This is a genomic window from Neorhizobium fuzhouense (assembly GCF_042611105.1).
Classification (GTDB): Bacteria; Pseudomonadota; Alphaproteobacteria; order Rhizobiales; family Rhizobiaceae; genus Neorhizobium; species Neorhizobium galegae_A.
In genome coordinates, this window is the sequence record NZ_JBHFFP010000005.1 from 56,305 (window position 1) to 283,779 (window position 227,475).

The 227,475-nt window shown below is 62.3% G+C and carries 205 protein-coding genes, 1 tRNA gene, 1 pseudogene and 4 riboswitches (2 of these 211 cut by a window edge); of the genes and pseudogenes, 122 read left to right on the forward strand and 85 right to left on the reverse strand.

Annotation, left to right across the window (positions count from 1 at the left end):
• The 6 genes in view from ACEXP3_RS10655 to ACEXP3_RS10680 are tightly spaced (at most 11 nt apart) and all read right to left on the reverse strand, a layout consistent with a single transcriptional unit that may run on beyond the window.
• Positions 1–483, reverse strand: partial view of a precorrin-2 C(20)-methyltransferase gene (locus tag ACEXP3_RS10655; protein ID WP_377297249.1) — the 5' portion only. The gene continues 255 nt to the left of window position 1, outside the view; 483 of the gene's 738 nt are visible here — the first part of the coding sequence; the start codon lies at positions 481–483; its stop codon lies beyond the left edge, outside the window.
• A complete protein-coding gene (locus ACEXP3_RS10660; protein WP_377297250.1) occupies positions 480–1,112 on the reverse strand; it encodes a precorrin-8X methylmutase in 633 nt (210 codons plus the stop codon). The genes ACEXP3_RS10655 and ACEXP3_RS10660 overlap by 4 nt, the downstream gene beginning before the upstream one ends.
• Positions 1,112–2,482 carry a precorrin-3B synthase gene (gene cobG, locus ACEXP3_RS10665; protein ID WP_377297251.1) on the reverse strand — a complete coding sequence of 457 codons (1,371 nt, stop codon included), beginning with the start codon at positions 2,480–2,482 and terminating at the stop codon, positions 1,112–1,114. Before cobG ends, ACEXP3_RS10660 begins: the two co-directional genes overlap by 1 nt.
• Positions 2,479–5,832 carry a cobaltochelatase subunit CobN gene (gene cobN, locus ACEXP3_RS10670; RefSeq protein WP_377297253.1) on the reverse strand — a complete coding sequence of 1,118 codons (3,354 nt, stop codon included), beginning with the start codon at positions 5,830–5,832 and terminating at the stop codon, positions 2,479–2,481. Before cobN ends, cobG begins: the two co-directional genes overlap by 4 nt.
• On the reverse strand, positions 5,832–6,869 hold the full coding sequence (cobW, locus tag ACEXP3_RS10675; protein WP_377297254.1) for a cobalamin biosynthesis protein CobW: 1,038 nt from the start codon (positions 6,867–6,869) through the stop codon (positions 5,832–5,834). Before cobW ends, cobN begins: the two co-directional genes overlap by 1 nt.
• Positions 6,870–6,880: 11 nt before the next feature.
• Complete coding sequence (locus tag ACEXP3_RS10680; protein WP_377297255.1) at positions 6,881–7,312, reverse strand: DUF1636 family protein; 432 nt, start codon at positions 7,310–7,312, stop codon at positions 6,881–6,883.
• Positions 7,313–7,416: 104 nt separating this feature from the next.
• A riboswitch (cobalamin riboswitch) is annotated at positions 7,417–7,621 on the reverse strand.
• A 99-nt stretch (positions 7,622–7,720) separates the two neighbouring features.
• Here ACEXP3_RS10680 and cobO point away from each other — a divergent pair.
• Both cobO and ACEXP3_RS10690 read left to right on the forward strand, forming a co-directional pair.
• On the forward strand, positions 7,721–8,335 hold the full coding sequence (gene cobO / locus ACEXP3_RS10685; RefSeq protein ID WP_377297257.1) for a cob(I)yrinic acid a,c-diamide adenosyltransferase: 615 nt from the start codon (positions 7,721–7,723) through the stop codon (positions 8,333–8,335).
• On the forward strand, positions 8,335–9,807 hold the full coding sequence (locus ACEXP3_RS10690; protein ID WP_377297258.1) for a cobyric acid synthase: 1,473 nt from the start codon (positions 8,335–8,337) through the stop codon (positions 9,805–9,807). The genes cobO and ACEXP3_RS10690 overlap by 1 nt, the downstream gene beginning before the upstream one ends.
• On the opposite strand, the gene cbiB is transcribed toward ACEXP3_RS10690, so the two are convergent.
• Positions 9,791–10,762 (reverse strand): adenosylcobinamide-phosphate synthase CbiB, encoded by a 972-nt coding sequence (cbiB, locus tag ACEXP3_RS10695; protein ID WP_377297259.1) that lies wholly within the window; start codon positions 10,760–10,762, stop codon positions 9,791–9,793. The two genes, ACEXP3_RS10690 and cbiB, sit on opposite strands and share 17 nt — an antisense overlap.
• Here cbiB and cobD point away from each other — a divergent pair.
• From cobD to ACEXP3_RS10720, 5 genes are all read left to right on the forward strand, one after another.
• Positions 10,761–11,843 carry a threonine-phosphate decarboxylase CobD gene (gene cobD / locus ACEXP3_RS10700; RefSeq protein WP_377297260.1) on the forward strand — a complete coding sequence of 361 codons (1,083 nt, stop codon included), beginning with the start codon at positions 10,761–10,763 and terminating at the stop codon, positions 11,841–11,843. The genes cbiB and cobD overlap by 2 nt on opposite strands.
• A gap of 83 nt (positions 11,844–11,926) precedes the next feature.
• On the forward strand, positions 11,927–13,354 hold the full coding sequence (locus ACEXP3_RS10705) for a M20 family metallopeptidase (protein WP_377297261.1): 1,428 nt from the start codon (positions 11,927–11,929) through the stop codon (positions 13,352–13,354).
• Positions 13,355–13,548: 194 nt separating this feature from the next.
• Positions 13,549–14,907: an aspartate aminotransferase family protein gene (locus ACEXP3_RS10710; protein ID WP_377297262.1), complete on the forward strand. Its 1,359-nt coding sequence runs from the start codon at positions 13,549–13,551 to the stop codon at positions 14,905–14,907.
• Between the two features lie 63 nt (positions 14,908–14,970).
• Positions 14,971–16,431: a cardiolipin synthase gene (cls, locus tag ACEXP3_RS10715; protein ID WP_377297263.1), complete on the forward strand. Its 1,461-nt coding sequence runs from the start codon at positions 14,971–14,973 to the stop codon at positions 16,429–16,431.
• Positions 16,432–16,506: 75 nt separating this feature from the next.
• Positions 16,507–17,325 (forward strand): endonuclease/exonuclease/phosphatase family protein, encoded by an 819-nt coding sequence (locus ACEXP3_RS10720; protein WP_377297264.1) that lies wholly within the window; start codon positions 16,507–16,509, stop codon positions 17,323–17,325.
• A 6-nt stretch (positions 17,326–17,331) separates the two neighbouring features.
• On the opposite strand, the gene ACEXP3_RS10725 is transcribed toward ACEXP3_RS10720, so the two are convergent.
• On the reverse strand, positions 17,332–18,453 hold the full coding sequence (locus ACEXP3_RS10725) for an NAD(P)/FAD-dependent oxidoreductase (protein WP_377297265.1): 1,122 nt from the start codon (positions 18,451–18,453) through the stop codon (positions 17,332–17,334).
• A 189-nt stretch (positions 18,454–18,642) separates the two neighbouring features.
• On the opposite strand from ACEXP3_RS10725, the gene ACEXP3_RS10730 reads away from it, so the two are divergent.
• Positions 18,643–18,798 carry a hypothetical protein gene (locus ACEXP3_RS10730; RefSeq protein WP_210105972.1) on the forward strand — a complete coding sequence of 52 codons (156 nt, stop codon included), beginning with the start codon at positions 18,643–18,645 and terminating at the stop codon, positions 18,796–18,798.
• Between the two features lie 557 nt (positions 18,799–19,355).
• The gene (locus ACEXP3_RS10735; protein ID WP_377297267.1) at positions 19,356–27,836 is read left to right on the forward strand and encodes a glycoside hydrolase family 94 protein; all 8,481 of its coding nucleotides are present in this window, start codon (positions 19,356–19,358) and stop codon (positions 27,834–27,836) included.
• A 591-nt stretch (positions 27,837–28,427) separates the two neighbouring features.
• Here ACEXP3_RS10735 and ACEXP3_RS10740 read toward each other — a convergent pair.
• Entirely contained in the window at positions 28,428–30,197 is a 1,770-nt protein-coding gene (locus tag ACEXP3_RS10740; RefSeq protein WP_210105970.1) for a glucan ABC transporter ATP-binding protein/ permease, read from the reverse strand.
• A 278-nt stretch (positions 30,198–30,475) separates the two neighbouring features.
• On the opposite strand from ACEXP3_RS10740, the gene ACEXP3_RS10745 reads away from it, so the two are divergent.
• Both ACEXP3_RS10745 and pyc read left to right on the forward strand, forming a co-directional pair.
• Entirely contained in the window at positions 30,476–31,216 is a 741-nt protein-coding gene (locus ACEXP3_RS10745) for a LuxR family transcriptional regulator (RefSeq protein WP_210105969.1), read from the forward strand.
• A 109-nt stretch (positions 31,217–31,325) separates the two neighbouring features.
• Complete coding sequence (pyc, locus tag ACEXP3_RS10750; protein ID WP_377297268.1) at positions 31,326–34,787, forward strand: pyruvate carboxylase; 3,462 nt, start codon at positions 31,326–31,328, stop codon at positions 34,785–34,787.
• 22 nt (positions 34,788–34,809) lie between these two features.
• On the opposite strand, the gene ACEXP3_RS10755 is transcribed toward pyc, so the two are convergent.
• From ACEXP3_RS10755 to ACEXP3_RS10765, 3 genes are all read right to left on the reverse strand, one after another.
• The gene (locus ACEXP3_RS10755; RefSeq protein ID WP_377297269.1) at positions 34,810–35,571 is read right to left on the reverse strand and encodes an amino acid ABC transporter ATP-binding protein; all 762 of its coding nucleotides are present in this window, start codon (positions 35,569–35,571) and stop codon (positions 34,810–34,812) included.
• Entirely contained in the window at positions 35,568–36,248 is a 681-nt protein-coding gene (locus tag ACEXP3_RS10760) for an amino acid ABC transporter permease (protein ID WP_377297270.1), read from the reverse strand. Before ACEXP3_RS10760 ends, ACEXP3_RS10755 begins: the two co-directional genes overlap by 4 nt.
• Positions 36,249–36,367: 119 nt before the next feature.
• Positions 36,368–37,141, reverse strand: coding sequence for an amino acid ABC transporter substrate-binding protein (locus tag ACEXP3_RS10765; protein ID WP_377297271.1), 774 nt, complete (start codon positions 37,139–37,141; stop codon positions 36,368–36,370).
• Positions 37,142–37,352: 211 nt separating this feature from the next.
• On the opposite strand from ACEXP3_RS10765, the gene ACEXP3_RS10770 reads away from it, so the two are divergent.
• The 4 genes from ACEXP3_RS10770 to ACEXP3_RS10785 all read left to right on the forward strand — a co-directional run bounded on the left by ACEXP3_RS10770 (position 37,353) and on the right by ACEXP3_RS10785 (position 41,421).
• The gene (locus ACEXP3_RS10770) at positions 37,353–38,141 is read left to right on the forward strand and encodes a DeoR/GlpR family DNA-binding transcription regulator (protein WP_377297272.1); all 789 of its coding nucleotides are present in this window, start codon (positions 37,353–37,355) and stop codon (positions 38,139–38,141) included.
• 13 nt (positions 38,142–38,154) lie between these two features.
• Positions 38,155–39,354, forward strand: a complete 1,200-nt coding sequence (locus tag ACEXP3_RS10775) for an MFS transporter (RefSeq protein WP_377297273.1) — start codon at positions 38,155–38,157, stop codon at positions 39,352–39,354.
• A 73-nt stretch (positions 39,355–39,427) separates the two neighbouring features.
• Positions 39,428–40,672, forward strand: coding sequence for a flavodoxin-dependent (E)-4-hydroxy-3-methylbut-2-enyl-diphosphate synthase (gene ispG, locus ACEXP3_RS10780; RefSeq protein WP_377297274.1), 1,245 nt, complete (start codon positions 39,428–39,430; stop codon positions 40,670–40,672).
• Between the two features lie 83 nt (positions 40,673–40,755).
• Positions 40,756–41,421: a YiaD family glycine zipper/OmpA-like lipoprotein gene (locus ACEXP3_RS10785; RefSeq protein ID WP_210105961.1), complete on the forward strand. Its 666-nt coding sequence runs from the start codon at positions 40,756–40,758 to the stop codon at positions 41,419–41,421.
• Between the two features lie 109 nt (positions 41,422–41,530).
• On the opposite strand, the gene ACEXP3_RS10790 is transcribed toward ACEXP3_RS10785, so the two are convergent.
• The gene (locus ACEXP3_RS10790) at positions 41,531–42,169 is read right to left on the reverse strand and encodes a LysE family translocator (RefSeq protein WP_377297275.1); all 639 of its coding nucleotides are present in this window, start codon (positions 42,167–42,169) and stop codon (positions 41,531–41,533) included.
• A gap of 116 nt (positions 42,170–42,285) precedes the next feature.
• On the reverse strand, positions 42,286–43,197 hold the full coding sequence (locus ACEXP3_RS10795) for a polyprenyl synthetase family protein (protein ID WP_377297276.1): 912 nt from the start codon (positions 43,195–43,197) through the stop codon (positions 42,286–42,288).
• Positions 43,198–43,402: 205 nt separating this feature from the next.
• Here ACEXP3_RS10795 and mtgA point away from each other — a divergent pair, with 205 nt between their 5' ends.
• The 3 genes from mtgA to rpmF all read left to right on the forward strand — a co-directional run bounded on the left by mtgA (position 43,403) and on the right by rpmF (position 45,270).
• Entirely contained in the window at positions 43,403–44,077 is a 675-nt protein-coding gene (mtgA, locus tag ACEXP3_RS10800; protein ID WP_377297478.1) for a monofunctional biosynthetic peptidoglycan transglycosylase, read from the forward strand.
• A 75-nt stretch (positions 44,078–44,152) separates the two neighbouring features.
• Positions 44,153–44,800, forward strand: a complete 648-nt coding sequence (locus ACEXP3_RS10805) for a glutathione S-transferase family protein (protein ID WP_377297277.1) — start codon at positions 44,153–44,155, stop codon at positions 44,798–44,800.
• A gap of 284 nt (positions 44,801–45,084) precedes the next feature.
• Entirely contained in the window at positions 45,085–45,270 is a 186-nt protein-coding gene (gene rpmF, locus ACEXP3_RS10810; RefSeq protein ID WP_210105956.1) for a 50S ribosomal protein L32, read from the forward strand.
• Positions 45,271–45,424: 154 nt separating this feature from the next.
• Here the strand turns inward: rpmF and phaR are convergent, their stop codons facing one another.
• On the reverse strand, positions 45,425–46,015 hold the full coding sequence (phaR, locus tag ACEXP3_RS10815) for a polyhydroxyalkanoate synthesis repressor PhaR (RefSeq protein WP_377297279.1): 591 nt from the start codon (positions 46,013–46,015) through the stop codon (positions 45,425–45,427).
• 241 nt (positions 46,016–46,256) lie between these two features.
• On the opposite strand from phaR, the gene ACEXP3_RS10820 reads away from it, so the two are divergent.
• Together ACEXP3_RS10820 and phbB are read left to right on the forward strand one after the other, a co-directional pair.
• The gene (locus tag ACEXP3_RS10820; RefSeq protein ID WP_210105954.1) at positions 46,257–47,438 is read left to right on the forward strand and encodes an acetyl-CoA C-acetyltransferase; all 1,182 of its coding nucleotides are present in this window, start codon (positions 46,257–46,259) and stop codon (positions 47,436–47,438) included.
• Between the two features lie 62 nt (positions 47,439–47,500).
• Positions 47,501–48,226 (forward strand): acetoacetyl-CoA reductase, encoded by a 726-nt coding sequence (phbB, locus tag ACEXP3_RS10825; protein ID WP_377297280.1) that lies wholly within the window; start codon positions 47,501–47,503, stop codon positions 48,224–48,226.
• 111 nt (positions 48,227–48,337) lie between these two features.
• Here the strand turns inward: phbB and ACEXP3_RS10830 are convergent, their stop codons facing one another.
• From ACEXP3_RS10830 to ACEXP3_RS10840, 3 genes are all read right to left on the reverse strand, one after another.
• Positions 48,338–48,592: a YMGG-like glycine zipper-containing protein gene (locus ACEXP3_RS10830; RefSeq protein ID WP_210105952.1), complete on the reverse strand. Its 255-nt coding sequence runs from the start codon at positions 48,590–48,592 to the stop codon at positions 48,338–48,340.
• Positions 48,593–48,634: 42 nt separating this feature from the next.
• The gene (locus ACEXP3_RS10835; protein WP_210105951.1) at positions 48,635–48,790 is read right to left on the reverse strand and encodes a DUF3309 family protein; all 156 of its coding nucleotides are present in this window, start codon (positions 48,788–48,790) and stop codon (positions 48,635–48,637) included.
• A 171-nt stretch (positions 48,791–48,961) separates the two neighbouring features.
• On the reverse strand, positions 48,962–49,165 hold the full coding sequence (locus tag ACEXP3_RS10840) for a hypothetical protein (protein WP_210106058.1): 204 nt from the start codon (positions 49,163–49,165) through the stop codon (positions 48,962–48,964).
• Positions 49,166–49,544: 379 nt separating this feature from the next.
• Here ACEXP3_RS10840 and ACEXP3_RS10845 point away from each other — a divergent pair, with 379 nt between their 5' ends.
• From ACEXP3_RS10845 to ACEXP3_RS10865, 5 genes are all read left to right on the forward strand, one after another.
• Positions 49,545–52,712 carry a helicase-related protein gene (locus tag ACEXP3_RS10845; protein ID WP_377297479.1) on the forward strand — a complete coding sequence of 1,056 codons (3,168 nt, stop codon included), beginning with the start codon at positions 49,545–49,547 and terminating at the stop codon, positions 52,710–52,712.
• A gap of 2 nt (positions 52,713–52,714) precedes the next feature.
• Positions 52,715–53,041, forward strand: coding sequence for an RNA-binding S4 domain-containing protein (locus ACEXP3_RS10850; RefSeq protein WP_377297281.1), 327 nt, complete (start codon positions 52,715–52,717; stop codon positions 53,039–53,041).
• A gap of 299 nt (positions 53,042–53,340) precedes the next feature.
• Positions 53,341–53,679: a ferredoxin FdxA gene (fdxA, locus tag ACEXP3_RS10855; protein WP_210105948.1), complete on the forward strand. Its 339-nt coding sequence runs from the start codon at positions 53,341–53,343 to the stop codon at positions 53,677–53,679.
• 361 nt (positions 53,680–54,040) lie between these two features.
• On the forward strand, positions 54,041–54,610 hold the full coding sequence (locus ACEXP3_RS10860) for a CarD family transcriptional regulator (RefSeq protein WP_210105947.1): 570 nt from the start codon (positions 54,041–54,043) through the stop codon (positions 54,608–54,610).
• A 294-nt stretch (positions 54,611–54,904) separates the two neighbouring features.
• Positions 54,905–55,768 (forward strand): RNA polymerase factor sigma-32, encoded by an 864-nt coding sequence (locus tag ACEXP3_RS10865; protein WP_377297283.1) that lies wholly within the window; start codon positions 54,905–54,907, stop codon positions 55,766–55,768.
• Between the two features lie 15 nt (positions 55,769–55,783).
• Here ACEXP3_RS10865 and ACEXP3_RS10870 read toward each other — a convergent pair whose 3' ends face one another.
• The 8 genes from ACEXP3_RS10870 to ACEXP3_RS10905 all read right to left on the reverse strand — a co-directional run bounded on the left by ACEXP3_RS10870 (position 55,784) and on the right by ACEXP3_RS10905 (position 64,558).
• On the reverse strand, positions 55,784–57,304 hold the full coding sequence (locus ACEXP3_RS10870) for a M48 family metalloprotease (RefSeq protein WP_508436196.1): 1,521 nt from the start codon (positions 57,302–57,304) through the stop codon (positions 55,784–55,786).
• A gap of 301 nt (positions 57,305–57,605) precedes the next feature.
• Positions 57,606–58,262, reverse strand: coding sequence for a thiamine ABC transporter ATP-binding protein (locus ACEXP3_RS10875; RefSeq protein WP_377297285.1), 657 nt, complete (start codon positions 58,260–58,262; stop codon positions 57,606–57,608).
• Positions 58,262–59,878, reverse strand: a complete 1,617-nt coding sequence (gene thiP, locus ACEXP3_RS10880) for a thiamine/thiamine pyrophosphate ABC transporter permease (RefSeq protein ID WP_377297286.1) — start codon at positions 59,876–59,878, stop codon at positions 58,262–58,264. Before thiP ends, ACEXP3_RS10875 begins: the two co-directional genes overlap by 1 nt.
• A 3-nt stretch (positions 59,879–59,881) precedes the next feature.
• Positions 59,882–60,895: a thiamine ABC transporter substrate binding subunit gene (gene thiB, locus ACEXP3_RS10885; RefSeq protein WP_377297287.1), complete on the reverse strand. Its 1,014-nt coding sequence runs from the start codon at positions 60,893–60,895 to the stop codon at positions 59,882–59,884.
• Positions 60,896–60,936: 41 nt separating this feature from the next.
• Positions 60,937–61,047: riboswitch (TPP riboswitch) on the reverse strand.
• 59 nt (positions 61,048–61,106) lie between these two features.
• Positions 61,107–61,559, reverse strand: coding sequence for a response regulator (locus ACEXP3_RS10890; protein ID WP_377297288.1), 453 nt, complete (start codon positions 61,557–61,559; stop codon positions 61,107–61,109).
• A 147-nt stretch (positions 61,560–61,706) separates the two neighbouring features.
• Positions 61,707–63,530 (reverse strand): ABC-F family ATP-binding cassette domain-containing protein, encoded by a 1,824-nt coding sequence (locus ACEXP3_RS10895; protein WP_377297289.1) that lies wholly within the window; start codon positions 63,528–63,530, stop codon positions 61,707–61,709.
• Between the two features lie 8 nt (positions 63,531–63,538).
• Complete coding sequence (locus tag ACEXP3_RS10900; protein ID WP_377297290.1) at positions 63,539–64,192, reverse strand: thiamine diphosphokinase; 654 nt, start codon at positions 64,190–64,192, stop codon at positions 63,539–63,541.
• 228 nt (positions 64,193–64,420) lie between these two features.
• Positions 64,421–64,558, reverse strand: a complete 138-nt coding sequence (locus ACEXP3_RS10905) for a hypothetical protein (protein WP_210105939.1) — start codon at positions 64,556–64,558, stop codon at positions 64,421–64,423.
• A gap of 392 nt (positions 64,559–64,950) precedes the next feature.
• On the opposite strand from ACEXP3_RS10905, the gene ACEXP3_RS10910 reads away from it, so the two are divergent.
• The 4 genes from ACEXP3_RS10910 (at position 64,951) to ACEXP3_RS10925 (ending at position 69,210) form a co-directional block, all read left to right on the forward strand.
• Positions 64,951–65,790: an AAA family ATPase gene (locus tag ACEXP3_RS10910; protein WP_377297291.1), complete on the forward strand. Its 840-nt coding sequence runs from the start codon at positions 64,951–64,953 to the stop codon at positions 65,788–65,790.
• A gap of 60 nt (positions 65,791–65,850) precedes the next feature.
• Positions 65,851–65,928, forward strand: a riboswitch (SAM riboswitch).
• Positions 65,929–65,994: 66 nt separating this feature from the next.
• Positions 65,995–66,915 carry a homoserine O-acetyltransferase MetA gene (metA, locus tag ACEXP3_RS10915; protein ID WP_377297292.1) on the forward strand — a complete coding sequence of 307 codons (921 nt, stop codon included), beginning with the start codon at positions 65,995–65,997 and terminating at the stop codon, positions 66,913–66,915.
• A 15-nt stretch (positions 66,916–66,930) separates the two neighbouring features.
• Positions 66,931–68,112 (forward strand): vWA domain-containing protein, encoded by a 1,182-nt coding sequence (locus tag ACEXP3_RS10920; protein ID WP_377297293.1) that lies wholly within the window; start codon positions 66,931–66,933, stop codon positions 68,110–68,112.
• 78 nt (positions 68,113–68,190) lie between these two features.
• On the forward strand, positions 68,191–69,210 hold the full coding sequence (locus ACEXP3_RS10925; protein WP_377297294.1) for an aldose epimerase family protein: 1,020 nt from the start codon (positions 68,191–68,193) through the stop codon (positions 69,208–69,210).
• A 47-nt stretch (positions 69,211–69,257) separates the two neighbouring features.
• Here ACEXP3_RS10925 and speB (ACEXP3_RS10930) read toward each other — a convergent pair whose 3' ends face one another.
• Positions 69,258–70,310, reverse strand: a complete 1,053-nt coding sequence (gene speB / locus ACEXP3_RS10930; RefSeq protein ID WP_377297295.1) for an agmatinase — start codon at positions 70,308–70,310, stop codon at positions 69,258–69,260.
• Between the two features lie 170 nt (positions 70,311–70,480).
• Here speB (ACEXP3_RS10930) and ACEXP3_RS10935 point away from each other — a divergent pair, with 170 nt between their 5' ends.
• Entirely contained in the window at positions 70,481–71,650 is a 1,170-nt protein-coding gene (locus tag ACEXP3_RS10935) for an aminotransferase (protein WP_377297480.1), read from the forward strand.
• Here ACEXP3_RS10935 and ACEXP3_RS10940 read toward each other — a convergent pair whose 3' ends face one another.
• The 5 genes from ACEXP3_RS10940 to ACEXP3_RS10960 all read right to left on the reverse strand — a co-directional run bounded on the left by ACEXP3_RS10940 (position 71,651) and on the right by ACEXP3_RS10960 (position 75,762).
• Positions 71,651–72,322: an exopolysaccharide biosynthesis protein gene (locus ACEXP3_RS10940; RefSeq protein WP_377297296.1), complete on the reverse strand. Its 672-nt coding sequence runs from the start codon at positions 72,320–72,322 to the stop codon at positions 71,651–71,653.
• A 132-nt stretch (positions 72,323–72,454) separates the two neighbouring features.
• Complete coding sequence (locus ACEXP3_RS10945; RefSeq protein WP_377297297.1) at positions 72,455–73,165, reverse strand: Bax inhibitor-1/YccA family protein; 711 nt, start codon at positions 73,163–73,165, stop codon at positions 72,455–72,457.
• A gap of 20 nt (positions 73,166–73,185) precedes the next feature.
• Entirely contained in the window at positions 73,186–73,959 is a 774-nt protein-coding gene (locus tag ACEXP3_RS10950) for an anti-sigma factor family protein (protein WP_377297298.1), read from the reverse strand.
• On the reverse strand, positions 73,946–74,497 hold the full coding sequence (locus ACEXP3_RS10955) for a sigma-70 family RNA polymerase sigma factor (RefSeq protein WP_377297299.1): 552 nt from the start codon (positions 74,495–74,497) through the stop codon (positions 73,946–73,948). Before ACEXP3_RS10955 ends, ACEXP3_RS10950 begins: the two co-directional genes overlap by 14 nt.
• Positions 74,498–74,571: 74 nt before the next feature.
• A complete protein-coding gene (locus ACEXP3_RS10960) occupies positions 74,572–75,762 on the reverse strand; it encodes a citrate synthase (RefSeq protein ID WP_377297300.1) in 1,191 nt (396 codons plus the stop codon).
• Between the two features lie 104 nt (positions 75,763–75,866).
• On the opposite strand from ACEXP3_RS10960, the gene ACEXP3_RS10965 reads away from it, so the two are divergent.
• Positions 75,867–76,982 (forward strand): citrate synthase/methylcitrate synthase, encoded by a 1,116-nt coding sequence (locus tag ACEXP3_RS10965; RefSeq protein WP_377297301.1) that lies wholly within the window; start codon positions 75,867–75,869, stop codon positions 76,980–76,982.
• Between the two features lie 145 nt (positions 76,983–77,127).
• Here the strand turns inward: ACEXP3_RS10965 and ACEXP3_RS10970 are convergent.
• Positions 77,128–77,202 (reverse strand) — tRNA-Gly (locus ACEXP3_RS10970).
• A gap of 350 nt (positions 77,203–77,552) precedes the next feature.
• Here ACEXP3_RS10970 and ACEXP3_RS10975 point away from each other — a divergent pair.
• The 4 genes from ACEXP3_RS10975 to ACEXP3_RS10990 all read left to right on the forward strand — a co-directional run bounded on the left by ACEXP3_RS10975 (position 77,553) and on the right by ACEXP3_RS10990 (position 80,113).
• On the forward strand, positions 77,553–78,074 hold the full coding sequence (locus tag ACEXP3_RS10975; protein WP_377297302.1) for a prolyl-tRNA synthetase associated domain-containing protein: 522 nt from the start codon (positions 77,553–77,555) through the stop codon (positions 78,072–78,074).
• Positions 78,075–78,136: 62 nt separating this feature from the next.
• Positions 78,137–79,117 carry a thioredoxin gene (gene trxA / locus ACEXP3_RS10980; protein WP_377297303.1) on the forward strand — a complete coding sequence of 327 codons (981 nt, stop codon included), beginning with the start codon at positions 78,137–78,139 and terminating at the stop codon, positions 79,115–79,117.
• A 130-nt stretch (positions 79,118–79,247) separates the two neighbouring features.
• Positions 79,248–79,916 carry an LON peptidase substrate-binding domain-containing protein gene (locus ACEXP3_RS10985; RefSeq protein WP_377297481.1) on the forward strand — a complete coding sequence of 223 codons (669 nt, stop codon included), beginning with the start codon at positions 79,248–79,250 and terminating at the stop codon, positions 79,914–79,916.
• Between the two features lie 8 nt (positions 79,917–79,924).
• Entirely contained in the window at positions 79,925–80,113 is a 189-nt protein-coding gene (locus tag ACEXP3_RS10990; protein ID WP_210105927.1) for a Trm112 family protein, read from the forward strand.
• Between the two features lie 25 nt (positions 80,114–80,138).
• Here the strand turns inward: ACEXP3_RS10990 and ACEXP3_RS10995 are convergent, their stop codons facing one another.
• Positions 80,139–81,353, reverse strand: a complete 1,215-nt coding sequence (locus tag ACEXP3_RS10995; protein ID WP_377297304.1) for a ubiquinone biosynthesis hydroxylase — start codon at positions 81,351–81,353, stop codon at positions 80,139–80,141.
• Positions 81,354–81,439: 86 nt separating this feature from the next.
• On the opposite strand from ACEXP3_RS10995, the gene tesB reads away from it, so the two are divergent.
• The 7 genes from tesB (at position 81,440) to ACEXP3_RS11030 (ending at position 89,481) form a co-directional block, all read left to right on the forward strand.
• Complete coding sequence (gene tesB / locus ACEXP3_RS11000) at positions 81,440–82,324, forward strand: acyl-CoA thioesterase II (RefSeq protein ID WP_377297305.1); 885 nt, start codon at positions 81,440–81,442, stop codon at positions 82,322–82,324.
• A 211-nt stretch (positions 82,325–82,535) separates the two neighbouring features.
• Positions 82,536–82,886, forward strand: a complete 351-nt coding sequence (locus ACEXP3_RS11005) for a P-II family nitrogen regulator (RefSeq protein ID WP_210105925.1) — start codon at positions 82,536–82,538, stop codon at positions 82,884–82,886.
• Positions 82,887–82,913: 27 nt separating this feature from the next.
• The gene (locus ACEXP3_RS11010) at positions 82,914–84,317 is read left to right on the forward strand and encodes an ammonium transporter (protein ID WP_377297306.1); all 1,404 of its coding nucleotides are present in this window, start codon (positions 82,914–82,916) and stop codon (positions 84,315–84,317) included.
• A 324-nt stretch (positions 84,318–84,641) separates the two neighbouring features.
• Positions 84,642–84,890, forward strand: a complete 249-nt coding sequence (locus tag ACEXP3_RS11015; RefSeq protein ID WP_377297307.1) for a hypothetical protein — start codon at positions 84,642–84,644, stop codon at positions 84,888–84,890.
• Positions 84,891–85,222: 332 nt separating this feature from the next.
• A complete protein-coding gene (locus ACEXP3_RS11020; RefSeq protein WP_377297482.1) occupies positions 85,223–87,892 on the forward strand; it encodes an FtsK/SpoIIIE family DNA translocase in 2,670 nt (889 codons plus the stop codon).
• Positions 87,893–87,954: 62 nt separating this feature from the next.
• Entirely contained in the window at positions 87,955–88,599 is a 645-nt protein-coding gene (locus ACEXP3_RS11025) for an outer membrane lipoprotein carrier protein LolA (RefSeq protein ID WP_210105923.1), read from the forward strand.
• Between the two features lie 81 nt (positions 88,600–88,680).
• Positions 88,681–89,481 carry an exodeoxyribonuclease III gene (locus ACEXP3_RS11030; RefSeq protein ID WP_377297308.1) on the forward strand — a complete coding sequence of 267 codons (801 nt, stop codon included), beginning with the start codon at positions 88,681–88,683 and terminating at the stop codon, positions 89,479–89,481.
• 48 nt (positions 89,482–89,529) lie between these two features.
• On the opposite strand, the gene ACEXP3_RS11035 is transcribed toward ACEXP3_RS11030, so the two are convergent.
• The gene (locus ACEXP3_RS11035; protein WP_377297309.1) at positions 89,530–89,985 is read right to left on the reverse strand and encodes a cyclic nucleotide-binding domain-containing protein; all 456 of its coding nucleotides are present in this window, start codon (positions 89,983–89,985) and stop codon (positions 89,530–89,532) included.
• Between the two features lie 18 nt (positions 89,986–90,003).
• Positions 90,004–90,687, reverse strand: a complete 684-nt coding sequence (locus tag ACEXP3_RS11040) for a response regulator transcription factor (protein ID WP_377297310.1) — start codon at positions 90,685–90,687, stop codon at positions 90,004–90,006.
• 116 nt (positions 90,688–90,803) lie between these two features.
• Between ACEXP3_RS11040 and ACEXP3_RS11045 the strand changes: the two genes are divergently transcribed.
• Complete coding sequence (locus tag ACEXP3_RS11045; protein WP_377297311.1) at positions 90,804–91,346, forward strand: L,D-transpeptidase family protein; 543 nt, start codon at positions 90,804–90,806, stop codon at positions 91,344–91,346.
• A gap of 98 nt (positions 91,347–91,444) precedes the next feature.
• Here ACEXP3_RS11045 and ACEXP3_RS11050 read toward each other — a convergent pair whose 3' ends face one another.
• Together ACEXP3_RS11050 and leuC are read right to left on the reverse strand one after the other, a co-directional pair.
• Complete coding sequence (locus ACEXP3_RS11050) at positions 91,445–92,275, reverse strand: EamA family transporter (RefSeq protein ID WP_377297312.1); 831 nt, start codon at positions 92,273–92,275, stop codon at positions 91,445–91,447.
• A gap of 209 nt (positions 92,276–92,484) precedes the next feature.
• Positions 92,485–93,894, reverse strand: a complete 1,410-nt coding sequence (gene leuC / locus ACEXP3_RS11055) for a 3-isopropylmalate dehydratase large subunit (RefSeq protein ID WP_210105917.1) — start codon at positions 93,892–93,894, stop codon at positions 92,485–92,487.
• Positions 93,895–94,233: 339 nt separating this feature from the next.
• Here leuC and ACEXP3_RS11060 point away from each other — a divergent pair, with 339 nt between their 5' ends.
• On the forward strand, positions 94,234–95,244 hold the full coding sequence (locus ACEXP3_RS11060) for a sensor domain-containing diguanylate cyclase (protein WP_377297313.1): 1,011 nt from the start codon (positions 94,234–94,236) through the stop codon (positions 95,242–95,244).
• Here ACEXP3_RS11060 and ACEXP3_RS11065 read toward each other — a convergent pair.
• Positions 95,241–96,065 (reverse strand): amino acid ABC transporter permease, encoded by an 825-nt coding sequence (locus ACEXP3_RS11065; protein ID WP_377297314.1) that lies wholly within the window; start codon positions 96,063–96,065, stop codon positions 95,241–95,243. The genes ACEXP3_RS11060 and ACEXP3_RS11065 overlap by 4 nt on opposite strands.
• A 6-nt stretch (positions 96,066–96,071) precedes the next feature.
• Positions 96,072–96,878: a transporter substrate-binding domain-containing protein gene (locus ACEXP3_RS11070; protein WP_377297315.1), complete on the reverse strand. Its 807-nt coding sequence runs from the start codon at positions 96,876–96,878 to the stop codon at positions 96,072–96,074.
• 216 nt (positions 96,879–97,094) lie between these two features.
• Between ACEXP3_RS11070 and blaOXA the strand changes: the two genes are divergently transcribed.
• Positions 97,095–97,901: a class D beta-lactamase gene (gene blaOXA, locus ACEXP3_RS11075; protein WP_377297316.1), complete on the forward strand. Its 807-nt coding sequence runs from the start codon at positions 97,095–97,097 to the stop codon at positions 97,899–97,901.
• Between the two features lie 74 nt (positions 97,902–97,975).
• Here the strand turns inward: blaOXA and rplS are convergent, their stop codons facing one another.
• Positions 97,976–98,518: a 50S ribosomal protein L19 gene (gene rplS / locus ACEXP3_RS11080; protein WP_210105912.1), complete on the reverse strand. Its 543-nt coding sequence runs from the start codon at positions 98,516–98,518 to the stop codon at positions 97,976–97,978.
• A 280-nt stretch (positions 98,519–98,798) separates the two neighbouring features.
• On the opposite strand from rplS, the gene ACEXP3_RS11085 reads away from it, so the two are divergent.
• Entirely contained in the window at positions 98,799–99,545 is a 747-nt protein-coding gene (locus tag ACEXP3_RS11085; protein ID WP_377297317.1) for a sulfite exporter TauE/SafE family protein, read from the forward strand.
• Here ACEXP3_RS11085 and trmD read toward each other — a convergent pair.
• From trmD to ffh, 5 genes are all read right to left on the reverse strand, one after another.
• Positions 99,527–100,225, reverse strand: coding sequence for a tRNA (guanosine(37)-N1)-methyltransferase TrmD (gene trmD / locus ACEXP3_RS11090; protein ID WP_377297318.1), 699 nt, complete (start codon positions 100,223–100,225; stop codon positions 99,527–99,529). The two genes, ACEXP3_RS11085 and trmD, sit on opposite strands and share 19 nt — an antisense overlap.
• 9 nt (positions 100,226–100,234) lie before the next feature.
• Complete coding sequence (gene rimM / locus ACEXP3_RS11095; protein WP_377297320.1) at positions 100,235–100,900, reverse strand: ribosome maturation factor RimM; 666 nt, start codon at positions 100,898–100,900, stop codon at positions 100,235–100,237.
• 151 nt (positions 100,901–101,051) lie between these two features.
• On the reverse strand, positions 101,052–101,426 hold the full coding sequence (gene rpsP / locus ACEXP3_RS11100) for a 30S ribosomal protein S16 (RefSeq protein WP_210105908.1): 375 nt from the start codon (positions 101,424–101,426) through the stop codon (positions 101,052–101,054).
• Between the two features lie 34 nt (positions 101,427–101,460).
• On the reverse strand, positions 101,461–101,778 hold the full coding sequence (locus ACEXP3_RS11105) for a chorismate mutase (protein ID WP_377297322.1): 318 nt from the start codon (positions 101,776–101,778) through the stop codon (positions 101,461–101,463).
• Between the two features lie 11 nt (positions 101,779–101,789).
• Positions 101,790–103,367: a signal recognition particle protein gene (gene ffh, locus ACEXP3_RS11110; RefSeq protein WP_377297323.1), complete on the reverse strand. Its 1,578-nt coding sequence runs from the start codon at positions 103,365–103,367 to the stop codon at positions 101,790–101,792.
• A 322-nt stretch (positions 103,368–103,689) separates the two neighbouring features.
• Between ffh and ACEXP3_RS11115 the strand changes: the two genes are divergently transcribed.
• From ACEXP3_RS11115 to ACEXP3_RS11125, 3 genes are read left to right on the forward strand one after another with little or no spacing between them, the layout of a single operon-like run.
• Entirely contained in the window at positions 103,690–103,932 is a 243-nt protein-coding gene (locus tag ACEXP3_RS11115) for a type II toxin-antitoxin system VapB family antitoxin (protein ID WP_377297324.1), read from the forward strand.
• Positions 103,932–104,369, forward strand: a complete 438-nt coding sequence (locus tag ACEXP3_RS11120; RefSeq protein ID WP_377297325.1) for a type II toxin-antitoxin system VapC family toxin — start codon at positions 103,932–103,934, stop codon at positions 104,367–104,369. Before ACEXP3_RS11115 ends, ACEXP3_RS11120 begins: the two co-directional genes overlap by 1 nt.
• 28 nt (positions 104,370–104,397) lie before the next feature.
• The gene (locus ACEXP3_RS11125; protein ID WP_377297326.1) at positions 104,398–105,519 is read left to right on the forward strand and encodes an MBL fold metallo-hydrolase; all 1,122 of its coding nucleotides are present in this window, start codon (positions 104,398–104,400) and stop codon (positions 105,517–105,519) included.
• Positions 105,520–105,569: 50 nt separating this feature from the next.
• Here ACEXP3_RS11125 and ACEXP3_RS11130 read toward each other — a convergent pair whose 3' ends face one another.
• Both ACEXP3_RS11130 and acnA read right to left on the reverse strand, forming a co-directional pair.
• Positions 105,570–106,283 (reverse strand): DUF1223 domain-containing protein, encoded by a 714-nt coding sequence (locus ACEXP3_RS11130; RefSeq protein WP_245366487.1) that lies wholly within the window; start codon positions 106,281–106,283, stop codon positions 105,570–105,572.
• Positions 106,284–106,527: 244 nt separating this feature from the next.
• Complete coding sequence (gene acnA, locus ACEXP3_RS11135; RefSeq protein ID WP_377297327.1) at positions 106,528–109,221, reverse strand: aconitate hydratase AcnA; 2,694 nt, start codon at positions 109,219–109,221, stop codon at positions 106,528–106,530.
• A gap of 264 nt (positions 109,222–109,485) precedes the next feature.
• On the opposite strand from acnA, the gene ccmA reads away from it, so the two are divergent.
• The 7 genes and pseudogenes from ccmA (at position 109,486) to ACEXP3_RS11170 (ending at position 113,231) form a co-directional block, all read left to right on the forward strand.
• Positions 109,486–110,133 (forward strand): heme ABC exporter ATP-binding protein CcmA, encoded by a 648-nt coding sequence (ccmA, locus tag ACEXP3_RS11140; RefSeq protein ID WP_377297328.1) that lies wholly within the window; start codon positions 109,486–109,488, stop codon positions 110,131–110,133.
• Positions 110,134–110,302: 169 nt separating this feature from the next.
• Positions 110,303–110,962, forward strand: a complete 660-nt coding sequence (ccmB, locus tag ACEXP3_RS11145) for a heme exporter protein CcmB (protein ID WP_377297329.1) — start codon at positions 110,303–110,305, stop codon at positions 110,960–110,962.
• Positions 110,963–111,006: 44 nt separating this feature from the next.
• Complete coding sequence (locus ACEXP3_RS11150; RefSeq protein ID WP_210105899.1) at positions 111,007–111,765, forward strand: heme ABC transporter permease; 759 nt, start codon at positions 111,007–111,009, stop codon at positions 111,763–111,765.
• Between the two features lie 4 nt (positions 111,766–111,769).
• Positions 111,770–111,943, forward strand: a complete 174-nt coding sequence (gene ccmD, locus ACEXP3_RS11155) for a heme exporter protein CcmD (RefSeq protein WP_377297330.1) — start codon at positions 111,770–111,772, stop codon at positions 111,941–111,943.
• Complete coding sequence (locus ACEXP3_RS11160) at positions 111,940–112,548, forward strand: DsbE family thiol:disulfide interchange protein (RefSeq protein WP_377297331.1); 609 nt, start codon at positions 111,940–111,942, stop codon at positions 112,546–112,548. Before ccmD ends, ACEXP3_RS11160 begins: the two co-directional genes overlap by 4 nt.
• A gap of 71 nt (positions 112,549–112,619) precedes the next feature.
• Positions 112,620–112,901, forward strand: a pseudogene (locus ACEXP3_RS11165) (type II toxin-antitoxin system RelE/ParE family toxin).
• Positions 112,902–112,928: 27 nt separating this feature from the next.
• Positions 112,929–113,231, forward strand: a complete 303-nt coding sequence (locus ACEXP3_RS11170; protein WP_377297332.1) for a HigA family addiction module antitoxin — start codon at positions 112,929–112,931, stop codon at positions 113,229–113,231.
• A gap of 9 nt (positions 113,232–113,240) precedes the next feature.
• On the opposite strand, the gene ACEXP3_RS11175 is transcribed toward ACEXP3_RS11170, so the two are convergent.
• From ACEXP3_RS11175 to thiC, 7 genes are all read right to left on the reverse strand, one after another.
• Positions 113,241–113,828 carry a DUF2585 domain-containing protein gene (locus tag ACEXP3_RS11175; protein WP_377297333.1) on the reverse strand — a complete coding sequence of 196 codons (588 nt, stop codon included), beginning with the start codon at positions 113,826–113,828 and terminating at the stop codon, positions 113,241–113,243.
• Entirely contained in the window at positions 113,825–114,472 is a 648-nt protein-coding gene (locus tag ACEXP3_RS11180; RefSeq protein ID WP_377297334.1) for a septation protein A, read from the reverse strand. The genes ACEXP3_RS11175 and ACEXP3_RS11180 overlap by 4 nt, the downstream gene beginning before the upstream one ends.
• A gap of 74 nt (positions 114,473–114,546) precedes the next feature.
• Positions 114,547–116,112 carry a signal recognition particle-docking protein FtsY gene (gene ftsY / locus ACEXP3_RS11185; RefSeq protein WP_377297335.1) on the reverse strand — a complete coding sequence of 522 codons (1,566 nt, stop codon included), beginning with the start codon at positions 116,110–116,112 and terminating at the stop codon, positions 114,547–114,549.
• 15 nt (positions 116,113–116,127) lie between these two features.
• Entirely contained in the window at positions 116,128–117,402 is a 1,275-nt protein-coding gene (gene mtaB / locus ACEXP3_RS11190; protein ID WP_377297336.1) for a tRNA (N(6)-L-threonylcarbamoyladenosine(37)-C(2))-methylthiotransferase MtaB, read from the reverse strand.
• Complete coding sequence (dapF, locus tag ACEXP3_RS11195) at positions 117,399–118,301, reverse strand: diaminopimelate epimerase (protein WP_377297337.1); 903 nt, start codon at positions 118,299–118,301, stop codon at positions 117,399–117,401. The genes mtaB and dapF overlap by 4 nt, the downstream gene beginning before the upstream one ends.
• A gap of 89 nt (positions 118,302–118,390) precedes the next feature.
• On the reverse strand, positions 118,391–119,353 hold the full coding sequence (gene speB, locus ACEXP3_RS11200) for an agmatinase (RefSeq protein ID WP_377297338.1): 963 nt from the start codon (positions 119,351–119,353) through the stop codon (positions 118,391–118,393).
• 153 nt (positions 119,354–119,506) lie between these two features.
• Positions 119,507–121,318: a phosphomethylpyrimidine synthase ThiC gene (thiC, locus tag ACEXP3_RS11205; protein WP_377297339.1), complete on the reverse strand. Its 1,812-nt coding sequence runs from the start codon at positions 121,316–121,318 to the stop codon at positions 119,507–119,509.
• Between the two features lie 88 nt (positions 121,319–121,406).
• Positions 121,407–121,530: riboswitch (TPP riboswitch) on the reverse strand.
• 361 nt (positions 121,531–121,891) lie between these two features.
• On the opposite strand from thiC, the gene ACEXP3_RS11210 reads away from it, so the two are divergent.
• A complete protein-coding gene (locus ACEXP3_RS11210) occupies positions 121,892–122,281 on the forward strand; it encodes a DUF2794 domain-containing protein (protein ID WP_377297340.1) in 390 nt (129 codons plus the stop codon).
• Positions 122,282–122,329: 48 nt separating this feature from the next.
• On the opposite strand, the gene ACEXP3_RS11215 is transcribed toward ACEXP3_RS11210, so the two are convergent.
• From ACEXP3_RS11215 to ACEXP3_RS11230, 4 genes are all read right to left on the reverse strand, one after another.
• Complete coding sequence (locus tag ACEXP3_RS11215) at positions 122,330–122,887, reverse strand: GNAT family N-acetyltransferase (RefSeq protein ID WP_377297341.1); 558 nt, start codon at positions 122,885–122,887, stop codon at positions 122,330–122,332.
• A 140-nt stretch (positions 122,888–123,027) separates the two neighbouring features.
• A complete protein-coding gene (locus tag ACEXP3_RS11220; RefSeq protein WP_377297342.1) occupies positions 123,028–123,771 on the reverse strand; it encodes a Bax inhibitor-1/YccA family protein in 744 nt (247 codons plus the stop codon).
• A 189-nt stretch (positions 123,772–123,960) separates the two neighbouring features.
• Positions 123,961–126,504, reverse strand: a complete 2,544-nt coding sequence (locus tag ACEXP3_RS11225) for an ABC transporter permease (RefSeq protein WP_377297343.1) — start codon at positions 126,502–126,504, stop codon at positions 123,961–123,963.
• Positions 126,501–127,211: an ABC transporter ATP-binding protein gene (locus ACEXP3_RS11230; RefSeq protein WP_377297344.1), complete on the reverse strand. Its 711-nt coding sequence runs from the start codon at positions 127,209–127,211 to the stop codon at positions 126,501–126,503. Before ACEXP3_RS11230 ends, ACEXP3_RS11225 begins: the two co-directional genes overlap by 4 nt.
• Positions 127,212–127,298: 87 nt before the next feature.
• On the opposite strand from ACEXP3_RS11230, the gene ACEXP3_RS11235 reads away from it, so the two are divergent.
• The 6 genes from ACEXP3_RS11235 (at position 127,299) to rlmN (ending at position 131,627) form a co-directional block, all read left to right on the forward strand.
• The gene (locus tag ACEXP3_RS11235; RefSeq protein ID WP_377297345.1) at positions 127,299–127,937 is read left to right on the forward strand and encodes an arylesterase; all 639 of its coding nucleotides are present in this window, start codon (positions 127,299–127,301) and stop codon (positions 127,935–127,937) included.
• A gap of 88 nt (positions 127,938–128,025) precedes the next feature.
• Positions 128,026–128,613 (forward strand): RNA 2',3'-cyclic phosphodiesterase, encoded by a 588-nt coding sequence (gene thpR / locus ACEXP3_RS11240; protein WP_210105884.1) that lies wholly within the window; start codon positions 128,026–128,028, stop codon positions 128,611–128,613.
• Between the two features lie 9 nt (positions 128,614–128,622).
• Positions 128,623–128,931 (forward strand): 4a-hydroxytetrahydrobiopterin dehydratase, encoded by a 309-nt coding sequence (locus tag ACEXP3_RS11245; RefSeq protein ID WP_377297346.1) that lies wholly within the window; start codon positions 128,623–128,625, stop codon positions 128,929–128,931.
• Between the two features lie 60 nt (positions 128,932–128,991).
• Positions 128,992–129,396, forward strand: a complete 405-nt coding sequence (locus tag ACEXP3_RS11250) for a YkvA family protein (protein WP_210105882.1) — start codon at positions 128,992–128,994, stop codon at positions 129,394–129,396.
• Between the two features lie 267 nt (positions 129,397–129,663).
• Positions 129,664–130,173, forward strand: a complete 510-nt coding sequence (locus ACEXP3_RS11255) for an invasion associated locus B family protein (protein ID WP_210105881.1) — start codon at positions 129,664–129,666, stop codon at positions 130,171–130,173.
• Between the two features lie 212 nt (positions 130,174–130,385).
• Positions 130,386–131,627 carry a dual-specificity RNA methyltransferase RlmN gene (gene rlmN, locus ACEXP3_RS11260; RefSeq protein WP_377297347.1) on the forward strand — a complete coding sequence of 414 codons (1,242 nt, stop codon included), beginning with the start codon at positions 130,386–130,388 and terminating at the stop codon, positions 131,625–131,627.
• A 24-nt stretch (positions 131,628–131,651) separates the two neighbouring features.
• Here the strand turns inward: rlmN and ACEXP3_RS11265 are convergent, their stop codons facing one another.
• From ACEXP3_RS11265 to ACEXP3_RS11280, 4 genes are all read right to left on the reverse strand, one after another.
• Entirely contained in the window at positions 131,652–133,487 is a 1,836-nt protein-coding gene (locus ACEXP3_RS11265; protein ID WP_377297348.1) for an FUSC family protein, read from the reverse strand.
• Positions 133,484–133,951, reverse strand: a complete 468-nt coding sequence (locus ACEXP3_RS11270; protein WP_377297349.1) for a MarR family winged helix-turn-helix transcriptional regulator — start codon at positions 133,949–133,951, stop codon at positions 133,484–133,486. The genes ACEXP3_RS11265 and ACEXP3_RS11270 overlap by 4 nt, the downstream gene beginning before the upstream one ends.
• A 174-nt stretch (positions 133,952–134,125) precedes the next feature.
• Entirely contained in the window at positions 134,126–134,767 is a 642-nt protein-coding gene (locus tag ACEXP3_RS11275; protein ID WP_377297350.1) for a LysE family translocator, read from the reverse strand.
• Between the two features lie 73 nt (positions 134,768–134,840).
• Positions 134,841–135,701 (reverse strand): SDR family NAD(P)-dependent oxidoreductase, encoded by an 861-nt coding sequence (locus ACEXP3_RS11280; RefSeq protein ID WP_377297351.1) that lies wholly within the window; start codon positions 135,699–135,701, stop codon positions 134,841–134,843.
• A gap of 354 nt (positions 135,702–136,055) precedes the next feature.
• Here ACEXP3_RS11280 and ACEXP3_RS11285 point away from each other — a divergent pair, with 354 nt between their 5' ends.
• Positions 136,056–137,279 carry an argininosuccinate synthase gene (locus tag ACEXP3_RS11285; protein ID WP_377297352.1) on the forward strand — a complete coding sequence of 408 codons (1,224 nt, stop codon included), beginning with the start codon at positions 136,056–136,058 and terminating at the stop codon, positions 137,277–137,279.
• A 62-nt stretch (positions 137,280–137,341) separates the two neighbouring features.
• Here the strand turns inward: ACEXP3_RS11285 and ACEXP3_RS11290 are convergent, their stop codons facing one another.
• From ACEXP3_RS11290 to ACEXP3_RS11300, 3 genes are all read right to left on the reverse strand, one after another.
• Entirely contained in the window at positions 137,342–138,517 is a 1,176-nt protein-coding gene (locus tag ACEXP3_RS11290) for a multidrug effflux MFS transporter (protein WP_377297483.1), read from the reverse strand.
• Positions 138,518–138,543: 26 nt separating this feature from the next.
• Entirely contained in the window at positions 138,544–139,017 is a 474-nt protein-coding gene (locus tag ACEXP3_RS11295; protein ID WP_377297353.1) for a MarR family winged helix-turn-helix transcriptional regulator, read from the reverse strand.
• A gap of 116 nt (positions 139,018–139,133) precedes the next feature.
• A complete protein-coding gene (locus ACEXP3_RS11300) occupies positions 139,134–139,556 on the reverse strand; it encodes a hypothetical protein (RefSeq protein WP_210105871.1) in 423 nt (140 codons plus the stop codon).
• Between the two features lie 169 nt (positions 139,557–139,725).
• On the opposite strand from ACEXP3_RS11300, the gene ACEXP3_RS11305 reads away from it, so the two are divergent.
• The 7 genes from ACEXP3_RS11305 (at position 139,726) to ppa (ending at position 147,860) form a co-directional block, all read left to right on the forward strand.
• Positions 139,726–141,822, forward strand: a complete 2,097-nt coding sequence (locus tag ACEXP3_RS11305; RefSeq protein ID WP_377297354.1) for a M3 family metallopeptidase — start codon at positions 139,726–139,728, stop codon at positions 141,820–141,822.
• A 132-nt stretch (positions 141,823–141,954) separates the two neighbouring features.
• Positions 141,955–142,944 carry an ABC transporter ATP-binding protein gene (locus ACEXP3_RS11310; protein WP_377297355.1) on the forward strand — a complete coding sequence of 330 codons (990 nt, stop codon included), beginning with the start codon at positions 141,955–141,957 and terminating at the stop codon, positions 142,942–142,944.
• Complete coding sequence (locus ACEXP3_RS11315) at positions 142,941–143,735, forward strand: ABC transporter permease (RefSeq protein ID WP_377297356.1); 795 nt, start codon at positions 142,941–142,943, stop codon at positions 143,733–143,735. The genes ACEXP3_RS11310 and ACEXP3_RS11315 overlap by 4 nt, the downstream gene beginning before the upstream one ends.
• Position 143,736: 1 nt before the next feature.
• The gene (locus tag ACEXP3_RS11320; RefSeq protein WP_377297357.1) at positions 143,737–144,537 is read left to right on the forward strand and encodes an ABC transporter permease; all 801 of its coding nucleotides are present in this window, start codon (positions 143,737–143,739) and stop codon (positions 144,535–144,537) included.
• A gap of 133 nt (positions 144,538–144,670) precedes the next feature.
• Positions 144,671–146,491: a translational GTPase TypA gene (gene typA / locus ACEXP3_RS11325; protein WP_210105866.1), complete on the forward strand. Its 1,821-nt coding sequence runs from the start codon at positions 144,671–144,673 to the stop codon at positions 146,489–146,491.
• Between the two features lie 192 nt (positions 146,492–146,683).
• Entirely contained in the window at positions 146,684–147,190 is a 507-nt protein-coding gene (locus ACEXP3_RS11330; protein ID WP_210105865.1) for a GNAT family N-acetyltransferase, read from the forward strand.
• A gap of 136 nt (positions 147,191–147,326) precedes the next feature.
• Positions 147,327–147,860 (forward strand): inorganic diphosphatase, encoded by a 534-nt coding sequence (gene ppa, locus ACEXP3_RS11335; protein ID WP_210105864.1) that lies wholly within the window; start codon positions 147,327–147,329, stop codon positions 147,858–147,860.
• A 20-nt stretch (positions 147,861–147,880) separates the two neighbouring features.
• Here the strand turns inward: ppa and ACEXP3_RS11340 are convergent, their stop codons facing one another.
• Both ACEXP3_RS11340 and ACEXP3_RS11345 read right to left on the reverse strand, forming a co-directional pair.
• Positions 147,881–148,195, reverse strand: a complete 315-nt coding sequence (locus ACEXP3_RS11340) for a DUF167 domain-containing protein (RefSeq protein ID WP_377297358.1) — start codon at positions 148,193–148,195, stop codon at positions 147,881–147,883.
• Entirely contained in the window at positions 148,192–148,482 is a 291-nt protein-coding gene (locus ACEXP3_RS11345) for a YggT family protein (protein ID WP_210105862.1), read from the reverse strand. Before ACEXP3_RS11345 ends, ACEXP3_RS11340 begins: the two co-directional genes overlap by 4 nt.
• Before the next feature lie 133 nt (positions 148,483–148,615).
• Here ACEXP3_RS11345 and ACEXP3_RS11350 point away from each other — a divergent pair, with 133 nt between their 5' ends.
• Positions 148,616–149,857, forward strand: coding sequence for an MFS transporter (locus ACEXP3_RS11350; RefSeq protein WP_377297360.1), 1,242 nt, complete (start codon positions 148,616–148,618; stop codon positions 149,855–149,857).
• A 6-nt stretch (positions 149,858–149,863) separates the two neighbouring features.
• Here ACEXP3_RS11350 and ACEXP3_RS11355 read toward each other — a convergent pair whose 3' ends face one another.
• The 6 genes from ACEXP3_RS11355 to hemC form a co-directional block, all read right to left on the reverse strand.
• On the reverse strand, positions 149,864–150,607 hold the full coding sequence (locus tag ACEXP3_RS11355) for a glutamine amidotransferase (RefSeq protein WP_377297484.1): 744 nt from the start codon (positions 150,605–150,607) through the stop codon (positions 149,864–149,866).
• A 79-nt stretch (positions 150,608–150,686) separates the two neighbouring features.
• Positions 150,687–151,175 carry a tellurite resistance TerB family protein gene (locus ACEXP3_RS11360; protein ID WP_210106047.1) on the reverse strand — a complete coding sequence of 163 codons (489 nt, stop codon included), beginning with the start codon at positions 151,173–151,175 and terminating at the stop codon, positions 150,687–150,689.
• Positions 151,176–151,183: 8 nt separating this feature from the next.
• Positions 151,184–152,827, reverse strand: coding sequence for a heme biosynthesis protein HemY (locus ACEXP3_RS11365; RefSeq protein ID WP_377297361.1), 1,644 nt, complete (start codon positions 152,825–152,827; stop codon positions 151,184–151,186).
• A 12-nt stretch (positions 152,828–152,839) separates the two neighbouring features.
• The gene (locus ACEXP3_RS11370) at positions 152,840–154,420 is read right to left on the reverse strand and encodes a COG4223 family protein (protein ID WP_377297362.1); all 1,581 of its coding nucleotides are present in this window, start codon (positions 154,418–154,420) and stop codon (positions 152,840–152,842) included.
• A 107-nt stretch (positions 154,421–154,527) separates the two neighbouring features.
• Positions 154,528–155,226: a uroporphyrinogen-III synthase gene (locus tag ACEXP3_RS11375; protein ID WP_377297363.1), complete on the reverse strand. Its 699-nt coding sequence runs from the start codon at positions 155,224–155,226 to the stop codon at positions 154,528–154,530.
• Positions 155,227–155,230: 4 nt separating this feature from the next.
• Positions 155,231–156,160, reverse strand: coding sequence for a hydroxymethylbilane synthase (gene hemC / locus ACEXP3_RS11380; RefSeq protein WP_377297364.1), 930 nt, complete (start codon positions 156,158–156,160; stop codon positions 155,231–155,233).
• An 81-nt stretch (positions 156,161–156,241) separates the two neighbouring features.
• Here hemC and tsaD point away from each other — a divergent pair, with 81 nt between their 5' ends.
• From tsaD to ACEXP3_RS11495, 23 genes are all read left to right on the forward strand, one after another.
• Positions 156,242–157,336, forward strand: a complete 1,095-nt coding sequence (tsaD, locus tag ACEXP3_RS11385; protein ID WP_377297365.1) for a tRNA (adenosine(37)-N6)-threonylcarbamoyltransferase complex transferase subunit TsaD — start codon at positions 156,242–156,244, stop codon at positions 157,334–157,336.
• Positions 157,333–158,322: an NAD(P)H-dependent glycerol-3-phosphate dehydrogenase gene (locus tag ACEXP3_RS11390; RefSeq protein WP_377297366.1), complete on the forward strand. Its 990-nt coding sequence runs from the start codon at positions 157,333–157,335 to the stop codon at positions 158,320–158,322. Before tsaD ends, ACEXP3_RS11390 begins: the two co-directional genes overlap by 4 nt.
• Before the next feature lie 22 nt (positions 158,323–158,344).
• Positions 158,345–158,641, forward strand: coding sequence for a YciI-like protein (locus ACEXP3_RS11395; RefSeq protein WP_210105853.1), 297 nt, complete (start codon positions 158,345–158,347; stop codon positions 158,639–158,641).
• Positions 158,642–158,648: 7 nt separating this feature from the next.
• On the forward strand, positions 158,649–159,092 hold the full coding sequence (locus ACEXP3_RS11400) for an EVE domain-containing protein (protein ID WP_377297367.1): 444 nt from the start codon (positions 158,649–158,651) through the stop codon (positions 159,090–159,092).
• Between the two features lie 9 nt (positions 159,093–159,101).
• Positions 159,102–159,746 (forward strand): class I SAM-dependent methyltransferase, encoded by a 645-nt coding sequence (locus tag ACEXP3_RS11405; RefSeq protein WP_377297485.1) that lies wholly within the window; start codon positions 159,102–159,104, stop codon positions 159,744–159,746.
• 452 nt (positions 159,747–160,198) lie between these two features.
• Positions 160,199–160,591 (forward strand): succinate dehydrogenase, cytochrome b556 subunit, encoded by a 393-nt coding sequence (gene sdhC, locus ACEXP3_RS11410; protein ID WP_210105851.1) that lies wholly within the window; start codon positions 160,199–160,201, stop codon positions 160,589–160,591.
• Positions 160,592–160,602: 11 nt separating this feature from the next.
• Positions 160,603–160,977 carry a succinate dehydrogenase, hydrophobic membrane anchor protein gene (gene sdhD / locus ACEXP3_RS11415; RefSeq protein WP_377297368.1) on the forward strand — a complete coding sequence of 125 codons (375 nt, stop codon included), beginning with the start codon at positions 160,603–160,605 and terminating at the stop codon, positions 160,975–160,977.
• Positions 160,978–160,990: 13 nt separating this feature from the next.
• On the forward strand, positions 160,991–162,832 hold the full coding sequence (sdhA, locus tag ACEXP3_RS11420) for a succinate dehydrogenase flavoprotein subunit (RefSeq protein ID WP_377297369.1): 1,842 nt from the start codon (positions 160,991–160,993) through the stop codon (positions 162,830–162,832).
• A gap of 30 nt (positions 162,833–162,862) precedes the next feature.
• Positions 162,863–163,759 (forward strand): glycosyltransferase family 25 protein, encoded by an 897-nt coding sequence (locus ACEXP3_RS11425; protein WP_377297370.1) that lies wholly within the window; start codon positions 162,863–162,865, stop codon positions 163,757–163,759.
• A complete protein-coding gene (locus tag ACEXP3_RS11430) occupies positions 163,752–164,531 on the forward strand; it encodes a succinate dehydrogenase iron-sulfur subunit (protein ID WP_210105847.1) in 780 nt (259 codons plus the stop codon). Before ACEXP3_RS11425 ends, ACEXP3_RS11430 begins: the two co-directional genes overlap by 8 nt.
• A gap of 172 nt (positions 164,532–164,703) precedes the next feature.
• A complete protein-coding gene (locus ACEXP3_RS11435) occupies positions 164,704–165,246 on the forward strand; it encodes a protease inhibitor Inh/omp19 family protein (protein ID WP_377297371.1) in 543 nt (180 codons plus the stop codon).
• Between the two features lie 45 nt (positions 165,247–165,291).
• A complete protein-coding gene (zapE, locus tag ACEXP3_RS11440) occupies positions 165,292–166,458 on the forward strand; it encodes a cell division protein ZapE (RefSeq protein ID WP_377297372.1) in 1,167 nt (388 codons plus the stop codon).
• A gap of 174 nt (positions 166,459–166,632) precedes the next feature.
• The gene (gene mdh / locus ACEXP3_RS11445) at positions 166,633–167,595 is read left to right on the forward strand and encodes a malate dehydrogenase (RefSeq protein ID WP_377297373.1); all 963 of its coding nucleotides are present in this window, start codon (positions 166,633–166,635) and stop codon (positions 167,593–167,595) included.
• Positions 167,596–167,629: 34 nt separating this feature from the next.
• The gene (sucC, locus tag ACEXP3_RS11450; RefSeq protein ID WP_210105843.1) at positions 167,630–168,823 is read left to right on the forward strand and encodes an ADP-forming succinate--CoA ligase subunit beta; all 1,194 of its coding nucleotides are present in this window, start codon (positions 167,630–167,632) and stop codon (positions 168,821–168,823) included.
• 18 nt (positions 168,824–168,841) lie between these two features.
• Positions 168,842–169,744, forward strand: a complete 903-nt coding sequence (gene sucD, locus ACEXP3_RS11455) for a succinate--CoA ligase subunit alpha (protein ID WP_210105842.1) — start codon at positions 168,842–168,844, stop codon at positions 169,742–169,744.
• Positions 169,745–169,919: 175 nt separating this feature from the next.
• Positions 169,920–172,916, forward strand: coding sequence for a 2-oxoglutarate dehydrogenase E1 component (locus ACEXP3_RS11460; RefSeq protein WP_377297375.1), 2,997 nt, complete (start codon positions 169,920–169,922; stop codon positions 172,914–172,916).
• A gap of 55 nt (positions 172,917–172,971) precedes the next feature.
• The gene (odhB, locus tag ACEXP3_RS11465; protein WP_377297376.1) at positions 172,972–174,216 is read left to right on the forward strand and encodes a 2-oxoglutarate dehydrogenase complex dihydrolipoyllysine-residue succinyltransferase; all 1,245 of its coding nucleotides are present in this window, start codon (positions 172,972–172,974) and stop codon (positions 174,214–174,216) included.
• 21 nt (positions 174,217–174,237) lie between these two features.
• Positions 174,238–174,651: an MAPEG family protein gene (locus tag ACEXP3_RS11470; RefSeq protein ID WP_210105839.1), complete on the forward strand. Its 414-nt coding sequence runs from the start codon at positions 174,238–174,240 to the stop codon at positions 174,649–174,651.
• A complete protein-coding gene (locus tag ACEXP3_RS11475; protein ID WP_377297486.1) occupies positions 174,651–175,292 on the forward strand; it encodes a LysE family translocator in 642 nt (213 codons plus the stop codon). Before ACEXP3_RS11470 ends, ACEXP3_RS11475 begins: the two co-directional genes overlap by 1 nt.
• 12 nt (positions 175,293–175,304) lie before the next feature.
• A complete protein-coding gene (locus tag ACEXP3_RS11480) occupies positions 175,305–176,063 on the forward strand; it encodes an SDR family oxidoreductase (protein ID WP_377297377.1) in 759 nt (252 codons plus the stop codon).
• 26 nt (positions 176,064–176,089) lie between these two features.
• Positions 176,090–177,496: a dihydrolipoyl dehydrogenase gene (gene lpdA / locus ACEXP3_RS11485; RefSeq protein ID WP_377297378.1), complete on the forward strand. Its 1,407-nt coding sequence runs from the start codon at positions 176,090–176,092 to the stop codon at positions 177,494–177,496.
• A gap of 143 nt (positions 177,497–177,639) precedes the next feature.
• The gene (locus ACEXP3_RS11490) at positions 177,640–178,161 is read left to right on the forward strand and encodes a DUF2867 domain-containing protein (RefSeq protein ID WP_210105837.1); all 522 of its coding nucleotides are present in this window, start codon (positions 177,640–177,642) and stop codon (positions 178,159–178,161) included.
• 165 nt (positions 178,162–178,326) lie between these two features.
• A complete protein-coding gene (locus tag ACEXP3_RS11495; RefSeq protein ID WP_377297379.1) occupies positions 178,327–178,821 on the forward strand; it encodes a cytochrome b in 495 nt (164 codons plus the stop codon).
• Positions 178,822–178,841: 20 nt separating this feature from the next.
• Here the strand turns inward: ACEXP3_RS11495 and ACEXP3_RS11500 are convergent, their stop codons facing one another.
• The 3 genes from ACEXP3_RS11500 to ACEXP3_RS11510 all read right to left on the reverse strand — a co-directional run bounded on the left by ACEXP3_RS11500 (position 178,842) and on the right by ACEXP3_RS11510 (position 181,243).
• Positions 178,842–179,918, reverse strand: a complete 1,077-nt coding sequence (locus ACEXP3_RS11500; protein ID WP_377297380.1) for a TraB/GumN family protein — start codon at positions 179,916–179,918, stop codon at positions 178,842–178,844.
• Positions 179,919–179,991: 73 nt separating this feature from the next.
• Positions 179,992–180,927 carry a tyrosine recombinase XerC gene (locus ACEXP3_RS11505; protein WP_210105834.1) on the reverse strand — a complete coding sequence of 312 codons (936 nt, stop codon included), beginning with the start codon at positions 180,925–180,927 and terminating at the stop codon, positions 179,992–179,994.
• 61 nt (positions 180,928–180,988) lie between these two features.
• Entirely contained in the window at positions 180,989–181,243 is a 255-nt protein-coding gene (locus ACEXP3_RS11510) for a hypothetical protein (protein ID WP_377297381.1), read from the reverse strand.
• A 74-nt stretch (positions 181,244–181,317) separates the two neighbouring features.
• On the opposite strand from ACEXP3_RS11510, the gene ACEXP3_RS11515 reads away from it, so the two are divergent.
• The 7 genes from ACEXP3_RS11515 (at position 181,318) to ACEXP3_RS11545 (ending at position 189,239) form a co-directional block, all read left to right on the forward strand.
• On the forward strand, positions 181,318–183,537 hold the full coding sequence (locus ACEXP3_RS11515; RefSeq protein ID WP_377297382.1) for a primosomal protein N': 2,220 nt from the start codon (positions 181,318–181,320) through the stop codon (positions 183,535–183,537).
• Positions 183,538–183,618: 81 nt separating this feature from the next.
• Positions 183,619–184,002: an AGROH133_08824 family phage infection protein gene (locus tag ACEXP3_RS11520; protein ID WP_377297383.1), complete on the forward strand. Its 384-nt coding sequence runs from the start codon at positions 183,619–183,621 to the stop codon at positions 184,000–184,002.
• A gap of 258 nt (positions 184,003–184,260) precedes the next feature.
• A complete protein-coding gene (locus ACEXP3_RS11525; RefSeq protein ID WP_377297488.1) occupies positions 184,261–184,827 on the forward strand; it encodes a F0F1 ATP synthase subunit delta in 567 nt (188 codons plus the stop codon).
• Positions 184,827–186,356: a F0F1 ATP synthase subunit alpha gene (gene atpA, locus ACEXP3_RS11530; protein WP_210105831.1), complete on the forward strand. Its 1,530-nt coding sequence runs from the start codon at positions 184,827–184,829 to the stop codon at positions 186,354–186,356. The genes ACEXP3_RS11525 and atpA overlap by 1 nt, the downstream gene beginning before the upstream one ends.
• A gap of 27 nt (positions 186,357–186,383) precedes the next feature.
• Complete coding sequence (locus ACEXP3_RS11535) at positions 186,384–187,259, forward strand: F0F1 ATP synthase subunit gamma (RefSeq protein ID WP_377297384.1); 876 nt, start codon at positions 186,384–186,386, stop codon at positions 187,257–187,259.
• A gap of 27 nt (positions 187,260–187,286) precedes the next feature.
• Positions 187,287–188,759, forward strand: a complete 1,473-nt coding sequence (gene atpD, locus ACEXP3_RS11540; protein ID WP_210105829.1) for a F0F1 ATP synthase subunit beta — start codon at positions 187,287–187,289, stop codon at positions 188,757–188,759.
• Between the two features lie 72 nt (positions 188,760–188,831).
• Positions 188,832–189,239 carry a F0F1 ATP synthase subunit epsilon gene (locus ACEXP3_RS11545; RefSeq protein WP_210105828.1) on the forward strand — a complete coding sequence of 136 codons (408 nt, stop codon included), beginning with the start codon at positions 188,832–188,834 and terminating at the stop codon, positions 189,237–189,239.
• A gap of 71 nt (positions 189,240–189,310) precedes the next feature.
• Here ACEXP3_RS11545 and ACEXP3_RS11550 read toward each other — a convergent pair whose 3' ends face one another.
• Positions 189,311–190,225 (reverse strand): LysR substrate-binding domain-containing protein, encoded by a 915-nt coding sequence (locus ACEXP3_RS11550; protein ID WP_377297385.1) that lies wholly within the window; start codon positions 190,223–190,225, stop codon positions 189,311–189,313.
• 107 nt (positions 190,226–190,332) lie between these two features.
• Between ACEXP3_RS11550 and ACEXP3_RS11555 the strand changes: the two genes are divergently transcribed.
• The 4 genes from ACEXP3_RS11555 (at position 190,333) to ACEXP3_RS11570 (ending at position 195,139) form a co-directional block, all read left to right on the forward strand.
• Positions 190,333–191,478, forward strand: a complete 1,146-nt coding sequence (locus ACEXP3_RS11555) for an iron-containing alcohol dehydrogenase (protein WP_377297386.1) — start codon at positions 190,333–190,335, stop codon at positions 191,476–191,478.
• On the forward strand, positions 191,478–192,971 hold the full coding sequence (locus ACEXP3_RS11560) for an aldehyde dehydrogenase (RefSeq protein ID WP_377297387.1): 1,494 nt from the start codon (positions 191,478–191,480) through the stop codon (positions 192,969–192,971). The genes ACEXP3_RS11555 and ACEXP3_RS11560 overlap by 1 nt, the downstream gene beginning before the upstream one ends.
• A gap of 12 nt (positions 192,972–192,983) precedes the next feature.
• Complete coding sequence (locus tag ACEXP3_RS11565; RefSeq protein ID WP_377297388.1) at positions 192,984–194,102, forward strand: mandelate racemase/muconate lactonizing enzyme family protein; 1,119 nt, start codon at positions 192,984–192,986, stop codon at positions 194,100–194,102.
• A gap of 104 nt (positions 194,103–194,206) precedes the next feature.
• Positions 194,207–195,139, forward strand: coding sequence for an L-lactate dehydrogenase (locus ACEXP3_RS11570; RefSeq protein WP_377297389.1), 933 nt, complete (start codon positions 194,207–194,209; stop codon positions 195,137–195,139).
• Positions 195,140–195,141: 2 nt separating this feature from the next.
• Here the strand turns inward: ACEXP3_RS11570 and ACEXP3_RS11575 are convergent, their stop codons facing one another.
• Positions 195,142–196,209, reverse strand: coding sequence for an HWE histidine kinase domain-containing protein (locus tag ACEXP3_RS11575; RefSeq protein WP_377297390.1), 1,068 nt, complete (start codon positions 196,207–196,209; stop codon positions 195,142–195,144).
• Between the two features lie 220 nt (positions 196,210–196,429).
• Between ACEXP3_RS11575 and ACEXP3_RS11580 the strand changes: the two genes are divergently transcribed.
• The 7 genes from ACEXP3_RS11580 (at position 196,430) to ACEXP3_RS11610 (ending at position 205,671) form a co-directional block, all read left to right on the forward strand.
• Positions 196,430–197,365, forward strand: coding sequence for a LysR family transcriptional regulator (locus ACEXP3_RS11580; protein WP_377297391.1), 936 nt, complete (start codon positions 196,430–196,432; stop codon positions 197,363–197,365).
• A gap of 138 nt (positions 197,366–197,503) precedes the next feature.
• Positions 197,504–197,983, forward strand: a complete 480-nt coding sequence (locus ACEXP3_RS11585) for a formate dehydrogenase subunit gamma (protein ID WP_377297392.1) — start codon at positions 197,504–197,506, stop codon at positions 197,981–197,983.
• Complete coding sequence (locus ACEXP3_RS11590; protein WP_377297393.1) at positions 197,980–199,548, forward strand: formate dehydrogenase beta subunit; 1,569 nt, start codon at positions 197,980–197,982, stop codon at positions 199,546–199,548. Before ACEXP3_RS11585 ends, ACEXP3_RS11590 begins: the two co-directional genes overlap by 4 nt.
• 258 nt (positions 199,549–199,806) lie before the next feature.
• Positions 199,807–202,689, forward strand: coding sequence for a formate dehydrogenase subunit alpha (gene fdhF, locus ACEXP3_RS11595; protein ID WP_377297394.1), 2,883 nt, complete (start codon positions 199,807–199,809; stop codon positions 202,687–202,689).
• 8 nt (positions 202,690–202,697) lie between these two features.
• Entirely contained in the window at positions 202,698–203,522 is an 825-nt protein-coding gene (gene fdhD / locus ACEXP3_RS11600; RefSeq protein WP_377297395.1) for a formate dehydrogenase accessory sulfurtransferase FdhD, read from the forward strand.
• Entirely contained in the window at positions 203,512–203,856 is a 345-nt protein-coding gene (locus ACEXP3_RS11605; RefSeq protein ID WP_377297396.1) for a formate dehydrogenase subunit delta, read from the forward strand. The genes fdhD and ACEXP3_RS11605 overlap by 11 nt, the downstream gene beginning before the upstream one ends.
• 162 nt (positions 203,857–204,018) lie before the next feature.
• Positions 204,019–205,671: an OFA family MFS transporter gene (locus ACEXP3_RS11610; protein ID WP_377297397.1), complete on the forward strand. Its 1,653-nt coding sequence runs from the start codon at positions 204,019–204,021 to the stop codon at positions 205,669–205,671.
• Positions 205,672–205,753: 82 nt separating this feature from the next.
• On the opposite strand, the gene ACEXP3_RS11615 is transcribed toward ACEXP3_RS11610, so the two are convergent.
• The 6 genes from ACEXP3_RS11615 to ACEXP3_RS11640 form a co-directional block, all read right to left on the reverse strand.
• Positions 205,754–206,599 (reverse strand): asparaginase, encoded by an 846-nt coding sequence (locus ACEXP3_RS11615; protein WP_377297398.1) that lies wholly within the window; start codon positions 206,597–206,599, stop codon positions 205,754–205,756.
• A gap of 157 nt (positions 206,600–206,756) precedes the next feature.
• Entirely contained in the window at positions 206,757–207,236 is a 480-nt protein-coding gene (locus ACEXP3_RS11620; protein WP_210105813.1) for a chemotaxis protein CheW, read from the reverse strand.
• Complete coding sequence (locus ACEXP3_RS11625) at positions 207,236–209,023, reverse strand: methyl-accepting chemotaxis protein (protein ID WP_377297400.1); 1,788 nt, start codon at positions 209,021–209,023, stop codon at positions 207,236–207,238. The genes ACEXP3_RS11620 and ACEXP3_RS11625 overlap by 1 nt, the downstream gene beginning before the upstream one ends.
• A 224-nt stretch (positions 209,024–209,247) precedes the next feature.
• Positions 209,248–215,346: a translocation/assembly module TamB domain-containing protein gene (locus ACEXP3_RS11630; RefSeq protein WP_377297401.1), complete on the reverse strand. Its 6,099-nt coding sequence runs from the start codon at positions 215,344–215,346 to the stop codon at positions 209,248–209,250.
• A 63-nt stretch (positions 215,347–215,409) separates the two neighbouring features.
• Entirely contained in the window at positions 215,410–217,323 is a 1,914-nt protein-coding gene (locus ACEXP3_RS11635) for an autotransporter assembly complex protein TamA (RefSeq protein WP_377297402.1), read from the reverse strand.
• Between the two features lie 178 nt (positions 217,324–217,501).
• On the reverse strand, positions 217,502–217,759 hold the full coding sequence (locus ACEXP3_RS11640) for a YMGG-like glycine zipper-containing protein (protein WP_210105809.1): 258 nt from the start codon (positions 217,757–217,759) through the stop codon (positions 217,502–217,504).
• 273 nt (positions 217,760–218,032) lie between these two features.
• Between ACEXP3_RS11640 and ACEXP3_RS11645 the strand changes: the two genes are divergently transcribed.
• The 9 genes from ACEXP3_RS11645 to yghU all read left to right on the forward strand — a co-directional run.
• Positions 218,033–218,524, forward strand: a complete 492-nt coding sequence (locus tag ACEXP3_RS11645) for a (2Fe-2S)-binding protein (RefSeq protein ID WP_210105808.1) — start codon at positions 218,033–218,035, stop codon at positions 218,522–218,524.
• A 113-nt stretch (positions 218,525–218,637) separates the two neighbouring features.
• Positions 218,638–221,004, forward strand: coding sequence for a xanthine dehydrogenase family protein molybdopterin-binding subunit (locus ACEXP3_RS11650; RefSeq protein ID WP_377297404.1), 2,367 nt, complete (start codon positions 218,638–218,640; stop codon positions 221,002–221,004).
• Between the two features lie 21 nt (positions 221,005–221,025).
• Positions 221,026–221,823 (forward strand): FAD binding domain-containing protein, encoded by a 798-nt coding sequence (locus tag ACEXP3_RS11655; RefSeq protein ID WP_377297405.1) that lies wholly within the window; start codon positions 221,026–221,028, stop codon positions 221,821–221,823.
• Between the two features lie 216 nt (positions 221,824–222,039).
• On the forward strand, positions 222,040–223,254 hold the full coding sequence (gene hemA, locus ACEXP3_RS11660) for a 5-aminolevulinate synthase (protein WP_377297406.1): 1,215 nt from the start codon (positions 222,040–222,042) through the stop codon (positions 223,252–223,254).
• A gap of 80 nt (positions 223,255–223,334) precedes the next feature.
• On the forward strand, positions 223,335–224,459 hold the full coding sequence (locus tag ACEXP3_RS11665; protein ID WP_377297407.1) for a serine hydrolase domain-containing protein: 1,125 nt from the start codon (positions 223,335–223,337) through the stop codon (positions 224,457–224,459).
• Positions 224,460–224,652: 193 nt separating this feature from the next.
• Complete coding sequence (locus ACEXP3_RS11670; protein WP_210105803.1) at positions 224,653–226,185, forward strand: acyl-CoA carboxylase subunit beta; 1,533 nt, start codon at positions 224,653–224,655, stop codon at positions 226,183–226,185.
• 10 nt (positions 226,186–226,195) lie between these two features.
• Positions 226,196–226,432 (forward strand): DUF4160 domain-containing protein, encoded by a 237-nt coding sequence (locus tag ACEXP3_RS11675; protein ID WP_377297408.1) that lies wholly within the window; start codon positions 226,196–226,198, stop codon positions 226,430–226,432.
• Complete coding sequence (locus ACEXP3_RS11680) at positions 226,422–226,697, forward strand: DUF2442 domain-containing protein (protein WP_377297409.1); 276 nt, start codon at positions 226,422–226,424, stop codon at positions 226,695–226,697. Before ACEXP3_RS11675 ends, ACEXP3_RS11680 begins: the two co-directional genes overlap by 11 nt.
• A gap of 110 nt (positions 226,698–226,807) precedes the next feature.
• Positions 226,808–227,475 carry the 5' portion of a glutathione-dependent disulfide-bond oxidoreductase gene (gene yghU, locus ACEXP3_RS11685; RefSeq protein WP_210105800.1) on the forward strand. 244 nt of this gene lie beyond the right edge of the window, so the window shows 668 of its 912 coding nt (coding positions 1–668); it begins with the start codon at positions 226,808–226,810; the stop codon falls past the right edge of the window.

Consider the following 227,475-nt stretch of genomic DNA (forward strand, 5'->3'; position numbering starts at 1 on the left):
CACGCTCAAAATGTCGTCGCCCTGCACCAGCGGCAGGTTGGCCATCGACCAGCAGCCGGACATGGCGGTAACGCCGGGAATGACTTCGGCCGGAAAATGCGGCGCAAGGCGCAGGTGCAGATGCATGTAGGAGCCGTAAAACAGCGGATCGCCTTCGCTCAGCACCGCAACCGTCCGCCCAGCCTCAAGGTGGACAGCAATCCGGGCGGCCGATTCGTCAAAGAAGCCGTCGATGGCGCTCTTGTAGACATCGCTGTCCTTGTGCTCTTCCACGGTCACCGGGTAGACGAGCGGCAGTTCGATGATGCCGGGGCGCATATGCGCATCGACGATGGTGCGGCCATTGCCCCGGGCGCCGCGCTTGGCAAAGAAGGCGACCACGTCGGCCGCCGCGAGCGCCTTTACCGCTTTCAGGGTCAACAGGTCCGGGTCACCGGGTCCGGTGCCGACGCCGATCAGTTTTCCGCTTTGTATCTCGCTCAAAGCCCGGCCCTCGCCAGAGCATTGACGGCAGCAGCCGTCATGGCCGAGCCGCCCATACGGCCCTTCACGATGGCATAAGGGATGCCGAGCTTGTGTTCGGCAAGGGCATCCTTGCTTTCGGCAGCACCGACGAAGCCGACCGGCATGCCGATGATGGCGGCCGGGCGCGGGCAGCCGCGATCCAGCATTTCCAGCAGATAGAAGAGTGCCGTCGGGGCATTGCCGATGGCAACGATCGCGCCCTCCAGCTGGTCTACCCAGAGTTCCAGTGCCGCCGCCGAGCGCGTATTGCCGATTCGCTTTGCAATTTCGGGCGTTTGCGGATCGCGCAGCGTGCAGATCACCTCGTTCCTGTTGGCAAGGCGGGCTCGCGTCACGCCGTGGGCCACCATCTGCGCATCGCAGAAGATCGGACGTCCGGCAGAAAGAGCGCCGCGCGCTGCCTCAACGAAGGTCGGTGAAAAACGGAAGTGCTGTGCCGCCTCCACCAGCCCGCAGGCATGGATCATGCGGATCGCGACGTCTGCCTCGTCTGGCGAGAAGGGCGAAAGATCGGCTTCCTCGCGGATAATGGCGAAGGATTTGGCGTAGATCGCATCGCCATCGCGAATGTAGTCGTAGTCGGTCATCATCTACCTTCAGAAAGCGCCGCCGCAATCGCTCGCGGACCCAGGCGGGCCAGACAGTCGCGGCTCGTCTCGGTGGGCTGGCGCTTGAGACGCACCAGCCGGTCGAGCATGGCAAGGGCTGCAGTTTCCGTGTGCGGGACAAGGGTTTTGAGCGGGGTATCGGAGGTTTTGCCCTCAAAGACAAGATGCGTGCCCGCATCGGAGCCCACGAATGTCAGGGTGGCGACCCCGGGATGGGCGCAGCCTTTGGCGCAGCCGGACAGATGCAGGCGAATGGAGCCATCCAGAGACGCGGCGGCATTGCTTGCGGCAAAGCGTCCGGTCTCATGCGTGGCATAGCGGCCGGAGCGGCAGGAGGGCTGGCCGGGGCAGGCGGAAATTTCTGCAAGCGGATCGCCGCCGCCGCTGATGAAACCCGATTTTTCCGCATGGGCGAGAACGTCGGCGCAAGCCTGTTGCGGTCCAGCAAAGACGAGAGCGTGGTCCGGCGCAGGTTTGAGCCACAGGATGCCCGCCTTGGCGGCAACCTCCGACAAGGCCGCAAGCCGCGCCGCCTCCACCTGCCCGAAGGGCAGCGCGATGCGCAGGGCAGAGAGCCCTTCGGAAAGAGCAAAAAGCCCGAACGGGGCGGTCGGCGCCGGTACCGCGGATGCGGTTTCGGATGCCGGTCGCAAACGGTCCAGTTGGGGCAGATGCGCAGGATCGAGATCGCGGCCGCGGGTCTTCGGGCCAAGCCGGGCCAGATGCTGCAGAAGATCTTCGACAAGGTCTGCGGCTTCATCGTCGGCCACCAACCCCAGCCTGCGGCCGCTGCCTGCCGTGCCACCCAGCGTCAGGCCCCAGAAGAGGGTGCCATGCTGACGATCTGCCGTCAGCCGGATATCGGCCAGCAGATGATCGAGCCGGATCGCCCCGCCACCCTCGATCACGACGGACAGTTTCGGTGCAAGCTGTCCGGAGAGCAGCCGGGCACGGGCAATGATGGCCTCTCCGAGCGGACGCGGATCGGCAATCTCGCTGCCATCCTCTCCGGCAAGCGGCGACCATTCCACCGCCAGCCCCTCGCGAAGCGGCAGCGGCAGATCGCGCACCGCCCGTTCCAGATCGACGGCGGATTGATGGTCCAGCCCGCGGATCTGCAGGTTTCCACGCGCGGTCACATCGAGGATACCGTTTCCGTGGCGGCGGGAGAGATCGCAAAGGCTTGAGAGGTCGCCGGGGCCTATCGGGGCTGCCAGCGCCACGCGGGTCAACAGCCCGTCGCCGGTCGGCATCGGGGCCGACAGCGCCGGGCAGGCGCCGCGTGCCAGGGGAGAGAGCGGCGCAACGACGGACGAAAGAGGAAGGGAGGTGGCCGGTACCGTCGTCATCGGCGCTGCCTTTCCCGGGCAAAACCACGCAGAGCTTCCAGTTCGCGATCGACCGAATTGCGGCGCGGCTGCCAGAGGCCGCGGCGGCGCGCAGACATCAGCCGGTCGGCAATTGCGCAGGCGGCTTCCGGGTTCTGGTCGAGCACGAAATCGCGCACCTGCTCGTCGGCCACGTAGGCATCATAAACGGCTTCGATCAGGCCCTGCGGAATGGCCTGCGTCATTTCGGCAAAGCCCACAAGCCGGTCCACCGTCTCGGCAAATTCGGCAGCGCCGCGCGGGCCGTGGCGCATCTGGCCGGCAATGAAGCGCGGATTGATGGCACGCGCGCGCACCACGCGGGTGACCGCTTCCGTTACCGAGCGGGCGCGGGGCCGCTCGGGATCCGTGGTATCGAGCGCAATCACATCCGCCTTGCCGCCAAGTGCTGCCACGGCTGCTGCAAAGCCGCCGATAAAGGCAACATCGCCGGAGCCGTCGAGCAGGTCGCGGCCGGGATCGTCGCCGGTGTGGACGAGAAGATCGGCGTGCCGGACACGCTCTTCAAACAGCGCGCCGGCTTCCCGTTCTTCGCCATCAGGCCCGCCAAAGGTGTGGCTTGCCATGGCAAGATAGGCGCGGCCGAGATCCTCGCGTGTCTCCCAATCGCCTGCGGAAAGCTGTTCTTCGATGCCTGAACCATAGGTGCCGGGGGCGGAGCCAAAAATGCGGACAGGGGCCGCACCGTCCGCCAGACTTGCTTCCGCCAGTGGATTGTCGCCGTCCGCCTCATCGGAGCGCCCGGCAATGGCCCTGACCGCTGCATCGACCAGCGCGATGAGGGCGGGAAACATATCCCGGAAAAGACCGGAAATGCGGAAGGTAACGTCGACCCGCGGCCGTCCGAGGCTTGCCGGCGGCAGAACTTCGATGCCGGTGACGCGCCCCGTCGCCGGGTCCTGCACCGGGCGTGCGCCCATCAGCGCCAGACCCTGCGCCACCTCTTCGCCGCCACTTCGAAGCGTGGCGCTGCCCCAGAGATCGATGATGATATTTTTCGGCCAGTCGCCATGGTCCTGCATGTAGCGGCGGATCACCTCGTCGGCGGCAAGCCGGCCAAGCTCGAAGGCCGTCGGCGTCGGCATGGTGCGCGGGTCGGAGGCGTAGAGATTGCGGCCGGTCGGCAGCACGTCGCGGCGTCCCCGCGCCGGCGCGCCGGAAGGGCCGGGGCGAATGTGGCGACCATCCAGCGCGGCGATCAGGCTCTCGCGTTCGCATCGGGCACTTTCGAGCCGCGCAGGGTCTGTCTCCCGGTCATCGCTGTGGCCGAAGACATGCTGGCCATCCTTGATGGCAAAATCCTTCAGATCGCAGAGAAAGGCGTCGATGCGCGACAGCGCCGTATCGGGATCGTCGACCTCGGACACGCCTGCTTCGCCGGCCAGGCCCGATTCCTTCGCCGCTTCGAGGATCAGCTTTGCCAGCCGGTCGCGGCGGCGGCGGTCGAGCCCGTCGGCCTGCGCATATTCATCGACCAGAAGCTCCAGCCTCTGCTGCGCCTCCGACAGTCCAGCCTCGGTGAGCATCGGCGGCAGATGGCCAAGCGTGACGGCGGCAATGCGCCGCTTTGCAATGGCGGCTTCGCCTGGATTGGAGACGATGAAGGGATAGATCACCGGCAACTGGCCCGTGAGGAGCTCGGGAAAGCAGCTTTCCGTCAGCGCCACGGTCTTGCCGGGCAGCCATTCCAGCGTGCCATGGGCGCCCATATGCAGGATGGCATGGCATTCCCGCTGCATCCATGCGCCAAAGGCCATCAGCGCGTGACGGGGCGGACGGGCGGGATCATGGTAATCGGTGCGCCGGTCGGCTTCCCGGCCACGATCCGGCGCAAGCGCCACCGTGACATTGCCGAAACGGGCGGCGCGGAAGGAAAAACCGTTCGGGCCAAACGCCTCATCCGCCTGTGGCTCACCCCAGGTGGTGGCAACGGCATTTTGGGCACCTTCCGGCAGGCGGGCGAGATAGTCTGCATACTCGGCGCCGGCAAAATGGTGCGCGCCTGTCAGGACCCGGTCCATCAGCGCCTTTGCCGTGTCCGGAATACCGGTGACGCCATATCCTTGCTCGGCTAACTGAACAAGAATCTGCCGCACGCTTTCGGGCACATCGAGGCCGACGGCATAGCCGGTGCGGCCGGCAGCGCCGGGATAATCCGGCATCAGGATGGTGATCCGGCGCTCGGCACGGGGCGTTTCCTGGAGTGCCAGATGCCGGGCGATCCGGTCTGCCACCGCCTCCACCCGGTTTGGTTCGGGCCGATTGGCAAAGCCTGCAAAACCATAGGCCTTATCGCCGCTGCGTTCCGCCTTGAACGACAGGGTGCCGGCAAGGATGCGGCCATCGAGTTCCGGCAGCACGACATGCATGGCAAGATCCGAGGGGCCAAGCCCGCGCCGGCTTGTTTCCCAGGCTTCGCGTTTTGTCGTGGCGATGACGGCCTGAAAGACCGGCACGCCCAGCCGGTCGAACAGCGTTTCGCCCGCCAGTTCCGCCTGGCTCGCAAAGGCTGTCGTGGTGATGAGGGCCGGCGGGTGAAGGGCAGCGAACTGCTTTTCGAGGAAGGAGAGGGTTGCAAAGTCCTTCAAGCCCGGCACGAACACCGGCAGTGGCGCAAAACCGCGTGCGGCAAGCGCCGCAGCGAGCGCATCGATGGGCGCGACATCACCCGACAGCAGCATCGAGCGATAAAACAGCAGCGGCAGGACCTTTTTGCCCGCAAAACCCTCCAGTGCCTCTGGAAGGGAGACGACACCGTGGCCGGGCCGGTAAAAGCCAAGTCTTGGCACGGCCTCGGCCACTGGCCGTACATCCCGTTGACCATTCGCCAGGGCGAAAAGACTTGTGGCCAGCCGGTCGAGATTGTCCGGCCCGCCTTCGCGGAAAAACGAAAGGAAGCCTGCAATCTCGTCCGGGGAAAGTGTGGAGGCGGCGGTCAGACGGTCGTCGGTCTCGCTGCATTCGCCGGGCAACAGAATGAGGGGAATGTTCATCCGGCGCGCCAGATGCGACAGTTCTTCCACCCCGTAGCGCCAGCGGTCATAGCCGCCCAGAATGCGCACCATCAGCACACGGGCGTGGCGGGCCACCTTGTCGATCCACAGATCGACCGACATCGGGTGGCGCAGGTCCGAAAGCGGAGCAAGGCGCAAGGTAAGGTCATTGCGCGACAGCCGGTCCCAGGCCGATGCCATGCCGTTCAGGTCGCTGTCGGAAAAGGACAGCACCACCACATCGCCCGGCGTCTGGTTGAGATCGACCGGTTCGATCAGATCGTCGAGCGACGAGGATGTGGTGGCAAGGATGTGCATCAGGCGGCCAGGATCTTTTCGATGCGGGCGGCATCAATGCCCTTTTCGCCGATAACGACGAGGCGCGAGCGGCGATCTTCGCCGACCGTCCAGGCGCGGTCGAAATAATGGTTCACGCGCGGGCCGACGGCCTGCACCAGAAGCCGCATCGGCTTGCCCTCAACTTCCACATATCCCTTGATGCGCAGCACCTTTTCGGCCGCCGTCACATCGGCAATGCGCTGGCTGAGGCTTTCGGCATCCGCAATGGCGGGAATGTCGAGAACGAAGCTGTCGAAATCGTCGTGCTCGTGGTCGAGTTCGTCGTCGTGATGCGTCTTGCGGTTTTCGATGTCGTCCTCGACGGCAAGGCCAAGGCCGATGAAGACGGCCGGATCGACCGCGCCCTTCTCGGAATTGACGATATGCACGGCGCGCGGCAGGTGAGCGCTCACATGGGCGCGGGCCTTTTCCAGATCGGCAGGCGACAGAAGGTCGGCCTTGGTGAGGATGACGAGATCGGCGCAGGCGATCTGGTCTTCAAACACTTCCTCGACAGGATCGTCATGGTCGAGTGCCTCGTCACTCACCCGCTGGGCGGCGAGCGCCTCCATGTCGTCGGCTACGCGGCCTTCCGCCAGCGCCAGCCCGTCCACCACGGCGATCACGCCATCCACGGTCACGCGGCTTTTCACGCTCGGCCACTGGAAAGCCTGGATTAGAGGCTTCGGCAGCGCAAGGCCGGAGGTTTCGATGAGGATATGATCCACCTTGGGTTCCATCGCCAGAATGCGGTCGATGGCCGGCACGAAATCATCGGCCACCGTGCAGCAGATGCAGCCGTTTGCCAGCTCGATGATATTGTCTTCGGGGCAATTTTCGATGCCGCAGCTTTTCAGGATCTCGCCATCGATGCCGACATCGCCGAACTCGTTGACGATGATGGCAAGCCGCTTGCCCTTGATGTTCTGCAGGGCCTGAGACAGCAGCGTCGTCTTGCCGGCGCCGAGAAAGCCGGTGACAACCGTGCAGGGAATGCGGGCGAGGGAAGAGGTCATGTGTTTGTCCTTCAAGGCTTCTGGTCCTGGGATTGCGGGTGCGCAAAGGGGGGAATGCGGGCAATCATGCCGCGCTTCAGGCTGTCGGGGCGCCCTTTCCACGGCATCAGCCCATCGACTGAACCGGCAAGCAGGCGCGCGCCGAGGAGAAGATCGTCTCCGCTTTCGGTCGTCAGATCGCCGAACACATAGCTCCAGCCACTGCTGCTCTGGATCGTGGCGCTCAAGCCCCGCTTGCAATTGGCAAGGCAGGCAACGCTCTTCACTTCGATACCAGGCTCGTGATGGTCACTGATGCTTTGCGCCAGAACGGCACCCTCGCGGGGCGCCATCGGGTCCTGCGTGGCGCTGCGGCAGGTTTCGCAGACGAAGACGACAACGGGGCAAGCGTTGGCCACCGGCGCTTCGGTTGTCTTGTCGTCCGTCTGTCTCGATAAATCCACCTGGTAACCCCGCGCGTGCAAACCGTAACGGGGTGCAAGCCTGCGCGGCGTATCCGGCATGCTCGTCAACAGATCATCCGTGCCGGAGCACCCCGCCCGGCTGGATCGTCACATCGTCAACGGCAGGTCTCCTGGCTCGCGGATCGTCGCCCGTGCGCCGCCTTCCCGAAGATGTCTTCAGTGGCCTGATGCGCCGGACTACCCGCTTACAGTTGCGGGGGCAGCCGTGGTTTAGGCAAGAACTGCCGCACCACGTTCCCTCTTAGCTTTCCCCGTTGCCGGGAAAAGACCGTTGTCCCTGTCACTATGCGCTTAGCCGCTTGTGTGTCAATGGCGGCAGGCAAGGCATTGCCGGGGGGCGCGGTTCGACTATAGTCCCGCTCCCCAGGAAAGCGCGAGGAGTGCCCGATGAAGGAAATCGACGAAAACGAGGCCGAGCGCCACCGCCGCAAGATGGAAAACCGTAAGGCCGTGCAGGATGCGGAAGTGGCGGAAAAGACGATCGAGAAGGGGTTGCTGATCGTCAATACCGGTCCGGGCAAGGGCAAATCGACGGCCGCCTTCGGGCTTGCGCTGCGCATGCTCGGCCATGGCCGCAAGGTCGCCGTCGTGCAGTTCATCAAGGGCGCCTGGGATACGGGTGAGCGTGTGGCGCTGCAGGCATTTGGGGATCAGATGATCTGGCACACGATGGGCGAGGGCTTTACCTGGGACACGCAGGATCTGAAGCGGGATGTGGCTGCTGCCGAACGGGCCTGGGAGAAGGCGCTGGAGATGATGGGCGAGCCGGATGTCGGCTTGCTGATCCTCGACGAGCTGAACATCGCGCTGCGCTACGACTATCTCGATCTTGAACGGGTGATCGCGGATCTTGTCGCGCGCCGGCCGGATCTGCATGTCATCGTCACCGGCCGCAATGCCAAGCCGGCGCTGATCGAGGCGGCCGACATGGTAACGGAAATGACGCTGGTGAAACATCATTTCAAGGCCGGCGTGAAGGCGCAGGCCGGGATCGAGTTCTGATGACGCAGAAGCCGCCTGCCAGGGCATTGATGTTTCAGGGCACCGGGTCTGATGTCGGCAAGTCGCTGGTGGTGGCAGGTCTTGCGCGCGCCTTTACGCTGCGCGGGCTTCGCGTCCTGCCGTTCAAGCCGCAGAACATGTCGAACAATGCTGCCGTGACGGCCGATGGCGGTGAAATCGGCCGGGCGCAGGCGCTGCAGGCGCGGGCGGCGCGGGCGCCTTTGTCGGTCCACATGAACCCGGTGCTGCTCAAACCCCAGAGCGAAGTCGGCGCCCAGCTGGTGGTGCAGGGAAAGGTGGTCGGCAATGCCAGGGCTGCCGAATACCAGGAGATCAAGGCGGGCCTGATGCCGCGGGTGCTCGACAGTTTTTCCCGCCTGAAGCAGCAAGCCGATCTGGTTCTGGTGGAAGGGGCCGGCAGCGCCTCGGAGGTCAATCTGCGGCGCAACGATATTGCCAATATGGGCTTTGCGCGGGCAGCAGATGTGCCGGTCGTTCTGATCGGCGATATCGATCGCGGCGGTGTCATCGCAAGCCTTGCCGGCACGAAACTGGTGCTGGAGCCCGATGATGCGGCGATGATCCGCGCCTTCATCGTCAATCGATTTCGCGGCGATCCGGCGCTGTTTGCCGAGGGCATGACGATGATCGAGGGCTTTACCGGCTGGGCGCCCATCGGCCTCCTGCCGCATTTTGCCGAAGCCATAAGGCTTCCGGCCGAGGATGCGCTGGCGCTTCAATCTAAACCTGCCGCAAAGGCCGGCGCCAAACTCCGCATTGCCGTGCCGATCCTGCCGCATGTTTCCAATTTCGACGATCTCGATCCGCTGGACGCCGAGCCGGAAGTAGAGCTTGTGCGGATAAGACCCGGAGAAGTGCTGCCGGCCGATGCCGATCTCGTGCTGCTGCTTGGCTCCAAGGCGACGATTGCCGATCTTCAGGTGCTGAAGCAGGCGGGATTGGATACGGACATTGCCGCGCATCGAAGGCAGGGCAAGCCGGTGCTCGGGCTCTGCGGCGGATATCAGATGCTGGGCAAAGCGGTGGCTGATCCCGATGGCATCGAAGGTCCGGCCGGTGCCGTCGAACAGGGGCTCGGGCTTCTTGACGTGAAAACCCGGCTCACCGGGCAAAAGCATCTCACTGCCGTTTCGGGCAAGACGGCGGACGGTCACTCCTTTGCCGGCTATGAAATGCATGTGGGCGAGACAAGCGGAGCTGATCGCGCCCGCCCGTTTGCCCTGATTGGCGGCGTGCCGGAGGGGGCTTCCTCGGCCGATGGCCTGGTCCGCGGCACCTATGTCCACGGCCTGTTTGCCGATGACCGCCAGCGCTCGTCATGGCTGACGCGGCTTGGCGGCACCGAAACGCGGCTTGATTACGAACAGGGTGTCGAGGATGTGCTCGATCGCCTTGCCGCCCATCTCGAGCGGCATCTCGATCTTGATCTCCTCATCAGCCTTGCACGGTAAGGGCAACGGCGATCAGGCCGAAGAGGATGATCAGCAACAGGTCCGCGATGCGCGCCAGCGACAGCGCATTGCGGATATCGCTACTGGTTGCCTCGCGCCGTCCGCCCTCTCCCATCACGTGATCCTCGACGAGGACGCCGCCATAGACGCGGGGGCCGGCCAGGGCAAGGCCCAAAGCCCCTGCCATCGCCGCCTCAGGCCAGCCGGCATTGGGCGATTTGTGGTGGCGCGCATCACGCCGCACCGCCGCCCAGGCCGCTTTCGCCGAAGCATCCGGCAGAAGGGCTGCGGCTGCGATAAACAGCATCGCCGTCAGGCGCGAGGCGGGCAGGTTGATGAGATCGTCGAACCGGGCGGCCGCCCAGCCATAGGCGCTGTAGCGGGCATTGAGATGGCCGATCATGCTGTCGGCGGTGTTGGTGGCCTTGTAGGCGCAAGCGCCGGGCAGCCCGCCGACGCCGAGCCAGACGGCGGGTGCCGTCACGCCATCGGAAAAGTTTTCGGCAAGGCTTTCGATGGCCGCGCGGCAGACGGCGGCCTCGTCAAGCTGATCGGGATCGCGCCCGACGATCATCGAGACGGCCTTGCGACCTTTGTCGAGACCGCCGGTTTCCAGCGCTTCGGCCACGGCCCGAACATGGTCTTCCAGGCTTTTCTGGGCGAGCAGGCTGGAGGAGAGGAGGGCCGTGACGAGGATGCCGAGCGGAAGCCACGCCAGCGCGCTTTCCATGAGAAAGGCCGGCACGACGGCTGCGGCAAGCAGGATCAGGACGGCGAAAACGCCGTTGCGCTTGCGCGTGGCGAAGGGCAATTGCAGATCGTTCAGCCGCTTTTCCAGCCGGCTGATCAGGGCGCCGATCCAGATGACCGGATGGCCTATTCGATCCACCAGCCATTGCGGATAGCCGACAAGCCGTTCAATAAGCAGAGCGAGGAAGGCGAGAGAAAAAGCCATGGACCAGGATCGGCAAGAGGGGCAGACGAAAGTGCAGCCGCAGATGGACGATGTCGAGGCACGGCAGGCGATCGATCATGGCGGCAATCTGGCGCGCGCCGGTTTGCAGTTTCCGCAGGCGCCAAAGCCGTGGATCGATCTGTCCACCGGCATCAACCCGCACCCATATGCCTATTCGCCCATCCCCGCCACCGCTTTCTCCCGCCTGCCGGAGCCCGACGATCTGGCGCGCCTGAAGCATCTTGCCGCCACCGCCTATGGCGCGCCTTCGGCGGAGCATCTGGCGGCGGCACCCGGCACGCATATCCTGCTGCCGCTGGTCATCGAGGCAGTTTTCGGCACGCTGTCCGGGGCAGGCCGTCGGGCGGCGATCCTTTCGCCCACCTATGGCGAACATGCGCGCATGGCCAGGCTGTCCGGTTTCGAAACCTTGGAGGTCCAGGCTTTCGAAGCGCTGTTCGACGCCGATCTCGCCGTGGTCGTCAATCCCAACAATCCGGATGGACGGCTTGTCGGCGCGGCCGATCTTCTGGCGCTCTCCCGCCACATGGCGGCAAAGGGCGGGCTTCTGGTGGTGGACGAAGCCTTCATGGAGGTGATCGAGCCGGAGGAAAGCGTGGCCGGTGCCGTGCATGACGGGCTTGTCGTTTTGCGCTCCTTCGGCAAATTCTATGGTCTGGCGGGCGTGCGGCTGGGCTTTGCCGTCGCCCCGGTTGCCATCGCGCAAAAACTCGCAGCCCGTCTGGGTCCCTGGGCCATTCCGGGGCCAACGCTTTCCATCGGGCTTCAGGCGCTGGCGGATGGGGGCTGGCAGCGCGCCATGCGGGCCCGACTTGCTGCGGATGCTGCGCGCCTTGATGCGCTGCTTGCGGCGGCTGACCTTCCTGTCTGCGGTGGCACCACGCTGTTTCGCTATCTGAAGCATGCCAAGGCGCCGGCGATCTTTGCGCATCTGGGAGGTAGCGGCATTCTCGTTCGTGCCTTTGCCGCACGGCCGGATTGCCTGCGCATCGGCCTGCCGGAGGACGGCGCGTGGAAACGACTGGAAAAGGCCCTTGAGACGAAGAGCTGGCGCGATTGAGGCCAAGGCCAAGGGTTTGCATTCTTTCGGCGCTGCGGTAGGCTTTGCCCAATTCGTATCGCAGTCAGGTGAATTCCATGTCCATGAACAGCAATCTCCCGCACATCTTCGAGGCCATCGACAGAAAGAGGGAGGTGTTCACGGAGCTGAGCGACCGGATTTGGGCAACGCCTGAAACCTGCTACATGGAAGTTGAATCCGCCGCCGCGCACCGGGAAATGCTGGAGGCGCAAGGGTTTGCCATTACCGAAAACATTGCCGGCATTCCGACGGCGCTGATCGGCGAGGCGGGAACGGGCGGTCCGGTGATCGCCTTTCTCGGAGAATTCGACGCACTGGCCGGCCTCAGCCAGAAGGCGGGCGTGACGCATCACGATCCGCTGGAGGCCGGCGCCAACGGCCATGGCTGCGGTCATAACCTCTTGGGCTCCGCATCGCTTCTGGCGGCAACGGCGCTCAAGGACTGGCTGGAGGCGACCGGCACGCCCGGGCGGGTGCGCTATTACGGCTGCCCGGCCGAAGAAGGTGGTGCCGCCAAGGCCTTCATGGTGCGCGCCGGGGCATTTGCCGATGTCGATATCGCCATCTGCTGGCATCCGAGCAATTTTGCCGGTGTCCAGCGGGAAACCTCGCTTGCCAATTGCCGGATCGATTTCACCTTCACCGGCCGCGCCTCCCATGCCGCCGCAAGCCCGGAGCTTGGCCGCAGCGCGCTCGATGCGGTGGAGCTGATGAGCGTCGGCGTCAACTATCTGCGCGAACACATGCAGCAGGATTGCCGCATCCATTATGCGCTTCTGGATGCCGGCGGCATTTCCCCGAACGTCGTGCAGGCGCATGCCAAGGTACGCTACGTGGTGCGCGCACCGGAACTGGCAGGGCTCTTCTCGCTGATCGAGCGGGTGAAGAAAGTGGCCGAAGGGGCCGCCCTGATGACCGAGACGAAGGTGGAAAGTGCCATCCTGTCCGGAGTCTCCAACCTCATCGTCAACACGCCGCTGATGGAGACCATGCAGGATGTCTGGGAAAGCATCGGCGCTCCGGACTTCGACGACGCGGATCGCGCCTTTGCCGAACAGATCCGCGCGACGCTGACGCCGGAGGACATTTCCGCAAGCTGGGCGCAGGAACGGCTGGACGAGCGCGACGTGCCGCTCGCCGATTTCATCCTGCCGCGGCACAACGAGGTGCGCCAGATGGGCGGTTCCACCGATGTGGCGGATGTGAGCTGGGTCGTGCCGACGGTGCAGGCCTATGGTCCCTCGCTTGCCATCGGCACCCAGCTGCACACCTGGCAGGTGGTGGCGCAGGGCAAGAGCCCGCTCGCCCATAAGGCCATGGTCACGACCGCCAAGGTGATGGCCGCGACCGGACTTGCGGCGCTCGAGAGCGAGCAGCTGCGCGAAGCCGCCGCAGCCGACCTCAAGCGCCGGCTGAAGGGCCAGTCCTATCGCAGCCCCATTCCGCCGGAAGCCGAGCCGCCGGTTGTCGCCATGGGCGGCAGGCTCTGAGCTTTTTTACCGCTGTTGCTGAGCGCCGTGCTTGCATGCGGGCACGGCGTCCACCGCGGCCTCCACTCCGCCACCACTTCGCGTGGGAATTCTTGTACAGCCGGCGCAGCAGGCGTCTTTCCTTGGCGCGCCATCAGTGATATTTGCGATCGCAGATCGCAGAATTTTCTGTTTTACCAGCGCGGGGACCGAGCATGAGCATCCAGCCGAATTCCATCGAAGGCCGTGACAAGGCCTATCAGCTGCATTCCTATACCAATGCCAAGGCCTTGGAGCGCGATGGTGCGCTGGTCATCGAACGCGGCGAGGGCATCCACGTCTTCGATGCCAATGGCAAGCGCTATATCGAGGGCATGGCGGGGCTCTGGAGCGTCGCGGTCGGCTTTGGCGAACAGCGGCTGGTCGATGCGGCGGCCCGGCAGATGGAGAAGCTGCCCTACTACCACACGTTCACCGCCCGCACCCATGGACCCTCCGTCGATCTTGCCGAAAAGCTGATCCAGATGGCGCCGGTGCCGATGTCGAAAGCCTATTTTACCAATTCCGGATCCGAAGCGAACGATACCGCGATCAAGATGATCTGGTATCGCTCGAACGCGCTCGGCAAGCCGGAAAAGAAGAAGATCATCTCGCGGGTCAAGGGCTATCACGGTGTGACGGTCGCCAGCGCCAGCCTGACGGGCCTGCCCAACAATCACCGCTCCTTCGATCTGCCGCTCTCCGGCATCCTGCACACCACCTGCCCGCATTTCCGCGTCTTTGCCGCCGAAGGCGAGGATGAGGCGGCCTTCGTTGCACGCTGCGCTGCCGATCTGGAGGCGCTTATCCAGCACGAGGGTCCGGAGACGGTCGCCGCGTTCATTGGCGAGCCCGTGATGGGTGCCGGGGGCGTCATCGTGCCGCCACCGGGCTACTGGGAAGCCATCCAGGCCGTGCTGAAGAAGCATGATATCCTGTTCATCGCCGATGAAGTCATCTGCGGGTTCGGGCGCACCGGCAACATGTTCGGCACCACCACCTTTGACCTCCAGCCGGATTTTATCACGCTTTCCAAGCAGCTCTCCTCGTCCTACCAGCCGATTTCGGCCCTCCTCATCAACGAGCGCGTCTATGCCCCGATCGCCGAGGAATCCGGCCGGATCGGCACCTTCGGCCATGGCTATACCGGCTCCGGCCACCCGGTTGCCGCAGCCGTGGCGCTGGAAAATCTCGCCATCATCGAAGAGCGCGATCTGGTCGGCAATGTCCGGGCGCTGAGCCCGCTCTTCCTCAAGCGGCTGAAGGCGCTGGAAGCCCATCCGCTCGCCGTCGAGGCGCGGGGCATCGGGCTGCTCGGCGCGCTGGAGCTTGCACCGCGCGAAGGATTTGCCGCCGGCCAGCTCGGGCCGAAGTTTGCGGCCGTCCTGCAGGAAAACGGACTTTTCCTGCGCGCCATCGGCGACAGCATGGCGCTCTGCCCGCCGATGATCATCACGCAGGAGCAGGTGGGCGAGATGTTCGATATCCTCGAGAAGTCACTCGACCAGTTCAAGGCGCAGCTCGACGCACAGTGATGCCCCGACTTCTCTCCATCGCGGGTGATTGCACCGGCGATGGAGAGGCCTATATCTGGCGCCATGCTGGATCTTCTTTCAACCTATTGGCCGCATATCGTCTTTACCCTGTCGGTCGTGATGGGGGCGACGGCTGCAATCCACGTGACCATGACCAAGGAAGAGGTGCGCTCGGCCATCGGCTGGGTCGGCGTCATCCTCCTGTCGCCGATCATCGGTGCGTTTCTCTATCTGATTGCCGGCATCAACCGCATTCGCCGCAGCGCCATCGGACACCAGCGCTCCAAGCTGGGAGACGCGTTTCTCGACCATCTGGAATCCTATGATGCGACCGATGCAAAGGTCGCCGAGCAATTCGGTCGTCGCTTTCTCGCCATGAAGACGCTGGGCGACCGCGTCACCCGCTATTTCCTGACGACCGGCAACAGCATCGAGATGCTGGATGGGGGGGATGCGGCCTATGGCGCGATGCTGGCAGCCGTTGAAACGGCGCGTCGCAGCGTCATCCTCGAAACCTATATTTTCGATCGCGACCGCATTGGCCGGCGGTTTGCGCAAGCATTGATCGATGCGGTCAAGCGCGGCGTGAGCGTACGGGTCCTGATCGATGCGGTCGGCGCACGCTATTCGGTGCCGAGCGTCCTCGGCATGTTGCGCGATGGCGGCGTGACGGTCGATGTGTTCAACGGCAATGTCATCATGGGCCTGCGGTTGCCCTATGCGAACCTTCGCACCCACCGCAAGATCATGGTGGTGGATGGCGCGGTTGCCTTTACCGGTGGCATGAACATCCGCGAGGCCTTCTCTCAGGAGATTTCCGGCGATGACCATGCCATGGATACGCATTTCCGCCTGACGGGCCCTGTTGTTGCCGATCTTCTGTCGGTGGCAGGCGAAGACTGGCGCTTTGCCAATGGCGAGCGCCTCTCCGGCGAAGCCTGGCGGATCGAGGCGCCGGTGAGCGAACCCGGCAGCGCTGTCCATGTGCGCACTGTCGCCTCTGGTCCGGACCGCAGCGTGGAGACCAATCACAAGATGCTGATGGGTGCCTTTTCCGTCGCCCGGTCGTCGATCCGCATCGTCTCGCCCTATTTCCTGCCCGACCGCGAGCTCATCGCATCGCTTGCCACCGCTGCCCGCCGGGGCGTGGCCGTCGATATCGTCGTGCCTGCCGCCAACAATCTGACGCTGGTGGATCGGGCGATGACGGCGCAGTTCGACCAGATCCTCAAGGGCGATTGCCGGCTCTGGCGGTCGAGCGGCCCGTTCAACCATTCCAAGCTGATGGTGGTGGATGGGCGCTGGGCCTATGTCGGCTCGTCCAACATCGACCCCCGCTCCCTGCGCCTCAATTTCGAGGTTGATCTTGAAATTTTCGATCTCGCCTTCGCCGGCGCTCTCGAGGAACGGATAGAGCGGTTGCTGGTGGCGGCCGAACCGGTGACGCTGGAACAATGGAAGGCGCGGCCCTTCCTCGGGCGCCTGTTCGATCGCATCCTCTGGCTCGGTTCGCCCTATCTTTGACAAGGCCACTGGAAGCAGTCGGTCCGGGCGCTATACTGGTCTTATGACACGATTGCAGAAACCATCCGCCCGCGCATGAAACAGTCCGGCAATCCCAACCTGCGGGCAAATCTCGTTGCCTCCTTGCGCAATCGCAAGCAGCGCGATCAGCTGCGTGAGGAGGAGCTGCCGGCGCGCGACGAGGGCGGCCTGCTGGTCGCCTCTTACAATGTCCACAAATGCGTTGGCGTCGACGGGAAATTCGATCCGGCCCGCATCGCCCATGTCATCCGCGAGATCGGTCCGGATGTGCTGGCGCTGCAGGAGGCCGATACGCGGTTTGGCGAACGGCGCGGGCTTCTCGATCTCAACTGGATGGAGCGTGAGACAGGACTTGTCCCCGTGCCCCTGTCCGGCGTCTCCAAGGCCCATGGCTGGCACGGCAATGTGCTGTTCTTTCGTGAAGGTGTCGTCCGTGACGTGCATCAGGTGAAGCTGCCGGGACTTGAGCCGCGCGGTGCGCTGATGACCGAACTGGAGATGAAGGATGGCCATGTGCTGCGCGTCATTGCAGCCCATCTTGGCCTGCTCAACCGCTCGCGCCAGCAGCAGGCCCGCATGATCCTTGATCTTCTGTCGGCCCGGGACGAGCAGGCAACGATCCTGATGGGTGATCTCAACGAATGGCGGCTGGGGGATCGATCCTCGCTCAACTCGCTGTCCGCGATTTTTCGCGGCATGCCGGCCGCCGTGCCAAGCTTTCCGTCGCGCCTGCCGGTGCTTGCGCTCGACCGCATCATGAGCAACCGTCCTGGCCTCATCGAGCGCGTGCGCGTGCATGACACGGCGCTTGCCCGCACGGCCTCCGATCATCTGCCGATCAAGGCACTGGTGCGTCACGCCGCGCCGGCCTGACGGCCCTCAGTTGATGGGTGCATGCTCCGGCATCAGCCGCTTTCCCACCTCGGCTGCAATGGCAAGCGATGCGGTGAGCCCCGGGCTTTCGATGCCGAAGAGGTTGACCAGTCCCGGCACGCCATGCACTTCGGGACCGTCAATCCGGAAATCCTGCGCCGGATCGTCCGGCCCGCTGATTTTCGGGCGGATGCCGGCATAGCCGGGAGCGAGAGCCCCGTCCGGCAGATCCGGCCAATAGCGCCGGATGGCCGCGTCAAAGCCTTCCAGGCGTTGAGGATCGACGGCATAATCCACCGCATCGATCCATTCCACATCCGGGCCAAACCGTGCCTGTCCGGCGAGATCCAGCGTCAGGTGGACGCCGAGCCCATGGGTATGCGGCGCCGGATAGATGAGGTGGCGAAACGGCGCCCGTCCGGCCAGCATGAAGTAATTGCCCTTGGCAAACCGCGTCGGCGGCACGGCCGAGGCGGCAAGCCCCGCGATGCTGCCGGCAACATTCGAGGCGGCAAGGCCGGCTGCATTGACCAGCATGGCGCACGAGATCTCCATCGGATCTGCCCCACCGACGCCAACCACAAACCCTTGAGCCGTGATCCGGGCTGAAACAAGCGGTGCATGGAAGGCAAATGCGGCGCCGGCATCTTCCGCATCGCCTTGCAACGCCAGCATATAGCCATGACTGTCTATGATGCCGGTCGAAGGGGAGTGGAGGGCGCCCCGGCAGGCAAGCGCCGGTTCCAGCTCCTGCGCCTGGCGTGCCGTCAGGAGGCGAAGGTCGCTGCAGCCATTCGCGATGCCCTTCTGGGCCAACCCTTCGAGAAGCGGAATTTCCGGGTCGTCTGCCGCGACGATCAGCTTGCCGCAGCGGCGATGCTCCACGCCATGCGAGAGGCAAAAGTCGTAAAGCTGCTGTCTCCCCTGAACACAGAGGCTCGCCTTGAGGCTACCCGGCGGATAATAAAGCCCGGCATGGATCACCTCGCTGTTGCGCGAGGAGGTGCCTGTTCCAATCGCGCCTTCGGCTTCCAGAACCAGGACCGATCGACCGGTTTTCGAAAGCTGACGGGCGACGGCAAGCCCGATCACGCCGGCTCCCACCACAATCGCATCGATATCCGCCAAGTGTCTCTCCTCTTTTGCTTGGGTCCGAGCCTGAAGTTCCTGGCGTTCATGGGTGGCTGGACCGTAGTGGCAGGCGTTGGAAGGATATTTCGCCACGTTGGCCCGCCGGGGAAGATTATCTCTACCAATCGCGTAGAGTTAAGATACATTAACAGGATATGAACAACGATGTTCAAGGGAGAGACACGCATGAGCCATGTTGATCATCCGGTATCCTTCCGCCCCCGCCTCGAAACCGCAGGCGTTTCCGCAGGCCGCCAGCGTCTTCTGCGGCATTTGAACGGTGCCCTCGTCATCGCCGCCTTCATCTTCGTTTCCGCCGGTATTCTCGGCCTCTTCAACTAAACACGGTTTCCTCCCGCCTTGCCACGGCCCCTTGCGCTCCTGAAATTTCAGGCGCGCAAGGGGCCTTTTCGTATGCGGTGAGGGCCGCACGGATAGGCCGGTCTTTACGGCCACAATCCGCGCCTTTTCGCCGACAGACTCTCACATATGAAGGTTTTGGACCGCGTGGTGGCCTTGCGACGCAATGATGCTTGAAAGCATCAAGTGTTGATGTCATGGAACCAACTGCATCCTGCGGACTTAACGCCGTCAGCATGTATCGCGTCTTGTGGAGTGGCGCGCATCATACATCGCCTTTAGTCTTCCAACCGGCTGTTTACGTTCAGGTTTCATTCAGACCTGGCGGGGTAGAGCCGGGCGGTGATAGTTTTGGAGAAGCATGTGAACAGGTTCTACCCTTGCGTTCGCGTTTCAGGCCACCCCGCACGCGCGCGGCAGGTGCCTTTCTCTCTCCTGTTTTCCGCACGTCTCAAGCCGGACCGGATCGAAGCTTGACGGTTTCGACCGACCAAGCCTTTCTCCCCAGTCAGTGCCACTCATTCTTAGAAGCCGCCCCGATGTCATTTCATAATACGCCTGCCGCGACCCCGCGTGAAACCGAAGGCAAGCAGATCGACCATAACGAGGCGATCCGCGCGACCTATTTCAACGCAGAGGATCTGCGCGCCTGTGGCGAGGCTCTGGCACGCGACGGCGTGCAGTCGCTGCCGGGCTTCATGGCGTTCGATTTTCGCGAACGGCACAAGGAAAACGAGAAGGAGATCCTGAGGGTCTACCGCTCGACGGCCAAGGATGTGGAGGCCGGCGCGACGATCACGCCTGCGGCCGAATGGCTGCTCGACAACCACTACATCGTCGAGGAAGCGATCCAGGAAGTGCGCCGTGACTTCCCGCGCAAGTTCTACAAACAGCTGCCGACGATGCGGATCGGGTCGATCGAGATCCCGCGCGTTCTGGCGCTCGCCTGGCTTTATGTCGCCCACACTCATAGCAGCCTGTCGCGTGACAATCTGACGGCGATGACGGAAGGGTTTCAGGTCCATCAGTCGCTGGAAATCGGCGAGCTGTGGGCGCTGCCGTCCTTCATGCGCTTTGTGCTGATTGAAAATCTGCGCCGCATTTCCATCCGCGTCGAGCGCTCGCGTCATATGCGCCAGAAGGCGAACGAAGCTGCCGACGAAGTGATCCGCCTCAACGACGAGGCGGCCTGCAGCGAGCTTTTTGCGCGCATCGCGCCGCTGACGAGCGACAATACCTTCGCCACGCAGTTCCTCTATCGCCTGCGCAATGCCTCGCAATCCTCCGGCTTTGCCATCTCCTGGCTGGAAGCTCGACTGGAAAAGGCCGGCACCGACACCGAAGAAGTGATGATGGCGGAACACAACCGCCTCTCCTCCGGCAACGTGACGATGGGCAACATCATCAAGAGCCTGCGCGAGATCGACGATACCGAATGGAGCGTCTGGTTCGAGGAGGTCTGCCTTGTCGACCAGGTTCTGCGGGCGCAGAGCGATTATAACGAACTCGACTTCGGCTCGCGCAATTCCTACCGCAACCGCATCGAGAAGCTTGCCCGCTATTGCGGCAAGAGCGAGATCGAGGTGGCGCGCGCCGCCATTGCGCTCGCCGACGAGGCGCGCAGCGCCCCCGTTCCCGATCCGCACAAGGCCAATGTCGGCGCTTTCCTCACCGGCATGTATCGTCCGGAGCTGGAAAAGGCCGTCGGCTATACGCCAACCCTTGGTCAGCGCATCACCCGCACCATCCAGTCGATGAACTGGCTGTCGGTTGCCGTGCCGGTTCTGTTGCTGACCTTCCTGGCGCTGGCCATCGTAGGCGGGTTCTTGGCCCATGCCGGCATGTCCTGGCCGGTGATCGCTTTGTTCCTCCTGATGTTCTCGCTTCCGGCTTCGGAAGGGGCAACCGGCCTTTTCAATACGCTGGTCACCTATGTAGTGAAGCCTTCGCGCCTTGTCGGCTACGAGTTCAAGAACGGCATCCCGGAGGATGCCCGCACGCTGGTGGCCGTGCCGTGCATCATCAACAACCGCGATACGGTGGATGAGCTGGTGCGTAACCTCGAGGTTCACTACCTCGCAAACCCGCATGGCGAGATCTATTTCGCGCTGCTCAGCGACTGGAAGGATTCCGCCGTCGAGCAGACCGATGCCGATCTGGAAGTGCTGGAATATGCCCGCCGCGAGATTACGCTGCTCAGCAATCGCTATGCCTTCGATGGCCGGACGCGGTTCTACCTCCTGCACCGCCGCCGCCTCTACAACCCCTCCGAAGGGGTGTGGATGGGCTGGGAGCGCAAGCGCGGCAAGCTGCACGAGTTGAACCTTTTGCTGCGTGGCGACAAGGACACGACCTATCTGCAGGGCGCCAATACGGTTCCCGAAAACGTCCAGTACGTTATGACGCTCGATGCCGATACGCGCCTGATGCGCGATGCGGCAACCAAGCTGGTCGGCAAGCTGCACCATCCGATCAACCGGCCGGTGCATGATCCGAAAACGGGCCGCGTCATTCACGGTTATGCGCTTCTGCAGCCGCGCGTCACGCCGTCGCTCACCACGGGCAAGGATGCGTCGGTTTTCCAGCGGGTCTATTCCGTCAGCCGCGGCATCGACCCCTATGTCTTCACCGTATCCGACGTCTATCAGGACCTGACCGGCGAAGGCTCGTTCACCGGCAAGGGCCTCTACCACGTCGATGCGTTCGAGACGGCCCTTCGCGGCCGCATCGAGGAAAATGCGGTGCTGAGCCACGACCTTCTGGAAGGCTCGTTTGCCCGCTGCGCCCTCATTACCGACGTGGAACTGGTCGAGGATTTCCCCACCCGCTACGAGGTGGAAGTGTCGCGTCAGCATCGCTGGGCGCGTGGCGACTGGCAGCTCCTGCCCTACATCCTCGATCCGCTGCGCGGCGTCACCGCGCTTGGCCGGTGGAAGATGGTCGATAATCTGCGCCGTTCGCTCACCCCGATCGCCTGGTTCTTCGCCTCGGTGTTGGGCTGGTATTTCATGGATCCGCTCGGCGCACTCGTCTGGCAAATCCTCCTCATCTTCTCGCTGTTTGTCGCGCCCACCCTCTCGCTCATCACCGGCATCGTGCCGCGCTCGACCGATATCGTGCCCAGCGCCCATTTCTATTCGGTCTGGTCGGATATTCGCTCGGCGAACGCGCAGGTTGCGTTGCGCATCGTCTTCATCGCCGATTCCGCCTTCCGCATGATCGATGCCATCGTGCGCTCGATCTACCGCCTGTTCGTCAGCCGCAAGCAGATGCTGGAATGGCGTACCGCCGCCAGCATCCAGTCCTCCGCACAGGGCAGCCCGCAGGATTACTACCGCTCCATGTGGCATGCGCCGGTGGCCGCCGTCCTGGCCCTGATGATTGCCGCCCTGCCGGATGACAATGCCTTCCTCGTCGGCATTCCCTTTGTCATCCTCTGGGTCGTCTCCCCGCTGGTTGCCTGGTATGTGAGCCAGTCGGCGGAAACCGAAGATCGCCTGTTCGTGCCGGAATCCGTCTCGGTCGAGTTGCGCAAGATCTCGCGCCGGACGTGGCGCTATTACGAATCCTTCGTCACCGAAGACCAGCATTTCCTGCCGCCGGACAATTTCCAGGAAAAGCCCGAGCCGATCGTTGCCAAGCGCACCTCGCCCACCAATATCGGCGTCTACCTACTCTCCGTCGTCTCGGCCCGTCATTTCGGCTGGATCAGCTTCCAGGATACGCTGGAGCGCATCGAAGCCACGGTTGCGACCGTGGAGAAGATGGACAAGTTCCGCGGCCACCTGTTCAACTGGTATCACACCGACAGCCTTTTGACGCTCGGCCCCCGTTACGTCTCAACCGTCGATAGCGGCAACCTCGCCGGGCACCTGATCGCCGTCTCGTCGGCCTGCCGCGAATGGGCGGAAGCGCCGTCTGCGCATCTGCAGGCCTCGCTCGATGGCATTGGCGACGTGGCCGGCATCCTTTCGGAAGTGCTGAACGAACTGCCGGACGACCGCAAGACCGTTCGCCCGCTGCGCCGGCGCCTGGAAGAGCGCATCATCGGCTTCGGCAATGCGCTCGCCGCCGTCAAGCGCGAGCACGAGTTTGCCTCGATCCGCATCATCAACCTTGCGGTTCTTGCCCGCGACATCCAGAAGCTCGCCTCCAATCTCGACCATGAGGTGAGTTCCGCGCAGAGCACGGAAGTCACCCGCTGGGCCGAATCGCTCGTCGGTGCCTGCGAGGCGCATATTGCCGACACCACGTTCGACATGACCAATATCGAGCCGCTGCGCCAGCGCCTGACGCAGCTGCGCGACCGTGCCCGCACGCTCGCCTTCTCGATGGACTTCACCTTCCTCTACCGCAAGGATCGCCGCCTTCTGTCGATCGGTTACCGCGTCGAGAGCAATGATCTCGATGAGGCCTGCTACGACCTTCTGGCATCTGAATGCCGCCTGACCAGCCTGTTTGCGATTGCCAAGGGCGATCTGCCGACCGAGCACTGGTATCGCCTCGGCCGTCAGGTCGTGCCGATCGGTGCGCGCGGCGCGCTGATCTCCTGGTCGGGCTCGATGTTCGAATACCTGATGCCGCCGCTCGTCATGCAGGAGCGTCAGGGCGGCATTCTGAACCAGACGAACAATCTGATCGTCGAGGAGCAGATGAACCACGGCCGCCGGCTGAACATCCCCTGGGGGATTTCGGAGGCCGCGTTTAATGCCCGCGACCATAACCTCAACTACCAGTACACGAACTTTGGTGTGCCGACGCTTGGCCTGAAGCGCGGTCTCGGCCAGAACGCCGTCGTCGCCCCCTATGCATCGATCCTTGCCAGCCAGTACAATCCGCTGGCAGCGCTGGAAAACCTGCAAAAGCTGCGCGCCGTAGGGGCTCTTGGCAAATACGGCTTCCATGATGCCGTCGACTACACGCCGACCCGCGTGCCGGAAGGCAAAAAATGCGCCGTGGTGTTCAACTATTATGCCCACCACCATGGCATGTCGATTGCAGCCATCGCCAACGTCGTCAACAACGGCAAGCTGCGTGAGCTTTTCCACGCCGATCCGGTGGTGGAAGCGGCCGAACTGCTGCTGCAGGAAAAGGCGCCGCGCGAAGTGCCCGTCATGGGCTCCAAGTACGAACCGGAAACCCCCGGCAAGGGGCAGGCCGATCTCTTGCGCTCGGAAATCCGCACCATTCAGGACCCGGCCGGCCGCGACCGCGAACTTGTCTTCCTGTCCAACGGTCACTATTCCACGATGCTGACGGCAACCGGCACCGGCTACTCTCGCTGGAACGGCATGGCGGTTACCCGCTGGAAGGCAGATCCGGTGGAGGATCGCTGGGGCAATTTCCTCTTCCTGCGCGATACGGCAACGGGCCAGTGGTGGTCGACCACCGCCGAGCCGCGTCGGGCGGAAGGCGAAAAGGTAAAAACCGTGTTCGGCGATGAAAAGGCCGAATTCGTCAAGACAGTCGGCACGCTGACCAGCACCGTCGAATGCATCGTGGCAACCGAACACGATGCGGAAGGCCGTCGCCTGACGCTCCTCAACACGGGCACCGAAGATCGCTTCATTGAAGTAACCTCCTATCTGGAGCCGGTGATCGCCAATGAGGATGACGATAACGCCCATCCGGTGTTCTCGCGCATGTTCGTGCGCACCGAGATCGGCCGTCGCGGCGATGTGATCCGTGCCTGGCGCAACAAGCGCAACCCGAACGAACCGTCGATGCATATCGCGCATCTGGCGGCCGACAATGCCGGCTCGTCACGCCCGACCGAGTTCGAAACGGACCGTCGCCGCTTTATCGGCCGTGGCCGCACGCTTGCCGAAGCTGCCGCCTTCGATCAGGATGCGACGCTCTCCGGCACCGATGGCTTTACGCTTGATCCGATCCTGTCGCTGCGTCGCGTAGTGCGCGTGCCGGCCGGCAAGAAGGTGAGCGTCATCTTCTGGACGATCGCTGCCCCGAGCCGCGAGGAACTGGACGGCGCCATCGAGCGCTATCGTCACCCGGATGCGTTTGGCTCGGAACTGACGCAGGCCTGGACCCGCGTGCAGGTGCAGATGCGCCATATCGGCATCAGCTCCCAGCAGGCAGCGGCCTTCCAGCATCTTGGCCGTTACCTTGTCTATCCGGACATGTATCTGCGCGCCGATGCTGCAACGGTGGAAGCCGGTCTTGCCTCGCAGCGCCAGCTCTGGGGCCTTTCGATCTCCGGCGACCTGCCGATCTTCACGCTACGCATCAATGACGAAATCGACATGGATGTGGTGAAGGAGGCGCTGTCGGCGCAGGAATATCTGCGCTCGCGCGGCGTCATGGCGGATCTTGCCGTCGTCAACGAAAAGCCTGCCTCCTATGCGCAGGATATGCAGCACGCCATCGACCACATCAGCGAAAGCGTGCGCCGTCTTGGCCAGTCGGAAGGCCGCCAGCAGGTGTTTGCGCTGCGCCGCGACCTTATGGACGAGGCAACCTGGGCCGCCCTGATTGCCGCCTCGCGTGTCGTTCTTCACGCCCGCAACGGCAAGATCGAGGATCAGGTGAACCGCGCCGTCTCGCTCTTCTCGTCGCCGCGCGGCGTCGAGGTGGAAACGGATCGCCGCGTGCTTCTGTCTGCCGACAATTTCGGCGCGCCGGTTGCAACGCCCGCCACCGATCTCGACTTCTGGAACGGTTACGGCGGCTTTTCCGGCGATGGCACGGAATATGTCGTGCGCCTTGCCGGCGGCGGCGCCACGCCGCAGCCGTGGATCAACGTGATCTCCAACGAGAACTTCGGCTTCCACATCTCGGCGGAAGGCGCCGGCTTCACCTGGAGCCAGAACTCGCGCGATTACCAGCTGACGCCATGGTCGAACGATCCGGTCATCAACCGTCCGGGCGAGGCCTTCTATGTGGCCGATCTCGATAGCCTGCAGGTCTCGACACCGTTTGCATCGCTGTCGCGCCGGCCATCGGTCGCCTTTGAAACCCGCCATGGCCTTGGCTATTCAACCTTTACCGCCAAGGAAGAGGGCCTTTCCCTCACCTTGACGCAAACGGTTGATCGCACGCGCCCGGTGAAGTTCTCGAAGATCACCATTGCCAACACCAGCGACGAGACCCGCCGCCTGCGCGTCTACGGCTATGCCGAATGGATCCTCGGCAACAACCCGCAGCGCACGCAGCCGTTTATTCTGAGCGGCCGCGACGACGCAACAGGCGCGCTGTTTGCCACCAACCCCTACAGCATCGATTATCACCGCACCGCCTTTTTCGGCTCGGATGTCACGGCCAGCGGCTTTACCACCAGCCGGCGTGAATTCATCGGCCGGTTCGGCTCGATCGCAGCCCCTGCGGCCGTTATCGCAGCCTCCGGTCTTAACGGTGCGCTAGAGCCGGATGGTGCGCCCTGCGCCGCCCTTGCCTGTGATATCGAGCTTGCCCCGGGCGAGGAGAAGGTCGTGACCTTCTTCATGGGCGATTGCGGCACGCGCGCCGAAGCCGCAGCGCTTGCCGCCGAAGTGAAGGCCTCTGCGTTTGAGACCGTGCTCGAAACCACCAACGGTTTCTGGCAGGACTTCACCGGTCGCCTCAAGATCCAGACGCCGGACAAGGCGCTCGATCACATGGTCAACACCTGGCTGCCCTATCAGGCGCTCGGCTGCCGCATCCTGTCGCGCACGGCCTTCTACCAGTCGTCCGGTGCCTTCGGCTTCCGCGACCAGCTGCAGGATACGCTGGCCTTCCTGTTGCACCAGCCGGATCTGGCCCGCCGCCAGATCGTCAATGCCGCAAGCCGCCAGTTCAAGGAAGGCGACGTGCAGCATTGGTGGCTTCCGGGCACCGGGGCCGGCGTGCGCACCACGATTTCCGATGACGTGGTGTGGCTTGCCTATGCGACGCACGAATATATCCATACGACCGGTGACGCCGCCGTGCTGGAGGAGCAACTGCCCTTCCTGCAGGGTACGGCCCTGACGCCCGGCCAGCACGATGCCTTCTACAAGCCGGAAATTTCTAACGAGACGGCGTCGCTCTATGAACATGCCGCCCGCGCGCTGGATCTGGCGATTGTCCGTACCGGCTCCAATGGTCTGCCGCTCATCCTCGGTGGCGACTGGAACGACGGCATGAACCGCGTCGGCGTGGGCGGACGCGGCACTAGCGTCTGGCTCGGCTGGTTCCTGGCCGCCGCATTGCGTCGTTTCCTGCCCTATGCAGAAGCGCGCAACGATGACGGTCGCGTCAGCCGCTGGACCGCGCACCTCGCATCGCTCAAGCAGGCGCTGGAAACGGCCGGCTGGGACGGCACCTATTATCGTCGCGGCTATTTTGACGATGGCGGCCCGCTTGGCGCCAACGGCAACCTCGAATGCGCCATCGATTCGCTTGGCCAGTCGTGGAGCGTCCTGTCGGGCGAGGGCGATCCGGCCCGCCAGGAACAGGCGATGAATGCGGTGATGGACAAGCTGGTCGACGAGAAGGACGGCATCATTCGCCTCTTCACGCCCGCCTTTGCCAACACGCCGAAGGACCCGGGCTATATCAAGGCCTATCCGCCGGGCGTGCGCGAAAACGGTGGCCAGTATACGCATGCGGCGATCTGGGTGGTGCTGGCGCTGGCTGGCCTCAAGCGCGGCGACGACGCCTGGAAGGCCTTCCAGCTGTTGAACCCGATCAACCACGCGCTGGATCAGGCCTCTGCCGAAACCTACCGCGTCGAGCCCTATGTGGTGGCAGCCGACGTCTATGGCGTCGGTGATCTGACCGGCCGTGGCGGCTGGACCTGGTATACGGGCTCTGCCGGCTGGCTGTACCGTGCTGCCGTCGAGGGCATTTTGGGCATTCGCCGCGAAGGAAACCGCCTCTTCGTGCGCCCGGTCCTGCCGAGCGACTGGACCGGCTTCACCGCCGATCTGCAGCTTGCCGGCAAGAGCCGTCGTATCGTGGTCGAGAAAGAAGCCGGTGCTGCATCGGTGACTGTGACCGTGGACGGTATCCTGGTTGCCGCAGACGAAGGCCTGTTGCTCGCCTGACAAGGCGGGCTCGGCAAGCCGTCTGTCGGACAGAATTGAAATGGCCCGGCCTGCCCATCAGCAGGCCGGGCTTTTTTGTAGGGTGAAGGGGCATATCCTGCGATGAGCCCGCTTGATGAAGATCACTCGTCCTCTGCGGCAGTGACGAGAGAGAAAACGCCGCTGAGAATCTGCCGGTGATAAGGAAGCATTCCTGCGGACCCAGGATGACCCGCATCCGCGATCTCATGGACAGAGAAGGTCCCTTGCCGGTCTCCTTGCACTGCGGTGCTCGGTGACAGAGCCTTGCCTCGCACGCTGTCGCTCGCCCGTTTCAGCTTCAAGATCGACAAGGATGTGAAGCAGCTTTCCCGCCGGATGCCCGAGAGGGCCGGCCCTGCGGTCTCAGAGGAGTTGCGGTATCCTCCCGCCCGTCAAAAATGGAGATGCTGTCGCCGATAAAAGGTCGCTCCAAACGCCACAGCATTGACGGCCAGATGTCTCGCTACCGCACACAAAAAAACCGGCTATACGGAAGGTATAGCCGGTCCATCGGTTGATCAGTGTGCCGACGTGTGGCGCTCATGGGCGCGCCTGCCGGGCGGCGTGGCGTCAGGCCGGTTGCGGCAGGGCGAGCGTCTCGGCCGTCTTGGTATCGTCCGCCAGAATGCCGCTGGTCTTCAGGAGCGAGGCAAACCGGCCGCCCATGGCGCTCAGCTCATCGAAGGTGCCTTGTTCGATGATTCGGCCATGATCCAGAAACAGCACCACGTCCGCATCGCGAACGGTCGAAAGCCGGTGGGCGATGATGAAAGTCGTGCGGTTCTGGCGCAGGCGGTCGATGGCTTCCTTGACGCGGGCTTCGGTTTCCACGTCGAGCGCGCTGGTCGCTTCGTCGAGAACCAGGATCGGCGCATTCTTCAGGATGGCACGGGCAATCGCGATGCGCTGGCGCTCGCCACCGGACAGGCGGTTGCCGCGCTCGCCGACATGCGTATCGTAGCCGGCAAGGCGGCTCTCGATGAAGTCCGTCGCGGCGGCAGCCTCGGCGGCCGCGGTGACTTCGGCGTCGGACGCGCCCTCCCGGCCGAGCCGGATATTGTCGCTGATCGAGCGGTTCAACAGGCCGGCATCCTGAAAGACGGTGGCGATGCAATGGCGCAGCGACTTGCGGGTCACGTTGGAAATATCCGTACCGTCGATGAGGATGGCGCCATTCTGCGGCTCGTAGACGCGCTGGAGGAGGTTGACAAGCGTTGTCTTGCCCGCCCCGGTCGGGCCGACAATGGCAACGGTCTGGCCCGCCTTTGCGGTGAAGGAGACGTCGCGAACACCTTGCGTGGTGCTGGCGAAATCAAACGAGACATTGCGGAATTCCACCTCGCCGCGCACGTCGGCAAGCTCGCGGGCACCCGCCGGCTCTTCGCGATCCTTGACCGCATCTTCCAGCGTGAAGAACTCCTCAAGCTTGGAGCGCGCTTCGAAGATCTGCGTGGCGAACTGGCGCATCTGGTCGAGACGGCCGATGAGAAGGTTGGCAAAGCCGATAAAGGCGATCACGTCGCCCACCTTGATCTCCCCGTTCCGCACCAGGATAACGCCGATGACAAGGATGATCAGCATCGAGATGGTGGAAGCCATCCGATTGAGCGCGCTGGCAAGCGCCCACCAGTCAAGAACCGGATACTGGACCGAAAGAAGGTTTTCCGTGTAGCTTTTCAGCGCCCGGGTTTCCGCCTCGATGCGGTTATAGCTGTGCAACACGGTGACGTTGCTGATTGAATCGCTGACATGCGAAAAGACCGTGTGATAGTGCCCCTCGACGGAAGCCTGACCTTCCTTCGTGCGGTTCATCACCGTGCGGCCGATGATCCAGTAGAGAATGCCCAGCACGATCAGGACGCAGCTGAGGCGCCAGTCCATGGAAAGCGCGGTCGGCACCAGAAGCACCAGCGCCACGGCGGTTGCCAGATGCGTGCGCATGAATTCCAGCCACAGGCCAAACAGTGTCTCGCTGGCGCGAAGCAGCGTATGGAGTGCGTTGGACGTTCCGCGCTGGTGATGCCAGGAGAGCGGCATGGAAATGATACGGCCGAAAGCCTCGGTCAGGAGCGTGGCGCGGCGTCCATGCGCAAGCCTGTCCGCCTCGCGGGCAACGAGCACATAGGCCACGGTGTTGAACACGCCGAAACCGCCCCAGATGATCAGGATGGGCGTGACATCGCCGCCGCCGGAGATCGCATCGATGATCCGGCCGAACAGGATTGGTTCGGCAATCGTGATAATGGCCAGAACAATGTTCGCCACGACGACGAGAGAGACCCGGACCTTGCTGGAACCCAGGTATTTCAGCGCTCTCGCATAGACCTGAAACAAGCTCAAAGATGTTACCTCGGTACTGACTGCATCGGTCCGCTCATAGCGCATCGGACCTGTATGGAGGGTGAACGGCGCTGCCACCCTGCCTTGTGGAGCAATATGGCGATCGCTGCTGGTTCACAAGATCCCCCTTGCAATCGCCGCGAGAATAGAGCCCACTATGGAAATCGCTATCGTTCTTCAGTTCGCGCTGACACGAGTAGAAGGGGCTGGTGCAGAGGATTTGCGGTCAAGTAGTTCTAACAATAAATGTCCATGGCAATCCATGGCAGGGGGTATGAGTGAAAATTCACTCAATTCTGCAAGTTTTGATATTGATTAACGAGATCAAGGCGCCCGAAGAACTTGCGCGAGAGCTTGAAAATCTTCTGTCCGCCTATGGTTTCGATTTTTACGGCATATGGATCAACCACAAGGCGAATGCCGATCTTTCCGATTTTATGGTGGCCGGCCATTGGCCGGAAGGTTGGCGCAAGGCCTATACGTCCAAGAAATACGCGATGATTGATCCGGTGCGCCGGATGCTGATGGTGGCCCAGCGTCCCTATCGCTGGCGCGATGCGATCAACAATTACAAGAACGATCCCTATCGCAAGCGCATGCTCCGCCTGCTGCAGGATGCCGCGAAATACAGGCTGGTCGATGGTTACACGTTTCCGGTCCATGGCCGCACCGGTCTTCTGGGCTATGTGTCTTTCGGTGGGCAGCCGGTCGACCTGTCGCCGGCAGAACTTTCGCTGTTTGAATCGACCATGCGTCGGTTGTTCTGGCGATTTCTGGAACTGCGGGGCACGGCCGCGGAACTGGAGAAGCTGGCTGTTCTCGACACGGAACTCACCAAGCGGCAGATGGAGGTTCTCTCGCTTCTGGCCGATGGGCTGACGTCGAATGAAATTGCCCGCGAATTGCAGATTTCCAGCCACACGGTCGATTGGTACATCAACGTCATCCAGGAAAAGTTCGGAGCGAAGAACAGGCAGCATGTGATTGCCATGGCATTTCGTTTGGGACTGGTTAGCTGACGGCAAGCTGACAGATTTTTGACCACGGCAAATTGAACTTCCGTGAAAAGGCGGTAATGATTTCTTTCGCGGGTGCAGCATGCCCCGTGATGGACATGGGGAGACTGTCTTGAAGATTTCGAAGATTCTCGTTGCGAACCGCTCGGAAATTGCCATTCGCGTCTTTCGCGCTGCAAACGAACTCGGGATCAAGACCGTCGCCATATGGGCGGAGGAAGACAAGCTTTCCCTGCATCGCTTCAAGGCCGACGAGAGCTATCAGGTCGGCCGGGGTCCGCATCTTGCCAAGGACATGGGGCCGATCGAAAGCTACCTGTCGATTTCGGAAGTCATCCGGGTGGCAAAGCTCTCCGGCGCCGATGCCATCCATCCCGGTTACGGACTTCTGTCGGAAAGCCCGGAATTCGTCGAAGCCTGCGATGCCGCCGGCCTGATCTTCATCGGCCCGCGGGCCGACACGATGCGGCGGCTGGGCAACAAGGTGGCCGCCCGCAATCTTGCCATTTCCGTCGGCGTGCCGGTCGTTCCGGCGACCGAACCGCTGCCGGATGACATGACCGAAGTTGCCCGCATGGCGGAGGAGATCGGCTATCCGGTGATGCTTAAAGCCTCATGGGGCGGTGGCGGTCGCGGCATGCGCGCCATCCGCGACCCGAAGGATCTGGCCAAGGAGGTTACCGAAGCCAAGCGCGAGGCCATGGCCGCCTTCGGCAAGGACGAAGTCTATCTCGAAAAGCTCGTCGAGCGCGCCCGTCACGTCGAAAGCCAGATTTTGGGCGACACGCACGGCAATGTCGTCCACCTCTTCGAGCGCGACTGCTCGATCCAGCGACGCAACCAGAAGGTCGTCGAGCGCGCGCCGGCCCCTTATCTTTCGGAAGCCCAGCGCCAGGAACTGGCCTCCTATTCGCTGAAGATCGCCTCTGCCACCAACTACGTGGGAGCCGGCACCGTCGAATATCTGATGGATGCCGATACGGGCAAATTCTACTTCATCGAGGTCAATCCGCGTATCCAGGTGGAGCATACGGTGACCGAGGTCGTCACCGGCATCGATATCGTCAAGGCGCAGATCCATGCGCTGGAAGGCTTTGCCATCGGCACGCCGGAATCGGGTGTGCCGACCCAGGACAATATCCGCCTCAACGGCCATGCCCTGCAGTGCCGCATCACGACCGAAGATCCCGAGCAGAATTTTATCCCTGATTACGGGCGCATCACCGCCTACCGCTCGGCTGCCGGCTTCGGCATCCGGCTTGACGGCGGCACCGCCTATACCGGCGCCATCATCACCCGCTACTACGATCCGCTTCTGGTCAAGGTCACGGCCTCCGGCGGCACGCCGCAGGAAGCGATCAGCCGCATGGACCGGGCGCTCCGGGAGTTCCGGATCCGTGGCGTCGCTACTAACCTCACCTTCCTCGAAGCGATCATCGGCCACCCGAGTTTCCGCGACAACACCTATACGACCCGCTTCATCGATACGACGCCGGAACTCTTCCAGCAGGTGAAGCGCCAGGACCGTGCCACCAAGCTTCTGACCTATCTGGCAGACGTGACCGTCAACGGCCATCCGGAAACCAAGGGCCGCCCGAAGCCGGCCGAGACGGCGCCAAAGCCGGTGGTGCCCTATATCGAGGCGCCGGTTCTCGACGGCACCAAGCAGAAGCTCGACGCGCTCGGCCCGAAAGGCTTTGCCGAATGGATGCGCGCCGAAACGCGCGTGCTGCTCACCGATACGACCATGCGCGATGGCCACCAGTCGCTGCTTGCCACCCGCATGCGCACCCATGACATCGCAAGCATTGCCGGCGTCTATGCCCGGGCGCTGCCGGGCCTCCTGTCGCTCGAATGCTGGGGCGGCGCCACCTTTGACGTTTCCATGCGCTTCCTCACCGAAGATCCGTGGGAGCGGCTGGCGCTGGTGCGCGAGGGCGCGCCGAACCTTCTCCTGCAGATGCTGCTGCGCGGTGCAAACGGCGTCGGCTACACGAACTATCCCGATAACGTCGTCAAATATTTCGTCCGCCAGGCGGCAAAGGGTGGCATCGATCTCTTCCGCGTCTTCGACTGCCTGAACTGGGTCGACAACATGCGCGTCTCGATGGATGCGGTGCAGGAAGAGAACAAGCTCTGCGAGGCGGCGATCTGCTACACGGGTGATCTCCTCAACAGCGCACGGCCCAAATACGACCTGAAATACTATACCGACCTTGCCGTCGAACTGGAAAAGGCCGGCGCGCATATCATTGCGCTGAAGGACATGGCGGGGCTTTTGAAGCCTGCGGCCGCCCGCGTCCTGTTCAAGGCGCTGCGCGAGGCAACCAGCCTGCCGATCCATTTTCACACGCATGATACATCGGGCATTTCTGCCGCCACCGTGCTTGCCGCCATCGATGCCGGCGTCGATGCGGTGGATGCGGCGATGGATGCGTTTTCCGGCAATACCTCGCAGCCCTGCCTGGGTTCGATCGTCGAGGCGCTCTCCGGCACCGAGCGTTCGTCCGGCCTCGATCCGGCCTGGATCCGCCGCATCTCGTTCTACTGGGAAGCAGTGCGCAACCAGTATGCGGCCTTCGAAAGCGATCTGAAGGGGCCGGCATCGGAAGTCTATCTGCACGAAATGCCGGGGGGGCAGTTCACCAATCTGAAGGAACAGGCCCGTTCCTTGGGGCTCGATACGCGCTGGCATCAGGTCGCGCAGACCTATGCCGACGTGAACCAGATGTTCGGCGATATCGTCAAGGTAACGCCCTCCTCCAAAGTGGTCGGCGACATGGCGCTGATGATGGTGAGCCAGGATCTGACCGTTGCCGACGTCCAGAATCCCGAGCGCGATATCGCGTTTCCCGATTCGGTCGTGTCCATGCTGAAGGGTGATCTCGGCCAGCCGCCCGGCGGATGGCCGCAGGCGCTGCAGAAGAAGGCGCTGAAGGGTGAGGAACCCTATACGGTGCGCCCCGGCTCGCTGCTGGCCGATGCCGACCTCGATGCCGAGCGCAAGGTGATCGAGGACAAGCTTGAGCGGCCGGTCAGCGATTTCGAATTCGCCTCCTACCTGATGTATCCGAAGGTATTTACCGATTTCGCGCTGGCTTCGGATACCTATGGCCCCGTCTCGGTGCTGCCGACGCCTGCCTACTTCTACGGCATGGCCGATGGTGAGGAACTGTTTGCCGATATCGAGAAGGGCAAGACGCTTGTCATCGTCAACCAGGCAGCCAGTGCGCCGGATGCGCAAGGGCTTGTCACGGTCTTCTTCGAACTGAACGGCCAGCCGCGCCGCATCAAGGTGCCGGACCGTGCTTTCGGCGCCTCGGGCGCGCTGGTGCGTCGCAAGGCGGAAGCCGGCAATGCGGCCCAGCTCGGCGCCCCGATGCCGGGTGTCATTTCCCGCGTCTTCGTTTCCTCCGGCCAGACGGTGAAAGCCGGCGACGTGCTCCTCTCCATCGAGGCGATGAAGATGGAAACGGCGCTGCATGCGGAAAAGGACGGCACCATTACCGAAGTGCTGGTAAAGGCCGGCGACCAGATCGACGCCAAGGACCTGCTGCTCGTCTACGCCGCCTGACGCTTGAGAAAATGACGGCCGCTCAACCTTCGTGGGTCTGGGCGGCTGTCACCGTGGCGACGAACTGGCGGGTGCGCTCCTCGCGCGGATGGTCGAAGACGTCGCGCGCGGGGCCGGTCTCGATCACCTGGCCCGCTTCGAGAAACACGACATGGTTGGCGATGCGCGAGGCAAGCCTGAGGTCGTGGGTTGCCATTACCATGGTCGTTCCTTCGGCGGCAAGCTTTGCCAGCACGTCCACCACTTCTGCGGCAAGTTCCGGATCGAGCGCCGAGGTCGGCTCGTCGCAGAGAAGAACGCGCGGCGAGGGCGCCAGCGCCCGGGCAATCGCCACGCGCTGCTGCTGGCCACCCGACAGCGTTGCCGGCCACGCATCGGCCTTGTGCGCCATGCCGACCTTTGTCAGCAGTTCCATGGCATGGGCGCGGGCCTTTTCCTTCGGCCATTTCAGGACGGTGAGCAGGCTTTCCATGACGTTTTCCAGCGCCGTGCGATGCGGGAACAGCTGAAAATTCTGGAACACCATGCCGGTCTGGCGGCGGATGCGCTGGATATCCGGCCAGCCAAGTTTCTTGTCCGGCGCAAACGTGATGCTGTGGTCGCCAAGCGTGAGTGAGCCCTTGCTCGGGATCTCCAGAAGGTTGATGCAGCGCAGAAGTGTGCTCTTGCCGCCGCCGGAGGGGCCGACCAGCGCCGTCACACTGCCTTCTTCCATGGCAAGGTTGATATCCTTCAGGATGACGGCCTCGCCAAACCGCTTTTCGATGTGGGACAGCCTGATCATGCATAGGCCTCCAGCATGCCGCCATAGCGGGCGAAGCGCTTTTCGAGATGAACCTGCAGCGTGGAAAGAACCGTGCTGAGGGCAAGATAGAGGATGGCGGCGAGGATATAGAGGATCAGTGGCTCATAGGTGGTGGCAACGATCCGCTGTGCGGCCTGAAAGAGTTCCGGCACGGTAATGGCTGCGGCAAGCGAGGTGTCTTTTACCAGCGAAATGAAGGTGTTGGAGAGCGGCGGCACGGCCACCCGCGAGGCCTGCGGCAGGATCGTGCGGATCATCGCCTGACGCCAGGACATGCCGATGGAATAGGCGGCCTCCCACTGTCCCTTCGGAACCGAGGAAATGACGGCGCGGATGATTTCCGAACTGTAGGCGCCGATATTAAGCGTAAAGCCGATGAGAGCTGCCGGAAACGCATCGAGCAGGATGCCGACGCTCGGCAGGCCGTAGAAGATGACAAACAATTGCACCAGAAGCGGCGTTCCCCGAATCACCCAGACATAAAAGCGCGCCACGGCGACCAGCGGTTTTGCCGCAAACAGCCGCGTCAGCGCGGTGAGAAGCCCCAGCGCCAGCCCGAAGGTGAAGGAGAGAAGGGTGAGCGGAATGGTGAAGATCAGCCCCGCCCAGAGAAGGGAAGGCAGCGCATCCGCCATCAGTTGCAGCCAGTGCGGCACGGTGAGTGATCTCCAACAGGGTTTCGGTCAAAGGTATAAAGCGGAAAAGGCGGCCGCTCAAAGCTCCGCCTTTTCACCTCATATGGGGCATCCGTTCCCGACGGGAACGAAGCGAATGATTATTTCGAGACGTCCTGGCCGAAATAGGTGTCGGCGATCTTCTTGTAGGTGCCGTCAGCCTTGATATCGGCAAGCGCCTTGTTGATCGCGGCCACCAGTTCCGGTTCGCCCTTGCGGATGATGATGCCGGAGAAGTCGGCGTCGGCCTGTTCGGCAACCACTTTCACCGGCGCATCGGGCTTCTGCTTCTTGAAATCGAGGAAGGAGAGGCTGTCATTGACGGTGGCGTCCGCGCGGCGCGTCAGCACCAGCTGGATCGACTGGTCGAAGCCATCTGTCCCCACCAGTTCGGCGCCTGCCGTCTGGGCGATCTTGCCAAAATTGCTCGACAGCGACTGGGCGGCCTTCTTGCCCTTGAGGTCCGCGAAGGATTTGATCTCGTCATTGCCGTCGCGCACGATCAGCACGGCCTTGGAGGCAATGTAGGGATCGGAGAAATCATACTTCTGCTTGCGTGCTTCCGTGATACCGACCTGGTTGATCACCACGTCATAGCGCTTGGCGTCCAGGCCGGCGATCAGGCCGTCCCACTTGCCTTCGATAAACTGCGGCTTCACCCCGAGCTTCTTGGCAACCGCCTCGCCGATTTCCACGTCGAAGCCGACGAGCTTGCCCGAGGCATCATGGAAGGTAAACGGCGCATAGGTGCCTTCCGTGCCGATCTTGATCGTGCCGGCCGACTGGATGGCGTTGAGGTTGTCGCCTGCTGCGGCGGGAAGGAGCAGGGCTGCCTGGATGAGGGCGGCGGCCGTAAGGGACTTGAACAGTGACATCGAGTGTTTCCTTGGTGTTTTTGTTGTTGAGCATTCAATCGCAGAAATGGGGCAGAAGGGCAGGAGAGAAAACCGCGCGGAATGGCCAAAAAGGCGAAAATCTTTTCAAAGAGCCGCCTTTCCCGGCCATATCGCCGACGAAAGCTCTTGCGGCCGGGTCAATTGCCGGGTTATGCACGTTTAAGCGTAATCCTGCACGATTCTAGATCTCATGACCGAACTGATGCTTCCCGAAAGACAGAACCGCATCCGCGCGCGACTTGCGCAGGAGGGGCGCGTTCTGGCAGCAGACCTTGCGAGCGAATTTTCCGTTTCGGAGGATACGATCCGCCGCGACCTGCGCGAGATGGCGGCCGCCGGCCTGTGTGAGCGGGTTTACGGTGGTGCGCTGCCCGTTGGCCTTGGCAATACCAGCCTTAGGCAGCGCATGAGTGTCGCGATGGAGCGCAAGCGCGTCCTGGCGCAGGTGGCCGTCCGGCAGATCGTGCCCCGCTCCGTCGTGTTCTTCGACGCGGGAAGCACGCATCTGGCCATAGCCGAGGCGCTGCCGGATGATCTGGCGCTGACGGCCGTGACCAATGCGCCGGCCATTGCCGTGGCCCTTGCCGAAAAGCCGCGGGTGGACACGGTTCTCGTCGGTGGTCTCATTGATCGTGTCGCGGGCGGTGCTGTCGGGGCAAGGGCCATCGAGGCGATCTCCGGCATGCGGTTCGACCTCTGCCTTGTCGGGACCTGCGGGATCGACGGGGAAGGTGGTCTTTCCGCCTTCGGCTACGAGGATGCGGCGCTCAAGCAGTTCGCGATGGCCCGCAGCAGCCGGGTTCTGGTGGCCGCCACCACTGAAAAATTCAGCATCGCTGCACCCTATGCGGTGGCAAAAGCTGCGCAATATCACTGTCTGGTCGTGGAGGACGATGCCGATCCCGCCAGGCTTCAGATCATTCGCAATGAGGGCTGCGATATCATCGTTGCCGCAAGAGGAGCGGCATCGGCCGCTTGAGGAGAGCTTTGAGATGAATGACACCCTTGCGGCCGCCACCCATCGCCGCAGCCCGGCCATCACACGGGAACGGGCAGCCGTTGCGCTGATGTTCCTGATGAATGGCTTTCTGGTCGGTGCCTGGGCGCCAAAGATTCCGGAATTTGCAGCCCGCCTGTCGTTGAGCGAAAGCACGCTCGGCCTGATGATTCTCGTTTTCGGTATCGGCTCCATCGTGATGATGCCGGTGGCCGGCATGCAGATTGCCCGCTTTGGTTCGGCGCGCGTGACGCGCGTCACGGCCATTCTTGTTCTGCCGACGCTGATTTTCCTCTCTCTTGTCGGCAGCCTCTGGACGGGCGCCATTGCCATCTTTCTCTTCGGGGGGCTCATCGGCGCGATGGATGTGGCCATGAACGCCAATGCCGTTGCGGTGGAAAAACAGATGCGCCGCTCCATCATGTCGTCCTGCCATGCCTTCTGGAGCCTTGGCGGCCTGTTCGGCTCGGCAAGCGGCGGCCTCGTCATGGCCTGGCTCGGCGTTCTTGGTCATGCAGGCCTCGTGACGCTGCTTGCGGCCCTGATGGTTCTTGCCGCCTGGCCGCTCTTGCTTGCGGACAAGCCGCATCCGGAGGAAGCAGGCGCCCGGGTGCGTCTGCCGCGCTCGGCACTCCCTTGGCTGATCGGTCTTGTGGCGCTGTTTTCGATGATCCCGGAAGGTGCCATCCTGGACTGGGGTGCGCTTTATCTGCGCAATGAACTCGGCGCTTCCATGCAGCTTTCGGGCCTTGCCTTCGGCGCCTTTTCGCTCACCATGGCCATCATGCGATTTGGCGGTGATCTCGTGCGCGACCGGTTCGGCGCCGTGCGCACGCTGCGTTTCTGCACGCTTGCCTCGATCGTCGGCTTGCTGACGGCAGGTTTTGCGGTCAATTCGACAATGGCAATCATCGGCTTTGCAATTGCCGGCATCGGCATATCGAACATGGTGCCGATTGCCTTTTCTGCAGCCGGCAACCTACCGGGCATGGCCCAGGGCATCGGCCTGTCGGTTGTCACCACCATGGGCTATTCCGGCATTCTGGTTGCGCCCTCCGCCATCGGCTTCATCGCCGAACATGTCGGGCTTGCCGCTATCTTCGCTGGCCTGCCGCTTCTGCATCTGGTGGTGCTTTGCCTGTCGCATCTCGCCCGCCATGCCGACCGGCCGGCAGGGGTAGCGGTTGAAAAGTGATAGTGGACGGGTGTTGACAAGCCCTGTCGCTTGCGCCACCTGAAAGCCATTCCTTAAGAGATGCGAGACAGCGATGCCTGCCGATTATGATCCGAAACCGCGTCGTGCTTCGGTTGCCGTCGATATCGGCGGCGTGATTGTCGGCGGCGGCGCCCCCGTCGTCGTCCAGTCGATGACCAATACCGACACGGCCGATATCGATGCCACCGTTGCCCAGGTTGCCGCGCTCTACAAGGCCGGCTCCGAAATCGTGCGCATCACCGTCGACCGCGATGAAAGCGCGGCTGCCGTGCCAAGAATCCGCGACCGCCTGCTGCGGCTTGGGATGGACGTGCCGCTGGTCGGCGATTTCCATTATATCGGCCACCGGCTGCTCGCCGATCATCCGGATTGCGCAGAAGCGCTGGCGAAATACCGCATCAACCCCGGCAATGTCGGCTTCAAGGACAAGAAGGACAAGCAGTTCGCCGATATCGTTGAGATGGCGATCCGCTATAACAAGCCGGTGCGCATCGGCGTCAACTGGGGCTCGCTCGACCAGGACCTGCTGACGACGCTGATGGACCGCAACGCAGAGGCAGGCTCGCCTCTGTCGGCGCGGCAGGTGATGCATGAGGCGATCGTCCAGTCGGCGCTGATTTCGGCGGAACTGGCGGAAAATATCGGGCTGCCGCGCAATCGCATCATTCTCTCGGCCAAGGTCAGCCAGGTGCAGGACCTGATTGCCGTCTATTCCATGCTGTCTGAACGGTCAGACCATGCGCTGCATCTGGGCCTCACCGAGGCCGGCATGGGCTCGAAGGGCATCGTCGCCTCCTCGGCTGCCATGGGCTATGTTCTGCAACACGGTATCGGCGATACGATCCGCGTGTCGCTCACGCCGGAGCCGAATGGCGACCGCACCCGCGAGGTGCAGGTGGCGCAGGAACTGCTGCAGGTCATGGGCTTTCGCCAGTTCATTCCGGTCGTTGCGGCCTGTCCGGGCTGCGGGCGCACCACGTCCACCGTGTTTCAGGAACTGGCCCAGAACATCCAGAACGACATCCGCAAGAACATGCCGGTCTGGCGTGAAAAATATCCGGGCGTCGAGGCGCTGAATGTCGCGGTGATGGGTTGCATCGTCAACGGTCCCGGCGAAAGCAAACATGCCGATATCGGCATTTCGCTGCCCGGCACCGGCGAGACGCCGGCCGCCCCGGTGTTCATCGACGGACAGAAGGCGCTGACCTTGCGCGGCCCCAATATCGCGTCCGATTTCGAGGCTCTGGTGGCTGACTACATCGAAAAACGCTTCGGCCAGAAAACCGCCGCGGAATAGCGGCTCTTGCCGACTGTCTATGTCCTCGTTATTGCCGTAATTCAGGGTAAATGACGTGTGAGACGAGACGGGGTTTTGATTCCATGATGAAGAAGCTTGCACTTGTCGCGCTCTGCGCGACATATCTTTCTGCCTGCACCACAACCGATCCCTATACGGGCCAGCAGAAGGTTTCCAATACCACCGGCGGCGCCGCCATCGGTGCGGGCCTTGGTGCCTTGGCCGGCCTTGCCGTGGGCGGTTCGCCCGTTGGGCGCCGCAATGCCGCGCTGATCGGTGCCGGTGTCGGCGCGCTCGCCGGTGGCGCCATCGGCAATTACATGGACCAGCAGGAATCGGAACTGCGCGCGCAGCTGCAGGGCACCGGCATTTCGGTCACCCGCGCCGGCGACCGCATCATCCTCAATATGCCTTCCAACATCACCTTCCCGACCGATCAGGATCAGGTGCTGCCGGGCTTCTATCCGACGCTCGATTCGGTGGCGATCGTTCTCAACAAGTTCAACCGCACCTTTATCGATATCAACGGTCACACCGATTCCACCGGCAGCCTTGCGCATAACCAGCAGCTGTCGGAACGTCGCGCTGCCTCCGTTGCCAACTATATCGGCGGCCGTGGCGTCGATCAGCGCCGCATCTCCACCATGGGCTTTGGTCCATCTCAGCCGGTCGCGTCCAACGCAACGCCTGATGGCCGCGCCCAGAACCGCCGCGTCGAAATCCAGATCGCGCCGATCACCCAAGGGTAATCTCTTCGATCCTGCCGGATACCAGAAGGCGTCGCGCAAGCGGCGCCTTTTTTATGGAGACTAAAGCCGTCCGCTCAGTGCCGCCTGGGCATCGGTTACGGCAAGCGGGTTACAGGCTGCTGGTCATCATCTTGATGCCGGCAGCGCCGAACAGCAGTGCAAGCAGCGCATCCAGCGGCCGACGAGCGCTCTGGTATAACCGGGCGGCGCGATTGGTGGAAAACATGAGCGCATAGCCCAGGAAAACGACAAAGCCGATGCTGAGGCATCCTGTCACGACGAGGGCGACGGTGCCGGGCGAGGCCTGCGGCGGAAGGCCGACCGAAATCGTCGCGATCCAGCCGAAAATCGCCTTGGGGTTCGTCAGGTGGAGGCCGTAACCGGAGAGGAACGTCCGGCCCCTCGATCGCAGCACCCTCTGTGCCTTCGGCGGTGCCGTCTGGCCTTTGAGGGCCCCGCGGCAGCATTTGAGGGCGAGATAGAGGAGGTAGAGGCCGCCGAGGATCTTGATGACGTAAAGAACCTCTCCGTAGCGCGCAAGAATGGCGGACAAGCCAAGCGCTGCGGACATGGCCCATGTGAAGGAGCCGGCAAAGACCCCAAGCGCGAAGAGAATGGCTCTCTTGCGGCCCTGGTTGATTGCCGTGCTGATGATCGCGATGTTGGCCGGCCCCGGGCTGACAACGGCAACCAGATAGATGGTAAAGGCCGTCGCCACGTGCGGCAGGCTGTCAAGGATATCGGACACGCGCAGTCTCTCCAGCGGCGGAAAACCCGACTATAGGCTGGTTTCTACGCACTGACACACCAAGAGTTTTGATCGGATCCGTCACATTCGATGATGGGCGGTCCTGCGATGTCGTGTCAGCTCTGCCGGTCGGCCACAAAGCGGGCCGTGGCAATCAGCATGTCGGCCTTGTCGCCATAGGGGGCAAGCAGCGCAATGGCCTCCGCCACAAGCGCATCCAGTCGCTGCTCGGCCCAGTCAAGCCCGTGGCGGCCGACCAGCGTTGCCTTGCCGCGACCGGCATCCTTGCCGGTGGCCTTGCCCATGGTCTGCGCGTCGGCGGTCACATCGAGCACGTCGTCGGCGAGCTGGAAGGCAAGGCCGATGATTTCGCCGAACCGCCGCAGCCTAAGCCGATCTTCGGCGGGAGCCCCGGCAATGATTGGCCCCGCCTCGCAGGCAAAGCGCAGCAGCGCGCCGGTTTTCATCGCCTGCAGCATCACGATGCCGTCTTCGCTCGGCGCCGTGGTTTCCGCCTCCAGGTCCAGCGCCTGGCCGCCGGCCATGCCGCCAAGCCCTGCCGCCCGGGACAGCGCCAGCACCAGTTGCACCTTGCGATCGTCCGGCAATGCCGTCTCCGGCGCCGCAATCACGTCGAAGGCATAGGTGAGCAGGCTATCGCCGGCGAGGATCGCCGTTGCCTCGTCGAAGGCCTTGTGAACGGTCGGTTGGCCGCGGCGCAGGTCGTCATCGTCCATGGCCGGCAGGTCGTCATGGATGAGGGAATAGCTGTGCAGGCATTCCAGCGCTGCGCCGACGCGGGCCGCCACTGCCCTGTCGCCGGAAAACAGCGCCGTTGATTCAGAGACGAGGAAGGGACGCAGCCGCTTGCCGCCATTCAGCGTGCCATGGCGCATGGCCGCAACCAGCGTGTCCGGGCGCGCGATCTCGTCTGCCAGCGGCAGGATGGCAAGGAGCCCGGAGAGCAGGCTTTCCGTTTCCGCGGCGCGCTGGCGCAGATAGGTGTCAAAGGCGGCAGGATCGATCATGGCGGTTCATTGGCATGATGGCCGGCGGCTGGCAACGGAGTTTTGGTGAAAATGCCGTCATAGTGGCCTCTGCAACTGGCCTTTGCGGCCATCTGCCGTTATGTAGCCAGAGCGAGACGAAAACGAGTGGCAGAATTTGGACCTCACACCCGAGCGGCAGTCCGAAGAGGAGGCGCCCTTGCCGAAATCGGGGCGCAGGCTTGCGCTGACTGACCGGGTGAGACTGGTGGTGATCGCGCTTGGCGGCCTTCTTCTCCTGCCTTATGCGCTGGTCATCGTTTACGCGCTTCCGTTCATTCATCCCGTCTCGACGCTGATGGTCGCCGATCTGGTGACGTTTCAGGGCTATGACCGCCGCTGGGTGCCGTTCGACAAGATCGCGCCGGTGCTGACACGATCGGTGATGATGTCGGAGGACGGACAATTCTGCGCCCATGACGGCGTCGACTGGGTGCAGATGCGCGGTGTCGTGCAGGATGCGCTGGATGGCGAGGCAACGCGCGGCGCCAGCACCATTCCCATGCAGACCGCCAAGAACCTTTTCCTCTGGAATGGCCGCAATATCATCCGCAAGGTGCTGGAAGTGCCGCTGGCTATGTGGGCCGATCTTGTCTGGTCCAAGCGCCGGATGATGGAAATCTATCTGAACGTCGCCGAATGGGGTCCGGGCATTTACGGCATCGAGGCGGCTGCCCGCTATCATTTCGGGGTGTCTGCGGCCAATCTCAGCCAGAGGCAGGCGGGCCTGCTGGCCGTTGCCCTGCCCAATCCGTTCACGCGGGTGGCGAGCAAGCCGGGGCGCGGCATGCAGCGCCTGTCCTCCGTCGTGGAGCGCCGCGCGCGGGCAGCGGGCGAATACATCAAATGCCTTTATGATTGACAGAAGCAAAAGTCGTTGGCCGCATGCTTCGGCGGCTTTTATGGTGCGGCCACGATAACGGCCGGAGGTTTTTGCATGGACGGACTGGTTCTCTATATCGCCAACAAGAATTACTCGTCCTGGTCCTTCCGGCCCTGGATTGCCCTGACGGCAGCGGGCATTAAGTTTGAGGAAGTGCTCACCCCCTTTGATGATCAGGGCGGCAATCCGGAATTTCGGCGGTTCTCGCCAACCGGAAAGGTGCCGGTGCTGCAGCATGGCGATCTGTTCGTCTGGGAATCGCTCGCCATCATCGAATATGTCGCCGACCTTTTTCCGGATGCAGGCCTTTGGCCGCAAGACCGGGGTGACCGGGCGGTGGCGCGCGCGGTCTCGATGGAAATGCTCTCGGGTTTTAGGGCCTTGCGCAATGCCTGCCCCATGAACATGCGCCGCCAGAAGCGCGCCATTCCGCTCCCGGACGGCGTGGCCGGCGATGTGGCGCGCATTACCGAGATCTGGAAGACGCTGCGGGCGAAATCCGGCGGGCCCTTCCTGTTCGGCGCCTTTGGCGCGGCTGACGCGATGTTTGCGCCCGTCGTCAACCGCCTGGACGTCTATGACATTGCGGTGGACGCGGAGACGGCCGCCTATATGGACGCCGTAATGGCCCATCCGGCCTGGCTTGCGTGGCAGGAGGCAGCGCTTGCCGAACCCTGGATCGTGCCCGCCGACGAGGCCTGACCCGCCCGCGCCGCCTTGCCGGGGAAGCTCTCTCGGTGCGCAAGGCGGCACATCAGGTGTTGCCGATTGAGCGGGACTCTGGCGTGTCGCCTGTGATATCAGGCGGGCTACTCTTCATCATCCGGCGCGGGCACAAGGCTTCTTTTCAAATTTTGCCTGCAGGGACTGGTCAAGAGGGGGATTGCCATGTATAAGCCCGGCAAATTTCCGAGATCGAGACATGTGGAGTTCGGCCTCCTTCGGGCCGCCGAGCATGTTTTGCCTGACAATTTGGAGTAACGAAAATGGCTGTACCGAAGAGAAAAACGAGCCCGTCGAAGCGCGGTATGCGCCGCTCCGCTGACGCGCTGCAGAACCCCACCTACGTCGAAGACAAGAACTCCGGCGAACTGCGTCGTCCGCACCACATCGACCTGAAGACGGGCATGTACCGTGGTCGCCAGGTTCTGACGCCGAAGGAAAACGCATAATCTCTTCTTGAGATCGTGCTGCAGAAGGCCGGTTTTCGCCGGCCTTTTTTGTTGCCCGGAATTTGCCGAATGCATCCGATCCAAAAAAAGGGCCGCAGTCACCTGCAGCCCTTTCCGTCCATTTATGATCTTGCGGGCCAAGCCCCGTGACGCCTCAGGAGCCCAGGCTGTCCAGGCGCGTCTGCAGGGTCCGCAGCTGATCCTTCAGCTCGTCGAGATCCTTGGCGTCGGGCGCCTTTTTCGGCTCGCGTTCTGCGGGCGCACCCTGCGGACCGAAGGGCGAGAACATCTGCATGGCCTGGCGGAACAGGTCCGTATTGCGGCGCACCTGTTCTTCCATCATCTGGATCGGCATCTGCAGGTTCTTGGTGAGCGGCGTCTCGCCGAATGCCCGCGTCATCTGCTCGCGCATCTGCGTCTGCTGGTCGGCAAAGGTCTTCATCGAATGCTCGAGGAAGGTCGGCACCACCATCTGCATCTGGTCGCCGTAATAGGAGATCAGCTGGCGCAGGAAGGAGATCGGCAGAAGCGTGTTGCCGGTCTTGGATTCCTGCTCGAAGATGATCTGGGTCAGCACGGAATGGGTGATGTCGTCGCCGCTCTTGGCGTCCTGCACCACGAAATCCTCGCCCTTCTTCACCATGGTCGCCAGATCTTCCAGCGTCACATAGGTGCTGGTGCCTGTGTTGTAGAGGCGGCGATTGGCATATTTCTTAATGACAATCTCACCATCAGTCTTCGCCATAATTGCCTCCTTGATCCCGTCAATATGGTTTTTTGTCGATATTTCTCTCCCTTCCCAACCTTACGCTCAAATAAACCGGGCTGACAAACGAATTGTGCGATGCGGCAGCCTTTCCGCGTGCATCGCGACAAAACGCAACCTCTTAACAAAGCGCATCAAATTGATGGCTTCGACCCTTTGACTTATACCGGAAGCTTTGCCAGTCTCACATTCAACAACCAAGGAATTGAGGAGACGTCCCATGAGCCAGCCTTCGATTGTAATTGCATCCGCAGCGAGAACGGCCGTTGGATCGTTCAATGGCGCGTTTGCCAATGTTGCCGCCCATGAACTGGGCGCGGCCGCAATCAAGGGTGCGCTGGAACGGGCGGGCGTTGATGCAAAGGAAGTGGACGAGGTGATCCTCGGCCAGGTTCTGCCGGCCGGTGAAGGCCAGAACCCGGCACGCCAGGCCGCCATGAAGGCCGGTGCCCCGCAGGAAACCACCGCCTGGGGCATCAACCAGCTGTGCGGCTCGGGCCTGCGCGCGGTCGCCCTTGGCATGCAGCAGATTGCGCTCGGCGATGCCAAGATCATCGTCGCCGGCGGTCAGGAATCCATGTCCATGGCGCCGCACTGCGCGCACCTGCGCGCCGGCACCAAGATGGGCGACATGAAGATGATCGACACCATGATCAAGGACGGCCTGACCGATGCCTTCTATGGCTATCACATGGGCATCACGGCCGAAAACGTTGCCCGCCAGTGGCAGTTGACGCGCGACGAGCAGGACCAGTTCGCGGTCGGCTCGCAGAACAAGGCCGAAGCAGCCCAGAAGGCCGGTCGCTTTGCCGATGAAATCATTCCTTTCGTCATCAAGGGTCGCAAGGGCGACGTTACCGTCGATGCCGACGAATATATCCGTGCCGGTGCCACGCTCGATAGCATGACCAAGCTGCGCCCGGCCTTTGACAAGGAAGGCACTGTGACGGCCGGCAATGCATCGGGCATCAATGATGGTGCAGCTGCAACCGTGCTGATGACCGAGGCCGAAGCCGCGCGTCGCGGCATCACGCCGCTGGTGCGTATCGTGTCCTGGGCCACGGCGGGTGTCGACCCGCAGATCATGGGCACGGGCCCCATCCCGGCCTCGCGCAAGGCGCTCGAAAAGGCCGGCTGGTCGGTCGGCGATCTTGATCTTGTCGAGGCCAACGAAGCCTTTGCCGCGCAGGCCTGCGCCGTCAACAAGGACATGGGCTGGGATCCGTCGATCGTCAACGTCAACGGCGGCGCCATCGCCATCGGCCACCCGATCGGCGCATCCGGCGCCCGTGTGCTCAACACGCTGGTGTTCGAGATGAAGCGCCGGGGTGCCAAGAAGGGCCTCGCCACGCTGTGCATCGGTGGCGGCATGGGCGTTGCGATGTGCTTCGAAGCGATGTGATGACTTAAGCCATTCCGACCACGAAGAAGGGCCGGACATTTTTCATTGAAGGGGGGAATTGCATGACGAGAGTTGCATTGGTCTCCGGCGGCACGCGCGGCATTGGCGCGGCCATCGCGATTGCCCTGAAGGCGGCGGGCTATGCCGTTGCCGCCAATTACGCGGGCAATGACGAACGTGCAAAGGCCTTCGAGGCGGAAACAGGCATTCCCGTCTTCAAATGGGATGTCTCCTCCTATGAGGCCTGCGTTGCCGGCATCGCCGCGGTTGAGGCAGCCCTTGGTCCGATAGACGTCCTGGTGAACAATGCCGGCATCACCCGCGATGCCATGTTCCACAAGATGACGCCCGGCCAGTGGAACGAGGTGATCAGCACCAATCTCACAGGACTCTTCAATATGACGCATCCAGTGTGGAGCGGCATGCGGGACCGTGGCTTTGGTCGCGTCATCAACATCTCGTCGATCAATGGCCAGAAGGGTCAGATGGGGCAGGCCAATTATTCGGCGGCAAAGGCCGGCGATATCGGCTTTACCCGGGCGCTGGCGCAGGAGGGGGCGGCCAAGAACGTCACCGTCAACGCTATCTGCCCCGGTTATATCGGAACCGAGATGGTGCGTGCCGTGCCGGAGCGCGTCATGAATGAGCGTATCCTGCCGCAGATCCCTGTCGGACGGCTGGGGGAGCCGGAGGAAGTCGCCCGCTGCGTGGTCTTCCTCGCCTCAGACGATGCAGGCTTCATCACCGGATCGACGATTTCGGCCAATGGCGGCCAGTATTTCAGCTGATCACCCGGGATGTAGGGCGCAAGCCTCCTCCGATCACGACTAAGCCAGCCTGATAAAACAAAACCGGCGCGGGTGTCCGCGCCGGTTTCGTATTTGGACGGGGTGAAGACGTTAGCGGCAGCGTGCCTCGTAGGTACGGCCGTAGCGGTCGCGATAGACGCAGTAGCCCTTGTGCTTCTGCGATTCGCCGATGGCCGCACCGACCAGGCCGCCGGCCACGGCGCCGACCGCTGCACCACCCCAGCTGTTGGTGACGACACCGCCGATGACGGCGCCCGAGCCGGCGCCGATGGCGGTGCCACGCTCTGTGGAGGTGCAGGATGCAAGCAGGCCCATAACGGCTGCGACGGCCAGGATCTTTTTCATGGAGTAGTTCCTTCCCTTATTCGGTTCGACTGGTTTTGAAATTTAGATCCTGCCCATCAGAAGCAGGATGAGCAGAATCACCACGACAAGGCCAAGACCGCCGGAAGGCCCGTAGCCCCAGCTCCGGCTGTAGCCCCAGTTGGGAAGCGCGCCGAGAAGAAGAAGGACGAGGATAACGAGCAGGACTGTCCCGAGCATGTTGGTGATCTCCGATGCACACATCAATTTGTTGTGCGACGGAAACGCCATGCCCCGATTTTTGTTCCACCGAACTGCAAGGGTGCCGAAACAAAGAAGAATTGCGGCTGGCGAACCTGCATCACAGGCGTCCGCTGGTGCGCCTGCGGTTCGGTTGCGGCACGATCGGTTCTATCGGATAAACCGACGGGCCGCCCAGATTACGGCAAGACCGGCCAGCGCCAGAAGCCCGCCGCGCAGGATCCATGGCGTCTGGTTGATCATGAAGCTCGACGCGGGATAGGGAAAGAGCCCGCTCCCCTGCGCCATCCAGATCAGGCCCATCACAGTTGCCAGAACGCCGAGCACGGTGAGGAGAATCCGAAAGATCGCCATCATGGGAAAACTCCAACGGTGTGGCAGGCAGCTAATGCATGCCTGGTAGAGGCGGGGATACCTTCCGGTCGATGCCTGGCTTTTGTCAAGCGAAAGCTATGGTGCGGCAAACCGCCTGCCGGCATCAGTCAAGTGCAGAACGAAACATGAAACGCGATGGATGCCGATTCGTCGCTGATTCGTTCGCAGCGTGTTCCCGCATGCCAATGGCAGTTTGGCGCGGCAAATGGCGCCTGTTTGCGGAATTTCGATCCAAAACGCGCCGTCCGGCCTCTTGCGGCTTGCCTTATCGGCTACGGATCGCCATGTGTTCGGGGGCTGTGCGCGATCGTGGTGCAGCCGGACACGATGCGCGGATAATGCTTTGAATTCTCAGCCCATGATCTTGAGCGGTCGCGGCGTCACCGCGGTCCTCGGCCCGACAAACACCGGCAAGACGCATTTCGCCATCGAACGGATGGTGGCGCATGGATCCGGCGTGATCGGCCTGCCGCTTCGCCTTTTGGCGCGCGAGGTCTATACGCGCGTGGTGGAAAAGGTCGGCGCAAAGCATGTGGCGCTCGTGACCGGCGAGGAGAAGATTTCTCCCCCAAATGCCCGTTTTTCCGTCTGCACCGTGGAAGCCATGCCGCGCGAGACGAAAGCCGCCTTTGTCGCCATCGACGAGGTGCAGCTGGCGGGCGATCTGGAACGGGGCCACATTTTTACCGATCGTATCCTGCATTTGCGCGGCCGGGAGGAAACGCTTCTTCTGGGTGCCGGGACCATGCGCCCCATTCTGGAAAAGCTGCTGCCCGGCATTACCGTCGTCGAGCGCCCGCGCCTGTCGACCTTGTTCTATGCCGGCCAGAAAAAGATCACGCGCCTGCCGCAGCGCTCCGCCATCGTCGCCTTTTCCGCCGACGAGGTTTATGCGATCGCCGAACTCATCCGGCGCCAGCGCGGCGGGGCCGCCGTTGTGCTCGGCGCCCTCAGCCCCCGCACGCGCAATGCGCAGGTCGGCCTCTATCAGGCCGGCGATGTGGAATATCTGGTGGCGACCGATGCGATCGGCATGGGCCTCAACCTCGACGTCGATCACGTGGCCTTTGCGCAGGATCGCAAGTTCGACGGCTACCAGTTCCGCAACCTCAATCCGGGCGAACTCGGGCAGATCGCCGGTCGTGCCGGCCGCCACCTTAAGGATGGAACATTTGGCGTGACGGGCCAGGTGCAACCCTTCGATGACGAATTGGTGGAGCGGATCGAGGGGCACCATTTCGACCAGGTGAAGGTGCTGCAGTGGCGCTCCAAGCAGCTGGATTTTTCCTCGCTGCGCGACTTGCGCGCGAGCCTCGACATGGCGCCGGCCATTGCCGGGCTTACCCGCGCGCTACCGGCAACCGACATGCAGGCGCTGGATTATCTTGCCCGATACCCGGAAATTCGGGATGTTGCCACAACGCCTGAGCGAGTGGAGATTTTGTGGGAGGCCTGTGCGCTTCCCGATTATCGCCGCATTACACCGGCCCAGCATGCCGATCTGATCTCGACCCTGTTTTCAGATCTGGTGCGCTATGGCACGGTCAACGAGAACTTTATGGCCGAGCAGGTGCAGCGCGCCGATCGGACCGACGGGGAAATCGATACGCTTTCTGCGCGTATCGCCCAAATCAGAACTTGGACCTATGTATCCAACCGTCCGGGTTGGCTGGCGCATCCGACACACTGGCAAGAAAAGACACGAGAAATCGAGGACAGGTTGTCGGACGCGCTACATGAAAGGTTGACGAAACGCTTTGTTGATCGCAGGACATCTGTGCTCATGAAGCGCCTGAGAGAGAATGCGATGCTGGAAGCTGAAATCAGTGTAAATGGGGATGTCTTCGTCGAGGGACACCACGTCGGTCAACTAGCCGGTTTCCGGTTTACGCCCGTATCCGGGACAGAAGGTCCGGATGCGAAGGCGGTGCAGGGGGCAGCGCAGAAGGCGCTGGCGCTGGAATTCGAAGCGCGCGCGGCGCGTCTTTATGCTTGCGGCAACAGCGATCTGGCGGTCGGCTCGGATGGTACTGTGCGCTGGCTCGGCGATCCCGTTGCCCGTCTCGCGGCTACCGATCACATCATGCATCCGCGCCTCATTCTTCTGGCCGACGAACAGCTGACCGGCAATGCGCGCGATCATGTCGCTGCGCGCCTGGAACGCTACGTCAATCACCATATCGCAACGGTGCTGAAGCCGCTGGATGACCTGTCGCGGGCCGAAGATCTGCAGGGGCTGGCCAAGGGGCTCGCTTTCCAGCTGGTCGAAAACCTCGGCGTGCTGTTCCGTCGCGATGTGGCCGACGAGGTCAAGACGCTCGACCAGGATGCGCGCGCCTCGATGCGCCGCTATGGCATCCGGTTTGGCGCCTATCACATTTTCATGCCCGCACTTCTGAAGCCGGCGCCGGCCGAACTGATCACGCTGCTCTGGGCGCTGAAGAATGACGGCCTCGACAAGCCCGGCTATGGCGATCTCATTCCCGCTCTGGCTGCCGGCCGCACCTCGGTCGTCACCGATCCGACATTCGAGCGCAATTTCTACAAGCTGGCCGGTTTCCGTTTCCTCGGCAAGCGCGCCGTGCGTGTCGATATCCTGGAGCGCCTGGCGGATCTCATCCGTCCGCTTCTGCAGTGGAAGCCGGGTTCAACCGCGCGTCCGGAAGGCGCCTATGATGGTCGCCGCTTCACCACGACGACCGCCATGCTCTCCATTCTGGGGGCCACGCCCGACGACATGGAAGAAATCCTGAAGGGCCTCGGTTACCGCGCTGATGCGGTAAAGCCGGAAGAGGCGCAGGCCTATCTCGCAAGCCAGCAGCCGGCAACGGCCGCAGCCACCGAGCAGGCCGGCCCTGATGCTGCCTCCGAAGGCGACGACGCCGATGCGTCCGCGCCAGAGGCGGCAGCCCCTGCCGAGGTATCAGGCGAGACAGCAGCGGCGACCAGCCCGGCTGACGAGCCGGCCGTTGCCGAAACCGCTGCCCCGGAAGCGGCAGCCTCCGCTGATGAAACCGGCGCGTCTGCCGCCGATGCCGGCCTCACGGCCGAGACGGCCGGTGAGCCTGTTGCTGTCGAAGAGGCTAAGCCCGTTCTCCTGTGGCGTCCGGGTGGCGGCCGCAGCGATAACCAGCGCTCCGGTGGCCGCCCGCAAGGCGATCGCCGCCAGCAGGGTAATCGCCACGGCGCCAATGCCGGCAATGCCGGCGAAGCGCGCACCGGCGAAGGCCGTCGCGACAACCGCCGCAGCGATGAGCGTCCGGAACAGGGTGCCCGCCCGAACCGGGAGGGCGGCCAGCCGAACCGTGGCGGCGCAAACCGTGGCGACCGCCGGCCGGACAGCAAGGGCGATCGTCCGCCGCGGGGCGACCGTCCCGATCGTCAGGACCGGGGTGACCGCAACGACCGCGGCAAATCGGCGCAGCCTGCCCGCTTCGAAGCCAAGCCCCCGCGCAAGGAGAAGCCGATCGATCCGGATTCGCCCTTTGCCAAGCTCGCTGCTCTCAAGGAGCAGATGAAGAAGTAGCCATGCCGGAAAAGCCACTTGAAGAGCAGCGTCAGCGTATCGACAAGTGGCTTTTCTTTGCGCGGCTGGCAAAGTCGCGCAGCCTCGCGCAGGATCTGGTCGAGGCGGGCTTTGTGACAATCAATGGCCATGTGATTGTCCAATCCGGCCGCCAGGTGAAGGCGGGGGACCGCATCGAGATCCGGCTTGAACGCCGGGACGTGATGCTGATCGTGCGCGACTGCGCTGACCGGCGCGGGCCTGCCCCTGTCGCTCGCCTGCTCTATGAGGATGTGACGCCGCAGCAGGCGCCTCTGACGGCGTTCGAGCGGGCGCTTCGGAAGCCGTAAAAGCCACCGCCGGCCGAGCGCATCGCATGCCGGGGCCGTTTTCAGATCCTGCCGTAAAATGTGACAGCTCTTCCGCGCGCTGCGGGGTCATTGGATAATCCATCTCCTTTGGCGGCGTTTGAGCGATTGTTTATTCTTGCTAAGCCGCCTCAAAGCCTTTAGTCACAGGGGAAAAGCTGGGGCCGCATGCGAGGAGACGCCACGCGTTTTCGTGTGCCCGGCCATCATCTGGCTCCGCCCGGTCGGCAGGCGTCTCCCACCGCCGATGTTGACCAACCGTGATATCACTGGAGTGCCTCATGACGTATGTCGTGACCGACAATTGCATCCGCTGCAAATACACCGACTGCGTGGAAGTCTGCCCGGTCGATTGCTTCTACGAAGGTGAGAATTTCCTGGTCATCCATCCGGACGAGTGCATCGATTGCGGCGTCTGCGAGCCGGAATGTCCGGCCGAAGCCATCAAGCCGGATACCGAGCCGGGTCTCGATAAGTGGCTGAAGATCAATGCGGAATATGCGCAGGTCTGGCCCAACATCACGGTCAAGCGCGATGCCATGGATGACGCCAAGGAAATGGACGGCGTTGCCAACAAATTCGAGCAGTATTTCTCGCCGGAGCCCGGCAAAGGCGATTGAGCTTTGCGCTGTCCTGTTTGGGATTGCTTAACGATTAGGCACGGACGCGACCGTTGCGTCTGTGCATCTGCGAAAGCAAATCATTGATTTCCTCCCATATTTGTGGTAGACATCCAGAACTGTTCCACAAGGCGGCACTTGCGTGCCCAAAAACATCACGAAAGCAACAGAGCACCCGCCGCGGTTCCCGTGACATAGCCAGCTTTGGATTTGTCGTCGCCGTCCGCGATCAGGTGTTGTTTTCGCGCGCGTTCAACGGACCAGTATGGAGTCACCGACGGTTCCCCCGTCTCATCCGGGCCTGACTGACCCGGCCCCGGTCCCGGAAGGCCGGGTGCGTAACAGGGAGTTTGTTAAACGAATGACGACCCAGCAGAAAAAATCTTCAGCGCGCCATGGTTTCAAGACCGGTGAAGCGATCGTTTATCCGGCGCATGGAGTGGGCACAATCACAGCCATCGAAGAACAGGAAGTGGCTGGCATGAAGCTCGAACTGTTCGTGATCGATTTCGAGAAGGACAAGATGCGCCTCAAGGTGCCGGTTGCCAAGGCCGTCAGCATCGGCATGCGCAAGCTGTCCGAAACCGATTTCGTCGAACGCGCCTTGAAGGTTGTCCAGGGCAAGGCCCGCGTCAAGCGCACCATGTGGTCGCGTCGGGCGCAGGAATATGATGCGAAAATCAATTCGGGCGACCTGATTTCGATCGCTGAAGTGGTGCGTGATCTCTACCGCGCCGAAAACCAGCCGGAGCAATCCTATTCCGAGCGTCAGCTCTATGAGGCTGCCCTTGATCGCATGGCGCGCGAAATCGCAGCCGTCAACAAGATGTCCGATACGGAATCGGTTCGTCTCATCGAGGCAAACCTTGCCAAGGGACCGAAGCGCAGCAAGGTTCTGGACGAGGAAGATTCGCACGAAGAAGCGGCCTAAGCCTCTTTTATCCGCACTCACCTGAAAAAGCCCGGCGAAAGCCGGGTTTTTTATTGGAACTTTTTGACATGACGCGCGTTGACCCGCCGGTGCGGCGAGGAATGCAGTCTGTGAAACTGCCTTTGCCGTGTCCGCGCAGGGGAGGGCAAAAGCCCTGACCGCCTGACGTGAACGAGGGGAGCAAAGAGGCATGCCTCAGGCACGATCTGTCCGACCGGCCCTGCCGGCCACGGCAGGTGGGGGTTCTGGGGCTCATGCGCCTTTGTCTGGTCAAACAGTTTCATGGAGAGCGCAATGAACGCCATGTCCGCAGACCGCAATATGATCAAGATCGCGATGGCCGCGCCCTATCTGGCGCGCGAGGAAGAGCGCAATCTTGCCGTGCGGTGGAAGGACGGGCAGGATCGCGATGCCCGCAACCAGATCGCGCTTGCCCATATGCGTCTCGTCATCGCCATGGCCTCCAAGTTCCGTGGCTTCGGCCTGCCCATGAGCGACCTTGTACAAGAAGGTTATGTAGGGCTGTTGGAAGCGGCGGCAAGGTTTGAGCCATCGCGTGACGTGCGTTTTTCGACCTATGCGAGTTGGTGGATCCGCGCCTCCATGCAGGACTATATCCTGCGCAACTGGTCGATCGTGCGCGGCGGCACGAGTTCTGCCCAGAAGGCGCTGTTCTTCAACCTGCGCCGCCTGCGCGCCAAGCTTGCGCGCGGTGGCAATACCAAGACGGCCCAGGCCATCCATGAAGAGATCGCAACGGCCCTGGGGGTCAGCCTGGCGGACGTGCAAACCATGGATGCCCGCCTTTCCGGCAACGATGCCTCGTTGCAGGCGCCCTCGATTGCCGGCGACAGCGATAGCGGTGAGCGGCTCGACATGCTGGAAAGCGCCGAGCCGCTGCCGGACGAGCAGGTCTCTTTCATGATCGATGGTGAACGTCGCCTGAAATGGCTGCAGGCAGCTCTCACCAAGCTCAATGATCGCGAAAAGAAGATCATTCGCGCCCGCCGCCTGACCGATGACGGCGCGACCCTGGAAGCGCTGGGTGCCGAACTTGGAATTTCCAAGGAGCGCGTGCGACAGATCGAAAGCCGGGCCATCGAGAAGCTGAAATCGGCGCTGGTAACCACCAACCCGCAGATGGCGGAGGCCTGCTGAACGCAGGCCCGCCTGCTATTCGGAAATGATCTTGACCCGCTGGCCGGGCTGAAGCGACGCGCCCGTGGGGAGTGCGTTGATCATCTTGAACATGTCGAGCTTGCGGTCCGTCCCCATCATGCGGGCGGCCATGGTCGTGATGTTATCACCCGGTTGAACGGTGACGACACGCACGCGAAGCGGCCGCAGCTCCGCCGCCTCCTGCGGCGTCATGCGCCGGAACGTACGCCGCATGGTATCTGCCGTCGCTTCAAGCGATGTGCTGCCCTTCGGTACCGCCGTGAGGAAACGGAACAGTTGCTTGTCGAGGCGAATGACGGTGACGTCGAAATCCCAGCGCTCGGCTGATGCGCGGGCCGTTGCCGCCGGCAGTCCGTTGATCGTAGTTTCCCGCACAGTGTCCGGCTGCAGCCCTGCGACCCAGCCACTGGTCAGGTAGTTCGACAGGCTCTGGTTGGTATCCGTTGCCTGTACGCCGTCGAAGCGTATGGCGGTCTCGTCCGGTCCGGTCGCAAGGACCGCTTCCACCTTGTTGTCGATGCGAAAACCTTCCGGCACATCGAACCGGATACCAAGCCCCGCATGCAGGAAGGTTTCGTTGCGCACATAGCCTTCGTCCGGGCTGTCGCCGTAGAGGAGGCCATCGATGCCGGTCAGGTAATAATCGCGTCCGCGGTCCCCGACGGTGCCTTCCTGGCCGAATGCGCGGGCATGCTGGCGGGCAAGCTCCACCCGCTGCGGTGCGCTGGGATGGCTGGAAAGGAAGTCGAGGCTCTGGTCCGTATCCGGGTCGGCGGACGAATAGCGAGCATAGGCGGACATGGAATCGAGGAACCGGGCTGCCGCATAGGGGTCGTAGCCGGCTTCGCCCAGCATGCGTACGCCGATCACGTCGGCCTGCAGTTCCTGCTGGCGGGAGAAGGCCGCAAGCCGCAGCTTTCCGCGCGCCAGCGCCTGCTTGCCGGCCAGATCGCTGGACAGGACCTCGGCCACCACCCGGCTGGCGATCACTTCGGCTTCCTCTCGCTTCTGGCGCTCGATGCCGTGATTGGCCGTCACATGGGCCATCTCGTGGCTGAGGACGGCCGCCACTTCCGAGGCGTCATTGGCAAGTGCTAAAAGGCCGCGCGTCACGTAGAGATAGCCGCCCGGCAGCGCAAAGGCGTTGATCGCCGGAGAGTTCAAGATGGTGATGCGGTAGGACTGGTTGGGGTTTTCCGAAACCGCAGTCAACGCACCGGCAATGCGGGCAACCAGCCGTTCGGTCTTTGCGTCATGATACTGGCCGCCATAACTTGCCACGATGCGCGGATGCTCGCGGGCGCCCATCTGGGCGCGCGGATCGTTCTTCTGCACCTCATCGACAATCTGCGGATTGGCCGAGGGCTTCACATCGGCCTGATAGCTTTGGTCCATGACCGATTGGCAGCTGGCGAGAAGCGTTGCGGCAGCAAACAGTGCAGACAGCGCCCGGACGCCGCGGCCACGTGATCCTTGGCCTGCAGCTATCCTGCAAACCCGGTTCAGCGCTGTCATCGTCGTCCGTTCAGTTGGAACCGTCATTCGTCCAAGCCCGCCATCCGGCGCATCGTGCGGCCTCTGCCCCTGCCGCTCTGGTCTGCGTTCGCTGCGGGTGGCGCAACTGCGCGTAACTGCCGTTTTGTCCTCTCTTCAGACAGAACACAAGCACTCACGCGTAATCTTCCAGCCCTCTTTCGCAATGCGGCATCGCACCTGCGCACGTCTAAAATGTGGCGAATTCGTTGACGCTTTATGACGGATCGTCAAATTTCCTGATACGGCGCCGTTCACCGAGGCGAGAGAAACCTTGCCTTCGCTACGGACGAACAGTGCCGTTTTCCACGCCAAGCACCCGGTCCGCCAGCCGCGTAACCTCGTCACGGTCATGGGTCACGATGACAACCGTATTGCCGCTTTCGCGGTGCAGATTGAGCAGCAATTCGGCCATCGATACGCGAAGGGCAGGGTCGAGGGCTGCAAACGGCTCGTCGAGGAGAAGGAGCGGGCGCTTGCGCACAAGGGCGCGCGCAAAGGCTGCCCTTTGCCGCTCACCGCCGGAGAGCGTGCCGGGCATACGTTTTTCGTATCCGGCAAGGCCCACGCGGGAGAGCGCGTCCGACACCGCGCGCCGATCCGCCGGCGACAGTTTCAGCGCGGGGTGAATGCCAAGGCCGACATTGGTCAAGAGATCGAGATGGGCAAACAGGTTGTTGTCCTGAAAGACCAGCGATAGGGGCCGTTGCCCCGGATGCACCCCGGTCATGTCCCTGCCCGACAGACGCACACGGCCGCTGTCCGGCGTCTCGAAGCCGGCCACAAGGTTGAGAAGGGTCGATTTTCCCGACCCCGACGGGCCGGTGATGGCGGTAATCACACCCTCCTCCAGCCGGCAGTCGAAGTGAAAATGGGCAGAACCCAGCACCAGTCGGACGTCGAGGAGTTCCACGGCCGTGGCCGGCGCGTCATTTGCCATCACGATTGCCTCCGGGGACCGGCGGTGCCAAGGGCGGTGAGCGCAAGGCAGATCGCGCCAAGGATCAGCGCCAGCCCGTCGGCATCGTTTGTCCTGTAGCTGCCAAGCCGGCTATAGACCAGGTAGGGCAGGGTGGTGAGGTCCTGCGAGCCGAACAGGGCAACGGCGCCGAGATCGCCAAGCGACAGCGCCATGGCAAAGGACAGTGCCATCATCAGCGGGCGCGCCAGAACCGGCCAGTCTATGAGCCGCATCCGTGAAAAACCCGACAAGCCAAGGCTCGCCGCAAGCCGGCCCGTGCGTGCCGCATGCGTCTCGAAGGCGGGCGCCAGCACCCGCATCACGAAGGGCAGAGCCATCAGCATGTTGACGGTTGCAACCAGCGCGGGCGCGACGCGGCTTACATCCGCATGCGGTCGGATCAGCAGGAACCAGCCGGTGCCGAGGACGACCGGCGGCACCAGCAGGACCAGCGAGGACATGCCCGAGAGGGCTGCCGAAAAGGCCTTGAGAGGGCGGGGCGGATGCCTCAGATCGGCAATGGCGGCGCGTGCGGCGATAATGCCGAGCGAGACGAGGATGGATAAAAGCCCGGCCGAGAAGGCGATGGCTAGGCTGGTGGCCGCTGCTTGGTGGAAGGCCGGCATGGTGACAAGTTTTAGCAGATCGGTCTTCAGGCCCGCCACGACGATGGAGCCGAGCGGCAACAGAAGGAAAAGCGTTGCCACGCCGATGATGCCTGCATCGTAAAGCCTTGCCGGGAGGCTCCGCCCATCAAATCGTCGGTTGGCGCGGCCTTCGCCGACGCCTGCACTCTCCGTGGGCGGAAGTCGGCTGATGATGAGGAGCACCACGGCCGTCAAGCCGATCTGCAGGAGAGACAGGGCAACGGCGCGCGTCGGATTGAAATCGAAACGCAGCGACTGATAGATCGCCACCTCCAGCGTCGTCGCCGCCGGCCCGCCGCCTAGCACCAGAACGAGCGTAAAGCTGGTGGCGCAGAGCATGAAGACAAGGCCCGCGGCCCCCGGCGCGACGCGGGCAAGGGCCGGGCCTTCGATGAAGCGGAAGACGGAAAGCGGGCGCATGCCAAGGCTTGCCGAAAGCCGCCAATATTCTGCGGGCAGGCGCTCCAGCCCGGCCAGCATCAGCCGGCAGGCAAGCGGCAGGTTGAAGAAGACATGGGCAATCAGGATGCCGGAGAGACCGTAGATGCTGACCGGTTGATCGACACCGCCAAACGCCAGCAACCGGTTGAACAGGCCCTGGCGGCCGAAGATGCCGATGAGGCCGAGCGCGCCGATCAGCACCGGCAGCCCCATCGGCACCGCCATCAGCCTGATGATCCAGACCCGCAACGGAAAGGAGGACCTTCTGGCGAGCGCCAGCGTTACCGGTATGGCGAGAAGGATGGACAGAACCGTGGAGAGGCCCGCCTGCAGAAGCGTGAAGCGCAGAAGGCTTGCCGTGTAGCCATCAAAGAGCGCAGCTTGCGATGACGAGGCCGGGGCTATTGCCAAAAGGGCCGTGACCGGTGCCAGAACGAAGAGCGCAACGGCTGAAAGGCTTGCCGCACCGGCCGCCAACCCCCGCTTCCGTTGCGCCTCGCTCAGCATGGATCAGTTCATGCTCATGGCGGCGAGCCATTCGCGTATCCAGGCATCCCGGTTCTTGGCGACCTCCTGCGGGCTCATCAGGAAGGTCTTTGCCGGCTGCACCAGCTTGGAAAACACATCCGGCAGCGGCTCTACGGGCTTTGCGGCGGGCATCATCCAGTTGGTGGTCGGAATGACAGTCTGGAACTCCGGCGAGAGCGTAAAGGCGAGGAATTTCTGCGCAAGCTCCGGGTTTTTGGAAGCCTTCAGGCGGCCCGAAACCTCGATCTGGATGTAATGCCCTTCGGAAAAGGATGCCGCCTGATAGCGATCGGTCTTTTCCTCCATCATGTGGTAGGCGGGCGAGGTGACATAGGAAAAGACCATCGGTGCCTCGCCCTTGGTAAACAGGCCATAGGCCTCAGACCAGCCGGGCGTGACGGTCAGAACGCGGTTCTTCAGCTTTGCCCAGGCTTCCGGTGCCTTGTCCCCGTAGACGGACCGTACCCAGAGGAGCAGGCCAAGCCCCGGCGTGGACGTGCGCGGATCCTCGATGGCAATCTTCTGCGACGCGTCGCCTTCGACCAGGTCTTTCAGGCTCGTCGGCGGCGTCTTGATAGTCTGCGTGTCGTAGATGACGGCAAAGTGACCGTAATCGTAAGGCACGAACACATCATCGGAAAAGCCGCCCGGCACAGCTGCGGAAGCGGTGTCGATGCCGTGGGGGGCGAAAAGACCGGTATCCTTGGCTTCCTGGATGAGGTTGGTGTCAAGGCCAAGCGCCACGTCTGCTTCGGAAGAGGAGCCTTCGAGCTTCAGGCGGGTGAGAAGCGCCACGCCGTCTGCCACGGCAACGAAGTTCACCGTGCACGCGCAGGTCTTTTCAAAGGCTTCCTTGACCTTGGGCCCCGGGCCCCAGTCGGAAATGAAGCTTTCATAGGTATATACGGTCAGCGTCTTTTTCTCCGCGGCCGAAGCCGGCAGCGACAGGGTGAGCGCCGCAAGCGCTGCACAGGCAGTGGACAGGAATATGCGCATCGAGGCCTCCTTCGTTGATCAACACAGGGGGAACAGGCGCTGGATGCAAGCCGTCTAATCCCTCCGCCGGTGTTAGCCGGATCAGGTTCCGCGGGTTGACGTGACCGTCTCTCAGCGATGGCCTTGCGGCCATTGCACCCCGTTAGAGCAGGCGAAGATGTATCGGTAGGATGGTGGCTTGGCAAGCCACCGGGAGATCAGGCGTGAAAGCTCAGGCCGTCGCGCGGGGAAACACCTGCAGCTCGCGCGGCACGGCGGCAATGGCGCCCAGGCGATTGGCAATGGCATAATCCACCGACTGCTCCATCACATGCGGCATGACCGGTTTGGTGAGCACGCCGAGCGAGCGGCCGATGTCGCAGCGCAGCTGTTCCGGATTGGCGGTCATGAAGATCACGGTTATGCCGTAGCGCTCGGACAATTCGCGCCCAATCGATGGACCGGTTGCGCCATCAGACAGGTTGACGTCCACGAGCGCAATATCGACGTAAGGGGCAAGGTCCATGGCGTGGTCGCGGCCGCTTGCAAAGCCGCTGACGGTCAGGCCCATGCTCTCGATCGTATCTGCCATGTCGAGGGCAATCAGAAACTCGTCCTCGACGATCATCACTCTTTGTTTCATGGCTGCACTGGCCAGCCGACGACGCACTACAGATGCCGACATGGTACATTCCTCTGTTGACGGGTACTCGAGGCGCTTGGCTTTGGTTAAGGCCTTGCACCCATCGAACGTGCCGTTTTGGGAAATGTTCCGGGATCTGACGACAAATCTCGACGCTAAGACTTTGTTAAACTTAAGAATAGCTTAAGATCAGCCTTCGAGCTCCTCGCGCAGCATCTCAAGCTCCAGCCATTCCTCTTCCATTTTCGCTAGCTGTTCCCGCAGCTTCTCCAGTTCCGCAGCGATACGATTGAAGGCTGCGGCGTCCTTGGAAAACAGGTTCGGATCGGCCATCGTCTTTTCGCGGGAAGCGATATCCGCTTCGACCTTTGCCATCTCCTTGGGCAGATTTTCCAGTGCGAATTTCTGCTTGAAGGACAGTTTTGCCTTGTTCTTCGGCGCGTCCGCCGACGTCTGCACGGGGCCGGCTGCGTCATTGCGGGCCTTGTCCGCCCGGCGCTTTTCGTCCTGCATGCCCTTGCGCTGCGCCATCATGTCCGTATAGCCGCCGGCATATTCGATCCAGCGGCCATCCGGCGCCTCGGGCATTGCTGGCGCAATGGTGGAGGTGACGGTGCGGTCGAGGAAGTCACGATCATGGCTGACCAGGATGACGGTGCCGTTATAGCCGGCAACGATTTCCTGCAACAGGTCCAGCGTCTCGATGTCGAGGTCGTTGGTCGGTTCGTCGAGGATCAGGAGGTTGGATGGCTTTGCCATCATGCGTGCCAGCATCAGACGGGCGCGCTCGCCACCCGACAAATTCTTGATCGGCGTGCGCATCTGCTCCGGCTGGAACAGGAAATCCTTCATGTAGCCGGCCACGTGGCGCTGTTCGCCATTCACCAGCAGGCTCTCGCCGCGCCCGTCGGTGAGGTAATGGCTGAGCGTATCCTCTAAATTCAGGTCCTCGCGCTTCTGGTCAAGCGTTGCAATCTCCAGATTGGTGCCGAGCTTGATCGTGCCCTCATCCTGCTCCAGCTGGCCGGTCAGCATCTTCAGAAGCGTCGTCTTGCCTGCACCATTGGGGCCGACAAGGCCGATCCGGTCGCCGCGATGGACGCGGATCGAAAACGGCGCCACGATCTGGCGGTCACCGTAACGCTTGGTAATGCCTTCCGCCTCGATGACGAGCTTGCCGCTCTCCTTGCCCTCGGTCACCGCCGCCTGGATGGTGCCCTGTGGACCCTTGTGGCCTCGATAATCGGCGCGCAGGCTCTGTAGGTTGCCGAGACGGCGCATGTTGCGCTTGCGCCGTGCGGTCACGCCGTAGCGCAGCCAATGCTCCTCGCGCTCGATCTGCTTGCCGAGCTTGTGCTGTTCAAGCTCTTCTTCTTCCAGCACCTTGTCGCGCCATTCCTCGAAGAAGGCAAAGCCGCGCGCCAGCCGCCGCGACAGGCCGCGATCGAGCCAGACGGTGGCGGTGGATACCTTTTCGAGAAAACGTCGGTCATGCGAGATGACCACCAGCGCGCTTCGCGTTTTCTGCAGCTCGCCTTCCAGCCACTCGATGGTGGGAAGATCGAGATGGTTGGTCGGCTCGTCGAGCATCAGGATGTCCGGCTCCGGCGCCATCACGCGGGCAAGCGCTGCACGGCGCGCCTCGCCGCCGGAAAGCCGGGTCGGATCTTCCTGGCCGGTGAGACCAAGATGCTCGAGAAGATAGGTCACCCGGTAGGGATCGTCGCCGGGGCCAAGGCCCGCCTCGGCATAGGCCTGCACCGTTGTGTAGCCGGCAAAATCCGGCGCCTGCTCAAGATAGCGAATGGTCGAGGAGGGGTGGCGGAACACCTCGCCCGATTGCGCTTCGACAAGGCCTGCGGCAATCTTCATCAGCGTCGACTTGCCCGAGCCATTGCGCCCGACAAGGCAGATGCGGTCGCCCGGCTCCACCTGGAAATTGGCGCCGTTGAGCAGCGGTGCGCCGCCAAAGCTCAGGTAAATGTCGTCGAGCTTGAGAATGGGAGGTGCCATCTTGTTCCTTAGGCTCCGGTCAGGTCATAGGGGCGGGCCATCAAAAGCGCGCGCCCGTGTCCGAGCGAGATCGAGATCGGGCCCTGCGCGACATTGGATATGGTGCGCGACGAGCCGAATGTCAGGGAAAAATCGGTGAGCGGGTAGCGCACGTTGGACAGGGTCAGTCCCTCAAGATCGCTGAAGCCGAGCACGGAAAACAGCGAGCCGTTCGGCAGCTCCAGTTCCATCTCGTCGCCGCTGATCAGCGGATAGGCCTCTTCTTCGCCTGAGGTCAGCATGACTTCCAGCCCCTCTTCGGCAAGCGCCAGTGCATGCAAATGGTGCTGCAGCGCATGGTCGGAGCGTTCGCCGCCCAGCGCACCGACGAGGATCAGCCGTTCGGCCCCGCGCGCCAGGGCTTCGGCAACGGCAATCTCGCCATCGGTTGCAGCCTTCGTTGCGGGATAGGAATGGCGCTCTACCTGGCGGAAGCTGTCGCGCAGTGCTGCATCTGCGGAATCGAAATCGCCCACCCAAAGCTCCGGCATGAGGTTCAGCGATTGGGCATGGCGCATGCCGCTATCGGCGGCAATCACGCGGCTTCCGGCGATCAGCGCGTTCAAACGCTCTGTCACGGTCAGGTTGCCGCCAAGGAGAAGGGTAAAGGTGGATGGGCTCATGGGTCATGCCCTTAGCGCATCTTCCGCCAAAAGCAAAAGCCCTATGTGCGCGGCCCGCCTCCAAGTCATCGGTGCTTGCCCATGGAGGGCGAACAAGCGGGTCGTATGGTTGGATGATATGGCTGGAGGGCAACGGGCAGGATAACCACCGGCCGCCGCCCTCCACGGTCGACGTGCCGGCATCACGTGCGGGCGGGCGGGCTGAGCGCGCCGGCCCGCCGCGCATTGTCAACGCTTCTTCGGGCTTGCAGCCGCCGCACCCTTCAATTGCGTGGTGAAGGTGGATGCCGGCGCTGCCGAAGGCTTTTCCTTGTCCTTCTTGGGCTTTCTCACTTCGCGGTTCGAACGGACCTGACCTTTGGCCATGGGATGCTTCCTTGTTGCGCAGGCTCATGCGCTGCGGCGGGGGTGATGCGGGTGAAACAGATCATGCAAGAACGCTCGTCCCAGGTGAGAAACCCGTGTCAAACCGGTCACAACATCGGGGCGGTCGGGGACCGGGCAGGCCCGGTCGGGAAGCAGGAGAGATAGAATGCAGTCTTTGCCGGGCGCCTTTTCGGTCTCATCCAGAGGCGCCAGGCATTGAAAGTCTGCACGCGCCAGCGTGTCAGAACTATGGCTGAACACAAGCACATTTTTTAAACGGCAGCCGGGATATCCGGCCTTTCTTTCTTGCGAAGGCCGCGCCTGCTCTTTACCTCTTGGCGCCGAAACCGGCCTTGACCGACACGAGACGGCCGAACGGGGAATGAGGCACCATGCAGTTTACCGGAACCGACGACTATATCGCCGACAAGGACCTGATGGTCGCCGTCAATGCCGCCATCCGGCTGGAGCGTCCGCTTCTGGTGAAGGGCGAACCCGGCACCGGCAAGACGGAACTGGCCCGCCAGATTGCACTCTCGCTTGGGCTTGCGATCATCGAATGGAACGTCAAGTCCACCACGCGCGCCCAGCAGGGGCTCTACGACTATGATGCGGTCTCGCGCCTGCGCGACAGCCAGCTCGGCGATCCGCGCGTCAACGACATTGCTCATTATATCCGGCGCGGCAAACTGTGGCAGGCCTTTGCCGCCGGTGAGAAGGTCGTGCTGCTGATCGACGAGATCGACAAGGCCGATATCGAGTTTCCGAACGATCTTCTGCAGGAACTCGACCGCATGGAATTCCACGTCTACGAAACCGGCGAGACGGTGAAGGCGACGGTACGCCCCATCGTCATCATTACGTCCAACAACGAGAAGGAACTGCCGGACGCCTTTCTGCGTCGCTGTTTCTTCCACTATATCCGCTTTCCCGATCAAGACACGCTGGAGCGGATCGTTGCGGTGCATTACCCCGGCATCAAGTCCTCGCTGCTCAGCGCCGCTCTCACCCGTTTCTATGAAATCCGCGAGATGCCGGGCCTGAAGAAGAAGCCCTCGACATCGGAAGCGCTCGACTGGATCCGGCTGCTGGTTGCCGACGATATCGATGCCGAGGATCTCGGTGCCGATGTAAAGACGGCTTTGCCCAGACTGCATGGCGCGCTGTTGAAGAACGAGCAGGACGTGCATCTTTTCGAACGCATGGCCTTCATGGCCCGGCGAGAGCGTTAGGATGTTCGAAAGCAAGAAAAAGCCCGCTGATTGACGGGCACGGAAGAAAGGCCTATTTAATCAGCCTCTCGTGGTGATTTGGCCGGCCGGCTTGCAGCCACGTTAAATAAGTCGCTAAAGGGCCGTGAGAAGCGTTCAAAGACTTCCCCCGGACCGGTTGCGATTTTTCGCCGCCGGTTTTTTTGTTTTTGTCGAGTGAAGACCATGCCGATCAAGATCCCCGATACGCTGCCCGCTTTCGAAGCACTGACGCACGAAGGCGTGCGCGTGATGACCGAGACGGCCGCGGTGCGTCAGGATATCCGCCCGCTGCAGATCGGTCTGTTGAACCTGATGCCGAACAAGATCCGCACGGAGGTGCAGATTGCGCGCCTCGTCGGCGCCTCGCCGCTGCAGGTGGAACTGTCGCTGGTGCGTGTCGGCGGCCACAAGGCGAAGAACACCTCGGAAGAGCATCTTCTCTCCTTCTACCAGACCTGGGACGAGGTGAAGGACCGCAAGTTCGATGGCTTCATCATCACCGGCGCGCCGGTGGAGACGCTGCCCTATGAACAGGTGACCTATTGGGACGAGATGCGCCAGATCTTCGATTGGACAGAGACCAATGTCCATTCGACGCTCAACGTCTGCTGGGGCGCGATGGCGGCGATCTATCACTTTCACGGCGTGCCGAAGCACGAGTTGAAGGAAAAGGCTTTTGGCGTGTATCGCCACCGCAACCTAGCGCCCTCCTCCGTCTATCTCAGCGGCTTTTCCGATGATTTCCAGGTGCCGGTATCACGCTGGACGGAAGTCCGCCGCGCCGACATCCAGACAGTGCCGGGGTTGGAACTGTTGATGGAATCCGACGAGATGGGCGTCTGCCTCGTCCATGAAAAGAAGGGCAACCGGCTCTACATGTTCAACCATGTCGAATATGATTCCACGTCGCTGGCGGAAGAATATTTCCGCGACGTGAATGCCGGCATCCCCATCAAGATGCCGTATAACTATTTTCCGCATAACGACGTGGCGCTGACGCCGCTCAACCGCTGGCGCAGCCATGCCCATCTGTTGTTCGGCAACTGGATCAACGAGATGTACCAGACCACGCCGTATGAGCTGGAGAAAATCGGCAAGGTGTAAGGGCGGAGGCGCGCCGTGTTCATTCCCTTCTTTCTGTCGCTGAAGCAGGCAAAAATTCCCGTGACGCTTCGGGAATTCCTGGCGCTTCTCGACGGGATGCAGGCGGGGCTTGCCGAGTTCGATGTCGAGGGCTTCTATTATCTCGCCCGCGCCACGCTGGTGAAGGATGAGCGCCATATCGACCGCTTCGACCAGGTTTTTTCGACCTGTTTCAAGGGTGTCGAGGCCGTGTCCGGCGCCGATGCGGTCAATGCAGAACATCTGCCGGAAGACTGGCTGCGCAAGCTTGCCGAAAAGCACCTGACGGCGGAGGAGAAGGCGCTGGTCGAGGCGCTCGGCGGCTTTGATGCTCTGATGGACACGCTGAAGAAGCGCCTGGAAGAACAGGAGGGCCGCCATCAGGGTGGCTTCAAATGGATCGGCACGGCCGGCACCTCGCCCTTCGGCGCGCATGGTTACAATCCGGAGGGTGTGCGCATTGGCCAGGAGACCTCGCGCCATCGCAAGGCGGTCAAGGTGTGGGACAAGCGGGATTTCCGTGATTTCGACGATGCCCGCGAGATGGGCACGCGCAACATCAAGGTGGCGTTGAAGCGCCTGCGCCGCTGGGTGCGCGACGGCGCCGTCGACGAACTGGATCTGCCAGGCACCATCCGCTCCACGGCCGAACACGGCTATCTCGACGTCAAGACGCGGCCAGAGCGGCGCAATGCCGTCAAGCTTCTGATGTTCTTCGATGTCGGCGGATCGATGGATGATCATGTGCGGGTGGTCGAGGAGCTGTTCTCCGCCGCCCGCGCCGAATTTCGCCATCTAGAGCATTTCTATTTCCACAACTGCCTTTACGAAAGCGTGTGGCGCGACAACCGCCGCCGTTCCGAGCGGCTGGCCGTTGAAACTATCCTGCGAAGCTATGGGCCGGACTACAAGGTGATTTTCGTCGGCGATGCCACCATGAGCCCCTACGAGATCAGCCATACCGGCGGCTCCGTCGAGCACTGGAACAAGGAGCCGGGTTCCGTCTGGATGCGCCGGCTGACCGACCACTTCTCCCATGTTGCCTGGATCAATCCCGTGCCGGAGGCGCATTGGCCGCATGTCCAGTCGCTCATCATGATGCGCGCGCTGCTGGAAGGCCGCATGTTTCCGCTGACGCTGCAGGGGCTTGAACAGGCAACGCGACTGCTGTCGCGCTGACGGCGTTTCAACCATTGCGAAGCTGTCGGAAATGGCGCAGTTTGCGCCCGCTAGCGATTGAGGAGCAGGACGGATAGCATGACGACACAGGGCGAAATCTTCGGTACCACCCCCAAGGGCGAAACCGTCTACCGGGTCAAGATTTCCGGCGGCGGGCTCACCGCTCATGTGATGACCTGGGGCGCTGTCATCCAGGATCTGCGCCTTGAGGGCCATGAGGCGCCGCTGGTGCTGGGCTTTGACAATTTCGACGATTATCCGCTGCATTCCTCCTATTTCGGCGCAACGCCCGGGCGCGTGGCAAACCGCATCGGCAAGGGGCAGTTCACGCTGGATGGCAAGGCCTATCAGCTGGATCTGAACCAGCAGGGCGTGACGCACCTGCATGGCGGCCGCGATGGCCTTGGCAAGACCAACTGGACGATCGTGGCGCACGCCGAAAACAAGGTCATCCTGCAGGTGACTGACCCGGACGGCCGCGGCGGCTATCCTGGCAATTGCACCGTGACCGCAACCTATGAGCTGAAGGACGATGGCGTTCTGAGCGTGATCTACGAGACGGTGACGGATGCCCCGACGCTCGCCAATCTCTGCCAGCACACCTACTTCAACTTGGATGGCCGCGACACCATTCTGGGCCACGACATCATGATTGCCGCCGACCAGTATCTGGAACTCGACGAGCAGCAGGTGCCGACCGGCGTTCTGGTGCCGGTCGAGGGAACGGCGATGGACCTGCGCGCGCTTGGACCGGTGGCCCGCACCGATGCGACTGGCGCGCAGGTGGATTTCGACCACAATTACTGCCTGTCGCCTGAGCGGGTGGAGAAGCGCTCCGTGGCACTGGTGCGCAGCGTCAATTCCGGTGTCTCGCTCGAAGTGCGCACCACCGAGCCCGGTGTTCAGCTTTACTGTGCCTTCAAGCTGGTGCCCTCGGTGCCGGGCCTTTCCGGCAAGCCCTACCAGCCCTATGCGGGCCTCTGCCTTGAAACGCAGATCTGGCCGGATGCCATCAATCACGAGGGCTTTCCGAACGCCGTGCTGCGGCCGGGCGAGGTGCTGCGCCAGGAAACCGACTACGTGTTTTCCAAGAGCTGACGGCTCTGCCCCCACCCTTCACCGGAGGGCGGGGGCAACATCGCGGCTCAGGCCTTTGGGAGCGCCGGGCTGAACACCATCAGGCTCAGAAGCTCGAACAGAACCTGCGCGCCGGCATGGGCCGTATTGGCTGTCGAATCATATTGCGGCGCGACCTCGACCACGTCGGCACCGACAAGGTTGATGCCCTTGAGGCCGCGGATCAGTTCCAGCACCTCGCGCGTCGTCAGGCCGCCCACTTCCGGCGTGCCGGTTCCCGGCGCAAAGGCCGGATCAAGGCTGTCGATATCGAAGGACAGGTAGGTCGGGCCATTGCCGATGATCGCCTTCGCCTTGTCGATGATAGCGGGAATACCGAGACCGGTTACTTCCTCGGCATGGATCACCGTCATGCCGCTCTCATAGGAAAATTCCCAGAGATATTCGGCCGAGCCGCGAATGCCGATCTGGATCGTGCGCGTCGGGTCGAGAACGCCATCCAGAACCGCGTTGCGAAACGGGCCGCCATGGTGGAATTTTGTCTGGTCGAAGGCGCCGCTGGTGTCGCAATGGGCGTCGATATGGATAAGGCCGACCGGCTGGTTTTTGCCCACCGCCTTCAGGATCGGATGGGTGATCGAATGATCGCCGCCGACGGCCAGCGGAAGGACACCCGCCTCAACGATCTGGCCAAAGCGCTTTTCGATGTCGTCATGGCTCATTTCCAGCCGGTAGCGGCTGCGAAACGGCACGTCGCCGATATCAGCAACGTTGAGGTCGAAGACCGGCGCGCAGCCGAGGACGTGATTATAGGGGCCGATGCGGTCGATGGTGCGCAGCGCCCGTGGCCCGAAGCGGGAGCCCGGCCGGTTGGTGACGCCGAGATCCATCGGCACGCCGGTGATTGCCACCTGCAGATCGCCGAAATCCGGATTGTCAGCCGCGACGGGCTGGTAGGGGGCCGAGAGAAACGTCGGCACACCGGCATAAGGGGCTGCCCGCGTGCCGTTGCGAAAAATCTTCTCGCCCACTTTGGCAAAGGCCGGATCAAAGATCTCGCCGCTTTCGCTTTGCGCATATTTGGCGCGCAGGGCGTCCAGTTTGTCCGGGGTCCAGGTCATGGGGCTTGTCTTTCATCCATTGCCGGAAAGCTGCGCAGGAAATAAGCGCAGCTTTCCCTTGCCTTCGATTTTGGCATTATCTTCGAAATTGAGCCGCAAAATCAATTGACAATCGTTTCCCGACCGCCGTTATTCCGGGACGTTCATCGTAAGGCTGCCGCTCCATGTCCATGCCCGCATTCAATCCGCTCGTGCAATCCATCCAGCCGCCGCCGGTGCCTTCCGTCCAGGCCTGGGCACGTGCCTATGATGGCTCGCACGGGCCGCTGATCGACCTGTCGCAGGCAGTGCCCGGCTATCCGGCGCATCCGAAGATGCTGGAACTTCTCGGGCAGACGGCCTCCTCGCTTGCCTCCACAGGCTATGGTCCGATCGAGGGAGATGCGAGACTGCGGGACGCCTATGCAGCCCATTCGGCAGAGGTTTATGGCGCCGGCATTACGGCTGCCAATATTCACGTGACCTCCGGCTGCAACCAGGCCTTTCTCTGCGCCGTGATGGCCGTTGCCGGCGCGGGCGATACGGTGCTGATGACGGATCCCTACTATTTCAACCATGACACGACGCTTGCCATGCTGGGCATACGCAGCCGCTTCGTCGCCTGCGCGGCCGAGGATGGCTTCGTGCCACGCCTTGAGGCCATCGAGGCCGCGCTTGAGGCGGGCGTCAAGGCCCTGGCGCTGGTGTCGCCCAACAACCCGACCGGGGCCGTCTATCCGCCGGACCTCCTGAAGGCGATCTTTGCACTCTGCCGCAGCCGTGGCGTCTGGCTGATCCTTGACGAAACCTACCGCGATTTCCTGCCCACCGCCGGTCTTGCGCCGCACGGGCTGTTTGCCGAGGAGGGCTGGCAGGATGGGTTCGTCTCGCTCTACAGCTTTTCAAAGAGTTTTTGCATTCCCGGCCACCGTCTTGGTGCCATCACGGCAGGTCCCGTCTTTGTCGCGCAGGTGGCCAAGATCATGGACAACCTGCAGATCTGCGCGCCGCGCGCGGCCCAGGCCGCCGTCGCCGAGGCCCTGCCGCTGCTCACCGATTGGCGGGAGGAAAACCGGCTGGAGATCCTGCGCCGTGCCGAGGCGCTCAGAGCCGCGATGGCTAAGCTTCCAGCCTGGCAGCTTGCCGCCGTCGGCGCCTATTTCGCGTTCGTGAAACATCCGTTTTCCGGTGTGACGTCGGCTGAGGTTGCCGAGGCCCTGGCGCGACAGGTCGGTATTTCCTGTATTCCCGGCGGATATTTTGGCACCGCCCAGGAGAATTACCTGCGCTTTGCCTTTGCCAATGCCGATGCCGCCACCATCGGCCGGCTCAACGAGCGGCTGGCGGGCTTTACCCTCTGATCAGGCAAAGACCGCAGCAATCAGGAAGAAGGCGCTCTTGATGATGGCGTAAATGACGCCCGCCACCAGGAACAGCGAGACGACGCCGAGCGTGGCGCCGCCTGCAATCCACACGCCGTCCTTTTCCAGAATACCGAAGGCCATCATGCAGAGCGCAACTGCCGGCAGCATGTTGCCAAGCGGAATGGGAAGCGCCAGCACCACCGCAAGGATGAGGCTGAAGCAGCCGATGATCCGCTCGGCGCCTGGCGAGGACAGGCTTCTCCAGCGCGGCCTCAGCATGCGCTCGGCCTTGGCGATCCACGGGCTTGCCTTGTCAACCATGCCGGCAAAATCGGTCCGCAGCATCGAGCGGCCGGCGATGAATTTCGGCAGCCACGGCGCTTTGCCAAGGGCCATCTGGGCAGCGAGAAAAACCAGCGGAATGCCGAGGATTGCCGATGTTCCAGGGGGTGTCGGAATGGTGTTCGGCATGGCAAAGATGAAGATCAGCGCGCCGAAGGCACGGTCCTGCATCAGCGACAGAAGATCGGCCACGGAGACGCGCTCGCGCCTCTTGTCATCGGCCATGGTTCTCAGAATGGCGGAAAAGCTCAAGGGCTCTGCGCCATGTCCGCGATCGGCGCCTGGGCTGTCCTGCGCGTCCTCAGGTTGGTCTTGGGGCAGGGCCATTACATGCTCGACAGGCACTTGAGTACGGGAGGACTATAACGCGAAGATCTCATGGAAATGGCCATGCCGCAAGAACATGGCCATTCGGTGGGCGAAGGCAAAGAAGTGCCGGTCAACGGCCGCGGGGCACGCTTAGCCCTCGCGGTCGCCGGTCAGGCTCAGCAGCAGCTGGAAGATGTTGACGAAGTTGAGATAGAGCGACAGCGCGCCGAAGACGGCAAGCTTCTGCTGGCTCTCCTGGTCAAAGTTTTCCGCATACTGCTCCTTGATGTTCTGCGTGTCCCAGGCGGTGAGGCCGATGAACACGAAGATGCCGATGATCGATATGGCAAACTGCAGGGCGCTGGAGCCGAGGAAGATGTTGACCACCGAGGCGATCACCACGCCGATGAGGCCCATCATCAGGAACGAGCCGAACTTCGACAGGTCACGCTTCGTCACATAGCCGTAAAGGCTGGTGGCGCCGAACATGGTGGCGGTGATGAAGAAGGTGCGGGCGATGCTGGCGCCGGTAAAGACGAGGAAGACGGAAGCCAGCGACAGGCCCATGACGGCGCAGAAGGCCCAGAAGGTGATCTGGGCGGTGGAGGCCGACATGGTCTGGATCTTGAACGAGAAGAAGAACACGAAGGCGAGCGGGGCAAGCATCACCACCCATTTGAGCGGGGTCGAGAAGATCGGCACGTAAAGCGCCGGCGTCGAGGACACGACGAAGGCGACGATGCCGGTGATGACAAGGCCGAGGCCCATGTAATTGTAGACGCGCAGCATGTGCTTGCGCAGCGCCTCATCGAAGACGGCCTGGGATTGGACGGCCGGATTATATCCGAAACGGGGGTTCATCGGGGGTCTCCTGTGGTTGATCAGTAAAGCGATTTTGCAAGGCGTTCGGCCTCGCCACGCAGGTTGGTGGCATTTTCAGCATGGGCGACCAGCGCATAGGCCACCTCGCCGATCTGCCAGTAGGAGGCCTTGACGGCATCCTGCGTGACATCGGACACCTGCTGCACGGCAAAGCTGCCGGGCCGCACGGCAAACAGCGACAGGCGCGTCTTGTCGCCATCGGTCAGCGCCATCTCGACGCTCGGACCGAAGGCGGAAGGAAAGATCTGCACGTCTTCCACCTGCCAGTCCTTCGGGATGTCAGGCATGACGATGGCGGTTGCCGAGCGGATCTCGGTCGGGTCGAAGCGCGGGGCTTCCTGCTGCGAGTGCATGGTGTGGCGCAGTGCCGACGTGCCATGCGCGCGGATGGCTTCCTCCACGAAGGCGGGCGGCGGCACGGAGGCGACCACTTCCGACACGGTGAAGGGGCCGAAATGGCTGCTGAGGCCCCAGCCGGCGGCCACCAGCGCCACCGTTGCCGCAAGCCGCTGCAGGGAGTGGACGATGCGCCCGCGCGACAGGGCGGCCTGCAGGCGGCGCGCCGCCTCACGGGTCTCCGGCCGGCCATGGCGATGGCCTTCGGCAAGCGCCAGGCGCAGCTCGCCCTTGATGGCAAGGTCTGCCATCACGCGTGCTGCGATGTCGGGATTTTCCGAAAGATAGGCTTCCACCTCGATACGGCGGCCGGCATCCAGCTGGTCGTCCACATAGGCTTCCACATCGGCGGACTGGACCGGATCAACGGGTTTCATCGCGTCCCCCTTCAATGAGTTTGAGATGGTTGGCGCCCTCGGCCGGGCGTCGGCCGGTTTCCTCGAAGGCGCGCAAGGCCGCACGCGCCCGAGAGACGCGCGACATCAGCGTGCCGACGGGAATGGCCAGTGCGTCCGCTGCATCCTGATAAGAGAGCCCCTCGATAGCGACGAGATGCAGCGCATCCCGCTGTTCCGGCGGGAGGGCAAAGAAGGCTTCCCGCAACTGCTTCAGCCGGATCGACTGATCCGGATCGGCATGATGCACGGTCTCGGCGATGTCGGCGGCGGCCTTGTGGCGATTGTCGCTGGAACGGCGCGCGCGGATGCGGTCGATATGCGTGTTGTGGACGATCGACAGCAGCCAGTTGCGCAGGTTTCCACTGTTGCGGAAGCTCGCCTTGCGCTCATAGGCCTTGACCAGGGCATCATGCACCAGATCCTCGGCGTCGTCGGGATTGCGAACGAGCGAGCGGGCATAGCGGCGAAGCGTTGCCAACTGGTTCAGGACATCGAAGGGGTGTCTCTTGTCGCTCATGCCCCAGTATACGGAGACGACGTGCGATTTATTCCGCGGTGCTGCGAATTTTTTTTTGATTACCGGCAGCCGGTTCAGCCGATGGCCGGGCCTGTATAGCGGGCGCGGGGGCGGATCAGCTTGTCGTCCAGCGCCTGCTCCAGCGCATGGGCAATCCAGCCGGCCGTGCGGCTGATGGCAAAGAGCGCCAGCGCCGATCCCTGCGGCAGGCCGAGGGCGCGGCGCAGCGCCACCAGCGCAAAATCGCAGTTCGGCAGCTTGCCATCCATGTCGCTCATCACCGCCAGCAGATCGGCCTGTGCTGAATTTTCCGGCAGGTGGGGAAGCAGTCCGCGCGCACGCGGATCGCCGTCCGGATAGATGTGATGGTCAAAGCCCGGCACGCTGTCGCCGCGCCGCAGGCGGTTTTCGATCACGGTCGCTGCATCGCCGACGCGCTCCACCTCATCGAACAGCAGTTCCACAAGGCTTGTGGTGCCGCCATGCAGCGGGCCGCTCAGTGCCGACAGGCCGGCATTGAGGCAGGCGCCAAGCGAGGCGCCGGTGGAGGCGACGACACGCACGGCAAAGGCCGAGGCATTGAGTTCATGATCGGCCAGTAGAACAAGGGCGCGCCGCACGATATCACGGCCCTTGTCATCCAGCCCCCAGGCGTCTGCCAGACACGCGTCGATCGGCCGGCTGTCCGGCTGCCGGCTGACAGCGGCGCCGGCCACGGTGCGCAGCAGCGCGCAGGCGCCCGGCCATAGACGCTGCGGATTGCGCTTCCAGGCCGTTGCCCGCCCGACGGCAACAAAGGGCAGCAGCGACTGGCAGCGCTCCGTTAGCGGCAGAGTTGCCGTCTTTGCCAGCAATTGCGCGTCAAAGGTCTCGGGCGTCGCCTTTGCCGTAGAGAACGGGTCGTCCTCGCCGCAGTCCCACAGCAGGCGGGCAATGTCTTCCAGGCTTTCGGTGTCGGCCAGATGCAGCGCATTGCGACCGCGATAATGAAGCGCGCCGTTGTCGATCAGCGTGATGGCAGAGGACAGAACCGGCAGACCCCAATCGAGCGTCGTCGCCGCCACGTCTCGCGGCCGCCGGCCGACGGCCTTGCGCTTCTTCAACTCCTCCACGTCGTGGGCGCTGTACAGTCTGCGGCGCGGATCGTCTCCCGCGTCGCTCGTCTGGATCAGGCCGCGGCTGACATAGGCGTAAAGCGTCGGCCGGCTGATCTCCAGTGCGGCAGCAGCGGCTTCTGCAGTCATGAATTTGTCGCGCAGGCTCATCGGCAAGGTTCACATTGATTAGATGAATCAAGATTGACGATATATATGCACTGCAACATCCTCAAGCGGAATTGACAACAACAATCCGACAAAGAGGAAATGCCATGAGCCATCCCAGCACTCCCGTACTCGCCACCGCATCGCAGGCACCCGGTCTTGATGATGTGATTGCCGCCGAAACGCGCCTCAGCCATGTGGATGGTGTCGCCGGCGAACTGATCCTGCGCGGCTATCATCTGCAGGAGATGGCCGACTGGACGTTCGAGGAAGCGCTTGCGCTGCTCTGGCGGGATCTGACGCCGGAGGTCTTGAGCGCGGCGGATATCAAACATGCGCTCGGCGCTGCGCGTGGTCGGGCGTTTGCCCTGATGCAGCCGCTCCTGTCGGCGCTATCGGGCCTTTCGCCGGTGGAGGCGTTGCGGCTTCTGCTCGCAGCCCTGCCGGATGAGGAAACCACAGCCCATCCGGTGCTTGCCGTTGCCGCCGTTCCGGTCTTTGCCGCTGCCATTGCCCGTGGCGGCCAGGGGCTTTCCCCGGTGGAGCCGGATGCAGCGCTGTCCCAGGCGGAAGATTTCCTGCGCATGCTGAAGGGCGCGCAGGCCGAGCCGGACAAGGTCAAGGCGCTCGATACCTATCTTGTGACGGTTGCCGATCACGGCCTCAACGCCTCCACCTTTACCGCACGCGTCATTGCCTCCACGAAGGCGGGGCTTTTCTCGTCCGTTGTCGGGGCGCTGTGTGCCTTGAAGGGTCCGCTGCATGGCGGAGCACCGGGGCCGGTCCTCGACATGCTGGATGCCATCGGTGACGCTTCCCGCATCGAGAGCTGGCTTTCCGATGCGTTAGCGCGCGGCGAACGCCTGATGGGCTTTGGCCACCGCATCTACCGCGTGCGCGACCCGCGGGCCGATGTGCTGAAGGGGGCCGTCGCCAGGCTGAAGGATGGCAATGGCCGCATCCGTTTTGCCGAGCAGGTGGAGACGGCTGCGCTTGCTCTGCTGCAGGAGAAGAAGCCGCTGCGGCCGCTGCAGACCAATGTCGAGTTTTACACGGCGCTCGTTCTGGAGGCGGTTGGCTTTCCGCGCGACAGCTTTACCAATGTCTTTGCCGCCGGCCGCATGGCGGGCTGGACGGCGCATGTGCTGGAGCAGGAGCAAACCGGCCGGCTCATTCGTCCGCAATCGCGCTATGTCGGGCCGATGCCGAAGGCCAAGGCCTGACATGCAGTCTTCCTGAAGTCTCTCCGGAGCGGATGCCAAAACGCATCCGCGATGGGACGAAATATGTGGGATTTCTGAAGCGACATAAAGTCCTAAACCGAGGAAATGTCCTCGGCCTGACCATCAATTTTCTGTAAGAGAAAATTGGAGCGGGCGAAGGGATTCGAACCCTCGACCCCAACCTTGGCAAGGTTGTGCTCTACCCCTGAGCTACGCCCGCTCATCAATCACGCGACCCGGGGTAGTTCGCTGGGCCGGCGTGTCGCTCGCTTGCGGCGACGGGGGCTATATGGCCCAAGTGATTTTTGAATGCAACAGGGAAATGACGGGAAACGGAAAAAATTTCGATTTCGCGATTAAGTATCTGACGCGAAACATATTTTTAAGAAGGTTCTGTGGCGACTGTCGCCTGGTGCTGACAAAACGCTTCCGTTCCGCTGTCCGATCCGGGCAGGAATTGCAGCCACCCGGCTTGTGAGGATAAGGCTCTGCCGCCATAGTCCAGCCGGCGGCCGGATGCGTCCGTTCGCCATCGCTTGTTCCCCTTCAGAAAGACTGCAGACCTTCACCATGACAGACAGTGCGACAGCCCCGGTGCCGAAGACGGCCGAAGATCTTTTCCGTTTTCTTGATAACCTCGGCATCGCGCACACGACGAAATCGCACGCGCCGGTGTTCACGGTTGCCGAATCGGAAAGCCTGCGTGACGAAATTCCCGGCGGGCATACGAAGAACCTCTTCGTGAAGGACAAGAAGGACCAGTTCTTCGTGCTGACCGTCGAGGAAAATGCCGTGGTGGACCTGAAGACCGTCCACAAGCTCATCGGCGCCTCAAGCCGCGTCTCGTTCGGCAGCCCGGAAAAGATGCTGGAATATCTCGGTGTCATTCCAGGCTCCGTCACCGTCTTCGGAGCCATCAACGACACCGGGCACAAGGTGACTTTCGTTCTCGATGAGGATCTGATGGCCCATGACATCATCAACGGCCACCCCCTCTCCAATGATGCCACGACCTCGATCGGACGCGACGATCTTGTCCGCTTTCTTGAGGCGACCGGCCATCAGCCGCTTGTCTTGAAAGTCACCGGCTGACATACGATTTGTAGCACAAGGCGGCCATTGAAGCCGCACAGGCAGTTCCGGGAGACTTATCCATGAGCAGTGGCACGAACAACCCCTACGGCGGCTCCTACGGGAACCAGATGAGCGGCACGATGAGCTTTGGCGCCCAGCCCGCTGCCGCATCCCGGCCGGCTGGCGGTTTCGTCAAGGACACGACGACGGCTGCCTTCACCAAGGATGTGCTGGAGGAATCGCGCCATCAGCCGGTTCTGGTGGATTTCTGGGCGCCATGGTGCGGGCCCTGCAAGCAGCTGGCGCCGGCGCTCGAAAAAGTCGTCAACGAGGGGCAGGGTCGGGTCAAGCTCGTCAAGCTCAATATTGATGATCATCCCTCCATTCCCGGCCAGCTCGGCATCCAGTCGATCCCGGCGGTCATAGCCTTCGTCAATGGTCGTCCGGTCGACGGTTTCATGGGGGCCGTGCCGGAAAGCCAGATCCGCCAGTTCATCGACAAGATCGGGGGACCGGCCGGTGCCGATCAGGCGGCAGAACTGGAAGCGGCGCTCGAGGAGGCACAGGGCCTGTTCGACACGGGCGATCTCGATGGCGCAGCCCAACTGTTTGCGGCCGTTCTGCAAGCCGATCCGGAAAATGCCAGGGCCGCTGCCGGCATGATGGAATGCCTGCTGGCACTGGGCGAGGTGGCGCGGGTCAGCCAGATGCTGGCATCGCTGCCGCCGGAGCTCTCCTCGCAGGCGCCGATCCAGGCCGTTGCCCTGAAGCTCGGCCAGATCGAGGAGGCCCGCAAGCTTGGCGATCCCGTTGCCCTCGAGCATGAGCTGTCGCTTCATCCGGATCACCACGAGGCGCGTGTGAAGCTTGCCAAGATCCGCAATGTGGAAGGCAAGCGCGACGAAGCCGCCGAACACCTGCTGCTGATCATGAGGAAGGACCGCACCTTCGATGATGATGGCGCCCGCCGCCAGCTGCTGCAGTTCTTCGAAGCCTGGGGCCCGAAGGATCCGGCAACCATTGCCGCCCGCCGTCGCATGTCGTCCATCCTGTTTTCCTGAGGTTGATGTCGGATGGTCTTGCCGCCTGGTTTGGCCAGCGGCTTGAACCGGCCCGTCTTGTGAAACCGGGTGCAAGACCACATATCAGACCTGACCTGCCGTTCGGCAGCGTCGAAGGTGGAGGATGGCCATGCATGTCGGCAATGCGAGATATGTAAAGCGTGAGGACCTGCCGCAGACCGTGCCGGTCTTTCCGTTGACGGGCGCGCTGCTTCTGCCGGGCGGCCAGTTGCCGCTCAATATTTTCGAACCGCGTTATCTCGCCCTGTTCGATGCGGCGATGGCTGGCGACCGGCTCGTTGCGATGGTGCAGCCTGCCATGGGCGAAGCGCCGGACAGCCTGCGCCCGGCGCTCAGCACCGTCGGATGCCTCGGCCGCATCACCTCCTTTGCCGAAACCGGCGATGGCCGCTACATCGTTTCGCTTGCCGGCGTCTGCCGTGTGCGGCTGGCGGAGGAGGTGGGCGAGGGGCATCCGTTCCGGACCTTCCAGATCATGCCCTTCATGAGCGATCTGTCTGAAGAGGATGGCGAGGCCGCGGTCAATCGCGAGGAGCTTTTGCGGGTTTTTCGGGCCTATCTGGATGCAAACCAGCTGGAGGCGGATTGGGACAGTGTCGAGCGGGCGGGCAACCGCATGCTGGTCAATTCGCTGTCGATGATGTCGCCGTTTGGTGCGCCGGAAAAGCAGGCCCTGCTGGAGGCGCCGGACTTGAAGACGCGGGCCGAGACGCTGGTGGCCATCACTGAAATCCTGCTGGCGCGCGATTTCGGCGACAGCGACACGGTTCTCCAGTAGGGTTTGTGATGGACGAGAAACTCGCCAAGGTCGATCCCAAGCTGCTGGAGCTTCTGGTATGTCCGCTCGGCAAGACCAGATTGTCGCTCAATCGCGAAACGAACGAGTTGATCTCGGAAAAGGCGCGTCTTGCCTATCCGATCCGCGACGGCATTCCCATCATGCTGATATCGGAAGCCCGCAAGATCGAGGACTGATCGCTCCTGCGGGCCCGGGCAAACCTCAGATGGTTTCGCCCTGAAGAAGGCGCGGGGCATTTTTCGCCTTCGTGCCGGCCGCTTCCCCGATGAAGAAGGATTTCAGTTTCGGCAGGCGTTCCACCACGCCGAGCCCGAAATCGCGCGCGATGCGGATCGGCGCGACATCATTTGAAAACAGCCGGTTCAGCACATCCGTCGTCACCCCCATGCGGAAGGTGTCGAACCGGCGCCAGGCCTGATAGCGCTCCAGAATGTTGAGCGCGCCGATATCGAGGCCGAGCCGGTCGGCCTCGACCACGGTTTCGGCAAGCGCTGCCACATCCTTGAAACCAAGATTGAGGCCCTGGCCGGAAATCGGGTGGATGCCGTGGGCGGCGTCACCGGCCAGCGCCAGCCGCGGTGCAACGAAGGCGCGCGACAGGGTCAGCCCCAGCGGAAACGCCTTCTTGCTGCCAACGACCGTCAGTGCGCCGAGCTTGTAGCCGAAGCGGCGCTGCAGTTCCTCCTCGAAGATCAGGTCGTCGGAGGCGACCAGCCGGTCGGCGTCGGCCGTCCGCTCCGTCCACACCAGCGACGAACGATTGCCCTTGAGCGGCAGGATGGCAAACGGGCCCGGCGGCAGGAAATGTTCCTCGGCGCATCCGTCGTGCGGGCGCTCGTGCTCGACCGTCGTCACGATGCCCGACTGGTCATAATCCCAGCGCACGGTCTTGATGCCGGCCATGTCGCGCAGTTTTGAGCGCACACCGTCGCAGGCGACAACCAGGCGGCTCTCCAGCGTCTCGCCACTGGAGAGGGTCAATGTAGCGGCATGGGGGCCCGCGGAAAATCCGGTCGCCGAGACGCCGTGGCGAATCGGGATGCCGAGACGTTCGCAGGCGCCGCGCAGCGCCCGCACCATGGCGACGTTCGGCACCATATGGGCAAACGGCTGGCCTTCCTCCACATCGCCGTCGAAGGTGAGGAAGACAGGACGCACCGGATCTGCCGTGCGCGAATCCGTCACGATCATCCGGGTGATCGGCTGCGCATCGACGGCAATCTCATCCCAGAGGCCGAGAACGCCGAGCATGCGGCTTGCCGCCGCAATGATGGCGGAGGCGCGCTCGTCCTTCTCCCAGACATGCTCCGGTGCCGCCTCGATGACCTTGACGGACAGGTGCGGTGCTGCCTGTTTGGTTGCCACTGCAACGGAAAGGCCGACATATCCGCCGCCTACGATCAGCATATCCAGCATCGCTTTGCTCCTGCCGTACTTGAGAATGCACTGCCTGACATATAGATCATCGGGCAATCGCTTCCTACCGCTGGAGACCGTTAAAAATGCCGCAGGCCCCGGAACAGCGCTCCGCCATGGATCAACTCCTCGAAACGCTGGATCTTGAACGGCTGGAGGAGAACCTGTTTCGGGGAGAAAGCCCGCAGATCGGCTGGCAGCGGGTGTTCGGCGGGCAGGTGATTGCCCAGGCGCTGATGGCGGCGCAGCGCACGCTGCCGATGGACAGGTTCGTCCACTCCTTGCACGGCTATTTCCTGTTGCCCGGCGACCCTAAGGTGCCGATCGTCTACCAGGTGGAGCGTCTGCGCGACGGCGCAAGTTTTACCACGCGCCGCGTCACCGGCATCCAGCACGGTCGCGCCATTTTCGCGATGTCCGTCTCGGCGCAGATCGAAGAGCCCGGCTACGATCACCAGGCGGCCATGCCGGCCATCAAGCAGCCTGAAGATCTGATGTCGGAGGAGGAGTTTCAGTCCGTGTTTCTGGCCAAGGCGCCGGAGATGGTGAAGCGCTATTGGGGGCGCAAGCGCCCGGTGGAGATCCGTCCCGTGTCGCTTGTCCATTACGTGTCGAACGAGAAGCTGAAGCCCGAGCAGCACATGTGGGTGCGCGCCACCGGCCCGGTGCCCGACGACCGGGATTACCGCGCGGCCATTCTTGCCTATCTTTCCGACATGACGCTTCTCGATACCTCGCTCTATGCCCATGGCACGACGATTTTCGATCCGTCCATCCAGGCGGCAAGCCTCGACCATGCCATGTGGTTTCACCGCCCCTTCGCGCTCGACGACTGGCTGCTCTACAGCCAGGACAGCCCCAGCGCTTCAGGTGCGCGCGGAATGACCCGCGGCGGGCTTTACACCCGTTCCGGTACGCTTGTGGCCTCGGTTGCGCAGGAAGGTCTGATTCGCAAACGGGCAAGTGATTAAATTTTATGCAATTTGAATAATTTGCTGTGTAAATGAGCGCCTATTTGGCGTTCAAATGCATCCCTTCTGTGAAATTTTTAAATTTACTATAAAATTCAATGGGTTAATTTGTGGCGAGAATCTGGCACGGCGATTGAATGTAGAGGTTCAGTCGCTGCTCACAGATCCGTCAGCGGCCTGGAGAACCGGCTCCGCGCCGAGATAACAAAGGATGGGAAACCACATGAAAATCGTGATGGCCATTATCAAGCCATTCAAGCTGGACGAGGTGCGTGAAGCCCTCACGGCTGTCGGCATTCAGGGCCTGACCGTGACCGAGGTCAAGGGTTACGGGCGCCAGAAGGGGCACACCGAAATCTATCGTGGCACGGAATATGCTGTCAGCTTCCTGCCCAAACTGAAGATCGAAATCGCGGTTGCCTCCGAACTGGTCGAAAAGGCCGTCGAAGCCATCGCGTCGTCTGCAAAGACCGGTCAGATCGGCGACGGCAAGATCTTCGTTTATTCCATCGAGCAGGCCGTGCGCATCCGTACCGGCGAAACCAACACTGAAGCGCTCTAAGACGGCTGATCAGGGGAGTCATCTGCAATGTCATTTTCCAAACTCAATTCCATCCCAGCGCGCCTTGCGGCAGCGTCGGTTGCGCTGTTTGCGCCGGCGATCGCTTTTGCGCAGGATGCTGCTGCGCCTGCCATGACCGTCGATAAGGGCGACACAAGCTGGATGCTGGTTTCGTCCATCCTCGTCCTCCTGATGATCGTGCCGGGTCTGGCCCTGTTCTACGGCGGCCTGGTGCGCACCAAGAACATGCTGTCGGTTCTCATGCAGGTCATGATGATCGCGGCTGTGGCGATGCTGCTCTGGGTGGCGTACGGCTATTCGCTGGCCTTTACGGACGGCGGCGCGATCAACAGCTTCGTCGGTGGCTTCTCCAAGATGTTCCTGGCCGGCGTCAGCACGACGAGCCTGGCGGAAACCTTCACCAAGGGCGTTGCCATTCCTGAGCTGGCCTTCGTCTGCTTCCAGATGACCTTCGCCGCCATCACGCCGGCGCTGATCGTCGGTGCATTCGCCGAGCGTATCAAGTTCTCCGCCGTCATCCTCTTCACCATCCTGTGGTTGACCTTCGTTTACTTCCCGATGGCGCACATGGTCTGGTTCTGGGGCGGCCCCAGCTCCTACACCAGCCCGTCCGGCCTGATCTATGGTTTTGGCGCGCTTGATTTTGCAGGCGGCACCGTTGTTCACATCAATGCAGGTATTGCTGGTCTCGTCGGCGCCATCCTCGTCGGTAAGCGCACGGGCTACGGCAAGGACATGATGGCTCCGCATTCCATGACGCTTACCATGGTTGGCGCTTCGCTGCTGTGGGTTGGCTGGTTCGGCTTCAACGCCGGTTCCAACCTGGAATCCAACGCCTATGCAGCGCTTGCCATGATCAACACCTTCGTTGCGACGGCGGCTGCCATCGTGTCCTGGTCGATCATCGAGAGCTTCACCCGCGGCAAGGCCTCGATGCTGGGCGCTGCCTCCGGTGCCGTTGCCGGCCTCGTCGTCATCACGCCTGCTGCCGGTTTCGTCGGCCCGATCGGCGCCATCGTCATGGGTCTCGTCGTTTCGCCGATCTGCTACTTCTTCGTTTCGACGGTGAAGAACAAGTTCGGTTATGACGACACGGCAGACGTGTTCGGCGTCCATGGCGTCGGCGGCATCATCGGTGCCATCCTGACGGGCGTCTTCGTCAACCCGGCTCTGGGCGGTGCAGGTGTTGTGGATTACTCCACGGCCGACTTCGCAGCCTCTTATGCCGGCACGGCCACGCAGGTTCTGGCGCAGCTGAAGGGCGTTGTCGTCACGGTTCTGTGGTCGGGTATAGGCTCGCTCATCCTCTACAAGGTGGTGGATGTTATTGTCGGCCTGCGCGCAACCGTCGAAGCCGAACGCGAAGGTCTCGATCTGGCCTCGCATGGCGAAGCGGCTTACCACTCCTAAGGTAAGCGTTACGCACTTTAGCGAATCAACATATAGAAAGCCCGGAATTTTCCGGGCTTTTTAGTTTGTGGTAATAGTGTTAATTCTAATTCTTTTTTTGTAACAGAATAGTAATTTATTTTAACTTGAAGTATAATCCTTGCTAGTGTATTGAGCCAATGGGAGGCTATATTTCTGCGGTGTCAGTTTAAGTTGGAGAGCGCGTTGACTACAACTATTCAGTTGATGCACGCAAGGAGTGGCCTGCCACGCACCGGTTTTTATGGGTTCAGCTGGGCCAGCTTGGTCCTCGGGGGCTTGCCTGCCATTGTCAGAGGCGATGTCGTGAACGGGGTTGGCATTTGCGCTCTGGGCGGTACTGTTGCCTTGCTGGCGGCTCTTGCCCTTGGGCCTTTTGGCCTGCCGCTCGGGTGGCTCGCGGTGGGTGCCGTTTGGGGCAGCCTCTACAACCGGATCTATACCGCAAGGCTGTTGTCCCGCGGATACCGGCTGGCCGATACGGACGAACGCAATGCGCAAGCTCAGCGTGCTCTTGGCCTGGACGTGAGCGCCACCGCTCCCCGCGCAGGCTAAATGCTGGCATATCCCGAGCGTCAGATGCGGTGGATTACTCGCATCGTTCGGAGCGTTAGTCACCTTATAACCAACACATCACGTTGTCCGGCTTCCTGTTCACCGAGGTGATCACCGGGATCGAGACGCTTTTCTCCTCCATCTGCATGCTGGCAGCCGACGGGTCCACGGCACGGATCGGACGGGCCGCTGGTTTCAGCGCAATCCCGTTTGCTTGGTTAAAGCCGCGTTAACCAAGCTTGTCTAATCTATCGGCTCAATGGAACGTGTGCTGCCTGCCATGGCTGTGCGCGCTTGTCCTTGCGTCAACGGGAAGTTCGGGCTGAATGACTATGGGCAGAAGCACTTCGGCAGCGATGGCGCCAAACTCCACTCGCCACGCCCTCGCAGCCTTCGTCCTGCGACAGGTGCTGGCATTGTCCGGCTTTGCGCTGTTTTTCGCGCTGGCACTGGCCGTGGCAGCGCTTGCCACATGGAATGTTGCCGATCCAAGCCTATCCTACGCGACGGACATGCCGCCGAAAAATCTGCTCGGTTTTCCCGGCGCCGTCTTTGCAGATCTGATGCTGCAATTCCTTGGCCTTGCCAGCGTGCTTGCGCTTTTGCCGGTGCTTGCTTGGGCGCTTGCGCTCATCTCGGGACGCTCGATCCGGCGCATTCCGGCACGCCTCGGTTCCTGGCTGGCTGGCATGGTTCTGGCGTCAGCCTCGCTCGGCTGTTTTCCGGCACCCGAAACCTGGCCGATCCCCAACGGTATTGGCGGCGTCATCGGCGATATGATCCTGCGGTTTCCGGCGCTTTTTGTCGGCGCCTATCCGACCGGCATCGCCGCCACCATCCTCGGATGTGTCTTTGCCATTCCTGCGGTCGGCTTCCTGTTGTTTTCCGCCGGCCTCATCGGGCGTCAGGAGCTTGACGAGGAGGATGAGGAAGAGGTCCCTGCCGCCCCGCGTCGCAAGGCCGCGGATGTCGATGACGAGGATGATGAAGGCGGCTTTGCCGGCTTTCTCGCCTTTGGCGCCCTTGCGCATACCTGGTACATCACCCAGGCGCGCCTGCGCCGCCTGCTGCATATCAAGCCTCCCGCCCGCCAGGGTGCGTCACGCTTTGACGAGCCTTATGATTTCAACGAGGACGAATTCGGCAAGCTGAACGAGCCCGTGCGCGCCAAGCCCACGGCCGGCGGCCGCCTCGAACCTTCGCTCGAAAGCCCGATGTCGGACCTCATGGCGGCGCGCCGCCGCATTTCACCGCCGCCCCTGTCGGTCGAAGACGATGAAGACGAGGACGAGGATGACGACATGGTCCGTCCCGCCGGCATCCTGCCGGATGATGACGATGAGCCGATGTTCAATTCCGCCCGCAGGCCCTCGCATCCGACAGGCGCCAGGGTTGCCGGGCGTGTCGTGCCGGCCGCGGCACCACCACGCCCCGGCGCCCGCGTGGCGCGCGAGGCGCAATCCTCTTTCATCGACGATGGCGGCTTCCAGCTGCCATCCGTGCATCTTCTGACTGAGCCGCGCCATGCCGTGCGCGACAGCACGCTGTCTGCCGATGCGCTGGAGCAGAATGCCCGCATGCTGGAAGGCGTGTTGGAGGATTTTGGCGTCAAGGGCGAGATCATCCATGTGCGCCCCGGTCCGGTCGTGACGCTCTATGAGCTGGAGCCGGCGCCGGGCATCAAGTCGTCGCGCGTCATCGGCCTTGCCGATGATATCGCCCGCTCGATGAGCGCCATTGCCGCCCGCGTCGCCGTCGTTCCCGGCCGCAACGCCATCGGCATCGAACTGCCCAACCAGACGCGCGAAACCGTTTTCCTGCGCGAACTCATCGGCAGCGGCGATTTCGATACGAGCAAGGCAAAGCTTGCCATGGCGCTCGGCAAGACGATCGGCGGCGAGCCGGTCATTGCCGATCTCGCCAAGATGCCGCATCTGCTGGTCGCCGGCACCACCGGGTCTGGCAAGTCGGTTGCCATCAACACGATGATCCTGTCGCTGCTTTATCGGTTGTCGCCGGAAAAATGCCGTCTGATCATGATCGATCCGAAAATGCTGGAACTTTCCGTCTATGACGGCATTCCGCATCTCCTGTCCCCGGTCGTCACGGACCCCAAGAAGGCTGTCGTGGCGCTGAAGTGGACCGTGCGCGAGATGGAGGAACGCTACAAGAAGATGTCGAAGATCGGCGTTCGCAACATTGATGGTTTCAACAGCCGTGTCGAGCAGGCCATCGCCAAGGGCGAGGTGCTGACGCGCACGGTGCAGACGGGCTTTGACCGCCAGACGGGCGAAGCCATGTACGAGACCGAGGAATTCGACCTGAAGCCGATCCCCTATATCGTCGTCATCATCGACGAAATGGCCGACCTGATGATGGTGGCCGGCAAGGATATCGAAGGCGCCGTGCAGCGCCTGGCGCAGATGGCGCGTGCGGCCGGCATCCATGTGATCATGGCGACCCAGCGCCCTTCCGTCGACGTCATCACCGGCACGATCAAGGCGAATTTCCCCACCCGCATATCCTTCCAGGTCACCTCGAAGATCGACAGCCGCACGATTCTGGGCGAGCAGGGCGCTGAACAGCTGCTTGGCATGGGCGATATGCTCTACATGGCCGGTGGCGGCCGCATCCAGCGCGTCCACGGTCCCTTCGTATCCGACACCGAGGTGGAAGAAATCGTCGCCTACCTGAAGACGCAAGGCGCGCCGCAATATCTCGATGCCATCACCGCCGATGATGACGAGGATGGCGATAGCGGTGGTCCGGCCGGCACCGGCAACCTGTCGGATTCGGACGACCCTTACGATCAGGCGGTGGCAATCGTTCTGAGGGACGGCAAAGCCTCGACATCCTATATCCAGCGCCGGCTCGGCATCGGCTATAACCGTGCCGCCTCGCTCATCGAGCGCATGGAGCAGGAGGGGCTGATCGGTCCCGCCAACCATGCCGGCAAACGCGAAATCCTTGTGCCGACAGAGGCCGATATCATTGAGCGGTGAAGCGAAGGCCACGAAGCCGCCGCGTTTTCCCGCCATTACAGGCCCGAAGGAGATTTGAACCCATGACGACCCGTATCACCGCTTCCGCCGCTCTCAGCCGCCGCCACATGATGCTGGGCCTTGGCGCGCTGGCAGCCGGTGGCCTGGCGGGCGTGCCGGCCCTTGCGCAGGGCTCGGCCCCGTCCGATGCCGCCCAGAAGATTGCCGATCACTTTTCCTCCGTAAAGACGATGATGGGCGAGTTTGCGCAGTTCGGCCCGCGCGGCGAACAGACCGGCGGAAAATTCTTCATCGAGCGTCCGGGCAAGCTTCGCTTCAATTTTGAGGATCCCTCGCCGATCCGTGTCATCGCCGATGGCAACAATGTCGTTGTCGGCAATCTGAAACTGAAGACCTGGGATCTTTATCCGCTGTCGAAGACGCCGCTCAGCCTGCTTCTCGCCGACCGCATCGATCTGTCGAACCAGATGGTGCGCAACGTCAAGGAAGAGTCGGACCTCACCACCATCGTGCTCGGCAACAAGACGGTTTTCGGCGACAGCACGATCACCATGATGTTCGACCCGAAAACCTATGATCTGCGCCAGTGGACGATCACCGACCTGCAGAACAAGGACACCTCCGTCATGATCTACAATGTGCAGAACGGCGTGCGCTTCGACGACAAGGTTTTCACCATTCCCTATAACGAAGTGCACAAGCTGTAAGGCGACCGCTGCCACGTCTGCGCCCTTGCTCTTGACCGGTAAACCGGCCTAAACCTCGACGCATCACGTCGAGGTTTTTTCATGCGCTTTTCCATCACCACCTGGAACATCAACTCGGTGCGCCTGCGCCTGCCCATCGTGGAGCAGTTCCTGGTGCGGGAAAAACCCGACATCCTGTGCCTGCAGGAAATAAAATGCCGCGCGGAAGAATTCCCGCTCGAACCGCTGCAGGCCATGGGATACGAGCATATCGTGCTGCACGGCCAGAAGGGCTATCATGGCGTGGCCATCATCTCCAAGGTGCCGCTCTCGGAAGATCACCGGCAGGATTACTGCAAGGTCGGCGACGCCCGCCACATTTCGGCGATCTTCGAGCGCGGCGGCCGCCGCATCCGCCTGCACAATTTCTATGTGCCGGCCGGCGGCGATGAGCCTGATCGCAGCATCAACCCGAAATTCGGCCACAAGCTGGATTTCGTCGAGGAGATGAAGGCGCTGAAGGCGGACATGCCGAGTGTCTCCTCCATTCTCGTCGGAGACCTCAATATCGCACCGCTTGAGCATGATGTCTGGTCACACAAGCAGATGTTGAAGATCGTCAGCCACACGCCGGTGGAGACCGAAGGCTTGACCGAAGTGATGGCAAAGGGCGGCTGGCTGGACCTGATGCGCCAGCACGTTCCGGCCTCCGAAAAGCTCTACACCTGGTGGAGCTACCGCGCAAAGGACTGGGAAGCCGCCGACCGTGGTCGCCGGCTCGACCATATCTGGTCATCGCCCGAACTCGGACCGCTCTTGGAAAACATCGCTGTGCTGAAGGAAGCCCGCGGCTGGAACCGCCCGTCGGACCATGTGCCGGTAACGGCAACGTTCAGAATGTAAGAGCTTAACGCAAGGGCCGGTCGACCGTGAAGGACGATAGCCTCATCCTCAGGCAAACCGTCCCTGCATCGCCGCCGCAGCCTTTGCCAGCCCGACCAGATTGTCCCTGATCCGCTGTTCCAGAATGCGCGCCACGGCCGGATATTCCTCCAGCAGGCGGTGAAAGAGCGTGCGCGGGATGCGCAAAACTTCGCCGTCTTCGGCGGCAATGGCGGTGAACTTGCGCTCCACCATCGTCACCAGCGCCAGTTCCGACAGCAGGGTGCCGGGGCCGGCGGATCGGGCAAGATCGGCAATGCCGTCCCGACCGACCGTGTAGAGGTCGAGCCGGCCGCGCGCCACCACATAGGCGCATTCGGCCGGCGATTGTTCGCGAAACAGTTCCTGCCCTTTCGCGACGCTGCGGCGTTCCGCCCCGAAGGCAACGAGACGCAGCTGGTCGTCGTCGAGCCCCTGGAACAGGGGAACCTGCGCAAGCAGGCGAATGTCGTCGCTCAGGGCCATGGGGCAGGTCCGAAGGTGTCAGGGAACGATCTTGTAGCCACCGTTTTCGGTGACCAGAATTTCGGCGCTTGAGGGATCGCGCTCAATCTTCTGGCGAAGACGGTAGACATGGGTTTCCAGCGTATGGGTCGTCACGCCGGAATTATAGCCCCAGACCTCTTCCAGCAGCACGTCGCGCGTCACCACTTTCTGGCCGGCGCGGTAGAGGTAGCGGATGATCGCCGCTTCCTTTTCGGTCAGCCGGATTTTCTTGCCGTCATCGGTGGTGAGCAGCTTCTGGCTCGGCTTGAAGATATAGGGGCCGACGGTGAACGTCGCGTCCTCGCTCTGCTCGTACTGGCGAAGCTGCGCGCGGATGCGGGCAAGCAGCACGGCGAAACGGAAGGGCTTGGTGATATAATCATTGGCGCCGGCTTCGAGGCCCAGGATCGTGTCGCTGTCGGTGTCATGCCCTGTCAGCATGATGATCGGCGCCTTGAAACCACCCTTGCGCAAGAGCTTTACCGCCTCGCGCCCGTCCATGTCCGGCAGGCCGACATCCATGATCAAGAGGTCGATCTGTCGGGATTTTGCCGTCGCCATCGCCTTGGTGGCGTTGCTTTCCTGCAGAAGGGAAAATTCCTCATAGAGGGAAAGCTGCTCGACCAGCGTCTCGCGCAGATCATCATCATCATCCACCAGCAGTACGGTGCGGGCTGCCATGCCGTCTTTGCCTTTCCTTTGCCCGTCGCGCATCGGCGGCGAGGCTCTTCGATCTAAGGTGCATTGTGCTATGAATTCAAATGAAATCATATCCAGAGCAACACTGTGTGAGACAAATGGGTGGGAAAAGCGCCGGCGGCAAGAGAAAGATGATCACGGTTCGCGCCGCACCATCAAATCCCACTCGCGCTTTCGTGAGTTTTGACGGGGTGACGGTGCCGGCCGCGATCGGCCGCTCCGGGCGAACGGCGTTCAAGCGCGAAGGCGATGGCGCAACGCCGATTGCCGCCATGAAGCTGCTTTACGGCTTTGTGCGCGGTGAGCATGTAGGCGCTCTGCCGACCGGCCTGTCTCTTATCCGCATCAAAGATGACATGCTGTGGTGCGATGCGCCGACCCATGCCGCCTATAACCGGCCGGTGCGCGCACCGTTCAAGGCAAGCCACGAGCGGATGCAGCGCAAGGACGGGCTCTACGACATTTGCCTCGTCCTCGACTGGAACATCACCTCGCGTCGCCGTCACCGTGGTTCGGCGATTTTCTTCCATCTCATACGGCCCGGTTACCAGCCGACGGAGGGCTGTATCGCCATCAGCCCGACAGCCATGCGCCGGCTTATCCGGTTCATGCGGCCCGGCATGGTGGTGCGCGTCATCTGATCGTATCGCGGGTTTGTCGTGCCGCCGCAACAGGCGGCACGGTCGCGGTCTGATCCTGACGATCGAAGCTTCGCGACGCAAAACCCTTTCATCGCGTCTCAGCGGCCGATGGCAATGGCGCCCGCGGCAACAATCAGGCAGGCGACGATGCGCTTGAAGGTGAGCGTCTCGCCAAGAAACAGCCAGCCGATCAGCATGGCGAAGACAACGCTTGTCTCGCGGATGGCGGTGATCGGGCCGGCGGGGCCGAGCGAATAGGCGACGATGATGACGCCATAGGCCAGAAGCACGAAGATGCCGGCTCCCAGCGCCTTCCAGCTTTCCTTCTGCCGGATATCGATCCGCAGTCGCCCGCGCATCGCCGTATAGGCGATGATCAGGAGTACGCCATAGGTAAACAGCACCCAGGCGGCATAGGCGCGCGGATCGGACACATAGCGTACGCCGGTGGAATCCACCGTCGCGTAACTTGCGATGATAAGACCTGTCAGCAGTGCCCAGAGGATGGAGGAGGTGGGCGCCCGCTGCCGCCCGAGCGACAGGCTCATGATGCCGATGGCAACCAGTGCAACGCCGACCAGCTGGCTTGGCCCCACCGTCTGCCCCGTGAGCAGGAAGCCGCCGAGTGTGACCAGCAGCGGCACGGAGCCGCGCACCACCGGATAGACCTGCCCGAGATCGCCCAGCCGATAGGCAAAGACGAGGAAGATGCTGTAGGCCACCTGCAAGAACGACGAGCCGAGGATATAGGCAAAGCCGGTCGCCGTCGGCAGCGGCAGCCAGAGCATGACCGGCAGCGCAAAGACGATGCCCGTGACACCCATCACGGTGATCGACCAGAGCCGGTCGCTTCCCGAGCGCAGGAAGGCATTCCAGCTGGCATGGAGAATGGCGGCCGAAAGGGCAAGCGCGATAACGGCGGGGTTCAAGCTCTCATCACCTCAAGGGGTGCGGCAGGGCGCGGGGGAAGATGGCGGGTCGGAAATCAGGTTCGAGGTTCGAACCTAACCGGCAGGAAGCGCCAGTCAATTGCGGATTTCTTGCGCAAGGCATCAGCGGAATTGATCGACGAAGAAAGCCGCCGGAAGGTATCCATCCGGCGGCTTTCTGGTTCATCCGGCGTCTGGCGCCCGACCGGTTATTTCCACTCGCGGATATCGACGAAGTGGCCGGCAATGGCGGCAGCGGCGGCCATGGCGGGCGACACCAGATGCGTGCGGCCCTTGAAACCCTGGCGACCTTCGAAGTTGCGGTTCGAGGTGGAGGCGCAACGTTCGCCCGGCTTCAGCCGGTCGTCGTTCATCGCAAGGCACATCGAGCAGCCCGGCTCGCGCCATTCGAAGCCGGCGTCGAGGAAGATCGTGTGCAGGCCTTCGGCTTCGGCCTGTTCCTTGACGATGCCCGAACCCGGCACGATCATGGCCGAAACGGTGGAGGCCACCTTGCGGCCTTCGACGACCTTGGCGGCGGCGCGCAGATCCTCGATACGTCCGTTCGTGCAGGAGCCGATGAAGACGCGGTCGATGGCAATGTCGGTGATCTTGGTGCCGGGCTTCAGGCCCATATAGTCGAGTGCACGCCATTTGGAGACGCGCTTGGTTTCTTCGGCAATCTCATCCGGGTTCGGCACGACACCCTGCACCGAGATGACGTCCTCGGGCGAGGAGCCCCAGGAGACGATCGGCGGCAGCGCTGCGGCATCGAGAACAACGACGCGGTCGTAATGGGCGCCTTCGTCCGACTGCAGCGTCTTCCAGTATTCGACGGCCATGTCCCAGGCCTTGCCCTTGGGCGCGCGCGGCTTGTCCTTGATGTAATTGAAGGTCGTCTCGTCCGGCGCAATGAGGCCGGCGCGGGCGCCGCCTTCGATCGTCATGTTGCAGACCGTCATGCGGCCTTCCATCGACAGCGCGCGAATGGCTTCGCCGGCAAATTCGATGACATGGCCGGTGCCGCCGGCAGTGCCGATTTCGCCGATGATGGCAAGAATGATGTCCTTGGCGGTCACGCCCGGCGGCAGCTGGCCGTCGACACGCACCAGCATGTTCTTTGCCTTCTTCTGCACCAGCGTCTGGGTTGCCAGCACATGCTCGACCTCGGACGTGCCGATGCCGTGCGCAAGCGCGCCGAAAGCGCCATGCGTGGAGGTGTGGCTGTCACCGCAGACAATCGTCATGCCGGGCAGGGTAAAACCCTGTTCGGGGCCGACGATGTGGACGATGCCCTGGCGAACGTCCTTTTCCGAGTAATATTCGATGCCGAAATCGGCAGCATTCTGGGCCAGCGCCTCCACCTGGATGCGGCTTTCCTCGTTCTTGATGCCGATATGGCGATCCGGCGTGGTGGGCACGTTGTGGTCGACCACGGCCAGCGTCTTTTCCGGTGCACGGACCTTGCGGTCGGCCAGGCGCAGGCCTTCGAAGGCCTGCGGACTCGTCACCTCATGAACGAGGTGGCGATCGATGTAGAGAAGACAGGTGCCGGTCTCGTCAGTCGAAACGACGTGGTCGTCCCAGATCTTGTCATAGAGGGTACGGGGTGCGCTCATGGCTGCCATCCATTTGATGTAGAGAAGAGGGGGATTTGAAATCGGCAGCAGGCTGCCGGTTCGACGCGATCAGAGCGTGCGAAGTCGGCCGAAAAGGGCGCCGGAAATGCGCGCGAAAAAGCGTGCCGGCAGACGCTTGTGGTCCTGCAGCACATAAACATTCGTCGCGAGGCATCCGAATTTCGATCCCATGGAGGAGGATCTATCAGTTTTCCGCGCTTTCGGCAATTGCCAAAGCCTTCTGTGTCGCCGGGTGATTTGATCGGCCCGGCAATTGAAAATCGGGGCGGAAGACGAGATATGTGCTGGAGAGGTTAACAGGGCAGGAGAACCGAACGCATGTTCAGCGAGATTGACCGACTTGATGCCGTCCGGTCCGTCAACCCGGCATCCGTCGGATCGACGCAGGAACTGCGTGTGCTGGCCGAACTTGCGCAACAGGTCTATGACGTGCCGCGCGCGGCCGTACATCTGCTGGATGACCATTGGCAGCTCAATGCCGTTCAGGTCGGGATCGAGCTGCCGGACTGCTCCCGGGACATCGCCATCTGCACCCGCGTCGTCACGAGCGGGCAGACGCTCGTCATCCCGGACATGCGGCAGGTGCCGGCCCTGTCGGCCCTGCCTTTCGTCACGCAGGACCCGTTCCTGCGCTTCTATGCCGGTGCTCCCGTCGCGGTGGAGGATGGCCTGGTTGTCGGCAGCTTCTGCATCGTGGATACCGAGCCGCGATCCGCAGACACCGTGGATCGGCAAAGCCTGATCCGCTTTGCCGAGGTGGCCTCTGCGCTTCTGCGCCTGCAGCGCAACAATTTCAGGCTGTCGCTCTCCGAAAAGGATTGGCGCTATGCGGCCCTGACGGATCCGCTGACCCTCTTTTACAATCGCGCAGCGCTGCCGGCGCTGGTCGATCCCATGCTGGAGGCCCGTGCAACCGCAGCCTCCCTCTCCGGTGTGCTGTATCTGGATATGGACGGGTTCAAGTCCATCAACGATCGCTTTGGTCATGCGGTGGGCGACGAGGTGCTGTCCCAGGCAGCCGCGCGCATCCGAACCGCGCTGTCCCCGTCCGATATCGTGGTGCGCATGGGGGGAGACGAATTTGCCATCTTCATCGAGCAGGTGGCAAGCTGTCATGAGCTTGCGCTGCTGGCTGAGCGTCTTCTTGCCTTGTTCCGGTTGCCCTTCGTCATCGGACGAGAACAGCTGTCGGCCCGCTTGAGCATTGGCGGCGCGCTTTCCGGTGCCGGTCGCGCCGAAAGGGAGGCTTTGCTCCATTCCGTCGATCAGGCGCTTTACCGGGCCAAGGCAGCCGGGCGTGACTGCAGCATCATCCAGGATCTGCTCTAGGCACCACCCTGCGCCATCCTCCCGCGCATCCGACGTTCCATGCGCCGCAAGATCAGCGACAGGCCGATGGTCAGCGCAAGATAGAGATAGGCGAGGATCGAATAGGTTTCGAAGAAGCGGAAGGAACCGGAGGCGTAAACCTTGGCCATCTGGGTGATGTCGGCAACGCCCAGCACCGAGACCAGCGAGGAATCCTTGACCATCGAGACGAAGTCGTTGGAGAGCGGCGGAAAGATCACCTTCAGCGCCTGTGGCATGACAACGAGGCGAAACCGCTGGAAGCGTGAGAGGCCGAGCGCCTTCGCCGCCTCGATCTGCCCGCTATCGACCGACTGGATGCCGGCGCGAAAGATTTCCGCGATGAAGGAGCTGTAGCCGATGGTGAGCGCGATGACCGCACGCGACAGAAGCGACAGGTCGCGCACGAGAAGACTTGGCAGGAAGCCCCGTTCAATAAGCGGCGCGGCGCAAAAATTATAGGCGGCGACCAGCGCTGGTGCGCCGACGAAGGCAACGTAGAACAAAAGCACGAGGATCGGGATGCCGCGGATGACTTCCACATAGAAGCGCGCACTCTGGCGCAGCACGCGGTTGCCGGACAGGCCGGCAAGCGCCACGCCAAGTCCAAGGGCTGCAGCAAGCCCGAAACTGACAAGGGCCACCCCGACCGTGATGCCGATGCCCTTGGCGACGATGAAAAACACCTGGCCATAGAGGTCATTGGTGGCGATGACCACGGCAAAGCCCGCCATCATCAGCCCGAAGGCCACGATCCACCAGGGGAAATCCTCCGGTTCTCTCCCGCGCCGGGAAACTGCCATCCGGGCTTACTGCCCCATCTTGTAGTCGAGGAACCACTTCTTGTTGAGCGCGTCCAGCGTACCGTCCGCCTTCAGGGCGTCGATTGCCGCATCGACCGGTGCCACGAGATCGGACCCCTTCTTGAAGATGAAGCCGAAATCCTCCGAGCCGAGCGGCCCGCCGACGAGCTTCAGGGTGCCCTTCGAGGCATCGACATAGCCTTGCCCGGCGGTGCCATCCGTCAGCACCATGTCGACATCGCCGGTGCGCAATGCCTGCACGGTGGCGCCGAAGGTTTCAAAAAGCTTGATGCGGACATTCTGCTCGTTGCCGTCCAGCACTTCGTAAACGGCCGTATAGAAGGGCGTCGTGCCGGGCTGCGCCCCGATCAGCGCATCGGGATTGGCGCCGAAGCTCTTGGCATCGGAAAAGCGGGTCTCATCGGCGCGCACCAGCATGAATTGCTGCGAGCGCATATAGGGCTTTGAAAAGTCGACCTTTTCCTTGCGGTCTTCCTTGATGGTGATGCCCGTCATGCCGATATCGAATTGACCGTCCGACACCGCCTGGATCATCGCATCCCAGGACGTGTTCTGGTAGCTGACCTTGGCGTTCAGCCGCTTGGCAATCTCGTTCATCGCATCATATTCCCAGCCGATTGCCGTGCCGGTCTTCGGGTCGACGAACTGCAGCGGCGGATAGGCATTTTCCGTCACCACCACGATGGCGCGGCCCTTGAGGTCCGGCAGGTCGGCCGCCAGGGCAGGGGACGGGACAAGCGGCAGGAGAGACAGGGCGCAGAAGGCGGCAAGGGTGGTGCGGCGAGAAATCATCCGAGGCTCCTGATCATGTGGCCTGCCGATTGTCACGGAAATGCCGGGAATGGCAAGGGGGCGGGTACCGCGTGAAACCCGCCAGCGCGCTCGCGGCCACACTCAGCCGCGCCCGCCCTGCAATGACATCCGTGCCAGGACGCGGCAGGATATCGCCATCCTCCTGTCACGTTCATGGGTTTGATCGCCTTCTTCGCGTGCAGTAAGGGGGATATCATGCGCTTGGTTTTATCCGGTTTTTTCGTTTCGACGCTCTTGGCCGCGGCCATGCCGGCGGCCGCTTCGGACATCTGCACCATTGTTGCCGACGCAAAATCCGGCGCGGTATTTCTGCGCGAGGGCCGTTGCGCAGAGCGCGTCACGCCTGCCTCCACCTTCAAGCTGCCGCTCAGCGTGATGGCGTTTGATGCGGGCATCCTGAAGGACCAGCACACGCCGTCCTTCTCCTATCAGCAGGGGGATCCGGCCTGGGGTGGCGAGGCCTGGAAGCAGCCGACCGATGCGCAGCGCTGGCTCAAATATTCGGTCGTCTGGTTTTCACAGCGCCTTACGCAGCGCCTCGGGGCCGAGACGCTTCACCGCTATGCGCAAGGTTTTGGCTACGGTAATGCCGATTTTTCCGGAGACGCAGGCAAGAACAATGGCCTGGAGCGCGCCTGGATCTCCTCATCCCTGAAAATCTCGCCGGACGAGCAGGTGGCGTTCCTGAAAAAGTTCGTCAACCGCACGCTGCCGGTCAGTCCGCAGGCCATGGAGATGACGGAAAAGGCTGCGGAACGCTTCGAGTTGAAGGATAGCTGGATTGCGCATGGCAAGACCGGCATGGCCTATCCGCGCAAGGCTGACTGGACCTTCGATGAGGCCAGGCCTTGGGGCTGGTTTGTCGGCTGGGCGCAGAAGAATGGCCGCACGGTGGTCTTTGCAAAGCTTGTGCAGGATGAGCGGAAGCTTGCCACGTCTCCAAGCGCCAGGGCCCGCGATGCTCTTTTTGAAACGCTGCCGGGTCTATTGGCGCGTCACTGATCGCCTCTCCGTTCGGTAGAAACAAAAAAGGCGGCCCGTAAGGACCGCCTTTTGCATGGAGAGGCGTAAGCGCCTTATTCTGCAGAAGCTTCTGCAGCCTTTGCAGCTTCTGCTGCTTCGGCTTCAGCCTTGGCGGCTGCTTCTGCTGCTGCCTTTTCGGCGGCCAGTGCCTGTGCTGCTGCGACCTTTTCAGCTTCCAGACGTGCCTTTTCCTCGGCAGCGGCGGAGCGCTCGGATTCGTTCAGCTTGCGGGTACGCGTGTTGGTGTTTTCAACGATACGGGCCGACTTGCCGCGACGATCGCGCAGATAGTAGAGCTTGGCGCGACGGACCTTACCGCGGCGAACGACTTCGACGCTGTCGACCATCGGCGAATAGATCGGGAATACGCGCTCGACGCCTTCGCCGTAGGAGATCTTGCGAACGGTGAAGCTCTCGTTGATGCCGCCACCCGAACGGGCGATGCACACGCCTTCATAGGCCTGTACGCGGGTACGGTTGCCTTCGCGAACGGTGACGTTGACGCGCAGCGTGTCGCCCGGGGAAAATTCGGGAAGCTTGCGCTTGGCTTCGATCTTGGCAGCCTGTTCGGCTTCCAGCTGCTGAATGATGTTCATTGGTCAAACCTTCTCTTTTTCTCAAACAGCCAGAGCGCTCGACATCGGTTCCATTGGAGCTTGCCTCCGGATCCGGCCCTTGGGCGGAGCGTATTCGCCATTCTTTGCTTGCTGGTCGACGGGATGAAAATCCCATGTCCGCGTGCGCCAATATACCAAACGGCGGCGCTTGTCACCCCGGCAGGTGCCGCAAAAGCCGGAAAAGATCATGCCCAGCGTACTTGCTGGCCGCCTTGGTCGGGGCTACTCACGATAAACGGGTTTGGGAGGACACCGCGCAATGAGCCTTATCATGATCGGCCTGCTGTTTGTCGCAGGTTTCTTGTCCGGTGCGGTCAACGCCATTGCCGGTGGCGGCACGTTCCTGACCTTCGGGGCGCTAACACTTGCCGGCTTGCCGCCGATTTCGGCCAATGCCACCTCGTCCATCGTGCAGTTTCCAGGCTATGTCACCTCCACGCTTGCCTATCGGCGGGAGATCGCGCGCAATTGGCGCGGCGCGCTTGTGCTTTGCGTGGTTTCCATCATCGGCGGCGCATCCGGCGCTATCATTCTTCTGGCGCTTGATAACCCGTCGTTTCGCGCATTGGTGCCGTGGCTGCTGGCAAGCGCCACCATCATGTTTGCCGCCGGTCCCTGGCTGAAGCCGAAAACATCCTCCGAACATCCGGTCAACACGCCGGCAAGCTTTTTGGGGCAGCTTGTCACCGCGCTTTACGGCGGCTTTTTCGGCGCGGGCATGGGCATCATGATGCTTGCCGTGCTGGGGCTGACGGCCGGCGGCAGCTATCACCATCTAAACGCGCTTAAAAACCTGCTGGCCATGGTCATTGCAGCAGTTGCCATCGTCATCTTCGTCGGCGGGGGCGTTGTCGGCTGGCCGCAGGCGCTGGTCATGCTGCCGGCGGGTGCCGCCGGTGGTTATACCGGCGTGTGGCTCGCGCGCCGCGTGCCGCAACTGGTGATGCGGCTCATCGTGGTGGTGGTCGGTGCGGCACTGACGGTTTACTATTTCGTCAGCGGCTGAGCCGGTTTTTCAAGAAGATCCGGCCGACGCTCCTTCGTCAGGGCAAGCGCCTGCTGATGGCGCCATTTTTCGATGGCGGCGTGATTGCCCGATGTCAGCACATCCGGGATCGGCTGTCCCTCGAACACCTGCGGGCGGGTGTAATGCGGATGTTCAAGCAAGCCCGTCTCAAAGCTTTCATGCGTGCCGGAGGCGGCATTGCCCATGACGCCGGGCAGGATGCGCACCACCGCATCGAGCAGCGTCAGTGCTGCCGGCTCGCCCCCGGAGAGGATATAGTCGCCAATCGAGACTTCCTCGAGTTCGCGGGCGTCGATGACCCGCTGATCGACGCCTTCGAACCGGCCACAGACGATGACCACCCCATCGCCTTCTGCCAGTTCGCGCACGCGCGCCTGCGTCAGCGGGCGTCCGCGCGGGCTCATCAGCAGGCGCGGACGGCGGTCATCGGCGACGGAATCGATGGCGAGCGCCAGAATATCCGGCTTCAACACCATGCCGGCGCCGCCGCCGGCCGGCGTGTCATCGACGGTTCGATGCCTGTCCTCGGCAAAATCGCGGATCTGCACCGTGTCGAGTGTCCATTGGCCGCGCTCCATGGCCTTGGCCGAGAGCGAATGGCCGAGATGACCGGGAAACATGTCCGGATAAAGCGTGAGGATGGTGGCGCGAAATGACATGGGGTGCGCTTATTCCGGGTCGCGGTTCTTGTCCGCGCCCTTCTTGCCGGAACCCTTCTTGCCGCCGCCGTTCTTGCCACCCGAAGCCTGGGGTGGTTCATTGCCGACATCCGGATCACTTTCGGCTGCCCGGCGCATCGCCTCGTCTTCGTCCGGGGTCTCGATCAGGCCGGCCGCCATCGGGTCGATGACGATACGGCCTTGGTCGAGATCGATTTCCAGAACGGCGGCTTCGGAAAAGGGAATGAGCGTCGGGCGACGGCCCGGCCCCTTCAGCTCCAGAAGGTCGCCGGCGCCGAAATCGAAGACGCCGCTCACCTTGCCATAGCTTTTGCCGTCGGCATCCTCGACATCGAGGCCTTCGAGGTCGGCGTAATAGAATTCGTCGTCGTCCAGTTCCTCGTCCGGCAGGTTGTCGCGGTCGATGAAGAGTTCAAGACCGTTCAGTTTCTCGGCAGTGTCACGGTCGTTGATGCCGCGGAACCGCACGATGACCACCGTCTTTGCTTCGCGCAGATCAAGAATCTCGAACACCCGGCCATCCATGCTGTGCAGATGGCCGTAATCGCCGAGCGCCAGGGGATCGGCCGTGAAGCTGCGCACCCGCACTTCGCCGCGCAGACCTTGCGGTGCGCCGATCGTCGCCATGAGGATGGGGTTTTCCAGCTTGGCCATGGGGCTCTCCCTTTGCGGTTCTGGCGTCCTTTTAAAGGGAGTTTGCCGCGTTGGAAACAGAAGAGGAGGGGAAACAGAAGAAGCGAAGCGCAAACGGAAGACGGGCGGCATGTTGCCATGCCACCCGTCCGGATGCGCAAAAACGCGTCTCTTATTCTGCGGCGGCTTCGGCAGCGGCTGCTGCTGCGGCATCAGCCTTCTGCTTGCGCTCGGCGGCACGCTCGACAGCGCGCTTGCCCGGCTTTGCCTTTTCCGGGTTGCTGCGGGCAGCGCGCTCGGCAAGGCCGGCCTCTGCCATGAAGCGCAGAACGCGGTCGGTCGGCTGCGCGCCGTTGTCCAGCCAATGCTTCAGGCGCTCGGCGTTGAGCTCGATGCGCTTTTCATTGTCCTTGGCCAGCATCGGGTTCCAGGAGCCGACCTTTTCCAGGAAACGGCCGTCGCGCGGTGCGCGCGCGTCAGCAATGACGATCTGGTAATAAGGGCGCTTCTTGGAGCCACCACGGGCGAGACGGATCTTCAGGGACATTTCATTACTCCTTGGGTCTTGGGTGAGGCCGTCGTCAGACGGTCTGTTTGGGTTCGCCGTGTTCAGCGGCAATGGCTTCATGGTGCCGGATGACTTCCGTGATGACGAAGTTCAAAAACTTCTCGGCGAAATCCGGGTCCAGATGAGCATCCTTGGCAAGCCTGCGCAGGCGTTCGATCTGGTATTCCTCGCGCGCCGGGTCGGCCGGCGGCAATTCGTATTGGGCTTTGAGGATGCCCACTTCCTTGGTGCAGCGAAAACGTTCCGCCAGCATGTGGATGAGCGCCGCGTCGATATTGTCGATCGACTGGCGGTATTGGCCGAGCTGTTCCTTCACCTTCGGATCAATCATGGCGTTCCGTCTCACTTCTTCTTCGGAAAACCGGGAAGGCCCGGCATGCCGCCGAGGCCCGGAAGTTTCGGTCCGCCAAGACCCGGAAGCCCGCCGCCGGGAAGGCCCGGCATCGAGCCCGGCTTGATGCCGGCCGCCTGCGCCTGCTTGGCAAGCGCCTCGAGCTGCTGCGGGTCGAGCTTGGAAAGATCGGGCATGCCACCCATGCCGCCCATGCCGCCACCCAGACCACCAAGGCCCATCTTGGCCGCCATGCCGCCCATCATCTGCTTCATCATGCCGCCCTTGCCCTTGCCGCCCATGGCTTTCATCATGTCGGCCATCTGGCGGTGCATTTTCAGGAGCTTGTTGATCTCGGCCGCATCCGTGCCGGAACCGGCGGCGATGCGCTTCTTGCGGGAATGCTTCAGCATATCCGGGTTGGCGCGCTCGGCCTTGGTCATCGAGGAGATGATGGCGATCTGGCGGGCAAACATCTTGTCGTTCATGCCGGCAGCCGCCAGCTTGTCCTTCATGCCGCCCATGCCCGGCATCAGGCCCATGATGCCGCCCATGCCGCCCATGTTCTGCATCTGGCGCAGCTGGTCGGCAAGATCGTTCAGGTCGAACTTGCCCTTGGCCATCTTCTCGGCCATGGCGCGCGCCTTGTCGGCGTCGATGTTTTCCGCGGCCTTCTCGACGAGCGAGACGATGTCGCCCATGCCGAGAATACGGTCTGCGATGCGGCGGGGATGAAACTCCTCCAGCTCAGACATCTTTTCGCCGACGCCGATCAGCTTGATCGGCTTGCCGGTCACGGCGCGCATGGAGAGCGCCGCACCGCCACGGCCATCGCCGTCCATGCGGGTGAGAACCAGGCCGGTGATGCCAACGCGCTCATCAAAATTGCGCGCCAGATTGACGGCGTCCTGGCCGGTCAGGCTGTCGGCCACCAGCAGGATTTCATGCGGATTGGCGCGGCGCTTGATCTCGGCCATTTCGGCCATCAGCGGCTCGTCGATATGCGTGCGGCCGGCGGTGTCGAGAATGACGACGTCATGGCCGCCGAGCTTTGCGGCCTGCACGGCGCGCGCGGCAATCTCTGTCGGCGACTGGCCGGCAATAATCGGTAGCGTGTCGATGCCGGTCTGCTGCCCAAGCTGGCGCAGTTGCTCCTGGGCGGCCGGGCGGCGCGTATCGAGCGAGGCCATCAAGACCTTCTTTCGGTCCCGCTCGGTCAGGCGCTTGGCAATCTTGCCCGATGTGGTGGTCTTGCCCGAACCCTGCAAGCCGACCATCATCACGACGACCGGTGCCGGCGCATGAAGATCGATCGACACGCCTTCTGAGCCCAGCATCTCGACCAGCTCGTCATGGACGATCTTGACGACCATCTGGCCGGGCTTGATGGATTTCAGAACCTCGGCGCCGACAGCCTTTTCGCGGACGCGATCGGTAAAGGCGCGCACGACTTCCAGCGCCACGTCTGCTTCCAGCAGCGCACGGCGAACCTCGCGCAGAGCGGCGGACACATCCGCTTCGCTCAATGCGCCACGGCCGGTCAGTCCACTCAAGATGGAGCCAAGACGGTCCTGGAGGCTTTCGAACATCGTTTCATCCTTCTAGACGTTGCTGGATCTTCTGATCCGAAACGTCGGGTCTCGCCCGCCAAAAAACAAGACGCAAAGCCGGATAGCACCCGAGGGCGCAACGCGCTGTCGGATGTTGACCTCCGGGATCTCTTTATACCTGTGACGGGTCCCGGTCGGCGGCGAAAGGTCTTGAAGCTTTCGGCAGATCGGGCGGCATTAGCAGCATGAAGGGCGCAAAGTCAAGGCTTGACGTCGGTTCGATAGGGTTTTGGTGCTTTGTCGGTGTGGGGGGCCATGCTAGACTTGGGCATAGTGACACCTGCAGTGGAGGCCAAGCGCCGTGTCCCTTTATATTCGTGATCCGAAAGTGGATGCCCTTGCCGGCGAACTGATGCAACGTCTTGGCGCCAAGAGCAAGACGGAAGCAGTGCGCCGTGCCTTGGAAAACGAGTTGAAGCGTGAGAACGAGAAGGTTCCTTTGGCAGAGCGTGTACGCAAATATCAGCGCGCCATAGCGGCACTCGGGCCTGCCGATCCCACCTATGACCACAAGGCCCACATGGATGAAGACTGGGAAATCTGATGTTCCTGGATGCTTCTGCTCTCGTTGCCATCATCGGTGACGAACCTGAGGCAGCGGCGCTGCTGGCAAAACTGGAGGCCTATTCCGGGCCGGTCTATTATTCTTCACTGGTTGTCTTTGAAACGGTGATTGCGCTCGCGCGCAAGCACAAGAATGCAGCTCTCGGTCAGCATGCATCAACGCCGTCGCCTTTGATCGCGCAGGTCGAAGCCGTGGTCGAGGCCTTCCTGCTCGATCTTGGCGCCATCGAAACGCCGATTGCCGCCGATGCACACCGGACAGCCCTTGCTGCTGCGCGCCGTTATGGTCGTGCCGTTGGCCATCCCGCCCGGCTGAATTTTGGCGATTGTTTCGCCTACGCCTCGGCGTCCGGGCTCGATGTGCCCCTGCTCTTTGTCGGCAATGATTTTGTCCAGACGGATATCAAGCCTGCGTGAGCGTATCCCGGCGCGCAACCTTAATGGGATGCGCGTTCTTGCCCGGCCTCCAGGGCATGCCTATACATTCCTGATGAAAAGACGCAATTTCCTGAAATGGACCGGTATCGGCGCCCTCTCATTCCTGGGAGGAGGGGTTACCACGGGGAGAGCCATGGCCGCCAATCGTTATTATTCAGGCCCGCTCTCCGATCATTTCGATGGGACGCGCTTTTTCAATCCCGGCGGTGAACAGCCGAAAGGGTTTGCCAACCTGTTGCGATGGAAATTCAACGGCAAGAACGTCGCCTGGCCGCCTGCATATCCGAGCGCCTTTGCCCCGGCGGTGCCTGAAAAGCGGCTCTCCGGAAACCGCCTGGCGGTGACCATGGTCGGTCATGCCTCGATGCTGATCCAGGTGGCCGGCCTCAACATCCTGACCGACCCCGTTTGGGCCGACCGCACGAGCCCCGTCAGCTTTGCCGGGCCGAAGCGCGTCAATCCGCCCGGAATCCGGCTGGAAGACCTGCCGCCCATCGATGTCGTGATCGTCACCCACAATCACTACGACCATCTCGACATCGACACGCTGAAGCGGATCCATGAGAAGCATCGGCCGCATTTCGTTACCCCGCTCGGCAATGATGCGATCTTTGCCTCGGCGCTGGATGATCCGCGCATAACGGTCATGGATTGGGGCCATAACGTCTATCTCGGCAAGAACGTTACCCTTCATTGCGAGCCGTGCCACCACTGGTCGGCCCGCGGCATCGGTGACAGGAGCATGGCGCTCTGGGCCGCCTTCGTCATCGAAACCTTGGCGGGAAAAATCTATCACATCGGCGATACCGGCTTTCACGACGGCATCAACTACCGGGCCGCCGGCAAAAAGTATGGCGACTTTCGCCTCGCCATCCTGCCGGTCGGTGCCTATGAGCCGCGCTGGTTCATGAAGGGGCAGCACCAGAACCCGGCAGAAGCCGTGGCGGGCATGCAGCTTGCCGGCGCCACCCATGCGGTGGGACACCACTGGGGCACGTTCAAGCTGACCGACGAAGGCATCGAGGAGCCGCTCGCTGCCCTGCGGGATGCACTCTCGGCCGCAAAGATCGAGCCGGAGCGTTTTCGCGCCCTGCGACCCGGCGAGGTTTTTGAGGTGCCTGAGGCCTGAGATCGGCGTTGGTTTCGTCAGACAGTGGCCACGAGAGAGTGTGAGGCGGTTCAGTTGCTGCGCTTGCGCCCGGCCATCACGATAGCCGCGCCGAGAATCGCGGAGGGTTCGCCCTTGGCCGTGGAGGATTGCACGAGGATCGCGCAGCCGTCCTTCTTGGAGCGGCCCATGGTCTTGGCCGGCAGCGTGATCTTCAGCGAGGTGCCATCCCACATGCCGACCGTCTGCACGTCGTAGACGCTGTGCCAATATTCGATCTTGCGACCGCTGTTTTCACCGCGCATCACGTCGATCTGCTCCTGCTTGGTGAAATAGGCCACCACCACATCGGCGCGTCCCTGGCCGGCGCCAATATCGATCTCGATTTCGTCATTGTTCATGCGGGCCGAAACCGGCACGGAAAGTCCCTGGCCGGCGGATTTAAGGCTGTCGAGCTTGCCGTTGATGGCGCCAAGGTCCGTGCCCTTGACGTGTTCCCGACCGTTGATGATGGCCTGCGGCGTATAGACGCCGCTGCGCCCCATGGAATGGGCATAGCCATACTGTCGCTCGGTATTTTCCTTGGAACTCAGCGTATCGGTCCAGCCGAGATAATTCCAGTAGTCGACATGATAGGAGAGGGCTACCACGTCACCCTGTTCAACCAGCGTCTTCAGCGCGGCATCGGCGGGGGGACAGGAGGCACAGCCCTGCGAGGTAAACAGTTCCACCACGCCCTTGGGCGCAAGCTGCGCGTCGCCGGCCAATGCTGCACCACCGCACATGCCGCCCGCCAGACCACCTGCCAGAAGCAGGGCGGTATGTTTGTTCAGCAGCATGGTCTTGGCCTTCTCAAGAAGCATTTTTCAAATCTTCATCGCGCAGCAAGGGGGAGCGTTGCGGCAAACCTACTCGCGACACCCATCAACCGGAAGTCACAAGCGGGTGAGACGCCGGGATGCGTGAAACATGCTCATGAAAATGCCGCCGGACAAGATCCGGCGGCATCCTTGATGTTGAAAAGTGAAATCAGGCAGCGAGGTCGCGCAGAACGGTCTGCAGAATGCCGCCATTGTTCATGTAGATCACCTCGTCCAGCGTATCGATGCGGCAAAGGATCTTGATTTCCTTCACGGAACCGTCCGCATAGGTGATCTTGGCGGTCTTCCATTCGCGCGGCTTGATCTCGCCGTCGAGGCCCTCGATGGTGACGGTCTCGTCGCCCTTGAGGTCCAGGGTCTGCCAGTTGGTGCCCTCTTCGAAGACGAAGGGCACGACGCCCATGCCGACGAGGTTCGAACGGTGAATACGCTCGAAGGACTGGGCGATCACGGCGCGAACGCCGAGCAGATTGGTGCCCTTGGCTGCCCAGTCACGCGAGGAACCGTTGCCGTATTCGACGCCGGCGAAGATGACCAGCGGCGTGCCTTCAGCCTTGTACTGCATGGCAGCGTCGTAGATCGACATCTCTTCCTTGGACGGATAGTGGACGGTGTAACCGCCTTCCTTGCCGTTCGGGCCAAGCATGAAGTTGCGGATGCGGATGTTGGCAAACGTGCCGCGCATCATCACTTCATGGTTGCCGCGGCGCGTGCCGTACTGGTTGAAGTCGGCAACACCAACGCCATTGCCCATGAGGTAGGCGCCGGCCGGCGAAGCCGCCTTGATGGAGCCTGCCGGAGAGATGTGGTCGGTGGTGATCTTGTCGCCGAACAGGCCGAGGATGCGTGCGCCTTCGATGTTCTTGACGCCCGAGCCGGCCTTGCCCATGCCGACGAAGTAAGGAGGGTTCTGCACATAGGTGGACTTGTCGTCCCAGGCATAGGTCTGGCCGTCCGGAACCTGCACGGCCTGCCAGTTGGCATCGCCCTTGAACACGTCTGCGTACTTCGTTTCGTAAAGTTCGCGGGTGACGTATTTCAGGATGAATTCCTGAATTTCGTGCGAGGTCGGCCAGATGTCCTTGAGGAAGACCGGGTTGCCGTCCTGATCGTTGCCGATCGGCTCCTTGGTCAGGTCCTTCTGGACGGTGCCGGCAAGCGCATAGGCGACGACGAGCGGCGGCGAAGCCAGGTAGTTGGCCTGGACGTCCGGCGAGATGCGGCCTTCGAAGTTACGGTTGCCCGAGAGCACGCCGGCGGTGATCAGGCCCTTGTCGTTGATCGTCTTGGAGATCGGCGCCCGCAGCGGACCGGAATTGCCGATGCAGGTGGTGCAACCGAAGCCGACCAGGTTGAAGCCCAGCGCATCCAGCGAGGTCTGCAGGCCCGACTTGGCGAGGTATTCGCCAACGACCTGGGATCCCGGTGCCAGCGAGGTCTTGACCCAGGGAGCCGACTTCAGGCCCTTGGCAACCGCGTTGCGGGCGAGAAGACCGGCGGCGATCAGAACGCTCGGGTTCGACGTGTTGGTGCACGACGTGATGGCGGCAATGGCCACATCGCCATGGCCGAGGTCGAAATCTTCACCTTCCACCGCATAGCGGTTGGAGAGCTGGCCGGGCTTCTTGTAGTCGTTCTCAAGAGCCGTTGCGAAGTTCGGCGCAATGGTTTCGAGGGCTAAGCGGCCTTCCGGACGCTTCGGGCCGGCCATGGACGGCACGACGTCGCCGAGATCCAGTTCCAGCGTGTCGGTGAAGACGAGATTTGCGCCGTCGCCATCGCGCCACATGCCTTGAGCCTTCGAATAGGCTTCGACGAGCGCGATCCGGTCCGTGGTGCGGCCCGACATGGTGAGGTAGTTGATGGTTTCGCCATCGACCGGGAAGAAGCCGCAGGTTGCGCCGTATTCCGGGCCCATGTTGCCGATGGTGGCACGGTCGGCAAGCGACATCGAATCAAGGCCGGGGCCGAAGAATTCGACGAACTTGGAGACGACGCCCTTCTTGCGCAGCATTTGCACGACGGTGAGCACGAGGTCGGTGGCGGTCACGCCTTCCTTCACCTTGCCGGTCAGCTTGAAGCCGATGACTTCGGGCAGGAGCATGGATACCGGCTGGCCGAGCATGGCCGCTTCCGCTTCGATGCCGCCAACGCCCCAGCCCAGAACGCCAAGACCATTGATCATGGTCGTGTGGCTGTCGGTGCCGACGCAGGTATCCGGATAGGCGATGGTTTCCCCGTCTTCTTCCTTGGTCCAGACGGTCTGGCCGAGATATTCCAGATTGACCTGGTGACAGATGCCGGTGCCGGGCGGCACGACGCGGAAGTTCTTGAATGCCTGCTGGCCCCACTTCAGGAAGCGGTAACGCTCGCCGTTGCGCTCATATTCGAGCTCGACGTTCTTGGCAAAGGCCGTCGGCGTGCCGAATTCGTCGACGATGACCGAGTGGTCGATGACGAGATCGACGGGAACGAGCGGGTTGATCTTTTCCGGATCGCCACCCAGCGACACCATGGCGTCGCGCATGGCGGCCAGGTCAACGACGGCGGGAACGCCGGTGAAGTCCTGCATCAGCACGCGAGCAGGACGGTAGGCGATTTCGTTTTCGACCTTGCCCTTGTTGTTGAGCCATGCGGCAACGGCCAGGATATGGTCCTTGGTGACCGTCTGGCCGTCTTCGAAACGCAGCAGGTTTTCGAGCAGAACCTTCATCGAGAAGGGCAGGTTGGCAACGCCCGGCAAGCCATTGGCTTCCGCCTTCGGCAGGCTGTAATACACATAGTCCTTGCCATCGACGGTAAGAACCGACCGACAATTGAAGCTGTCGAGAGACTTTGACACGGAATAATCCCCGCTGATACTAGAGCCAACACGCGCGTGCGGACGCCTATGCACTTCATGCACATCAGGATGCGGGTGCGACCATTTCCGCTGTCCGCACGAGAAGATTTTGTCTTCAGGTCCGGCGCAAGATGAAAATCACGCCGGTCGCTGGCGTGGTTGCGAAGCTTATAGATAATTTCTAAGAAAGGTTCCAGACTGAGATCGGCCAGATCGGCAGATTTTTTTCATCGCCCGGCCTCAAACGGAAACAAGGCAAATCTCATGCGGCTGATTGCCGAAACTCTTGCGGCGCGTCGCGGCGAGGATCTTATTTTTTCAAACATATCCTTTGCCTTAGGGAGCGGCGAGGCCATGGTGCTGACCGGCCGCAACGGGGCTGGAAAGTCGACACTTCTGCGTGTTGTGGCGGGCCTCATCCGCCCGGCAAAGGGCCGCGTGGACTGGGTCGGAAGCGGGGCAGGCGCGCTGCAACCTCCGGGCGAAGTCAGCCACTATCTCGGTCATCGCAACGCCATGAAACCCGAACTGACGGTGGCCGAAAACCTGGGCTTCTGGCGCGATTTCCTGGGCGACATGACCGGCGGCGCCGGGCTTTCGGTGGAGGAAGCCGCCGACCGGGTCGAGCTCCCAGCACTTCTCGATCTGCCCTTCGGCTATCTGTCGGCCGGCCAGCAGCGGCGCATGGCCTTTGCCAAGCTTCTGGTGGCGCATCGGCCTGTGTGGTTGCTGGACGAGCCGACGGCCGCGCTTGATGCCGCAGCAGAAGCACTGTTTGCAAGGCTCATCCGGGCGCATCTGACGGCCGGCGGCCTCGTGATCGCCGCAACCCACCAGCCGCTGGATTTCGAGGCAACGCAGCGCCTGGAGATGAAGGGGTTTCAGTACGCGGAGATGGAGGAGGGGATATGAACGAGCGGGTCTCAACGTGTCTGTCCTCATTCGCCCCTCATCTGCCTGCCGGCATCTTCTCCCCGTCAAAACGGGGAGAAGAACACTTGCCGCAACGGCGGAATTCCCCCTCTCCCCGCTTGCGGGGAGAGGGTTGGGGTGAGGGGCAAGCCGAAGAATGGGCATCATCATGACCGCCCTTCTCCTGCGCGACCTGAAGCTCTCCATTCGCGCCGGTGGCGGTGCGCTGATCGGCGTGCTGTTCTTCATGACATTGGTTGCCGTCATTCCCTTCGGCGTCGGACCCGATCTCAATCTTCTGGCGCGCATCGGCCCGGCCATCGTCTGGATCGGGGCACTGCTGGCGGCCCTTCTCGGGCTTGATCGTCTATTCCAGACCGAGCGGGAGGATGGGTCGCTCGATCTTCTCCTGATGCAGGAACATCCGCTGGTGCTGACGGTGCTGGTCAAATGCCTGGCGCACTGGCTGGCCAATGTGCTGCCGCTGGTGATTGCCTCACCGCTGCTCGGCCTGTTCATGAACATGAACGAGGTCGGCATCGGTGCGGTGATGCTGACGCTGCTTGTTGGTTCTCCGGCACTTACCTTTATCGGCGCTGTCGGCGCGGCGGTTGCCGTGACGCTGCCGCGCGGCGGGCTTCTCGTCTCCATCCTGGTGCTGCCGCTCTGCGTGCCGGTGTTGATCTTTGGGGTTTCGGCCTCCTATGCGGCGGTGGAAGATCCGGCTCCCTTCCTGCCGCCCTTCCTGATTCTGGTCGCCATCACGATGTTTTTTGCCGTGCTTGGCCCGCTTGGGGCTGCGCTGGCGTTGCGCAATGGCGGGGATTGACTAGAATCAAGTCAGCCTGCCGCGTCCGGCCTTAGAAGAGACCCATGACCGAGAGCCTTGCCATCACCAAATTCAGCGACCTTGCCAACCCGACGCGGTTTCTGGCGCTTGCTGCCCGTATTCTGCCCTGGCTCGCGGCGGTGACGGCGGCGCTGTTTGCAGTCGGGCTCTATCTCGCCTTTACCACGCAGGGCGATTACCAGCAGGGCGATACCGTGCGCATCATGTATGTGCATGTGCCGGCCGCCTGGCTGTCGATGATGTGTTATTCGGTGATGGCGCTGTCAGCGATCGGTACGCTGGTCTGGCGCCATCCGCTGGCCGATGTCAGCCACAAGGCGGCAGCACCGCTTGGAGCGGCGTTCACGCTGATTGCCCTTGTCACCGGCTCTCTCTGGGGGCGGCCCATGTGGGGCACGTGGTGGGTGTGGGATGCGCGCCTCACCTCCGTCTTCGTCCTGTTTCTGATGTATCTCGGGATCATAGCGCTGAACCGGGCCATGGATGATCCGTCCCGTGCGGCACGCCTCAGCGCCGTGCTGATCCTCGTCGGTTTCGTGAATATTCCGATCATCAAGTTTTCCGTGAACTGGTGGAATACCCTGCACCAGCCGGCAAGCGTCATCCGGCTTGGCGGTCCGACGATCGACGGCGAATTCCTGCGCCCGCTGCTGGTGATGGCGCTTGCCTTCACGCTTCTGTTCTTCACGCTCCACATCATGGCGATCCGCAACGAGATCTGGCGCCGCCGCGTGGCCACGCAAAGGCGCATGGCCGCCCGTCTCGCCGGCCGGGAGAGTTGATCCGATGAGCCACGCCTTCTACATCTACACATCCTACGGGATTGCGGGCATCGTCACGCTGTGTCTCATCGCCTGGACGGTGCTTGATGGCCGTGCCCGCCGCCGTGAACTCGCAGCGCTTGAGGCATCCGGCCTTCGCCGCCGGTCAGCAGCGGCTGCCGAGACACAAAACCCATGAGCACGAGCACCGAGGACAAGAGGCCGGAGGGTGGCCGCAGTGCTGCCCGCTATCTGCTGGCACTGATCCCGCTTGCGGTGTTTGCGGGCTTTGCCCTTGTCGCCGGCAAGATGCTCTACGATCAGGATGTCAACGGGCTGGACGTTTCGGCCATCCCGTCAGCGCTGATCGGCAAGACGGCGCCATCACTGTCGCTGCCGCCGCTCGAAGGTTCGCAGACACCGGCGCTGACGGACGCGGCCATGAAGGGCAAGCTGACGCTCGTCAACGTCTTTGCCTCCTGGTGCGTGCCATGCCGGCAGGAGCATCCGATGCTAAAGGAGCTTGCCAAGGACAGCCGCATCACACTCGTCGGTATCAACTACAAGGACCGCAACGACAACGCCCTGCGGTTTCTCGGCGAACTCGGCAATCCCTATGATGCGATTGGTGTCGATCCGAACGGCAAGGCAGCTATTGACTGGGGCGTCTACGGCATTCCGGAAAGCTATCTCGTCGGCGCGGACGGCACCATCCTTTACAAGAAGGTCGGGCCCTTCGATGAGCGCAGCGTGACAGACGGCCTGATGCCGGCCATCGAGAAGGCGTTGGCAGCACCGCGCTGACGTATCATTTTGTGATACGTTTGCTTGACGGTGGAAGCGTATCAACTTACGATACCAAAACTTGGTGTGCTATGATCCGCTCGTTCCGGGACAAACTGACGGCATCGATTGATGATGGTTCGGTGCGCAAGGGATTTCCCGCCGAGCTTATCCGCAGGACACAGCAGATGCTGGTTCTTCTGGATGCCGCGGTTGCTCTTGACGATCTCAGATCGCCGCCCGGGAACCGCCTGGAAAAATTATCCGGCGACCGCTAAGGCCAGTATTCCCTGCGCATCAATGGCAAATGGCGGATTTGCTTCCAATGGAACAACGGCGGCGCGGACAATGTCGAGGTTGTGGACTATCATTGAAGGCAAGACGTCGATCGGAGGTACGGAATGTCAGCAAGCAAGGCCCCCGCAATTCACCCGGGCGAAATTCTGCGCGACCTCTATCTTGAACCACTGGATATGACGGCTTACGCACTAGCAAAAAAGCTGCATGTGCCCCGCACGCGTATCGAAAGACTGGTGGTGGGCAAGGTGGGTGTAACGGCAGACACGGCGCTTCGGCTTGCAAAATTCTTCCGCACGACGCCCGAGCTGTGGCTGAACCTTCAGGCCTCCTATGACATCAAGATCGAGCGGGCAAACCTTGCGGCTGAACTCGAGCAGATTGTCGAGATCAACGAGGCTGCCTGACGAGGCCGCCTACAGCGCCCCCTGCCACGCCCTGATCGCATCGACAGGCCAGACCAGCATCAGCACGTTGAGGGTGAGGTTGTCGCGGATGAGGAAGCCGGTCAGGAGTTCGAAGCCGATGGCAAGCGCGACCGTCAGCCAGATCGGCGCGCGGGCGGCAAAAAGGAAGCCGAGGGCCATGAACACGGTGTCCATCGCCGAATTCAAGATGCTGTCGCCTTCGTAGCCGACCGCCATGGTGGCGGAGCGGTAGCGATCGATGATGATCGGCGAATTTTCTAGAAGCTCCCAGGCCGCCTCGATGAAGGTCGCGAGCGCCAGGCGCTTGCCGAGAGATCCTTTGCGCAGAACCAGCCATCCGAGACCATAGAACAGGAAGCCGTGGATGATGTGGGAGGGCGTGTACCAGTCGGACAGGTGCTGCGAATTGCCCGGCGAATTCACGCCCGGTTCAAACAGCTTGATGGTGCCGCAGGAGCAGATCCAGAGCCGCCCCATCAGATGTTCAGACAGGACCTGGACGAGCAAGATCACGAGGGCGACGACGAACCAGAAGTGCCCTGACCGAAAGACCGTCGATCCGCCCTGTCCGTTCACGTGCCGTCCTCGGTCTTTGCCGGCAGCGAATGCTTCATGATGAGCGGCATCTGGGCAAGCGTGAAGATGATGGTGATCGGCATCGTGCCCCAGACCTTGAAGTTGACCCAGACGGCATCGGAAAAATTGCGCCAGACGACTTCGTTCAGCAAGGCGAGAACCAGGAAGAAGATGCCCCAGCGCAGCGACAGCTTGCGCCAGCCCTCGTCCGTCAGCTGGAAGGCGGCATTGAAGACATAGCCGAGCAGCGACTTGCCGAACAGCAGGCCGCCAAGCAGCACCACGCCGAACAGCGTGTTGACGATGGTCGGCTTCATCTTGATGAAAGTCTCGTCCTGCAGCCATATCGACAGGCCGCCAAACACCATGACGACGATACCGGACACGAAGGGCATGATCGGCAGATGCTTGAAGACGATCTTTGAGACGATCAGTGACAGCACGGTGGCCGCCATGAAGAGGCCGGTTGCCACGAGAAGCGGGCCGCCAAGCGCCGAAAGCGCCGGAAATTTTTCAATCAGCCATTCGCCGCGCAGATTGGCAAAGAAGAACACCAGAAGCGGGCCGATTTCCAGCACCAATTTAAGGGTCGGATGCTCCTTTTCCTGGCGCGTCGGCGTCGTGTCGCTGTCAAAGCTCTGCATGGTGCTGGACTTTATCTCCTGGGGGACTTGCCGCTGCAAATCCGTTTTTTCTGTCTCATCCGGCTTCTGTGTCATCAATGCGTCAGGCCGGCAATGGCGCTGGCGAAATCCTCGGCCTCGAAGGGTTCAAGGTCATCAACCCCTTCGCCGACGCCGATGAAATAGACCGGCAGCTTGTGCTTGGCGGCGATGGCAACAAGAATGCCGCCGCGCGCGGTGCCGTCGAGCTTGGTCATGATCAGGCCGCTGACGCCGGCGACATTGCGAAAGATTTCCACCTGGTTCATGGCGTTCTGACCGGTGGTGGCGTCTAGCGTCTGCAAGACGGTGTGCGGTGCATCGGGATCGAGCTTGCCGAGCACGCGCACAATCTTTTCGAGTTCCGCCATCAGCTCTGCCTTGTTCTGCAGGCGCCCGGCGGTATCGATGATCAGCACGTCGCATTTCTTTTGGCGCGCCTGCTCGAAGGCATCATAGGCAAGGCCTGCCGCATCGGCGCCGAGCTTGGTGCCGATGAATTCGGATTTCGTCCGGTCCGCCCAGATCTTCAGCTGCTCGATAGCCGCGGCGCGGAACGTGTCGCCGGCTGCCAGCATCACCTTCAGGCCGGAGCCGGACAGCTTTGCGGCCAGCTTGCCGATGGTCGTCGTCTTGCCGGTGCCGTTGACGCCGACAACGAGGATGACATGCGGCTTGTGGTTCAAATCAAGCGCCAGCGGCTTTGCCACCGGCTTCAGCACCTTGGTGATTTCGCTCGCCATGATGCGCGACACGTCCTCACCGCTCACATCCTTGCCATAGCGTTCGGACGACAGCGTATCGGCAATGCGCATGGCGGTTTCGACGCCGAGATCGGCCTGGATCAGCAGGTCTTCCAGCTCCTCCAGCGTCGCTTCATCCAGCTTGCGCTTGGTGAAAAGCGCCGTGATCTGGCCCGTCAGCTGGGACGAGGTGCGGGAAAGGCCTTCCCGCAGGCGCTGGAACCAGGTGAGTTTTGGCCGCTCGACGACGGCGATTGGGGCTTCCTCGACGCGGGTGGCAAAACCTTTGGGCAGGATGATGTCGGCGGGCGGGACATCATTGGCTGACGTATCTGCCGTGACGCCGACCCCCTCTGCCCTGCCGGGCATCTCCCCCACAAGGGGGGAGATCACGGAGGCATCGTCGAGGCCTGCATTCAATTCCGTATCGATGGCAGGGGTTTCAGCGTCTGACAGTGGACGCGGCGCTAGCCCCAAATCGATCTCCCCCCTTGTGGGGGAGATGCCCGGCAGGGCAGAGGGGGCGGTGTCGCCACCCTCCAGGCCCTCCGCCTCGGCTTCCGCCTGTAAGAGAGACAGCGGCACCATGCCCATGTCGCCCGGAAGCAGATCGGCAGCCGGCAAAAGCGACGCTTCATCCTCTTCACCAAGATCATCAGCGGCGGGGCCGCCGGCGGTGTCCATCTCTATCCCGGCCACCGGATCGACCGGAGACACGGCAAGATCTTCTGCGCGGGAATGCGGTTCGGTTTCGGTCTGAAGGGCAGCCTGCTCTTCAAGCGTCAAAGTCTCATCGGCCAGGCCCTCGGCCGCCTTGTCTTGCGCCGGCGCCTTGTCCTTGCCGAAGGTAAAAACCTTTTTGATGAAGCCGAGCGCCATGAAAAATCCGTTTCGTCACGCCGCCCGGGCGGCGGCAAGCTGCATGTTCAAGTGTTTGCCGTTATGGCCTGTCAACTCCACCTCTACCAGATCCCGTGGGCGAAGGCTTGGCGCGGCAACGACGGAGAAGTTCTCGGTATGGGCGAAACCGTTCATCTCCACAAGGATGCTCTGGCGGGTTCCAACCATCCGGTCGAGATGCGCAATGTGAAGTTCGTCACCGGTAACGCGAAGCCGGGCGGCCCGTTCCTTCACCAGCGCCCGGTCCAGCTGCGGCATGCGGGCAGCGGGCGTGCCGGGGCGCGGGCTATAGGGGAAGACGTGCAGGAAGGACAGGCCGCATTCTCTCGCATGGCGCACGGCATTCTCGAACATGTCCTCCGTTTCCGTCGGGAAACCGGCGATCATGTCGGCACCGAATGTCATCTGCGGACGCAGCGCCCGCACTTTTTCGACAAAGGCCAGTGCATCGGCGCTGGAATGCCGACGCTTCATGCGCTTCAGGATCATGTCATCGCCATGCTGCAGCGACAGATGCAGATGCGGCATGAAACGCGGCTCGTCGGCAATCAGGTCGAGCAGGTGATCGTCGGCCTCGATGCTGTCGATGGAAGATAGCCGAAGGCGCAAAATCTCCGGTACCTGCTTCAACAGCGTTTTGGCCAGGAGCCCAAGCGTCGGAGTGCCCGGCAGGTCGGCGCCAAAACTTGTCGCATCGACGCCGGTGAGAACGATTTCCCGGTAACCGGCCTCCACCAGTTTTCGGGCCTGATCGACCACAGCGCCCATCGGCACCGAGCGGGAATTGCCGCGCCCATAGGGAATGATGCAGAAGGTGCAGCGGTGATCGCAGCCGTTCTGCACCTGGATGAAGGCCCGCACATGGCCATCGATGTGCTTGACCATCTGCGGCGCGGTGGCCTTCACGCTCATGATATCGTTGACGCGCAGCTTTTCTTCCGCCGAAACGCCGAAATCCGGCAGGCCGCGATAGGAGGCGCTCTTCAGCTTTTCCTCATTGCCGAGAACCGCATCCACTTCCGGCATGGCGCTGAATGTCGCGGCCTCCGTCTGCGCAGCGCAGCCGGTCACGATGATGCGGGCATGGGGATTTTCGCGACGTGCCCGGCGAATGGCCTGTCGCGCCTGGCGCACGGCCTCTCCCGTCACGGCGCAGGTATTGACCAGCACGGCATTGTTCAGCCCGGCCTTTTCAGCCTCGGCGCGCATGACCTCGGATTCGTATGTGTTCAGCCGGCAGCCGAAGGTGATGACCTCGACGCCGCTCACCGGACGCCTGCCTCCGGCTCCGCATCGCGGGTGAAATCACCCGTGTTCGGGTCGAGATGGCCCGACCATTCCCATTCGGCCGGCCCCGTCATCACCACATGATCGTCGTCTCGCCACTCGATCGTGAGCGTGCCGCGATTGGGGCTGGAGGCGACGGTGATGGAGACGGTGCGCTGCGTTCTTCCCGTGCGGGCACCGGACACGCCGGCAGCACAGGCGGCCGATCCGCAGGCAAGCGTCAAGCCGGCGCCGCGCTCCCAGGTGCGGGTCACCATCTGTGTCGGCGAGATTACCTGGGCGAGTGTGATATTGGCCTTTTCCGGAAACATCGGATGGTTTTCAAGCAGCGGTCCGAAGCGGTCGAGATCAAACGTCATCGGATCGCGATCGACCCAGAAAACCGCATGGGGATTGCCCATCGACATCGCCGCGGGCGAATGCAGCACGGGTGCATCGATCGGCCCGATCTGCAGTTCAATCCGGCTGGTATCGAAAAACTCTTCCGACAGCGGGATCTTGTCCCATTCAAAGACCGGCTTTCCCATGTCGACGGAAATCGTGCCATCGGCATGTTCCTGCGCATTGAGGATGCCGGCAACCGTCTGGAAGGTAAAAGCCTTGCGCCCGCTTTCGGCAGACAGCGCCTGCACCACGCAGCGCGTGCCATTGCCGCAGGCCTGCGCCTTCGTGCCATCGCAATTCAGGATATCGATATAGGCATCCGTGCTTGACAGTTTTGGATCATGGATCGCCATGATCTGGTCAAAACCCGTCTCTGCCTCAGCGGCAAGCGCGATGGCGGCCTGCGGGGTGACGTGATCTTTGCGGCCGCGCATATCCACAACGAGGATCTTGTTACCAAGCCCGTTCATCTTTGCAAATTCGACCGTATTATCCATGACGTCACCCATTCGGCGCGTTTTTTCGACGCCGCTTTCGGCCTATATGGCGGAAAAGCGGCCTGATTTAAAGAGGCGGGCGCGATCCGCTAGCCACCGCGCCGCCGCTCGATGCACGGCGCCATCACGCAGAGCAGTTCAAACAGGATGTTTGCCCCGGCAAGCGCCGTCATGCCGGCGAGATCGAAGGGTGGCGCAACCTCCACCACATCGGCCCCGACGATATCGACGCCGGCCAGCAGCCGCACCAAGCCTTGAGCCTCGCGGGTGGAAAAGCCGCCGATCTCAGGCGTGCCGGTGCCGGGGGCCATCGAGGGGTCGATGCTGTCGATATCGAAGGTGACATAGGTCGGGCCGGTGCCGGCAATGGCGCGCGCTTCTTCCATCACGGAGACTGCGCCGCGCTCGACGAATTCCTCCATGTAGATGATGCGGATGCCCTGGCTTTTGGCCCAGTCATGGTCGGTCGTGTCGTAGATCGAGCCGCGAATGCCGATCTGTACCATGCGCTTCGGGTCCAGCAGGCCTTCCTCGATGGCGCGGCGGAAGGGCGTGCCGTGGGTGTAGCGGTTGCCGCCGAAATAGCTGTCATTGGTATCGGTATGGGCATCGAAATGGATGAGGCCGACCGGGCGGTTTTTGGCGACCGCCCGCAGCACCGGCAGCGTCGTCAGGTGATCGCCGCCGACGGCAAGCGGCAGCGCGCCGGCTGCAACGATCGCCGCAATGCCGGCCTCGATGCGGGTCAGACCATCCATGAGGTCGATGGGGTTGACCGAGACATCGCCGACATCGGCGACATTGGCGATCGAAAATGGCTCGACGCCGGAGACGTGATGGACGCGGCGAATGAGGCTTGACTGGTTGCGCACCTCGCGCGGCCCATGGCGGGCGCCGGCGCGGTTCGTTGTGCCGCCATCCCAGGGAATGCCGACCAGCGCAATATCGAGACCATCCGCAGAGGTCACTGCCGGCAGGCGCATGAAGGTGGAGTGGCCGGCAAAACGCGGCACTTCGGCGGCATCAACAGGTTGGTGAAATTGCGCATTCACGGGGGACGGCTCCAATGCAATCAGGATGAAGGCGGGCGAAAGATTGCCCGTCTTCAATGGAGCAGAGGCAGAGGCGGCTGTAAATGCTGCAACGCGACATATGCTGGCTACTGTGTCGAAGCACAGGCACCGCCCCGCCCGGACAGCGGGCCGCTAGTCGGCAACAACAGGCATGTAGAGATCGCCGCCTTCGCGGTATTTCGCCGCCATCGCCTCCAGCCCCTCCTTCTGCGCCTCGGCCCGAATATCGTGGGAGATCCGCATGGAGCAGAATTTCGGGCCGCACATGGAGCAGAAATGTGCCACCTTGTGCGCCTCCTTCGGCAAGGTTTCGTCATGCATGGAGCGGGCCGTTTCCGGATCGAGGGAGAGGTTGAACTGGTCCTCCCAGCGAAACTCGAACCGCGCGCGAGACAGCGCATCATCGCGCAATTGGGCGGCCGGATGCCCCTTGGCGAGATCGGCGGCATGGGCTGCGATCTTGTAGGTGATGACGCCGACCTTCACGTCATTGCGGTCGGGAAGGCCGAGATGCTCTTTTGGCGTGACGTAACACAGCATGGCGGTGCCAAACCAGCCGATCATCGCGGCCCCGATGGCCGACGTGATGTGATCGTAACCCGGCGCGATGTCGGTGGTCAGTGGACCCAGCGTATAGAAGGGCGCCTCGCCGCAGGTTTTCAGCTGCTTGTCCATGTTTTCCTTGATCTTGTGCATCGGCACATGGCCGGGGCCTTCGATCATCACCTGGCAGTCTTTTTTCCAGGCGATTTTTGTCAGCTCGCCAAGCGTTTCCAGTTCGGCAAATTGTGCGGCATCATTGGCATCGGCAATCGAGCCCGGGCGCAACCCGTCGCCCAGCGAAAACGACACGTCATAGGCGCGGGCGATGTCGCAGATCTCGTCGAAATGCTCGTAAAGAAAGCTTTCCTTGTGATGGTGCAGGCACCACTTGGCCATGATCGAGCCGCCGCGCGAGACGATGCCGGTGACGCGGTTGACGGTGAGATGGATATAGGAAAGCCGCACGCCGGCATGGATGGTGAAATAATCGACGCCCTGTTCGGCCTGTTCGATCAGCGTGTCGCGATAGACCTCCCAGCTGAGATCTTCGGCAATGCCGCCGACCTTTTCCAGCGCCTGATAGAGCGGCACGGTGCCGATTGGCACCGGTGCATTGCGGATGATCCAGTCGCGGATGTTGTGGATGTTGCGCCCGGTCGACAGGTCCATCACCGTATCGGTACCCCAGCGGATGGCCCAGACCATCTTTTCCACCTCCTCCGCCATGGACGAAGTCACGGCGGAATTGCCGATATTGGCATTGATCTTGACGAGGAAATTGCGGCCGATCACCATCGGCTCCAGTTCCGGGTGGTTGATGTTGGCGGGAATGATCGCCCGCCCTGCCGCCACTTCGGCACGCACGAATTCCGGCGTGACATGGTCTGGAATCTGGGCGCCAAAGCTTTCGCCATCGCGGACCAGCGCTTCCTGGGCTGCCTTGCGGCCAAGGTTTTCGCGGATGGCAACAAATTCCATTTCGGGTGTGATGATGCCCGCGCGGGCATAGGCCAGCTGCGTGACGGCCTTACCGCCGCGCGCCCGCAAGGGGGTGTGACGCACCGGAAATTCCGGCGTCAGCCTGTCGCCGCTGACAAAACCATTGTCTGCCGCACTCACCGGGCGGCCCTCGTAAGCTTCCACATCGCCGCGCGCTAACAGCCAGTCGTATCGCGGGCGGGTGAGACCGGCATCGATGGCAATGGTGACGGCGGGATCGGTGTAAGGCCCGGAGGCATCGTAGACAGTGACCGGTGGTTCGCCGGCCGTCGGGTGCAGCGCGATCTGGCGCAGTGGCACGCGCAGATCGGGATAGAGGTCTCCGGCAAGGTGGATCTTGGTCGAGGCCGGCAGCGGGCCGGTGGTGACTTCGGGGGTGGGAAAAGGTCGGGCAATGTTCATCGTGAGGCTCCAAGGGTTGGAGACCCAGTCATGTCAGCCGGAAAGATGGAGAAACGCCTGCCGCGATCCTGCAAGACAGGATTTCTGGCATCTGCAGCGCGCACCGTCCCTACGCCAGTATGAACTGGATCAGGTTCAACGGGTCACTGCGCTGCCTCTTTCAAAGCCCAGCAGTATCTCAGCCCCTTGGCGGGACCCCCCTGGTGAATGCGATGGAGTGTCGGCAAAGAGGTGCCGGATGTCAATGGAAAGCCGCAGCTTTCGGACCTGCCCCCGAAGCTTCACACTCGGATCGTCTGTCTGGGAGAGGGGAGGCCCGGCCGAAGATGTTGGGGGGCTGGGGGTAAGGTCAACACATCCAGCCGGGCCAATATGGCGCGAACGCGCCAACTGTCGAGCGTGAACCTGATCGCCAATTCCGGCAGGGTTTTGTTCGAAATCGGGCAGAAGAAGAGAATTGTCGGGGCAGCGGCGTATGCAGGTGCCTCTGCCTTTTGCGTGTGCTGTCGGGTTGATTTTTTCTAAGGCTGAGGCACACTGTCATGTGAGTGTTACATGGCGTTGGGAGCATTGATGACCGATCAGCCAGACGTATTCGGGCGCGACCGTCCCCCAGAAGGGGCCGTGGTCGTCGAACTGAGCCAGTACCGCCAGAACAGTGACCCGATCCCCATCACCTTCCACCGGCGAGAGCTGGATGCGATCCTGCGCATCTATGGCCGCATGGTCGGCGAAGGCGAGTGGAAGGATTATGCGATCGATCATCTGAAGGACAAGGCGGTGTTTTCGATCTTCAAGCGCTCCGGCGAAATGCCGCTCTACCGCATCGAGAAGAACCCGAAGCTTGCGGGAAAGCAGGGTGCGTTCAGCGTTATGAACACGCATGGCATGATCCTGAAGCGCGGCCATGAGCTGCCGCAGGTGCTGAAAGTGTTCGACAAGGTGTTGAAGCTCGTCGATTGAGACGCCCTTTGACCGGCGGGCGGCAGGAAGGCTGAGAGCGATTGCCTTTCAGCCGGCAAACAGCGTGCCCGGATAGGTGTCGAGATCCGGGTCGGTCGAGGTGCCGGCGCCGAGTTCCCTTTGCATGAAGATCGTATCCAGCCATGTGCCGTGCTTGTAGCCGGTGCCTTGCATCGTGCCGACCATGCGAAAGCCGAGTGCCGCATGAAGGCCCGCAGAGGCGGGACTTGCGCCGCCGATCACGGCCACCATCTGGCGAAAGCCAAGCGCTGTCGTGCGTGTGATGAGTTCGGCCAGCAGCGCCTTGCCGATGCCGCGGCCACGTGCTTCCGGCGCCAGATAAATCGAATCTTCCACCAGCCAGCGATAGGCGGGCCGTGTGCGAAAGGCGGAGGCATAGGCGTAGCCGAGGAGGCTGCCATCCTCGTCTTCTGCGGCAATATAGGGATATCCCTTGGCGATGATGGCCTCGAAACGGGCGCGCATCTCCGCCTCATCCGGTGCCACCAGCTCATAGCTTGCCGTCCCGTTCAGCACGCTGTCGCGGTAGATGGCGGTGATGATCGAAATGTCGGAAAGGGTGGCGTCGCGCAGGCGCAAGGTCATGAAAACACTGCCAGTTAAATGTGATACGCCGACAGTAGGACGCGCGGCCAAGCCTTGCAAGATGTTGGTCAAGGCTCTGTCACCACAAAAAAAAGGCGGCCCGCGAAGGCCGCCTTTCGAACATCTGCCTGTCCGACTGCTTAGTTGTTCCGGTTGCCCAGGAACTGCAGCATGAACATGAACAGGTTGATGAAGTCGAGATAAAGCGTCAGCGCACCCATGATTGCCTTGCGGCCCATCACGGCTGCATCGTCGCCGTCGAAATACATTTCCTTGATCTTCTGCGTGTCATAGGCGGTGAGGCCCGCAAAGATCAGCACGCCGAGCACCGAAACCGCGAAGGACAGGGCCGACGAAGCAAGGAAGATGTTGACGACAGAGGCGATGATCAGGCCGAAGAGACCCATGATCAGGAACGAGCCCATGGCCGTCAGGTCACGCTTCGTGGTGTAGCCGTAAAGCGACAGGGCACCGAACGAGGCAGCCGTCACGAAGAAGGTCTGCACGATGCTCTGGCCGGTATAGACCAGGAAGATCGAGGACAGCGACAGGCCCATCAGGCCGGCATAGACCCAGAAAGCGGTCTGTGCGGCCGAAACGCTCATCCTGTTGATGCGGTAGCTCAGGAAGAAAACCATTCCGAGCGGGGCCAACATCACAACCCAGCGCAGCGGGCTGGCATAAAGCGCGGTGCCAAAGGCCGTCAGATGCCCGTTCTCCACGGCAAGCTGCCATGTGCCGAACGAGGCAAGACCGGTAATCACCAGGCCCAGCGCCATCAGGTTGTAGACCTTCAGCATATAGGTGCGAAGGCCTTGGTCGATCAGTTCAGCCGAACCGGCACGTGCCTGGGCAGCGCGGTTCTGGAAGTTGTAGTCAGACATATTCGTCCTCTTAAAGCTTCGGTGTTGCTACGGTGTCCGGATGGTATCCATCTCTGCGCCGCTGCGAAGCTCAGCAAGCCTGTCACGAATATGCGGACAGATGTCTTTTCGTTCAAGTGCCTGCCGCCCGATTCGGCGAGGTGACAAAAATTTAATCCGCAGAAAAGGGCGGCCTTTTCCCGGGCAACCTCAAAGCTCGCGCAGCACCGGAGCCGCCTTCTGGCCGAGGATTCGCCACGTCCCGGCAAGACCGATGCCGACCGTCAGCACCAGGGCTGCAATGAGCGTGATCACTGCCACGTCCGGCAGGAAGGTTGCCGGCAGCTTCATGATGCGGGAGACCACGAACCAGGCAGCACCTGAGCCGGCTGAGAGGGCAAAGACGGCCGTGGCAAAACCCAGGATCATGTACTCGTAGGCAAAGGCGCGCATCAGCATGCGCCGTGTGCCGCCAAGCGTCTTCAGGATCACGGCGTCGTGGGTGCGCGCCCGGTTGCCGGAGGCAAGTGCGCCGGCGAGAACCAGCACCGAGGCCACAAGCGCGACCGCTGCGGCTGCACGAATGGCGGTGGCGAGCTGTCCCATCAGCTGCTCGGCAATGTCGAGCGCATCCTTCACCCGAACGCTGGTGATGGTCGGATAGGAATTGGTGACCGCGCGCAGGATCGCACCCTCCTTTGCCGGCGTGGCGCTCTGGTCGGTCAGCGTCGCAAGCCAGGCATGCGGGGCGCCGCGGAACGTGTTGGGCGAAAACACCATGACGAAATTGATCGACAGAGAGCGCCATTCGATCTGGCGGAAATTGGCGATGCGTGCGGTGATGTTACGGCCAAGCACGTTGACGGTGACCGTATCGCCGATCTTCAGGCCAAGTTCGCCGGCCTCTTCGGCGGAAAAGGAGACAAGCGGTTCGCCGCTATAGTTTTCCGGCCACCATTCTCCTTGCGTGATCGTCGCGTTGGCTGGCAGCGTCTCGTCATAGGTGATGCCACGGTCGCCGCGCAGCACCCAGCGTCCGCCCGGCGGCACGTTCATCTGGCTGACATCCTGTCCGTTGAAGGAGAGGATGCGTCCGCGCAGCATCGGCACCTGGGTAATCTCGCCTTGCGGTGCCTGCTGCTTCAGAATGTTGACGAAGCCTTCGCGCTCGCTGCCCTGGATATCGACAAAAAAGAAGTTCGGCGCCTGCTGCATCATCGTGCCGGAGAGCTGCCGGCGCAGGTTGCCGTCAATGAGCGCAAGCGTGACCAGAAGGGCAAGGCCAAGGCCCAGCGAGAGAACGACCGAGGGCGTCAGTGCGCCGGGGCGGTGGATATTGCCGATGGCAAGCCTCAGTGCCGGGGAGTTGACGCGCGGGCTGCGGCGGGCGAGGGCGGCGATGGCGCTGGCGACGATCCGCAGAAGAACGAAGGCCACCGCGACGGCGCCCAGAAAGACCACGGCAATGAACCGGTCATCGGCCGAGAAGATGGCAAGCCCGGCAAGGCCCGCAAGCGCAAGACCTGCCGCAGCAAGATAGGGCCAGGACGGAAGCCCGCTCTGGTCAAAGCCCTGTTCGCGAAACAGAGCCGTTGCCGGCACTTCGCGGGCATGGCCAAGCGGCAGCACGGCAAAGGCAAAGGTGGTGAGAAGGCCAAACAGCGCCGCAAGCCCGAGCGCGGCCGGATAAAAGGCGGTTTCTGACGGTACGGGCAGGAGATCACGCAGGAAGCCCAGGGCGATGAAAGGCGCGACCGCACCGATCAGCAGGCCGATGGCAATGCCGACGCCGCCGATCAGCAGGATCTGGAACAGATAGATCAGCGTCACCACGAAGGCCGGTGCGCCGAGGCATTTGAAGGTGGCAATGGTGGTGCGCTTGGAATCGAGGAAGGCGCGCACCGCATTGGCAACGCCGACCCCGCCAACGATGAGCGCGGTCAGGCCCACCAGCGTGAGAAACTGCGAGAAGCGGTCGACATTTTCGGTGAGCGAGGGGGCGGCCCGATCGGCGGTGCGGATGGACCAGCCGGCAGAGGGAAATTGCTTGTTGGCAATGGCGCCAAGGCTCGCCCTTTGGTCTGGATTATGCAGCTTGATCTTGTAGGCATGTTCGACAAGGCTTCCGGTCTGGATCAGGCCGGAAGCGGCAAGCGCCTCGCGGCTGAGCAGCAGGCGCGGCGCAAAGCCAAACCCTTCCGAGAGGGCATCCGGCTCGCTCGAGAGAGTCGCCGTCAGGCGAATGCGCGCATTGCCGAGCAAAATCTCGTCGCCGATCTTCAGGCCCATGCGCTCCAGAAGCAGGGGCGCCGCAACGCCGCCGTAAGCCTGCGCCTGCTCGCCGAGAAGCTCGCTCAAGGGCCGCGCAGGCTCCGTGACCACCGTGCCGTAGAGCGGATAGGCGCCATCCACCGCCTTTGCCTCGACCAGCGCCTGCTCTGACCCGTCGGGCAACCGTGCCATCGAGCGCAGACCAGTTGAGACGGCAACCTGTCCGAGGCTGTCGAGGAACGCCTTTTCGTCCGGCGTTGCTTCCCGGTTGTTGAGTTCAAAGCGGATATCGCCGGCGAGCAGCGCCTGCCCCTGCGTGGCAATCGCGCCGGTAATGGCGCGGGAGACGGAATTGACGGCGGCAATGGCGCCGGTGCCAAGCGCAATGCAGGCAAGGAAGATGTAGAAGCCGGAGAGGCCGCCGCGCAATTCGCGCAGCGCAAGCTTCAGGGCAATCGCGATGCGGGGAAACGTCGTCCTCATGCAAAGGCCGCCGCAGCTGCAGCGGATCTTACACTGTCGGCGGCGATCTCGCCGGAGCGGACGCGGATCTGGCGGGTGCAGCGGGCGGCAAGCGCATTGTCATGCGTCACCAGCAGCAGCGTCATGCCGCGCTCGGCCTGCTTGGCAAACAGGAGATCGGCGATCTGCCGCCCGGTTTCCGTGTCGAGATTTCCGGTCGGTTCGTCGGCAATCAGCACGGCGGGCGAGGGGGCGAGCGCCCGGGCAATCGCCACGCGCTGCTGCTCGCCACCGGACAGCTGGCCCGGATAATGCGACAGGCGTTCGCCAAGGCCAACCGACGTCAGTTCGACGCGCGCGATGTCGAAGGCGTTCTTCACGTTCGCCAGTTCCAGCGGCACGGCAACGTTCTCCAGTGCCGTCATATTGGCAATCAGGTGAAACGACTGGAAGACGATGCCGATATTTCGGCCCCGAAAATCGGCCAGTGCATCTTCGCCAAGCGCGTGAAGCGGCGTGTCGCGGATGATGATCTCGCCGCTGTCCAGACGCTCGAGCCCGGCCAGAACCATCAGAAGCGTCGACTTGCCGGAGCCGGACGGACCGACGATGCCGACCGCTTCACCTCGCCGGATCTCAAGATCGATCCCCTTCAGCACATGCACGGAGGCGGCCGCATTTCCAAGCGTCAGATCCGCCTTCTTCAGGGTGATGATGGTTTCAGTCACGGCAAAGCACCCTATATTGGCAGAACATCGACGTTACAGATACGTTTGCCGCACTGCGGCGGACCAGCACAATCTAGGGATGGCCCCATGAAATTCAAAGCGGCACTGCTTCACGTGATTGTCATTGCAGGTCTCACCCTTGCCGGTTCCGCGCAGGCAAAGACGCTTCAGCTTGTCGGCTTCGGTGACAGCCTGATGGCGGGCTATCAGTTGCCGCCGACGCAGTCCTATACGGCGCTCCTGGAAAAGGCCTTGAAGGCGCGCGGCCACGACGTGGCAATCGCCAATGCCGGGGTGTCGGGCGATACGACGGCTGCCGGCCTGTCGCGCGTCGACTGGTCGGTGCCGGACGGCACCGATGGCGTGATCCTTGAACTCGGCGCCAATGATGCCCTGCGCGGCATTGCGCCGGCGGAGACGGAAAAGAATCTCGATGCGATCATCACCCGGCTCAAAGCGCGCAACATTCCCGTGCTGCTCGCGGGCATGATTGCGCCGCCCAACATGGGCGGCAGTTACGGCGAACGCTATAACGGCATCTATACGCGCCTCTCGGAAAAGCACGGCGTCCCGCTTTATCCGTTCTTTCTGGATGGGGTGGTGGCAACGCCTGGCCTGCAACTGGAGGACGGCATGCATCCGAACGCCAAGGGCGTCCAGGTCATGGTGGATCGTTCCCTGAAGGCCGTGGAAGCGTTTCTGTTGGGGATCACGACGATCCAATGAATGTTGCATAGCAAAAATCAGTGCTTGCGCGGATGACATTTGCGTGGTCCGCTACGGATGTCGCTTAAGAGATTCGAGGAGGTTCGCTATGCCGAGACTTTTCACCGCCCTCGAAATCCCGCGCAATGCTGCCATGAGCCTCTCCCTCTTGCGGGGGGGCTTGCCGGGTGCACGCTGGATCGATGTCGAGAATTATCACATCACGCTGCGATTTATCGGCGATGTCGACGGGCGAACCGCCGACGAGATCGTCAACCGCCTGGACCGCGTCGACCGGGAAGAATTCCAGATCAGCCTCAACGGTATCGGCTCCTTCGGCTCGAAGAAACCGCATTCGGTCTGGGCCGGCGTCTCTGCCTCGCCGGAACTGAACGCGCTGCAAGGCGAGATCGAGCGGATCTGCCAGAGGATCGGTCTGCCGCCGGATCCGCGAAAGTTCATGCCCCATGTGACGCTTGCCCGCCTGCGCTCTGCCCGGGTGGAGGACGTGGTGCATTACCTTTCCGGCCGCGGCAATTTCTACACCGCGCCCTTCATGGTCGGCCGGTTCGTGCTGATGTCGTCGAAGGAATCGGTCGGCGGCGGGCCTTACCTGACGGAAGAAATATTTCCGCTCCAGGAAAGCCTGTCCTCCTACGCGGCCCATGATTACCAGGCGGAAAAGACGCTGTTCTGAGGCTTTGCGATGCGCGATGAAAAGCTGGATGCGGCGGCGATTGCCGCCGGTCTTTCGACGCTGGAGGGATGGCTGCTGGCGCCCGATGGAGACGCCATCCTGAAGGAGTTCACCTTCCGCAATTTCCGCGAGGCTTTCGGCTTCATGACGCAGTGCGCGCTCTGCGCGGAAAAGCTTGATCATCATCCCGAATGGAAAAATGTCTATGCATCGGTGTCCGTGCGTCTGACCACCCATGACAGCGGCGGCCTGACCGAGCGCGACTTCAAGCTGGCGCGGATGTTCGACAGGGCGGCTCAGCATCTGACGGCGCCGTGATTGAACTCGACGCGGGCCGGACCCATATCACCGGGGTTCGCAATCGAGAGGAAGGCCGTCATGGACGACGTCAAGATCGGAGAAATTCTTGCGCCGGGCGATGAAGAAACCCAGGCAAAGCAGGAAAAGCGCGTTCGTGCGAAATTCTGGCCGACGCTGAAACGCGCCATCCGTTATGTGCCCTTCAGCCGCGACCTGGTGGCAGCTTATTATTGTGCGATGGACCCCAAGACGCCGCTTCGGGTGCGCGGCGTGCTTCTGGCAGCGCTTGGCTATTTCGTGCTTCCGATCGACATCGTGCCCGACATGTTCCTGATGGTCGGCTTTACCGACGATGTGGCGGTTCTGGCGGCTGCCTTCCGCATGGTGCAGGCCTATATCGATGACAGCCATTACGAGGCGGCCGATCGCGCACTTTCCAATCAGGATCTCGGTAGTGCCGGAGCCGAGCCTGCCGCCGGGTGACGGCACGGCGGAGTGTTCTTCCAAACCGGCCAAACTCTTGCCCGAATTCTCGGTTCATTGACTGTCCAGACTGTGGAGCCGGGGCCAGGCCCTGCTGCCTGAAACGGCGCAGCCTGCGTTTTTCGGTCGGCAGGCCTCTTCAAAACACCTATGCATTCCCTGTTGACGATTTGGTAACCGAAATTAAGTCAAAGTCGAACGGATCTCGACCAAGCCCGGCCATTTGCCGCCCGGTCGGCCGTTGAATGAGAAAACTGGCAGGACACAATGTTTGTAAGACAGATCGCCATCGCGTCGACCCTTCTGCTCGCCAGCGCAGCGTTTGCGTCCGCGCAGGCACCCGCCCCGACCCGGATCGAGCAGTTCAAGAACTGGGGCGCCTATTCCTACAAGTCCGGCAATAGCACCGTCTGCTACGTGCTGTCCGTGCCCACCACCAAGGAACCGGCCAGCGTCGATCACGGCGATGTCTTCTTCATCATCTCGCAGCGTCCCGGCCAGAACATCTCCTACGAGCCGCAGGCGATGATGGGCTACACGCTGAAGGCCGATTCGAAGGTGAACGTCACCATCGACAAGAAGAATTTCGTCCTGTTCGTCAAGGACAAGGCCGCCTGGGTGGAAAACGCCGCCGAAGAGCCGGCGCTTGTGGCGGCCATGAAGACCGGCTCCAGCATGACGGTCAAGGCCACCTCGCTGCGCGGCACGGCCACCAGCTATTCCTATTCGCTGGCGGGCATCTCGCAGGCTCTGAAGAAGATCGAAACCTGCAAGTAAGTGTCTTGGCACAGGATGCGATAAAGCCGGCCACAGCGCCGGCTTTTTGCATGAGGGGTGACGGCGCTGCCTTTTGATGGTAAAGGCACGCGCAACAGACGGCCCGGTTCATTCCTTATGAGGCCGCCGAACGCATTTCACCGATGAGAAGACGGGGGCTGACCCGGTGCTGATGCGCCGAGAGGCGCAGCCGTTTGAATGGGATCAAGAGCATGTCGGTTTCCGAAGCCATCGTCATGGCGGATAGCGTCAAGAAGCCCCTCGTGGCACGCCCGGACATGGCGTCCGAAAAGCCCTCGCTGATCGGGCTCACCCGCGAGGAAATGGGCAAGGCCCTGGTGGAAAAGGGCGTTCCGGAAAAGCAGGTGCGCATGCGTGTGAGCCAGCTCTGGCACTGGCTCTACATTCGCGGTGTCTCCGATTTCGATGCCATGACCAATGTGGCCAAAGACATGCGCGAAATGCTGAAGCGGCATTTCACCATCGCCCGGCCGGAGATCGTCGAGGAGCAGGTGTCCAATGACGGCACCCGCAAGTGGCTCTTGCGCTTTCCGCCCCGTGGCGCCGGCCGGCCGGTCGAAATCGAAACCGTCTATATTCCCGAAGAAGGCCGCGGCACGCTCTGCATCTCGAGCCAGGTCGGCTGTTCGCTCACCTGTTCCTTCTGCCACACCGGCACGCAGCGCCTGGTGCGCAACCTGACGTCGGAAGAAATTCTGGCGCAGCTGCTTCTGGCGCGGGACCGGCTGGGCGATTTTCCCGGCGCCGATACGCCCCCCGGCGCGTTCGTTCCGACGGGCGACCGCAAGGTCACCAATATCGTGATGATGGGCATGGGCGAGCCGCTCTATAATTTCGACAACGTCAAGACGGCGCTGCTGATTGCAACCGACGGCGACGGCCTGTCGCTGTCCAAGCGCCGCGTGACGCTCTCCACCTCCGGCGTCGTGCCGGAAATTTTCCGCACCGGCGACGAGATCGGCGTGATGCTGGCGATTTCGCTGCATGCGGTGCGCGACGAATTGCGCGACATGCTGGTGCCGATCAACAAGAAATATCCGCTCAAAGACCTGATAGAGGCATGCCGGAATTATCCGGGCCTGTCCAATGCGCGCCGCATCACCTTCGAATATGTGATGCTGAAGGACGTCAACGACAGCCTGGAAGATGCCAAGGCCCTGATCAAGCTCCTGAAGGGCGTGCCGGCAAAGATCAATCTCATTCCGTTCAACCCGTGGCCGGGCACGAATTACCAGTGCTCCGACTGGGCGACGATCGAGAAATTTGCCGATTTCATCAATCAGGCCGGCTATGCCTCGCCGATCCGCACCCCGCGCGGCCGCGATATTCTGGCTGCCTGCGGCCAGCTGAAGTCGGAATCGGAGCGTATGCGCAAGACCGAGCGTCTGGCCTTCGAGGCGATGATGATCGCCGGCCACGGCGAAGACGACTGATATCAGGCGCCGAGGAAGCGGGCCTCACGCCTGACGGAAGAATGCTTCACTGGAAGACAGACGCGAGGCCGTTCCCGCAAGTGATCGGCTGCCGCTCAGCCCGTTGAGTGAAAGCTGCTTTTCGAAGTGTTCGAGGGCCGTTGCCGTGCGGCCGGGCTGCTCCTGCAACTTTGCCAGGCTCTTCAGGAACGTCCTTCCGGCCTGCTTCAGGGACGCTGGCGTTTGATCGTTTGACACCAGACTTTGGGCATTGGCGACCGCTTCGCCGAGCCGAAGGGCTAGAAGTCCGCCTTCTGCCGCATCGACCGTCGTGCCGCCGCTTTTCTCGGACCATCGAATAAGGCGCAGGATGCGGTGATAGAGCCGTGCGCGCCAGATCTCCACGCGGTCGGAGGCAAGCGTCCCGGTGTCGGCCATATGCTGCAAGTCGTGCACGATCATGCGAATGATCAATCGCATGCGGCCCTGCGGATGCACGGGGAAGGCATAGGTGAATGCGAGGAGCGCGACAACCGGCCCCAAGACGACCGACATGGCCTGTGCCACGGCCTCGGCCGGCTGAAGATGGGTCGGGAAGGCCGGGCCAAGCAGCAGGAGCGAGACCATGTTGAAATCCATTCCGACAAACATGGACTTGCGATGGCTCATCACCAGGGCTCCGATGAGGATGACCGGCATCACCATCAGAACCATGGCCAGTTCGCTTTCGGCCAGGGGCATGGCATAGAGGCGAACGACTGTCGCGACACTTGCTCCGGCCAGGGTGCCGACAATGCCGAAGCGCATGATGCGCGCGGGATGGTCGAAGGTTGAAAACAAGCTGGTCATGATGGCAGTGCCCATGACCATGAAAGGGCCGATGGCGAGATCGGTCAAAAGCCAGATGGCGCCCACGCCCAGAACCGAAAGCGCTGCACGCAGCCCCGCCTGGCGAGCGCCGATCCAGTCTCTGTGCAAATGGAGGGAGGGAATGCGCTGCGCCTCCAGTTCTCCCGCCTGCTCAAGCCCCTGCCAGGCGGTCTGCAGGCTTGCCAATCTTCGGGCGAGATCTGACTGGGAGGAGCCGGCCAGTGCCTCAAGCTCTGGCGATGGGTCATCGCTGTCGAGATGTGTGTCTTCAGGCGCATTGAGCAGGAGATCCATGGCTGCGGCAAGCACCGACCGGACAGCGCGCATTTTGGCCGCCATGCCGATCTTTCCTGCCAGTTGAACCTCAAGACTTTCGTCGATTGCCGCGAGCTCCGACAGAATGGCGGCCGTCTCCTCCCGCTTCATGACATAGGGTGCATGATCCGTGACATGAGCGGTGACGCGCTCGACCGTCTGCCGAATACGATGATGTAAATTGCTTTCCGCGCTCTTCGGCGTGAAGAGCAGACCTGTCAGCGTCGAAGTCGCAGCGCCGATGAGGATGGTCAGGATGCGGTCCTGCGCCAATCCAAGGACCAGGGTCGGATTGTCATGATCCAGCATGGCAATCATGGCCGCCGAATAGCCGGCGAGCAATGTCACATAGGAAAGCGGTCCTCGCAGAAGGTTGCCGGTCGTGGCGCAAAGCCCGATCCAGAGAGCAAGACAGACCAGCAGCAGGGGCGGATTGGATGACAGGAAAATCACCATCAAGGTGCCGATACCCGCACCAATCAAGGTGCCGGCGATGCGTGACAGGCTTTTTTCAAGCCACAGCCCGCGTGTGGGCTGAGCGACGACCCAGATGGTCATGGCCGCCCATTGCGGATGGTGCAGGCCGAGCGCAAACGCGACAAGCATTGCAAGGCAACCGGCAATCGCGGTGCGCCCACAGAACAACAGCCTCTGCCGATCAAACCCGGACAGGAGGGTTTCAACATTCAGCGTCATGCGTCGTCCTCTGAGGGCCTTTTGAGATCGGACAGTCTGGCTTCGATCCTTGCTATCAAGGAAAGGGCAGATCTGATTTCGGCATCCGACACGTCCTGCAGCATGGCTGCTTCGATGTGATGCAATTGCTGCTGGATTTCGCGGGTTTTCTGGTGTCCGAGCTCTGTGAGGTAGAGCCTGCGCGCCCTTCTGTCCGTCTCGTCCGCACGGCGCTCCACGAGACCTCTCGCTGCAAGGATATCGATAAGGCGGACGATGCTGGACACATCGAGACCGGAGAGGGCTGCCAGATCCTTCTGGAGAAGACCATCGCCATTGTGCGCGATGTAAATGAGCGGCGTCCAGCTTGCATCGGTGAGCCCACTGGCGGCCAGATGCTGGTCGATAAACTGTCGCCACCGGCGCGCGATCACCACGAGGTCCGCCCCGAAGCGGAATCGCAGATTGTCAGAATTAGTTTCCATCAAAATAGTTTGAATAGAAACTATATGAATTTGAAGAGCCGCGGACGCAGCGGAGCTATGCAGAAAGCAGCATTGTCAGCCTTGCGCGAAATCCTTGAATTTAGGGTTCGTCACAGACAGTCGCCCCAGTTGGCATCGAATATCGAGCACGGATGCCTTAACGGGAGGAGCAGTTCAGCGAGACTGCGTCATCAGGATCTTGACCGCGAAGATAGAAAAGATGCCGGCAAAGCTGTAATCGATGCCGCGCAAGACCTTCCGGTTGTTCTGCAGCCAGCCCGACAGAATGCCTGCGCCATAGATGATGCCGATGCCGATCGGCAGCGACAGGATGATCGACCAGAGGCCGAGAAACATCAGCTTGCCGGTCACATGCGGATCGTCCGCCGTGACGAACTGGGGCAGGAAGGTCATGAAGAAGATGATGACCTTCGGATTGAGAAGGTTGACCCAGAGCCCGTTGACGAAGGCGCCGGCGCGGGAAGCCTGCCGCTCACCATCGGCCTTCACCACAAAATTCGAGCCATGGCGGATGGCCTGCACGGCGAGCCACAGCAGGTAGGCTGCACCGCCCGTCTTCAGCATCGTAAAGGCGGTGGGGGAGGCGACGATCAGCGCCGAAATGCCGAAGGCCACCAGCATCGTGTGAATGGCAATCCCGAAACTGGTGCCGGCAAGCACCATGAGCGCGGTCGCGCGCCCATCGCGCAGCGAGCGGCTGATCCACAGCGTCATGTCCGGGCCAGGCGTCAAGGCGAGCGCCAGGATGGCGATGCTGAAGGCAAGAAGGACGGCAAGGCTCGGAATGAAGTCCATGAATGCACCGAAGAGCGAGAAAACTGAGTAAGGCGGATCTTTCCTCCTTACTCGGCTTCGCGGTGCTTGCCAATCATTGGCCCCGTTCGAGATGCGCCTTGAAGGCCTCGGCATAATCCTTGTGCCAGCGCGACAGCGGCGGGCGGTTCTCGATGATGTCGCCGGCGGCCCAGGCGATGCGCTTTTCGTCGAGCGCCCGGTCCACGTCGTTGTCGGGGCACAGAATGTAGAAATCCCCGCGCGAAAGGCTTTCCAGCATGAAGTCGACGGTCTGCTCCGGCGTCCAGGCGGCGGCCGGCTTTTCGGTGCGGCCATTGGCGGTGAGGCCGGTATAGACAAAGCCCGGGATCAGCAGATGGGCGGACGCATTCGCGCCCTCCGTATTGCGCAACTCGTGCTGCAGCGCCTCGGTGAAGGCTTTGACGCCGGCCTTTGCGACATTGTAGGCCGGATCGCCGGGCGGCGTGGTGATGCCCTGCTTGGAGCCGGTATTGATGATGAGAGCCGGATCGCGGTGCGCCACCATGCCGGGGCCAAAGGTGCGCGTGCCGTTGATGACGCCCATCAGGTTGACGGCAAACACGCTGTCCCAGTTGGCCTGCGGGCCGAAGAGCGCGCTGCCGGGCTGGATGCCGGCGTTGTTCATCAGCACATGCACGCGCCCGAAACGCTGGATGACGGCCCGCTCTAAGGCTTCCAGCTCGTCGAGGCGTGCGACATCGGCGCCGATGGCCACGACGTCGGTCTCGCCGTTTTCCGAAACGGCCGCCACGTCAATGGCTGCCTGCGCCAGCCGGTCGCCTTCGAGATCGACGAGGACGACGCAAAGGCCGAGACGGGCGAAAGCCTTTGCCGCGGCAAGTCCGATGCCGGAAGCCGCGCCGGTAACGACGGCCACATGGCCTTTGGTGAGGCCCGGATGGTGAACGCTCATGGCCGAACTCCTTGAGGATGTGTTTCTTCTAGCAACATGCGGGATATGGTGCCATGGCTGCATGTCGTCAACACGACGCGGCAAGACGAGGGGGAGGCACAGCCGTTTGACTTCGATGCGCTTCTTGCGGGTAAGCACGGCAAATATGGCGCCTGACCGCGCAGTTGTCGCCTACCGCCCAAGCGCAGGATCGAAATCATCCGCATCCTCCACCGCCGCATGACCATCGGCCGTTACCTCTGACGTTTTGGCGACCGTCCCGCCCTTGCGCCGCGCGGCAAACTCGCTAAAAGTGCCGCCATTCAAGATCTCAGGCGGGTTTTCGGCCCGCACTCCCAGACGGAACTCATTGCCATGGCCCTCCCAAAAGACGTGAAGAAAGTCGTTCTTGCCTATTCCGGCGGTCTCGACACCTCGATCATCCTGAAATGGCTCCAGACCGAACTCGGTGCGGAAGTCGTGACCTTCACCGCCGATCTCGGCCAGGGCGAGGAGCTTGAGCCGGCGCGCAAGAAGGCCGAGATGCTGGGCATCAAGGAAATCTTCATCGAGGACGTGCGCGAGGAATTCGTGCGCGATTTCGTCTTCCCGATGTTCCGCGCCAATGCCGTCTATGAAGGCGTCTACCTGCTCGGCACCTCGATTGCCCGTCCGCTGATCTCCAAGCACCTGATCGACATCGCCAGGAAGACCGGTGCCGATGCCATCGCCCATGGCGCCACCGGCAAGGGCAATGACCAGGTGCGTTTCGAGCTGTCGGCCTATGCGCTGAACCCGGATATCAAGATTATCGCGCCGTGGCGCGACTGGGCCTTCAAGAGCCGCACCGACCTTCTGGCCTTTGCCGAACAGAACCAGATCCCTGTCGCCAAGGACAAGAAGGGCGAGGCGCCGTTCTCCGTGGACGCCAACCTTCTGCATTCCTCTTCCGAGGGCAAGGTTCTTGAGGATCCCTCCGTCGAGGCCCCGGAATATGTGCATATGCGCACGATTTCTCCGGAAGCGGCTCCCGACAAGGCCACCGTCATCAAGGTCGGTTTTGAAAGGGGCGATGCCGTCTCGATCAACGGCGTGCGCATGAGCCCGGCCACGCTGCTCGCCGAGCTGAACACCTATGGCCGTGACAATGGCATCGGCCGCCTCGACCTCGTCGAAAACCGTTTTGTCGGCATGAAGTCGCGCGGCGTCTACGAGACCCCCGGCGGCACGATCCTGTTGTCGGCGCACCGCGCCATTGAATCCATCACGCTCGACCGGGGTGCAGCCCACCTGAAGGACGAGCTGATGCCGCGCTATGCGGAGCTTATCTATTACGGCTTCTGGTTCTCGCCGGAGCGGGAAATGCTGCAGGCGCTCATCGACAAGAGCCAGGAACATGTCGAAGGCGAAGTGACGCTGAAGCTCTACAAGGGCAATGTCATGGTCATCGGCCGTGAATCGGCAAAGTCGCTCTATTCCGACCAGCTCGTCACCTTCGAAGACGATCAGGGCGCCTATGACCAGAAGGATGCGGCCGGCTTCATCAAGCTGAATGCTCTGCGCCTGCGCACGCTCGCCAAGCGTAATCTCGGCAAGTAACAGGCCTTTTTCGTAAAAGCTTCGAAACCCGTCTGCCCCGGCAGGCGGGTTTTTTGTGTGCGTCAGGCGCGCCGTTCCAGCATGTGCAGCGCAATGAAACCGGCAACGGCTGTCAGTTCCATGATCGGGATAATCGTTCCGAAGGCGGTCAATGGGTCGCCGATGGCCGCGGCCGCAAGGCCGCCGAGAAAGCCCGCCGTCATCTGGATGAAGCCCGTGAGCGCCGAGGCGGAGCCTGCGACATGCGGGAAGGGCGCCATGCTCGCCGTCACCACATGCGGGGTGAGGAAGGCGAGGCCGAAGGTGCAGATGGCGACCGGTCCCATGATCGACAGGAAGAACGGTGGCACGAAGGCGACCGACAGCGCCATGATGATGCCGCCTGTGCCGCAAAGGCTGATGCCGGTGAGGGCCGCCCGCGGCCCGCCAAGGCGCTTCACGACCAGTTTGAGCGTCAGCGAGCCCAGAAGATAAAAGCCGGATTGCATCAGCATGCCGACGCCGAACTGGGTGGGCGAGAGCCCGACCTTGTTGATCAGCACAAAGGGCAGCATGGTGGCTTGCGCGTAAAGCGCCCCGATGGTGCCGGCCAGAACCATGCAGGCTGCGAGAAACTGCAGATTGCCGGCAACTTCCGCATAAGTCCGCAGAAGTCGGGCCGGCTGGAGGCGCTGAAGATCCGGCACGACGGTCTCGCGCAAGAACAGCAGCGTGCACAGCCCTGCCAGCACGCCGAAGCCCACCATCAGCAGAAACACCGCATGCCAGTTGAAGGCGGCAAGCGTCAGCCCGCCAAGCGTCGGGCCCATGGCGGGTCCAACGGCCAGAAAAATGCCGATCGTGTTGAGGATGCGCGCCGCATCCGCCCCGACGAAGAGATCGCGGACAATGGCGCGCCCGACAACGACGCCCACGGAGGCACCGATACCCTGCACGAGGCGCGCGGCCAGGATGAACTCCACGGACGGCGCAAGCACGGCCAGCATCGAGCCGATCAGATAGATCGAGAGGAAGATCAGCGTTGCCGCCTTGCGGCCCAGCGCGTCCGACAATGGTCCGGCCACAAGCTGCGCCAGTGCAAAGCCGGCAAAGAACATCGACAGGCTGAGCTTGATTGCCGCTTCCGTCGTTCCAAGGGCGCGTACCAGTTCCGGCATCGCGGGTGTATAGATCGCCATCGAGATGGGGCCGAGCGTGGTCAGAAGCGCGCCGAGAAAGGTCGTGCGCCCCTCGCTCATGCTGCGGGCGAGGAAAGGCTTTGGCATTACGGACATTCCGGGGTTTCGGGAAGAGGAGCGGTTTCCCCTTGGAAATTGGCATTCATCCGCTCCAAGAGGCGGCACAGCAGCAATGCCTCGTCGGGCGCCATGCCGGCTGTGGCCTTCAGGATCACGCTATCCAGCTCCTTGCGGATGGCCAGAATGAGCGGAGCGCAGGACGGCGTCAGCGTCACCCGCTTGGCGCGGCGGTCGGCCGGGTCCGGCTGCCGCTCGATGAGCCCAAGCGCCTGCAGCTTGTCGAGGAAGGCGCAGACCGTCATCGGTTCGATGCCCATGCGGGCGGCGATGTCGAGCTGCCGGCAATCTTTCAGGGCATGGATGTTGAGAAGTGTGCGCGCTTCGGCGGGCGTGATGCCAAGGCCGGCATCGGCAATGCGTCGTTCGAAGGCTGCGCGCAGGAGGCGCGCACCGTCGGTGACGAGAAATCCCAGTCTGTGGATGTCCGCTTCTTTATCCATGATGCCCTGCCGCTTGCTAAGGCACCCTTACTATCTTTCCCGCGCGAGGCAACTGCCAAGAAAGGGATTGGCGTGGCCTGGAAAGGCCGGGCTGAGGATTTGCAGGATCCTCGCCGTCACGCCTCGATGAAGTCGAGGACCGAGGCGAAGGTGAGCGCCTTGTCCTCGTCGCCCAGCGACTGGGCCAGATCGTGCTGCTGGCGGAAATAATCCTGGAAGTCGAATTCGGTATCGTCCGTGACGCCCGAGAGATCCAGCACGCGGCCGCTGGTATCGACGGCCTGAACGGGCAGTTCCTGGGCAAGGGCGATATACACGTCCTGTTGGATCGCGCCGGAAATATATCTCTGGAGGGCAAGTTCACGCAGAAGACGCGGTGAAATGGCGGAAAAGTCGATGGCGCCTGCAGACACGTCGATGCGATCGAAAACGCGCTGCGCTTCCGGGCTCGGTATGAACTGCGGTTTCTCATGTCTGGTATTGAAACCCTGCTCTTGTTGAAGCAAGCTCCCGGACCAGTTGAAGGAAGTGATTTCCACGGCCACTATCCACGCTCATCGGATATGGTTGCAGAAAATAACGAACGGTTGCAGGGCGTCAATTATCAATAATGAGCTAATACTTCTTGTAGTTGAGGGCTAGCCTTCACAGACCCGCCATCTTCCCCTGCTCGGATGGCGCTCTATCAATGACCCAGAGGACAGTGAGATGACAGTGCAGACGACAATCACCCCCGCGCTCGTGGACTGGAACGGACAGAATGGACTGCCGATGTTCGAGCGCGTCGAGGACGGCGATTTCGCAGCCGCATTCGATGCTGCCCTGGCGCTGCATGATGCGGAAATCAAAGAGATTTCCGAAAATCCTGAAGCACCGGACTTCGACAATACCATCGTGGCGCTGGAAGTTGCCGGCGATGAACTGTCGCGCATTTCCGCACTGTTCTGGAACAAGGCCGGCGCCCATACCAATGACGTGATCCAGTCTCTGGAGCGCGAGATCGCGCCGAAAATGTCGCGCCATTACTCGCGCATCGCCATGAACGTAGACCTCTTTACCCGAGTCGATACGCTGTGGCAGGCCCGCGAGACGCTCGAACTGACGGTTGAGCAGGTCCGAGTCCTCGAGCGGCACTGGAAAGGTTTCGTGCGCGCCGGCGCCAAGCTTTCCAAGGACCAGCAGGAACGGCTGGCGAAAATCAACGAGACGCTGGCAAGCCTCGGCGCCCAGTTCGGCCAGAATGTCCTGTCGGATGAAAAGGCCTGGTCGCTGATCATCGCGGATGAGGCCGACCTTGCAGGGTTGCCGGCTTTCCTGCGGGACGCGATGGCCTCTGCCGCCCGTGACCGGGGCGAGCCGGAGGGACATTTCGCCGTCACCCTGTCGCGCTCGATCATCGAGCCCTTCCTCACCTTCTCCAGCCGCCGGGATCTGCGCGAACAGGCATTTCGGGCCTGGGTGAAGCGCGGCGAAAATGGTGGCGCGACCGATAATATTGCCATCGTGCGCGAAACGCTGTCGCTGCGTGCCGAAAAGGCAAAGCTGCTCGGCTATGACAGTTTTGCCGCCTACAAGCTGGACGAAACGATGGCCAAGACCCCGGCGACCGTCAACGACCTCTTGATGAAGGTTTGGGAAAAGGCCCGTACCAAAGCGCTGGAAGAAGAAGCAAGCCTTGCGGGCCTGATTGCCGAAGAGGGCGCCAATCATCCCGTCGCCCCGTGGGACTGGCGCTACTATGCCGAAAAGCTGCGCGAACGAATGTTCGATTTTTCCGAATCCGAACTGAAGCCCTACCTGCAGCTCGAAAAGATCATCGAGGCCTGCTTCGACGTCGCGAACCGCCTGTTCGGCGTCACTGTCACCGAGCTGAAGGGCGTGACCGCCTATCATCCCGATGTGCGGGTGTTCGAGGTGCGCGATGGCGAGGGCAGCCTGAAGGCGATGTTCCTCGGCGATTACTTTGCCCGCTCCTCCAAGCGTTCCGGCGCCTGGATGAGTTCGTTCCAGAGCCAGCACAAGCTGACGCTGAAGAACGGCCTGGTGGGCGAACTGCCGATCATCTACAATGTCTGCAACTTTGCAAAGCCTGCCGCCGGAAAGCCGGCTCTTCTGTCGCTCGATGACGCGCGCACGCTGTTCCATGAGTTCGGCCACGGCCTGCATGGCATGCTGTCGGATGTCACCTATCCGTCCGTATCGGGCACCGGTGTTTCGCGCGATTTCGTCGAACTGCCCTCGCAGCTTTACGAACACTGGCTGACGGTGCCGGAAATCCTCACCCGCTACGCCGTGCATTACGAGACGGGCGAAGCCATGCCGAAGGCGCTGCTCGACAAGGTTCTGGCGGCGCGCACCTTCAATGCCGGCTTCAACACGGTGGAATTCACCTCCTCGGCACTGGTCGACATGGCGTTCCACACGCGAAGCGAACCGGTGGAGGATCCGATGGCGGTGCAGGCAGAGGTGCTGTCGAGCATCGGCCTGCCGTCCTCCATCGTCATGCGCCACGCCACGCCGCATTTCCAGCACGTGTTCTCCGGCGACGGCTATTCGGCCGGCTACTATTCCTACATGTGGTCGGAAGTGCTGGATGCCGATGCCTTTGCCGCCTTCGAGGAAAGCGGCAATGCCTTCGATCCGGTCATGGCGCGCAAGCTGAAGAACAACATCTATTCGGTCGGCGGCTCCATCGATCCGGAAGAGACCTATGTGGCCTTCCGCGGCAAGCTGCCGGATCCGTCCGCCATGCTGAAGAAGAAGGGTCTTGCCATGGTGGCGGAACTGTCAGGCAGCGACGCCTGAGCGGATAGGGGCGGTCTTCGCCCTCCACCCTTTTCGTGGTGGGGGCGGGCAGGAAAGGATGGTTGGGTGAGCGGGTGTCGCATAAGCTTCATGCGACTCTCCTAGGGAGGTTCTTCTTGAGGGGCATCCGCTATGACTGCGATTATCCGCGCCGAACATGTTGCTAAAATATTTCGCCAGCAGGTGCGCCGGTCTGGCATGCTCGGGCCGCTCAAGGATTTCGTGATGCCGGTCACGCGTCCGGTCAACGCTGTCGATGGCATTTCCTTTGACATCGAACCGGGAGAGGCCGTCGGTTACCTCGGGCCGAACGGCGCCGGCAAATCCACCATGATCAAGATGCTGACCGGCATCCTGGCGCCGTCTGCCGGCACGGTCAGCGTTCTGGGGCGAAATCCGCAGGCGCAACGCGTGCTCAATGCCCGCCAGATCGGCGTTGTCTTTGGTCAGCGCACGCAGCTCTGGTGGGAGCTGCCGCTCGCCGAAAGCTTCGAGCTGCACCGGCGCATGTACCGCGTGCCAGCGTCTGTCTATCAGCGCAACCGTGCCGATCTGGTCGAGATGATGGAGCTATCGGCCTTCATCGGGAGACCGGTTCGCCACTTGAGCCTTGGTCAGCGCATGCGCGCCGAGATCGCCATGGCGCTGATGCATGACCCGAAGATCCTGTTTCTCGACGAGCCGACGATCGGTCTCGACGTGGTGGCCAAGGATGTGGTGCGCAAGTTCCTCTCCCGCATCAACCGCGAGCGCGGCACCACCATCATCCTGACGACCCATGACCTGCAGGATATCGAGGAGATCTGCCCGCGCCTGATCATGGTGGATGACGGCAAGCTGCTGTTTGACGGAACGATCGCGGCGCTGCGCGTGACCTTTGGCGCAAGGCGCCGGCTGACGCTGGAATTCGCACAGGACCCCGGCCATGTCGAACTGGACCGGGCCGAACCGGCCGGCGGCGAGGGCGTGCAGCGCCTGTTCCTGCTGCCGGATGATCAGCGACCGCTTTTGCACATCCTCTCGGCGCTGAAGGCGGGGGCCGATCTGCGCGATGTGCGGCTGCATGAACCGGGCATCGAGGAGATCATCCGCACCCATTACCAGTCCAAGGTCTCGGCATGAGTGCTTTTCTGGCGCTTATCACGGCGGCCTTCCTGCGCGAGGCCGAGCATCGCTCCCGCATCCTCATGCGCATCCTGGGCGGCCTGGTCGAAATCCTTGCGCGCATTTCCATCTGGAAGGCGGCCTTTGGCGGGCATGGCACGCTCTCTGGTATCAGCCTTGATGAGATGATCACCTATTCGCTGATCGGCGGCACGATCCTGTCCAGCTGGGATGCCACGATGATCGTGCGCGATGTCGGTGCGACCATCCGCACCGGTGCCATCGGCAGCTCGCTGCTTCGCCCCATGCACTATCCGGTCATGCTACTGGCCGAGCAGATCGGTGTGCGCCTGTTCGACTGGCTGCTGATTTCGCTGCCCGTCATTGTGATCATGGGTTCGATCTACGGGCTGCAGCCGCCGGCAAGCCTTGCCCATGCGCTGCTGTTTGTCGGCTATGTCGTGGTGTCGCTTGCCATCCTGATGGGGTTTGCCATTCTCGTCGGGCTCCTGTCCTTCTGGGTCTTCGATGCCCATGCACTCGAATGGTTCATGCGTGGTCTTCTGGCGGTACTATCCGGCGGACTGGTGCCGATCTGGTTCTATCCGCAGGGGCTGGCGGAGGTGGCGCATGCTTTGCCTTTTTCCTGGATCGCCTATCATCCGCTCGCGGCATATCTCGGCCAGCGCGACCTCGCGGGCGACCTTCTGATCCTTGCAGCCGGCGCCGGATGGGCCGCGGTTTTCGCTTTCGCCGTCGCCTTCATCTGGTCGCGTGCCTGCGCCCAGGTCGTCGTGCAGGGAGGCTGAGATGCGCGACACCCTCTCGCTGCTCTTTTATCTCATGCGGCTTCGGGTGCGCACGCGGCTGGAGTTCCGCGCGGCACTTCTGATCACCTGGCTCGCGCAGGCCTTCGGCTATGCCGGCATCTTCGCCTCCATCTGGCTGATCCTCACCCGGTTTGGCACGATCGGCGGCTGGACCTGGCCGCAGATGGCCTTTCTTCTCGGATTTCACACGCTCGGCTATGCGCTCGGCGCCTGCTTCACGCTGGTCCAGCTGCGCCGCATGGAGGACATCGTTCTCGGCGGCGAGTTCGACACACTGCTGGTGCGGCCGTTGAACCCGTGGGCGTACCTGGTCTTTTCCGGCTTCAACATCGAATATGGCGGCCATATCGCGCTTGGGGCAGGTCTTGTCGCCTGGGCCTGGCCTCAACTGTCCATCGCCTGGACCACCGATACCTGTCTGCTGCTGGCCGGCGAGCTGGTCAGCGCGGCCCTCATCACCGCCTCCATGATCACCATCATCGCCGCCTGTGCCCTCGTGCTCGGTCGCGCCCGCTATCTGTTCGGCATCTATTTCGACTTCTGGGAACTGTCGCGCTATCCGGCAAGCATCTTTGCCGCGCCGTTCCAGGTGGCTCTGCTTTCAATCATTCCGCTGGGCTACATGGCCTATGTGCCCGTCGCCGTCCTGCTTGGACGGCCCGTTCCCTATCTTGGCGCGTTTGCAGAAATTGCGGCCCTTTCTGCGGGTCCTCTCTCTGCCGTTGCCGCCTTCTTCTTCTGGCGTTTCTGCCTGAAACGCTACCAGGGCGGCGGCGGATGACGCGTTTTCACGGCCTCTCTCACCCCCGCGCCCTCGCTCCCCCTTTCGCGTTTGCGAAAAACAGGGTATGGGGGCGCCAACGAAAATTGGCGCGGTCTGTGGATCATGTGCGCCACAGCCCAGAGAACCCACTATGAAAATTCGCAATATCGCGATCATTGCGCACGTTGACCATGGGAAAACGACCCTTGTTGACGAGCTCCTGAAGCAGTCCGGCTCGTTCCGCGAAAACCAGCGCGTTGCAGAACGCGTGATGGATTCGAACGATCTCGAAAAGGAACGCGGCATCACCATTCTTGCCAAGGCGACTTCGGTGGAATGGAAGGGCGTGCGCATCAACATCGTCGACACCCCCGGCCACGCCGATTTCGGCGGCGAAGTCGAGCGTATCCTCTCGATGGTGGATGGCGCGATCGTTCTGGTCGACAGCTCCGAAGGCCCGATGCCGCAGACCAAGTTCGTGGTCTCGAAGGCGCTGAAGGTCGGTCTTCGCCCGATCGTCGCGATCAACAAGATCGACCGTCCGGATGGCCGCCACGAGGAAGTCATCAACGAGGTCTTCGACCTCTTCGCCAACCTCGATGCCACCGACGAGCAGCTCGATTTCCCGATCCTTTACGGTTCGGGCCGCGATGGCTGGATGAACTTCAACCCGGAAGGTCCGAAGGACGAAGGCCTTTCGCCGCTTCTCGATCTCGTGCTGAAGCACGTGCCGGAGCCGACTGTCGAAGAAGGTCCGTTCCGTCTGATCGGCACCATTCTCGAAGCCAACCCCTTCCTCGGCCGCATCATCACCGGCCGCATCGCCTCCGGTTCGATCAAGCCGAACCAGGCCGTCAAGGTTCTCGGCCAGGATGGCAAGCTGATCGAAAACGGCCGCATTTCCAAGATCCTCGCCTTCCGCGGCATCGAGCGCACGGCGATCGAAGAAGCCCATGCGGGTGACATCGTTGCGATCGCCGGTCTCTCCAAGGGCACGGTCGCCGATACCTTCTGCGACCCGTCCGTCACCGAAGCCATGACCGCCCAGCCGATCGATCCGCCGACGGTCACCATGTCCTTCATCGTCAACGACAGCCCGCTCGCCGGCACCGAAGGCGACAAGGTGACGAGCCGCGTCATCCGCGACCGTCTGTTCAAGGAAGCCGAAGGCAACGTCGCGCTGAAGATCGAGGAAGCCGAAGGCAAGGATTCGTTCTTCGTCTCCGGCCGTGGCGAATTGCAGCTTGCCGTTCTCATCGAAACCATGCGCCGCGAAGGCTTTGAGCTTGCCGTCTCGCGTCCGCGCGTCGTCATGCACAAGGACGAAACGACCGGCGAAACCATGGAGCCGATCGAGGAAGTCGTCATCGACGTCGATGAAGAGCATTCCGGCGTCGTCGTGCAGAAGATGTCCGAGCGCAAGGCTGAAATGACAGAACTGCGCCCCTCCGGTGGCAACCGCGTGCGCCTGAAGTTCCTGGCCCCGACCCGCGGCCTGATCGGCTATCAGTCGGAGCTTTTGACCGACACGCGCGGCACCGCCATCATGAACCGCCTGTTCCACAGCTACCAGCCGTTCAAGGGCGCCATTGCCGGCCGCAACAACGGTGTTCTCCTGTCCAACGGTTCGGGCGAAGCCGTGGCCTATGCCATGTTCAACCTGGAAGATCGCGGTCCGATGATCATCGAGCCGGGTGAAAAGGTCTATCAGGGCATGATCATCGGCATCCACTCCCGCGACAACGATCTGGAAGTCAACGTGCTGAAGGGCAAGCAGCTCACCAACATCCGCGCCGCCGGCAAGGATGAAGCCGTGAAGCTCACCCCGCCGATCCGCATGACGCTCGACCGCGCGCTCTCCTGGATCCAGGACGACGAACTGATGGAAGTCACGCCGAAGTCGATCCGTCTGCGCAAGATGTATCTCGATCCGAACGATCGCAAGCGCTTCGAAAAGTCGCGCGTCGCCTGATCTTCCGATAGTTCATCTGCTCAAGAGCCCCGGCAAAACCGGGGCTTTTTTGTGTGCGCCATGTCTCGTGCGGGCTTGTTCGGGGCGTTAAAAAAGCGTTAACTCGGACATGGCCGGTTGCATGCAGACGTTGTGCGCCGGACATCCGCTCCAAATGAGCGGGTTCATCGGCGGCGAGACCAGAGTGTTGTCATGAAGACAGTGTCCATCGACGTGCGTCGTGCCACGACGGGAGATGCCCGCGAGGTCTCAGAGGTTCACCGCCTGGCCTGGCAACAGGCCTATGCAGGGCTTATCCCCCACAAGCCGCTGACGGAGATGCTGGAGCGGCGGGGAGAGGCCTGGTGGCGCCGTGCGGCCAAGGGGCCGGCCACGCTGCTGGTGCTGGATGTGGAGGGCACCATCGCCGGTTATGCCACCATGGGGCTCAACCGTGCGCGGGCGCTGCCGCAGGAAGGCGAGATCTATGAAATCTACCTGCGGCCGGAATTTCAGGGCATCGGTCTTGGCCGGCGCCTGTTCGGCGAAACCCGACGCCTTTTGAAGTCGCTCGGCTGCAGCGGTCTTGTCGTGTGGTGCCTCGAAGACAGCGAGCATGCAACCCGCTTCTTCCGCCGCCATGGCGGCCTGGAACTGGCCGAGGGCATCGAGGATTTTGCCGGCGCTGAGCTTCGCAAGATCGGCTTTGTCTGGCCCTGATCACGGCTGAGCGCAGCCTGTGCCGCAGAGTGATCGTTGAGGCGAAGATGCTGATGTTCCTTGCCTTGAGGCATGTTGCAATGCACCGGTTTTCCCAGTATCGAGACGGGTACAAGCAACGCTCTTGGGGAGAAACATGCGTATCGATGCGATCAAGATCGGCAAGAACCCGCCGGACGACGTAAACGTTATCGTTGAAGTTCCGGTCGGCGGTCATCCGATCAAGTACGAGATGGACAAGGATGCCGGCGCGCTGATCGTCGACCGTTTCCTCTATACGCCGATGACCTACCCCGGCAATTACGGCTTCGTGCCGCACACGCTGTCGGAAGATGGTGACCCGGTTGACGTTCTCATCTGCAACACCCGTCCGCTGGTTCCGGGCTGCGTGATCAATGTGCGCCCGATTGGTGTCATGATCATGGAAGACGACGGCGGCAAGGACGAGAAGATCATTGCCGTTCCTGCGCCGAAGCTGACGCAGCGCTATGACAAGATCAACAACTACACCGACCTGCCGGAAATCACGCTGAAGCAGATCGAGCACTTCTTCGAACACTACAAGGATCTTGAGCCCGGCAAGTGGGTGAAGATCGGCGGCTGGCAGGATGTGACGGTTGCCAAGCGCCTGATCGTCGAAGCCATCGAGCGCTACAACGCCCAGAAGTAAGGCTTGACACGCAAGCCTGCCTATCGGGCGGCAAGAGCGTCCAGCCTTTTCATCAGATCCTCCGGTTCGCCATCGAGCCGGAGGATTTTTTTGCGCGCTGTTTCGCCGGACTGGAAGGATATGGAGGATTTGGGCAGGCGCAGGCTCTTGGCCAGAAGCTGGATGAGCGCCTTGTTGGCCTTGCCGTCTTCCGGCACTGCCGTGACACGCGCCTTCAGCCAGCACTCGCCCTCTGCCGTCTCCTCGATGCCTTCGATCGCATCGCGGGAGGCATGGGGCGTCAAGCGCACCGCAAGACGCACATGGTCGGCAAAGGGCGTGCAGGCCCGGTTCACATCAGGGCCGGCACAATGGTTGTCCACATCAGCGAGCGGATGAAGAAGATAATCAGCAGGAGAATGATCGGAGAGATGTCGATGCCGCCGAGATCCGGCATGATGCGGCGGATCGGGCGAAGCGCCGGCTCCGTCAGGTTGTACAGCATCGTGCCGATGGAGTTGACGAAGCTGTTGCTCGAATTGATGACGTTGAAGGCATAGAGCCAGGAGAAGATGGCGCTGGCGATAAGCACCCAGGTATAAAGGTTCAAGGCCAGATCGATGGTCTGAAACAGCGCGATCATCCATAACTCCATATCTTTGGTTGACAGACATGTAGACATTGGCGACTTAGGCGACAAGTGCCGTTTCAAGGCCTATGGCGAATCATGTTTAACGAGCGGCCGCCTGCCTGGCGGCACGTCGAAAGCGTCTCTAATGTCCCTGCCTGCCGCTGATGACCGTTTTGCCGCGTTCCGGCACTCCTCCTATGTGCGTTTCTTCTTCTGCCGGTTTCTCGCCGCCTTTGCCACGCAGATCGTCAGCGTTTCCGTCGGTTGGCAGATGTATGATGTCACCGGTAACGCGCTCTATCTCGGCCTGATCGGTCTCTTTCAGTTCCTGCCCTCGCTGTTGCTGATCCTCGTTACCGGTTCGGTCGCCGATCGCTACAATCGGCGCGCGATCGTGGCCGTCTGCCTGATGCTTGCCGCTCTTTGCACGGCAGCGCTTCTGTTCCTGACGGTGACGCACAGTTTTTCGCCTTGGCCGGTATTCGGCATCCTCATCGTCTTCGGCATCGAGCGTGCGTTCATGGGGCCGGCCGTGCAGTCGCTTGCGCCGAACCTTGTCCCGGAAAAGGACCTGCCCAACGCCATTGCCTGGAATTCTTCCTCCTGGCAGACGGCCTCCATCCTTGGACCGGTGGCTGGCGGGCTGCTTTATGGCGCCAGTGCGGTGGCTGCCTATTCGGTCGCACTCGCCTTCATGCTGGGTGCCGCGGTGCTGATCGTCAGCATCCCGAAACCGTCCCAGCGGACCGCAACCTCGAAAGCCGTCAGCTGGACGACGATCCTTGCCGGCTTCCGCTTCATCTCCAGCGAAAAAGTGGTGCTGGGCGCGATTTCGCTCGACCTGTTTGCTGTCCTCCTCGGCGGCGCGGTTGCGCTGATGCCGGTGTTTGCGCGCGACGTCCTGGAACTTGGACCCTGGGGGCTCGGGCTCCTGCGCTCGGCGCCGGGTATTGGGGCCATCGTGGTGGCCGTGCTTCTGGCGGCCTATCCGATCCGCAAGCATGCCGGCCTTGCCATGTTCGGCGGCGTGGCGCTGTTCGGCGTTGCCACGGTGATATTCGGCCTTTCGCAGACCGTCTGGCTGTCGATCGCCGCCCTGATGCTGATGGGCGCATCCGACATGATTTCGGTCTATGTCCGTGAAAGCCTGATCATGCTGTGGACGCCGGACGAGGTGCGTGGCCGCGTCAACGCCGTCAACATGGTGTTTGTCGGGGCATCCAACGAGTTGGGTGAATTCCGCGCCGGCACGATGGCGCATGTGGTGGGTGCGGTACCGGCCGTCGTCATCGGCGGGTTCGGCACGCTCGCCGTGTCCATCATCTGGGCGCTCGGTTTTCCGAAGCTGCGCAAGATCGACAATCTCGACGCACCCTCCAATCCGTGACCTGGACTAACCGGCGACCGGCGCATCCAGCGTCTGGTGTTTTCCGGCATCGCCCGCGGAGGAACGCTCGAAGACAAGGTCGAGAAAGTCGTAGAGCCAGGCCTTCAGCGGCGCATCGAAGATCATGCGCCCTTCCAGATGTTCACGTCCCTGTTGGGCGTTGGGCATGACAAAGCGCGAGGCGCCGCGCACCACCCAACTATGCATCATGGCGCGCGTCAGTTCGGCGTGGAACTGCACGCCCCAGGCATTGTCGCCATAGCGAATGGCCTGATGCGGATAGGCATCGCCTTCCGCCAGAAGCTGGACCCCGCGCGGCACGTCAAAGCCTTCGCGATGAAAATGATAGACCATCTTCGGCCAGCGCATCAGCAGCCGGCCGTGTTCGGTGGCGCGCAGCGGGTACCAGCCGATTTCGGTGAGGCCATTGCCTTCGGCCGCAACCGTGCCGCCGAGGTTTTTCACCATCATCTGGGCACCGAGACAGATGCCGAGGTAAGGCTTGTTTTCGCGAAGCGGCACCGAAATCCAGTCGATCTCGGCCTTCACGAAAGCATCCGGATCATTGACGCTCATCGGACCGCCAAAGATCACGGCGCCGGCATGATGGGCGAGCGTATCGGGCAGAGGATCGCCCAGCACGGGGCGGCGAATATCGAGGGGAAAGCCTTTTTCGAGAAGAATTTGTCCGACGCGGCCGGGGGAGGAGCGTTCCTGATGCAGCACGACCAGGATCGGCTGTTTGTTCATGTCCGTCGGGCGGCGTGAGCCATTTTGGCGGGTCTGTGGTGCAATATGGCTGGCAGGGGTCATCAGCATCCGGTTTTCCTCAGTCTCCTCCCTGATCTCCTCCGCCATCCAAACCAATCGTGCGCGCCGCAACCTTCTGGCGCTCCAGCACCCGGTCCCTTGCCGAGACGCCGAGAAGATCCGCTATCCTCCAGATCACGTGATCTTCCATCTCGCTGCGCTCGCCATCGGCATAGACGAGATCCCAAAGGACCCCCACCAGGCTCACGCAGTCCTCGGGACTGAGATGCCGCTTAAGATCGGAGGTAAAGCGATAATAGTCAACCGCTTCGGAGCCCGCCGTGCGCCCGGCCTCGATCAGGCTCGACAGATGGCTACTGTCCAATTGATAGCGATCGCGCAGCAGCAGCTTTAACTTCGACTTTTCCGCTTCCGAGACACGTCCGTCCGCTTCCATGACCTGAAAGCAGAGGGCGGCAAAGGCAACGCGCGGATCATCGGGCGCAAACTCGTCGTCTGCCCGGTCGTCGGTCAGCGACTGGAAGAAATCCTGGATACGGTCAAACATCATCATACTCAAAAAATGCGCAGGCGCGTGGCAGGTTCCGGTTGCGCATTCTGATCCTTCACGCCGGGATCATCCGGTGGTCGACCGTTGAAGGGATCGGGTGCCGTTTGGCCACCTTTGATCGGGTCTTCAGCCTGCGCCTTCGGCGCAAGGGACGGCGTGTCCACAGGCTTCAGCTTTTCGACTGAAGGCACGGGGGCTACCGGCGACGGGCTGGGGGTAATGGCCGGTTCGGCCGCAGCCGGGCTTGATGTCACCGCCACGACCGGCTCACGGACAGGTGTCGGCGTTGTCTTATGAACCGGCGGCAGGCTTGCGATCGCACTTTCGGCGGCAAGCGTGCCTTCCTCGATCGGCCCTTCCAGCTGGCCGAAGGGCTGCTTCCATTCAAAAGCGTCCAGGCGCCCGGTCACCGGCGACATCGGCAGCCAGCGTTCGGAGACGACGCCATCGGCCACCCAGGCCGCGTCGCGCGGTGCACGCAGCGCCTGCGCCATCCAGTGACGGATGCGCCCCTGGTCGCCCGTCTCGCTTTCCTCGATGTCGGCCAGAAGCAGATAGGCACTCTCACGCGGCGCCATGCGCAGCGCAGCTTCGGCCTTCTCACGCGCCTTGGCGAAATTCTTGGTGTCGAGGGCGGCCTGGGCAACGGCCAGCAGCGATTCCGGATTGTTGGGCTTCAGCGCTTCCAGCTTTTCGGCACGCTTCAGGCGGTCGCTCGCGCTATCGCCGCTGCGCGCACGCACGTAAGTTTCGGCCACCTGCGGGTGCGGGGCAATTTTCCAGAGGCTTTCCAGCACGGAGGCCGCCTTGCGCAGATTGTCTTCACGCATGTGGGCGCGCGCTGCAATGATGCCGGCCGGCACCAGATCCTTGGCAAGCTTCAGGGCAGCGGTTGCATCGTCGCGAGCGCCTTTCGGATCGCCCTCCAGACGCTCGGTGGCCCGCGCCGTCAACAGCACGGCCTTCCAGCGGTCTGCCTGCTTCCTGTCGATGACATTGGCGATTTTCTGCTGGTCGAGAAGCCGGATGGCATCTTCCCAGCGACCGGACTGACAGCGATATTCCAGCGTCGCCTCGGCCGCCCACGGCAGGTACGGCGCATGCTCTACGGCCGTCTCGGCATACTGGCGGGCGGCCTCATTGGCGCCGAGCCGGCGGGCTTCCATATAAAGCCCGCGAAGACCGAGTTCCCGGGTTTCGGGATCTTCCGCCATCTTTTCGAATTTTTCGCGTGCTTCTTCGTAGCGGCCTTCGATGAGCGCGGTCTGGGCTTCCAGAAGCTGGATCAGCGGTTCCTGATCGGCGCGCAGAAGGCCGCGAGCGCGGGCGCTCATCTTGCGGGCGAGCAGCGCATTGCCGGAGCCTGCGGCAATCATGCCGGTCGACAGCGCCTGGTAGCCACGATCCCGCTTGCGGGCGCGAAAATAGCGACGCACGGAATGCGGCGAGGTCCAGATCGTCTGGATCAACCACCAGACGAACATCACCGCGAAGATGAGCGCAACCATGGCCGTTGCCGCCACCATGATGCTCGTCTCGATGAGATGGTTCTGCCAGGTGATGGAGATGAGGCCGGGCCGTTCGGCAAGCCACGAAAAGCTCCACCCGAGACCAAGCGTGACGACGGCGAAGATGAACAGACGGATCATGCAGGGTTCTCCTCAACCAGCCGTGCCGGTGCTTGTCATGGCGCGGGTCAGGGTGCCGCTTGCGAGTTCGTCCACCTTGATCCGGGCATCCAGAGCGCGCCGGAAGTCCTGCGACGCCTGCTTTGCCGCTTCAGGAAGCGCATTCCATTCGGAAACGGCCGCCTGCAGATTGCCGGCCTTGACCCGATCCTCGATCCGCGCCACCACGGCTTCCGGCGTCTCACCCGCCACATCACCGACCGGGCGCACCTTGACGACGCGCATGGCGCTCGACAGAAGCCGGCTTGCAATGCCTTCACCCTCTGCCGGCTGGTGCAAGGCGTCCATCATCGCGTCGGTCGCGGCCGGCAGGCGGCGCACGAGATCGGCCCGTGTCGGCACACCGTCAACGGCAAAGGCGCGCAGGCCCTCTACGGCCGGATCATCGGCGGCAACGTCGGCAAAGGTCTGCAGTTCGGCGGCGAAGGATCCGCCGCGTTCGGTGGCGGCTTTGAGGGCGGCTGCCGCCAGCGCACGCGCGATCGCCTGTTCGGGGCCGGGCCTGTTCAGCCGGGTTTCGATGCCGGAGAGGCGCTGGCCGAGATCGGCCGCAGCTGCATCGTCGTTCTTGGTCGAAGAGCGCAGGGCCTCGATGTCCCGCTGCAGGGACGAAAGACGTTCCGTCACCTCCGGGGCAGTGCCATTATTGCCGATCGAGGTTTCAAGCGCGCTCACACGGGCGGCAAGATCATTATCGGTGCCCGAAGCCGGCGCATTGCGCAAGCTTGCAAGCTGCTGGCGCAGATCGGCAATCTCGGCCGAAACAGCGCTATTGCCGTTTGAGGCGGCGGGGCCGGGCAGGTAGCCGGCATATTGCATGCTGCCGGCCAGCAGCAGGGCGACAAGGCCGCCGACGATGCCCGCTGCGGCAAGGCTTGCGCCGGAGGGCCCCCGCGCCGCTGGCGGAACTGCCGCCGCAGCCCTCGATGAAGAAGGCGAAGCCGAAGCACCGGATGAGGTGCCTGATGAAGACGAACTCGCACCGGGGAAAGCAGAGCTTGCCGGTTTGCCGCCAGGCGGCACCGAAGTTGGGCCGGCGCTGCCGGCGATTTTCGGCGCTGGACCATCAGACTTTGCGTCCGGTGAACCCGTCTTGGGAGCGCCGGTTACGGAAGCCGCCTCCTTGGCTGTGTCTGTCTTCGTCGTATCCAGCTTGGTGGTTTCCGTTTTTGCCGCCGTGGCTGCCTTTTCCGCATCAACGGGCACGCTTGCAGCGGCAGAGGGCGTGACATTGGCCGCGAGTGGCGCACCGCTTGCGGGGGATAGAGACGGCGCGGCATTGCCATCGGCCGGCACGCTCTGAGCGGGCGATTCCGCTGTCACCGGCTTCGCATTGCTTTCCCCGAGCGAAGGAGCGGCAGGCTTGGAGCCAGTCGGTGCCAGCGATCCCGCATCCGCCACGGTCTTCGGCAGCATGCGGTCGGTATCGTCGCTACGCACCGGTTCGGCAATGACAGAAGGCTCCGCCTGATCGACAGCCTTGTCGGCCGAAAGATCCAGGGTGACCGGTGTCTTTCCCGAACGGGAGCGGCGTGGCGGCTTGTCGGAAACCATGGCAACCTCATTTTGCGACTGTCTCTTTTGAAACTAGTCAGCCGGAAGGAGGATGGAAAGAGGCGCGACCGATTTTGGTTCCCGCCTGTGACCAAAGAAAAATCGCGTCAGCTCAGAAGCGCCAGAAGTTCGGCCTCTGACGGGGCGGGCGAAATTACCCGTTCTACGGTAAAATCATCCGGAATGGCATCGGCGATGGCGCGGCTCAGGCAATAGACGCGCAGACCCGCGAGGCCCTGCCTGCGCGCGCGGACCGCAGGATGGGTGAAGAAAAGCCGCGCTGCCTCGCGCGAATAGAGCAGCAAGCCATCGGGGGTGGGCTCAAGGAGCGCGATTTCCGCCGTCGTCCACGGTCTCGGCACCATGGCATAGCATTCCGCCACATGGCATCTCACCCCTTGCCGCTGCAGCTCGTCTTCAAAACCCGGTGAGCGTGGCGTTCCGGCAAGGTAGAGCAGCGGATCAAGGCCTGTCCCGACGATCCGCTTCGCCAGATCCTCACCGGTTCCGCTACCTGCCGTGACACGGCGAAAACCCGCCTTGTGAGCTGCTTCTCCACTCGCCTCGCCCACGGTGAAAACCGGCGTTTCGGCATGGCGCGCAAGATCGATGCCTGCAAGCGCGCGAATAGCTTCGGCGCTGGTAAAGACGATGGCGCGGTGTGGCCGGGCAAGTGCGGCAAGGCCCACATCCGTCCAATGCTCGGCCTGCGTCAGAGGCAGCAGCAGTGCCTCGTGACCGAGGGCTGCCAGTTTGATCGCCGTCCGGCGGGCACTTTTAAGCGGGCGCGTCACGATCACCCGCATGGCGTCAGGTCCAGTCGGCAAAGAAATCGGGGCCGGCGGCGGTGCGCACAAGCGTGCCGGCCTTGGCGCCGAGTTTTCCTGCTTCGCTGCGCAGCCCTTCCATTTCCACCGCATGTTCGCGGCTTCCGTCCGGTGTGAGGATCAGGCCGGAAAATTTCAGATGCTCGCCCTCGCAGATCGCGTAGCCGGCAATCGGCGTGCGGCAGGAGCCGTCAAGGGCTGCCAGGAACGCCCGTTCGCAGGAGACGGCATCGAAGGTCGGCTGGTGGTTGACCGATTCCAGCAGGTCGAGCACGCGGCGGTCGCCAATGCGGCTTTCGATGCAGATCGCGCCTTGCGCCGGTGCCGGCGGGAAATCGGTTGGGTCCATCAGTTCTGTTGCCACATCGGGCATGGACAGACGGTTGAGGCCGGCAAGCGCCAGAAGCGTTGCATCCACCTGGCCTTCTTCCAGCTTGCGCAGCCGAGTTTCCACAAGGCCGCGAAAGTTGATGACGGAAATATCCGGCCGGCGACGCCGGATCAGTGCCTGCCGTCGAAGCGACGAGGAGCCGACGACGGCGCCATCCGGCAGTGCCATCAGGCTGGGGGCAGTGCGGCCGATGAAGGCATCGCGAAAATCCTCGCGCGGCAGATAGGCGGAAAGTTCAAGCCCGGCCGGAAGCGTCGTCGGCATGTCCTTGGAGGAATGCACGGCAAAATCCAGCTCGCCGATCAGAAGCTGCGCCTCCAGTTCCTCGGTGAACAGACCCTTGCCGCCGACTTCCGACAGCGCCCGGTCGGTGATGCGGTCACCCTTGGTGGAGAGCACGACGATCTCGAACATTTCTTCCGGCAGGCCATGCGCGGTCATCAGCCGGGCGCGCGTTTCTGAGGCCTGGGCAAGCGCCAGCGGGCTGCCGCGCGTGCCGATCCGGAAAGGTTTTGTTTGCATCTCTCGTCATCCATTGTTACGCGATAGCTTCGTAACCGGCTTTCACCGGCATCGCAATTCGCCCCTACCGTTTCAGTCACCATGACCCGCGCCTTACGCATTCTCGGCATCGAAACCAGCTGCGATGAAACCGCCGCATCCATCGTGGTTCGCCATGCCGATGGGGCGGGCGAGATCGTCTCCGACGTCGTTTTGTCGCAGCTCGATGAACACAGCGCCTTTGGCGGCGTCGTGCCGGAAATTGCCGCCCGCGCCCATGTGGAAGCCCTTGACGGCCTGATCGAGGAAGCCTTGACCCGTGCCGGCGTCGGCCTGCAGGACATTGATGCGGTGGCCGCAACCGCCGGCCCCGGCCTCATCGGCGGCCTTCTGGTCGGCCTGATGACCGGCAAGGCGATTGCGCGTGCGGCAGGCAAGCCGCTTTACGCCATCAATCATCTGGAAGGCCATGCGCTGACGGCGCGGCTGACGGATGGGCTGTCCTTCCCCTACCTGATGCTGCTCGTCTCCGGGGGGCACACCCAACTGGTGCTGGTGAAGGGCATTGGTGACTACGAGCGCTTTGGCACCACCATCGATGATGCGCTGGGCGAGGCCTTCGACAAGACGGCAAAGCTGCTCGGCCTGCCTTATCCCGGTGGTCCGGCAGTGGAAAAGGCTGCCAGGAGCGGCGATCCGAACCGATTTGCGCTGCCGCGTCCTCTGGTCGGCGAAGCACGCCTCGATTTCTCCTTTTCCGGTCTGAAGACGGCGGTGCGCCAGGCGGCAACTGCCATCCAGCCGCTCACTGAACAGGATATCGCCGATATCTGCGCCTCCTTCCAACACGCCATTTCGCGCACGCTGAAGGATCGCATCGGCCGCGGTCTTGCCCGCTTCAGGGAGCGCTATCCGGCACTTGCCGAACCGGCGCTGGTGGTGGCCGGTGGGGTTGCGGCAAACCAGGTGATCCGTGCGACGCTCAAGGATCTGTGTGACGCCAACCGGGTCCGCTTCATCGCGCCGCCCCTTCAACTCTGTACCGATAATGCGGCGATGATTGCCTGGGCGGGATTGGAGCGCATGGCCGCCGGCCTGCCGGATGATCCCATCTCCACCGCCCCGCGGTCCCGCTGGCCGCTGGATGCAGCAGCAGCAGCCCTCATCGGATCCGGAAAACGAGGAGCCAAGGCATGAGCGAACGGGAAAACATCGTCGTCATCGGTGCCGGAGCCTTCGGCACGGCGCTTGCGACAGTCATGGCGCTGGAGGGCAAGGCGAACGTCACTCTTATTGGCCGCGACACGGCGTTGATGGCGGATTTGCGCAATGACCGGGTGCATGATGCGGCGCTTCCCGGCGTTCCGCTTCCCGACATGCTGCAGTTTTCCGCAGAACCCGATGCGCTGGAAAAGGCAAGCATTGTGCTGTTTGCCATGCCCTCGCAGGCCCATGCCGATGCTGCGCGCCATTACGGCCCCTATCTCAGCGCTGAAGCCGTCATCGTCACCTGCGCCAAGGGCATCGAGCGCGCCTCCGGGCGCCTGCTCACGGACGTTCTGGAACAGGAACTGCCGCATCATCCGGTCGCAGTCCTCTCCGGCCCCGGTTTTGCGGCCGATATCGCCCGCGGGCTTCCGACCGCCATGTCTCTTGCGGCAAATGATATGACGCTTGCCGAGCGGCTGGCGCATGCGATCTCGGGCCGCACCTTCCGCCTCTATGCCTCGAGCGACCGCATCGGCGTGCAGCTCGGCGGGGCGCTCAAAAACGTGCTGGCGATTGCCTGCGGCGTGGTCGAAGGGGCGGGGCTCGGCGAATCCGCCCGTGCCGCACTCATCGCGCGCGGCCTTGCCGAAATGTCGCGGCTGGTGGCTGCCATGGGGGGCGGTGCCGATACGGTGCGCGGACTGTCGGGTCTTGGCGATCTGGTGCTGACGGCCACAAGTCACCAATCGCGCAACCTGCGTTTCGGCATTTCGCTCGGGCAGGGTGCGCCGGCGGACATGTCCGGCGGGTCGCTCGTGGAAGGAGCCTATACTGCCGGCATCGCCGCAAGCCTTTCCGAGCGCCATGGCGTTGAACTGCCGATTACGCAAGCGGTTGCAGCCATCATGGAAGGGCGGCTTGACGTCCGTACCGCCATGGAACAGCTGATGACCCGCCCGATCACCACCGAATAACCTGAGACAGGAGACTGATGTCATGGCCCTTTTTGCCTTCGTCTGCGCCGACAAGCCCGGCCACCTCAATGTCCGCATGGACACCCGTCCGACGCATCTGGAGCATCTGAATGCGTTGAACGACAAGGGTATCCTCAAGATGGCCGGACCGTTCCTCGATGGCGACGGCAAGCCGAACGGCAGCCTTGTCATCGTCGAGGCGGAGAGCATCGAGGACGCCCGGGCAATCGCCGATGCCGATCCCTACGCCAAGGCCGGCCTCTTCCAGTCCGTCGAGGTAAAACCCTTCAACTGGGTCTTCAACAAGCCGGAGGCTTGAGGCGCGCATGGCATACTGGCTTTATAAATCCGAGCCGTTCAAATGGTCCTGGGACATGCAGAAGGCCAAGGGCGCGGCCGGCGAGGAATGGACCGGCGTGCGCAACTATCTGGCGCGCAACAACATGCGGGCCATGAAGATCGGCGACAAGGGCTTTTTCTACCACTCCAACGAAGGGCTGGAAGTCGTCGGCATCGTGGAAGTCTGCGCGCTGTCACATCCGGATTCGACGGCGGAAGGCGATCTGCGCTGGGACTGCGTCGATATCCGCGCTGTCTGCGACATGCCAAGGCCGGTCTCGCTGAAGGATGTCAAAGCCAATCCGAAGCTTGAAAAGATGGCGCTGGTCACTTCCATGCGGCTGTCCGTGCAGCCGGTGACGGACGAGGAGTATTTCGAGGTCTGCCGGATGGGCGGCCTCGACAATCCTCCGCTCTCGCCGTCGGAATAGGGGCCTTCCCTGAAAACCGAGCCGCGCAGCTTCATTCTTGCCAATACGCGAGTCATCGTGCCGCCGCATGTGCCGGAAATCCGGCTGTATCTCGCCGACGAAGCGCATGATCTCTGGCTGAAGACCGAGGAGGACCTGGAGGCAATCGGGCTTCCGCCGCCCTTCTGGGCCTTTGCCTGGGCGGGCGGGCAAGGCGTTGCGCGATACGTGCTTGATCATCCGCATCTGGTTGCCGGCAAATCGGTGCTGGATTTCGCAACCGGCTCCGGCCTTGTGGCCATTGCCGCAAGGCTTGCCGGCGCCCGATCCGTCCTCGCCGCCGATATCGATCCTTGGACGGCGTCTGCCGTCGAACTCAACGCTGAAGAAAACGGCGTGACGATCGCCTTCACGCAAGAGAACCTAGTGGGCGGACCTGTCGCGGCCGAGGTGATCCTCGCCGGCGATGTCTTCTACGATCGCGATTTTGCCGCAGCCCTCATCCCCTGGTTCAGCCGTCTGGCAGACGAGGGCAGGCAGGTCATCGTTGGTGATCCGGGCCGCAGCTACCTTCCGAAGGACCGGCTTGTGCCGCTTGCCACCTATCAGGTGCCGGTGACGCGGGCGCTGGAGGACAGCGACGTGAAGAAGACAACCGTCTGGCGCTTCGTTTGACAGGCGGTCAGTGCCATCCGCAGTGTTGAAGGATGAGGCAGATCGGGCTTTGCGAATCGCCGGCTTACGCCGCGTTTTCGGCGCAAGCAGCTGCCTTTTTGCGCTGCACTCCTCAATGGCACGACGATACGGGGTGCGGCGGTGCCTCTTTGGCAGCCGTTATCCCGTCTTGAGCTTCACCGTACATTAACATATTCTGTATCCAATGGGCGCTAACACGGTGAAAAACTGATATAATTTCACCTGTACGGACGAATCCGGGTCATGATGCACCCGACCGTCGTGTGATCTGGCCGGCCCCAATCGATTAAATTTAAAATCCTTCTTGATTTGGCTTGTGGTCTTGCCGCACGACGATTAAATCACCCCATGATGCAATGCACATTTCTTCGGCATCGTGCATTGCCGGACGCGCGCCCGCGTGAATGCGCCCCGAACGCCGCGAGGATATGATGGCGAATGTGACAAAGAATCGGCCCTTGTCGCCGCATCTGCAAATTTATCGTTTCGTCCCCACCATGGCCATGTCGATCGTGCACCGCATTACCGGTGGTGCGCTGTATTTCGGCACGGTGCTTGTGGCGGCCTGGCTGATTGCAGCGGCGTCTGGCGAAGAATATTTCAACCAGGTGAACTGGTTCTTCGGCTCCATCGTAGGGCAGGTTATCCTGTTCGGCTACACATGGGCCATGCTGCACCACCTGATCGGCGGCCTGCGCCATATCATGTGGGATCTTGGCTACGGCTTCGAGAAGGAATTCTCCACGATGCTGGCCAAGGCCAATCTGGTGGCCTCTGTCGTGCTGACCGTCCTTGTCTGGGCCGTCGTGCTGATCATTCGCTGAGGAGATTGTAGATGGATATGCGCACTCCCCTCGGCAAGGTTCGGGGTCTTGGTTCGGCAAAGAGCGGCACGGAGCACTTCTGGAAGGTCCGCACCACGTCTGTGGCGCTGGTTCCGCTCCTTCTTTTTTATCTCGGCTTCCTGGTCATGTATGCCGGCCGGCCGTATGCGGATGTGGTTTCGGCGCTCTCGAACCCGTTCATCGCCACGATCAATGCCCTGACCATAATCGCCAGCATCGTCCACATGCGGCTTGGCATGGAAGAGATCCTTCAGGACTACATTCATTCGGAAAAAATGAAGCTGGCGCTCCTGATCCTCAACTCGTTTTTCTCGCTTCTTGTGGGTGGCCTCTGTCTTTTCGCCGCCTTGAAGATCGCATTCTGAGGTTAATTCCGTCATGGCATCGATCACTCCCATCGCGCAGACCGGCAAGGCCTATACCTATGTCGACCATTCCTACGACGTTATCGTGGTGGGTGCCGGCGGCGCGGGCCTTCGCGCAACGCTCGGAATGGCCGAGCAGGGCTTCAAGACGGCCTGCATCACCAAGGTTTTCCCGACGCGCAGCCACACGGTTGCAGCCCAGGGCGGCATTGCCGCCTCGCTGAAGAACATGACGCCGGACAGCTGGCAGTGGCATCTTTACGACACCGTGAAGGGCTCCGACTGGCTGGGCGACGTGGACGCCATGCAGTACATGGTCATGGAAGCCCCCAAGGCGGTCTATGAGCTGGAACATTATGGCGTGCCCTTTTCGCGCAACGAGGAAGGCAAGATCTACCAGCGGCCCTTCGGCGGCCACATGCAGAACTTTGGCGCCGGCCCGCCGGTCCAGCGCACCTGCGCTGCAGCTGACCGTACCGGCCACGCCATCCTGCACACGCTCTATGGCCAGTCGCTGAAGCACAATGCCGAATTCTTCATCGAATATTTCGCGCTCGACCTCATCATGTCGGATGACGGCCGCTGCACGGGCGTCGTCGCCTGGAACCTCGATGACGGCACCATCCATCGCTTTGCGGCAAAGATGGTCGTTCTGGCAACCGGCGGTTACGGCCGCGCCTATTTCTCGGCAACCTCTGCCCATACCTGCACCGGCGACGGCGGCGGCATGGTGGCGCGTGCCGGGCTTCCGCTGCAGGACATGGAATTCGTGCAGTTCCACCCGACCGGCATCTACGGCTCCGGCTGTCTGATTACCGAAGGCGCACGCGGCGAAGGCGGTTATCTGGTGAATTCCGAAGGCGAGCGCTTCATGGAGCGCTATGCGCCGTCTGCAAAGGACCTGGCCTCGCGTGACGTTGTCTCGCGCTGCATGACGATGGAAATCCGGGAAGGCCGCGGCGTCGGCAAGAACAAGGACCACATTTTCCTGCATCTCGACCATCTCGATCCGGCCGTGCTGCATGAGCGTCTGCCGGGCATTTCCGAAAGCGCCAAGATCTTTGCCGGCGTCGACGTCACCCGCGAGCCGATCCCGGTCCTGCCGACCGTTCACTACAACATGGGCGGCATTCCGACGAACTACTGGGGCGAAGTGCTGAATGCCGACGCCAACAACCCGGAACGCCTGCTGCCTGGCCTGATGGCCGTGGGCGAAGCCGGTTGCGCATCCGTGCATGGCGCAAACCGCCTCGGCTCCAACTCGCTGATCGACCTCGTGGTCTTCGGTCGTGCCGCCGCCATCCGCGCCGGCCAGGTCATCGATCGTGCCTCGCCGGTACCGGCGCTCAACATCGCGGCCTGCGACAAGATCATGGATCGCTTCGACGGTCTGCGCCACGCCTCCGGCGGGACGCCGACGGCTGTGCTGCGCGACAAGATGCAGCGCGCCATGCAGGAAGATGCGGCCGTGTTCCGCACGCAGGAATCGCTGGAAAGCGGTTGCCAGCGTCTGTCGGCCATCTGGGGCGAAATGAAGGATATCAAGGTCACCGACCGTTCGATGATCTGGAATTCCGACCTCGTCGAAACGCTTGAGCTGCAGAACCTGATGGCCAATGCCATCACCACGGTCTACAGCGCCGAGGCCCGCAAGGAGAGCCGCGGCAGCCATGCGCGCGAAGATTACACCGAAGGTGCGTTCGCCGGTCGTGATGATGTCAACTGGCGCAAGCATTCGCTGGCCTGGGTCAGCGAAAACGGCGACGTCAAGCTGGACTACCGTCCGGTCCACACCGACCTTATCGCAGACGGCATCGATCCGGTAAAGATCGAGCCGAAGGCACGCGTGTACTGATCCATGGTGGCAACCTCCCTTCAAGGTGCGATGAAAAGCGTCCCCGGGGGGAGGCCTCTTGGCCTGTTTGCGATCAATCTCGACCGGTCGCCGGACCGCTGGCGGCAGATGGAACAAGGCTTTGGCGCATTGCCCTGGCCGCTTCACCGGGTGGTGGGGGTCGATGCGCGCAAGGATCCGCAGGCGGTTCTTGCCGTGCGCGGATCGGCGCTTGAATTTCCGCCGGATGCGGTGGGATGGAACGCACACCGCAACCGCTTGTTCATGTTGACGGAGGAAGCGTGCCTTGCGGGCCATGTGATGGCCTGGCGGCAGTTTCTTGCAAGCGACTTCGAGCTTGCGCTTGTGCTGGAAGACGATGCCGAGCCGCAGCCCGGTTTCGCGCGCGTGGTGGAGGACCTTCTGGCGCTCGGTTTTGATGCCGATATCGTCAAGCTCGAAGGCATTTTTCGCCCCGGCGGGCGAAAGGCTCTGCCAGTGGCAGCGCTTGGTGCGCACAGACTGGTGCGGTCGCTGAGACCCTGCTCGGGTGCGGCCGCCTATATCGTGACGCGAAAGGCAGCCGAACGGCTGCTGGCGCGGATCGGGAAGGCCTGTATTCCGGCCGATGATTTTCTCTGGGCGCCGTCGTGGCATGGCCTGAGGATCGTCGACCTGTCGCCCTGGCCGGTCATGCAATCGGGCGCCGAAAGCGTGATTGCGACGGCGAAGGCCCAGAAGCGCGCAAGGCGGAGGGCCCCTTTCGGGCGAGGTCTGGCCGTTGCGCTGCGCCGGGCGAGGGAACGTTTTTCTCTCCTGTGGGCGGCGGCCGATGGTCGCCCTCACGCACTCTTGAATGCGACCGTGGCGCAATGGGCGCCGGATGTTTATAACCTAGGTAACAGAACGGCGGCTGACGCCGAGGATCGAAGGTCCAGCAATGGTTGAACTTGCTCTCCCGAAGAATTCCAAGATGACCGAAGGCAAGGTCTGGCCGAAGCCGGCCGGTGCCGCCAATGTCCGTGAATTCCGCATCTACCGCTGGAACCCGGATGATGGTCAGAACCCGCGCATCGATACCTATTACATCGATATCGACAATTGCGGCCCGATGGTTCTCGATGGCCTCCTTTACATCAAGAACAATATCGACCCGACGCTGACGCTGCGCCGTTCCTGTCGCGAAGGCATCTGCGGCTCCTGCGCCATGAACATCGACGGCGCCAATACGCTCGCCTGCACCAAGGGCATGGACGACGTGAAGGGGACGGTGAAGGTCTATCCGCTGCCGCATATGCCGGTGGTGAAGGATCTCGTGCCGGATCTGACCAATTTCTACGCGCAGCACCGCTCGATCGAGCCCTGGCTGAAGACGGTTTCGCCGCCACCTGCGACCGAATGGAAGCAGAGCCACGAGGATCGCATGAAGCTCGACGGGCTTTACGAATGCATCCTGTGCGCCTGCTGCTCTACCTCCTGTCCCAGCTACTGGTGGAATGGCGACCGCTATCTCGGTCCGGCCGTTCTGCTGCAGGCCTATCGCTGGCTGATCGACAGCCGTGACGAATCCAAGGGCGAGCGTCTCGACAACCTGGAAGATCCCTTCCGGCTCTACCGCTGCCACACGATCATGAACTGTGCGCAGACCTGCCCCAAGGGTCTCAATCCCGCCAAGGCCATCGCCGAAATCAAGAAGATGATGGTCGAGCGCCGCGTCTGATCGGTTTTGTGAAGGTCTTGACCTCGCGCAGATGTGTTCCATCTGCGTGGGCTCGGGGCTGAATAGGCATGGTTGACGGGCGGACCGGCTTGATTTGGCCTGTCCTTTGGCGATAATTCAGCCCTCCAGTCCAATAGCGGGATGGGCGTTGAGCGGTTTTAGGAGCTTTGTGATGCAGTTCAGATATGTGGTGACCGGCGTTGTGGTTGCTCTTGCCTTGGCCGGCTGCCAGCGTACCTCCTACAATCCCTATAACGCGCTGCCTGCTCCCACCAATCCTGCCCCCCTGCAGGCACAGCCGGTGCCTTCCGTTCAGTCCGGATCGCTCGATGCACCGGGCGCTGGCGGTTCGCAGTTCCCGGCCGCACCTCAGGGCCAGAACATAGCATCCCTGCCGCCGGGTGGCGGCGATGGCCAGGCGCCGGCGACGGCTCTCGATGTGACGAAGGAATCCATGGTCGGCAACTGGCGTGTCAACGCATCGGGCGCCACCTGCGACATGTTCCTGACGCTCACCAATCTCGGCAGCGGTGCACGCGGCGGCACCCGCGGTTGCTCGGGTGAGCTGACCACGATGGGCTCCTGGGAAGTGAACGGGAAGACCGTTCTCTTCAAGAACCGCAGCGGCGATGTCATTGCCCGCGCCTATAAGAGCGCCGACAGCCGCTTCGACGGCACGACCAATTCCGGCCAGTCGATCAGCCTCAGCCGGTAAGCTGACCGCCGGGAGATGCTGTCTCCCGGCTCACCGAGGCGCCTCATGGCTTCACTTCCCGACTATAATCACAGCGTGAGCGACACGCTGAACTCCATGGCGGCTGCCGGCACCCTGCAGCTCGACACCGCGCAGATGGCGGTAGCGGCCCGTCTCGATCGTGTCCTGTCTGCCCTGCGCGACAAGGCCCCCGCCAAGAAGACCAGCGCGCTCGGCTGGCTGTTTGCCCGCAAGAGCAAGCGCAGCGAAGGCGATATTCGCGGCCTCTATGTCCATGGCTCCGTCGGCCGCGGCAAGACCATGCTGATGGACATGTTTTTCGAAAAAGTGTCCGTGGCCGCCAAGCGCCGCTGCCACTTTCACGAATTCATGGCCGATGTTCATGCGCGCATCCATGTCCATCGCCAGAAGCTGAAGGCGGGCGAGACGAAGCAGGCTGATCCGGTTCCGCCGGTCGCCGCTGCCCTCTATGCCGAGGCGCAGATCCTCTGCTTCGATGAATTCTCCGTGACCGACATCACGGATGCGATGATCCTTGGACGGCTGTTTACCGAATTGTTTTCGCTCGGCTGCGTCCTCATCGCCACGTCCAACGTGGCGCCGGACGATCTCTATCGCGAAGGCCTCAATCGCAGCCTGTTCCTGCCCTTCATCGATCTCTTGAAGCAGAACGTCGATGTGGTGACCCTTGATTCACCGACCGATTACCGGATGGAGAAGCTCGCAAGCCTGCCCGTCTATCTGTCGCCGCTTGATGCGCGCAACAAGGCGGCGATGGAGGCTGCGTGGCGCCAGGTGACCGGGGGGGCGAAGGCCGAGCCGGCGGAGGTTGCAAGGCCCGGCCGCAGCATTCGCATCCCGTGCGCCCACGGGCGGGCAGCGCGGTTTTCCTTTGCGGATCTCTGCGACGCGCCGCTCGGTGCTGCCGACTATCTCGCCATCACCGAGCATTACGACGTGATCTTCGTGGAGGACGTGCCGCTGCTGGGTCCGGAAAAGCGCAATCAGACGAAACGCTTCATCAATCTTGTTGATGCACTCTACGACCGCAGCATCCGCCTGTTCGTGAGCGCTGCCGCCATGCCTGACGCACTTCTGACAGAAAAGCGTGGTACCGAGGGCTTCGAGTTCGATCGGACCATTTCCCGCCTGTTTGAGATGCGCAGCCCGGATTATTTGGCTCTGCATGATGAGAAGCATCGCGGAAGCTGACTTTTTTACGACACATTGTATTACGTTTACGTAAGAATTTTAACTTCTAACCGATTGAAAATCCTTCATCCAAAAGAATCGATTGCCATTTTTCTCCATTGGGTCTAAGCGAGTGGCCGATATCGGTCGACAGCTATCATGCCGGCCGCGCATCCGAATGGAGAGGACGCTTCAATGGCTCGCAAGAAGATTGCACTTATTGGTTCCGGCATGATCGGTGGTACGCTGGCGCATCTCGCCAGTCTGAAGGAGTTGGGCGACATCGTCCTCTTCGACATTGCCGACGGCGTTCCGCAGGGCAAGGGACTGGATATTGCCCAGTCCGGCCCGGTTGAAGGCTTCAATGCCAAGCTGTCGGGTGCAAGCGACTACGCCGCCATCGAAGGCGCCGATGTCTGCATCGTCACCGCCGGTGTTGCCCGCAAGCCCGGCATGAGCCGCGACGACCTGCTCGGCATCAACCTCAAGGTCATGGAACAGGTTGGCGCCGGCATTGCAAAATATGCCCCGAACGCTTTCGTGATCTGCATCACCAACCCGCTCGACGCCATGGTCTGGGCGCTGCAGAAGTTCTCCGGCCTGCCGAAGAACATGGTCGTCGGCATGGCCGGCGTTCTCGACAGCGGCCGCTTCCGCCTGTTCCTGTCGGAAGAATTCAACGTGTCGGTCCAGGACGTCACCGCCTTCGTTCTCGGCGGCCATGGCGACACGATGGTGCCGCTTGCTCGTTATTCCACCATCGGCGGCATTCCGCTGACCGACCTCGTCAAGATGGGCTGGATCACCGAGGAGCGCCTCGAGCAGATCATCCAGCGCACCCGTGACGGCGGCGCCGAAATCGTGGGCCTCCTGAAGACCGGCTCGGCCTATTATGCGCCGGCCGCTTCCGCCATCGAGATGGCCGAATCTTACCTCAAGGACAAGAAGCGCGTTCTGCCCTGCGCGGCCCACCTGACCGGCCAGTACGGCGTCAACGACATGTATGTCGGCGTTCCGACCATCATCGGTGCCGGCGGCGTCGAGCGCATCATCGAAATCGATCTCAACAGCGAAGAGCAGGCGGCTTTCCAGAAGTCCGTCGGCGCCGTTGCCGGCCTCTGCGAAGCCTGCACCGCCATTGCCCCCGCCCTCAAGTAATCGCCCAACGGCCTAGAGACCTAAGGACCAGACGATGAACATTCACGAATATCAGGCCAAGGCTCTTCTGAAGAGCTATGGCGCACCGGTTGCCGAAGGTGTGGCGATCTTCTCCGCCGAAGAAGCCGAAGCCGCCGCAAAGCAGCTTCCCGGCCCGCTTTACGTGGTGAAGAGCCAGATCCATGCTGGCGGCCGCGGCAAGGGCAAGTTCAAGGAACTTGGCCCCGACGCCAAGGGCGGCGTTCGCCTGGCTTTCTCCATCGATGAAGCCAAGTCCCATGCCAAGGAAATGTTCGGCAATACGCTGGTGACGGCGCAGACCGGCGAAGCCGGCAAGCAGGTCAACCGCCTCTACATCGAAGACGGCGCCGACATCGCCCGCGAACTCTATTGCTCGCTGCTGGTCGACCGTTCGGTCGGCAAGGTTGCCTTCGTCGTTTCGACGGAAGGCGGCATGGATATCGAAGCGGTCGCCCACGACACGCCGGAAAAGATCCACACCATCGCCATCGACCCGGAAACCGGTGTGACGGCTGAAAACGTCGCTGCCATCTCCAAGGCTCTCGAGCTTTCGGGTGCGGCGGCAGAAGATGCCAAGTCGCTCTTCCCGATCCTCTACAAGGCCTTCAGCGAGAAGGACATGGCGCTCCTCGAGATCAATCCGCTGATCGTCATGAAGAATGACCATCTGCGCGTGCTCGACGCCAAGGTCTCCTTCGACGGCAATGCCATGTTCCGTCACGACGATGTCAAGGCGCTGCGCGACGAAACGGAAGAAGACGCCAAAGAAATCGAAGCCTCCAAGTGGGACCTCGCTTACGTGGCGCTCGACGGCAATATCGGCTGCATGGTCAACGGCGCAGGCCTTGCCATGGCAACCATGGACATCATCAAGCTCTACGGCAAGGAGCCGGCAAACTTCTGCGACGTCGGCGGTGGCGCCGGCAAGGAGAAGGTGGCGGCTGCCTTCAAGATCATCACGGCTGACCCGAAGGTCGAGGGCATCCTCGTCAACATCTTCGGCGGCATCATGAAGTGCGACGTCATTGCAGAAGGCGTCGTTGCCGCTGTGCAGGAAGTCGGCCTCAAGGTTCCGCTGGTCGTGCGTCTCGAAGGCACCAATGTCGAGCTTGGCAAGAAGATCCTCAACGAATCGGGCCTGGCGATCACGGCTGCCGACGACCTGGACGATGCTGCCAAGAAGATCGTCGCGGCGATCAACGCCTAATCTGAAGGACCGGAAACAATGTCTATTCTCGTCAATAAAGACACCAAGGTCCTCGTTCAGGGCCTGACCGGCAAGACCGGCACCTTCCACACCGAACAGGCGCTTGCTTATTACGGCACGCAGATGGTCGGCGGCATTCACCCGAAGAAGGGTGGCGAAACCTGGACCGGTTCCAAGGGCGAAAGCCTGCCGATCTTTGCCTCGGTTGCCGAAGCCCGCGAGAAGACCGGCGCCGACGCGTCTGTCATCTACGTTCCGCCGGCAGGTGCTGCCGATGCGATCATCGAAGCCATCGAAGCGGAAGTCCCGTTCATCACCTGCATCACCGAGGGCATCCCGGTCATGGACATGGTGCGCGTGAAGGCCAAGCTCGACAAGTCGAAGTCGCGCCTGCTCGGCCCCAACTGCCCGGGTATCCTGACGCCGGAAGAATGCAAGATCGGCATCATGCCGGGCTCCATCTTCCGCAAGGGCTCGGTCGGCATCGTCTCGCGCTCCGGCACGCTGACCTATGAAGCCGTGTTCCAGACGTCGAACGAAGGCCTTGGCCAGACGACGGCTGTCGGCATCGGCGGCGACCCGGTCAAAGGCACCGAGTTCATCGACGTGCTCGAAATGTTCCTCGCCGACGAAGCCACGACCTCGATCATCATGATCGGTGAAATCGGCGGTTCGGCGGAAGAAGACGCAGCCCAGTTCCTGATCGACGAAGCCAAGAAGGGCCGCAAGAAGCCGATGGCAGGCTTCATCGCCGGCCGTACCGCTCCGAAGGGCCGCACCATGGGCCATGCCGGCGCTGTCGTTTCCGGCGGCAAGGGTGACGCGGAATCCAAGATCGCGGCCATGGAAGCGGCCGGCATCAAGGTTTCGCCCTCTCCGGCGCGCCTCGGCAAGACGCTGGTTGAAGTCCTCAAGGGCTGAACCACATAAGCGTTGCATGATAAGCTTCGGGCAGGCGAGCCGTGAAAGGGTCGCCTGCTTCGGTCGCAAGGGGCAAGACTCTCTCGCGGCAAAGACACTGAAAGCGACGGTCGGCGCTTCAAGTTCCGGCCCCCCATTACGTCAGGAGGCGGGCGTCAAAGCCCGCATGAACATCATGGCACGGCAAGAAGCCAACGAGCAGTTTCTCATCACTTCGTTCCTCGATGGCGCGAATGCCAGCTATATCGAGCAGCTCTACGCCCGGTATGAAGAGGACCCGAATTCCGTCGGTCCCGAATGGCAGTCTTTCTTCAAGGCGCTGGCCGACAACCCGGAAGACGTGAAGAAGGCCGCCCAGGGCGCCTCCTGGCAGCGCAAGAACTGGCCGATTGCGGCCAATGGCGATCTCGTCTCGGCGCTCGATGGCAACTGGCCCGTCGTTGAAAAGGCGATCGAGAAGAAGGTTCAGGCCAAGGCCGAAGCAACCGCTGCCTCTGCCGGCAAGACGCTCGATCCGGCAGAAGTGCTGCGCGCGACCCGCGACAGCGTGCGCGCCATCATGATGATCCGTGCCTATCGCATGCGTGGCCACCTGCATGCCAAGCTCGATCCGCTGGGCCTTGCAGCCCCGGTCGAGGATTACAACGAACTGTCGCCGACCGCCTATGGCTTCACCGAGGCCGATTACGATCGCAAGATCTTCATCGACAACGTGCTGGGGCTTGAATACGCCACCATCCGCGAAATGCTCGAGATCCTGCAGCGCACCTACTGCTCGACGCTCGGCGTCGAATTCATGCACATCTCCAACCCGGAAGAAAAGGCATGGATCCAGGAGCGGATCGAAGGTCCCGGCAAGGGCGTCGAGTTCACGGCCATCGGCAAGAAGGCGATCCTGTCCAAGCTGATCGAGGCGGAAGGCTTCGAGCAGTTCATCGACGTCAAGTACAAGGGCACCAAGCGCTTTGGTCTCGACGGCGGCGAGTCGCTGATCCCGGCGCTGGAACAGATCATCAAGCGCGGCGGCCAGGACGGTCTGGAAGAAGTCGTTCTCGGCATGGCCCATCGCGGTCGCCTGAACGTTCTGACCAACGTCATGCACAAGCCGCACCGCGCCGTCTTCCACGAGTTCAAGGGCGGTTCGTTCAAGCCCGACGAAGTCGAAGGTTCGGGCGACGTGAAGTACCATCTCGGAGCCTCCTCTGACCGCGAATTCGACGGCAACAAGGTTCACCTGTCGCTGACGGCCAACCCGTCGCATCTGGAAATCGTCAACCCGGTCGTCATGGGCAAGGCCCGCGCCAAGCAGGACATGCTGGCAAAATCCTGGGATGGCGATGTCATTCCGCTGAAGGAACGCGCCAAGGTTCTGCCGCTCCTGCTGCACGGCGATGCCGCCTTTGCAGGCCAGGGCGTGACGGCTGAAATTCTGGGCCTCTCCGGTCTGCGCGGTCACCGCGTTGCCGGCACGCTGCATTTCATCATCAACAACCAGATCGGTTTCACCACCAATCCGGCCTATTCGCGCTCGTCGCCCTATCCGTCCGACGTTGCCAAGATGATCGAAGCGCCGATCTTCCACGTCAACGGCGACGATCCGGAAGCGGTTGTCTACGCAGCCAAGATTGCCACCGAATTCCGCATGAAGTTCCACAAGCCGGTGGTCGTGGACATGTTCTGCTATCGCCGCTTCGGCCATAACGAAGGCGACGAGCCCGCGTTCACGCAGCCGAAGATGTACAAGGTCATCCGCGCCCACCAGACGGTGACGGAAATCTACGCGGCCCGCCTGATTGCCGAAGGCCTGATCACCGACGGCGAATTCCAGAAGATGAAGGCCGACTGGCGCGCCCATCTGGAACAGGAATTCGAAGCCGGCCAGAGCTACAAGCCGAACAAGGCCGACTGGCTGGACGGGCAGTGGTCCGGTCTGCGCTCGGCTGACAACGCCGACGAGCAGCGTCGCGGCAAGACTGCCGTGCCGATGAAGTCGCTGAAGGAAATCGGCCGCAAGCTGTCGACCATCCCGGAAGGCTTCAACGCGCACCGCACGATCAAGCGCTTCATGGATAACCGCGCGCAGATGGTGGAAACCGGCGAGGGGATCGACTGGGCCATGGCGGAAGCCTTTGCCTTCGGCTCTCTTGCGCTCGACGGCCACAAGGTTCGTCTGTCCGGCCAGGATTGCGAACGCGGCACGTTTTCGCAGCGTCACTCGGTTCTCTACGATCAGGATACGGAAGAGCGTTACATTCCGCTCGCCAACCTCTCGCCCACCCAGGCCCGCTACGAAGTCATCAACTCGATGCTGTCGGAAGAGGCCGTGCTCGGTTTCGAATACGGCTATTCGCTGGCCCGCCCGAACGCGCTGACCCTCTGGGAAGCCCAGTTCGGCGATTTCGCCAACGGTGCACAGGTCGTCTTCGACCAGTTCATCTCGTCGGGTGAGCGCAAGTGGCTGCGCATGTCCGGCCTCGTCTGCCTCCTGCCGCACGGCTATGAAGGTCAGGGTCCGGAACATTCTTCTGCCCGCCTCGAGCGCTGGCTGCAGATGTGCGCGGAAGACAACATGCAGGTGGCCAACGTCACGACCCCGGCCAACTACTTCCACATCCTGCGCCGCCAGATGAAGCGTGACTTCCGCAAGCCGCTGATCCTGATGACGCCTAAGTCGCTGCTGCGCCACAAGCGCGCCACATCGACGCTTGCCGAAATGGCCGGCGAAAGCTCGTTCCACCGCCTGCTGTGGGATGATGCCGAAGTGATCAAGGACGGCCCGATCAAGCTCCAGAAGGATGCCAAGATCCGCCGCGTCGTGATGTGCACCGGCAAGGTCTATTACGACCTTCTGGAAGAGCGCGAAAAGCGCGGCATCGACGACGTCTACCTGCTGCGTCTGGAACAGCTCTATCCGTTCCCGGCCAAGGCCCTGATCAACGAGCTCAGCCGCTTCCGTCATGCGGAAATGGTGTGGTGCCAGGAAGAGCCCAAGAACATGGGTGCCTGGGCCTTCATCGATCCGTATCTGGAATGGGTGCTGGCGCATATCGACGCCAAGTACCAGCGCGTGCGCTACACCGGCCGCCCGGCAGCTGCGTCTCCGGCAACGGGCCTGATGTCGAAGCATCTGGCGCAGCTCGAAGCCTTCCTCGAAGACGCGCTCGGCGGCTGATTTCAGCCGCCCCGTCTGAAGTTCAACGATATCTGTTAGAAAACGGAAACACATCATGGCCACCGAAATTCGCGTCCCCACCCTTGGCGAGTCCGTCAGCGAGGCAACCGTCGGCACCTGGTTCAAGAAGGTCGGCGACACGGTCAAGGCCGACGAGCCGATCGTTGAACTGGAGACCGACAAGGTTACCGTCGAAGTCCCGGCTCCGGCTTCGGGCGTCCTGACGGAAATCATCATTGCCGCCGGAGAAACGGTCGGGCTCAACGCGCTGCTCGGCCAGATCGCCGAAGGTGCTGAAGGCTCTGCCGGCGCCTCCGCCCCGGCTCCGGCTGCTGCCCCCGCACCGGCCGCAGCACCTGCTGCGCCGGCCCCTGCGGCTGCTCCGGCTTCGGCTGGCACGTCGATGCCGGCCGCTCCGGCTGCCGCAAAGCTTGCTGTCGACAACAACATCTCGACTGCCGACGTCGATGGTTCGGGCAAGCGCGGCCAGGTGCTGAAGGGTGACGTGATCGCCGCCATCGCCAAGGCTCCGGCTGCTGCCGCCGCAGCGCCTGCCCCGGTTGCGGCTGCCCCGCGCGCACCCTCCGCCACCCAGGATGCCGTTCGCGAAGAGCGCGTGAAGATGACGCGCCTGCGCCAGACGATTGCCAAGCGCCTGAAGGATGCCCAGAACACCGCCGCCATGCTGACCACCTATAACGAGGTGGACATGAAGGCCGTGATGGATCTGCGCAACCGCTACAAGGACGTGTTCGAGAAGAAGCACGGCGTGAAGCTCGGCTTCATGGGCTTCTTCACCAAGGCCGTCACGCATGCCCTGAAGGAACTGCCGGCCGTCAACGCCGAAATCGACGGCACCGACATCATCTACAAGAACTACTGCCATGTCGGCATGGCTGTCGGCACCGACAAGGGCCTCGTTGTTCCGGTCATCCGCGATGCCGATCAGCTGTCGATCGCCGGCGTCGAGAAGGAACTTGGCCGTCTTGCCAAGGCAGCCCGTGACGGCTCGCTCGGTATGGCGGACATGCAGGGCGGCACCTTCACCATCACCAATGGCGGTGTCTACGGTTCGCTGATGTCCTCGCCGATCCTCAACGCCCCGCAGTCGGGTATTCTGGGCATGCACAAGATCCAGGATCGTCCGGTCGTCGTCGGCGGCCAGATCGTCATCCGCCCGATGATGTATCTCGCGCTCTCCTACGATCACCGCATCGTCGACGGCAAGGAAGCCGTTACCTTCCTGGTCCGCGTCAAGGAAAGCCTGGAAGATCCGGAACGTCTGGTTCTCGATCTCTAAGACCTGAAAAAGGAGGACGAGATGGATACGATTGCGCCGCATGCGACGCCCTATATGGCGCTCCTGGTGCTCAGCGTCGTGCTTCTCGTCTTCCAGATCATGCTGCAGGGCTTTCTGGCCACGCGCGAGCTGGGCTCCAAATGGAATGCCGGGCCGCGGGACGAGAGCCTGAAGCCAAAATCGGTTCTGGCGGGGCGTGCCGAGCGCGCCTCGGCCAATCTGCGTGAGACCTATCCGGCTTTTGTCGGCCTGGTGCTGGCGCTTGCCTTTTACAGCGATGTGAGCGGCTGGGGCCTCCTCGGCGGCTGGCTGTGGCTGCTGTGCCGGCTTGCCTATATTCCGCTCTATCTGGCCGGCATCCCCTATATCCGTTCGCTCGTCTGGATGGGCTCCTTGCTCGGCCTCCTCGTGATGATTGTCGGGTTGCTGGTATGATTGAAGCCTATCTCCTTGAGCTTGCCTCGCTGATGGCGATCTTCTCGTTCGCCATCATCTCGCCGGGCGCCGATCTTGCCATGGTCATGCGGCAGTCGCTGGTGCATGGGCGCCGCCAGGCGATCATTACCAGCTTCGGCATTGGCACGGCGCTGATGTTCCACGTCAGCTACACGATCCTCGGCCTCGGGCTGATCATTTCGCAGTCCATCACGCTGTTTAACATCATCAAATGGTGTGGCGTCGCCTACCTCCTGTATATCGGGGTGAAGGCTCTGCGGGCGGGCAAGGCCGATCTGTCGGTCGCGGCGGAGGCGGATGGCAAGGATGCGCGCGGCCAGTCGGCGCTTCGGGCCTATGGGCTGGGCTTTGCCGCCAATGCGCTCAACCCGAAGCCGGTGTTTTTCTTCCTGTCGATCTTCTCCACCGCCGTCAGCGCCCACACTCCGATCCTGGTGAAGTTCGGTTATGGTGCGGTCATGGCGAGCTGCCTGATTGCCTGGTTCGTTGGCGTCAGCATCTTCATGACCACACCGCGCATCAAGGCGGGCTTTTCGAAGGCAAGCCAGTGGATCGATCGGGCAAGCGGCCTGGTCTTCATTGCGCTCGGTCTGAAGCTTGCGGTGCAGAAGGCGTCGTAAGGGAGGAAGGCCATGTCGATCGATCCAAAACCAGTCCTGCTTGTGACCGGCGCCAGTCGCGGCATCGGTGCGGCGGTCGCCGTGAAGGCGGCGAAGGCGGGATGGGCGGTTGTCATCAACTACCTGTCGAATGCCGCAGCTGCCGAGGCGGTGGCAAAGACCATCACCGAAGCCGGCGGCATGGCGCATCTCGTTCAGGGCGACACCGGAACGGAAGAGGGCATTGCCGCGATATTTGCGGTCATCGACCGTGATTTCGGCCGCCTCGACGGTCTCGTCAACAATGCCGGCGTTGTCGACCAGACGGCCCGCGTCGACGAAATGTCGCGTGAGCGGCTGGAGCGGATGTTCGCCATCAACGTGATCGGCAAGATCCGCTGCGCGTCCGAGGCGGTGAAGCGCATGTCCACCCGCCATGGCGGCAAGGGCGGCGCCATCGTCAACATCTCGTCCATGGCCGCCGTCCTCGGCAGCGGTGGGCAATATGTCGATTATGCCGCGGCCAAGGGCGCCGTCGATACGTTCACCATTGGCCTGTCGCGCGAAGTGGCAGCCGAGGGCGTGCGCGTCAACGCGGTGCGGCCCGGCATTATCGATACGGATATCCACGCATCCGGCGGCCTGCCGGATCGTGCAAGAGACCTGGCACCCTCGGTGCCGATGCAACGCGCCGGTACGGCCGAGGAAGTGGCGGAGGCGGTTCTTTACCTTCTCTCGCCGCAGGCTTCCTACGTGACGGGCGCAATCATGAACGTGAGCGGCGGCAGATAGTCGCGCAGGAACGAAGGATTTCCATAATGGCATATGATCTGATCGTAATCGGCACCGGCCCCGGCGGCTATGTCTGCGCCATCAAGGCGGCACAGCTCGGCATGAAAGTGGCCGTCGTCGAAAAGCGCTCCACCTTCGGCGGCACCTGCCTCAATGTCGGCTGCATCCCTTCGAAGGCGCTTCTGCACGCCTCGGAAGTCTTTGCCCACGCCAAGCACGGCATGGAAGAGCTTGGCGTCGAGGTTTCCGGCACCACGCTGAACCTTGAAAAGATGATGGGCCACAAGGACGCGACGGTGAAGTCGAACGTCGATGGTGTTGCCTTCTTGTTCAAGAAGAACAAGATCGAAACCTTCATCGGCACCGGCAAGATCCTGTCCGCCGGCAAGGTGTCCGTCACCGCTGAAGACGGCACGGTGCAGGAACTGGAGACCAAGAACATCGTGATCGCCACGGGTTCGGACGTGGCCGGTATTCCGGGCGTCGCCGTCGAGATCGACGAGAAGGTCATCGTGTCGTCCACGGGCGGCATCGCGCTTGAAAAGGTGCCGGGCCACATGGTTGTTGTCGGCGGTGGCGTGATCGGCCTGGAACTCGGTTCGGTCTGGTCGCGCCTCGGTGCCAATGTGACGGTTGTCGAATATCTCGACAACATCCTCGGCGGCATGGATGGCGAAGTCTCCAAGCAGTTCCAGCGCATCCTGGCCAAGCAGGGGATCGAGTTCAACCTCGGTGCCAAGGTCACCGGCGTTGAGAAGACGGAAGCGGGCGCCAAGGTGACGTTCGAGCCGGTCAAGGGCGGCGAGGCCCAGACGATCGAAGCTGACGTTGTGCTGGTTGCCACCGGCCGCAAGCCCTTCACGGCAGGTCTTGGGCTGGAAGAGGCCGGTGTCGTGCTCGACAATCGCGGCCGCGTCGAAATCGACCATCACTATGCGACCAACGTCGCCGGCATCTATGCCATCGGTGACGTCGTCAAGGGCCCGATGCTCGCCCACAAGGCGGAAGACGAAGGTGTGGCGCTTGCCGAAATCCTCGCCGGCCAGCACGGCCATGTGAACTATGACGTCATTCCGGGGGTCGTCTATACCCAGCCGGAAGTCGCCTCCGTCGGCAAGACGGAAGAGGAGCTGAAGGCAGCCGGCGCCGCCTACAAGGTGGGCAAGTTCCCCTTCATGGCAAACGGCCGCGCCCGCGCCATGCAGGCAACGGAAGGTTTTGTGAAGGTTCTGGCCGACAAGGAGACCGACCGTGTACTCGGCGTCCACATCATCGGCTTCGGCGCCGGCGAAATGATCCACGAAGCAGCTGTGCTGATGGAATTCGGCGGCTCGTCCGAAGATCTCGGCCGCACCTGCCATGCGCACCCGACCATGTCGGAAGCCGTGAAGGAAGCGGCCCTCGCCACCTTCTTCAAGCCGATCCACATGTGATCTGAAGCGTTTCTGATCGCTGTCGGGCCGTCGTCTGTGTTGTCAGGCGGCGGCCTTTTTTCGTGACGCCCGTGACGGCGTGCCGCAGGGGCGGTCTGGCGATTGTTGTCGCGGGTCTGCGGCGCCGATTATAGGGTTTGGCTATGACAACAGCCGCGCAAGACGCTCTCCGACCGATCCTCTCTCCACCACAGCTGCCTCATCCGGCGCTCTTGCGGGCCGATTGGGCCGATTGTTATCGGCTGCGCGTTCCGGCCCGTGCGGATCTGACGGCTGAGGATGTCGCGCGGTTGGCGCTGTGCTGGTTTCCGCCCTGGGCCAGGCTGCTGCTGAGGCTGCGCGACACGCTGATGAAACCTTTCGGCCTGCACTCCACCCGGGAGCTCGCCGCAAGCCATGCGGATCGCATCGGCTTCTTCCCCATGATCAGCCGGACGGACCGACAGGTCGTGGTCGGCCTTGACGATCGGCATCTGGACTTTCGGCTGGTGATCGATGTTCTTGACGAAGGGGCGGGGGAGGTTTTGGTATCCTTCACCACCCTCGTTTATCGCAAGGTCCTGCTGGGACGCATCTATATCGCAGCGATCACGCCCTTTCACCGGCTGATCGTCCAGGCGTCGCTGCGCCAGGTGAGGCAATGCCTCTTGGCGCAACGGGCCTGACCCTAATCTCACACGGTTGCTGACGGTGGCTCGCCGAAATTCGGCTGCACATCTGTGATTGATCAAGTCCTTCATTAAATTCTCGACATGAACACGGGGGCCGCTTGCGTGCCGGCTGCGAAGTCTTACTGTGGGTCATTCTTAACCCTTTGAAAAGGTGACGAAATGTCTCCGCTTTCCTATTCGGTGCCGCAACGGATCCTGCATTGGGGCATGGCGTTGCTGATCTTGTTCAACCTCCTGTTCACCGATGGCATGGAGCACTGGTATCGGCTTGTCCGGCGCGGCCAGCCGGTGACGCCGGATGATGTCGCCTCCGCCAACATCCATGCCTATGTCGGTATCGCGATCCTGGTGCTTGCGGCGCTCCGCCTTGGCCTGCGGTTCGTGCAGGGCGTACCGGCCGCTTCGGAGGTGGAGCCCGCGCCGCTGCGGCTGCTTGCCCACATCACCCACGGCCTTCTCTATGTCCTGCTGTTTGCCATGCCGCTTGCCGGCATCGGGGCTTACTATTTCGGCAACACGACGGCCGGCTTCGTGCATGCCGGTGTCTTGAAGATCCTGCTCTGGCTCCTGCTCGGCGCCCATGTTGCAGGAGCCCTCGTTCACCAGTTCATCTGGAAGACCGATGTTCTTGCCCGCATGACGCGCGGGGTTTGACCTTCTCCGCGTAAAGGCGGTTAAGGAACGGCCGTCACGGTAAAGCCGTCGGCCCGCAACAGGGAGACGAGGCCTTCCTCTCCCACCAGATGCATGGCCCCGACCGCCATGAAAGCGCCGCCCGCCTCCAGCAGCGGGCGGGCGCGTTCTGCCATGATGTGGTTGCGGGCCGTGACGATCCGCTGTTCGAATTCGGCATAGCCCTCTTCGTCGCTGCCATCGGGCGAAACGGCCTTCAGCATCGGCATGGTCAGCCCGATATCGCCGGACAGGTAAAGCTCGGTCATGGTGTACATGACATCATCCATCCGGCCGCCAAGCGCCAGCATTTCCATCAGCGATTTCAGGTGGAATTCGGTCGGGATGGAGGCCATGGCAGAGAGCTGTTCTTCCATGGTTTCCAGCCCCTTCACCGGCTGTCCGGCCCGAATGGCATCCTTGGCGAGCTGCATGTCGAGAAAGGCCGCCCCCTTGGCCTTGCGCACCAGTTCGCACGCAGGCAGTGCAACGAAGCTGGACAGCATCCAGGGCTGCATGCGTGACACGGCCCCCAGCGGAATACCGCGTGCCTTGAGCGCCGTCTGAAGCTGTTCGGTTTCGGCGCGGGTGAGATAGCTCTGGATCGTCTTGCCATCCATCATCATGGTCAGCTGTGGCTTCGTCATCAGCTTGGCCATCGCCTTCTGCTCGTCAAGGATCTCGTCCGATTCGATGATGAGGACCTTGGCCTGGGCTTTCGCCTCCGGCGCGCCTTTCGGCAGCGCAAGAACCCGGGGATCGGTCACATGCATGGTGCCAAGCAGATAGGAGGGGGCAAGCCCTGCCTTTTCGATCTTCCAGAACAGGCCCTTGCCGTTCGGCACAGCATCGCCCTCGGCAACAATCCGGCGGTAAGCGTCCGGATCATCCTGTTGCATCTCCGTGAGAAGATTGTGGCCTGCGCAGGCGCCGTCCTCAGCCCGCGCGCCCGATGCAAGGGTGACAACAACGAGGAACGACGCAAACAGCAGCCCATGCAGGCCGGCAAGCAGCCACAGACCTGCATCCACGGCGAAAGCGAGGCGGCGCGACAGGAAGGAGAAGGCGGAAATCGTCATCGGTCGGGATCCTTCAAGTCTTGATGCTTTGCGCACACGGGGCGCCGCGCATGCCGCGTGTGGCAAGGCGCAGTCAGGCCCGCGGATGGGCGCGGTCGTATACGTCGAGCAGTCGCGCCTGGTCGACGCCGGTATAGACCTGCGTCGTTGACAGGCTGGCATGGCCGAGCAGTTCCTGAATAGAGCGCAGGTCGCCGCCAGCCGACAACAGATGCGTGGCAAAGGAATGGCGAAGCGCATGCGGCGTGGCGCTGTCGGGCAAACCGAGGGCGCCCCGCAATTTCTGCATCTCGCGCTGGATGATCGAGGGATTGAGCTTTCCGCCGCGTGCGCCGCGAAACAGTGGCTGGTCGGCCGGCAGGTCGTAGGGGCAGAGCCTGCGATAGGTCTCGATCACCTGCGGAATGACCGCCAGAAGCGGCACCATCCGTGTCTTGCCGCCCTTGCCCGTGACGCGAAGCGAGGTGGCGCCGGCGGCAATATCGTCCGGCGTCAGGTCGAGCGCCTCGGAAATGCGCAGTCCGCAGCCATAGAGCAGCGTCAGCACGGCGGCGTCGCGCGCGGCAATCCACGGCTCTTCGTTAAGCTGCGCCTCAGCGCTCACCACGTCGAGTGCCTGCCGGTCCGACAAGGGCTTTGGCAGCGATTTCGGCTGGCGGGGTGCCCGGATGGCGCCGGCGGCGGCGGCATTCACCAGTCCCTTGCGCTCCAGGTAGCGCAGGAAGGAGCGCAGGCCCGCCAGATGCCGCCCGAGCGAACGGGCGCCCGATCCGTCGCGCCGGCGTTTCGCCAGAAACGAGCGCAGGTCGGCCGTACGCAGCGTATGGATGTCGGAAAGCTTTGCCGGGCCGCCGAGGTGACCGGTGAGAAAAGCCAGAAACTGGCGGGTATCCCGCTCGTAGGCCTCCAGCGTATTGGCGGCCAATCGTCTCTCGGTTTCAAGGCTTTGCAGCCACTGACGCCGCATTTCCAGAAGCTCCGGGCAAGCCAGGATCAGGATCTCGTTCACAGCGCGTCCGTTGAATGTGACAGGATGAGATCCACCTTGCGCAAGGAGCGTTACCAATTTGCTAAGACGTCTCTTCTCTCACAGGTTCGATCATCATGCGCCGCGAGAAAATGCCTGTGCTTATCAGGCAGTGCCTAAAGGCCTTGTCTTTCCACATCCGCACGGCGCTTTTGAACAAGAAGGGCGACCCTTCGATTTTACCATCGGCCAGATCATCGAGCCCGACGAAGTGGTGGGGGAATCCTGACGAGGTGATGAAGGCGCTGGAGGAGCCTTGCGTGTGTGAACCGGCGGCTAACCCGAAAGCCTGCTTCATTTCATCGCCATCAGCCGAGCTCGCGGCCTGATTTCGGTTCCCTTTTGTTCCGCGCCGAGGCATGGTCCCGCGCCATGGGAAAAGATTCGTCCGATCTCTTCGGCGCCCTCTTTGATGCGCAGAAGGTGAACCGCGTTGTGCCGGTTCTGGTGCCGCTGCCGGTGCCGGAAGCCTATAGCTATGCCGTCCCGGATGGCATGGCGGTGGAGCCGGGCTCTGTGGTGCAGGTGCCGCTTGGTCCCCGCCAGGTGATCGGCGTCGTCTGGGATGGCGACGAGGATCTGCGGCTTGACCCGAAGAAGCTGCGCCCCATCACGCTTGCCTTCGATTGCCCGCCGCTGACGCGCGACATGCGTGCCTTCATCGACTGGGTGGCCTCCTATACCCTCTCGCCGCCGGGACTTGTGGCGCGCATGGCCGTGCGGGCGCCGGCAGCGCTCGATCCCGAACCCATGGTGGAGGCCCTGCGCTACCGGGGCGGTGAGCCGGAACGGTTGACGCCGGCGCGTGCTCGCGTGCTGGACCTCACCCGCGACGAAATGCCCTGGACCCGCAGCGGCCTTGCCCATGCAGCCGGCGTGTCGGCAAGCGTCATCGACGGACTGGTGAAGCAGGGACTGTTCGACACCGTCTTTCTGCCGCCACCGCCGGTGGTGGCCAGGCCCGATCCCGATTACACCGCGCCGCGCATCGAAGGCCCGCAAAAGCAGGCGGCCTCGGAAATCGTTGAAAACATGCAGGCCGGCGGCTTCTCCGCCTCTCTCATCGATGGCGTAACCGGCTCGGGCAAGACGGAGGTCTATTTCGAGGCGATCGCCGAGGCGCTGCGCCAGGGGCGGCAGGTGTTGATCCTGCTGCCGGAAATCGCGCTCACTGCAAGTTTCCTCGAGCGCTTCCAGGACCGGTTCGGCGCAAAACCCGCCGAATGGCATTCTGATCTTTCCCCGCGTCTGCGTGAAAAGGTCTGGCGCGGGGTAGTAACAGGCGAGGTGCGGGTGGTGGCCGGCGCCCGCTCCGCGCTGTTCCTGCCCTTCGAAGAGCTCGGCCTGATCATTGTCGACGAGGAGCATGATCCGGCCTACAAGCAGGAAGACCGCGTCTTTTACAATGCCCGCGACATGGCGGTGGTGCGCGGCCGAATCGGTGATTTTCCCGTCGTGCTGGTCTCGGCCACCCCCTCTGTCGAAAGCCAGGTGAACGGCCAGAGCGGCCGCTATCACATGGTGCATCTGCCGACGCGCTTCGGCGAGGCGGCCATGCCCGATCTTCACCTCGTCGACATGCGCCGCCATCCGCCCGATCGCGGTGGCTTCCTGTCGCCTGTCCTGCTGCGGGCGGTGAAGAAGACGGTCGAAAATGGCCATCAGGCGCTGCTGTTCCTCAACCGTCGTGGTTATGCGCCGCTGACCTTGTGTCGCGTCTGCGGCCATCGTTTCCAGTGCCCGCAGTGCTCAAGCTGGCTGGTAGAACATCGCTTCAAGGGGCAGATCCAGTGCCACCAGTGCGGTTATGCGGAAAAGACGCCGGAAGCCTGCCCGGAATGCGGCACGTTCGATCATCTGGTCGCCTGCGGTCCCGGTGTCGAGCGCATTGCCGAAGAGGTGGAAAGGCATTTCCCCGACGCCCGCACCATCGTCATGTCTTCGGATCTTCTCGGCGGCGTCAAGCGCATGCGGCTGGAACTGGAGGCGATTGCCAGGGGCGACGCCGATATCGTCATCGGCACGCAGCTTGTCGCCAAGGGCCACAATTTCCCGCTGATGACGCTGGTCGGCATCGTGGATGCGGATCTGGGCCTTGCCAATGGCGATCCGCGGGCGGCCGAGCGCACCTTCCAGCTGCTGAGCCAGGTGACCGGTCGCGCCGGGCGTACAGGCTTGAAAAGCCATGGACTTCTGCAGACCTACCAGCCGCAGCACCCGGTGATGCAGGCGATCGTGTCTGGCGATGCCTCGGCGTTTTACGAGCGCGAGATCGGTGAGCGGGAGAAGGCGCTGCTGCCCCCCTTCGGCCGGCTTGCCTCGATCATCGTCTCGGCCGACAGTCGCGCCGATGCGGAAGGCCATGCGCGGGGGCTTCGCGCGGCAGCACCCAAGGTCTCGGGCATCGCGGTTCTCGGGCCGGCGGAAGCGCCGCTCGCGCTGGTCCGCGGTCGCCACCGCTTCCGGCTTCTGGTGCATGGCCGGCGCAACAGCGACATGCAGGCCTATCTGCGCCAGATGCTGGCCCATGGCCCGAAAGTCCGTGGCAGTGTGCATGTGCAGCTCGATATCGACCCGCAGAGCTTCCTCTGACAGCCGGCGAGCTTTGAAAAGCCGCCGCCCGCTGCTATGGCCGATCGCGTTTGAGAGACCATCCGAATCAGGAGCCCCCGCATGGAACTCTATTTTCCGACCGAACTGCCGGAGCAGCTCGCATTCCTCGGCGCGGCCCTGTCGGCGCTCGCCGGCCTGTTCATTCTGCTGCTGCCGGCCTCTGCGCTGAGGCTCTCCGGCTTTGCCATCGGCGAGGTGACGCCCGAAGGCTATGGTTCGGTCCGCTCGACCGGCGGGCTCTATCTCGGGCTCGGGGTCATCGCCATCTTCCTGGCGCAGGACTGGACCTATCTGGCGCTTGGAGTTGCGGCCGCCATGGGCGCGTTCGGCCGCCTCTTCTCCATGGTTGCAGACCGCGGTTTGACACTGCGCAATGGGATGCTTCTGCTGCTTCAGGTTGTGTTTGCGGTGCTGCCGCTCGGCTACGTGCTCGGTTACTTCTGACAGGCAAGATTGCGCCGGAAACGGTGTATCGGAGGCAATCGCACGCAAGTTGACATAAAATCGGTTCAAGCCCTTGCACAGAAGGCTCTTTCCGCCGTCACGCGTGTTGCGAGTCCCCACGTCCTATGCTAGACGAACCCCGAATTTCGGAAAAAGGCTGGAGGGGTCCTCCGGTCTAAATGAGAAAAAGAAGCAAATTCAAGTGTTTGTCTGAACTCCGAAAACAGGCGTAAGACTTGGATGATAATCAGGGAAATTGTGCCCGTGGCAGACACATCCCAGCAGACTTCCGGCATGGCTTATCGCTACGCCAGCTCGCTGTTCGAGCTTGCGCTGGAGACCGGCTCGGTCGAGCAGGTGCGCTCAGATCTTGACCGTTTTCAGGCAATGATCGACGAAAGCGATGACCTGAAGAGGCTGATCGCAAGTCCGGTGTTTTCGGCTGAAGGGCAGAGCCGCGCGGTTTCGGCGCTCGCTGCCAAGGCTGGCATCCAGGGCCTCGTCGCAAACTTCCTGAAGGTCGTTGCGGGCAATCGCCGGCTCTTCGCGCTGCCGGGTATCATTCGCTCGTTCCGTGCCACTCATGCTCGCCATCGCGGCGAGGTTACTGCCGAGGTTGTCTCGGCCCATGCGCTGTCGCAGGCGCAGGAACAAGAACTCAAGTCGGCGCTGAAGGGCGTGAGCGGCAAGGACGTCAATCTGGACGTGTCTGTCGATCCGTCGATCCTCGGCGGCCTGATCGTCAAGATCGGCTCGCGTCAGATCGATACGTCTCTTCGCACCAAACTTTCCACCCTTAAGCTTGCACTGAAAGAGGTTGGCTGATGGACATCCGCGCCGCGGAAATTTCCGCAATTCTGAAAGATCAAATCAAGAACTTCGGCCAGGAGGCTGAGGTCTCCGAAGTTGGTCAGGTTCTGTCCGTCGGTGACGGTATTGCTCGCGTTTACGGTCTCGACAACGTCCAGGCGGGCGAAATGGTCGAGTTCCCGGGCGGCATCCGCGGCATGGCGCTGAACCTCGAATCCGACAATGTCGGCGTGGTTATCTTCGGCTCCGACCGTGACATCAAGGAAGGCGACACCGTCAAGCGGACCGGCGCCATCGTGGAAGTGCCGGTTGGTCCGGAACTGCTCGGCCGCGTCGTCGACGCGCTCGGTAACCCGATCGATGGCAAGGGCCCGATCAACACGGCGCGCCGTTCGCGCGTTGACGTCAAGGCTCCCGGCATCATTCCGCGCAAGGGCGTGCATGAGCCGATGTCCACCGGCATCAAGGCCATTGACGCTCTGATCCCGGTTGGCCGCGGCCAGCGCGAGCTGGTCATCGGTGACCGCCAGACCGGCAAGACCGCCATCATCCTGGATACCTTCCTCAACCAGAAGCCGATCCACGACAACGGCCCGGACGGCGACAAGCTGTTCTGCGTCTACGTTGCTATCGGCCAGAAGCGCTCGACGGTTGCGCAGTTCGTCAAGGTGCTCGAAGAGCGCGGCGCCCTGCAGTATTCGATCGTTGTTGCGGCAACCGCATCCGATCCGGCTCCCATGCAGTATCTGGCCCCGTTTGCCGGCTGCGCCATGGGCGAATACTTCCGCGACAACGGCCAGCACGCGCTGATCGCCTATGACGACCTGTCCAAGCAGGCTGTTGCCTACCGCCAGATGTCGCTTCTGCTGCGCCGCCCGCCGGGCCGCGAAGCCTATCCGGGCGACGTTTTCTATCTGCATTCGCGTCTTCTCGAGCGCGCCGCCAAGATGGGCGATGCGGCTGGTGCCGGCTCGCTGACGGCTCTGCCGGTCATCGAAACCCAGGGCAACGACGTGTCGGCCTTCATTCCGACAAACGTGATCTCGATTACCGACGGCCAGATCTTCCTCGAAACCGACCTGTTCTACCAGGGCATCCGCCCCGCCGTGAACGTAGGTCTCTCGGTTTCGCGCGTTGGTTCTGCCGCCCAGATCAAGGCCATGAAGCAGGTTGCCGGTTCCATCAAGGGCGAGCTTGCGCAGTACCGCGAAATGGCGGCCTTTGCGCAGTTCGGCTCCGACCTTGACGCCTCCACGCAGCGCCTCCTGAACCGCGGCGCACGCCTGACCGAACTCCTGAAGCAGCCGCAGTTCTCGCCGCTGAAGACGGAAGAACAGGTTGCCGTGATCTTCGCCGGCGTGAACGGCTACCTGGACAAGATCCCGGTTGCCCAGGTCGGCAAGTTCGAGCAGGGTCTGCTCACCTATCTGCGCAACGACGGCAAGGCCGTGCTGGATGCGATCCGCACGGAAAAGCAGGTATCCGACGATACCCGCGCCAAGCTGAAGGCTGCGCTGGAGTCTTTCTCCAAGTCTTTCGCCTGAACGGATAAGCTCAAGGACCGATAACGGATGCCTTCACTTAAGGATCTGAAGAACCGGATCGCCTCCGTCAAGGCGACGCAGAAGATCACCAAGGCGATGAAAATGGTCGCCGCGGCGAAGCTGCGCCGTGCGCAGGAGGCAGCGGAAGCCGCTCGCCCCTACGCCGAACGGATGGATCGCGTTCTGGCCAGCCTCAGTGCTGCCTACAAGGACAGCCCGGAGGCTCCCCTCCTGCTGTCCGGCACCGGCCGTGACCAGACGCACCTGCTCATCGTCGCAACGGGTGAACGCGGATTGGCCGGGGGCTTCAACTCCTCCATCGTTCGCCTCGCCCGCGACCATGCGCTGAAGCTTCTGGCCGAAGGCAAGACCGTCAAAATCCTGACCGTCGGACGCAAGGGCAACGACGTTCTTCGCCGTACCTTCCGCGAAAACATCATCGACTACGTGACGTTCCGCGAAGTCAAGCAGCTTGGTTTTGCCAATGCCAGCGACGTTGCGCAGCGCGTCCTGTCTCTCTACGAGGCCGGCGAGTTTGATGTCGCGACGCTGTTTTATGCGCGGTTTGCCTCGGTGATCTCGCAGGTCGCAACGGCCCAGCAGATCATCCCGGCGAAGTTTGCCGAGACGGAAGTGCCGGCAGCGGCCGCACTCTACGAATACGAGCCGAGCGAGCAGGAAATCCTGGAAGACCTTCTGCCGCGCAATGTCGCGCTGCAGATCTTCCGCGCACTGCTGGAAAACAACGCTTCCTTCTACGGCGCGCAGATGTCTGCAATGGACAGCGCAACGCGCAATGCCGGCGACATGATCAACAAGCTGACGCTGTCCTACAACCGCCAGCGTCAGGCGCAGATCACGAAGGAACTTATCGAAATCATTTCGGGCGCTGAAGCGCTCTGAATGCCCAAGAAAGAAGGGTAAGACAACATGGCTAGAGCAGCGACCCTGAATACCTCCACGACGTCCACGAGCACGTCCGTTGGCCGCGTCACGCAGGTCATCGGCGCCGTGGTTGACGTCGCCTTCGACGGCGAACTGCCCTCGATCCTGAACGCGCTGGAAACCGACAACAACGGAAACCGCCTGGTTCTCGAAGTGGCCCAGCACCTCGGCGAAAGCGTCGTGCGCACCATCGCCATGGACTCGACCGAAGGTCTGGTTCGCGGTCAGAAGGTGGTCAACACCGGCGCACCGATCTCGGTGCCGGTCGGCGACGAGACGCTCGGCCGCATCATCAACGTCATCGGCGAGCCGGTTGACGAACTCGGCCCGATCCCGACGGAAGCCCGTCGCGGCATCCACCAGCCGGCTCCGGAATATGTCGAGCAGGCAACGGATTCGCAGATCCTCGTCACCGGCATCAAGGTCGTCGATCTTCTGGCGCCTTATGCCAAGGGCGGCAAGATCGGCCTGTTCGGCGGCGCCGGCGTCGGCAAGACGGTTCTCATCATGGAACTGATCAACAACGTCGCCAAGGCGCACGGTGGTTACTCGGTATTTGCCGGCGTGGGCGAACGCACCCGCGAAGGCAACGACCTCTACCACGAAATGATCGAGTCCAAGGTGAACGTCGATCCGCATGAAAACAACGGCTCTGCCGCCGGTTCCAAGTGCGCCCTGGTCTACGGCCAGATGAACGAGCCCCCGGGCGCCCGCGCCCGCGTCGCGCTGACCGGCCTCACCATCGCTGAAGACTTCCGCGACAAGGGCCAGGACGTTCTGTTCTTCGTCGACAACATCTTCCGCTTCACGCAGGCCGGTTCTGAAGTGTCGGCACTTCTCGGCCGTATCCCGTCGGCCGTTGGTTACCAGCCGACGCTTGCCACCGACATGGGCGCCCTGCAGGAGCGCATCACCACCACCACCAAGGGTTCGATCACCTCGGTTCAGGCCATCTACGTGCCCGCCGACGACTTGACCGACCCGGCTCCGGCAACCTCGTTCGCCCACCTGGACGCAACGACCGTTCTGTCGCGCTCGATCGCCGAAAAGGGTATCTACCCGGCCGTTGACCCGCTCGACTCCACCTCGCGCATGCTCGACCCGATGGTCATTGGTGAAGAACACTACGAAGTGGCCCGTAAGGTTCAGTCGACCCTGCAGCGCTACAAGGCCCTGCAGGACATCATCGCCATCCTCGGCATGGACGAACTGTCGGAAGAAGACAAGCAGACGGTTGCCCGCGCCCGCAAGATCGAGCGCTTCCTGTCGCAGCCCTTCCACGTGGCTGAAATCTTCACCGGTTCGCCGGGCAAGCTGGTTTCGCTGGAAGACACGATCAAGGGCTTCAAGGGCCTGGTCAACGGCGACTACGACCATCTGCCGGAAGCTGCTTTCTACATGGTCGGCTCCATCGAGGAAGCCATGGAAAAGGCAAAGAAGCTGGCCGCTGCCGCTTGACACTGATCGATGGAACGGCGCGCCCTCGTGCGCCGTTCCTTACCGCATAACGCCTTGAAGAAGTGGACCGTCATGGCCGACGCTTTCAAATTTGAACTGGTTTCGCCCGAGCGCCTCCTCGTTTCCGAACAGGTGACGGAAGTCATCCTCCCGGCAACGCTGGGTGAAATGACCGTGCTTGCCAAGCATGCCCCGACCATGACGACGATCAAGGCGGGCGTGGTCACGGTCAAGAACGCTGCGGGCCAGGTTCACAAATACGTCGTGTTCGGCGGTTTTGCCGATATCACGCCGACCGCCTGCACGCTGCTGGCCGAATCGGCCGTGCCGCAGGCAGAAGCCGATCGCAGCCTGTTCGAGAGCCGTATCGAAGCCTTGCGCGCCGATATCTCCGGCGCACCGACGGACGAGCATCGCACGCGCTTCGAGCACATGCTCGCCGACATGACGCATCTGCACAACGCGGTTCATCCGGACTGAGACGACCTCGCGTCTGAACGGTTCAAGGCGGCTTCGGCCGCCTTTTTCGTGCCCGTCATCTCCTCTTGCCGCTACGCCATCTCTGACGGAGCAAGGCCCGACAGCAGATGCTGGTGCAGTTGCAGGGCAGCCGCAGGCAACGGCCGGGTACGCGGCATGCCGAGATAATAGCCATACCCCGTTTCCAGCCGATGGGAGCCAAGCGTGACCAGCGCACCGGATGCCAGCTCCTCCGCAACAAGGCCGAGGCTGCCCAGTGTCACGCCTTCGCCGCGGATCGCCGCATCGACGGCCATCGAATAGGTGGAAAAGGACAGTCGCGCCTGTACCTTCGTCTGTGGCGAAATCTGCATGCGGGAAAACCACTGTCGAAATGAAATCCAGTTGGCATTGAAACGCTCGTAATCGATGAGATCGAGCGCCGCGATTTCGGCTGGAGAAACGGCATGCGGATCAAGGCGCCGCCGTGCCAGATAGGCCGGCGATGCGACAGGTACCAGAACCTCCGGGATCAGCAGGCTGAGGTTCCAGCGGGGGTGGTCGCCACTGGCATAGAGGATGACGAGGTCGTTGGCCTCCGATGCAAGTTCCGCCGGCGCATCCGTCGTCAGCAGCCGCACAGACACGGTGGGACTGGCATGGGAAAAATCGCGCAGCCGCTTGGCAAGCCAGAGATGCGAAACCGATCCGCTCGCCGCAATCGAGATGATTTCGCTTTGTCCGCCCCGGAATGGTTCGAGGCTTTCATCGAGATAGTCGAGCGTTGCGCGCACCCTTTGCCCCAGCCGTTCCCCCGCAGGGGTCAGTGCAAGATTGCGGCCACGGCGGGTGAAGAGTTGCGCGCCGAGCTGGTCTTCCAATCCCTTGATGCGCCGGCTGACGGCGGCCTGGGTGATGTGCAGCTCGCGCCCGGCGCCTGAAAAATTCATATGGCGGCAGGCCGCATCCAGCACGCGAAATGCTTCCAGCGGAATTTTGTCCAGCATCGCATCCTCCATGATCTCAAGTCATGAAACTGCCCGATTATTCACCGGATTTGAAGATCTGGTCTTGTGATGCAGAGTGCTGTTCTTCGTAACGGATGCTATCCCCCATGCGCTTTTCCACCGCCTTCATTCCCGATATTCACTTTGGCGCCGGCGCGGTGGGCGAGGTGGCTATGCTTGCCAGAGCGTTGGGGCCTGTCGAGTGCGCCTTGCTGGTCCTCGATGGCTTTCTCGCGCAAGGCGGACTTGCCGAAGCGCTCGTTGCGGATCTTTCCTCCGTGGGTATCCGGTCGCGGATTTTTTCAGAGTTTTCCGGCGAGCCGAAACTTTCGCATCTGCGGGCGGCTGTTGCGGCCGCTGAAGGCTGCCAGCTGGTGATCGGCATAGGCGGAGGCTCGGCGCTGGATATTGCCAAGATTACCGCCTGCTGCGCCGCCTCTGGAAAAGATCCGCTGCATTATGCGCTGGCGGCCAATCCGCTGCCTAAGAACCCGCTGAGGAAGATCCTCGTGCCGACGACGGCCGGCACCGGATCGGAAACCTCCGCTACCACGATTTTCACCGGCGAAACAGGCAAGAAGCTCTGGATCTGGGGGCCGGAGACAAAAGCCGATCAGGTGATCCTCGATCCGCAGCTGACCGTGACACTGCCGCCGTCGCTTACCGCCTGGTGCGGCATGGATGCCTTCATCCATGCCTTTGAAGCGGCCACGAACCGCAACGCCCATGCCGGTGCGGCCCTTTATGCGCATCAGGCCATGCGGTTGATCATCGATGGCCTGCCAGTCGCGGTCGCAGACCCCGGCAATCTGCCGGCGCGGGAAAAGCTGCTCCTGGGTTCCTGCTACGCCGGAATTGCCATCGACAACTGCGGTACGGCGATTGCGCATAATATGTCCCATGCGCTTGCGGGCCTTGCGCCGGTCCATCACGGGCTTGCGACGGCACTCGCCTTCGAGGCAACGCTGCCTTGGCTCGTTCAAACGGAAACACCCGATCTGCAGGCCGCGGCCCGCGCCTGTGGTCTGGAGCAGATACAAGACTTGCCGGCCTTTATCTCGGACCTGATGGATCGCTGCGGCATCCGGCGGGCGCTTCCGGCCGCCTTTGCCGCCTTCACGGCTGCAGATCTCGCTGCTGAAATGAAAGCGCCGGAAAACCAGCCGATGCGCCGGGCGACCATTTTCGAGGTCACTGATGCCGATCTCGACCGTTTTGCCGAAAGCCTGATGGCCCTGCCGAGGACACTTTGATGACCAAGACCCGTGCCGACTGGGAAGCGCTCGATGCACGCACGGTGCCGGAGGGGCGGCATTTCATCGACGGCGGTTTTCGCGCTGCTCTCTCGGGGAAGACCTTTACCCGCACCCGCCCGATGGACGGTCGCCTAGGGGCAAGTCTTGCCCGCGGTGATGCGGCCGATATCGATGCTGCCGTGAGCGCCGCCCGGTCGGCCTTTTTAAGCGGCGTCTGGCGCAAGAAGGACCCGTCCGACAAAAAGAGGATCATGCTCGCCTGGGCCGATCTCATCCGGCGCAATGGCGAGGAACTGGCGCTGCTTGAAACGCTGGATGTCGGCAAACCGGTGCTTGCCTCGCTCAATGTCGATGTGAGGCTGTGCGCCGACGGCATCCAGTTCTACGCGGAAATGATCGACAAGCTCTATGACGAGATTGCGCCGACCGGGCCGATGTCGCGGGCGCTGGTGCGCAAGGTGCCGCTTGGCGTCATCGGGGCCATCACGCCGTGGAACTACCCGATGATCATCGATGCCTGGAAGATCGGACCGGCCATTGCTGCCGGCAATTCCGTCGTGCTGAAGCCGGCAGAGCAATCCTCGCTGTCGGCCTTGAAGCTTGCGGAACTTGCGGTGGAAGCAGGGCTTCCGGCAGGCGTCTTCAACGTCGTGACCGGTTTTGGCGAGGAGACAGGCAAACCGCTCGCCTGCCATATGGATGTCGACATGATCGCCTTCACCGGCTCGACCGAGGTCGGCAAGCTGATCATGACCTATGCGGCACAATCCAACGTCAAGCGCGTGGCGCTGGAGCTTGGCGGCAAGTCGCCACTGGTGGTGTTTGCCGATGCGGATCTGGATCTCGCGGCGTCTGCCGCCGCTTGGGGCTGTTTCTACAATTCCGGCGAAACCTGCCATGCCGCCACCCGGCTGATCGTCGAGCGGTCGGTCGAGGCGGACCTGATCGAGCGCATTCGCAAGGTGACTGAGAACGAGATTATCCTTGCGCATCCCTTCGATCCCGCAGCCCAGATCGGCGCGCTGATCGAGGCGGCGCATATGGACAAGGTGCTGTCCATGATTGCCGCCGGTGAGAAGGAGGGGGCCCGTCGCGTGTTCGGGGCCGAGCGCGTGCTGTCGGAAACCGGAGGCTATTACGTGTCTCCCGGCGTCCTCACGGGCGTGACGAACGACATGAACATTGCCCGCGACGAAATCTTCGGACCGGTGCTTTGCTCGCTGTCCTTTGAGACGGAAGAAGAGGCGCTCGCCATCGCCAATGACACGATCTATGGCTTGGCGGGTGCCGTGTTTACGCGCGACATGAACCGGGTGCATCGGTTTTCGGAAAACCTTCATGCCGGCACGGTCTGGATCAATACCTATGACATGGCCAGTTTCTCCACCCCCTTCGGCGGGTTCAAGCAGTCCGGCTTCGGGCGGGACCGCTCAGTGCACGCCATCGACAAATACTGTGATTTCAAGACGATCTGGCAGCAGTTCAGCTGAGGTGGGCGCGCGATGAAGATTGCCTCGATCGAGATCAGCCATCACCGCCTGCCGCTCGATCCGCCGTTCAAGGCGAGCTGGGATGGCCGCCCCCGGCATCATTTCGATGCCACCGTGGTGCGCGTGCGCGACACGGATGGTCGCGAGGGCATTGGTTCCGGTGACCTGATGAAGGGCTTCGAAGGGCACGAAGACCTGTTTGTCGGGCATGATCCCCGCCATCTGGAGCGGCATTACGAAGTGCTCTCCCATATCAACTTTCATTATGGTCGCTGCTGGCCGCTGGATCTGGCGCTCTGGGACCTTTCGGGGAAGATTACCGGAGAACCGGTCTGGCGCATGCTGGGGGGGCGGGCAGACACGGTGCGGCTTTACGCGTCCTCCGGCGTACTGCGCGATGCTTCTGCCATGGCCGATCAGGCGGAACGTTATCTGGAGGAAGGCTTTTCAGCCATGAAGGTGCGCTTTTCCTCCTCCGCCGGCGGGCGGGCGAGCTGGCGCGAGGATGTGAAGGCCCTGGAAGCAATCCGCGCCCGGCTGGGCTCTCGGCTCGAACTGATGGTCGACTGCAATCAGGGCTGGCGCATGCCTTGGGATACGACACTCGCCTGGACCTTCAAGGACGCGCTCCTGGTGGCGCGCGAACTGGAAAGGCTGGACATCTACTGGATGGAGGAGCCGCTGCACCGCGCCGATTTGAAGGGCATGCGGCTTCTCAAAGAAGCAACGGCAGTGCGCATCGCCGGCGGTGAGATGACGCGGGAACTGAGCGAGTTTCGCCAGATCATCGAGGAGCGGGCGCTCGATGTCATCCAGCCCGACGTGGCGCTGGTGGGGGGCATTACCGGCTGTCGGCGTCTGGTTTATCAGGCGCGCGAGGCGGGCATGACCTTTACCCCGCACAGCTGGACCAATGGCATCGGCGTGCTGGCGAATGCGCATCTGACGGCGGGTGTCGGCGATGCGCCCTTCCTCGAATATCCCTATGACGGGCCGGAGTGGAGCGAGGCCCGCCGCGATTTCCCGATGGCAGAACCCTTGCAGCACCGCAATGGCTGGCTGGACCTTGGCGAAACGCCGGGGCTCGGCGTGCATCTGGATGAGGAGCGGCTTGCAGCCACGCGCGTCTGAAGAGGCGGCCCCGGAGCGGGAGCGGCGGCCATGCCTTGCCTTAAATCAATTCCCGCCTTGCCCTGAACGTGTAGAGTGGTCCTGTCATTCAACAGGAGTTGCGCATGAAGGTGGGGATCGTAGGCGCCGGCATGGTCGGCAGTACGGCAGGCTATGCGCTGGCGCTGACGGGCACGGCAAGCGAAGTGGTGCTGGTGGATAAGAACGGCTCGCTTGCGCTGGCGCAGGCGGAGGATATTGCCCACGCCACGCCCTTTCATTCCGCCACCAAGGTGACGGCCGGCGGTTATGAGGCGCTGGAAGGGGCAGGCGTGGTCATTCTCGCCGCCGGTGTCAGCCAGAAACCCGGCGAAGACCGGCTCTCCCTCCTGGAGCGCAATGCCGATGTTTTTCGAAGCATCGTGACGTCTGTGCTGTCCGTGGCGCCTGACGCCATTCTTCTGGTCGCTTCCAACCCCGTCGATATCATGACCGATATTGCCACCCGCCTGTCCGGCCTTGCGCCGCAGCGGGTGATCGGCTCGGGCACGATCCTCGACACGGCGCGGTTTCGCACGCTGCTCGGGCGCCAACTTGGCATTTCCGCCCAGTCCGTCCATGCCTATGTGCTGGGTGAGCATGGCGACAGCGAAGTGCTGACCTGGTCGAATGCCCTGGCCGGGTCCGTCTCCGTCGCCTCGTTTGCCGAACAGGTGGGCAAGCCGTTGACAGCGGAGATCCGCGCCTTGATCGACGACAACGTGCGCAACGCCGCCTATCGCATCATCGAAGGCAAGGGCGCCACCTATTACGGCATCGGCGCCGGCCTGCAGCGGATCGTCAAGGCAATCGCGCTCGATCAGCGGGCAGTCCTGTCGGTATCCATGGTGACACAGCTTGTGGAAGGTGTGGACGACGTTGCGCTGTCTGTGCCGCGCGTCATCGGGGCGGCGGGTGTGCTGGCGGATCTTTTCCCGGATCTTGATGATGCGGAACACAAGGCGCTCGCCCGCAGCGCTCACATCATCAAGGAGCGGACCGGCTCGATCCGCCTCTGATCTCAGGCATGGCGCAGCTGATCGGTCGACAAGGTGTAGCGAAGCCCAGACGGATCATAGGCGAGCAGGGCTGTTCCACCGAAATCATGCGGAACGACACGCTCCATCAGCGTTGTCCCGAAGCCGCGGCGCGAAGGAGGTGCGACCGTAGGGCCGCCATTTTCCTGCCAGGTGAGGCGGAAGCGACCAAGACCGTCACCCTCCCAGGTAATCGCCACTGTCCCGTTATCGGCATGCAGCGCGCCGTATTTGATGGCATTGGTCGCCAGTTCGTTGATGGCGAGCGACAGCGAAAGCGCCTGCTTTTCATTGAGCATCACCTGAGGGCCGCTCATCAGGATGCGCTCGGCCGTCATACGGTGCGGGGCAAGGCCGATGTCCAGAACCTGGCGCACAAGCACGTCTCCCTTGCTGGTTTCTGTGAGGAGCGCATGGGCGCTCGCAATCGCTGAAAGCCGCTGCAGGAGCAGCGGACGGATTTCCGCAAGAGGCCGTTCCGAGCGCAGGGTCTGGCTGACGATCGAATTGACCGTCGCAAACATGTTCTTGATCCGGTGCTGCAGTTCCGACGTCATAAGGCGGGCCTGCCGCTCGCTCGCCACCCGCTCCGTTGTCTCGATTGCGGTCGCCAGAAGTCCGGCAATCTGGCCGGCATCGTCGCGCAAAGGATTGTAGCAGAAGGTGAAACAGGCCTCTTCCGGATAGCCTTTGCGCGACACCGTCAAGGGCACGTCTTCCATATAGGTGGCTTTGCCCGCCTGTGCTGCGGCGGCGATCGGCCCCAATGTGTCCCAGACGTCCGACCAGACGTCCGAAAATGGCCGTCCCATGGCTTCGGGTTTCCCACCGAGGATCGGGCGAAACGGGTCGTTATAGAGGGTGATCAGTTGCGGCCCCCAGGCAATGGCGGCTGGAAAGGTCGAGGTGAGAATGGAGGCAGCAATGGTGCGCAGCGAAATCGGCCAGGTCTCGAGCGGCCCAAGCGGTGTGGACGTCCACTTGGTATCGCGGATCAGCGCGGCCGAAGCACCGCCGCCTTCCAGGAATGAGAATGTATCCTTTATCGTCACGGTTCCTCCCGCCACTGCCTCCGAAAAAGTCGAGACGCCGCGCCCCGATGTTCGCATCTAGGGCAGGAAGCGAACGAGACAACTTTGTCGTGCCTCTTTCGTATACCGCGTCGGTTGCCATCCGGGCCAATGGTTGACCTTTGCCCCCGCAATTGGCCACAAGAGAGGGAGCGAGTGCCGACAGGAAATGTCGGCGCCCAAATCTTTCCGCGAGGGCGCCATGATCGACAAGCTGGAATTCTTCATTGCGCTTGCCGGGGCCGGTCATTTCGGCCGTGCGGCGGAAGAATGCGGCATTTCGCAGCCGACGCTCTCGGCCGCGATCCGCCAGCTGGAGGATCAGCTCGGCGTGGTGCTGGTGGTGCGCGGCTCGCGTTTCCAGGGGCTGACGCCGGAAGGGCAGCGCGTGCTGGAATGGGCGCGCCGCATCGTCGGCGATACCCGCACCATGCGCGAGGAAATGCGCGCCGCCCGCAAGGGGCTTGCCGGCCATATCCGGCTGGCGGTCATCCCGACCGCGCTTGCCATGGTGCCGCGGCTTACCGAACCCTTTCAGGCCCGCCATCCGAACGTCACATTTTCCGTCACGTCGCGCACCTCGCTGCAGGTTCTGAGCCAACTGGAAAATCTCGAGATCGATGCCGGCATCACCTATCTCGACAACGAACCGCTTGGCCGGGTCACCACCGTTCCCCTGTATTCAGAGCGCTATCACCTGATCGCCGCAGCCGGTACGCCGCTTGCGGATTGTCAGAGCGTGACCTGGAAGGAAGTCTCGGATCTTCGGCTTTGTCTATTGACCCCGGACATGCAGAACCGCCGGATCATCAACAAGCACATGGCCGAAGCCGGTGTCCGGGCCAAGCCGACGCTCGAATCCAATTCCATGATCGTGCTGTTTTCCCATATCCGCACCGGCCAGTGGGCCTCGATCATGCCGCGTAACGTTGCGGAATCCTTCGGTTTTCCCGAGGAGATCCGGATGATCCCGATCAGCGAGCCGGAGGCCGAGCATCTGGTGGGCCTCGTTGCCACGCATCGCGAACCACACACGCCGCTCGTCTCCGCCCTGCTGCACGAGGCAAGATCCCGCGTTGCAGCATCCGCGTTCGATAGTTTTTTTCTATCGCGTAACGAGACGGCGATATTGACCTGATGTATGCATCTTCGTCATCCTTCACGAACAGGCAGCGTTGCCGTTTCGGATGACGGCGCCCGGATCGCTTGCGATCCATGACAGCAACCGGCGATTTGTGCCGGAAGCGTGCCGGGTGTCGGTTTGGGAGGACTGACCATGAATGTTCGGGTGGTTGCCGTGGATGAGGCAACCCGTATTGCGGCCATCATCGAGGACTGTCGGCATCTGGAAGGTCCGATGCTGCCCATCCTGCACAAGGTGCAGGCGGAATTCGGCTATATTCCCGAGGGCGCCAAGCAGGTCATTGCACAAGCGCTGAACCTGTCGCGCGCCGAGGTGCACGGCGTCGTCACCTTCTACCATGATTTCAAGGATCATCCGGCCGGCCGCCACACGCTAAAACTCTGTCGCGCCGAAGCCTGCCAGTCGATGGGCGGCGATGCGCTGGCCGAGCGGGCGAAGGCGAAGCTCGGCCTCGGCTGGCATGAAACGGCGGCCGATGGCTCGGTCACGCTCGAACCGGTCTTCTGTCTCGGGCTCTGTGCGCAGGCGCCGGCCGCCATGCTCGACGGTGAACTGTATGCCCGGCTTGACGAAGACTGTCTGAACGACATTGTTGCGGAGGTGCGTGCATGAGCGTGCCCGAAACCATCACGGTTTTCGTTCCCCGCGATGCGGCAGCCCTTGCTGTCGGTGCCGACAAGGTCGCCGCCGCGATCGAGCGCGAGGCAAAGGCCCGCAATCGCGATGTGCACATCGTCCGCAACGGCTCGCGCGGCATGCTGTGGCTGGAAGTGCTGGTCGAGGTGCGCACCGACCATGGCCGCGTCGCCTATGGACCCGTCAAGGCCGCCGACGTGCCGTCGCTGTTCGAGGCCGGCTTCCTTGCCGGCGGCGATCACCCGCTCTGTCATGGGCTGACCAGCGAGATCCCCTTCCTCAAGAACCAGACGCGGCTCACCTTCTCCCGCTGCGGCATCACCGATCCTCTGTCGCTCACGGATTACCGGCACTACAAGGGCCTCACGGGTCTTCAAAAGGCCGTGGCCATGCCGCCGGCCGAGATCGTCAAGCAGGTCACCGACAGCGGGTTGCGCGGTCGCGGCGGCGCAGGCTTCCCGACCGGCATCAAGTGGAAGACGGTGGCCGATGCGAAGGCCGACCAGAAATACATCGTCTGCAATGCCGACGAGGGTGACAGCGGCACCTTCGCCGACCGGATGATCATGGAGGGTGATCCCTTTGTGCTGATCGAAGGCATGGCGATTGCCGGTATCGCGGTCGGCGCCACAAAGGGCTATGTCTACACCCGCTCCGAATATCCGCATGCGATTGCCATCATGGAAGAGGCGATCGCCATCGCCCGCCGGGAAGGCATTCTCGGTCCGTCCGTTTTGGGCTCTGCTTACGCATTCGATATGGAAGTGCGCATGGGTGCCGGCGCCTATGTCTGCGGCGAGGAAACCTCGCTGTTGAACAGCCTCGAAGGCAAGCGCGGCATCGTGCGCGCCAAGCCGCCGCTGCCGGCGCTGCAGGGCCTGTTCGGCAAGCCGACGGTGGTCAACAACGTCATGTCGCTCGCCTCCATCCCCGTCATCATGGACCGTGGCGCCCAATTCTACCGCGATTACGGCGTCGGCCGTTCGCATGGCACGATCCCGATCCAGCTTGCCGGCAATCTGAAGTATGGCGGGCTCTATGAAACCGCCTTCGGCCTGACGCTCGGAGAACTGGTCAACGAGATCGGCGGCGGCACCATCAGCGGCCGTCCCGTTAAGGCGGTGCAGGTCGGTGGCCCTCTCGGCGCCTATTTTCCGCCGGCGCTGTTCGACACGGTGTTCGATTACGAGGCCTTCACCGCCGCCGGCGGTCTCATTGGCCATGCGGGCATCGTGGTGTTCGACGACAGCGTCGACATGCTGAAGCAGGCACGCTTTGCCATGGAATTCTGCGCGGTCGAAAGCTGCGGCAAGTGCACGCCCTGCCGCATCGGCTCGACGCGCGGCGTCGAGACCGTGGACAAGATCGCCCGTGGCATCGAGCCGGAGAAGAACAAGGTGCTGCTGGAAGACCTCTGCAACACCATGAAGTTCGGCTCGCTCTGTGCGCTCGGCGGCTTCACGCCCTATCCGGTGATGAGCGCCATGACGCATTTCCCGCAGGATTTTGCGCCGGCCCCGGTGAGGGAGGCTGCGGAATGAGTGTCAGAGAAAGACCCCTCCCGCTCGCTTTGCTCGCCGCCCTCCCCACAAGGGGGAGGGCTCAGCGCGCGGCACCGTCCCGCCCGACGCAAGCGAATAAGGCAGCTGCACCGTCGCTAACCCACTCGTTTGGCTACCGGGAGCACACGGCCGCCACGAGTTATCTCCCCCCTTGTGGGGGAGATGGCCGGCAGGCCAGAGGGGGTCTCATCTCCCGTTCGTCCCGCGTTCTCGCCCATTCCGCACAGGAGGCCATCCATGCCCCTCGTTCCTGAAATCGATTACGGCACGCCCGCCTCGCGTGCCGAAAAACTGGTGACGCTCACCATCGACGGCCGGCAGATCACCGTGCCCGAGGGTACCTCGATCATGCGCGCCTCGATGGAGGCCGGCATTCAGGTGCCAAAACTCTGCGCGACCGACATGGTCGATGCCTTCGGCTCCTGCCGTCTCTGTCTGATCGAGGTGGAGGGCCGCAACGGCACCCCCGCCTCCTGCACCACGCCCGTTGCGCCCGGCATCGTCGTTCATACCCAGACGGAGCGGCTGAAGGCGATCCGCAAGGGGGTGATGGAACTTTACATCTCCGACCATCCGCTGGACTGCCTCACCTGCGCCGCCAATGGCGATTGCGAGCTGCAGGATATGGCCGGTGCCGTCGGCCTGCGCGATGTGCGTTACGGCTATGAGGGCGAGAATCATGTGAAGGCCCGCTCGGCCGAGGGCGGGATCAATGCGCAGTGGATGCCGAAGGACGAGAGCAATCCCTATTTCACCTATGACCCGTCGAAATGCATCGTCTGTTCGCGCTGCGTACGCGCCTGCGAGGAGGTGCAGGGCACGTTTGCGCTGACCATTGAAGGCCGTGGTTTCGACAGCCGTGTCTCGCCCGGCGCACATGAAGCCTTTCTCTCTTCCGAATGCGTTTCCTGCGGCGCCTGCGTGCAGGCCTGCCCGACCGCCACGCTGACGGAAAAGTCGGTAATCTCCATCGGTCAGCCGGAGCATTCGCTGGTGACCACCTGCGCCTATTGCGGCGTCGGCTGTTCGTTCAAGGCGGAAATGCGCGGCGAGGAGCTGGTGCGGATGGTGCCCTGGAAGGATGGCCAGGCCAATCGCGGCCATTCCTGCGTCAAGGGTCGGTTCGCCTATGGTTACGCAAGCCACAAGGACCGCATCCTGAACCCGATGATCCGCGAGAAGATCACCGATCCCTGGCGCGAGGTGACGTGGGAAGAGGCCTTTGCCCATGTCGCCTCGGAATTCCGGCGCATCCAGTACCAGTATGGTCGGGAATCGATCGGCGGCATCACCTCGTCGCGTTGCACCAACGAGGAAACCTATCTCGTCCAGAAGCTGATCCGCGCCGGCTTCGGCAACAACAATGTCGATACCTGCGCCCGTGTCTGCCATTCGCCGACCGGTTATGGTCTCGGCCAGGCCTTCGGCACCTCGGCCGGCACGCAGAATTTCGATAGCGTCGAGCATTCGGATGTGGTGCTGGTCATCGGCGCAAACCCGACGGACGGGCATCCGGTGTTCGGTTCGCGGTTGAAGAAGCGCCTGCGTCAGGGCGCAAAGCTGATCGTCATCGATCCGCGCCGCATCGATCTGGTCAAGACGCCGCATGTGGAGGCTGCCTTCCACCTGCCGCTGAAGCCCGGCACCAATGTCGCGGTGCTGACGGCGATTGCCCATGTCATCGTCACCGAAGGCCTGTTTGACGAGGCCTTCATTCGCACCCGCTGCGACTGGTCCGAATTCGAGGACTGGGCGGCTTTCGTCGCCGAGCCGCAGCACAGCCCGGAAGAAACGGAAAAGTTCACCGGTGTTCCGGCGGAAGACCTGCGCGGCGCGGCGCGTCTCTATGCCAAAGGCGGCAATGGCGCGATCTATTACGGCCTGGGTGTCACCGAACACAGCCAGGGCTCGACCACGGTCATGGCGATTGCCAACCTGGCGATGGCCACCGGCAATATCGGTCGTCCGGGCGTCGGCGTGAACCCGCTGCGTGGGCAGAACAATGTGCAGGGTTCCTGTGACATGGGGTCCTTCCCGCACGAACTACCGGGCTATCGCCACATCTCCGACGATGCGACGCGCGAAACCTTCGAAAAGCTCTGGGGTGTCACGCTCAACAACGAGCCAGGGCTTCGCATTCCCAACATGCTGGATGCCGCCGTCGAAGGCTCGTTCAAGGGCATCTACATCCAGGGCGAGGACATCCTCCAGTCTGACCCGGACACCAAGCATGTCTCCGCCGGTCTGGAAGCCATGGAATGCGTCGTGGTCCACGATCTCTTCCTGAACGAGACCGCCAATTACGCGCATGTCTTCCTGCCGGGGTCCACCTTCCTGGAAAAGGACGGCACGTTTACCAATGCCGAGCGTCGCATCAACCGCGTGCGCAAGGTCATGACGCCGAAGAATGGCTATGCGGATTGGGAAGTGACCCGGAAGCTGGCGCAGGCCATGGGCCTTGCTTGGACCTATAGCCATCCGTCCGAAATCATGGACGAGATCGCCGCGACGACACCGAGCTTTGCCGGCGTGTCCTACGACTATCTGGAGAAGAAGGGTTCGGTGCAGTGGCCCTGCAACGAAAAGTTCCCGGATGGCTCGCCGATTATGCACATCGACGGCTTCGTGCGCGGCAAGGGTAAGTTCATACGAACGGAATATGTCGCGACCGACGAACGCACTGGCCCGCGCTTCCCGCTGCTGCTCACCACCGGCCGCATTCTCAGCCAATACAATGTCGGCGCCCAGACGCGGCGTACGGAGAATGTCGTCTGGCACGAGGAGGACCGGCTGGAAATTCATCCGCACGATGCCGAACAGCGCGGCATCAAGGATCGCGACTGGGTGAAGCTCGCAAGCCGCGCCGGCGAGACGACCCTGCGCGCGCTGATCACCGATCGCGTGGCGCCGGGCGTGGTCTATACCACCTTCCACCATCCGAACACGCAGGCCAACGTCATCACCACCGACTTCTCCGACTGGGCGACGAACTGCCCGGAATACAAGGTGACGGCAGTGCAGATCTCGCCCTCCAACGGTCCGACCGAATGGCAGGAGGATTACGAGGAACTCAGCCGTCGCTCCCGCCGCATTGCCGGCAAGCTGGAAGCGGCGGAGTAGGGCAGGTGATGGCAGAAGGAACGAGCCGCACAGTCAAGGAATGGCGCTTCCGGCAGGGGCAGATGGCGGAAGGCCATCGCATCGTGCCGGAAGAGGTGCCGATCGCATTTTCCTATGGCGGTTCCACCCACGCGGTGATGATGGCGACACCGGCCGATCTTGTCGATTTTGCCTACGGCTTTTCGCTGGCCGAGGAGATCATTGTGTCGGCCGCGGATATTCTCGATGTTGAACCGGTCGAAGCCGGTGCCGGCATTGATGTGCAGGTGACGCTGAAGGATCAAAGCGCAGATGCGCTGACTGCGCGGCGTCGCCGGATGGCGGGTCCTGTCGGCTGCGGGCTCTGCGGCATCGAATCGATCGAGCAGGCGGCGCGGGCCGTGGCGCGCGTGCCGGAGAGACGTCTTGCCCTGACGCCAGCCATGGTGGCGGATGCGGTGCGTGAGCTCGGCGACGGCCAAAACCTCAATCGCGAGACGCGTGCCGTGCATGCTGCCGGCTTCTATCGTCCCGGCCGGGGCATCGCCGCGATCCGCGAGGATGTCGGCCGCCACAACGCGCTGGACAAGCTCTGCGGCGCCGTGATCCGCGCCGGTCTCAAGCCCGCGGACGGCGTGGTGGTCGTCACCAGCCGTCTCTCGGTAGAGATGGTGCAGAAGACGGCGCTGCTCGGCTGTCCCTGCCTGGTTGCCGTCTCCGCCCCGACCGCGCTTGCCATCGAGACGGCAGAGGAGGCGGGCATCACGCTGATCGGCATTGCCCGTCGCGATGAATTCGAAGTCTTTACCAGGCCTGATCGTCTGACGACGGGAGAAAGCAGCCATGTCGCTTAGCCACACCGATGAGAAGCTTGTCCGCATGGCAAACCAGATTGCCACCTTTTTCGGCTCGCAGCCGGAGGCGGTACGGGTGGATGGCGTTGCGACCCACATCAACAAGTTCTGGGAGCCACGCATGCGGCGCCGCTTCTTCGAGATGATCGATGCCGGCATCGGTGGCTTCCTGCCGCTGGTGATTTCGGCCGCGGCAAAGATCAGGCGCCCGGAAAACCCGACGACGGAAGCCGTCGGCCTCGGCGCGGATGCAGCAAGGGGTGCGCCGGGCGGCAAGGGCCCGGTCGCCGGCGAATCCCTGTCGGAACCCAGTGTTCCGGCGGGCGTGACGTAAACGACGCGGTCCGGAACAAGCCGGATCGGTCCGTTTCTGCCTTGCATGACCAGAAAGCCGCCGATGGGGAGATCGTCGGTCTTCTGGAGTGTGAAAACCGCGCTTCCGGTGCGCGGGCAATGAAATTCAATGTCCTGACAGCCCAAGAGGAGGAGTTCGTCGATGGCAGTTGCAGGTGTAAGTGGAGGGGATCTTGCCGGCATCGGCCTCCTCGACCGGGAGCGCATCATTGCGAGACCCGGCTTCAATCGTTGGCTGGTCCCGCCGGCCGCACTCGCCATCCATCTGTGCATCGGCATGGCCTATGGCTTCAGCGTGTTCTGGCTGCCGCTTTCCAAGGCGCTGCCGGCCACGGATCCGAGCTGCTCGAGCCTGACGCTTGCCGGCGCCTTGTTCACAACCGCCTGCAACTGGCGCGTGGCGGATCTGGGCTGGATTTATACACTCTTCTTCGTGCTGCTCGGCTGCTCGGCCGCCATCTGGGGCGGCTGGCTGGAACGGGTTGGTCCGCGCAAGGCGGGCTTCGTGTCCGCCTGCTGCTGGTGCGGCGGCATTCTCGTGGCAGCGCTGGGTGTCATGACGCATCAGCTTTGGCTGATGTGGCTCGGTGCCGGCGTGATCGGCGGCATCGGCCTCGGTCTCGGCTATATCTCGCCGGTGTCCACGCTGGTCAAATGGTTCCCCGACCGGCGCGGCATGGCGACCGGCATGGCGATCATGGGCTTTGGCGGCGGCGCGATGATCGGCGCACCGCTTGCAAACCTGCTGATGACCTACTTCAAGACGGATGTCTCGCCGGGTGTGTGGCAAACCTTCGTGGTGATGGCGCTCGTCTATTTCGTCTTCATGATGGGCGGCGCCTTCGGCTATCGCATCCCGCCGTCCGGCTGGCGTCCGGATGGCTGGACGCCGCCGGTGGCAAAAAGCAACATGATCACGCACCGCCACGTGCATCTGCGCGATGCGCACAAGACGCCGCAGTTCTGGCTGATCTGGGCCGTGCTCTGCCTTAACGTGTCTGCCGGCATCGGCGTCATCGGCATGGCCTCGCCCATGCTGCAGGAAATTTTTGCGGGCTCGCTGATCGGCCAGCCGGGTGTCGCCTTTGCGCAGCTCGATGCCGGACAGAAGGCGCAGATCGCCGCGATTGCCGCCGGCTTCACCGGCCTGCTCTCGCTGTTCAACATCGGCGGCCGCTTCTTCTGGGCCTCGATGTCCGACAAGCTCGGCCGCAAGAACACCTATTTCTGCTTCTTCATCCTCGGCATCGTGCTCTATGCACTGGCGCCCACGCTCGCGTTGATGGGCTCCAAGGCGCTCTTCGTGCTCGCCTTCGGCATCATTCTCTCGATGTATGGCGGCGGCTTTGCCACCATCCCGGCCTATCTCGCGGATATTTTTGGCACGCAGTTCGTCGGCGCAATCCACGGCCGGCTGCTGACGGCCTGGGCGACGGCCGGCATCGCCGGTCCCTTCGTGGTGAACTATATCCGCGAGGCACAGATCGCCGCGGGTGTTGCACCGGGACCGGCTCTCTATACCAGCACGATGTACATCCTTGCCGGCATGCTGGCGGTCGGTCTCATCGCCAACGCCTTCGTCAAGCCTTTATCGGACAAATGGTTCATGTCGGATGCGGAGGTTGCGGCCCTGCAGGCGAAGACTGCCGCCGCCAATGCCGGCCCGACGGGCTCATTTGGCATTGGCAAAGGCGGGTTCGATGCGAAGGCTGCCCGCGCCTGGGCCGTCGTCGGTATTCCCCTCGTTTGGGGCGTCTGGGTAACCTTGAGGAACAGTCTCGCGATCTTCGGTTGATCACTGCGGAAAGCCATGGCTCCATAATGTGAAAGGCGGTCTTCGGGCCGCCTTTTGTCTTGTCGGCCTCCGGCCGATGCGGTCAGGTCAGCCAGAGATGAATAAGGGCCGCTTCCGGCGTTTGGCGTCCGCCGTTTTCAACGCCTGTGCTCCATAGGCCGGCACCGGCTGCATAGGCGCCGGGCTCCAGGCCGCCGGCCTCGCACTGGCTGACGGCCCGGATGCGCTTGCCGGATGCCACGGCCTCCCGAAGGGCAGACAGGATCGCCGGATTGTTCATGGCGGTGCCCGATCCAAACACTCTGAGCACGGCGCCATCGAGAACGGAGAGTGAGGCGGCAATGAGGTCAGCCGGCATGCCCGGCGAAAGCGTCAGTACGCCGAAGCGGCGGGTGTCGAAGCGTCGAGAACGGGGAGGGACGGCTGCGTCCTGCGGCAGGGATCGGAACGCGTCATGGGCGCGGCTGTCGTGCTTCACAAGCCCGCCTGCCGGCATCAGGCGTCCGGCAAAGGCAAGCGCGACGCCTGAGCCGCCCGCACAGGCGGCCGTGATCGCAAGCGTCAGGTTTTCCTCTGCATCGCCGCCCTCTCCAAGCGGGACCATCGAGCCGCACAGAATGATGCACCGGTTCTCGCCTGCCAGAGCCTGAGCCAGGGCCGCACCGGTAAACGCCATCGTATCGGTGCCATGCGTGATGATCACAGGAAGGTCCGGATGGGCGGTGATCGCGTCCAGCATCTCGTTCCAGTGCTGAGGGCCGACATCGGCGCTGTCGAGGAGGGGGCTGAACACATGCGTCAGAAGCGTCGTTGCCTCTGGCAGGCGATCGGCCATGGCCGCCTCTACAAGGCCTGGCTGCGGTTGAAGTCCGTCCGGCCCTTCTGCCATGCCGATCGTTCCGCCGGTGTGGATGAGGAGCAGGCGCATGGGATGTCCCTGAGCTTTTGAAGATGATCCGTCTGGTAGTTCAGCCGTCCGCCAAGATCAAGAAGCGCCGGTGCGCGGTGTGGCGGGCGATCATGCAAAAGGGCAGCCGCGGTCTCCCGCGCTGCCCCTGCAAAGACGTGCCTGCTGCCTCAAAAAATCAGGCGGCCATATCTTCCAGATCGCTGCCCTTGAACATCTTGGAGAGGTTCAGGAAGCAGATCATGCCGTTTTCATTGGCAATGATGCCTTCCGAAAAAGACTTGTCGAAGGAGGCCGAAACTTCCGGCACAGGCTGCACCTGATCGGACGGAATCGTCAGAATGTCGGAGACGCGGTCGACCAGCATGCCGATGACCATGTTGTGCACTTCCGCAACGACGATGGCCGAACGCTCGTTGGCAACCGTGCTCTTCATGCCGAGCTTGTAGGCGAGATCGATGATCGGAATGACCGAACCGCGCAGGTTCATCACGCCGATCACGTCGGACGGGGCGTGCGGGATCGGCGTGGACGGTGCCCAGCCGCGGATTTCGCGGATCGTCGTCGTCTTCACGCAGAATTCCTGATCGTGGAGGCGAAACGCGATGATCTCGAGCATCTCACCGCTGTAGCTTGTGGAATTGATCATCGTCGCCATCAAAATTCTTCCCAACTTTCCGATGCCTGAGCGGCCGCGGCACCACCGGAATTGGTGCGTGCAACCTTCGCCATGAGTGAGCGTGCCGGGGATGCGACGGGGCGTGCATCGGGTCGCGCAAGACTTACCTTAGCGGAATATTGTTTCCCAAAACTGAATCGCGAAATCAGATTTCTGAGCGATTCTGCCTCGCGTGCCAGATTGTGGCTGGCGGCGGAAGACTCCTCCACCATCGCCGCATTCTGCTGCGTGTTCTGGTCCATCTGGTTCAGTGCCTTGTTGATTTCTTTGAGGCCGCCTGCCTGTTCGCGGCTGGCTTCGACGATGGCGGCCACATTGCCGTTGATGTCGCCTACCTCTGCGATGATCGATTGCAGCGCCTTGCCGGTTTCGTCGACCAGGGAAACACCCTGGAGCACCTGCTGGCTGGACGTATTGATCAGGGCCTTGATTTCCTTGGCGGCTTTTGCCGAACGCTGGGCAAGCTCGCGCACTTCCTGGGCGACGACGGCAAAGCCCTTGCCAGCTTCACCGGCACGCGCGGCCTCGACGCCGGCATTCAGCGCCAGAAGGTTGGTCTGGAACGCGATATCGTCGATGACGCCGATGATCGAGGAGATTTCGCCGGCGGAGTTTTCGATCTGCCCCATGGCGGATATGGCGTTCGAGACGACTTCCCCGGAACGGGTTGCGCCGGCGGTGGTGCGGCTCACCAGCTGGCCTGCCTCTTCCGCCCGCTTGGCGCTGGTCGCTACCGTCTGTGTGATCTGGTCAAGGGCAGCTGCAGTTTCCTCGACGGCAGCGGCTTGCTGTTCCGTGCGCTTGGCAAGGCTGTCTGATGCCTGACGGATCTGTTCGGAACCGGCAGCGATTGCTTCGGCATTCTCTCCAACCACCTGCATCGCCAGGCGCAGTTTCTCCATCGACTCGTTGAAGTCCGTGCGGATCTGTTCAAGGCTCGGGATGAAGGGCTGTGTGATGCGGTGCGTTAGATCGCCCTGCGACAGCGCGGTGAGGCCGCCTGCGATATCGTCCACGGCGCGCACACGCTCGGTAATGTCGGTGGCAAACTTGACGACCTTGAAGACGCGCCCGTTGCTGTCGAATATCGGATTGTAGGAGGCCTGGATCCAGACGGCCTTGCCGCCCTTGCCGATGCGCTTGAATTCCGCCGCAATGGCCTCGCCTGCGGCCAGCTTCTTCCAGAAGGTGGCATAGTCCGTGCTGTCGCGAAAGGCTGGCTCGACGAACATGCTGTGATGGCGGCCGGTGATCTCGCTGAGGCTGTAGCCAAGACAGGTTAGGAAGTTCTCGTTGGCGGTGAGGATGTCGCCGGTCGGTGTGAATTCGATGACGGCCTGGATCTTCGAGATCGCAGTGATCTTGCCGGCGTCTTCAGCCGCCTTCAGCTTGGCGACCGTGATATCGGTCGCGATCTTGACCACTTTGACGACCTTGCCCCGCACCGTGACAGGATTGTAGGAGGCCTGGATCCAGACCTCCTTGCCGCCTTTGCCGATACGCTTGAATTCGGCAGCCTGGAACTCGCCGCGCGCAAGCTTTGCCCAGAAATTCTTGTAATCCTCGGACCGTGTATAAGTGCCCTCGCAGAACATGGCGTGCTGCTTTCCCTTGATCTCCGCCAGTGTATAGCCGAGCGCACGGCAGAAGTTCTCATTTGCCGAGAGGATCCGGCCCGTAAGGTCGAATTCGATCAAGGCCTGCGAACGGCCGATCGCCGAAAGCAGGTTGCTGGCGTTGCTTGTCGGCAGGAAACTGGGGGGCATTCTATTACCTCTATCGGATCGAAAGACAGCGCTGCGTCTGCAGCGGTCACTGCCCAGCGCACGAGCAATTGCACTGAATGTAGCTGTCGTCCGTTAAAGATACGTCAAATCTAATAGGCCGGTGAACGCACCAGATATCCGTGAAGGCGGATCAGGTTTCGGGGCTGCTGGGGCGTGATCTGATGAACGTGCCGAGGGGGCTGTCGCCTACCGTGTCGACGCTCTTAATATTCGCGCTCGTAGAACACGCCGGCAGAGCCGCCCTCGCTTCCGGCCGATCCTTTGAGCTTTACGCCGCGGCCGACATCGAGATTGATCGAGGCCTTTGCGCCGCCACTGCTGCCACCCTGTTCCAGCTGGAAATAGGTTCGGTTGTTGATGTAGCGCCCAACGGAGACCGATGTCTGGCCGCTCTCATCCGTGTTGATGTCAAGATCATCGACGCCGAGGCCGCTGCGCAGCGTCTGCAGGAGGGAGTTGGAGCCACCGCCGGCAAGCTGGGTGACCGCATCGGCAAGCTGAGCGATCTGCAGGGCCGAAAGGCGGGACATCGACTGGCCGAAAATCAGCCGCGCCAGAACCTCGTCCTGCGGCAGGGAGGGAGAGGAGCCGAAGCCGATGTCCGGATTGTTGGCCGGTCCTGTCACCGTGATATTGATCGTCGTCTGGTCGGAGGCGGTGCTCGCCACCAGATCAAGAACCGGCACGAGACTGCCGCCAAAGGTGATCTTGCCGGTGGAAAAATCGAGCCGCTTGGTCAGAATGATGATCCGGCCGCGGCGCATTTCAAAGCCTCCGGTCACCACCGGTTCGGCGGACGAACCGCGAATGGTCAGCGAACCGCCAAGCTCCGCGTCAATGCCGCGTCCGCGCACGAAAATGCTATTTCGGGCGGTCATTGTGAGATCGAGCGCGATGCCGGCACTGGTCTTCGACCCCTCCTTCGGCTGAAGGCTTGCAAGGAGGGCTCGCACATCGGCAGGCGCGTTGCGATGCTTGACGTTGAGTTCGGCCAGCGAAGAGGGAAGGCTGGCGGGAACCGTGATATCGGCTTTCAGCAGCGTCACATTGCCGGACAGTTTCGGGCCTTGCAGCAACGGCCCTGACAGGTTGAGCGCACCGTTGACCGTTGCCGTCACCAGGTTGCCGTCGACATAGGTGGCATTGGCAAGGGCAATATCGAGGTCTGCCGCAAAGCCCTCGTTAAGCCCGACGGAGCCGTTGACGGTGACGGTGCCGCCGGGCGACAACGTGCCTGACAGACGAGAGATGACGGCCCGGTCACGGTTGAACTCAACCGAGCCCGCAATGCCGTTCACCGCAAGATTGCGCGTCACATCGACAAGCCGTGCGGCAGAGGTCGAGGCCTTGCCGGTGACGGAGGGGGCCGCTGCAGTTCCGCCGACGGCCACGTTCACATTCGCATTTCCCTCCAGCACCAGTCCCTGCGAGGAAAGCTGCGCGGCAAGGAGAGCAAAGGGCACGGTGCCATCGACGCGCAGATCGAGCGGCCGGTTGCCCGTAAGCCCTATGCTGCCGCTTCCGCGCAGGGAAAGGCCGCTTGCGCCGCCAAGCTGTGTTTCGAAGGCGACCCGATTGTTTTCAAACGTGCCGTTTGCGGTGATGCGGAAAGGCGGAACCCCGGCGCTCGTCGTCTGGGCAAGGGCCGCGTCGGCCCAGGTGAGATCGAAGCGCGCGCCGTTTGCACCTCCGCCGGGCAGGGCGGACACCTTGCCGGACACTGTGCCTGCGGCACCAAGACCCGGAACAAAGGCATTGGCAAGGCGTGCGGGAACGGCGGCAATATCGGCGTTCAGATTGAGGATCGGCGGCGCATTTTCATTGGTGGTGACGGTGCCGCTCGCGCTGATCGACAGGCCCTGCGGTCCGGTCAGGCGGGTCGTGCCGAGGGTCAGGCGGCCGCCCTCGAAGCTGCCGGCAGCCTTCAGCGTCAGGTTGGAGATCCCGGCATCGCCCTGGCGGCGGATGACGCCGTCTGCCCATTGCAGATCGTATTTGACCGCGGGTGCCGCGACCGTGCCGCTCAAGGCTGCTGTCCCCGACAAAGTGCCGCCTGCATCGACATCCGGAACAAAGCCGCTGATCAGGCTTGCCGGCAGCGAGGCGATGGTTGCCGAGACATCAAGCGCCTTGTCACCGGAGAGGCCGACCGTGCCGCTTGCGGAGACGGCGAGACCGGAGGGGCCGGTCAGGCCCGCCTGCTGAAGGGTGAGGATATTGTTGGCAAATGTGCCGCGTGCCGCAACTTCCAGGCCGGCAAGGGCGGCGTTTCGTGTCTGCCGCGTCTGGGCATCCTGCCATTTGAGATCAAACCGGGTGGCCGGTGCCTGCGGAGAACCGGTGGATGCCACGGTGCCCGAGATCACGCCACCGGCGTCGAGGCCCGGCACGAAGGCATTGGCCAAATTGGCGGGCAGGGCGCGGATATCAGCGTTGAGATCGAGCGCCGGCGCCTGCGGTCCGGTGAGGATCACCCGGCCCGATGCGGTGAGCGAGAGGCCGGAGGGGTCGCTCAGCTGCGTCTGCTCGAGCGTCAACACGCCGTTTTCGTAGCGACCAAGAGCGCGAAGATCCAGCGCCTTGACGCCCGCGCTTCGGCTTTGGGTGGTGGCGATATCGGCGACGGTCACGTCATAGGTCGCCACCGGTGCTGCGAGCGTGCCGCTTGCCGAAATCGTTCCGCTCGCGGTGCCGCTTGCGGCAAGTCCCGGCCGGGCAAGATTGGCAAGTGCCGCAGGCAGGGCCGCAAACTGTGCCGACAGGGCAAGCGCGCCGTCGCTGCCCAGCCCAACCGTGCCGTTGGCGGCAGCCGAAAGCCCGTTTTCGCCGGAAAGCCTAGCCTCTGTCAGGGTCAGAAGCTGATCGGCATAGCGACCGCGCGCAGAAACGGCGAGTGGGCCGACACGGGCTTCCCGGGTGGCTTCGGCGGATGCTCCGGAGAGCTGAAGATCGAAATCGGCCTGTGGTGCCGCAAGCGTTCCGCCGGCGGCCAGAGTGCCGGACAGCGTGCCTTCAGCCTGTAAGTCCGGGCGCACGGCATTGACCAGACCGGCCGGGACATTGGTAAGCGTGGAGCGAAGCGTGACTGGCCGATCGCCATCGAGACCGAGTGTGCCGGCGGCCGTCACGGAGAGGCCATGTGGGCCGGAGATCGACAGGTCGCTGATGCTGAGAAGCCGCTGTTCGAAATGGCCGTTCATCTGGCCGGCAAGATCGCTCAGACCGGCGCTTCGGGTTTCAGCCGTCGATGCGCCGCCGAGCGAAAGGTTGAAATCGGCAACCGGCTCGCTGATCGTGCCGGTCACCCGGCCGCTGCCCTTCACGGTGCCTTTGGCAGCGAGCTGCGGGCGAAGGCTGTTGGCAAGCGCTGCCGGCAGCGAGGCGATATCCGCCTGCATGACGATACGGCGCGGCTCGTTGACGGCGATCGTACCATTTACGGATACATCCAGCCCGTCCTGGCCCTCAAGGCCGGCGTGATCGATGGTGACGGTACCGTTCTGGAACTGTCCACGCGCGGAGATCGATAGCGGGGCAATGCTGCGGGCACGGGTCTCGGCAAGCTCTGCCTCTTCCCAGTTGACGCTGTAACGAACGATCGGGGAAGCGGCTGTTCCGCTGACCGTTGCGGCGCCGCCCATGCGCCCCGAGGCTCCCAGTCCTTCAACAAAGCCATTGGCCAGTTGTGCCGGCAGGTCACTTGCCCGGACGGCAATGTTCAACTGCTGGCCGGCGCTGCCATCGACGAGGACGGTGCCTGCACCGACGGCAAGCTTTACGGAGCCGATTTCGGTTCGGCCTCCAGCGATGCGCAGCGGGGCCGGCTCCTTCAGGTGAAGATCGACACCGCCCGGTGCCGCCGAAAACCGATCCATGGCAACGAGCACGGCGTTGCTGTCGGACCGGTCCACCCGTGCGGCAAGCGCAAGCGGCGCCCCGGCATAGCTGGCGGCAAGATCAAGTCCGGTCAGCGCCCCGTCCTGCTTCAGGGTCACCACCGCATCGGAAATGGCCTGCGCACCAAGGGCAACGCGGGCTGCGCGAAGCGTGCCATCGGCCGCAAGCGTCTTCACATTGCTGCTGGACAGCGCAAGAACCGGCTTCTCCAGCATAACACCCTGCGCGGTGACAGACTGGCCGGATGCGTCCAGCTTGGCGGCCAAGACGCCGTTTGAATTGGAGAGATCAAGCGTGCCGGACAAATCGCCGCTTGCCGGCTGGCCTGCAAATGCCGTGAGAAGCCCGACATCCGGAAGCGCAAACTCCAGCCGGCCGGCGGGCAGATAGTCGCGGGAGAATGTCAGAGATCCGCTCACACGGTTGCTGCCGGCTTCAAGCAGCATGTCGCCCAGCGAAACGAGGTCGTCCTTCTGGCGGAGCTGGGTCTTGAGGTTGATCGGCTTGCCATCCACCCGGCCCGTCGCCTGCAGGGCGCCATTGGGCTCCTTGCCCGTCACGACCCCCTGGAATGCAAGGCTGATGCCCTCGAACAGATGGCCGCTGAAACGGGCTTCCGCCGCATTGATGGCGGCCTTGGCGCCGAGTGCCTCGATCGGTCCGGACAGGACCACGTCATAGCCGGCCGCGCCCTTGGCGTCCGGCCGCAGCTTGGAAAGATCCGGCGCGCGCCCGGCCAGGTGCGCTTCCAGCTTGCCGTCCTTCAGCAGAATATTGCCGTGACCTTCCAGCAGGCTCGACTTGACGACGAGGTTCTCCAGGCTCATGCGCCCGCCGATGACGGCGTCAATGTAACCCTCAACCCCGACCATGCCGTCGAGATACTGTCCTGCCACCTCCGGCAGTCCGTCAGGATTGAGTGACATGCGGACATTGCCGGTGACGGATTGCTGCGACAGGTTGTAGGCGCCGCTGATGGTACCGGAAATATTGCCGCTTTCGAACGTCGAGGCATCAAGGCCGATGGCCGGCAGCGCAAGCCGGATCGGCGCATCGAGCCGGATCGGTCCGTCGATCAGCCTGTCGAGATCGGGATCGGTGAAATTAGCTTCTGCTGCGGACAGGCGCGTGCGGACGCTACCGGCCCACTGGCGCAGATTGAGGTCTTCGCTCTCCGCCTGCACCCGCACCTGTCCGAAACGCGCATCCGCGGTGGAAATGGACTTCAAGGCGGCCGTCGCATTGAAGCGGGAGGATTCGGCCGGTCCGGTCAGTGTGAAATTCAGGTTGTCGAGCGCAAAGCGCAGCGGCTCGTCTTCCAGTGGCCATTCCATCGCAACCGCGCCGTTGATGGCTGTCGCGCTGCCCATCAGGCTGTTGTCGCCGGACGGATCGAGCGCGCCGGAGGCGGCAACCCGCATGGCACCGGTCGTAAGCTCGCTCTTGCTGATTTCGATACGGCCATTCGGGCTGATCATCGCACCGACATTGATATCCGTGCGGCCGGCAAAGAGCGGGCGAAGCGTTGGCGGCAGCAATTGCGCCAGCTGCCCGCCACCCGAGATCTGCAATTGATGCCGGCCCTCTGCCGTCAGCGTGTGCCGGCCGTCCATGCTGATCACCGGCTGGCCGTTCACCGTGCCGCGCAGCTGTCCGCTCCAGCTCGACAGCGGTCCTTGGCCGTCCAGCGCCAATGCCAGCGATGGGGCGCCGGGAAGGTGCAGCAGCCGTGCCAGAAGCCCGCCCTGCGGTTCGGCCACCAGCGCCTGCAGTTTCAGCTCGTTCTGTCCCGGTGCAAAGACAAGGTCAGCCTTGGCAAGCGCATTGGGGGCATCCTTGCGGTTGGCCGACAGTTTGAGGGCCACGCGCTCGCCGGTCGCATTCGCCGAGCCTTCCGCCGCAATCTGGAAGCTGCGCCCAGTGACGGCCGGCGCAAGAATGATGTCGGGAAGGCTGATGCGGTCGATATCGATGGCGACGGGCAGCGAAAAACCGCTGCCGGAATTCTGGCGGGTCTGCTGGCGCGGCGCCTTGACCGGCACGGGCGGACGCGAGACCTCGACGCCGGCGATTGCAATGGTTCTTGCGTGGAAGGTTCGCTTCAGGAGCGACAACGGCGACCAGTCGACATCGATGTCATGCGCCTGCGCATAGACGCCCTTGACATCCGATACAGTCAGGTTGTCGATCCTCAGGCGGCCGGTCAGCAGGCCGCGCGGCGGGGACATGCTGATGGTCTGGCCCGGCGAGGACAAGAGCGAGGAGGCGAACTGCCCCGCCAGACGGTTTCCGGCAGGCACGAAACCGAGGAACATCACGAAGCCCAGCGCAGCCACGAGCAGAAGCGCTGCCAAAAGCAGCACTGCGCGCGCTATTCCAGCCGTCTTGCGGGACGATGATGTCATGGACCCGGGTTCATCCTTGTTCCTTCTGGACGTGATTATCCTGAACTTTCCGTTTGCGCGACATCAGAATGATTGTCCTATGCCGGCATAGATACCGTATTGGCTGCCGCCATCATAGCGGTTCAGCGGAAGAGCAACGTCAAGTCGCAACGGGCCGAACGGTGTTGCATAGCGCACACCGATGCCGGCGCCCATGCGGATATCGGAGAAATCGGGCACGATTTCGGTCGAGACGCTGCCGACGTCGAAAAACGGAACGATCCCAACCTTTTCGGTCACCTTCAGCCGGGCCTCGAACGAGGCGAGCGCATAGGACTTGCCGCCAAGCGCCTCGTTGTTGCTATTGTAAGGAGAGATTTCTCGAAAAGCGTAGCCTCGTACGGAGCCGCCGCCGCCGGCAAAGAAACGGCGCGTCGTCGGGATGTCGACAAGACTGTCTGCCCCGATCACCGAGCCGCCGGCCACACGCGCCGCCAGCACCAGCCGGTCGCTGTCGCCAAGCCCGAGATAGCCCGAGAGCGAGCCTTCGAAAGACGAGAAGAGTGTGCCGCGATAGGCCTCATAGCTTGGCGTCGCATTGGCCGTCAGGCGATAGCCTTCCGTCGGCTCCAGCTTATTGTTGCGGCCATCGCGCTCGAAGGTGAAGGGCGTTGAAAATGTCAGGTATGTGTTCCGGCCGAACGCGTCCTCAGCCTCGGTCCAGGCCACTTCGCCGCCGCCGCTCACCGTATCGCGGTCGTTCAGCTCGTAGGACAGTTTGGCAAGCGCCGTGACCGAGTTGGCGGTATAGGCATCGGGCGTCTCGCGTTTGGCCACAAGGCTCGCGTCGAACGTGATCCGCGGAAGGTAGGCGCCCGGCTTGGTGAAGTAGATGCCGGCGGTGTAGTCGAAGGTCGTGTAATCGGTCGTGGCGCCGATGCCGGACACATTTCCTTCGATGCGCAACTGCTCGGCTTCGCCGAACAGGTTGCGGTGGCCCCAGTAGCCGGACAGTCCCGCGCCGTCGATCGAGGAATATTCGGCGCCTGCGCCAAAATAGCGGAATTTGCCCTCCGAAACCTCGATGGTCAGCGGCAGGGAGCCGTCCGGGGCAAGCGTGTCGCTCTCGCGCACGGTGACACTTGCCAGCGCACTCAGTTCGCGAAGACGCTCCGCCGCCTTGCGCAACTGCTCGGGAGAATAATCCTGACGCTCATCAAGCCGCGAATAGCGCCGGATGAAATCGGAGGAGACGGCCCGCGATCCCTTGACGGTAATTGTGCCCAGTGGCGCAATCGGTCCGCTTTTGGCGCTCATCGTCACGGCCACCGTGTTGGTGGCGTGATCGGCGATGACATCGCGCCGGGTCAGTTGCGCCAATGGCCGCCCCTGCGCCTTCAGGTCCCGGACGATGCGCTCGCCAGCCTTGATGAGGCGCAAAGAGCCTGCGGGTCCTCCGGTCTTGAGATCGTAGACTTCCGGATCAAGGCCTGCGGCATCGCCCTCCAGCGAAATGCTGCCGAGCGTGAAGACGGGACCGGGCTCCACGGTGACGGTGACGGGTACCGGCTGGCTATGGTCGAAACTCGGGGTGGGCGGCAGGCGGTCGAGGTCGGTGCCGGCAATGGTAATGCGCACCACGCCGCCATAGCGGGCTTCCTCGTAGAGGACCGCCACCAGGCGCTCCCGGTCTTCGCGCGCCTTGATGACCAGGCCAAGATCGCCCGAGACGGGCTGCTTTTCATCGTTGACCAGCGCCGTTGCGGTGTTGAGCCTGTCTTTGAGATTGCCGTCGGCGGACGTCGTGTCGAGGCTTGCCGTATAACGGACGGGGTCGATGACATCGACCTTGTCCTCGTCGCTTTCGAACAGGGTCAGGCCGAAGATCTTCAGGGCGAGCGCCTCAGGGGCGAATCCCGGCCATGCCGCAATCATCGCTGCCAGGAAAGCTGCGACGCCGGCCTTTCGATACGCCACTGCGCGTCGCGGCCCGGGCATGTCGTTACTCGTACTCAGTTTGGCGTCCCACCCTGCGGGGCATCATCGCCCGTTCCATGTTCTGCTAATTTAACTGAAAAATCAATCGGCGGTACTGATTTTATGTCACATTCTGTACCGAAAAGCCCCGGGCACAGGCCCGGGGCATCGCGTGTTCACCTGCTTAAGGCGTGGCGCTTCAGCGCGGGCAACGGTCTACGTAACGGTTGCCATAGCGGTCACGGTAGTAGCACTGGCCCGGCTGTTCCGAGACCGAGCCGATCACCGCGCCGGATACGCCACCGATGGCGGCACCGACTGCGGCGCCCCGCACATTGCCCGTCGCCAGGCCGCCAATGATCGCGCCTGTGCCGGCACCGATACCGGCACCCTTTTCCGTCTGCGTGCAGCCAGCCACCGACAGGCCGACCAAAATAAGCACCAAAGCCTTTTTCATTACTCTCTCCACATTGTCACTTGCACTGGTCGTTCCGAAGCTTGTCTTCGCCCTCCCGGCCAGCCGGGTTAACCCGCTGCAGGTGAGAGTAGGATTCGGGATCTGGAAGTCCAGCCGCACACTTTAGCTTTATTTAACAAAGTGGCAATCTCATGCTCTCGCAAACGCCTTTGCGCAAAAAGTATCGGTTGATCGGCGGTCAAAAAAGGCAAATGATGCGGCAACGTGTTTGAGGAGACACGTCAGTGCTTGAGGAGGCGCAGGGAGGACATCATGACGAAAGTGACGTTGACGGTGAACGGCCGGGCGATGTCGGGGGAGTGCGACGATCGCACGCTGCTCGTGCATTTCATCCGCGAGAAACTGGGGCTGACCGGCACGCATGTCGGCTGCGATACCACGCAATGCGGTGCCTGCGTGGTGCATCTGGATGGTCGCTCGGTGAAGAGCTGTTCCATCCTGGCGGTTCAGGCCGCCGGCTCCACCGTCACCACGATTGAAGGGATCGCCGGGCAGGGTGAACTGCACCCGGTGCAGGCCGCCTTCAATACGCATCACGGATTGCAGTGCGGTTTCTGCACGCCGGGCATGGTGATGACCGCCGTCGACATGATTGCCCGCCACGGCGGTGATCTGGACGAACACACAGTCCGCCATGAACTGGACGGCAATATCTGTCGGTGCACCGGCTACCACAACATCGTCAAGGCGGTGCTGGCGGCCAATGAAGAGATGCAGGGCGCAGCGCGCCAGGCGGCTGAATAGACAGAAGCGAATAGGATGTAGCGAATAGTCGGCTGCTGGGCGGCCCGTCGCGTTCCCTCTCCCCTATTCGCTATTCGCTACTCACTATTCGCTCGTTTCGGGAGGAGACGATAATGGGAATGGAAGGCATTGGTGCGCGCGTCGCCCGCAAGGAAGACAAGCGATTTTTGACCGGCAAGGGCCGTTATACCGACGATATGGTCGTGCCCGGCATGAAGTTTGCAGCCTTCGTGCGCAGCCCGCACGCGCATGCGAAAATCAACGGCATCGACATTGAGGCCGCACGCGCTATGCCCGGCGTCATCGACGTGCTGGAAGGTCGCCAGCTGCAGGCCGACGGCATTGGCAATCTCATCTGCGGCTGGATGATCCATTCCAAGGACGGCACGCCGATGAAAATGGGCGCATGGCGTCCGCTTGCCGTCGATACGGTTCGCTATGTCGGCGACGCGGTGGCAATCGTCGTGGCAGACAGTGCGGGCGAAGCGCGTGACGCAGCGGAAGCCGTGGTTGTCGATTACGAGGAACTGCCGGCCGTCACGAGTGCCGTGGCAGCGCTTCAGCCCGATGCCCCGCAGATCCATCCGGAAGCGCCCGGCAACCTCATCTTCGACTGGCAGATCGGCGATCCGGCCGCAACCGATGCTGCGATTGCGCAGGCAGCCCATGTCACCGAAATCGAGATCCTGAACAACCGCCTGTCTCCGAACCCGATGGAGCCGCGCGCCACGCTTGGCATCTATGACGCCGCGGAAGACCACTTCACCTGCTACACCACCAGCCAGAACCCACATGTGGCGCGCCTGGTGATGAGCGCCTTCTATAATGTCGCCCCGGAAAACAAGCTGCGTGTCATTGCACCCGATGTCGGCGGCGGCTTCGGCTCCAAGATCTATATCTATCCGGAAGAGATCGTCTGTCTCTGGGCGTCCAAGAAGACCGGCGTGCCGGTCAAGTGGACCTCGGACCGCACCGAAGCCTTCCTCACCGATGCCCATGGCCGCGACCATGTGTCGAAGGTGAAGATGGCCTTCGATAAGGACCACCGTATCATCGGTCTGAAGGTCGACACGATCGCCAATCTCGGCGCCTATATGTCGCTCTTCTCCTCGGCGGTGCCGACCTATCTTTATGCGACGCTTCTGTCTGGCCAGTATGACATTCCGGCGATCCACGCCAATGTCCGCACCGTCTACACGACCACCGTGCCCGTCGATGCCTATCGCGGGGCCGGGCGCCCGGAGGCGACCTATCTCCTGGAGCGTACCATGGAAGTGGCGGCCCGCGAGCTCGGTCTGTCGCCGGCAGAGCTTCGGCGCAAGAACTTCATCCGCAGCTTCCCGCACCAGACACCGGTCATCATGAATTATGATGCCGGGGACTATGATGCCTCGCTCAATGCCGCCCTTGCCGCCGCCGATTGGGACGGTTTTGCCGCCCGGCGCGCCGAGGCGGAGAGCCGGGGCATGAAGCGCGGCATCGGCATGAGCTGCTATATCGAGGCCTGCGGGATAGCGCCTTCACAGGCGGTCGGTTCGCTCGGTGCCGGCGTCGGTCTCTGGGAATCGGCGGAAGTGCGGGTGAATGCGGTGGGCACGATCGAAGTGCTCACCGGTTCGCACAGCCACGGCCAGGGCCATGAAACCACCTTTGCCCAGCTGATTGCCGATCGCCTGGGCGTGCCGATTGCCAGCGTCAACATCGTCCATGGCGATACCGACAAGGTGCAGATGGGCATGGGCACCTATGGCTCGCGCTCCGGTGCCGTCGGCATGTCGGCCATCGTCAAGGCGCTCGACAAGGTGGAGATGAAGGCGAAGAAGATCGCCGCCCACCTGATGGAGGCGGATGAGAGCGACATCGTCATCGAAAACGGCGATGTCAAAGTGGTCGGCACCGACAAGAGCCTGCCGTGGTTCCAGGTGGCGCTCGCCGCCTATACCGCCCATAACCTGCCCTCGGGCATGGAACCGGGCCTCAAGGAAACCGCCTTCTACGATCCCTCCAACTTCACCTTCCCGGCCGGCTGTTACATCGCCGAGGTCGAGATCGATCCGGAAACCGGCAAGACGGAGATCGTACAGTTCGTCGCGGCCGACGATTTCGGCAATATCATCAATCCGCTGATCGTCGAGGGGCAGGTGCATGGCGGGCTTGCCCAGGGCATCGGCCAGGCGCTTCTGGAAGAGGTGCGTTATGACGAACAGAACGGCCAGCTTCTGACGGCAAGCTACATGGATTATGCCATGCCGCGCGCCGACGACCTGCCGTCCTTCACGCTCTCGCACCAGAACACGCCGTGCCCGGGCAATCCGCTCGGCATCAAGGGCTGCGGCGAGGCCGGCGCCATCGGCTCGCCGCCGGCACTGATCAATGCCATCACCGACGCCATCGGCATCAACCACCTGCACATGCCCGCCACGCCGCTCAAGGTGTGGAGTGCCTTGCAGGATGGGCAGATGCGCCAGGCGGCCGAATAAGGGACGGGGAGAGACACGACCATGTATGCCACCAGCTACCACCGCGCCTCCTCGGTCGATGAGGCGGTCAACCTGCGCTCCTCTCATGACGAGGGGCGCTACCTCTCCGGCGGCATGACGCTGATCGCCACGATGAAGCAGCGGCTTGCCGCTCCCTCGGACCTGATCGATCTGCGCCATATCGCTGCCCTGAAGGGTATCACCGTGGACGGCCACACCGTGCGCATCGGCGGTGCCACGCCGCATGCGGATGTGGCCTCGTCTGCGGCCGTTTGTGCGGTCTGTCCGGCCATCTGCGAGCTTGCCGCCATGATCGGCGATCCGCATGTGCGCCACATGGGCACGATCGGCGGATCGATTGCCAACAACGATCCGGCGGCCGATTATCCGGCCGCCATGCTGGCACTTGCGGCAACGATCATCACCGACCGCCGCGAAATTCCGGCGGAAGAGTTCTTCACGGGCCTCTTCGAAACCGCGCTTGAAGAGGGCGAACTGGTAACAGCGGTCTCCTTCGAGGCGCCCGAAAAGGCAGGCTATGCGAAATTCCGCAACCCGGCCTCGCGCTATGCGATCACCGGTGTCTTTGTTGCAAAAGCGGCAGGCGGTGTGCGGGTTGCGGTGACGGGGGCCGGATCGAACGGCGTGTTTCGCGCCGAAACGATCGAGGCGGCCCTTGCGGCCGACTGGTCGCCCGAATCACCCAAGGCGGCTTCGATCGACCCGGCGGACCTCATGTCGGACATGCATGCGAGCGCCGAATACCGCGCCAATCTGGTGCGGGTCATGGCCAAACGCGCCGTCATCGCGGCCGGCTAAGCTTTCCAAGGCGAGCAACTGGGGCGGCTTCGGCCGCCCCCTTTTTGCGTTCTCTTGATGCAAATCAACTTTCTCTTATCGATGGTCCTATAAATTCAAATTGGAATAATTCAAAAAAACGGTCCAATTGCCGCAGGTAGTACGGAATCGTACCCGCCGGGGTTGACGCAAAAGCGCCGAGGACCGAAAAACAATGCCAGATTCTGGAGTGTGAGAATGGATTTCGAGGCATTTTTCAAGGGCGAGCTGGACAGCCTTCATCAGGAAGGCCGCTACCGCGTGTTCGCGGACCTCGAAAGACATCGCGGCGCATTTCCCCGCGCCACCCGCCATACGCCGGAAGGCAAGCGGGACGTCACCGTCTGGTGTTCGAACGACTATCTCGGCATGGGCCAGCATCCGGCCGTGATCGAGGCCATGAAAGAAGCCATCGATCACTGTGGCGCGGGTGCGGGAGGCACCCGGAATATTTCTGGCACCACGCATTACCATGTTCTTCTCGAGCAGGAACTGGCCGATCTCCATGGCAAGGAAGCCGGCCTGATCTTCAATTCCGGCTACATGTCCAACTGGGCAACGCTAGGCACGCTTGGACAGAAGATTCCGGGCCTCATCATCTTTTCCGATGCGCTGAACCATGCCTCGATGATCGAGGGCATTCGTCACGGCAAGTGCGAGCGCGTCATCTGGAAGCACAACGATCTGAATGATCTCGAAGCCAAGCTGAAGGCGGCCGATCCGAAGGCGCCGAAGATGATCGCGTTCGAGAGCGTCTATTCCATGGATGGCGATATCGCGCCCATTCGCCAGATCTGCGATCTGGCCGACCAGTACGGCGCCATGACCTATCTCGATGAAGTGCATGCCGTTGGCATGTATGGTCCGCGCGGCGGCGGCATTGCCGAACGCGAAGGCCTGATGGACCGCATCACCATCATTGAAGGCACGCTCGGCAAGGCCTTTGGCGTGATGGGCGGCTATATCGCCGCTTCGCATGCCGTGTGCGATTTCATCCGCTCCTTTGCCTCGGGCTTCATCTTCACCACGGCCCTGCCGCCGGCGCTTGCCGCCGGTGCCGTTGCCTCCATCAGCCATTTGAAGAACAGCCCGTTCGAGCGCGCCCGCCACCAGGACCGCGTGCGCAAGCTGCGCGCGTCGCTCGATGCCCGCGGCATTCCGCACATGACCAATCCAAGCCATATCGTGCCGGTCATGGTGGGCGATGCGGCCAAGTGCAAATGGATCTCGGACCTGCTGCTGGATCATTCCGACGTCTATGTGCAGCCGATCAACTACCCGACGGTGCCGCGCAAGACAGAACGCCTGCGCATTACCCCGACGCCTTTGCATTCGGATGCCGATATCGAGCATCTGGTCGGCGCCCTGCACCAGCTCTGGTCGCGTTGCGCACTGGCCCGCGCCGTCGCTTAAGAGCAACATTCTCTGCTTGAACTCAAGGGACGGATCATGGAGACATGATCCGTCCTTAGTTTTTTGCAGGAGTGTCGGCCATGGCCATGGATCGTGTACATCGTCTTCTCGACCAGGTGACAGCCAGCGGCCGCATCACCGGTGCGGTGGTCCTGATCTTTCGCGATGGTGTGCCCGTTCTGGAGCGCGCCGTCGGCTATCAGGACCGCGAGGCCGGTGTGCCGGTCGGCATCGATACGATCTTCCGCTATGCCTCGGTTACCAAGCCTATCGTTGCGGCGACCGCCCTTGCCATGGTCGAGCGGGGTCTGCTGACGCTGAATGATGCGGTGGCGGATCACCTGCCGTGGTTTGTGCCGCTCGATCCGGATGGAACGCCGGCTGATCTTCGTGTCCGGCACCTCATCACCCACACATCCGGCCTTGCCTATGATGCGAGCCTGGAGCGGCTTGCGCCCGATCGCGTCGTCAATCAGGGGCTTAGCGATACCAACGTGTCGCTGGAGGAAAATTTTTCGCGGTTGAGCGGCGCAAAGCTTGCCTTCCGCCCGGGTGAACAATGGGCCTATTCCACCAGCATCGATGTTCTGGGCGCCGTCTTGGAGCGGGTGCATGGCGCAACGCTGGAAGATGCCGTCGTCCGCTACGTGGCTGAGCCCCTGCAGATGCGGGATGCGCGTTTCCGTGTCACGGATCTTTCGCGGCTGGCGGTCGCCTATGCCGATGCACCCGATGGCCCGGTGCGCATGCCCGATCCCTGGCATGCGCAGAACGATACCGGCTTTGAAGCCTGCTTTTCACCCTCCCGCATCTTCAACGATCGGGCCTTTCAGTCCGGCGGTGCCGGCATGGCGGGGACGGCGCGCGATGTGATGCGGCTTCTGGAGACGGTCCGCACGGGTGGCGATCCGCTGTTTTCCCGCGAGATGGCCGAGGCTGGCCTTTCCAACCAGATCGGCGATGTGCCCGGCAATCCCGGCCAGCGTTTTGGCTATTTCGGCGCGATCATCACCGATCCGGCGGCGGCCATGACGGCGCTTCCGGCGGGTGCGGTGCAATGGGGCGGCGTTTACGGCAATACCTGGTTCATCCTGCCGGATCAGGGTGTGACGGTCGTCAGCCTCTCCAACAATGCCATGGAAGGCTGCAACGGCGCCTATGCGGAAGATCTGCGTGCCGCCGTCTGCGCCGATCTTGCCGCATAAGGGGCTGCTGTCCGGGGCGTGGACATCGGTGCCGCAGGCACTCCGGGCTTGCGGATTTGACCGACGTCAAGTCTGCGGTAGCCGCGAGAGGGCCCGTTTTGCCGGCCGCTAGCCTATTGACCTACAACTATTTTCCAGCTTCCTTGACCGCGCGGCAAGCGGTAGCGATAAGAGGCTGAAGCCGGGAGGGATCATGCGCGCAGTTTTGAATGAGGTCGAGGTGCGTCGCGCCGAAGCGCGGCTCGGGGGCGGACAGAAACGCATCGATGCCCAGCATGCCAAGGGCAAGCTCACGGCGCGCGAACGGATCGAGGTGCTGCTCGATGAGGGCTCGTTCGAAGAATACGACATGTATGTGACCCACCGCGCCGTGGATTTCGGCATGGCCGAGCAGAAGGTGGCCGGCGATGGCGTCGTCACCGGCTGGGGCACGATCAACGGCCGCCAGGTCTATGTGTTTTCCCAGGATTTTACCGTGCTCGGCGGCTCGCTGTCGGAAACCCATGCACAGAAAATCTGCAAGATCATGGATATGGCGGTGCGCGTCGGCGCGCCGGTGATCGGACTGAATGATTCCGGCGGCGCCCGCATCCAGGAGGGGGTTGCCTCGCTTGCCGGTTATGCGGAAGTCTTCCGCCGCAACGCCGAGGCCTCCGGCGTCATTCCGCAGATTTCCGTGATCATGGGCCCCTGCGCCGGCGGCGCTGTCTATTCGCCCGCCATGACCGATTTCATCTTCATGGTGCGCGACACCTCCTACATGTTCGTGACCGGTCCTGACGTGGTCAAGACCGTGACGAACGAGATCGTGACCGCCGAAGAACTCGGCGGTGCCTCGACCCATACGAAAAAATCGTCGGTGGCCGATGCGGCCTATGAGAACGATGTCGAAACGCTGGAGGCGGTGCGCCAGCTATTTGATTTCCTGCCTCTCAACAACCGCGAAAAGCCGCCGGTGCGTCCCTTCCACGACGATCCGGCCCGCATCGAGACGCGGCTCGACACTCTGATCCCCGACAGCGCGGCCAAGCCTTATGACATGGCGGAGCTGATCCGGGCCGTGGCCGACGAGGGCGATTTCTTCGAGATCCAGGAGGCCTTTGCCCGCAACATCATCACCGGCTTCATTCGCCTGGAGGGCCAGACGATCGGGGTGGTTGCCAACCAGCCCATGGTACTTGCGGGATGTCTCGATATCGATGCCTCGCGCAAGGCGGCCCGCTTCGTGCGCTTCTGCGATGCCTTTTCGATCCCGCTTCTGACGCTCGTCGATGTGCCGGGCTTCCTGCCGGGTGTGGCGCAGGAATATGGCGGCGTCATCAAGCATGGCGCAAAGCTGCTGTTTGCCTATTCGGAGGCAACCGTTCCGATGGTGACGCTGATCACGCGCAAGGCCTATGGCGGCGCCTATGACGTGATGGCATCCAAACACATCGGTGCCGATGTGAACTATGCCTGGCCAACGGCCGAAATTGCCGTGATGGGCGCCAAGGGCGCGACCGAAATCCTCTATCGTTCCGAGCTTGGCGATCCGGACAAGATTGCCGCCCGCACGAAAGAATACGAGGAGCGGTTCGCCAATCCCTTCGTCGCGGCCGAGCGCGGCTTCATCGATGAAGTGATCATGCCGCATTCCTCGCGCCGTCGCATCGCACGCGCTTTTGCAAGCCTTCGAAACAAGCAGGTGACGACGCACTGGAAAAAGCACGATACCATTCCGCTGTAAGGGCCGGGCGATGCCTGTTCTCCTCAGATGGCATGGCCACCGCTTCCTGTTTTACTCGATGGAGTTGGGTGAGCCGCCTCATGTGCATGTGTTGAAGGACGGGAAGCAGTTGAAGGTGTGGCTTGCGGATCTGCGGGTTGCGCGCAACGTCGGTTTTGCGCAACACGAGGTGAATGATATTCTGAAAGTCATCGCCGCGCATCGGCAAGGATTTACGGAGGCATGGCATGACTACTTTGGACATTGATGAGAAGCAGCTGCTGATTGCCGATGTGGATGTCGGCACTGATACGGTTGTCTTCAAAATGATGGACGGTCGAAAAATCGAAGCGCCCCTCTGGTGGTATCCGCGGCTGCATGCGGCCTCCGCGAGTGAAAGAAAGAACTGGGAGATCCTGCCTTTCGGGGATGCCGTCGGTTGGGAGAATCTGGACGAGTATATCAGTGCGAAGGCTTTGATCGTGGGCGGTGCCGCCCCCGGCGCCAAGCCGCCGGCAGAAGCCGCCGAATGAATTCGCACGGCGCATAAAAAAATGATGCCGGCTCTACAGCGGCGGCCGATCCGGTTCCTATATCCGGATGGGCGCCTGCAGCGCCCGGTTTGCAACAAGGACAGAATTTCATGACCGATACGAAATTTCCCCCCGAAAACAATTTGCCCGCAGGCTACCAGCCGCCGAAGGTCTGGACCTGGGAGCCGGGCAATGGCGGCCAGTTCGCCAGCATCAACCGTCCGACAGCCGGCGCGCAGACCGAGGTGGAACGCAAGGTCGGCAAGCATCCGCTGCAGCTTTATTCGCTGGCGACGCCGAACGGCCAGAAGGTGACGATCCTGCTCGAAGAGCTGCTGGCGGCCGGTCATTCCGGTGCCGAATACGATGCCTGGCTGATCAATATCGGCAAGGGCGAGCAGTTCGGCTCCGGCTTTGTCGAGGTGAACCCCAATTCCAAGATCCCGGCGCTGGCCGACCACGCCCCGAAGGATGGCGGCGCGCCCATCCGTCTGTTCGAGTCCGCCTCGATCATGACCTATCTGGCGGAAAAGTTCGGCGCCTTCCTGCCGACCGACCCGCGTGCCCGCGCCGAGACCTTGAACTGGCTGTTCTGGCAGATGGGTTCCGCCCCGTTTGTCGGCGGCGGTTTCGGTCACTTCTTCTCCTATGCGCCGATGAAGATCCAGTATGCGATCGATCGTTATGCCATGGAAGCAAAGCGCCAGCTCGACGTGCTGAACCGCCAGCTGGCCGACAACGAGTTCGTCGCCGGCAGCGAATACACCATCGCCGACAT

What these genes read in the sequence shown, in the direction of transcription:
- ACEXP3_RS11025 (WP_210105923.1), top strand. Translation starts at nt 87,955, where the DNA reads ATGACGACCCGTATCACCGCTTCCGCCGCTCTCAGCCGCCGCCACATG.
- sucD (WP_210105842.1), top strand. Translation starts at nt 168,842, where the DNA reads ATGTCTATTCTCGTCAATAAAGACACCAAGGTCCTCGTTCAGGGCCTG.
- ACEXP3_RS10785 (WP_210105961.1), top strand. Translation starts at nt 40,756, where the DNA reads ATGATGAAGAAGCTTGCACTTGTCGCGCTCTGCGCGACATATCTTTCT.
- rlmN (WP_377297347.1), top strand. Translation starts at nt 130,386, where the DNA reads ATGTCGGTTTCCGAAGCCATCGTCATGGCGGATAGCGTCAAGAAGCCC.
- ACEXP3_RS11470 (WP_210105839.1), top strand. Translation starts at nt 174,238, where the DNA reads ATGGATACGATTGCGCCGCATGCGACGCCCTATATGGCGCTCCTGGTG.
- ACEXP3_RS11675 (WP_377297408.1), top strand. Translation starts at nt 226,196, where the DNA reads ATGCCTGTTCTCCTCAGATGGCATGGCCACCGCTTCCTGTTTTACTCG.
- cobG (WP_377297251.1), bottom strand. Translation starts at nt 2,482, where the DNA reads ATGACGACGGTACCGGCCACCTCCCTTCCTCTTTCGTCCGTCGTTGCG.
- ACEXP3_RS11520 (WP_377297383.1), top strand. Translation starts at nt 183,619, where the DNA reads ATGGAACTCTATTTTCCGACCGAACTGCCGGAGCAGCTCGCATTCCTC.
- speB (WP_377297295.1), bottom strand. Translation starts at nt 70,310, where the DNA reads ATGACCTGGACCCCGGACAAACTGGACGCCCTGCGCGCCAAATATGCG.
- ACEXP3_RS11030 (WP_377297308.1), top strand. Translation starts at nt 88,681, where the DNA reads ATGCGCTTTTCCATCACCACCTGGAACATCAACTCGGTGCGCCTGCGC.
- cobN (WP_377297253.1), bottom strand. Translation starts at nt 5,832, where the DNA reads ATGCACATCCTTGCCACCACATCCTCGTCGCTCGACGATCTGATCGAA.
- ACEXP3_RS11275 (WP_377297350.1), bottom strand. Translation starts at nt 134,767, where the DNA reads ATGGACTTCATTCCGAGCCTTGCCGTCCTTCTTGCCTTCAGCATCGCC.
- trmD (WP_377297318.1), bottom strand. Translation starts at nt 100,225, where the DNA reads ATGTCATTTCGCGCCACCATCCTCACGCTTTATCCGGACATGTTTCCC.
- ACEXP3_RS10995 (WP_377297304.1), bottom strand. Translation starts at nt 81,353, where the DNA reads ATGCTGGATATGCTGATCGTAGGCGGCGGATATGTCGGCCTTTCCGTT.
- ACEXP3_RS11650 (WP_377297404.1), top strand. Translation starts at nt 218,638, where the DNA reads ATGGGAATGGAAGGCATTGGTGCGCGCGTCGCCCGCAAGGAAGACAAG.
- fdhF (WP_377297394.1), top strand. Translation starts at nt 199,807, where the DNA reads ATGCCCCTCGTTCCTGAAATCGATTACGGCACGCCCGCCTCGCGTGCC.
- ACEXP3_RS10925 (WP_377297294.1), top strand. Translation starts at nt 68,191, where the DNA reads ATGACGACACAGGGCGAAATCTTCGGTACCACCCCCAAGGGCGAAACC.
- ACEXP3_RS11620 (WP_210105813.1), bottom strand. Translation starts at nt 207,236, where the DNA reads ATGGCGACGATGATCAATTCCACAAGCTACAGCGGTGAGATGCTCGAG.
- cobO (WP_377297257.1), top strand. Translation starts at nt 7,721, where the DNA reads ATGAAGGAAATCGACGAAAACGAGGCCGAGCGCCACCGCCGCAAGATG.
- mdh (WP_377297373.1), top strand. Translation starts at nt 166,633, where the DNA reads ATGGCTCGCAAGAAGATTGCACTTATTGGTTCCGGCATGATCGGTGGT.
- rimM (WP_377297320.1), bottom strand. Translation starts at nt 100,900, where the DNA reads ATGGCCAAGCTGGAAAACCCCATCCTCATGGCGACGATCGGCGCACCG.
- ACEXP3_RS10950 (WP_377297298.1), bottom strand. Translation starts at nt 73,959, where the DNA reads ATGAAACCCGTTGATCCGGTCCAGTCCGCCGATGTGGAAGCCTATGTG.
- ispG (WP_377297274.1), top strand. Translation starts at nt 39,428, where the DNA reads ATGCCTGCCGATTATGATCCGAAACCGCGTCGTGCTTCGGTTGCCGTC.
- ACEXP3_RS11085 (WP_377297317.1), top strand. Translation starts at nt 98,799, where the DNA reads ATGAGCCTTATCATGATCGGCCTGCTGTTTGTCGCAGGTTTCTTGTCC.
- ppa (WP_210105864.1), top strand. Translation starts at nt 147,327, where the DNA reads ATGCGTATCGATGCGATCAAGATCGGCAAGAACCCGCCGGACGACGTA.
- ACEXP3_RS11495 (WP_377297379.1), top strand. Translation starts at nt 178,327, where the DNA reads ATGTCTCCGCTTTCCTATTCGGTGCCGCAACGGATCCTGCATTGGGGC.
- ACEXP3_RS11125 (WP_377297326.1), top strand. Translation starts at nt 104,398, where the DNA reads ATGCGCGTTCTTGCCCGGCCTCCAGGGCATGCCTATACATTCCTGATG.
- dapF (WP_377297337.1), bottom strand. Translation starts at nt 118,301, where the DNA reads ATGGATAATACGGTCGAATTTGCAAAGATGAACGGGCTTGGTAACAAG.
- rpsP (WP_210105908.1), bottom strand. Translation starts at nt 101,426, where the DNA reads ATGTCCCTGAAGATCCGTCTCGCCCGTGGTGGCTCCAAGAAGCGCCCT.
- ACEXP3_RS10730 (WP_210105972.1), top strand. Translation starts at nt 18,643, where the DNA reads ATGAGCCATGTTGATCATCCGGTATCCTTCCGCCCCCGCCTCGAAACC.
- ACEXP3_RS11625 (WP_377297400.1), bottom strand. Translation starts at nt 209,023, where the DNA reads ATGCCCCCCAGTTTCCTGCCGACAAGCAACGCCAGCAACCTGCTTTCG.
- ACEXP3_RS11130 (WP_245366487.1), bottom strand. Translation starts at nt 106,283, where the DNA reads ATGTGCGGTGGTGCAGCATTGGCCGGCGACGCGCAGCTTGCGCCCAAG.
- ACEXP3_RS10840 (WP_210106058.1), bottom strand. Translation starts at nt 49,165, where the DNA reads ATGGCGATCTTTCGGATTCTCCTCACCGTGCTCGGCGTTCTGGCAACT.
- ACEXP3_RS11010 (WP_377297306.1), top strand. Translation starts at nt 82,914, where the DNA reads ATGTCATTTTCCAAACTCAATTCCATCCCAGCGCGCCTTGCGGCAGCG.
- ACEXP3_RS10835 (WP_210105951.1), bottom strand. Translation starts at nt 48,790, where the DNA reads ATGCTCGGGACAGTCCTGCTCGTTATCCTCGTCCTTCTTCTTCTCGGC.
- ACEXP3_RS11365 (WP_377297361.1), bottom strand. Translation starts at nt 152,827, where the DNA reads ATGATCCGTCTGTTCATCTTCGCCGTCGTCACGCTTGGTCTCGGGTGG.
- trxA (WP_377297303.1), top strand. Translation starts at nt 78,137, where the DNA reads ATGAGCAGTGGCACGAACAACCCCTACGGCGGCTCCTACGGGAACCAG.
- ACEXP3_RS10905 (WP_210105939.1), bottom strand. Translation starts at nt 64,558, where the DNA reads ATGGCCAAAGGTCAGGTCCGTTCGAACCGCGAAGTGAGAAAGCCCAAG.
- ACEXP3_RS10830 (WP_210105952.1), bottom strand. Translation starts at nt 48,592, where the DNA reads ATGAAAAAGATCCTGGCCGTCGCAGCCGTTATGGGCCTGCTTGCATCC.
- ACEXP3_RS11005 (WP_210105925.1), top strand. Translation starts at nt 82,536, where the DNA reads ATGGGAAACCACATGAAAATCGTGATGGCCATTATCAAGCCATTCAAG.
- ffh (WP_377297323.1), bottom strand. Translation starts at nt 103,367, where the DNA reads ATGTTCGAAAGCCTCCAGGACCGTCTTGGCTCCATCTTGAGTGGACTG.
- ACEXP3_RS10965 (WP_377297301.1), top strand. Translation starts at nt 75,867, where the DNA reads ATGAGCCATCCCAGCACTCCCGTACTCGCCACCGCATCGCAGGCACCC.
- rplS (WP_210105912.1), bottom strand. Translation starts at nt 98,518, where the DNA reads ATGAACATCATTCAGCAGCTGGAAGCCGAACAGGCTGCCAAGATCGAA.
- ACEXP3_RS11400 (WP_377297367.1), top strand. Translation starts at nt 158,649, where the DNA reads ATGGCATACTGGCTTTATAAATCCGAGCCGTTCAAATGGTCCTGGGAC.
- thiP (WP_377297286.1), bottom strand. Translation starts at nt 59,878, where the DNA reads ATGCTGAGCGAGGCGCAACGGAAGCGGGGGTTGGCGGCCGGTGCGGCA.
- ACEXP3_RS10845 (WP_377297479.1), top strand. Translation starts at nt 49,545, where the DNA reads ATGATCTTGAGCGGTCGCGGCGTCACCGCGGTCCTCGGCCCGACAAAC.
- ACEXP3_RS10890 (WP_377297288.1), bottom strand. Translation starts at nt 61,559, where the DNA reads ATGTCGGCATCTGTAGTGCGTCGTCGGCTGGCCAGTGCAGCCATGAAA.
- ACEXP3_RS11035 (WP_377297309.1), bottom strand. Translation starts at nt 89,985, where the DNA reads ATGGCCCTGAGCGACGACATTCGCCTGCTTGCGCAGGTTCCCCTGTTC.
- ACEXP3_RS11565 (WP_377297388.1), top strand. Translation starts at nt 192,984, where the DNA reads ATGAAGATTGCCTCGATCGAGATCAGCCATCACCGCCTGCCGCTCGAT.
- ACEXP3_RS10865 (WP_377297283.1), top strand. Translation starts at nt 54,905, where the DNA reads ATGAACGCCATGTCCGCAGACCGCAATATGATCAAGATCGCGATGGCC.
- ACEXP3_RS10720 (WP_377297264.1), top strand. Translation starts at nt 16,507, where the DNA reads ATGAAACAGTCCGGCAATCCCAACCTGCGGGCAAATCTCGTTGCCTCC.
- ACEXP3_RS10945 (WP_377297297.1), bottom strand. Translation starts at nt 73,165, where the DNA reads ATGAACCCCCGTTTCGGATATAATCCGGCCGTCCAATCCCAGGCCGTC.
- ACEXP3_RS11535 (WP_377297384.1), top strand. Translation starts at nt 186,384, where the DNA reads ATGCCTTCACTTAAGGATCTGAAGAACCGGATCGCCTCCGTCAAGGCG.
- ACEXP3_RS10985 (WP_377297481.1), top strand. Translation starts at nt 79,248, where the DNA reads ATGCATGTCGGCAATGCGAGATATGTAAAGCGTGAGGACCTGCCGCAG.
- cobD (WP_377297260.1), top strand. Translation starts at nt 10,761, where the DNA reads ATGGACCAGGATCGGCAAGAGGGGCAGACGAAAGTGCAGCCGCAGATG.
- typA (WP_210105866.1), top strand. Translation starts at nt 144,671, where the DNA reads ATGAAAATTCGCAATATCGCGATCATTGCGCACGTTGACCATGGGAAA.
- ACEXP3_RS11515 (WP_377297382.1), top strand. Translation starts at nt 181,318, where the DNA reads ATGGGAAAAGATTCGTCCGATCTCTTCGGCGCCCTCTTTGATGCGCAG.
- ACEXP3_RS11045 (WP_377297311.1), top strand. Translation starts at nt 90,804, where the DNA reads ATGGGTGGGAAAAGCGCCGGCGGCAAGAGAAAGATGATCACGGTTCGC.
- sdhD (WP_377297368.1), top strand. Translation starts at nt 160,603, where the DNA reads ATGGATATGCGCACTCCCCTCGGCAAGGTTCGGGGTCTTGGTTCGGCA.
- thiC (WP_377297339.1), bottom strand. Translation starts at nt 121,318, where the DNA reads ATGAACATTGCCCGACCTTTTCCCACCCCCGAAGTCACCACCGGCCCG.
- ACEXP3_RS10770 (WP_377297272.1), top strand. Translation starts at nt 37,353, where the DNA reads ATGACCGAACTGATGCTTCCCGAAAGACAGAACCGCATCCGCGCGCGA.
- fdxA (WP_210105948.1), top strand. Translation starts at nt 53,341, where the DNA reads ATGACGTATGTCGTGACCGACAATTGCATCCGCTGCAAATACACCGAC.
- ACEXP3_RS11395 (WP_210105853.1), top strand. Translation starts at nt 158,345, where the DNA reads ATGGCCCTTTTTGCCTTCGTCTGCGCCGACAAGCCCGGCCACCTCAAT.
- ACEXP3_RS11065 (WP_377297314.1), bottom strand. Translation starts at nt 96,065, where the DNA reads ATGGCAGTTTCCCGGCGCGGGAGAGAACCGGAGGATTTCCCCTGGTGG.
- ccmA (WP_377297328.1), top strand. Translation starts at nt 109,486, where the DNA reads ATGCGGCTGATTGCCGAAACTCTTGCGGCGCGTCGCGGCGAGGATCTT.
- ACEXP3_RS11635 (WP_377297402.1), bottom strand. Translation starts at nt 217,323, where the DNA reads ATGCCCGGGCCGCGACGCGCAGTGGCGTATCGAAAGGCCGGCGTCGCA.
- ACEXP3_RS11645 (WP_210105808.1), top strand. Translation starts at nt 218,033, where the DNA reads ATGACGAAAGTGACGTTGACGGTGAACGGCCGGGCGATGTCGGGGGAG.
- cobW (WP_377297254.1), bottom strand. Translation starts at nt 6,869, where the DNA reads ATGACCTCTTCCCTCGCCCGCATTCCCTGCACGGTTGTCACCGGCTTT.
- rpmF (WP_210105956.1), top strand. Translation starts at nt 45,085, where the DNA reads ATGGCTGTACCGAAGAGAAAAACGAGCCCGTCGAAGCGCGGTATGCGC.
- ACEXP3_RS11655 (WP_377297405.1), top strand. Translation starts at nt 221,026, where the DNA reads ATGTATGCCACCAGCTACCACCGCGCCTCCTCGGTCGATGAGGCGGTC.
- ACEXP3_RS11370 (WP_377297362.1), bottom strand. Translation starts at nt 154,420, where the DNA reads ATGGTTTCCGACAAGCCGCCACGCCGCTCCCGTTCGGGAAAGACACCG.
- ACEXP3_RS11490 (WP_210105837.1), top strand. Translation starts at nt 177,640, where the DNA reads ATGACAACAGCCGCGCAAGACGCTCTCCGACCGATCCTCTCTCCACCA.
- ccmB (WP_377297329.1), top strand. Translation starts at nt 110,303, where the DNA reads ATGACCGCCCTTCTCCTGCGCGACCTGAAGCTCTCCATTCGCGCCGGT.
- ACEXP3_RS11580 (WP_377297391.1), top strand. Translation starts at nt 196,430, where the DNA reads ATGATCGACAAGCTGGAATTCTTCATTGCGCTTGCCGGGGCCGGTCAT.
- hemC (WP_377297364.1), bottom strand. Translation starts at nt 156,160, where the DNA reads ATGCAAACAAAACCTTTCCGGATCGGCACGCGCGGCAGCCCGCTGGCG.
- blaOXA (WP_377297316.1), top strand. Translation starts at nt 97,095, where the DNA reads ATGCGCTTGGTTTTATCCGGTTTTTTCGTTTCGACGCTCTTGGCCGCG.
- ACEXP3_RS11435 (WP_377297371.1), top strand. Translation starts at nt 164,704, where the DNA reads ATGCAGTTCAGATATGTGGTGACCGGCGTTGTGGTTGCTCTTGCCTTG.
- ACEXP3_RS11180 (WP_377297334.1), bottom strand. Translation starts at nt 114,472, where the DNA reads ATGCAGAGCTTTGACAGCGACACGACGCCGACGCGCCAGGAAAAGGAG.
- ACEXP3_RS11350 (WP_377297360.1), top strand. Translation starts at nt 148,616, where the DNA reads ATGTCCCTGCCTGCCGCTGATGACCGTTTTGCCGCGTTCCGGCACTCC.
- ACEXP3_RS11310 (WP_377297355.1), top strand. Translation starts at nt 141,955, where the DNA reads ATGACTGCGATTATCCGCGCCGAACATGTTGCTAAAATATTTCGCCAG.
- ACEXP3_RS11430 (WP_210105847.1), top strand. Translation starts at nt 163,752, where the DNA reads ATGGTTGAACTTGCTCTCCCGAAGAATTCCAAGATGACCGAAGGCAAG.
- ACEXP3_RS11070 (WP_377297315.1), bottom strand. Translation starts at nt 96,878, where the DNA reads ATGATTTCTCGCCGCACCACCCTTGCCGCCTTCTGCGCCCTGTCTCTC.
- ACEXP3_RS11510 (WP_377297381.1), bottom strand. Translation starts at nt 181,243, where the DNA reads ATGAAGCAGGCTTTCGGGTTAGCCGCCGGTTCACACACGCAAGGCTCC.
- ACEXP3_RS10935 (WP_377297480.1), top strand. Translation starts at nt 70,481, where the DNA reads ATGCCCGCATTCAATCCGCTCGTGCAATCCATCCAGCCGCCGCCGGTG.
- ACEXP3_RS10960 (WP_377297300.1), bottom strand. Translation starts at nt 75,762, where the DNA reads ATGAGCCTGCGCGACAAATTCATGACTGCAGAAGCCGCTGCTGCCGCA.
- sdhC (WP_210105851.1), top strand. Translation starts at nt 160,199, where the DNA reads ATGGCGAATGTGACAAAGAATCGGCCCTTGTCGCCGCATCTGCAAATT.
- fdhD (WP_377297395.1), top strand. Translation starts at nt 202,698, where the DNA reads ATGGCAGAAGGAACGAGCCGCACAGTCAAGGAATGGCGCTTCCGGCAG.
- ACEXP3_RS11290 (WP_377297483.1), bottom strand. Translation starts at nt 138,517, where the DNA reads ATGAGCGAGGGGCGCACGACCTTTCTCGGCGCGCTTCTGACCACGCTC.
- ACEXP3_RS11500 (WP_377297380.1), bottom strand. Translation starts at nt 179,918, where the DNA reads ATGACGATTTCCGCCTTCTCCTTCCTGTCGCGCCGCCTCGCTTTCGCC.
- sucC (WP_210105843.1), top strand. Translation starts at nt 167,630, where the DNA reads ATGAACATTCACGAATATCAGGCCAAGGCTCTTCTGAAGAGCTATGGC.
- tesB (WP_377297305.1), top strand. Translation starts at nt 81,440, where the DNA reads ATGCCGCAGGCCCCGGAACAGCGCTCCGCCATGGATCAACTCCTCGAA.
- thpR (WP_210105884.1), top strand. Translation starts at nt 128,026, where the DNA reads ATGCCGAGACTTTTCACCGCCCTCGAAATCCCGCGCAATGCTGCCATG.
- ACEXP3_RS10895 (WP_377297289.1), bottom strand. Translation starts at nt 63,530, where the DNA reads ATGGCACCTCCCATTCTCAAGCTCGACGACATTTACCTGAGCTTTGGC.
- ACEXP3_RS10710 (WP_377297262.1), top strand. Translation starts at nt 13,549, where the DNA reads ATGAGCATCCAGCCGAATTCCATCGAAGGCCGTGACAAGGCCTATCAG.
- metA (WP_377297292.1), top strand. Translation starts at nt 65,995, where the DNA reads ATGCCGATCAAGATCCCCGATACGCTGCCCGCTTTCGAAGCACTGACG.
- phaR (WP_377297279.1), bottom strand. Translation starts at nt 46,015, where the DNA reads ATGGCGAAGACTGATGGTGAGATTGTCATTAAGAAATATGCCAATCGC.
- ACEXP3_RS11590 (WP_377297393.1), top strand. Translation starts at nt 197,980, where the DNA reads ATGAGCGTGCCCGAAACCATCACGGTTTTCGTTCCCCGCGATGCGGCA.
- ACEXP3_RS10955 (WP_377297299.1), bottom strand. Translation starts at nt 74,497, where the DNA reads ATGAGCGACAAGAGACACCCCTTCGATGTCCTGAACCAGTTGGCAACG.
- ACEXP3_RS10765 (WP_377297271.1), bottom strand. Translation starts at nt 37,141, where the DNA reads ATGTCACTGTTCAAGTCCCTTACGGCCGCCGCCCTCATCCAGGCAGCC.
- ACEXP3_RS11480 (WP_377297377.1), top strand. Translation starts at nt 175,305, where the DNA reads ATGTCGATCGATCCAAAACCAGTCCTGCTTGTGACCGGCGCCAGTCGC.
- ACEXP3_RS11665 (WP_377297407.1), top strand. Translation starts at nt 223,335, where the DNA reads ATGGCCATGGATCGTGTACATCGTCTTCTCGACCAGGTGACAGCCAGC.
- atpA (WP_210105831.1), top strand. Translation starts at nt 184,827, where the DNA reads ATGGACATCCGCGCCGCGGAAATTTCCGCAATTCTGAAAGATCAAATC.
- ACEXP3_RS11375 (WP_377297363.1), bottom strand. Translation starts at nt 155,226, where the DNA reads ATGCGGGTGATCGTGACGCGCCCGCTTAAAAGTGCCCGCCGGACGGCG.
- ACEXP3_RS11615 (WP_377297398.1), bottom strand. Translation starts at nt 206,599, where the DNA reads ATGCGCCTGCTCCTCATCCACACCGGCGGAACGATCGGCATGGCAGAA.
- ACEXP3_RS11170 (WP_377297332.1), top strand. Translation starts at nt 112,929, where the DNA reads ATGTCAGCAAGCAAGGCCCCCGCAATTCACCCGGGCGAAATTCTGCGC.
- ACEXP3_RS11285 (WP_377297352.1), top strand. Translation starts at nt 136,056, where the DNA reads ATGGCCCTCCCAAAAGACGTGAAGAAAGTCGTTCTTGCCTATTCCGGC.
- ACEXP3_RS10820 (WP_210105954.1), top strand. Translation starts at nt 46,257, where the DNA reads ATGAGCCAGCCTTCGATTGTAATTGCATCCGCAGCGAGAACGGCCGTT.
- ACEXP3_RS11225 (WP_377297343.1), bottom strand. Translation starts at nt 126,504, where the DNA reads ATGAGGACGACGTTTCCCCGCATCGCGATTGCCCTGAAGCTTGCGCTG.
- ACEXP3_RS11040 (WP_377297310.1), bottom strand. Translation starts at nt 90,687, where the DNA reads ATGGCAGCCCGCACCGTACTGCTGGTGGATGATGATGATGATCTGCGC.
- leuC (WP_210105917.1), bottom strand. Translation starts at nt 93,894, where the DNA reads ATGAGCGCACCCCGTACCCTCTATGACAAGATCTGGGACGACCACGTC.
- ACEXP3_RS11345 (WP_210105862.1), bottom strand. Translation starts at nt 148,482, where the DNA reads ATGATCGCGCTGTTTCAGACCATCGATCTGGCCTTGAACCTTTATACC.
- ACEXP3_RS10755 (WP_377297269.1), bottom strand. Translation starts at nt 35,571, where the DNA reads ATGATCAGGCTGTCCCACATCGAAAAGCGGTTTGGCGAGGCCGTCATC.
- ACEXP3_RS11245 (WP_377297346.1), top strand. Translation starts at nt 128,623, where the DNA reads ATGCGCGATGAAAAGCTGGATGCGGCGGCGATTGCCGCCGGTCTTTCG.
- ACEXP3_RS11390 (WP_377297366.1), top strand. Translation starts at nt 157,333, where the DNA reads ATGAGCGAACGGGAAAACATCGTCGTCATCGGTGCCGGAGCCTTCGGC.
- ACEXP3_RS11320 (WP_377297357.1), top strand. Translation starts at nt 143,737, where the DNA reads ATGCGCGACACCCTCTCGCTGCTCTTTTATCTCATGCGGCTTCGGGTG.
- ACEXP3_RS11560 (WP_377297387.1), top strand. Translation starts at nt 191,478, where the DNA reads ATGACCAAGACCCGTGCCGACTGGGAAGCGCTCGATGCACGCACGGTG.
- ACEXP3_RS11545 (WP_210105828.1), top strand. Translation starts at nt 188,832, where the DNA reads ATGGCCGACGCTTTCAAATTTGAACTGGTTTCGCCCGAGCGCCTCCTC.
- ACEXP3_RS11330 (WP_210105865.1), top strand. Translation starts at nt 146,684, where the DNA reads ATGAAGACAGTGTCCATCGACGTGCGTCGTGCCACGACGGGAGATGCC.
- ACEXP3_RS10795 (WP_377297276.1), bottom strand. Translation starts at nt 43,197, where the DNA reads ATGATCGATCCTGCCGCCTTTGACACCTATCTGCGCCAGCGCGCCGCG.
- atpD (WP_210105829.1), top strand. Translation starts at nt 187,287, where the DNA reads ATGGCTAGAGCAGCGACCCTGAATACCTCCACGACGTCCACGAGCACG.
- ACEXP3_RS11550 (WP_377297385.1), bottom strand. Translation starts at nt 190,225, where the DNA reads ATGCTGGACAAAATTCCGCTGGAAGCATTTCGCGTGCTGGATGCGGCC.
- ACEXP3_RS11670 (WP_210105803.1), top strand. Translation starts at nt 224,653, where the DNA reads ATGCGCGCAGTTTTGAATGAGGTCGAGGTGCGTCGCGCCGAAGCGCGG.
- ACEXP3_RS10900 (WP_377297290.1), bottom strand. Translation starts at nt 64,192, where the DNA reads ATGAGCCCATCCACCTTTACCCTTCTCCTTGGCGGCAACCTGACCGTG.
- ACEXP3_RS11105 (WP_377297322.1), bottom strand. Translation starts at nt 101,778, where the DNA reads ATGATTGATCCGAAGGTGAAGGAACAGCTCGGCCAATACCGCCAGTCG.
- ACEXP3_RS10735 (WP_377297267.1), top strand. Translation starts at nt 19,356, where the DNA reads ATGTCATTTCATAATACGCCTGCCGCGACCCCGCGTGAAACCGAAGGC.
- odhB (WP_377297376.1), top strand. Translation starts at nt 172,972, where the DNA reads ATGGCCACCGAAATTCGCGTCCCCACCCTTGGCGAGTCCGTCAGCGAG.
- ACEXP3_RS11060 (WP_377297313.1), top strand. Translation starts at nt 94,234, where the DNA reads ATGTTCAGCGAGATTGACCGACTTGATGCCGTCCGGTCCGTCAACCCG.
- ACEXP3_RS10870 (WP_508436196.1), bottom strand. Translation starts at nt 57,304, where the DNA reads ATGACAGCGCTGAACCGGGTTTGCAGGATAGCTGCAGGCCAAGGATCA.
- sdhA (WP_377297369.1), top strand. Translation starts at nt 160,991, where the DNA reads ATGGCATCGATCACTCCCATCGCGCAGACCGGCAAGGCCTATACCTAT.
- ACEXP3_RS11235 (WP_377297345.1), top strand. Translation starts at nt 127,299, where the DNA reads ATGAAATTCAAAGCGGCACTGCTTCACGTGATTGTCATTGCAGGTCTC.
- ACEXP3_RS11280 (WP_377297351.1), bottom strand. Translation starts at nt 135,701, where the DNA reads ATGAGCGTTCACCATCCGGGCCTCACCAAAGGCCATGTGGCCGTCGTT.
- ACEXP3_RS11305 (WP_377297354.1), top strand. Translation starts at nt 139,726, where the DNA reads ATGACAGTGCAGACGACAATCACCCCCGCGCTCGTGGACTGGAACGGA.
- ACEXP3_RS10660 (WP_377297250.1), bottom strand. Translation starts at nt 1,112, where the DNA reads ATGACCGACTACGACTACATTCGCGATGGCGATGCGATCTACGCCAAA.
- ACEXP3_RS10805 (WP_377297277.1), top strand. Translation starts at nt 44,153, where the DNA reads ATGGACGGACTGGTTCTCTATATCGCCAACAAGAATTACTCGTCCTGG.
- ACEXP3_RS10875 (WP_377297285.1), bottom strand. Translation starts at nt 58,262, where the DNA reads ATGGCAAATGACGCGCCGGCCACGGCCGTGGAACTCCTCGACGTCCGA.
- ACEXP3_RS11250 (WP_210105882.1), top strand. Translation starts at nt 128,992, where the DNA reads ATGGACGACGTCAAGATCGGAGAAATTCTTGCGCCGGGCGATGAAGAA.
- ACEXP3_RS11570 (WP_377297389.1), top strand. Translation starts at nt 194,207, where the DNA reads ATGAAGGTGGGGATCGTAGGCGCCGGCATGGTCGGCAGTACGGCAGGC.
- ACEXP3_RS10940 (WP_377297296.1), bottom strand. Translation starts at nt 72,322, where the DNA reads ATGGCCCTGCCCCAAGACCAACCTGAGGACGCGCAGGACAGCCCAGGC.
- ACEXP3_RS10990 (WP_210105927.1), top strand. Translation starts at nt 79,925, where the DNA reads ATGGACGAGAAACTCGCCAAGGTCGATCCCAAGCTGCTGGAGCTTCTG.
- ccmD (WP_377297330.1), top strand. Translation starts at nt 111,770, where the DNA reads ATGAGCCACGCCTTCTACATCTACACATCCTACGGGATTGCGGGCATC.
- ACEXP3_RS11555 (WP_377297386.1), top strand. Translation starts at nt 190,333, where the DNA reads ATGCGCTTTTCCACCGCCTTCATTCCCGATATTCACTTTGGCGCCGGC.
- ACEXP3_RS11210 (WP_377297340.1), top strand. Translation starts at nt 121,892, where the DNA reads ATGACCGATCAGCCAGACGTATTCGGGCGCGACCGTCCCCCAGAAGGG.
- ACEXP3_RS11215 (WP_377297341.1), bottom strand. Translation starts at nt 122,887, where the DNA reads ATGACCTTGCGCCTGCGCGACGCCACCCTTTCCGACATTTCGATCATC.
- ACEXP3_RS10850 (WP_377297281.1), top strand. Translation starts at nt 52,715, where the DNA reads ATGCCGGAAAAGCCACTTGAAGAGCAGCGTCAGCGTATCGACAAGTGG.
- ACEXP3_RS10975 (WP_377297302.1), top strand. Translation starts at nt 77,553, where the DNA reads ATGACAGACAGTGCGACAGCCCCGGTGCCGAAGACGGCCGAAGATCTT.
- ACEXP3_RS11425 (WP_377297370.1), top strand. Translation starts at nt 162,863, where the DNA reads ATGAAAAGCGTCCCCGGGGGGAGGCCTCTTGGCCTGTTTGCGATCAAT.
- ACEXP3_RS11360 (WP_210106047.1), bottom strand. Translation starts at nt 151,175, where the DNA reads ATGTTTGACCGTATCCAGGATTTCTTCCAGTCGCTGACCGACGACCGG.
- ACEXP3_RS10910 (WP_377297291.1), top strand. Translation starts at nt 64,951, where the DNA reads ATGCAGTTTACCGGAACCGACGACTATATCGCCGACAAGGACCTGATG.
- ACEXP3_RS11255 (WP_210105881.1), top strand. Translation starts at nt 129,664, where the DNA reads ATGTTTGTAAGACAGATCGCCATCGCGTCGACCCTTCTGCTCGCCAGC.
- ACEXP3_RS10705 (WP_377297261.1), top strand. Translation starts at nt 11,927, where the DNA reads ATGAACAGCAATCTCCCGCACATCTTCGAGGCCATCGACAGAAAGAGG.
- ftsY (WP_377297335.1), bottom strand. Translation starts at nt 116,112, where the DNA reads ATGGCGCTCGGCTTCATCAAAAAGGTTTTTACCTTCGGCAAGGACAAG.
- ACEXP3_RS11220 (WP_377297342.1), bottom strand. Translation starts at nt 123,771, where the DNA reads ATGTCTGACTACAACTTCCAGAACCGCGCTGCCCAGGCACGTGCCGGT.
- lpdA (WP_377297378.1), top strand. Translation starts at nt 176,090, where the DNA reads ATGGCATATGATCTGATCGTAATCGGCACCGGCCCCGGCGGCTATGTC.
- ACEXP3_RS11630 (WP_377297401.1), bottom strand. Translation starts at nt 215,346, where the DNA reads ATGACATCATCGTCCCGCAAGACGGCTGGAATAGCGCGCGCAGTGCTG.
- ACEXP3_RS11265 (WP_377297348.1), bottom strand. Translation starts at nt 133,487, where the DNA reads ATGACGCTGAATGTTGAAACCCTCCTGTCCGGGTTTGATCGGCAGAGG.
- ACEXP3_RS11355 (WP_377297484.1), bottom strand. Translation starts at nt 150,607, where the DNA reads ATGAACAAACAGCCGATCCTGGTCGTGCTGCATCAGGAACGCTCCTCC.
- ACEXP3_RS11605 (WP_377297396.1), top strand. Translation starts at nt 203,512, where the DNA reads ATGTCGCTTAGCCACACCGATGAGAAGCTTGTCCGCATGGCAAACCAG.
- ACEXP3_RS11270 (WP_377297349.1), bottom strand. Translation starts at nt 133,951, where the DNA reads ATGGAAACTAATTCTGACAATCTGCGATTCCGCTTCGGGGCGGACCTC.
- cls (WP_377297263.1), top strand. Translation starts at nt 14,971, where the DNA reads ATGCTGGATCTTCTTTCAACCTATTGGCCGCATATCGTCTTTACCCTG.
- ACEXP3_RS10860 (WP_210105947.1), top strand. Translation starts at nt 54,041, where the DNA reads ATGACGACCCAGCAGAAAAAATCTTCAGCGCGCCATGGTTTCAAGACC.
- ACEXP3_RS11640 (WP_210105809.1), bottom strand. Translation starts at nt 217,759, where the DNA reads ATGAAAAAGGCTTTGGTGCTTATTTTGGTCGGCCTGTCGGTGGCTGGC.
- ACEXP3_RS11150 (WP_210105899.1), top strand. Translation starts at nt 111,007, where the DNA reads ATGACCGAGAGCCTTGCCATCACCAAATTCAGCGACCTTGCCAACCCG.
- ACEXP3_RS11315 (WP_377297356.1), top strand. Translation starts at nt 142,941, where the DNA reads ATGAGTGCTTTTCTGGCGCTTATCACGGCGGCCTTCCTGCGCGAGGCC.
- ACEXP3_RS11295 (WP_377297353.1), bottom strand. Translation starts at nt 139,017, where the DNA reads ATGGATAAAGAAGCGGACATCCACAGACTGGGATTTCTCGTCACCGAC.
- ACEXP3_RS11160 (WP_377297331.1), top strand. Translation starts at nt 111,940, where the DNA reads ATGAGCACGAGCACCGAGGACAAGAGGCCGGAGGGTGGCCGCAGTGCT.
- ACEXP3_RS11020 (WP_377297482.1), top strand. Translation starts at nt 85,223, where the DNA reads ATGGGCAGAAGCACTTCGGCAGCGATGGCGCCAAACTCCACTCGCCAC.
- tsaD (WP_377297365.1), top strand. Translation starts at nt 156,242, where the DNA reads ATGACCCGCGCCTTACGCATTCTCGGCATCGAAACCAGCTGCGATGAA.
- thiB (WP_377297287.1), bottom strand. Translation starts at nt 60,895, where the DNA reads ATGCGCATATTCCTGTCCACTGCCTGTGCAGCGCTTGCGGCGCTCACC.
- ACEXP3_RS11585 (WP_377297392.1), top strand. Translation starts at nt 197,504, where the DNA reads ATGAATGTTCGGGTGGTTGCCGTGGATGAGGCAACCCGTATTGCGGCC.
- ACEXP3_RS10775 (WP_377297273.1), top strand. Translation starts at nt 38,155, where the DNA reads ATGAATGACACCCTTGCGGCCGCCACCCATCGCCGCAGCCCGGCCATC.
- ACEXP3_RS11460 (WP_377297375.1), top strand. Translation starts at nt 169,920, where the DNA reads ATGGCACGGCAAGAAGCCAACGAGCAGTTTCTCATCACTTCGTTCCTC.
- ACEXP3_RS11610 (WP_377297397.1), top strand. Translation starts at nt 204,019, where the DNA reads ATGGCAGTTGCAGGTGTAAGTGGAGGGGATCTTGCCGGCATCGGCCTC.
- hemA (WP_377297406.1), top strand. Translation starts at nt 222,040, where the DNA reads ATGGATTTCGAGGCATTTTTCAAGGGCGAGCTGGACAGCCTTCATCAG.
- phbB (WP_377297280.1), top strand. Translation starts at nt 47,501, where the DNA reads ATGACGAGAGTTGCATTGGTCTCCGGCGGCACGCGCGGCATTGGCGCG.
- ACEXP3_RS11120 (WP_377297325.1), top strand. Translation starts at nt 103,932, where the DNA reads ATGTTCCTGGATGCTTCTGCTCTCGTTGCCATCATCGGTGACGAACCT.
- cbiB (WP_377297259.1), bottom strand. Translation starts at nt 10,762, where the DNA reads ATGGCTTTTTCTCTCGCCTTCCTCGCTCTGCTTATTGAACGGCTTGTC.
- zapE (WP_377297372.1), top strand. Translation starts at nt 165,292, where the DNA reads ATGGCTTCACTTCCCGACTATAATCACAGCGTGAGCGACACGCTGAAC.
- ACEXP3_RS10690 (WP_377297258.1), top strand. Translation starts at nt 8,335, where the DNA reads ATGACGCAGAAGCCGCCTGCCAGGGCATTGATGTTTCAGGGCACCGGG.